209 protein-coding genes, 1 tRNA gene, 1 other RNA gene and 2 pseudogenes (2 of these 213 running past the window's edge) are annotated in these 223,776 nt (G+C 66.4%); 103 read left to right on the plus strand and 110 right to left on the minus strand.

The features are described 5' to 3' along the window. On the plus strand, positions 1 to 149 hold the 3' portion of the coding sequence (gene rarD / locus ACA097_RS10165; RefSeq protein ID WP_043248760.1) for an EamA family transporter RarD. 736 nt of this gene lie to the left of the window's left edge; only the last 149 of its 885 coding nucleotides appear in the window; its start codon lies off the left edge, out of view; it ends in the stop codon at positions 147 to 149. A 633-nt stretch (positions 150 to 782) separates the two neighbouring features. On the opposite strand, the gene ACA097_RS10170 is transcribed toward rarD, so the two are convergent. Together ACA097_RS10170 and ACA097_RS10175 are read right to left on the minus strand one after the other, a co-directional pair. Then, complete coding sequence (locus ACA097_RS10170) at positions 783 to 1,301, minus strand: glycine cleavage system protein R (protein WP_043248757.1); 519 nt, start codon at positions 1,299 to 1,301, stop codon at positions 783 to 785. A 34-nt stretch (positions 1,302 to 1,335) separates the two neighbouring features. Next, positions 1,336 to 1,785 (minus strand): N-acetyltransferase, encoded by a 450-nt coding sequence (locus ACA097_RS10175; RefSeq protein WP_043248755.1) that lies wholly within the window; start codon positions 1,783 to 1,785, stop codon positions 1,336 to 1,338. A gap of 293 nt (positions 1,786 to 2,078) precedes the next feature. On the opposite strand from ACA097_RS10175, the gene ACA097_RS10180 reads away from it, so the two are divergent. The 3 genes from ACA097_RS10180 to ACA097_RS10190 all read left to right on the plus strand — a co-directional run bounded on the left by ACA097_RS10180 (position 2,079) and on the right by ACA097_RS10190 (position 5,986). Further along, positions 2,079 to 4,256: a malate synthase G gene (locus tag ACA097_RS10180; protein ID WP_043248753.1), complete on the plus strand. Its 2,178-nt coding sequence runs from the start codon at positions 2,079 to 2,081 to the stop codon at positions 4,254 to 4,256. Positions 4,257 to 4,393: 137 nt separating this feature from the next. Then, positions 4,394 to 5,350, plus strand: a complete 957-nt coding sequence (locus ACA097_RS10185) for an SMP-30/gluconolactonase/LRE family protein (RefSeq protein ID WP_371370056.1) — start codon at positions 4,394 to 4,396, stop codon at positions 5,348 to 5,350. A gap of 12 nt (positions 5,351 to 5,362) precedes the next feature. Continuing rightward, complete coding sequence (locus tag ACA097_RS10190; protein ID WP_371370057.1) at positions 5,363 to 5,986, plus strand: glutathione S-transferase family protein; 624 nt, start codon at positions 5,363 to 5,365, stop codon at positions 5,984 to 5,986. 149 nt (positions 5,987 to 6,135) lie between these two features. Here ACA097_RS10190 and ACA097_RS10195 read toward each other — a convergent pair whose 3' ends face one another. The 6 genes from ACA097_RS10195 to ACA097_RS10220 form a co-directional block, all read right to left on the minus strand. Then, positions 6,136 to 6,438 carry a hypothetical protein gene (locus ACA097_RS10195; protein WP_160285676.1) on the minus strand — a complete coding sequence of 101 codons (303 nt, stop codon included), beginning with the start codon at positions 6,436 to 6,438 and terminating at the stop codon, positions 6,136 to 6,138. An 11-nt stretch (positions 6,439 to 6,449) separates the two neighbouring features. Further along, on the minus strand, positions 6,450 to 7,829 hold the full coding sequence (creD, locus tag ACA097_RS10200) for a cell envelope integrity protein CreD (RefSeq protein WP_371370058.1): 1,380 nt from the start codon (positions 7,827 to 7,829) through the stop codon (positions 6,450 to 6,452). Positions 7,830 to 7,926: 97 nt separating this feature from the next. Continuing rightward, on the minus strand, positions 7,927 to 9,345 hold the full coding sequence (creC, locus tag ACA097_RS10205; protein WP_371370059.1) for a two-component system sensor histidine kinase CreC: 1,419 nt from the start codon (positions 9,343 to 9,345) through the stop codon (positions 7,927 to 7,929). Beyond that, positions 9,345 to 10,028 carry a two-component system response regulator CreB gene (gene creB, locus ACA097_RS10210; RefSeq protein WP_043248741.1) on the minus strand — a complete coding sequence of 228 codons (684 nt, stop codon included), beginning with the start codon at positions 10,026 to 10,028 and terminating at the stop codon, positions 9,345 to 9,347. Before creB ends, creC begins: the two co-directional genes overlap by 1 nt. A 66-nt stretch (positions 10,029 to 10,094) precedes the next feature. Further along, entirely contained in the window at positions 10,095 to 10,610 is a 516-nt protein-coding gene (locus ACA097_RS10215; protein ID WP_043248739.1) for an ATP-dependent zinc protease, read from the minus strand. Positions 10,611 to 10,689: 79 nt separating this feature from the next. Continuing rightward, a complete protein-coding gene (locus ACA097_RS10220) occupies positions 10,690 to 11,949 on the minus strand; it encodes an HD-GYP domain-containing protein (protein ID WP_371370060.1) in 1,260 nt (419 codons plus the stop codon). Positions 11,950 to 12,078: 129 nt separating this feature from the next. Here ACA097_RS10220 and ACA097_RS10225 point away from each other — a divergent pair, with 129 nt between their 5' ends. Further along, positions 12,079 to 12,966 (plus strand): acyltransferase, encoded by an 888-nt coding sequence (locus ACA097_RS10225; RefSeq protein WP_043248734.1) that lies wholly within the window; start codon positions 12,079 to 12,081, stop codon positions 12,964 to 12,966. A 1-nt stretch (position 12,967) separates the two neighbouring features. Here ACA097_RS10225 and ACA097_RS10230 read toward each other — a convergent pair whose 3' ends face one another. Both ACA097_RS10230 and ACA097_RS10235 read right to left on the minus strand, forming a co-directional pair. Then, positions 12,968 to 13,564 (minus strand): DUF2780 domain-containing protein, encoded by a 597-nt coding sequence (locus tag ACA097_RS10230; RefSeq protein ID WP_371370061.1) that lies wholly within the window; start codon positions 13,562 to 13,564, stop codon positions 12,968 to 12,970. Positions 13,565 to 13,741: 177 nt separating this feature from the next. Further along, positions 13,742 to 14,269: a DUF2780 domain-containing protein gene (locus ACA097_RS10235; protein ID WP_043248732.1), complete on the minus strand. Its 528-nt coding sequence runs from the start codon at positions 14,267 to 14,269 to the stop codon at positions 13,742 to 13,744. A gap of 202 nt (positions 14,270 to 14,471) precedes the next feature. Between ACA097_RS10235 and mdtD the strand changes: the two genes are divergently transcribed. Next, entirely contained in the window at positions 14,472 to 15,905 is a 1,434-nt protein-coding gene (mdtD, locus tag ACA097_RS10240) for a multidrug transporter subunit MdtD (RefSeq protein WP_371370062.1), read from the plus strand. Position 15,906: 1 nt separating this feature from the next. Here mdtD and ACA097_RS10245 read toward each other — a convergent pair whose 3' ends face one another. Together ACA097_RS10245 and ACA097_RS10250 are read right to left on the minus strand one after the other, a co-directional pair. Then, on the minus strand, positions 15,907 to 16,401 hold the full coding sequence (locus ACA097_RS10245; RefSeq protein WP_371370063.1) for an ATP-dependent zinc protease: 495 nt from the start codon (positions 16,399 to 16,401) through the stop codon (positions 15,907 to 15,909). Positions 16,402 to 16,513: 112 nt separating this feature from the next. Then, entirely contained in the window at positions 16,514 to 16,726 is a 213-nt protein-coding gene (locus tag ACA097_RS10250) for a cold-shock protein (protein ID WP_043248725.1), read from the minus strand. A 335-nt stretch (positions 16,727 to 17,061) separates the two neighbouring features. Between ACA097_RS10250 and dbpA the strand changes: the two genes are divergently transcribed. Together dbpA and yccS are read left to right on the plus strand one after the other, a co-directional pair. Continuing rightward, positions 17,062 to 18,438, plus strand: coding sequence for an ATP-dependent RNA helicase DbpA (gene dbpA, locus ACA097_RS10255; protein WP_043256830.1), 1,377 nt, complete (start codon positions 17,062 to 17,064; stop codon positions 18,436 to 18,438). 152 nt (positions 18,439 to 18,590) lie between these two features. After that, on the plus strand, positions 18,591 to 20,786 hold the full coding sequence (gene yccS, locus ACA097_RS10260) for a YccS family putative transporter (protein ID WP_043248723.1): 2,196 nt from the start codon (positions 18,591 to 18,593) through the stop codon (positions 20,784 to 20,786). Between the two features lie 7 nt (positions 20,787 to 20,793). On the opposite strand, the gene ACA097_RS10265 is transcribed toward yccS, so the two are convergent. The 7 genes from ACA097_RS10265 to rpmE form a co-directional block, all read right to left on the minus strand. After that, positions 20,794 to 21,522, minus strand: coding sequence for an ABC transporter substrate-binding protein (locus ACA097_RS10265; RefSeq protein WP_160285671.1), 729 nt, complete (start codon positions 21,520 to 21,522; stop codon positions 20,794 to 20,796). Positions 21,523 to 21,741: 219 nt separating this feature from the next. After that, the gene (locus ACA097_RS10270; RefSeq protein WP_371370503.1) at positions 21,742 to 22,512 is read right to left on the minus strand and encodes a slipin family protein; all 771 of its coding nucleotides are present in this window, start codon (positions 22,510 to 22,512) and stop codon (positions 21,742 to 21,744) included. Continuing rightward, positions 22,509 to 23,858, minus strand: coding sequence for a nodulation protein NfeD (locus ACA097_RS10275; protein ID WP_160285670.1), 1,350 nt, complete (start codon positions 23,856 to 23,858; stop codon positions 22,509 to 22,511). Before ACA097_RS10275 ends, ACA097_RS10270 begins: the two co-directional genes overlap by 4 nt. Before the next feature lie 148 nt (positions 23,859 to 24,006). Beyond that, positions 24,007 to 25,275 carry a malic enzyme-like NAD(P)-binding protein gene (locus ACA097_RS10280; protein ID WP_371370064.1) on the minus strand — a complete coding sequence of 423 codons (1,269 nt, stop codon included), beginning with the start codon at positions 25,273 to 25,275 and terminating at the stop codon, positions 24,007 to 24,009. A 104-nt stretch (positions 25,276 to 25,379) separates the two neighbouring features. Then, a complete protein-coding gene (locus ACA097_RS10285; protein WP_160285668.1) occupies positions 25,380 to 26,831 on the minus strand; it encodes a M48 family metalloprotease in 1,452 nt (483 codons plus the stop codon). Further along, positions 26,828 to 27,631: a thermonuclease family protein gene (locus ACA097_RS10290; protein WP_371370065.1), complete on the minus strand. Its 804-nt coding sequence runs from the start codon at positions 27,629 to 27,631 to the stop codon at positions 26,828 to 26,830. Before ACA097_RS10290 ends, ACA097_RS10285 begins: the two co-directional genes overlap by 4 nt. A gap of 23 nt (positions 27,632 to 27,654) precedes the next feature. After that, positions 27,655 to 27,870 (minus strand): 50S ribosomal protein L31, encoded by a 216-nt coding sequence (gene rpmE, locus ACA097_RS10295; RefSeq protein WP_009615432.1) that lies wholly within the window; start codon positions 27,868 to 27,870, stop codon positions 27,655 to 27,657. 177 nt (positions 27,871 to 28,047) lie between these two features. Between rpmE and ACA097_RS10300 the strand changes: the two genes are divergently transcribed. From ACA097_RS10300 to ACA097_RS10345, 10 genes are all read left to right on the plus strand, one after another. Further along, on the plus strand, positions 28,048 to 30,309 hold the full coding sequence (locus ACA097_RS10300; RefSeq protein WP_371370066.1) for a primosomal protein N': 2,262 nt from the start codon (positions 28,048 to 28,050) through the stop codon (positions 30,307 to 30,309). Positions 30,310 to 30,453: 144 nt separating this feature from the next. Further along, on the plus strand, positions 30,454 to 32,193 hold the full coding sequence (gene argS / locus ACA097_RS10305; protein WP_371370067.1) for an arginine--tRNA ligase: 1,740 nt from the start codon (positions 30,454 to 30,456) through the stop codon (positions 32,191 to 32,193). Positions 32,194 to 32,199: 6 nt separating this feature from the next. Further along, complete coding sequence (locus ACA097_RS10310; protein WP_043248707.1) at positions 32,200 to 33,042, plus strand: SPOR domain-containing protein; 843 nt, start codon at positions 32,200 to 32,202, stop codon at positions 33,040 to 33,042. A gap of 146 nt (positions 33,043 to 33,188) precedes the next feature. Next, complete coding sequence (gene hslV / locus ACA097_RS10315) at positions 33,189 to 33,725, plus strand: ATP-dependent protease subunit HslV (RefSeq protein ID WP_043248705.1); 537 nt, start codon at positions 33,189 to 33,191, stop codon at positions 33,723 to 33,725. A gap of 29 nt (positions 33,726 to 33,754) precedes the next feature. Continuing rightward, on the plus strand, positions 33,755 to 35,095 hold the full coding sequence (gene hslU / locus ACA097_RS10320; RefSeq protein WP_043248703.1) for an HslU--HslV peptidase ATPase subunit: 1,341 nt from the start codon (positions 33,755 to 33,757) through the stop codon (positions 35,093 to 35,095). A gap of 83 nt (positions 35,096 to 35,178) precedes the next feature. Continuing rightward, positions 35,179 to 35,550: a gamma-butyrobetaine hydroxylase-like domain-containing protein gene (locus ACA097_RS10325; RefSeq protein ID WP_043248701.1), complete on the plus strand. Its 372-nt coding sequence runs from the start codon at positions 35,179 to 35,181 to the stop codon at positions 35,548 to 35,550. A 381-nt stretch (positions 35,551 to 35,931) separates the two neighbouring features. Next, complete coding sequence (gene phaC, locus ACA097_RS10330) at positions 35,932 to 37,611, plus strand: class II poly(R)-hydroxyalkanoic acid synthase (protein ID WP_043248698.1); 1,680 nt, start codon at positions 35,932 to 35,934, stop codon at positions 37,609 to 37,611. Then, positions 37,608 to 38,624, plus strand: coding sequence for a poly(3-hydroxyalkanoate) depolymerase (gene phaZ / locus ACA097_RS10335; RefSeq protein WP_371370068.1), 1,017 nt, complete (start codon positions 37,608 to 37,610; stop codon positions 38,622 to 38,624). Before phaC (ACA097_RS10330) ends, phaZ begins: the two co-directional genes overlap by 4 nt. A 224-nt stretch (positions 38,625 to 38,848) precedes the next feature. Further along, complete coding sequence (gene phaC, locus ACA097_RS10340; protein ID WP_043248697.1) at positions 38,849 to 40,531, plus strand: class II poly(R)-hydroxyalkanoic acid synthase; 1,683 nt, start codon at positions 38,849 to 38,851, stop codon at positions 40,529 to 40,531. 167 nt (positions 40,532 to 40,698) lie between these two features. Continuing rightward, a complete protein-coding gene (locus ACA097_RS10345) occupies positions 40,699 to 41,313 on the plus strand; it encodes a TetR/AcrR family transcriptional regulator (protein ID WP_043248695.1) in 615 nt (204 codons plus the stop codon). A gap of 56 nt (positions 41,314 to 41,369) precedes the next feature. Here ACA097_RS10345 and ACA097_RS10350 read toward each other — a convergent pair whose 3' ends face one another. The 3 genes from ACA097_RS10350 to ACA097_RS10360 form a co-directional block, all read right to left on the minus strand. Beyond that, positions 41,370 to 42,233, minus strand: a complete 864-nt coding sequence (locus ACA097_RS10350; RefSeq protein ID WP_371370069.1) for a phasin family protein — start codon at positions 42,231 to 42,233, stop codon at positions 41,370 to 41,372. Between the two features lie 10 nt (positions 42,234 to 42,243). Then, positions 42,244 to 42,666, minus strand: a complete 423-nt coding sequence (locus ACA097_RS10355) for a phasin family protein (protein ID WP_371370070.1) — start codon at positions 42,664 to 42,666, stop codon at positions 42,244 to 42,246. A gap of 159 nt (positions 42,667 to 42,825) precedes the next feature. Then, the gene (locus ACA097_RS10360) at positions 42,826 to 43,101 is read right to left on the minus strand and encodes a polyhydroxyalkanoic acid system family protein (RefSeq protein WP_371370071.1); all 276 of its coding nucleotides are present in this window, start codon (positions 43,099 to 43,101) and stop codon (positions 42,826 to 42,828) included. A 130-nt stretch (positions 43,102 to 43,231) separates the two neighbouring features. Here ACA097_RS10360 and ubiE point away from each other — a divergent pair, with 130 nt between their 5' ends. The 15 genes and pseudogenes from ubiE to ACA097_RS10435 all read left to right on the plus strand — a co-directional run bounded on the left by ubiE (position 43,232) and on the right by ACA097_RS10435 (position 54,096). Continuing rightward, entirely contained in the window at positions 43,232 to 44,014 is a 783-nt protein-coding gene (ubiE, locus tag ACA097_RS10365; protein WP_043248689.1) for a bifunctional demethylmenaquinone methyltransferase/2-methoxy-6-polyprenyl-1,4-benzoquinol methylase UbiE, read from the plus strand. 1 nt (position 44,015) lies between these two features. Then, positions 44,016 to 44,639, plus strand: a complete 624-nt coding sequence (locus ACA097_RS10370; protein WP_043248687.1) for an SCP2 domain-containing protein — start codon at positions 44,016 to 44,018, stop codon at positions 44,637 to 44,639. Next, on the plus strand, positions 44,636 to 46,237 hold the full coding sequence (gene ubiB / locus ACA097_RS10375; RefSeq protein WP_043248685.1) for a ubiquinone biosynthesis regulatory protein kinase UbiB: 1,602 nt from the start codon (positions 44,636 to 44,638) through the stop codon (positions 46,235 to 46,237). Before ACA097_RS10370 ends, ubiB begins: the two co-directional genes overlap by 4 nt. A gap of 82 nt (positions 46,238 to 46,319) precedes the next feature. Continuing rightward, positions 46,320 to 46,724 carry a phosphoribosyl-AMP cyclohydrolase gene (gene hisI / locus ACA097_RS10380; RefSeq protein WP_043248683.1) on the plus strand — a complete coding sequence of 135 codons (405 nt, stop codon included), beginning with the start codon at positions 46,320 to 46,322 and terminating at the stop codon, positions 46,722 to 46,724. Then, the gene (locus ACA097_RS10385; protein ID WP_043248682.1) at positions 46,717 to 47,055 is read left to right on the plus strand and encodes a phosphoribosyl-ATP diphosphatase; all 339 of its coding nucleotides are present in this window, start codon (positions 46,717 to 46,719) and stop codon (positions 47,053 to 47,055) included. Before hisI ends, ACA097_RS10385 begins: the two co-directional genes overlap by 8 nt. 28 nt (positions 47,056 to 47,083) lie before the next feature. After that, positions 47,084 to 47,320, plus strand: a complete 237-nt coding sequence (locus ACA097_RS10390; protein WP_043248679.1) for a twin-arginine translocase TatA/TatE family subunit — start codon at positions 47,084 to 47,086, stop codon at positions 47,318 to 47,320. Positions 47,321 to 47,323: 3 nt separating this feature from the next. Next, positions 47,324 to 47,776: a Sec-independent protein translocase protein TatB gene (tatB, locus tag ACA097_RS10395; protein WP_371370072.1), complete on the plus strand. Its 453-nt coding sequence runs from the start codon at positions 47,324 to 47,326 to the stop codon at positions 47,774 to 47,776. Then, positions 47,773 to 48,573: a twin-arginine translocase subunit TatC gene (tatC, locus tag ACA097_RS10400; protein WP_371370073.1), complete on the plus strand. Its 801-nt coding sequence runs from the start codon at positions 47,773 to 47,775 to the stop codon at positions 48,571 to 48,573. The genes tatB and tatC overlap by 4 nt, the downstream gene beginning before the upstream one ends. Continuing rightward, a complete protein-coding gene (locus tag ACA097_RS10405; protein ID WP_371370074.1) occupies positions 48,570 to 49,277 on the plus strand; it encodes a 16S rRNA (uracil(1498)-N(3))-methyltransferase in 708 nt (235 codons plus the stop codon). The genes tatC and ACA097_RS10405 overlap by 4 nt, the downstream gene beginning before the upstream one ends. Before the next feature lie 157 nt (positions 49,278 to 49,434). After that, a pseudogene (locus tag ACA097_RS10410) lies at positions 49,435 to 50,493 on the plus strand (methyl-accepting chemotaxis protein); the annotation flags it as partial. 141 nt (positions 50,494 to 50,634) lie between these two features. Next, positions 50,635 to 51,348, plus strand: coding sequence for a methyl-accepting chemotaxis protein (locus ACA097_RS10415; RefSeq protein ID WP_371370504.1), 714 nt, complete (start codon positions 50,635 to 50,637; stop codon positions 51,346 to 51,348). Between the two features lie 204 nt (positions 51,349 to 51,552). Beyond that, positions 51,553 to 52,263 (plus strand): annotated as a pseudogene (locus tag ACA097_RS10420) (HAMP domain-containing protein); the annotation flags it as partial. Next, entirely contained in the window at positions 52,261 to 53,124 is an 864-nt protein-coding gene (locus ACA097_RS10425; protein WP_371370505.1) for a methyl-accepting chemotaxis protein, read from the plus strand. The pseudogene ACA097_RS10420 and the gene ACA097_RS10425, both read left to right, overlap by 3 nt. A 52-nt stretch (positions 53,125 to 53,176) precedes the next feature. Next, positions 53,177 to 53,602, plus strand: a complete 426-nt coding sequence (locus tag ACA097_RS10430; RefSeq protein ID WP_371370075.1) for a UPF0158 family protein — start codon at positions 53,177 to 53,179, stop codon at positions 53,600 to 53,602. Between the two features lie 65 nt (positions 53,603 to 53,667). Continuing rightward, a complete protein-coding gene (locus ACA097_RS10435; protein WP_043248668.1) occupies positions 53,668 to 54,096 on the plus strand; it encodes a UPF0158 family protein in 429 nt (142 codons plus the stop codon). Between the two features lie 88 nt (positions 54,097 to 54,184). Here the strand turns inward: ACA097_RS10435 and ACA097_RS10440 are convergent, their stop codons facing one another. From ACA097_RS10440 to mexA, 3 genes are read right to left on the minus strand one after another with little or no spacing between them, the layout of a single operon-like run. Continuing rightward, complete coding sequence (locus ACA097_RS10440; RefSeq protein WP_043248666.1) at positions 54,185 to 55,636, minus strand: AdeC/AdeK/OprM family multidrug efflux complex outer membrane factor; 1,452 nt, start codon at positions 55,634 to 55,636, stop codon at positions 54,185 to 54,187. A gap of 1 nt (position 55,637) precedes the next feature. Then, entirely contained in the window at positions 55,638 to 58,781 is a 3,144-nt protein-coding gene (locus ACA097_RS10445; protein WP_160285657.1) for an efflux RND transporter permease subunit, read from the minus strand. Between the two features lie 15 nt (positions 58,782 to 58,796). After that, positions 58,797 to 59,945 carry a multidrug efflux RND transporter periplasmic adaptor subunit MexA gene (gene mexA / locus ACA097_RS10450; RefSeq protein WP_371370076.1) on the minus strand — a complete coding sequence of 383 codons (1,149 nt, stop codon included), beginning with the start codon at positions 59,943 to 59,945 and terminating at the stop codon, positions 58,797 to 58,799. Between the two features lie 268 nt (positions 59,946 to 60,213). On the opposite strand from mexA, the gene ACA097_RS10455 reads away from it, so the two are divergent. Continuing rightward, a complete protein-coding gene (locus ACA097_RS10455) occupies positions 60,214 to 60,663 on the plus strand; it encodes a MarR family winged helix-turn-helix transcriptional regulator (protein WP_043248660.1) in 450 nt (149 codons plus the stop codon). A 43-nt stretch (positions 60,664 to 60,706) separates the two neighbouring features. On the opposite strand, the gene ACA097_RS10460 is transcribed toward ACA097_RS10455, so the two are convergent. The 3 genes from ACA097_RS10460 to ACA097_RS10470 form a co-directional block, all read right to left on the minus strand. Beyond that, positions 60,707 to 61,282, minus strand: coding sequence for a YceI family protein (locus ACA097_RS10460; RefSeq protein ID WP_371370077.1), 576 nt, complete (start codon positions 61,280 to 61,282; stop codon positions 60,707 to 60,709). Positions 61,283 to 61,312: 30 nt separating this feature from the next. After that, the gene (locus ACA097_RS10465) at positions 61,313 to 61,867 is read right to left on the minus strand and encodes a cytochrome b (RefSeq protein ID WP_371370078.1); all 555 of its coding nucleotides are present in this window, start codon (positions 61,865 to 61,867) and stop codon (positions 61,313 to 61,315) included. A gap of 247 nt (positions 61,868 to 62,114) precedes the next feature. Continuing rightward, on the minus strand, positions 62,115 to 63,605 hold the full coding sequence (locus ACA097_RS10470; RefSeq protein ID WP_371370079.1) for a flavin monoamine oxidase family protein: 1,491 nt from the start codon (positions 63,603 to 63,605) through the stop codon (positions 62,115 to 62,117). Between the two features lie 151 nt (positions 63,606 to 63,756). On the opposite strand from ACA097_RS10470, the gene ACA097_RS10475 reads away from it, so the two are divergent. Beyond that, positions 63,757 to 65,160 (plus strand): adenosylmethionine--8-amino-7-oxononanoate transaminase, encoded by a 1,404-nt coding sequence (locus tag ACA097_RS10475; RefSeq protein WP_160285654.1) that lies wholly within the window; start codon positions 63,757 to 63,759, stop codon positions 65,158 to 65,160. Positions 65,161 to 65,237: 77 nt separating this feature from the next. Next, positions 65,238 to 65,957 carry a 16S rRNA (uracil(1498)-N(3))-methyltransferase gene (locus ACA097_RS10480; RefSeq protein WP_371370080.1) on the plus strand — a complete coding sequence of 240 codons (720 nt, stop codon included), beginning with the start codon at positions 65,238 to 65,240 and terminating at the stop codon, positions 65,955 to 65,957. A gap of 4 nt (positions 65,958 to 65,961) precedes the next feature. Here ACA097_RS10480 and ACA097_RS10485 read toward each other — a convergent pair whose 3' ends face one another. The 10 genes from ACA097_RS10485 to pilG form a co-directional block, all read right to left on the minus strand. Beyond that, positions 65,962 to 66,573, minus strand: a complete 612-nt coding sequence (locus ACA097_RS10485; protein WP_043248647.1) for a LysE family translocator — start codon at positions 66,571 to 66,573, stop codon at positions 65,962 to 65,964. A 73-nt stretch (positions 66,574 to 66,646) separates the two neighbouring features. Next, positions 66,647 to 67,435 carry an AraC family transcriptional regulator gene (locus ACA097_RS10490; RefSeq protein WP_371370081.1) on the minus strand — a complete coding sequence of 263 codons (789 nt, stop codon included), beginning with the start codon at positions 67,433 to 67,435 and terminating at the stop codon, positions 66,647 to 66,649. 7 nt (positions 67,436 to 67,442) lie between these two features. Next, positions 67,443 to 67,955, minus strand: a complete 513-nt coding sequence (locus ACA097_RS10495; RefSeq protein WP_371370082.1) for a chemotaxis protein CheW — start codon at positions 67,953 to 67,955, stop codon at positions 67,443 to 67,445. Then, the gene (locus tag ACA097_RS10500) at positions 67,952 to 68,989 is read right to left on the minus strand and encodes a chemotaxis protein CheB (protein WP_371370083.1); all 1,038 of its coding nucleotides are present in this window, start codon (positions 68,987 to 68,989) and stop codon (positions 67,952 to 67,954) included. Before ACA097_RS10500 ends, ACA097_RS10495 begins: the two co-directional genes overlap by 4 nt. Next, entirely contained in the window at positions 68,982 to 77,081 is an 8,100-nt protein-coding gene (locus ACA097_RS10505) for an Hpt domain-containing protein (RefSeq protein ID WP_371370084.1), read from the minus strand. The genes ACA097_RS10500 and ACA097_RS10505 overlap by 8 nt, the downstream gene beginning before the upstream one ends. A gap of 24 nt (positions 77,082 to 77,105) precedes the next feature. Then, a complete protein-coding gene (locus tag ACA097_RS10510; RefSeq protein WP_043248641.1) occupies positions 77,106 to 77,963 on the minus strand; it encodes a protein-glutamate O-methyltransferase in 858 nt (285 codons plus the stop codon). Positions 77,964 to 78,023: 60 nt separating this feature from the next. After that, positions 78,024 to 80,069 carry a methyl-accepting chemotaxis protein gene (locus ACA097_RS10515; protein ID WP_043248639.1) on the minus strand — a complete coding sequence of 682 codons (2,046 nt, stop codon included), beginning with the start codon at positions 80,067 to 80,069 and terminating at the stop codon, positions 78,024 to 78,026. 82 nt (positions 80,070 to 80,151) lie between these two features. After that, on the minus strand, positions 80,152 to 80,688 hold the full coding sequence (locus tag ACA097_RS10520) for a chemotaxis protein CheW (protein WP_043248637.1): 537 nt from the start codon (positions 80,686 to 80,688) through the stop codon (positions 80,152 to 80,154). 47 nt (positions 80,689 to 80,735) lie between these two features. Continuing rightward, a complete protein-coding gene (pilH, locus tag ACA097_RS10525; RefSeq protein ID WP_043248635.1) occupies positions 80,736 to 81,101 on the minus strand; it encodes a twitching motility response regulator PilH in 366 nt (121 codons plus the stop codon). A 44-nt stretch (positions 81,102 to 81,145) separates the two neighbouring features. Continuing rightward, complete coding sequence (gene pilG, locus ACA097_RS10530) at positions 81,146 to 81,553, minus strand: twitching motility response regulator PilG (RefSeq protein ID WP_009615249.1); 408 nt, start codon at positions 81,551 to 81,553, stop codon at positions 81,146 to 81,148. 244 nt (positions 81,554 to 81,797) lie between these two features. Between pilG and gshB the strand changes: the two genes are divergently transcribed. The 7 genes from gshB to ACA097_RS10565 all read left to right on the plus strand — a co-directional run bounded on the left by gshB (position 81,798) and on the right by ACA097_RS10565 (position 87,751). Beyond that, positions 81,798 to 82,769, plus strand: a complete 972-nt coding sequence (gene gshB, locus ACA097_RS10535; RefSeq protein WP_043248632.1) for a glutathione synthase — start codon at positions 81,798 to 81,800, stop codon at positions 82,767 to 82,769. 84 nt (positions 82,770 to 82,853) lie between these two features. Next, complete coding sequence (locus ACA097_RS10540; protein WP_043248631.1) at positions 82,854 to 83,747, plus strand: energy transducer TonB; 894 nt, start codon at positions 82,854 to 82,856, stop codon at positions 83,745 to 83,747. 71 nt (positions 83,748 to 83,818) lie between these two features. Then, positions 83,819 to 84,385 carry a YqgE/AlgH family protein gene (locus ACA097_RS10545; protein WP_043248630.1) on the plus strand — a complete coding sequence of 189 codons (567 nt, stop codon included), beginning with the start codon at positions 83,819 to 83,821 and terminating at the stop codon, positions 84,383 to 84,385. Continuing rightward, on the plus strand, positions 84,385 to 84,813 hold the full coding sequence (ruvX, locus tag ACA097_RS10550) for a Holliday junction resolvase RuvX (protein ID WP_371370085.1): 429 nt from the start codon (positions 84,385 to 84,387) through the stop codon (positions 84,811 to 84,813). The genes ACA097_RS10545 and ruvX overlap by 1 nt, the downstream gene beginning before the upstream one ends. 114 nt (positions 84,814 to 84,927) lie before the next feature. Beyond that, positions 84,928 to 85,437: a bifunctional pyr operon transcriptional regulator/uracil phosphoribosyltransferase PyrR gene (gene pyrR / locus ACA097_RS10555; RefSeq protein ID WP_043248627.1), complete on the plus strand. Its 510-nt coding sequence runs from the start codon at positions 84,928 to 84,930 to the stop codon at positions 85,435 to 85,437. Positions 85,438 to 85,478: 41 nt separating this feature from the next. Further along, positions 85,479 to 86,483, plus strand: a complete 1,005-nt coding sequence (locus tag ACA097_RS10560) for an aspartate carbamoyltransferase catalytic subunit (protein ID WP_043248624.1) — start codon at positions 85,479 to 85,481, stop codon at positions 86,481 to 86,483. Continuing rightward, positions 86,480 to 87,751 carry a dihydroorotase gene (locus tag ACA097_RS10565; RefSeq protein ID WP_371370086.1) on the plus strand — a complete coding sequence of 424 codons (1,272 nt, stop codon included), beginning with the start codon at positions 86,480 to 86,482 and terminating at the stop codon, positions 87,749 to 87,751. Before ACA097_RS10560 ends, ACA097_RS10565 begins: the two co-directional genes overlap by 4 nt. A gap of 120 nt (positions 87,752 to 87,871) precedes the next feature. Here the strand turns inward: ACA097_RS10565 and ACA097_RS10570 are convergent, their stop codons facing one another. From ACA097_RS10570 to pilT, 5 genes are all read right to left on the minus strand, one after another. Further along, positions 87,872 to 89,044, minus strand: coding sequence for a cystathionine gamma-synthase (locus ACA097_RS10570; protein ID WP_160285642.1), 1,173 nt, complete (start codon positions 89,042 to 89,044; stop codon positions 87,872 to 87,874). After that, positions 89,041 to 90,414 (minus strand): cystathionine beta-synthase, encoded by a 1,374-nt coding sequence (locus ACA097_RS10575; RefSeq protein ID WP_043248618.1) that lies wholly within the window; start codon positions 90,412 to 90,414, stop codon positions 89,041 to 89,043. Before ACA097_RS10575 ends, ACA097_RS10570 begins: the two co-directional genes overlap by 4 nt. A 144-nt stretch (positions 90,415 to 90,558) precedes the next feature. Beyond that, positions 90,559 to 90,963 (minus strand): TM2 domain-containing protein, encoded by a 405-nt coding sequence (locus ACA097_RS10580; protein ID WP_043248616.1) that lies wholly within the window; start codon positions 90,961 to 90,963, stop codon positions 90,559 to 90,561. Positions 90,964 to 91,062: 99 nt separating this feature from the next. Beyond that, positions 91,063 to 92,205 carry a type IV pilus ATPase PilU gene (pilU, locus tag ACA097_RS10585; RefSeq protein WP_043248615.1) on the minus strand — a complete coding sequence of 381 codons (1,143 nt, stop codon included), beginning with the start codon at positions 92,203 to 92,205 and terminating at the stop codon, positions 91,063 to 91,065. A 92-nt stretch (positions 92,206 to 92,297) separates the two neighbouring features. After that, the gene (gene pilT, locus ACA097_RS10590; RefSeq protein WP_043248613.1) at positions 92,298 to 93,332 is read right to left on the minus strand and encodes a type IV pilus twitching motility protein PilT; all 1,035 of its coding nucleotides are present in this window, start codon (positions 93,330 to 93,332) and stop codon (positions 92,298 to 92,300) included. Between the two features lie 73 nt (positions 93,333 to 93,405). Between pilT and ACA097_RS10595 the strand changes: the two genes are divergently transcribed. The 12 genes from ACA097_RS10595 (at position 93,406) to ACA097_RS10650 (ending at position 102,810) form a co-directional block, all read left to right on the plus strand. Beyond that, the gene (locus ACA097_RS10595) at positions 93,406 to 94,095 is read left to right on the plus strand and encodes a YggS family pyridoxal phosphate-dependent enzyme (protein WP_043248610.1); all 690 of its coding nucleotides are present in this window, start codon (positions 93,406 to 93,408) and stop codon (positions 94,093 to 94,095) included. Between the two features lie 17 nt (positions 94,096 to 94,112). After that, positions 94,113 to 94,931, plus strand: coding sequence for a pyrroline-5-carboxylate reductase (gene proC, locus ACA097_RS10600; RefSeq protein ID WP_371370087.1), 819 nt, complete (start codon positions 94,113 to 94,115; stop codon positions 94,929 to 94,931). A gap of 10 nt (positions 94,932 to 94,941) precedes the next feature. After that, positions 94,942 to 95,535, plus strand: coding sequence for a YggT family protein (locus tag ACA097_RS10605; protein WP_043248606.1), 594 nt, complete (start codon positions 94,942 to 94,944; stop codon positions 95,533 to 95,535). A 138-nt stretch (positions 95,536 to 95,673) separates the two neighbouring features. Then, positions 95,674 to 95,970 carry a DUF167 domain-containing protein gene (locus ACA097_RS10610; protein ID WP_043248605.1) on the plus strand — a complete coding sequence of 99 codons (297 nt, stop codon included), beginning with the start codon at positions 95,674 to 95,676 and terminating at the stop codon, positions 95,968 to 95,970. 111 nt (positions 95,971 to 96,081) lie between these two features. Further along, positions 96,082 to 98,049 carry a dynamin family protein gene (locus tag ACA097_RS10615; RefSeq protein WP_371370088.1) on the plus strand — a complete coding sequence of 656 codons (1,968 nt, stop codon included), beginning with the start codon at positions 96,082 to 96,084 and terminating at the stop codon, positions 98,047 to 98,049. Between the two features lie 69 nt (positions 98,050 to 98,118). Further along, positions 98,119 to 99,258, plus strand: a complete 1,140-nt coding sequence (locus ACA097_RS10620; protein ID WP_160285638.1) for a homoserine O-acetyltransferase — start codon at positions 98,119 to 98,121, stop codon at positions 99,256 to 99,258. 10 nt (positions 99,259 to 99,268) lie between these two features. Then, complete coding sequence (gene metW, locus ACA097_RS10625) at positions 99,269 to 99,889, plus strand: methionine biosynthesis protein MetW (protein ID WP_043248599.1); 621 nt, start codon at positions 99,269 to 99,271, stop codon at positions 99,887 to 99,889. Between the two features lie 36 nt (positions 99,890 to 99,925). Then, positions 99,926 to 100,348, plus strand: coding sequence for a DUF4426 domain-containing protein (locus ACA097_RS10630; RefSeq protein WP_043248598.1), 423 nt, complete (start codon positions 99,926 to 99,928; stop codon positions 100,346 to 100,348). Further along, positions 100,345 to 100,938: an RdgB/HAM1 family non-canonical purine NTP pyrophosphatase gene (gene rdgB / locus ACA097_RS10635; RefSeq protein ID WP_043248597.1), complete on the plus strand. Its 594-nt coding sequence runs from the start codon at positions 100,345 to 100,347 to the stop codon at positions 100,936 to 100,938. The genes ACA097_RS10630 and rdgB overlap by 4 nt, the downstream gene beginning before the upstream one ends. Then, positions 100,935 to 102,122 (plus strand): radical SAM family heme chaperone HemW, encoded by a 1,188-nt coding sequence (gene hemW / locus ACA097_RS10640; protein ID WP_043248595.1) that lies wholly within the window; start codon positions 100,935 to 100,937, stop codon positions 102,120 to 102,122. Before rdgB ends, hemW begins: the two co-directional genes overlap by 4 nt. Before the next feature lie 65 nt (positions 102,123 to 102,187). After that, positions 102,188 to 102,511 (plus strand): DUF3392 domain-containing protein, encoded by a 324-nt coding sequence (locus tag ACA097_RS10645; protein ID WP_043248593.1) that lies wholly within the window; start codon positions 102,188 to 102,190, stop codon positions 102,509 to 102,511. Positions 102,512 to 102,555: 44 nt separating this feature from the next. Next, complete coding sequence (locus ACA097_RS10650) at positions 102,556 to 102,810, plus strand: hypothetical protein (protein WP_043248590.1); 255 nt, start codon at positions 102,556 to 102,558, stop codon at positions 102,808 to 102,810. Positions 102,811 to 103,040: 230 nt separating this feature from the next. On the opposite strand, the gene ACA097_RS10655 is transcribed toward ACA097_RS10650, so the two are convergent. The 5 genes from ACA097_RS10655 to ACA097_RS10675 all read right to left on the minus strand — a co-directional run bounded on the left by ACA097_RS10655 (position 103,041) and on the right by ACA097_RS10675 (position 106,920). After that, a complete protein-coding gene (locus ACA097_RS10655; RefSeq protein ID WP_043248589.1) occupies positions 103,041 to 104,387 on the minus strand; it encodes a DUF1329 domain-containing protein in 1,347 nt (448 codons plus the stop codon). 182 nt (positions 104,388 to 104,569) lie between these two features. Next, on the minus strand, positions 104,570 to 105,241 hold the full coding sequence (gene trmB / locus ACA097_RS10660; RefSeq protein WP_236658391.1) for a tRNA (guanosine(46)-N7)-methyltransferase TrmB: 672 nt from the start codon (positions 105,239 to 105,241) through the stop codon (positions 104,570 to 104,572). Between the two features lie 137 nt (positions 105,242 to 105,378). Further along, positions 105,379 to 106,185, minus strand: a complete 807-nt coding sequence (locus ACA097_RS10665; RefSeq protein WP_043248586.1) for a thiazole synthase — start codon at positions 106,183 to 106,185, stop codon at positions 105,379 to 105,381. A gap of 57 nt (positions 106,186 to 106,242) precedes the next feature. Next, a complete protein-coding gene (gene thiS, locus ACA097_RS10670; RefSeq protein WP_043248584.1) occupies positions 106,243 to 106,443 on the minus strand; it encodes a sulfur carrier protein ThiS in 201 nt (66 codons plus the stop codon). 102 nt (positions 106,444 to 106,545) lie between these two features. Then, a complete protein-coding gene (locus ACA097_RS10675) occupies positions 106,546 to 106,920 on the minus strand; it encodes a DUF423 domain-containing protein (RefSeq protein ID WP_043248582.1) in 375 nt (124 codons plus the stop codon). 332 nt (positions 106,921 to 107,252) lie between these two features. Here ACA097_RS10675 and mtgA point away from each other — a divergent pair, with 332 nt between their 5' ends. Beyond that, positions 107,253 to 107,945 carry a monofunctional biosynthetic peptidoglycan transglycosylase gene (mtgA, locus tag ACA097_RS10680; protein WP_043248581.1) on the plus strand — a complete coding sequence of 231 codons (693 nt, stop codon included), beginning with the start codon at positions 107,253 to 107,255 and terminating at the stop codon, positions 107,943 to 107,945. Between the two features lie 3 nt (positions 107,946 to 107,948). Here mtgA and ACA097_RS10685 read toward each other — a convergent pair whose 3' ends face one another. The 5 genes from ACA097_RS10685 to ftsY form a co-directional block, all read right to left on the minus strand. Further along, positions 107,949 to 108,551, minus strand: a complete 603-nt coding sequence (locus tag ACA097_RS10685; RefSeq protein ID WP_043248580.1) for a hypothetical protein — start codon at positions 108,549 to 108,551, stop codon at positions 107,949 to 107,951. A 79-nt stretch (positions 108,552 to 108,630) separates the two neighbouring features. Then, complete coding sequence (gene rpoH, locus ACA097_RS10690; RefSeq protein WP_043248579.1) at positions 108,631 to 109,485, minus strand: RNA polymerase sigma factor RpoH; 855 nt, start codon at positions 109,483 to 109,485, stop codon at positions 108,631 to 108,633. A gap of 113 nt (positions 109,486 to 109,598) precedes the next feature. Further along, positions 109,599 to 110,609 (minus strand): permease-like cell division protein FtsX, encoded by a 1,011-nt coding sequence (gene ftsX, locus ACA097_RS10695; protein ID WP_371370089.1) that lies wholly within the window; start codon positions 110,607 to 110,609, stop codon positions 109,599 to 109,601. Beyond that, positions 110,609 to 111,280: a cell division ATP-binding protein FtsE gene (gene ftsE / locus ACA097_RS10700; RefSeq protein ID WP_043248575.1), complete on the minus strand. Its 672-nt coding sequence runs from the start codon at positions 111,278 to 111,280 to the stop codon at positions 110,609 to 110,611. Before ftsE ends, ftsX begins: the two co-directional genes overlap by 1 nt. After that, positions 111,277 to 112,755, minus strand: coding sequence for a signal recognition particle-docking protein FtsY (ftsY, locus tag ACA097_RS10705; RefSeq protein ID WP_371370090.1), 1,479 nt, complete (start codon positions 112,753 to 112,755; stop codon positions 111,277 to 111,279). Before ftsY ends, ftsE begins: the two co-directional genes overlap by 4 nt. Positions 112,756 to 112,903: 148 nt before the next feature. Between ftsY and ACA097_RS10710 the strand changes: the two genes are divergently transcribed. The 5 genes from ACA097_RS10710 to ACA097_RS10730 all read left to right on the plus strand — a co-directional run bounded on the left by ACA097_RS10710 (position 112,904) and on the right by ACA097_RS10730 (position 117,920). Continuing rightward, the gene (locus ACA097_RS10710) at positions 112,904 to 114,274 is read left to right on the plus strand and encodes a M16 family metallopeptidase (protein WP_371370091.1); all 1,371 of its coding nucleotides are present in this window, start codon (positions 112,904 to 112,906) and stop codon (positions 114,272 to 114,274) included. Next, the gene (locus ACA097_RS10715; protein WP_043248571.1) at positions 114,267 to 115,763 is read left to right on the plus strand and encodes a pitrilysin family protein; all 1,497 of its coding nucleotides are present in this window, start codon (positions 114,267 to 114,269) and stop codon (positions 115,761 to 115,763) included. Before ACA097_RS10710 ends, ACA097_RS10715 begins: the two co-directional genes overlap by 8 nt. Continuing rightward, complete coding sequence (gene rsmD, locus ACA097_RS10720; RefSeq protein ID WP_371370092.1) at positions 115,763 to 116,374, plus strand: 16S rRNA (guanine(966)-N(2))-methyltransferase RsmD; 612 nt, start codon at positions 115,763 to 115,765, stop codon at positions 116,372 to 116,374. Before ACA097_RS10715 ends, rsmD begins: the two co-directional genes overlap by 1 nt. Positions 116,375 to 116,435: 61 nt before the next feature. Further along, a complete protein-coding gene (locus tag ACA097_RS10725) occupies positions 116,436 to 117,440 on the plus strand; it encodes a hydrolase (RefSeq protein WP_043248568.1) in 1,005 nt (334 codons plus the stop codon). Between the two features lie 69 nt (positions 117,441 to 117,509). Then, complete coding sequence (locus tag ACA097_RS10730; RefSeq protein ID WP_371370093.1) at positions 117,510 to 117,920, plus strand: GNAT family N-acetyltransferase; 411 nt, start codon at positions 117,510 to 117,512, stop codon at positions 117,918 to 117,920. 7 nt (positions 117,921 to 117,927) lie between these two features. Here ACA097_RS10730 and ACA097_RS10735 read toward each other — a convergent pair whose 3' ends face one another. After that, complete coding sequence (locus ACA097_RS10735) at positions 117,928 to 118,590, minus strand: TetR/AcrR family transcriptional regulator (protein ID WP_371370094.1); 663 nt, start codon at positions 118,588 to 118,590, stop codon at positions 117,928 to 117,930. A 238-nt stretch (positions 118,591 to 118,828) separates the two neighbouring features. Between ACA097_RS10735 and ACA097_RS10740 the strand changes: the two genes are divergently transcribed. The 6 genes from ACA097_RS10740 to ggt all read left to right on the plus strand — a co-directional run bounded on the left by ACA097_RS10740 (position 118,829) and on the right by ggt (position 125,379). Beyond that, a complete protein-coding gene (locus ACA097_RS10740) occupies positions 118,829 to 120,259 on the plus strand; it encodes a coniferyl aldehyde dehydrogenase (protein ID WP_371370095.1) in 1,431 nt (476 codons plus the stop codon). 33 nt (positions 120,260 to 120,292) lie between these two features. Continuing rightward, complete coding sequence (locus ACA097_RS10745) at positions 120,293 to 120,838, plus strand: twin-arginine translocation pathway signal protein (protein WP_371370096.1); 546 nt, start codon at positions 120,293 to 120,295, stop codon at positions 120,836 to 120,838. 46 nt (positions 120,839 to 120,884) lie between these two features. After that, entirely contained in the window at positions 120,885 to 122,480 is a 1,596-nt protein-coding gene (locus ACA097_RS10750) for a GMC family oxidoreductase (RefSeq protein WP_043248558.1), read from the plus strand. 206 nt (positions 122,481 to 122,686) lie between these two features. Next, the gene (coaD, locus tag ACA097_RS10755; protein ID WP_043248557.1) at positions 122,687 to 123,166 is read left to right on the plus strand and encodes a pantetheine-phosphate adenylyltransferase; all 480 of its coding nucleotides are present in this window, start codon (positions 122,687 to 122,689) and stop codon (positions 123,164 to 123,166) included. 124 nt (positions 123,167 to 123,290) lie between these two features. After that, the gene (locus ACA097_RS10760; protein WP_043248555.1) at positions 123,291 to 123,542 is read left to right on the plus strand and encodes a YfhL family 4Fe-4S dicluster ferredoxin; all 252 of its coding nucleotides are present in this window, start codon (positions 123,291 to 123,293) and stop codon (positions 123,540 to 123,542) included. Positions 123,543 to 123,675: 133 nt separating this feature from the next. Beyond that, the gene (gene ggt / locus ACA097_RS10765; RefSeq protein ID WP_371370097.1) at positions 123,676 to 125,379 is read left to right on the plus strand and encodes a gamma-glutamyltransferase; all 1,704 of its coding nucleotides are present in this window, start codon (positions 123,676 to 123,678) and stop codon (positions 125,377 to 125,379) included. A gap of 84 nt (positions 125,380 to 125,463) precedes the next feature. Here the strand turns inward: ggt and ACA097_RS10770 are convergent, their stop codons facing one another. The 5 genes from ACA097_RS10770 to nudE all read right to left on the minus strand — a co-directional run bounded on the left by ACA097_RS10770 (position 125,464) and on the right by nudE (position 128,830). After that, positions 125,464 to 125,808: a multidrug transporter gene (locus ACA097_RS10770; protein WP_160285623.1), complete on the minus strand. Its 345-nt coding sequence runs from the start codon at positions 125,806 to 125,808 to the stop codon at positions 125,464 to 125,466. 83 nt (positions 125,809 to 125,891) lie between these two features. Next, positions 125,892 to 126,470: a lysophospholipid acyltransferase family protein gene (locus tag ACA097_RS10775; protein WP_371370098.1), complete on the minus strand. Its 579-nt coding sequence runs from the start codon at positions 126,468 to 126,470 to the stop codon at positions 125,892 to 125,894. Between the two features lie 76 nt (positions 126,471 to 126,546). After that, a complete protein-coding gene (gene mutM / locus ACA097_RS10780) occupies positions 126,547 to 127,359 on the minus strand; it encodes a bifunctional DNA-formamidopyrimidine glycosylase/DNA-(apurinic or apyrimidinic site) lyase (protein ID WP_371370099.1) in 813 nt (270 codons plus the stop codon). A gap of 86 nt (positions 127,360 to 127,445) precedes the next feature. Beyond that, the gene (gene cysQ / locus ACA097_RS10785; protein WP_371370100.1) at positions 127,446 to 128,267 is read right to left on the minus strand and encodes a 3'(2'),5'-bisphosphate nucleotidase CysQ; all 822 of its coding nucleotides are present in this window, start codon (positions 128,265 to 128,267) and stop codon (positions 127,446 to 127,448) included. Further along, complete coding sequence (nudE, locus tag ACA097_RS10790) at positions 128,264 to 128,830, minus strand: ADP compounds hydrolase NudE (protein ID WP_043248543.1); 567 nt, start codon at positions 128,828 to 128,830, stop codon at positions 128,264 to 128,266. The genes cysQ and nudE overlap by 4 nt, the downstream gene beginning before the upstream one ends. Positions 128,831 to 128,942: 112 nt before the next feature. Here nudE and yrfG point away from each other — a divergent pair, with 112 nt between their 5' ends. The 6 genes from yrfG (at position 128,943) to ACA097_RS10820 (ending at position 135,414) form a co-directional block, all read left to right on the plus strand. Beyond that, positions 128,943 to 129,611, plus strand: a complete 669-nt coding sequence (gene yrfG / locus ACA097_RS10795; RefSeq protein WP_043248542.1) for a GMP/IMP nucleotidase — start codon at positions 128,943 to 128,945, stop codon at positions 129,609 to 129,611. 36 nt (positions 129,612 to 129,647) lie between these two features. Then, positions 129,648 to 130,541 carry a LysR family transcriptional regulator gene (locus ACA097_RS10800; RefSeq protein ID WP_371370101.1) on the plus strand — a complete coding sequence of 298 codons (894 nt, stop codon included), beginning with the start codon at positions 129,648 to 129,650 and terminating at the stop codon, positions 130,539 to 130,541. A gap of 95 nt (positions 130,542 to 130,636) precedes the next feature. Further along, complete coding sequence (fdhD, locus tag ACA097_RS10805) at positions 130,637 to 131,491, plus strand: formate dehydrogenase accessory sulfurtransferase FdhD (RefSeq protein ID WP_160285620.1); 855 nt, start codon at positions 130,637 to 130,639, stop codon at positions 131,489 to 131,491. After that, complete coding sequence (locus tag ACA097_RS10810; RefSeq protein WP_371370102.1) at positions 131,488 to 133,812, plus strand: FdhF/YdeP family oxidoreductase; 2,325 nt, start codon at positions 131,488 to 131,490, stop codon at positions 133,810 to 133,812. The genes fdhD and ACA097_RS10810 overlap by 4 nt, the downstream gene beginning before the upstream one ends. 578 nt (positions 133,813 to 134,390) lie before the next feature. Further along, on the plus strand, positions 134,391 to 134,885 hold the full coding sequence (locus ACA097_RS10815; RefSeq protein WP_371370103.1) for a hypothetical protein: 495 nt from the start codon (positions 134,391 to 134,393) through the stop codon (positions 134,883 to 134,885). Positions 134,886 to 134,994: 109 nt separating this feature from the next. Further along, positions 134,995 to 135,414 (plus strand): glycine zipper domain-containing protein, encoded by a 420-nt coding sequence (locus ACA097_RS10820; RefSeq protein WP_043248532.1) that lies wholly within the window; start codon positions 134,995 to 134,997, stop codon positions 135,412 to 135,414. Between the two features lie 64 nt (positions 135,415 to 135,478). On the opposite strand, the gene ACA097_RS10825 is transcribed toward ACA097_RS10820, so the two are convergent. The 4 genes from ACA097_RS10825 to ACA097_RS10840 all read right to left on the minus strand — a co-directional run bounded on the left by ACA097_RS10825 (position 135,479) and on the right by ACA097_RS10840 (position 138,841). Then, the gene (locus tag ACA097_RS10825; protein ID WP_371370104.1) at positions 135,479 to 136,180 is read right to left on the minus strand and encodes a hypothetical protein; all 702 of its coding nucleotides are present in this window, start codon (positions 136,178 to 136,180) and stop codon (positions 135,479 to 135,481) included. Next, positions 136,180 to 136,620: a thioesterase family protein gene (locus tag ACA097_RS10830; RefSeq protein WP_043248528.1), complete on the minus strand. Its 441-nt coding sequence runs from the start codon at positions 136,618 to 136,620 to the stop codon at positions 136,180 to 136,182. The genes ACA097_RS10825 and ACA097_RS10830 overlap by 1 nt, the downstream gene beginning before the upstream one ends. Before the next feature lie 8 nt (positions 136,621 to 136,628). Then, positions 136,629 to 137,786: an iron-containing alcohol dehydrogenase gene (locus ACA097_RS10835; protein WP_371370105.1), complete on the minus strand. Its 1,158-nt coding sequence runs from the start codon at positions 137,784 to 137,786 to the stop codon at positions 136,629 to 136,631. Positions 137,787 to 138,046: 260 nt separating this feature from the next. Then, the gene (locus tag ACA097_RS10840; RefSeq protein WP_371370106.1) at positions 138,047 to 138,841 is read right to left on the minus strand and encodes a thymidylate synthase; all 795 of its coding nucleotides are present in this window, start codon (positions 138,839 to 138,841) and stop codon (positions 138,047 to 138,049) included. 306 nt (positions 138,842 to 139,147) lie between these two features. Here ACA097_RS10840 and ACA097_RS10845 point away from each other — a divergent pair, with 306 nt between their 5' ends. From ACA097_RS10845 to ACA097_RS10875, 7 genes are all read left to right on the plus strand, one after another. Further along, positions 139,148 to 139,666 (plus strand): sugar dehydrogenase complex small subunit, encoded by a 519-nt coding sequence (locus ACA097_RS10845; RefSeq protein ID WP_371370107.1) that lies wholly within the window; start codon positions 139,148 to 139,150, stop codon positions 139,664 to 139,666. Positions 139,667 to 139,668: 2 nt separating this feature from the next. Beyond that, entirely contained in the window at positions 139,669 to 141,258 is a 1,590-nt protein-coding gene (locus ACA097_RS10850) for a GMC family oxidoreductase (RefSeq protein ID WP_371370108.1), read from the plus strand. Beyond that, positions 141,255 to 142,535 (plus strand): cytochrome c, encoded by a 1,281-nt coding sequence (locus ACA097_RS10855; RefSeq protein ID WP_371370109.1) that lies wholly within the window; start codon positions 141,255 to 141,257, stop codon positions 142,533 to 142,535. Before ACA097_RS10850 ends, ACA097_RS10855 begins: the two co-directional genes overlap by 4 nt. Positions 142,536 to 142,650: 115 nt before the next feature. After that, positions 142,651 to 145,056: a tetratricopeptide repeat protein gene (locus ACA097_RS10860; protein ID WP_371370110.1), complete on the plus strand. Its 2,406-nt coding sequence runs from the start codon at positions 142,651 to 142,653 to the stop codon at positions 145,054 to 145,056. Positions 145,057 to 145,157: 101 nt separating this feature from the next. Continuing rightward, positions 145,158 to 145,472 (plus strand): DUF2388 domain-containing protein, encoded by a 315-nt coding sequence (locus tag ACA097_RS10865; RefSeq protein WP_371370111.1) that lies wholly within the window; start codon positions 145,158 to 145,160, stop codon positions 145,470 to 145,472. A 314-nt stretch (positions 145,473 to 145,786) separates the two neighbouring features. Next, entirely contained in the window at positions 145,787 to 146,116 is a 330-nt protein-coding gene (locus tag ACA097_RS10870; protein ID WP_371370112.1) for a DUF2388 domain-containing protein, read from the plus strand. 294 nt (positions 146,117 to 146,410) lie between these two features. Continuing rightward, positions 146,411 to 147,361, plus strand: a complete 951-nt coding sequence (locus tag ACA097_RS10875; RefSeq protein ID WP_043248478.1) for an IS110 family transposase — start codon at positions 146,411 to 146,413, stop codon at positions 147,359 to 147,361. A gap of 15 nt (positions 147,362 to 147,376) precedes the next feature. On the opposite strand, the gene gcvP is transcribed toward ACA097_RS10875, so the two are convergent. The 10 genes from gcvP to ACA097_RS10925 all read right to left on the minus strand — a co-directional run bounded on the left by gcvP (position 147,377) and on the right by ACA097_RS10925 (position 159,633). Next, positions 147,377 to 150,253 (minus strand): aminomethyl-transferring glycine dehydrogenase, encoded by a 2,877-nt coding sequence (gene gcvP, locus ACA097_RS10880; protein WP_371370113.1) that lies wholly within the window; start codon positions 150,251 to 150,253, stop codon positions 147,377 to 147,379. A gap of 100 nt (positions 150,254 to 150,353) precedes the next feature. Then, the gene (gene gcvH, locus ACA097_RS10885; protein WP_043248510.1) at positions 150,354 to 150,743 is read right to left on the minus strand and encodes a glycine cleavage system protein GcvH; all 390 of its coding nucleotides are present in this window, start codon (positions 150,741 to 150,743) and stop codon (positions 150,354 to 150,356) included. A gap of 51 nt (positions 150,744 to 150,794) precedes the next feature. Next, positions 150,795 to 151,877, minus strand: a complete 1,083-nt coding sequence (gcvT, locus tag ACA097_RS10890; RefSeq protein WP_043248508.1) for a glycine cleavage system aminomethyltransferase GcvT — start codon at positions 151,875 to 151,877, stop codon at positions 150,795 to 150,797. Positions 151,878 to 151,950: 73 nt separating this feature from the next. Then, positions 151,951 to 153,597: an ABC transporter permease gene (locus tag ACA097_RS10895; protein ID WP_371370114.1), complete on the minus strand. Its 1,647-nt coding sequence runs from the start codon at positions 153,595 to 153,597 to the stop codon at positions 151,951 to 151,953. A gap of 100 nt (positions 153,598 to 153,697) precedes the next feature. Further along, positions 153,698 to 154,699, minus strand: coding sequence for an extracellular solute-binding protein (locus tag ACA097_RS10900; RefSeq protein ID WP_371370115.1), 1,002 nt, complete (start codon positions 154,697 to 154,699; stop codon positions 153,698 to 153,700). A gap of 119 nt (positions 154,700 to 154,818) precedes the next feature. After that, the gene (locus ACA097_RS10905) at positions 154,819 to 156,036 is read right to left on the minus strand and encodes a 2-octaprenyl-3-methyl-6-methoxy-1,4-benzoquinol hydroxylase (protein ID WP_371370116.1); all 1,218 of its coding nucleotides are present in this window, start codon (positions 156,034 to 156,036) and stop codon (positions 154,819 to 154,821) included. Between the two features lie 23 nt (positions 156,037 to 156,059). Then, positions 156,060 to 156,539 (minus strand): DUF4442 domain-containing protein, encoded by a 480-nt coding sequence (locus tag ACA097_RS10910; RefSeq protein ID WP_371370117.1) that lies wholly within the window; start codon positions 156,537 to 156,539, stop codon positions 156,060 to 156,062. Between the two features lie 9 nt (positions 156,540 to 156,548). After that, on the minus strand, positions 156,549 to 157,733 hold the full coding sequence (gene ubiH, locus ACA097_RS10915; RefSeq protein WP_371370118.1) for a 2-octaprenyl-6-methoxyphenyl hydroxylase: 1,185 nt from the start codon (positions 157,731 to 157,733) through the stop codon (positions 156,549 to 156,551). A 1-nt stretch (position 157,734) separates the two neighbouring features. Next, positions 157,735 to 159,069: a Xaa-Pro aminopeptidase gene (pepP, locus tag ACA097_RS10920; protein ID WP_160285602.1), complete on the minus strand. Its 1,335-nt coding sequence runs from the start codon at positions 159,067 to 159,069 to the stop codon at positions 157,735 to 157,737. Positions 159,070 to 159,078: 9 nt separating this feature from the next. Continuing rightward, the gene (locus ACA097_RS10925; RefSeq protein ID WP_371370119.1) at positions 159,079 to 159,633 is read right to left on the minus strand and encodes a UPF0149 family protein; all 555 of its coding nucleotides are present in this window, start codon (positions 159,631 to 159,633) and stop codon (positions 159,079 to 159,081) included. 182 nt (positions 159,634 to 159,815) lie between these two features. Between ACA097_RS10925 and ACA097_RS10930 the strand changes: the two genes are divergently transcribed. The 4 genes from ACA097_RS10930 to ACA097_RS10945 all read left to right on the plus strand — a co-directional run bounded on the left by ACA097_RS10930 (position 159,816) and on the right by ACA097_RS10945 (position 161,198). Continuing rightward, positions 159,816 to 160,025, plus strand: a complete 210-nt coding sequence (locus ACA097_RS10930; RefSeq protein WP_043248492.1) for a TIGR02449 family protein — start codon at positions 159,816 to 159,818, stop codon at positions 160,023 to 160,025. Further along, entirely contained in the window at positions 160,022 to 160,336 is a 315-nt protein-coding gene (locus ACA097_RS10935; RefSeq protein WP_043248491.1) for a cell division protein ZapA, read from the plus strand. Before ACA097_RS10930 ends, ACA097_RS10935 begins: the two co-directional genes overlap by 4 nt. A 31-nt stretch (positions 160,337 to 160,367) precedes the next feature. Continuing rightward, positions 160,368 to 160,546, plus strand: a non-coding RNA gene (ssrS, locus tag ACA097_RS10940) — 6S RNA. A 10-nt stretch (positions 160,547 to 160,556) separates the two neighbouring features. Further along, a complete protein-coding gene (locus tag ACA097_RS10945; RefSeq protein ID WP_371370120.1) occupies positions 160,557 to 161,198 on the plus strand; it encodes a 5-formyltetrahydrofolate cyclo-ligase in 642 nt (213 codons plus the stop codon). Position 161,199: 1 nt separating this feature from the next. On the opposite strand, the gene ACA097_RS10950 is transcribed toward ACA097_RS10945, so the two are convergent. After that, positions 161,200 to 161,331 (minus strand): hypothetical protein, encoded by a 132-nt coding sequence (locus ACA097_RS10950; protein WP_156957976.1) that lies wholly within the window; start codon positions 161,329 to 161,331, stop codon positions 161,200 to 161,202. 187 nt (positions 161,332 to 161,518) lie between these two features. On the opposite strand from ACA097_RS10950, the gene ACA097_RS10955 reads away from it, so the two are divergent. Continuing rightward, the gene (locus tag ACA097_RS10955; RefSeq protein WP_160285600.1) at positions 161,519 to 161,974 is read left to right on the plus strand and encodes an EVE domain-containing protein; all 456 of its coding nucleotides are present in this window, start codon (positions 161,519 to 161,521) and stop codon (positions 161,972 to 161,974) included. A 94-nt stretch (positions 161,975 to 162,068) separates the two neighbouring features. Here ACA097_RS10955 and ACA097_RS10960 read toward each other — a convergent pair whose 3' ends face one another. The 4 genes from ACA097_RS10960 to ACA097_RS10975 form a co-directional block, all read right to left on the minus strand. Next, on the minus strand, positions 162,069 to 163,193 hold the full coding sequence (locus tag ACA097_RS10960) for an ABC transporter permease (protein WP_043248485.1): 1,125 nt from the start codon (positions 163,191 to 163,193) through the stop codon (positions 162,069 to 162,071). Positions 163,194 to 163,197: 4 nt separating this feature from the next. Beyond that, positions 163,198 to 165,930 (minus strand): ribosome-associated ATPase/putative transporter RbbA, encoded by a 2,733-nt coding sequence (rbbA, locus tag ACA097_RS10965; RefSeq protein ID WP_371370121.1) that lies wholly within the window; start codon positions 165,928 to 165,930, stop codon positions 163,198 to 163,200. Next, positions 165,927 to 167,000 (minus strand): HlyD family secretion protein, encoded by a 1,074-nt coding sequence (locus tag ACA097_RS10970; protein ID WP_043248481.1) that lies wholly within the window; start codon positions 166,998 to 167,000, stop codon positions 165,927 to 165,929. The genes rbbA and ACA097_RS10970 overlap by 4 nt, the downstream gene beginning before the upstream one ends. A gap of 128 nt (positions 167,001 to 167,128) precedes the next feature. Continuing rightward, complete coding sequence (locus tag ACA097_RS10975; protein ID WP_043256815.1) at positions 167,129 to 167,533, minus strand: flagellar basal body-associated protein FliL; 405 nt, start codon at positions 167,531 to 167,533, stop codon at positions 167,129 to 167,131. 157 nt (positions 167,534 to 167,690) lie between these two features. On the opposite strand from ACA097_RS10975, the gene ACA097_RS10980 reads away from it, so the two are divergent. After that, entirely contained in the window at positions 167,691 to 168,668 is a 978-nt protein-coding gene (locus tag ACA097_RS10980) for an NADPH:quinone oxidoreductase family protein (RefSeq protein ID WP_371370122.1), read from the plus strand. A 149-nt stretch (positions 168,669 to 168,817) separates the two neighbouring features. Here ACA097_RS10980 and ACA097_RS10985 read toward each other — a convergent pair whose 3' ends face one another. The 7 genes from ACA097_RS10985 to ACA097_RS11015 all read right to left on the minus strand — a co-directional run bounded on the left by ACA097_RS10985 (position 168,818) and on the right by ACA097_RS11015 (position 177,191). Then, on the minus strand, positions 168,818 to 170,341 hold the full coding sequence (locus tag ACA097_RS10985) for a malonyl-CoA synthase (protein ID WP_371370123.1): 1,524 nt from the start codon (positions 170,339 to 170,341) through the stop codon (positions 168,818 to 168,820). Between the two features lie 8 nt (positions 170,342 to 170,349). Continuing rightward, positions 170,350 to 171,651 carry a malonyl-CoA decarboxylase gene (locus ACA097_RS10990; protein ID WP_371370124.1) on the minus strand — a complete coding sequence of 434 codons (1,302 nt, stop codon included), beginning with the start codon at positions 171,649 to 171,651 and terminating at the stop codon, positions 170,350 to 170,352. A 23-nt stretch (positions 171,652 to 171,674) separates the two neighbouring features. Further along, positions 171,675 to 173,132, minus strand: a complete 1,458-nt coding sequence (locus ACA097_RS10995) for an amidase (protein WP_371370125.1) — start codon at positions 173,130 to 173,132, stop codon at positions 171,675 to 171,677. 130 nt (positions 173,133 to 173,262) lie between these two features. Beyond that, the gene (locus ACA097_RS11000) at positions 173,263 to 174,297 is read right to left on the minus strand and encodes an extracellular solute-binding protein (protein WP_371370126.1); all 1,035 of its coding nucleotides are present in this window, start codon (positions 174,295 to 174,297) and stop codon (positions 173,263 to 173,265) included. A 26-nt stretch (positions 174,298 to 174,323) separates the two neighbouring features. Next, positions 174,324 to 175,130 (minus strand): ABC transporter permease, encoded by an 807-nt coding sequence (locus ACA097_RS11005; RefSeq protein ID WP_043248473.1) that lies wholly within the window; start codon positions 175,128 to 175,130, stop codon positions 174,324 to 174,326. After that, positions 175,130 to 176,056 (minus strand): ABC transporter permease, encoded by a 927-nt coding sequence (locus ACA097_RS11010; protein WP_371370127.1) that lies wholly within the window; start codon positions 176,054 to 176,056, stop codon positions 175,130 to 175,132. Before ACA097_RS11010 ends, ACA097_RS11005 begins: the two co-directional genes overlap by 1 nt. A gap of 16 nt (positions 176,057 to 176,072) precedes the next feature. Continuing rightward, positions 176,073 to 177,191 (minus strand): ABC transporter ATP-binding protein, encoded by a 1,119-nt coding sequence (locus ACA097_RS11015; protein ID WP_371370128.1) that lies wholly within the window; start codon positions 177,189 to 177,191, stop codon positions 176,073 to 176,075. A 224-nt stretch (positions 177,192 to 177,415) separates the two neighbouring features. Here ACA097_RS11015 and ACA097_RS11020 point away from each other — a divergent pair, with 224 nt between their 5' ends. Then, positions 177,416 to 178,315 carry a LysR substrate-binding domain-containing protein gene (locus ACA097_RS11020; protein ID WP_371370129.1) on the plus strand — a complete coding sequence of 300 codons (900 nt, stop codon included), beginning with the start codon at positions 177,416 to 177,418 and terminating at the stop codon, positions 178,313 to 178,315. Positions 178,316 to 178,384: 69 nt separating this feature from the next. On the opposite strand, the gene ACA097_RS11025 is transcribed toward ACA097_RS11020, so the two are convergent. From ACA097_RS11025 to trxA, 4 genes are all read right to left on the minus strand, one after another. Continuing rightward, the gene (locus ACA097_RS11025) at positions 178,385 to 179,350 is read right to left on the minus strand and encodes a CDP-6-deoxy-delta-3,4-glucoseen reductase (protein ID WP_043248469.1); all 966 of its coding nucleotides are present in this window, start codon (positions 179,348 to 179,350) and stop codon (positions 178,385 to 178,387) included. Between the two features lie 13 nt (positions 179,351 to 179,363). Next, positions 179,364 to 180,830 (minus strand): 4-hydroxy-3-polyprenylbenzoate decarboxylase, encoded by a 1,467-nt coding sequence (gene ubiD / locus ACA097_RS11030; RefSeq protein WP_043248468.1) that lies wholly within the window; start codon positions 180,828 to 180,830, stop codon positions 179,364 to 179,366. Between the two features lie 106 nt (positions 180,831 to 180,936). Further along, positions 180,937 to 182,199 (minus strand): transcription termination factor Rho, encoded by a 1,263-nt coding sequence (rho, locus tag ACA097_RS11035; protein ID WP_043248467.1) that lies wholly within the window; start codon positions 182,197 to 182,199, stop codon positions 180,937 to 180,939. A gap of 240 nt (positions 182,200 to 182,439) precedes the next feature. Then, positions 182,440 to 182,766, minus strand: coding sequence for a thioredoxin TrxA (trxA, locus tag ACA097_RS11040; RefSeq protein WP_043248466.1), 327 nt, complete (start codon positions 182,764 to 182,766; stop codon positions 182,440 to 182,442). A gap of 190 nt (positions 182,767 to 182,956) precedes the next feature. Between trxA and ppx the strand changes: the two genes are divergently transcribed. Continuing rightward, on the plus strand, positions 182,957 to 184,459 hold the full coding sequence (gene ppx / locus ACA097_RS11045; protein WP_043248465.1) for an exopolyphosphatase: 1,503 nt from the start codon (positions 182,957 to 182,959) through the stop codon (positions 184,457 to 184,459). 138 nt (positions 184,460 to 184,597) lie between these two features. Here ppx and ppk1 read toward each other — a convergent pair whose 3' ends face one another. After that, the gene (gene ppk1 / locus ACA097_RS11050) at positions 184,598 to 186,796 is read right to left on the minus strand and encodes a polyphosphate kinase 1 (protein WP_160285586.1); all 2,199 of its coding nucleotides are present in this window, start codon (positions 186,794 to 186,796) and stop codon (positions 184,598 to 184,600) included. 19 nt (positions 186,797 to 186,815) lie between these two features. Further along, complete coding sequence (gene hemB / locus ACA097_RS11055; protein ID WP_043248463.1) at positions 186,816 to 187,829, minus strand: porphobilinogen synthase; 1,014 nt, start codon at positions 187,827 to 187,829, stop codon at positions 186,816 to 186,818. A gap of 244 nt (positions 187,830 to 188,073) precedes the next feature. Between hemB and ACA097_RS11060 the strand changes: the two genes are divergently transcribed. Then, positions 188,074 to 188,637, plus strand: a complete 564-nt coding sequence (locus tag ACA097_RS11060; RefSeq protein ID WP_371370130.1) for a DedA family protein — start codon at positions 188,074 to 188,076, stop codon at positions 188,635 to 188,637. Here ACA097_RS11060 and ACA097_RS11065 read toward each other — a convergent pair whose 3' ends face one another. Further along, the gene (locus ACA097_RS11065; RefSeq protein WP_371370131.1) at positions 188,638 to 189,876 is read right to left on the minus strand and encodes a sterol desaturase family protein; all 1,239 of its coding nucleotides are present in this window, start codon (positions 189,874 to 189,876) and stop codon (positions 188,638 to 188,640) included. A 138-nt stretch (positions 189,877 to 190,014) separates the two neighbouring features. On the opposite strand from ACA097_RS11065, the gene elbB reads away from it, so the two are divergent. Beyond that, complete coding sequence (gene elbB / locus ACA097_RS11070; RefSeq protein WP_371370132.1) at positions 190,015 to 190,668, plus strand: isoprenoid biosynthesis glyoxalase ElbB; 654 nt, start codon at positions 190,015 to 190,017, stop codon at positions 190,666 to 190,668. An 81-nt stretch (positions 190,669 to 190,749) separates the two neighbouring features. On the opposite strand, the gene ACA097_RS11075 is transcribed toward elbB, so the two are convergent. From ACA097_RS11075 to ACA097_RS11100, 6 genes are all read right to left on the minus strand, one after another. After that, positions 190,750 to 191,202, minus strand: a complete 453-nt coding sequence (locus tag ACA097_RS11075; RefSeq protein WP_043248457.1) for a YaiI/YqxD family protein — start codon at positions 191,200 to 191,202, stop codon at positions 190,750 to 190,752. Between the two features lie 68 nt (positions 191,203 to 191,270). Beyond that, entirely contained in the window at positions 191,271 to 193,166 is a 1,896-nt protein-coding gene (locus tag ACA097_RS11080; protein ID WP_371370133.1) for an FTR1 family protein, read from the minus strand. A 76-nt stretch (positions 193,167 to 193,242) separates the two neighbouring features. Beyond that, positions 193,243 to 193,872, minus strand: coding sequence for a LysE family transporter (locus ACA097_RS11085; RefSeq protein ID WP_371370134.1), 630 nt, complete (start codon positions 193,870 to 193,872; stop codon positions 193,243 to 193,245). Positions 193,873 to 194,053: 181 nt separating this feature from the next. Continuing rightward, the gene (locus ACA097_RS11090; protein WP_160285581.1) at positions 194,054 to 194,812 is read right to left on the minus strand and encodes a TerC family protein; all 759 of its coding nucleotides are present in this window, start codon (positions 194,810 to 194,812) and stop codon (positions 194,054 to 194,056) included. 36 nt (positions 194,813 to 194,848) lie between these two features. Then, entirely contained in the window at positions 194,849 to 195,409 is a 561-nt protein-coding gene (locus ACA097_RS11095) for a mechanosensitive ion channel family protein (RefSeq protein ID WP_160285580.1), read from the minus strand. Next, a complete protein-coding gene (locus ACA097_RS11100) occupies positions 195,409 to 197,322 on the minus strand; it encodes an ATP-binding cassette domain-containing protein (protein WP_371370135.1) in 1,914 nt (637 codons plus the stop codon). The genes ACA097_RS11095 and ACA097_RS11100 overlap by 1 nt, the downstream gene beginning before the upstream one ends. 47 nt (positions 197,323 to 197,369) lie before the next feature. On the opposite strand from ACA097_RS11100, the gene ACA097_RS11105 reads away from it, so the two are divergent. Continuing rightward, positions 197,370 to 197,840: a TIGR02444 family protein gene (locus tag ACA097_RS11105; protein ID WP_160285578.1), complete on the plus strand. Its 471-nt coding sequence runs from the start codon at positions 197,370 to 197,372 to the stop codon at positions 197,838 to 197,840. Here the strand turns inward: ACA097_RS11105 and ACA097_RS11110 are convergent. From ACA097_RS11110 to ACA097_RS11120, 3 genes are all read right to left on the minus strand, one after another. After that, positions 197,837 to 198,967 carry an AlgP family protein gene (locus tag ACA097_RS11110; RefSeq protein ID WP_371370506.1) on the minus strand — a complete coding sequence of 377 codons (1,131 nt, stop codon included), beginning with the start codon at positions 198,965 to 198,967 and terminating at the stop codon, positions 197,837 to 197,839. The genes ACA097_RS11105 and ACA097_RS11110 overlap by 4 nt on opposite strands. A 366-nt stretch (positions 198,968 to 199,333) precedes the next feature. Beyond that, positions 199,334 to 199,801, minus strand: coding sequence for an Rsd/AlgQ family anti-sigma factor (locus tag ACA097_RS11115; protein WP_043248441.1), 468 nt, complete (start codon positions 199,799 to 199,801; stop codon positions 199,334 to 199,336). 245 nt (positions 199,802 to 200,046) lie between these two features. Further along, complete coding sequence (locus ACA097_RS11120) at positions 200,047 to 200,529, minus strand: disulfide bond formation protein B (RefSeq protein WP_371370136.1); 483 nt, start codon at positions 200,527 to 200,529, stop codon at positions 200,047 to 200,049. Positions 200,530 to 200,644: 115 nt separating this feature from the next. Between ACA097_RS11120 and ACA097_RS11125 the strand changes: the two genes are divergently transcribed. Then, positions 200,645 to 201,736 (plus strand): sorbosone dehydrogenase family protein, encoded by a 1,092-nt coding sequence (locus tag ACA097_RS11125; protein WP_371370137.1) that lies wholly within the window; start codon positions 200,645 to 200,647, stop codon positions 201,734 to 201,736. A 51-nt stretch (positions 201,737 to 201,787) separates the two neighbouring features. Here ACA097_RS11125 and ACA097_RS11130 read toward each other — a convergent pair whose 3' ends face one another. The 6 genes from ACA097_RS11130 to ACA097_RS11155 form a co-directional block, all read right to left on the minus strand. Further along, positions 201,788 to 203,014: a heme biosynthesis HemY N-terminal domain-containing protein gene (locus ACA097_RS11130; protein WP_371370138.1), complete on the minus strand. Its 1,227-nt coding sequence runs from the start codon at positions 203,012 to 203,014 to the stop codon at positions 201,788 to 201,790. Further along, positions 203,011 to 204,129 (minus strand): uroporphyrinogen-III C-methyltransferase, encoded by a 1,119-nt coding sequence (locus ACA097_RS11135; RefSeq protein WP_043248435.1) that lies wholly within the window; start codon positions 204,127 to 204,129, stop codon positions 203,011 to 203,013. The genes ACA097_RS11130 and ACA097_RS11135 overlap by 4 nt, the downstream gene beginning before the upstream one ends. Positions 204,130 to 204,151: 22 nt before the next feature. Next, the gene (locus tag ACA097_RS11140) at positions 204,152 to 204,916 is read right to left on the minus strand and encodes a uroporphyrinogen-III synthase (protein ID WP_371370139.1); all 765 of its coding nucleotides are present in this window, start codon (positions 204,914 to 204,916) and stop codon (positions 204,152 to 204,154) included. Next, entirely contained in the window at positions 204,913 to 205,854 is a 942-nt protein-coding gene (gene hemC, locus ACA097_RS11145) for a hydroxymethylbilane synthase (protein WP_371370140.1), read from the minus strand. Before hemC ends, ACA097_RS11140 begins: the two co-directional genes overlap by 4 nt. Positions 205,855 to 205,961: 107 nt before the next feature. Then, positions 205,962 to 206,708: an alginate biosynthesis regulator AlgR gene (gene algR / locus ACA097_RS11150; protein WP_043248428.1), complete on the minus strand. Its 747-nt coding sequence runs from the start codon at positions 206,706 to 206,708 to the stop codon at positions 205,962 to 205,964. Positions 206,709 to 206,712: 4 nt separating this feature from the next. After that, positions 206,713 to 207,783 (minus strand): sensor histidine kinase, encoded by a 1,071-nt coding sequence (locus ACA097_RS11155; protein ID WP_043248427.1) that lies wholly within the window; start codon positions 207,781 to 207,783, stop codon positions 206,713 to 206,715. A 230-nt stretch (positions 207,784 to 208,013) separates the two neighbouring features. Between ACA097_RS11155 and argH the strand changes: the two genes are divergently transcribed. Next, positions 208,014 to 209,408 (plus strand): argininosuccinate lyase, encoded by a 1,395-nt coding sequence (gene argH, locus ACA097_RS11160; RefSeq protein ID WP_043248425.1) that lies wholly within the window; start codon positions 208,014 to 208,016, stop codon positions 209,406 to 209,408. 48 nt (positions 209,409 to 209,456) lie between these two features. Here argH and ACA097_RS11165 read toward each other — a convergent pair whose 3' ends face one another. Continuing rightward, entirely contained in the window at positions 209,457 to 210,731 is a 1,275-nt protein-coding gene (locus ACA097_RS11165; RefSeq protein ID WP_371370141.1) for an HDOD domain-containing protein, read from the minus strand. A 239-nt stretch (positions 210,732 to 210,970) separates the two neighbouring features. Between ACA097_RS11165 and ACA097_RS11170 the strand changes: the two genes are divergently transcribed. Further along, positions 210,971 to 212,392 (plus strand): IS1182 family transposase, encoded by a 1,422-nt coding sequence (locus tag ACA097_RS11170; RefSeq protein ID WP_371370142.1) that lies wholly within the window; start codon positions 210,971 to 210,973, stop codon positions 212,390 to 212,392. A gap of 117 nt (positions 212,393 to 212,509) precedes the next feature. Here the strand turns inward: ACA097_RS11170 and gabT are convergent, their stop codons facing one another. Both gabT and gabD read right to left on the minus strand, forming a co-directional pair. Then, positions 212,510 to 213,790, minus strand: coding sequence for a 4-aminobutyrate--2-oxoglutarate transaminase (gabT, locus tag ACA097_RS11175; RefSeq protein ID WP_043248420.1), 1,281 nt, complete (start codon positions 213,788 to 213,790; stop codon positions 212,510 to 212,512). 195 nt (positions 213,791 to 213,985) lie between these two features. Beyond that, a complete protein-coding gene (gene gabD / locus ACA097_RS11180; protein ID WP_043248418.1) occupies positions 213,986 to 215,437 on the minus strand; it encodes an NADP-dependent succinate-semialdehyde dehydrogenase in 1,452 nt (483 codons plus the stop codon). 661 nt (positions 215,438 to 216,098) lie between these two features. Here gabD and ACA097_RS11185 point away from each other — a divergent pair. The 9 genes from ACA097_RS11185 to ACA097_RS11225 all read left to right on the plus strand — a co-directional run. Next, positions 216,099 to 216,175: transfer RNA gene (locus tag ACA097_RS11185), tRNA-Arg, on the plus strand. Between the two features lie 87 nt (positions 216,176 to 216,262). Further along, complete coding sequence (locus tag ACA097_RS11190; RefSeq protein ID WP_371370143.1) at positions 216,263 to 217,708, plus strand: SulP family inorganic anion transporter; 1,446 nt, start codon at positions 216,263 to 216,265, stop codon at positions 217,706 to 217,708. Positions 217,709 to 217,760: 52 nt separating this feature from the next. Beyond that, entirely contained in the window at positions 217,761 to 218,666 is a 906-nt protein-coding gene (locus tag ACA097_RS11195) for a LysR family transcriptional regulator (RefSeq protein WP_371370144.1), read from the plus strand. Positions 218,667 to 218,810: 144 nt separating this feature from the next. Continuing rightward, a complete protein-coding gene (locus ACA097_RS11200) occupies positions 218,811 to 220,004 on the plus strand; it encodes an MFS transporter (RefSeq protein WP_371370145.1) in 1,194 nt (397 codons plus the stop codon). Between the two features lie 183 nt (positions 220,005 to 220,187). Beyond that, the gene (locus ACA097_RS11205) at positions 220,188 to 220,778 is read left to right on the plus strand and encodes an amino acid synthesis family protein (RefSeq protein WP_043248403.1); all 591 of its coding nucleotides are present in this window, start codon (positions 220,188 to 220,190) and stop codon (positions 220,776 to 220,778) included. Between the two features lie 25 nt (positions 220,779 to 220,803). Further along, positions 220,804 to 221,637 (plus strand): alpha/beta fold hydrolase, encoded by an 834-nt coding sequence (locus tag ACA097_RS11210; protein ID WP_371370146.1) that lies wholly within the window; start codon positions 220,804 to 220,806, stop codon positions 221,635 to 221,637. Next, positions 221,634 to 223,115 carry an aldehyde dehydrogenase gene (locus ACA097_RS11215; RefSeq protein ID WP_371370147.1) on the plus strand — a complete coding sequence of 494 codons (1,482 nt, stop codon included), beginning with the start codon at positions 221,634 to 221,636 and terminating at the stop codon, positions 223,113 to 223,115. The genes ACA097_RS11210 and ACA097_RS11215 overlap by 4 nt, the downstream gene beginning before the upstream one ends. Before the next feature lie 11 nt (positions 223,116 to 223,126). Continuing rightward, on the plus strand, positions 223,127 to 223,612 hold the full coding sequence (locus ACA097_RS11220) for a flavin reductase family protein (RefSeq protein ID WP_371370148.1): 486 nt from the start codon (positions 223,127 to 223,129) through the stop codon (positions 223,610 to 223,612). A 90-nt stretch (positions 223,613 to 223,702) separates the two neighbouring features. Further along, on the plus strand, positions 223,703 to 223,776 hold the start of the coding sequence (locus ACA097_RS11225) for a carboxymuconolactone decarboxylase family protein (protein ID WP_043248395.1). It continues 316 nt past the right edge of the window; the window shows 74 of its 390 coding nt (coding positions 1-74); its start codon is at positions 223,703 to 223,705; its stop codon lies beyond the right edge, outside the window.

Consider the following 223,776-nt stretch of genomic DNA (forward strand, 5'->3'; position numbering starts at 1 on the left):
AGTACCTGGCGCCGACCCTGGTGCTGCTGCAGGCCGTGCTGCTCTTCGACGAGCACCTGAGCCCGGCGCGCCTGGTCTCTTTCGGCTTCATCTGGCTGGCCTTGCTGGTCTACAGCGTGGATATCTTCTACCGCCTGCGCCGCGACTGATCATTTCTCGACCAACCCTCTGCAGACCCCGCGCAGCAAGGTCTGCAGAGGATTACCCGAAGCTTTTCCACAAGCTCTTCCAATGTCGACGGGGATAACCGCACCCTGGGCGACACGCCATACACAGCCCGCTACTCCATCACCGCAGCTGTTCAAATATCGTCCAACAAGCTACAGACCCCGCCACTCAAGGCGTCTAGCGTTTCACCCAGGGGTTTTCCACAGACGCATCCCCGGCTTTTGTGTATGTGCTGAAGCGCCCTGTCCGTTTTTTGATCAACCAACTACAAGCCACGAACAACGGGGCCTGCAGCCAACCATGCAAAAGTTGCCCACAGCTCGATCCACGGATTTTGTGGGAAGCGGTGGAGAAGCCGGCAAGGCAACTTCGACGAGATAGATTGAGCGGAATTCGATCAGCCGCGTAGAAGCCACGGCAGGCGGGGCATTACAGAGGGTATCCACAGGTCGCCAACAGAGGCGCCCACGGGAATTGTGCGCAAGGCGGGCTACCTGATGACCCGCCCTGTGCAAAACCATTCACAGCTTCAGATCAAGGACTGCAAGGGACTCCGCAATCCATTCAACAACTGCCAACAGACTTATCCACAGAAAGCCTCGGATTCGGGTGCTTCACTCGTCCTTGTGGATATTCAGTTCCACCATGAGGTCGTCCGCCAGTTCCTCGAGACGCGACTGCAGCAGGTCGAGGGAGAGGGTCAGCGGCACCGCCAACAGGGCATCGGCGTGGAACAGCGGCTCGCCGCTCATTGGTGCCGGCAGCACTTCGGTGTGCAGGCGTTCGAGGTTGACCCCGTGTTCGGCCAGCAGGCGGGTGATGTCGCGGACGATGCCCGGGCGGTCGTTGCCCACCAGGTCGAGGTGGATCGGCTTCCAGTTGCACGCCGGGTCGATGCCGCTGTCGGCCAGCATCACCCGGATGCCGTGGTCGGCCAGTTCCTGCAGGCCTTCCACCAGTTCGTCATACCCCTCGGCAGGGACCGCTACGCGCAGGATCCCGGCGAACTGTCCGGCCATCCGCGACATGCGGCTCTCCAGCCAGTTGCCGCCGTGCGCGGCGATGCACTGGGCGACCCGCTCGACCAGACCCGGCTGGTCCGCGGCGATGACCGTGAGAACAAGATGATTCATGGCAGTCTCCTCCAAGGGCACAAGAAAGCCGGGCTCAGCCCGCCAGGTCCAGCCAGTAGGTGTAGAACTTCTCGTCACGCTTGTAGCCGAGCCGCTCGTAGAGAGACTGGCCGGCGTGATTGGTTTTCGCCGTTTCCAGCATCAGGCCGCAGGCCCCGGTGGCTTCGGCGTGGGCACGGGCAGCGTTCATCAGTGCCTCGCCATAGCCATCGCGACGAGCAGCGGGCATGACGTAGAGGTCGCTGACCAGCCATGACGGGCGCAAGGCCAGGGAAGCAAACAGCGGATAGAGCTGCACGAATCCTACTGCCAGGCCATCGATGCTGCGGGCGAGGAAGACCGTCGACTCGCCCCGCTCGATGCGGGGCTTGAGGAAGGCGCGGATGTCGGCATCGGGGGCTGGGACTTCGTAGAAGTCGAGGTATCCGGAAAACAGCGGGACCAGCTCATCGAGATCGGCGGTGGTGGCAAGCGACACGGACATGCGGGGTTCTCCAGGGTGAGAGCGAAGTATAGGCACGCCGAAGATAGCCGGCTGCGACGGGCTGCCACAGATACCCGGAAGGGTTAAGCGTGTACAGTTCGAAGATTTATCTGGAACAATCTATAAGAATTTTGCGAACATTATTGCTGCTACGTGACTGAGATGCGTTCTTTGGTCTAACCGCGACGCAAGCCCACTGATTTTTCCCACGGCATCATGTAGTATTCCGCGGCTCGGACTACAAGGCGTTTTGCCTGTGTCCAGAGCTGGTCCTGAGCAGAGTGAGGCAAGCAATGACTGAACGCGTTCAAGTCGGTGGCCTGCAGGTCGCCAAAGTCCTGTTCGACTTCGTGAACAACGAAGCCATTCCCGGAACCGGCATCGATGCCGGCAAGTTCTGGGCGGGTGTGGAAGCCGTGATCAACGATCTGGCCCCCAAGAACAAAGCCCTGCTCGCCAAGCGCGACGACCTCCAGGCGAAGATCGACGGCTGGCACCAGGCTCGCGCCGGTCAGCCGCACGATGCGGTCGCCTACAAGGCCTTCCTGCAGGAAATCGGTTACCTGCTGCCGGAAGCTGCTGACTTCCAGGCCAGCACCCAGAACGTCGACGAAGAAATCGCCCGCATGGCCGGCCCGCAGCTGGTAGTGCCGGTGATGAACGCGCGTTTCGCCCTGAACGCCTCCAACGCCCGCTGGGGTTCGCTGTACGACGCGCTGTACGGCACCGACGTGATCAGCGAAGAGAACGGCGCCGAGAAAGGCAAGGGCTACAACAAGGTCCGCGGCGACAAGGTGATCGCCTTCGCCCGCGCCTTCCTCGATGAGGCCGCGCCGCTGGAAGGCGCCTCCCACGTCGACGCCACCGCCTACACCGTGAAGAACGGTGCCCTGGTAGTGACCCTGAAGAACGGCAGCGAAACCGGCCTGAAGAACGCCGCGCAGTTCATCGCCTTCCAGGGCGACGCTGCCAAGCCGAAAGCCGTACTGCTCAAGCACAACGGCCTGCACTTCGAAATCCAGATCGACCCGACCAGCCCGATCGGCCAGACCGACGCCGCTGGCGTGAAAGACGTCCTGATGGAGTCCGCGCTGACCACCATCATGGACTGCGAAGACTCGGTCGCCGCCGTCGATGCCGACGACAAGGTCGTGGTCTACCGCAACTGGCTGGGCCTGATGAAGGGCGACCTGGCTGAGGAAGTCAGCAAGGGCGGCAGCACCTTCACCCGCACCATGAACCCCGACCGCGTCTACACCAAGGCCGACGGTTCCGAGCTGACCCTGCACGGCCGCTCCCTGCTGTTCGTGCGCAACGTCGGCCACCTGATGACCAACCCGGCGATCCTCGATGCCCAGGGCAACGAAGTGCCCGAAGGTATCCAGGACGGCCTGTTCACCAGCCTGATCGCCGTTCACAACCTGAATGGCAACACCAGCCGCAAGAACAGCCGCACCGGCAGCGTCTACATCGTGAAGCCGAAGATGCACGGCCCGGAAGAAGTGGCCTTCGCCGCCGAGATCTTCAGCCGCGTCGAAGACCTGCTCGGTCTGCCGCGCAACACCCTGAAGGTCGGCATCATGGACGAAGAGCGCCGCACCACCGTCAACCTGAAGGCCTGCATCAAGGCCGCCGCCGAGCGCGTGGTGTTCATCAACACCGGCTTCCTCGACCGCACCGGTGACGAGATCCACACCTCCATGGAAGCCGGCGCCATGGTGCGCAAGGGCGCCATGAAGACCGAGAAGTGGATCGGCGCGTACGAGAACAGCAACGTCGACATCGGCCTGGCTACCGGCCTGCAAGGCAAGGCGCAGATCGGCAAGGGCATGTGGGCCATGCCCGACCTGATGGCCGGCATGCTCGAGCAGAAGATCGCCCACCCGCTGGCCGGCGCCAACACCGCCTGGGTACCGTCGCCGACCGCGGCCACCCTGCACGCGCTGCACTACCACAAGGTCGACGTGTTCGCCCGCCAGGCCGAACTGGCCAAGCGCGCACCGGCCTCGATCGACGACATCCTGACCATCCCGCTGGCACCGAACACCAACTGGACCGCGGAAGAGATCAAGAACGAGATCGACAACAACGCCCAGGGCATCCTCGGCTATGTCGTGCGCTGGATCGACCAGGGCGTCGGTTGCTCCAAGGTGCCGGACATCAACGATGTCGGCCTGATGGAAGACCGCGCCACCCTGCGTATCTCCAGCCAGCTGCTGGCCAACTGGCTGCGCCACGGCGTGATCACCCAGGAGCAGGTCGTCGAGAGCCTCAAGCGCATGGCCAGCGTGGTCGACCGGCAGAACGCCAACGACCCGCTGTACCGCCCGATGGCGCCGAACTTCGACGACAACGTGGCCTTCCAGGCCGCGCTGGAGCTGGTAGTCGAGGGCACCAAGCAGCCCAATGGCTACACCGAGCCGGTGCTGCACCGTCGTCGTCGCGAATTCAAGGCCAAGAACGGCCTGTAATCCGCGCCAGCTGACACAGAAAACCGCCCCTCGGGGCGGTTTTTTCATTCAGGGGCTCGCAACGACCCCGGCGTTCGCGTCCTGGCGCACGGCGCGCTACAGTGCGCCTTCCAACGGCCACGCCCGGGAGCCCCCCAATGCAACACCGTTTGCGTCTTCTCCCCGCCCTGCTCGGCGTCCTGCTGAGCGCCACCGCCCACGCCGCCGATCCCCAATACTTCCCTCTGAGCCGTGGCGTGACTCCCGCCGCCATCGCGCTGCTGGACGACGGCCGCCTGTGGTACGTCTCCGCGGGCACCGGCTCGCTGGGCCGGCTCGATCCGCAGAGCGGGCAGGACGAGCAGGTCAGCCTCGGCAAAGGCTCGCTGCCGCGCGCCGTGATAGCCGGCGCCGACGGCTCGGCCTGGGTCGCCGACAGCGGCCTCAACGCCATCGTCCGGGTCGATCCGGAGCGCCTGGGCACCGAAGTCATCCGCCTGCCGGACAACGCCCCCGACGCCGGCCTGGACAGCATCGTGCAGGACGACGACGACGAGATCTGGTTCACCGGCGAGAACGGCTACTTCGGCCGCCTCGACCCCGACAGCCGCCAGCTGCAGGTGTGGCAGGCGCCAGGCGGCAAAGGCCCGCATGGCCTGGCGGTGACGCCCGACGGCCAGGTCTGGTACGTCTCCAGCGACGACAACAGCATCAACCACATCGACACCCTGAGCGGCAGCGTCACCCGCTACCCGCTGCCCGTGGCGAACAGCGCCCCGCTGCAACTGGGCGCCGATTCCATCGGCCGGCTCTGGATCAGCCAGAGCGGCAACGGCCAGCTGAGCCGCTTCGATCCCAGCGACGGCAGCTGGCAGCACTGGCCGCTGCCCGGCGCCCAGGCGCAACCCTGCGCGATCTTCGTCGACAGCATGGATCGCGTCTGGCTGAGCGACATCGCCGGCAACGCCATCCTGCGCTTCGACCCGCAGAGCGCACGCTTCACTTCTTATCCCAGCGACCGCGCGGACGCCCGCGTGCGCCAGCTGACCGGCCGTCCCGGCGCGGTCTGGGGCGCCGAATCCGGCACCGACCGCCTGCTGGTCATCCGCGAATAACGAGGACACCCGATGAGCGCTTCACTGACCCTGTTCCACTCCCCCGCCTCGCCCTTCGTGCGCAAGGTCCTGGTGCTGCTGCACGAGACCGGCCAGCTCGACAAGGTGCAACTGCAGGCGGCCAGCCTGAGCCCCGTCAGCCCGGACGCGGCGGTCAACGCCTGCAACCCGGCGGGCAAGATTCCCGCACTGCGCCTGCCCGACGGCCAGGCGCTGTACGACAGCCGAGTGATCCTCGACTACCTCGACCAGCGACATGCAGGCGAGCCGCTGATCCCGCGCGAAGGCCCGGCCCGCTGGCGCCGCCTGACCCTCGCCGCGCTGGCCGACGCCATCCTCGACGCGGCGGTACTGAGCCGCTACGAAAGCGTCGCGCGCCCCGAGGAGAAACGCTGGGATGGCTGGCTGGACGGCCAACGGCAGAAGATCGAGCGCAGCCTCGCCTACTTCGAGAACGAAGCCAGCGAGGAACTGCAGGGGCGTTTCGACATAGCCGCCATTGGCGTGGCGTGTGTCTTCGGTTACCTCGACTTCCGCTTCGCCGATTGGGACTGGCGCAGCCGCTACCCGAAACTCGCCGCCTGGTACGCCGAGGCGGCGAAGCGTCCGTCCATGCAGTCCACCCAACCCGCATGACTCCGTTCGCGAGCAAGCTCGCTCCTACAGGACCGACCCGCTCTTCATAGGAGCGAGCTTGCTCGCGAACCTCCATCGCCCCCTCACAAACAGCCACGCAATCCTCTTTGCCAACCGCCGCCCAGCGCGGCGCTCCTCGCGCAAACCGCTCACCGCCGTGCTCCCAGGTAGTACAGCGGCAGCGCGATCAGCACGCCGAGTTGGGCGAAGCCGACACAGAGTTCCAGGAACGAGCGGACATGCGGATTGTGCGCCGCGTCATGGGCACCGCTCAGGCCATCCCAGAACCCCGTCGGCGGCAGCTCCAGCGCCAGCCAGGCCAGCGGTTTGCCGGTGGCCGCCAACCAGGCGACCAGCTCGAAGTGGCCGACCAGCATCAGCAGCGGCAAGGCCATCACGGCGAGCAACAGGCCGCAGAACAGGCAGAGGGTGAAACGCATCGGTGCGGACATGGCGTTCTCCTTCAGCCCACGCGGCTCACTTCATCGAGGGAAAACTGTGGCGCTTCCGGCTGCCGGCCGACGCCGTACCAGTCCAGGCGACGGGTCAGCGCCATGACGCCAGCCAGAACCGCGAAGAGCAGCAACGAGCCCATCAGCAGCGCGTAATCCTCAGCGCGCAGCAGGCCGTAGAGCGCCCCGTAGAGCAGCGCCAGCCCAAAGGCGAAGGCACAACCGCGCAGGACGCTATGCAGCACCGTGCTGAGGTAGAAGCCGATCAGGGCGACGCAGGCGCCGGCGGACGCCAGGTAAGCCAGTTCGAAGCCGATGTGCTCGGTTAGCGACAGCAGCAGCAGCAGGTAGAACAGTGCCAGGGCCAGGCCGACCAATGCGTACTGCACCGGGTGCAGCGCCAGGCCCTTGAGCACCTCGAAAAGGAAGAAGCCGGCGAAGGTCAGGCCGATGAACAGCAGGGCGTACTTCAAGGCGCGATCGGCCTTGAGGTACTGGTCCACCGGGTCGATCAGGCTGACGCCGAAGCTACGCCCCTGGAACGCATTGCAGTTCTTCTCACCCACGCAGTCCTTCAGCGCATCTTCCATGCCGCTGGCGAAGAAGCTGGTACGCCAGTTCGCAGTGAAGCCCTTGGCATCGACGCTGCGCTCGGTCGGCAGGTATTCGCCGTCGAAGCTCGGGTGGGGCCAGTCGGCGCTCAGGTTGACCTGGCTTTCACGACCGACCGGAGCGATCGCCAGCCGCGAGCTGCCGAGCAGGTTGAGGTCGAAGCCGTAGTCGAAGCGCTGCTCGGTGCTACTGGGCGCGATCGGCAGGGCGACATGCAGGCCATCGCCGAGCAGGCGCTCGCCGCTGCCGGCGGCGAAGTCCAGCTGCCGGCCGCCGAACGCGAGCCTGGGCACATTCTGGATGCCGCGCACGTCGCTGATGCCTACCGCGAGGAAGGGCTGCTCGAAGCGATAGCTGTCCAGGTCCTCGCTGATGCCGTAGTTGGCCGGCACCACGAAGCCACCCTGGATGCGGCTTTGCGCATGGTACAGACGCGCCTCGTAGATGCCGCGATGACGCAACTCGGTGGTCAGGTTGCCGTCGACCACGAAGCGCTCCGGCAGGAAGTACAGCCGACCGCGCTTTTCCCGGCGCACCTGTACGTGGGTGTCGGTCTTCTCGTCGTGCCGCCACTCCAGCACGCTGCGCACATAGGGCACGACCAGCAGCGGACCGCTCAGGCGCTGTTCGTAAGCCGAGCTTCGGGCGATGTCCTGCAGCACGCCATCGCGGTAGGCCTGTCGCTCGCCGACCAGGCCGTCGATCATCAGCAGGGGAATGAGCAGCAGGAGCATGAGAACGGCGATGGCGCCGAGCTTGATGAGCAGGGGGCGATTCATGGGGCCTCTCCGGGCGATTGTGGATGCCGGAGAGTCTGCGCGGCCTCTGTGGGGCGTCCGTGGCGCTTCGGTGGGGACTTCGTGGGGATTGCGTTGGCTAGTGGGCCGGCAGGAGCAGGGAGGCCTCCACACCACCCTCGACGTTGCCAACCTGCAGGGAACCGCCATGCAGCGCCGCAACCTCGGCAACGAAGTTAAGCCCAAGCCCGGTGCTCTTGCGGCCGCTGCCTGGCCGCGGCAGCGAGTAGAAGCGCTCGGTCAGCCGCGGCAGGGCGAAGTCGGGGATCGCCTGGCCCTGGTTGAACAGCGTCAGGCGCCAGGACTTCCCTGCGCGTTCGGCGCCAAAGCGAAGCGTGCCGCCCGCCGGAGTGAAGTCGAGGGCGTTCTCCAGCAGGTTGCCGAGTGCCTGGCGCAGCAGGAAGGCCTCGCCATCGACCACGGCCTCCGGCGGCACGGCATTGTCCACCTGCAGGCTTTCCAGGCGCGCCAGGTTGCCTTGCAGCAACTCCGCGACCAGCTCGCGTAGCACCACCGGCTCGTTCGCTTCGAGGCCCTGACGCTGCTCCACCTGGGCCAGGTTCAGCAGCCGCTCGACCAGTTGCTGCAGGCGCCGGCTCTCGCTGGTGATGTTGCCGGCGAAGCGCAGACGCTGTTCGGTCGGCATCTCGCCTTCGAGCAATTCGGCGGCGCCACGAATGGCGGCCAGCGGACTCTTCAGCTCGTGGGTCAGGGTATGCACATAGCGCTCGACGTACGCCTTGCCTTCCAGTTGCACGCGCATGCGCTCCACCGCATCGGCCAGCTGAGCCATCTCGCCACCGCGGTAGTGCGGCAGCTCGGCACGCTGGCCTTCGCTGACCGCCTGGGCGTAGCGGGTGAGGCGGCGCAGAGCGCCGCTCAGCCACCAGGAAAGCAGTCCACCGACCAGCAGGCCGAGGACGATCAGGCCGCCGCCGAGCCAGGCCAGGCGGCGCTGCGAGCGCTCGATGTAGGGTTGCAGGGTGCGGTTGGGCTTGGAGACCGAGACCACGCCGATGATCTTATCGCCATCGCGGATCGGTGCCCCCACGTACATCACCGAGGAGTCCGGGTCATCCGCCGACTCACGGCTGGAGCGCGCGCCGTACTTGCCCTGCAGGGTCAGGTAGACGTCGTTCCAGCGCGAGTAATCCTGGCCCACCGCGCTGCCGGCGGAATCCAGCAGGACGATACCGCGCGCGTCGGTGACGTAGATGCGGTGGTTCACCGCGTTCTTGCGTACGCCCCAGATGTCCGCCTGCGGGCTACGCGCGCCGTAGGCCTTGAGCAGCTCGGGCAGGTGGCTCTGGGCGAGCGAGCCGTTCTTCAGGTCGTCGCGGAGGATCTCGGCGAGCAGGTTGGCGGTATCCACCAGGGTTTCTTCGGTGGACTGGCGCACGCCGGGGCGGATCTCGTCCATCACCGTGCTGAGCACGAAGTAACCGGTCAGCCCGACGAACAGGAAGTACGCCAGGAAGATCCGCAGGCCGAGCGGCATCAGGCCTTCTCCGCCGCGTAGCTGTAGCCGAGGCCGCGATGGGTCTGGATCGGCTCGGCGTCCGCGGCCACCTGGCGCAGCTTGGCGCGCAGGCCCTTGATATGGGTGTCGATGTTGCGTTCGTAACCGGCCTGGGCCGAGACGCCGAGCGCCTCCAGCAGTTGCTCGCGGCTGAACACCCGGCCCGGTCGCGCCAGCAAGGTCTGCAGCAGGCGGAACTCGTGCAGCGTGAGGTTCAGCGGCTGGCCGCGGTAGTGGATCAGGAAGCGCTCCTCGTCCACCTGGAACAGCCCCGCCGGTACTGCGACCGGCTGCTCGCGGAGCGCGCCACGGCGCAGGATGGCCTTGACCCGCGCAGCGACCTCGCGCGGGCTGAACGGCTTGACCACGTAATCGTCGGCGCCGATCTCCAGCCCCACCACCCGGTCGATCTCGCCATCGCGTGCGGTGAGGAAGATCACCGGCACCTCGGAGAATCGGCGCAGCTGGCGGCAGGCCTCGAAGCCGCTGATGTCGGGCAGGCCGACGTCGAGAATGACCAGGTCGAAGCTCGTCTCGCGCAGCCGCTGCAAGGCCTCGCCCGCCAGGCTCAGCCAGGTGGTGGCGAAGCCCTCGGACTGCAGCGCGTAGAGCAGCGTATCGGCGATGGAGGCTTCGTCTTCGACGATGAGGATGTGCGGCATGGCGTCCGTGCCTCGGTTTGAAAGCCTGCCATCAAGCCGCAAGCGCCGCGGCCCGTCAATCGGGCTTCAGCTCCCGGAGCAGTTCGGCTTGCCGGCGGCGAAGCGCTCGCCCGGGTCGACCGCGACGTGGAACTTGCGCAGGCCCTTGGCGCCCATCAGGAAGGGATAGGTGAAGTTACTGCGGTCGGTGAGGTTGACCTCGATCACCTGCTGGTCGCCACCCAGGCATACAGGCAGCAGGATGACTGGGCGTTCGCTGAGCGAGGGTTGCGCGTCCTCTTCGTCGTCGCCGGCGCGGTTCTTGATTTTCGAGATGCGCGCGAGCTTGTGCTCGAAGACCGCGTCGCCGCCTTCCTTGGTCGCCAGGCGGAAGCGCACCCAGTCCTCGCCGTCGCGCTGGAAGCGCTCGATGTCCTTGGCCGACAGCGACGAGGTGTAGGCGCCGGTGTCCATCTTCGCCTGCAGGGTGCGGTCGAGTTCGGGCAGGCCGACCCATTCGTAGCGGCCGTAGAGTTTTGGCTCGGCGGCCAGCACCAGGCCAGGCAGGGCGAGCAGGGAAATCAGGGCTAGTACGCGCTTCACGGGGATTCTCCAGAACGGAAGGCAGGGAGCATGGCGCATAGGACTACCATGCGCCCCGGGGGTTCGCCAGGGTGGCGGATCAGCCGTCGAACAGCGAGCCGCGCCGGCGATCGAGCCCGCTCCAGAGCGACTCCAGATTGCCGAAACCCCATTGCGCCGGCGACTCGCGGCCGACGATGCGCTCGCGGCCTTTGAGCTGCGCCAGGTCGAGCACTTCCTGGGGAATGGCGGCGCGCGTGCGCGCCGAATAGAACACCTTCACCGTCGGCGTCAGCAGCGATTCGACGTGCTGGTCCATGACGACCGCCAGGCGCTCGCTCTCCAAGCGCACCAGCGAGCCCACCGGGTAGATGCCCAGGCATTTGACGAAGGCGCGGAACACTTGCTCATCGAGGTGCGAGCCACACCACTGGTTCATTCGCCGGATCGATTCGGCGGGGTCCCAGCCAGCCTTGTAGGGGCGGTCCGAGGTGATGGCGTCGTAGATGTCGCAGATCGCCCCCATGCGCGCGAACAGGCTGATCTGCTCACCCGCCAGGCGATGCGGATACCCGCTGCCGTCGAGTTTCTCGTGGTGGTGCAGGCAGACGTCCAGCACCAGCGCGCCGACCTGGCGCCCCTGGATCAGGATGTCGACGCCCCGGCGTGGGTGCTCGCGCACGCTGGCGAACTCGTGTTCTTCCAGACGTCCCGGCTTGTTCAGCACCGCCAGGGGCACCTGCATCTTGCCGATGTCGTGCAGCAGGCCGGCCAGCCCTGCTTCGCGCACGAGCGAGTCGTCCATATCGAGTTGGCGGGCCAGGGCGATCATCAGCGCGCAGACGGCAACCGAGTGCATATAGGTGTATTCGTCGGCGTGCTTGAGCCGCGCCAGGCTGATCAGCGCGTTGGGATGGCGTAGTAGCGACTCGGTGATTTCCGCCACCAGCTCCACCGCCTGCTCCGCATCTACCACCTTCCCCATGCGCGCATCGCTGAACATCGCCATGACCGCTTGCTTGGAGCGTGCGCACAGACGCCGCGCGGTGCGCAGTTCGTCCTCCAGGGTGCGTCGGACGGCAATGGGCTGGGCCACGGGCTCGGCGGCCGGCTCCGGCGCCACATCAGTCTCAGGCTCGGCCTCGGGCACCAGGGCCGGGCGTGGCGAAAGCCCCCGGGACGGATCGATCAGCACTTCGCGGATGCCGCTTTCACGAAGGCGTCTCAGGTCGTCAGGGTCTTCCAGGAGGAAACGCTTGCGCCAGAACGGGTGGTCCATCCAGGACCCGCAGAGCTCGTGAACATACATCCCCAGGGTCACGGCTTCGACCGGCACGCGCAGGTAGAACGAATCGGGCATAGCAAAAAATCGCAGGGGGATTGCCTAGAGCATAGTGCGCCGGCACACCGGACGGGAAGCAGCGACTTGGGGAAGGAATGCGGCCTGCGTATCATGGCCGCGCCACCTCGAACAAGGAGTCGCACCGCCATGTTGGCCACGTTGAAGGGCATCCTCGCCAGCCTCCTGCTGCTGCTCAACACCCTGGTCCTGATCGGCCCGATGATGCTGATCGCGCTGCTCAAGCTGGTTCTGCCGGGCAAGCGCCTGAAGGATGCCTGCTCGGTCGCGGTGATGTGGATCGCCGAGACCTGGGCGGAAATCGACAAGGCGATCTTCGCCCTGATGACGCCGACGCACTGGGACATCCGCGGCGGCGATGCGCTGCGTGCCGACACCTCCTACCTGGTGGTGAGCAACCACCAGTCGTGGGTGGACATCCCGGCACTGGTCCAGGCGTTCAACCGCAAGACGCCCTACTTCAAGTTCTTCCTGAAGAAGGAGCTGATCTGGGTGCCCTTCCTCGGCCTCGCCTTCTGGGCCCTCGACTACCCCTTCATGAAGCGCTACAGCAAGGCCTTCCTGGAAAAGCATCCGGAACTCAAGGGCAAGGACCTGGAGATCACCAAGGCCGCCTGCCAGAAGTTCAAGGGCCTGCCGGTCACCGTGGTGAACTACCTCGAAGGGACCCGCTTCACACCCGCCAAGCAGGCCCAGCAGCAATCGCCCTACCAGCACCTGCTCAAGCCCAAGGCTGGCGGCGTGGCCTTCGTCCTGGCCGCCCTGGGCGAGCAGCTGGACGCCATGCTCGACGTCACGCTGGTCTATCCGCAAGGCCGGACTCCGGGTTTCTGGGACCTGCTCAGCGGGCGAGTGCCCAAGGTGATCGTCGACATTCGCACCCATGAAATCGACCCTGCGCTCTGGCAGGGCGATTACGAGAACGACGCGGAATTCCGCCAGTACGTGCAGGTCTGGGTATCGCGCCTCTGGCAGGAAAAGGACGCCCGCATCGGCGAGCTGCGCGCCCAGCTCTGAATCAGGCGGCCTTGCCGCTCGGAGCCGCCAGCGGCGCCGGTGCGAGCGGGGTCTTGGGGATGCTCGGCAGGCTCCCCCAGATCTGCCCCAGGGTGCCCAGCAGCTGGCTGTTCAGGCCCTGCTGGACCATGTAGTCGAGCATCACGCCGGCGAACTGTCCGACCATGCCCTGGTTCATCCCCAGCACGTTGAAAACCTGGTCGACGTCCTGCAGGTTCTGGATGCCGCCGAGCAACTGCCCGGCGCCACCGATCAGGCCGCCGAGTCCGCCAAGCCCTCCCAGTCCGCCGTCGAGCGCTCCCGACGACAGTTGCCCTAGCCCCGGAAGGCGCTGCTGCAGTTGCGCGCTGTCGGCCGGCTCCAGACGGTTCATCGCCAGCCCGAGCAGTGCGCCGACTCCGCCGATGGCCTGCTCGTCGCTGATGTTCAGGCGCTGGCCGAGGGTTTCCACCAGGCCGTTGGCAGCATTACGCGCCGCAGCACTGCCATCGGCGCTGCTGCTGTTGGCGCCGGGCGCTTCGTCGAAGGTTTCCGCGGCGACCGGCAAGGACGCAAGGCACAGGCAAGCGGTGAGGGCGAGAAGGGATCGGGCGATCATCGAAGGCTCCGCGACAGGGAAATCCGCCGCAATCGGGGCGGGTCGCAGCTTCGACTGAATGTCAGAAATTTCGTTCAGAGCGGCTCGTCGGCCAAACGAGGAAGCGCACAGGAGCGGATCTCATCCGCGATTCGCTTTTTCGCGAACCAGGCCCGCTCCTACGCAGAGGGGCTTGGTTCAGCCGCCAACGCCCCAGAGGCTGCCCAGGCTGCCCAGCAGGTTGCTGCTGACGCCCTGCTTGCCGAAATAGTCGAGCAGCACGCTGGCGAACTTGCCGGTCATGCTCTGATCCATGCCCATGGCGCCGAACGCCTTGTTCACGTCGCCCATGCTGCCGACGTTGCCCAGCAGGCTCTTCGAGGCGCCGCCGAGGTCGCCCAGGCCACCGAGGGCGCTGCTACCGGACAACTTGTCCAGCCCCGGCACCTGTTGCAGCAGCTGCGAATAATCGCCGCCGCTGAGTTTGTTCTTGGCCAGGCCCAGCAGCGCGCCGGTGCCGCCTACGGCCTGTTCCTGGTTGACGCCGAGCTGGCCGGTGAGCGCACCGAGCAGGCCGCTGGTCTGCGGCGTGGTGGCGACCTGGGAAGTACCGCCGCCCGCCATGCCGGAAACCGCGTTGGCCGCGTCACCGAGGTTGAAGGCGAAAGCCGAGGATGCGGACAGCAGGGCCACGGCGGCGAGGGTGGAACGGATTCGAACAGACATCGACATCTCCTTTGCATGGATGGCCGGCGCGCCAGGCGCGCCAAACACGGGTACGACCCAGGCGGCGGGACTTCGTTCCTCCCTGGCCGGCCGAGCGCATTAGCGCTCAGGTTAGCTGAACGCGGGAATACCAACGACGGCGCCGATACCGGCCCTGAGCATCTTTCCCTATGCTTGGCGGATGCCGACGCAAGGACCGATCATGAGCGAGCCCTTCACCCTCACCCCGCGCATCGCCCGCATCCTTCCATGGCTGGTGGCCGTGGCCTTCTTCATGCAGGCGCTGGACGCCACCATCCTCAACACCGCGCTGCCGAGCATGGCCCGTTCGCTGGACGAGGACCCGCTGCGCATGCAGGCGGTGGTCATCTCCTACCTGCTCACGGTGGCGCTGCTGATTCCCGCGTCGGGCTGGATAGCCGACCGCTTCGGCACGCGCCGGGTGTTTCTCTTCGCGGTCTTCCTGTTCAGCCTCGGCTCGCTGTTCTGCGCGCTCTCGCCGAGCCTCGGTGTGCTGGTCATCGCCCGCGTGGTGCAGGGCCTGGGCGGCGCGCTGATGATGCCGGTGGGGCGCCTGGTGATCCTGCGCGTCTACCCGCGAACCGAGCTGGTGCGGGTGCTCAGCTTCGTCACCATCCCCGGCCTGCTCGGCCCGCTGGCCGGCCCGACGCTGGGCGGCTGGTTGGTCGAATACGCCAGCTGGCACTGGATCTTCCTCATCAACATCCCGGTCGGCCTGCTCGGCATGGCCTTCGCCATGCGCCTGATGCCGGACCTGCGCGGCGCCGGGCAGGCTCGATTCGACGTACCGGGCTTCCTGCTCTTCGGTGGCTCCATGCTGCTGATCACCATCGCCCTCGAAGGCCTGGGCGAACTGCACATGCCGCACGTACGCGTGGTGCTCCTGCTGATCGGCGGCCTGGTCCTGCTCGCCGCCTACTGGCTGCGCGCGCTGCGCATCGAGGCGCCGTTGTTCCCGCCGAGCCTGTTCCGCACGCGGACCTTCGCCGTGGGCGTGCTGGGCAACCTGTTCGCCCGCCTGGGCAGCGGCGCCCTGCCCTTCCTCACGCCGCTGCTGCTGCAGGTCGGCCTGGGCTTCAGCCCGGCCAAGGCGGGCATGAGCATGATCCCCCTGGCCGGCATGGCCATGGCGATCAAGCCGCTGGCCAAGGCGATCCTCGATTTCTTCGGCTATCGCCGCCTGCTGGTCGGCAATACCCTGCTGCTGGGTGCGTTGATTGCGAGTTTCGGCCTGATCGACCAGGACACCCCCTATGTCTGGCTGCTGATCCACCTGGGCCTGCTCGGCGCGGTCAACTCGCTGCAGTTCACGGCGATGAACACCCTGACCCTGATCGACCTGCGCGACGACAACGCCAGCGCCGGCAACAGCCTGCTCTCGGTGGTCATGCAATTGTCGATCGGCCTTGGCGTGGCGTGCGCGGCGGCGCTGCTGGGCGGGTTCCAGGCCGATATCGAGATCAATGCCGGCGACGTGCTGGGGGCGTTCCACGCTACCTATCTGAGCGTGGGCGTGATGTCGATGCTGGCGGCTGCGATCTTCTTCCAGCTCTCCGGCGAGGACGGCCGTACGTCACAGGCGCCGCGGCGCCTGGAGCCCGACGACGGGCACTGACTCAGGGCTTGCAGGTGGGCGGGGTGGTCAGGGTCTTGGACGCATCCACCGCGCCAAGATGTTCGAGGGTGCGGCGGCCCAGCAGAACCTGGGCATCGTCGCCCTGGCGGTCGGAGAGGGCGAACTGCTCGTGGTACAGCTTCTCGCCCATGCAGATGTCCATCGACACCACCGGCCGGTGCTCGAATCCATCCGCCACGCGCACCTTGAGCTGACGCTCGACCGGGCGCTCGAAGGGGAAGCGCTGCTCCTGGCCGGTCGCAGGGTCGGTCACCACGATGTCGTACTGCACCCAGCGCTGGTCGTTCTTGCGAATCTTCACCACATTGCGCGCGTCCATCACCGAGGTCTGCACGCCGGTGTCCAGGCGCGCCTTGAGCAGCACGTTCTCCGGCATCAGCTTGGCCTGCTCTACCCAACCCCAGGTAACCGGCTGGGCGGCGAACGCGGGGGAACAACAGAAGGCGAGCAACAGGCCGGCGCGGCGCAGGTTCATCGCGGGAACTCCAGTCAGGGGGAATATCGCAGTACAGGCGGAAATGAATCTCGGGGCAACAAAAAACCCCGGATGTTTCCATCCGGGGTTCTTGGCGGTATCAGGTCAGCGCTTAGGCGATGACTTGTACGCGCTCAGCCTGCATGCCTTTCTGGCCTTGCACGACTTCGAAGCTGACTTTCTGGCCTTCGGCCAGGGTCTTGAAGCCGTGGCCTTCGATGGCGCGGAAGTGAACGAAGACGTCCGGGCCGCTCTCAGGGGTGATGAAGCCGTAGCCTTTGGTCTCGTTGAACCACTTGACGGTGCCGTTCTGACGATTCGACATTTTGTTCTCCTTGGAACATGGGGTGTAGAAGTGCCACAAATGTGGCGAGGAACTGAGTTGCAAGGAGTTACAAGGAGTCGAGCAGGACGGGGTGGAATAACCGACCGCATCAGGTCACGATCGACGGCGACCCATGCAAACACAGTGCGGGCACTCTACGACAAAAAGCATCGGAAAGCGAATCTGTATAAAAATCCACTAGTTCGCCCCATTTGCAATTCTGACGAATGGGTGTCGAAGCCAGTAATTACGGGGCTTTGAGGCGCATCTTCGACATCTTCGAAAGTGCAGGACTGCTACACTGCGCGGCCAAACGCCTGTCGGGTTTTTCTTACGTGACCTCCACCGCCTTCTCCAGCCTGCCGCTTTCCGCCGATCTCCTGGCCAATCTCGATGCCCTGGGCTATCGCGAGATGACGCCGATCCAGGCGGCCAGCCTGCCGATCATCCTCAAGGGTCGCGACCTGATCGCCCAGGCCAAGACCGGCAGCGGCAAGACCGCGGCCTTCGGCATCGGCCTGCTCAGCCCGCTCAACCCGCGCTACTTCGGCTGCCAGGCGCTGGTGCTGTGCCCGACCCGCGAGCTTGCCGACCAGGTGGCCAAGGAGATTCGTCGACTGGCCCGCGCCGCGGACAACATCAAGGTGCTGACGCTCTGCGGCGGCGTGCCCTTCGGCCCGCAGATCGGCTCGCTGGAGCACGGCGCGCATGTGGTGGTCGGCACGCCCGGACGCATCCAGGAGCACCTGCGCAAGGGCACCCTGAAGCTCGACGGCCTGAACACCCTGGTCCTCGATGAAGCGGACCGCATGCTCGACATGGGCTTCTACGACAGCATCGCCGACATCATCGGCCAGCTCCCGGCGCGCCGGCAGAGCCTGCTGTTCTCGGCCACCTACCCGGACGGGATCGAGCAGTTGGCGGCGAAGTTCCTCAACAAACCGGAACGCGTCGAGGTCGAGTCGCTGCACGATCACAGCCAGATCGAACAGCACTTCTTCGAGATCGACCCGCGCCAGCGACTGGATGCCACGGTGCGCCTGCTGCAGCACTTCCGCCCGCAATCGGCAGTCGCCTTCTGCCACACCCGCCAGCAATGCCAGGAACTGGCCGCGGCACTCGAAGCGCAGAAGATCTCCGCCCTGGCGCTGCACGGCGAGCTCGAACAGCGCGAGCGCGACCAGGTGCTGGCGATGTTCGCCAACCGCAGCTGCAGCGTGCTGGTAGCCACCGACGTCGCCGCCCGCGGCCTGGATATCGAGGCGCTGGAAGCGGTGATCAACGTCGAGCTGTCGCGCGACCCGCAGGTCCACGTGCATCGCATCGGCCGTAGCGGCCGCGCCGGCGAGAAAGGCCTGGCGCTGTCCCTGGTGGCGCCGGCCGAGGCCTCGCGCGCCCAGGCCATCGAGGAGTTGCAGGGCGCCCCGCTGAACTGGGAGCGCATCGACTTCCTGCGCGCCAATTCCGCACCGCTGCTGCCGCCCATGACCACCCTGAACATCGCCGGCGGCCGCAAGGACAAGCTGCGCCCCGGCGACATCCTCGGCGCCCTCACCGGCGACGCCGGGTTGCCCGGCAGCGCGGTGGGCAAGATCGCCATCTTCGACTTCCAGGCCTACGTCGCCGTGCAGCGCGACCAGGCGAAGGCGGCCCTGCAGCGCCTGCAGCAAGGCAAGATCAAGGGGCGTTCGTTCAAGGTGCGCATCCTCTGATCCCAGTCGTAGGAGAGAGCTTGCTCGCGAACCCAAGCCACGCGCCTGGAGGTTCGCCAGCAAGCTCGCTCCTACATAAGCCCCCATCGATAGCCGCGCCCCAGGCGATCCGCTAGTCTCACCCCCGAGACACCCGGACGTCCCTGACTCACATGCCCTCCTCCTCCCTGCTCGAAACCCTGCGGCGCCTTTGGGCGCTGGACAAGTTCGCCTACAGCCTGCGGGTGTTCATCGCCCTCGCCGGGGCCATGGGCGCTTGTTGGCTGCTCGGCCAGACCGCGCTGGTCATCCCACTGTTCCTCGGCATCATCGCCAGCGCGCTGGCGGAAACCGACGATCATTGGCTGGGCCGCTTGCAGGCGCTGCTGGTGACTCTGGTCTGCTTCCTGATCGCCTCGCTGGCGGTGGAGCTGCTCTTCCCCTATCCCTGGCTGTTCGTCACGGGGCTGGCGCTGTCGGCCTTCGGCATGACGCTGCTGGGTGCGCTCGGCGAACGCTACGCAGCCATCGCTTCAGCCACGCTGATCCTGTCGATCTACACCATGATCGGCGTCGACCAGCGTGGTGGCGCGCCGGGTGACCTGTGGCGGGAGCCGCTGCTGCTGGTCGGTGGCGCCGCCTGGTACGGCCTGCTCTCGGTGCTGTGGAATGCGCTGTTCGCCAACCAGCCGGTGCAGCAGATGCTGGCGCGGCTGTACTTCGAGCTGGGCGAATACCTGAAGATCAAGTCGACCCTCTTCGAGCCGCTGCGCCAGCTCGATGTCGAAGGCCGCCGGCTGGCCCTGGCGCGACAGAACGGCAAGCTCGTGGTGGCGCTGAACCAGGCCAAGGAAACCATTCTCGCGCGCCTCAGCCACGGCCGTCCGGGGCCGAAGCTGAGCCGCTACCTGAAGCTCTATTTCATCGCCCAGGACGTCCACGAGCGCGCCAGCTCCTCGCACTATCCGTACAACCGCCTGGCCGAAGCCTTCTTCCACAGCGACGTGATGTTCCGCTGCCAGCGCCTGCTCAACCAGCAGGGCAAGGCGTGCCAGGCGCTGTCGCGCGCCATCCGCCTGCGCCAGCCATTCGACTACAACGACAGCGAACTGGCCCTGGCCGATCTCCAGGCGTCGCTGGAATACCTGCGCCAGCAGGGCAACCCGGCCTGGCGCACTCTGCTGCGCTCGCTCGCGGCGCTGGCCGGCAACCTGGCCAGCCTGGACCAGAAGCTCAGCGGCGCGAGCAACCCCGACGCCCTCGCCGAAGAACAGGACAGCACCCTGCTGGACCGCTCGCCGCGCTCGCTGCGCGATGCCTTCGAACGCATTCGCCTGCAACTCACGCCGACCTCGCTGCTGTTCCGCCATGCCCTGCGCCTCGGGCTGACGCTGACCGCCGGCTACGCCGTGCTGCACCTGATCCACCCGACCCAGGGTTACTGGATCCTGCTGACCACGGTGTTCGTCTGCCAGCCCAACTACGGCGCCACGCGCATCCGCCTGGTGCAACGGATCCTCGGCACCCTGATCGGCCTGGTTGCCGGCTGGGCGCTGATCGACCTGTTCCCCGGCGCGCCGGTGCAGTCGCTGCTCGCCGTGGTTGCCGGGGTAGTCTTCTTCGCCACGCGTAGCACGCGCTACACCCTGGCCACCGCAGCCATCACGCTGATGGTGCTGCTGTGCTTCAACCAGGTCGGCAACGGCTACGGGCTGATCCTGCCGCGCCTGTTCGACACCCTGGTCGGCGCCTGCATCGCCGGCCTCGCGGTGTTCCTGGTGCTGCCCGACTGGCAGGGCCGGCGCCTGCACAGCCTGGTTGGCAACACCCTCGCCTGCAACGGCCGCTACCTGCGCGAAATTCTCCAACAGTACGCCAACGGCAAGCGCGACGACCTCGCCTACCGCACGGCGCGGCGAAATGCCCACAACGCCGACGCGACGCTCTCCACGACCCTGTCGAACATGCTCATGGAGCCGGGGCATTTCCGGAAGGACGCGGAGATCGGCTTCCGCTTCCTGGTGCTCTCGCACACCCTGCTCAGCTACCTCTCGGCCCTCGGTGCGCACCGCGATCGGCTGCCCGAGTCGCCAGCCAACGAACTGATCAGCGAGGCCGCCGAACAGTTGGGCACCAGCCTGGAGATCATCGCCAGCAGCCTCGCCGAACGCCGCCCGGTGGCGATCCACAGCGATGCCGAGGAAGCCCTGGCCAAGCGCCTGGAACAGGTGCCGGATGAGCTGGAAGACCCGCAGCGGCTGGTGCAGACCCAGCTGGGGCTGATCTGCCGCGAACTGGCGCCGCTGCGCAGCCTGGCCGCGCATCTGCTGAAGAAGGAAATCGGCAGCGAGCAGGAAGACGCCGCCTGAGGATTGCTCAGGGCAGGTGGACGTTCATGAAGGCGTCGTAGCTGCCGTCGGCGCGCATCTTCGCCAGTTCGCGGTTGAAGTCTTCGACTATCTTCGCGTGGTCCGGGTTCTTGCGGCTGACCAGGATGTACAGCGGGTTCTCGCTCAGCGGCCGCGGGACGAACTCCAGCTTGTCGCGGATATCGCGCAGCTCATGGTCCAGTTGGTAGCTCGCGGTCAGCTCGTCTTCCAGGGTCAGTTCGACGCGGCCGGCGGCGACCATCATGGCGGCATTGGCGAAGTTGAGCACCGGCACCTTGCGCAGGCGCTTGTCGTCGTTGAAGGCCGGCGAATAGGCGTAGCCGCGGACCACGGCGAAACGGTAGGGATAGAGGTCGGTAAGGCGCTCGTAGGCGATGGGTGCGCCCTTGCGCTTGATCAGGCGCAGGTTGTTGACCAGGTAGGGCTGCGAGTAGTGGCCGTACTTCTCGCGCTCGGTGTTGTACCAGGCATCCACCAGCACGTCGTACTCGCCGTTCTGCACGCCATAGAGCGCGCGCGGCCAGGGCACTTCGCTGTATTCGATGGAGTAGCCGGCGCGGGTCAGCACGCTGCTGACCAGGTGCACCGCCAGCCCGCCGCCAGGCATCTTCGCATCGGTATAGGGCGGCCAGCGGTCGGAAACCAGGCGCAAAGGCTCATCGGCCATCGCCAACAAAGGCAGACACAGCACGAACCCCAGGACGCGCAGCAGCATACTTCTCCTCATGCCGGTACCCCCGCCACAACCGGGGCGAACACGGAACGCTCCGGGCGCACGCGGCCCCTGATGGACAGGGGGCATCGGAACAGGCGCTGTCTGGCGATCCCTAAAGCGTGTGATTGTAGGTGAGTTTGCTGCGCACTGGAGCCCATCTTCGGCAGTCGAGGTGTGAACGGGCGCGCGCTTCCGCGCCCCGCTCGGCCGCCGCCAGGCTCACTCGCCGCCGCGCCTGCTCCCCGGCTCCAGCAGCCCCTTGAGCAGTTCGATGGGCATCGGGAAGACGATGGTGGAGTTCTTGTCGCCGGCGATGCTGCCCAGGGTCTGCATATAGCGCAGCTGCATCGCGCCGGGCTGGCGGGAGAGCATCTCGGCGGCCTGCATCAGCTTCTCCGACGCTTGCAGCTCGCCTTCGGCGTGGATCACCTTGGCCCGCCGCTCGCGCTCAGCCTCGGCCTGGCGGGCAATGGCGCGGACCATCGACTCGTTGAGGTCGACATGCTTGATCTCGACGTTGGCCACCTTGATGCCCCAGGCGTCGGTCTGCGCGTCCAGCACCTTCTGGATGTCCAGGTTCAGCCGCTCGCGCTCGGCCAGCATCTCGTCCAGTTCATGTTTGCCGAGCACCGCGCGCAGGGTGGTCTGCGCCAGTTGGCTGGTGGCGGCGAGGAAGTTCTCGACCTGGATGATCGCCTTCTGCGGATCGAGCACGCGGAAGTACACCACCGCGTTGACCTTCACCGAAACGTTGTCGCGGGAGATCACGTCCTGCGGCGGCACGTCGAGCACCACGGTGCGCAGGTCCACCCGGACCATCTGCTGCACCGCTGGAATCAGCAGCACCAGCCCCGGACCCTTGACCTTCCAGAAGCGGCCGAGCTGGAACACGACCGCACGCTCGTATTCGCGCAGGATGCGCAGCGAGCTGAACGCCAGCATCAGCACCAGGAACAGCGCCACCAGCAGCCCATAGGGAATGCCCATCAGTCACCTCCGGTTTCGTCGTCGGCCGCCACATCCAGGCGCAGCCCGTCGCGCGCCAGTACCCGTACCCGCTGGCCCGCATGCAGGGCCTGCGTCGAGCGCACCTGCCACTGCTCGCCTTGCAGCTGCACCCAGCCGGCGTGCGCGTCGTCACCCGCCACCTCGCCGATGGTCGCCCGGCTGCCGACCAGCCCCGCCGCACCGCTGACCACCTGGCGCCGGCGGCTCTTCAGCGCCACGCCGAGGATGCCGAAGATGAACAGCGCACTGACCGTGGCCACGCCGACGATCAGGCCGAGCGGGATACCGAAGCCTGGTGCATCGGTGTCGAGCAGGATCAGCCCGCCGATCACGAAGGCCACGACGCCGCCGATACCCAGGCTGCCGTAGCTGGGCAGGAAGGCTTCGGCGGCCATGAAGGCCAGGCCAAGGAGGATCAGCGCCACTCCCGCGAAATTCACCGGCAGCAACTGCAAGGCATAGAGGCCGAGCAACAGGCAGATCCCGCCGAGTACGCCGGGCAGGGCCAGGCCAGGGTTGGCGAATTCGAAGATCAGGCCGTAGACGCCGATCATCATCAGGATCAGCGCCACGCTGGGATCGGTGATCACCGCCAGCAGGCGGGTGCGCCAGTCGGCGCTGCGTTCGACCCAGCCAACGCCGGCGCTGTGCAGCGTCACGCTTTGCCCGGCCAGTTGCACCTTGCGACCGTCCACCGCCTGTAGCAGCGCGCCCAGGTCGTCCGCCTGCAGGTCGATGACCTTCTGTTTCAGCGCCTCGCCGGAAGACAGGCTGACCGCCTCGCGCACTGCCCGCTCGGCCCAGTCGGCGTTACGCCCGCGCAGTTGCGCCAGGCCACGGATGTACGCCGAGGCATCGTTGATCTGCTTGCGCTTGAGGGTGTCTTCCTCGCTCGCCGCTTTCTTCTGCTTGTCGCCGGGCTCCTGCGGCGCACCGGGCATGCCACCGATGTTGATCGGCGTGGCCGCGCCCAGGTTGGTCCCCGGCGCCATGGCCGCGACATGGCAGGCATAGAGGATGTAGGTGCCAGCACTGGCCGCCCGCGCACCGCCCGGGGCGACATAGCCGATCACCGCGACCGGGCTGACCAGGATCGCCTTGACGATGTCGCGCATGGAGGTGTCGAGCCCACCCGGAGTGTCCATGCGCAGGATCACCGCCGGTGCGCCCTCATCCGCCGCTCGCTGCAGGCCGCGCACTACATAGTCGGAAGTCGCCGGGCCAATGGCGCCGTCCACCGTCAGCACCACCGCCGGCTGGGCCGCCAGGGTTCCGCCCGCCAGCAAGAGCAGCAGGAACAGAGCGCAATGGCGAATCAGCGTGGACATGGCACGCCTCCGCAGTCAGGCCGATGCGGCGTCGAACCCTCAGGAAACGCGGCGCCTTCCTAAAGCATAGTCCCCCGGACTCCCTCGCTTGCACGGGCGCAGAAACGAAAAACCCCGCCGAAGCGGGGTTCTCGTCAGCAGGCCGGGATCAGCCCTTGAACACGTCTTCCACCGATTGCAGCGGATAGTGTTTCGGGTACGGCAGGGTCGCCACGCCGCTTTCGATGGCGGCCTTGGCCACGGCATCGGAAACCACGGTGATCAGGCGCTTGTCCATCGGCTTCGGAATGATGTACTCGCGGCCGAACTCCAGCGAGGTCACGCCGTAGGCATCGCACACGTCCTTCGGTACCGGCTCCTTGGCCAGGTCACGCAGGGCCAGGGCGGCAGCGATCTTCATTTCTTCGTTGATGCGGGTGGCGCGTACGTCCAGGGCACCGCGGAAGATGAAGGGGAAGCCGAGCACGTTGTTCACCTGGTTCGGGTAGTCCGAACGACCGGTGGCCATGATCACGTCGCTGCGGGTGGAGTGGGCCAGCTCCGGCTTGATCTCCGGATCCGGGTTGGAGCAGGCGAAGACGATCGGGTTCGGCGCCATGCGCTTGAGATCGTCGGCGCTCAGCAGGTTGGCACCGGACAGGCCGACGAACACGTCGGCACCTTCCAGGGCGTCAGCCAGGGTGCGCTTGTCGGTCTCGGTGGCGAACACCGCCTTGTACTGGTTCAGGTCGGTGCGGCCGGCGTGGATCACGCCCTGGCGGTCGATCATGTAGATGTTCTCGACCTTGGCACCCATGCTCACCAGCAGCTTCATGCAGGAGATGGCGGCAGCGCCGGCGCCCAGGCAGACGATCTTCGCGGTCTCCAGGTTCTTGCCGGCGATTTCCAGGGCGTTGAGCATGCCGGCAGCGGTGACGATCGCGGTGCCGTGCTGGTCATCGTGGAAGACCGGGATGTCGCACTGCTCGATCAGCGCGCGCTCGATCTCGAAGCACTCCGGCGCCTTGATATCTTCCAGGTTGATGCCGCCGAAGGTGATGGAGATGCGCTTGACGGTATCGATGAAGGCCTGCGGGCTCTCGGCGTCGACTTCGATGTCGAACACGTCGACACCGGCGAAGCGCTTGAACAGCACGCCCTTGCCTTCCATGACCGGCTTGGAGGCCAGCGGGCCGAGGTTGCCCAGGCCGAGGATGGCGGTACCGTCGGAGATCACGGCGACCAGGTTGCCCTTGCCGGTGTACTTGTAGGCCAGTTCGGCGTCACGGGCGATCTCGCGCACAGGCTCGGCCACGCCCGGGCTGTAGGCCAGCGACAGGTCGCGGGCGGTGGAGGTCGGCTTGGTCAGCTCGACGCTCAGTTTTCCGGGGCGGGGTTGCGCGTGATATTCGAGGGCAGCGGTCTTGAGATCAGACATTTTGGGCACTTCCGCTTTATTGCTTGTTGGACAGACGGGCGACCGAGCATACGCGGGAAGATAGCGCCTGCCAAGATCGCTGCAGGCCCCTGGTGTCAATGCTCCTAACGTACGATCTTCAGCCAGTCGCCGGGTTTTGGCTGACCAGATGGATACAAATCGTTGAGCAATCGTATACGAGAAATCGCGTCAGATTCCGGCCCGTTTTCACCCTTTGCCAGCTGTTCCACGCTTTGTCCCGACGACACCTTCACCAGCTGCAGGCGACGCGCCTCGGCGAGCTTGCGCTCGTCGGCACGCAGCGGGCGGAAACTGTTGATCACGCTGAGGAACTCGCTGTCGCGGGTTTCCAGTGAGCCGTTGCCCTTGATCACGCCGATGAACAGGTAGGCGGCCTTGTCCAGGTAGATCACCGCCACGCGCCGGGCCGGCGTGCCCGGCACCACGCCGGTGGCGCCCTGGATGCCGGCCTGCTTCAGTTCCTGCTCCTCGGCCAGGCGGCCGCCAGCGCCCTTGCGCAGGTATTCCAGGGGGGTGAGCTGCCCTTCGCGCGGCACCAGTTTCATGCCGATGTAGGCCTGCTGGTCCTTGGGAAAGCCGATCAGTGCACTGGGTTGGTTGAGCATGCCCCAGCCTTGCGGGAAGGTCAGGGTGAAGCCCAGTTCGCCGTGGTAGAAGCTCTGCCCGTGGCGGATGCCGGCGTCGGCCGAGTCGCCGAAGGTCAGGCCGTTGATGGCCTGCAGGTAGCGGTCGCGGGCGACTTCCTGCTGCCCGGTGGCCAGCGCCTGGGCCGGGCCGAGGACTTCCTGCAGGCGCCGGTCGTTGTCCGGGTGGGTGTCGAACAGCCCGTGGTAGCCAACCGGTTGCACCGCATCGCCGTTGCGCTGCGCCACCTTGCGGGCGAAGTCTTCCTGGTTCTTCAGCACCCGCACCACCTGGATCATGGCCTTGGGATCGTAGCCGGCGCGGGCCAGGTACTTGGCGCCGAGGCCGTCGGCCTGCAGCTCCATGTCGCGGCCGTAGCCACGCACCACGGCGGTGCCGAGGACGTTGGTGAGGTCGCCCGCGGCGCTGACGCCGGTGCCGATGGCCACGGCCGCGCCTAGCACGTTCCAGGCGCTGGCCTGGCTCTGCTGGCGAACGCTGTGGCGGGCGGTGACGTGGCCGATCTCGTGACCCAGCACAGCGGCCAGCTCGGCCTCGGAATTGAGGTAGGCCATCAGCCCGCGATGGATATAGATGTAGCCGCCAGGCAGGGCGAAGGCGTTGATATCCGCCGAGTCGACGACAGTGAAGTGGTACTGCAGGTTGGGCCGGTCGCCGACCCGCGCGACGCGCTCGCCGACCTGCTGCACGTAGGCCTGGAGCTTCTCGTCGGGGTAACGCGGGTACTCCTTGGCGGCCTGCTGGCTGGCCTGGCGGCCGAGGGCCAGCTCGTCCTGCTCGCTCATGGTGACGAAGTCGGTTTCGCCGGTCGCCGGGTTGACCGCACAGCCCCCCAGCACGCCGCTCAGCGCGAACAGACAGGTCAGCAACAGCATCCTTGGCGAAATCATGGCATCAGCTCCAGCATGGCCGAGTCGGTGATGGGCAGCATCCAGCGTGCCTGCCCAGGTTTCACGCCGCCTTTCGCGGCTCGGTCGATCACCCAGCCGCGCGCTTCCAGCATGCGCCCGGGCAGGTTATCCAGTGTGCGCTTATCGAACGATTTCAGCAGGTCTGGCCCGATGCGCAACACCAGCGGGCCATCCAGTTCGATCCACAGTCCGCCGCGGTTGCGCTGCACCTCGGCAACTCGTCCGCGGATTACGGCGAAACCGCTCTCATGCAGTCCCTGCGCATCCTGCACCGGCGAACGCTTCCAGAGTCCCCGACCGGCCTCGCGGGCTTCGCGTTCGGCGGCTTTCTGGCAAGCGGTCAGCTCGGTGTTGGGCGCGATCGCCACCTGGTAGCCCAAACCCTCGACCAGCAATTGCGCCTCGATGTTGTTGCCCTGGCGGTCGTAGAGATGAGCCAGGGTGCGACCGTAGCGATCCTTCGGCTGGCGGCCAGGTTGCAACGACAGCTCGCCATGGTTCTCCGCCACTAAAGCCTGCAGGCGCTGCCGCGCGGCTTCGGCGAAGGGTTCGGTCGTGCGGCCGTTGTGGGCCAATTCGGGCGCGTTTACCCCGATCAGGCGCACATTGCGGCCATCGGCGAGCTTCAGGGTGTCGCCGTCGACCACCCTTGCGACCTGCACGTACTCAGCCGATGTCGACGCCGGGCAAGCGGCCAGCACCGGCCCGCCCAGGCAAATCGCAAGCACAAAAAAAGCGCCCCGGAGGGGCGCCTTTTTCAGGATATCGGGAAAGGCCATCGGGGCTTTTCCGGAAATCGCTCTTACTTCTTGCCACCGAACATGGCGAAGCGCTGGTTGAAGCGGTCGATACGGCCGCCGGTATCAACGACTTTCTGCTTGCCGGTGTAGAACGGGTGGCACTCGGAGCACACGTCCAGGTGGATGCCTTTGCACAGGGTCGAACGGGTTTTGATCACGTTGCCGCAGCTGCAGGTGGCTTCGATTTCTTCGTACGCGGGATGGATTTCCGGTTTCATGATGTCTTCCTCTGGTTGGTGTGCCGCCACCCAGTCTCTGTCAGAAGCCGAGCCACGGTCGTCGAGGACCGCAGGCGGGATCTATTTACCGGGCACCGCACGCAAATTAAGGGCGTGGATCATACCAGAGCGTTTTTCCAACGCAAGTCGCGCCTTCGACCGACCGTCGCCACGCCCATGCTAAGATCGCCGCCTCCCGATGCCCCGGAAAGCCCCAGCGTGCCCCAAGCCAGCATCCTGCGCCTCGCCCTGCCCTCGCCGCTGCGCCGCCTGTTCGACTACCTGCCGCCGCGCGGGGTCGACGCGCAGCGCCTGCCATTGGGCGTACGCCTGCGCGTGCCCTTCGGCCGCCGCGAGATCGTCGGCGTGCTGGTGGAGCACGCGGAAACCTCCGAGGTGCCCGAGGGCAAACTGCGCCCGGCGCTGGAAGTGCTCGACCGCGAGCCACCGCTGCCGCCCCACCTGCTGGAGCTCTGCCGCTGGACCTCGCAGTACTACCAGCACAGCTTCGGCGACACCCTGTCCTGGGCGCTGCCGAACCTGCTGCGCCAGGGCGAGCCGGCCGAAGCGCGGGTGCAGCGCTTCTGGCTCGCCGCCCCCGGCGCCAAGCTCGACGACCCGCGGCTGACCCGCGCACCGCGCCAGCGCCAGGCCCTGCAGACGCTGCAACAGCACCCGCACGGCGTGCTGCACGAGCTGCTCGGCCAGCTTGGCATCAATAAGGACAGCCTCGACCTGCTGGTGGAAAAAGGCCTCGCCAGCCAGGAAAGCCGCCACCACGCGCCCGTCGAACACCACGGCGGCTGGCTGGCGCAGGCCGAACTGCCGCTCAACGCCGAACAGCGCGCCGCCTGCGAAGCGGTGCGCGCCGGCTTCGGCAGCTTCCACAGCTACCTGCTGGCGGGGGTCACCGGTAGCGGCAAGACCGAGGTCTACCTGCAGCTGATCCGCGAGACCCTGGAGGCCGGCAAGCAGGCGCTGGTATTGATCCCGGAGATCAACCTCGGCCCGCAGACCCTGAGTCGCTTCGAGCGCCGCTTCAACGCGCGCATCGCCCTGCTGCACTCGGCGCTGACCGACCGCGAGCGGCTGGACGCCTGGCTGGCGGCGCGCGACGGCGACGCGGACATCGTCATCGGCACCCGTTCGGCGCTGTTCACCCCGCTGAAGAATCCAGGGCTGATCATCATCGACGAGGAGCACGACGCTTCCTATAAACAGCAGGAAGGCCTGCGCTACCACGCCCGCGACCTGGCCCTGGTGCGGGCGCGCATGGAGCGAGTGCCCATCCTGCTCGGCTCGGCCACGCCCTCGCTGGAAAGCCTGCACAACGCCGCCAGCGGCCGCTACGGTTTGCTGCGCCTGACCCAGCGCGCCGGCGGCGCCCAGGCGCCGAAGTTCCAGCGCCTGGACGTGAAGAGCCTGCCGCTGGACGCCGGTCTGTCGATGCCGCTGCAACGGGCCATCGGCGAAACCCTCGGCGCCGGCCAGCAGGTACTGGTCTACCTGAACCGCCGCGGCTTCGCCCCGACCCTGCTGTGCCACGACTGCGGCTGGATCAGCAAATGCCCGCGCTGCGACGCCCGCATGACCCTGCACCAGGGCTCCGGCGAGCTGCGCTGTCACCATTGCGACCACCGCGAGCGCCCCCCGCGCAAATGCCCGGACTGCGGCAAGCTCGACCTGCGCCCGGTCGGCGCCGGCACCGAGCGCGCCGAGGAGCGCCTGCGCATCCTCTTCCCGAACTACCCGGTGCTGCGCATCGACCGCGACAGCACCTCGCGCAAGCACGCCATGCGCGACCTCTTTGCCACGATCAATAAAGGCGAGCCGTGCATCCTCGTCGGCACGCAGATGCTCGCCAAGGGGCACCACTTCCCGCGCGTGACCCTGGTGGCGATCCTCGATGCCGACGGCGGGCTGTTCTCCGCCGACTTCCGCGCCAGCGAACGCATGGCCCAGCAGATCGTCCAGGTCGCCGGCCGCGCCGGCCGCGCCGAGGAGCCAGGACGCGTGCTGATCCAGACCCACCTGGCCGAGCATCCGCTGCTGGTGCAGCTCACCGAGCAGGGTTACTTCGCCTTCGCCGAACAGGCACTGTCCGAACGCCGCGCCGCCGGCCTGCCGCCCTTCTGCCACATGGCGCTGCTGCGCGCAGAGGCACACAAGCCGGGCCAGGCCGAGGGCTTCCTCGACGAAGCCTGCGCCGAAGCCGAACACCTGCAGGCGCAGCTGGGCAGCGACGTGGAGCTGCTAGGCCCGGTGCCGGCGCCCATGGAACGCCGCGCCGGCCGCTTCCGCGCGCAATTGCTGCTGATGAGCACGGCCCGCGCGCCGCTGCATCGCCTGCTGACGCCCTGGCTGCAAGTGCTCGAAGGCATGCCGAGCGGGCGCCAGGTGCGCTGGTCGCTCGACGTCGACCCTATCGACCTCTTCTGATCGTCCAATTCCCGTCCGACCTGGCCGAGGTCAAGGCGAAGCCGGCGGCTTGCTTGTAGCTTTTCCTTCGGACACCGATAATGCGCGGTTCTGAGCCAGATATGCGGTCGCCGCCCCGAGTCGCGCGCGAGCACGGAGAAAATCATGAAAGACACCATCCGCCAGCTGATCCAGCACGCCCTCGCCAGCCTCGTCGAGGACGGCACCCTGCCGGCCGGCCTGACGCCCGACATCCAGGTCGAGACCACCAAGGACCGCAGCCACGGCGACTACGCCAGCAACATCGCGATGATGCTGGCCAAGCCCGCCGGCATGAAGCCGCGCGACCTGGCGACCCAGCTGGTCGCCGCCCTGCCGGCCAACCCGCAGGTGGCCAAGGTCGACATCGCCGGCCCCGGCTTCCTCAACTTCTTCCAGGACCAGGCATGGCTGGCCTCCAGCCTCGACGCCGCCTTGTCTGACGCGCACCTGGGCGTGCACAAGGCCGGCGCCACGCAGCGCGTAGTCGTCGACCTGTCCTCGCCGAACCTGGCCAAGGAAATGCACGTCGGCCACCTGCGCTCGACCATCATCGGCGACGCCGTAGCCCGCGTACTGGAGTTCCTCGGCGACACCGTGATCCGGCAGAACCACGTCGGCGACTGGGGCACCCAGTTCGGCATGCTGCTGGCTTACCTGGAAGAGCAGCCGGTCGACGCCCAGGCCGAGTTGCACGACCTGGAAGTCTTCTACCGCGCCGCCAAGAAGCGCTTCGACGAATCCGAAGCCTTCGCCAACCGCGCCCGCGAGCTGGTGGTCAAGCTGCAGGCCGGCGACCCCGAATGCCTGCGCCTGTGGACCCGCTTCAACGAGATTTCCCTGTCGCACTGCCAGAAGGTCTACGACCAGCTCGGCGTGAAGCTGACCATGGCCGACGTGATGGGCGAGAGCGCCTACAACGACGACCTGGCCAACGTGGTCGAGGCACTCAAGGCCAAGGGCCTGCTCACCGAGGACGACGGCGCCCTCTGCGTCTTCCTCGATGAATTCAAGAACGCCGAAGGCAACCCACTGCCGGTGATCGTGCAGAAGGCCGGAGGCGGATACCTCTACGCCACCACCGACCTGGCCGCCATGCGCTACCGGCACAACAATCTGCACGCCGACCGCGTGCTGTATTTCGTCGACCAGCGCCAGGCCCTGCACTTCCAGCAGGTCTTCGAGGTCGCCCGCCGCGCCGGCTTCGTCCCGGCCAGCATGGAACTGGAGCACATGGGCTTCGGCACCATGAACGGCGCCGACGGCAAGCCGTTCAAGACCCGCGACGGCGGCACCGTGAAGCTGATCGACCTGCTCAACGAGGCCGAAGAACGCGCCTACACCCTGGTCAAGGCGAAGAACCCCGAACTGGCCGACGACGAGCTGCGCCAGATCGCCCACGCCGTGGGCATCGGCGCGGTGAAATACGCCGACCTGTCCAAGCACCGCACCAGCGACTACAGCTTCAACTTCGAGCAGATGCTCAGCTTCGAAGGCAACACCGCGCCCTACCTGCTGTATGCCTACACCCGCGTGGCCAGCGTGTTCCGCAAGCTGGGCAAGGGCTACGACGAAGTCGCCGGCAAGATCGTCCTGGAAGCGCCGCAGGAGCAGGCCCTGGCCGCCCAGCTGGCGCAGTTCGGCGACCTGCTGAACAATGTCGCGCTCAAGGGCGTACCGCATATCCTCTGCGCCTATCTGTACGAACTGGCCGGTCTGTTCTCCAGCTTCTACGAGCACTGCCCGATCCTCGCCGCAGAAACCCCCGAGCAGCAGGAAAGCCGTCTGAAGCTGGCCGCCCTCACCGGCCGCACCCTCAAGCAGGGCCTGGAACTGCTGGGCCTGGAAACCCTCGAGCGCATGTAACTGCCCATGGCGAAGAAGAAACCCGCACCCAAGCGCGGCGCCAGCCGCTACCAGGCTCCGGCCAAGAAGAGCTCGATGCCCGGCTGGGTCTGGCTGGTCGCCGGCCTGGCCATCGGCGGCTTCATCATGTTCCTGATGAAGCTGGAACCGGGCCGCAACGAGGTGCGCCGGGAGAAACCCGAGCAGCAGAAGCCGGGCGTCGCACAGGGTGCCAAGCCGGGCACCCCGGCGCAGCCACCCTCGGCCATCGCGGTGAAGCCGAAGTACGACTTCTACACCCTGCTGCCGGGCTCGGAAGTGGTGGTGCCGCCGGAATCCGTCCCGGAGAAACCGCAGACGCCGCCGGCGAATCAGCAGACGCCGACCGTGGTCAGCACCCCGGAAGACGCCGCGAAGATCGACGCCAACCGAGCGCAGGCTGCGCTCAACGGGCAGACTCCGCCGCCGCCGGCAATCGTCCGCCCGGCCACGCCAACGACGAGCGCTGCGACTACCGCAACCACTCCGGGTGCAACCGCTACGCAGCAGCAGAAGCAGCAGCCGGCGAATACGGCAAAAGCCGCCGCCACGCCCGCGAGCAAGCCGATCGCCCCGCCCTCGGTCGCCGCCACCCAGTACTACCTGCAGGCCGGCTCGTTCCGTAAGCAGGCCGACGCCGACCGCGTGCGCGCCCAGGTCATCCTTCTTGGCCAGGCCGCTCGCGTGGAGTCCGGCGCGGTCAAGGACGAAACTTGGTACCGCGTGATGGTCGGCCCGTACAGCGACCGCGCGCAGGTGTCGGCGGCGCAGAAGCAGCTCTCCGCCAACGGCTTCAGCAACGTGCTGTTACAGCAGCGCCAGACCCGCTAAGGGCGCGGCCTGCAGCCATTCCTGGCAAAGACCGTCCGGCGCCCTGCCGGACGGTCGCCTGTCGGCCTGGGTTGAAGGCCGCATCCTTCATCCCCATATGACTCCGCATTCGGGCAAATCTGCCCCGCTGTGTGGAGAACTCCCCCTTGACCACTATCGTTTCTGTCCGCCGCAACGGCAAAGTCGTCATGGGCGGCGACGGCCAGGTTTCCCTTGGCAACACCGTCATGAAAGGCAATGCGAAGAAGGTCCGCCGCCTCTACCACGGCAACGTGCTGGCGGGCTTCGCCGGCGCCACCGCCGACGCCTTCACCCTCTTCGAGCGCTTCGAGCAGCAGCTTGAGAAGCACCAGGGCCACCTGGTCCGCGCGGCCGTCGAACTGGCCAAGGACTGGCGCACCGACCGCTCCCTGAGCCGCCTGGAAGCCATGCTGGCAGTCGCCAACAAGGACGCCTCGCTGATCATCACCGGCAACGGCGACGTGGTCGAACCCGAGCACGGCCTGATCGCCATGGGCTCCGGCGGCGGTTTCGCCCAGGCCGCGGCCATGGCCCTGCTGCAGAAGGCCGATGACAGCATGAGTGCCCGCGAGATCGCCGAGACCGCGCTGAACATCGCCGGCTCGATCTGCGTCTTCACCAACCAGAATCTCACCATCGAGGAGCTCGACAGCGCCGTCTGAGGCCCTGTCGCTCCGGAGAACCCGATCAAATGTCCATGACTCCCCGCGAGATCGTCCACGAACTCAATCGCCACATCATCGGCCAGGACGACGCCAAGCGCGCCGTTGCCATCGCCCTGCGCAACCGCTGGCGGCGCATGCAGCTCCCGGCCGAGCTGCGCGCCGAAGTGACGCCGAAGAACATCCTGATGATCGGCCCGACCGGCGTCGGCAAGACCGAGATCGCCCGCCGCCTGGCCAAGCTGGCCAACGCGCCCTTCCTGAAGGTCGAGGCGACCAAGTTCACCGAGGTCGGCTATGTCGGCCGTGACGTCGAGTCGATCATTCGCGACCTCGCCGATGCGGCGATCAAGATGCTCCGCGAGCAGGAAGTCCAGAAGGTGAAATACCGCGCCGAGGACGCTGCCGAGGAACGCATCCTCGACGCCCTGCTGCCGCCGGCACGCACCGGCTTTGGCGACGAGCCGGCGCCGCGCGAGGACTCCAACACCCGCCAGCTGTTCCGCAAGCGCCTTCGCGAAGGCCAGCTGGACGACAAGGAAATCGACATCGAAGTGGCCGACATCCCGGCCGGCGTGGAAATCATGGCGCCGCCCGGCATGGAGGAGATGACCAACCAGCTGCAGAGCCTGTTCTCCAACATGGGCAAGGGCAAGCAGAAGACACGCAAGCTGAAGGTCGCCGAGGCCATGAAGCTGATCCGCGACGAGGAAGCGCAGCGCCTGGTCAATGAAGAAGACCTCAAGGCCCGCGCCCTGGAAGCGGTCGAGCAGAACGGCATCGTCTTCATCGACGAGATCGACAAGATCGCCAAGCGCGGCAATGTCGGCGGCGCCGATGTTTCCCGCGAAGGCGTGCAGCGCGACCTGCTGCCGCTGATCGAGGGCTGCACCGTCAACACCAAGCTGGGCATGGTCAAGACCGACCACATCCTGTTCATCGCCTCGGGCGCCTTCCACCTGTCCAAGCCCAGCGACCTGGTGCCGGAACTGCAAGGCCGCCTGCCGATCCGCGTCGAGCTCAAGGCCCTGACTCCAGACGACTTCAAGCGCATCCTGCGCGAGCCACACGCGTCGCTCACCGAGCAGTACACCGCGCTGCTGAAGACCGAGGGGCTGGACATCGAGTTCGCCGACGACGGCGTGCAGCGCCTGGCGGAGATCGCCTGGCAGGTCAACGAGAAGACCGAGAACATCGGTGCTCGCCGCCTGCATACCCTGCTGGAGCGCCTGCTGGAAGAAGTCTCCTTCGACGCCGCCGACCTTGCCAGCGAGCACAGCGAAAAGCCGATCGTGATCGACGCCGCCTACGTCAACGGCCACCTCGGCGAGCTGGCGCAGGACGAGGATCTGTCGCGCTATATTCTCTAAGAGCATCGCTACGCCGTATGCCGAAAGCCGCAAACGGGACACCGCTTGCGGCTTTCTTGCCTTGAAGCCCGGAGCTTTCAGAAATGCACATCCCAACCGCCATCCAACTGCACAAGGCTTCGCGCACCCTGACCCTGAAGTACGGCGAAGAGTCCTACGACCTGCCCGCCGAATTCCTCCGCGTGCACTCGCCCTCGGCAGAAGTGCAGGGCCACGGCAACCCGATCCTGCAGTACGGCAAACTCAACGTCGCCCTGGTCGGATTGGAACCGGCAGGCCAGTACGCACTCAAGCTGACTTTCGACGACGGCCACGACAGCGGGCTTTATTCCTGGGACTACCTCTACCAGCTGTGCACCCGCAAGGAGCAACTGTGGAACGAGTACCTGGAAGAGCTGCAAAAGGCCGGAAAATCCCGCGACCCGTCTGAATCGGTGGTTCGGCTCATGCTGTGACCCGGCCTTTCGTCCAGGCGAATATTCCTCCCCTCCCCGGCCCTGTACAGGGCACGTCATTTGCAACATTCTCCAAGCAGACTGGATTCCGATCAGGCCATTCCCGATCTCCTGCGCATTCGGCTGTTTTCTAGGGCGTTCTTTCTAGATTTTCTCGGGAAAATACTGAAAGGCCTTGAGTGACAACCTCTTGCATGCAGCAGGAATTCGGGATAACCAAAACGGTGCGCCTTGGGCGCAATCGAGGCCGGGCCCAGGAATGGGCCGACAGAGGTTGACCGACGTGAAGCGCGCTTCACGCCAACTGGTTCCGAGCAGCACCTGGCGCTTTGCGCCGGTTGCATTCCTGACTGTTTGTCCTAGGACATTGGAGCGTCGTCGATGACCGACAAGAAGAACAACGATCTACCCCAGCAAGCCGCGGAAAACACCCTGAACCTGAACCCAGTGATAGGGATTCGCGGCAAGGATATTTTGAGCTCTGCCCGCATGGTGCTGATGCAAGCACTCAAGCAACCCTTCCATAGCGTCAAGCACGTCGGCCATTTCGGCCTGGAACTGAAGAACGTCCTGCTCGGGACCTCACAGCTGCGCCCGTCCGACGACGACCGCCGCTTCAACGATCCGGCCTGGAGCCAGAACCCGCTCTACCGCCGTTATCTGCAGACCTACCTGGCCTGGCGCAAGGAGCTGCACGAGTGGCTCGGCGGCAGCGACCTTACGCCGCAGGACATCAGCCGCGGGCAGTTCGTCATCAACCTGATGACCGAAGCCATGGCGCCAACCAACACCCTGAGCAACCCGGCAGCGGTCAAGCGCTTCTTCGAGACCGGCGGCAAGAGCCTGCTCGACGGCCTCAGCCACCTTGCCAAGGACCTGGTGAACAACGGCGGCATGCCCAGCCAGGTGAACATGGACGCTTTCGAGGTCGGCAAGAACCTCGCCACCACCGAAGGCGCCGTGGTGTTCCGCAACGACGTGCTGGAACTGATCCAGTACAAGCCGATCACCGAGAGCGTGCACGAACGCCCGCTGCTGGTGGTGCCGCCGCAGATCAACAAGTTCTACGTGTTCGACCTGTCGCCGGAGAAGAGCCTCGCGCGCTTCTGCCTGCGCAACCAGGTGCAGACCTTCATCGTCAGCTGGCGCAACCCGACCAAGGCACAGCGTGAGTGGGGCCTGACCACTTACATCGAGGCGCTGAAGGAAGCCATCGACGTGGTCCTCGCCATCACCGGCGCCAAGGACCTGAACATGCTCGGCGCCTGCTCCGGCGGCATCACCACCGTGACCCTGCTGGGCCACTACGCCGCGCTGGGCGAGGAGAAGGTCCACGCCTTCACCCAGATGGTCAGCGTGCTCGACTTCGAGCTCGACACCACCATCGCCCTGTTCGCCGACGAGAAGACCCTCGAGGCCGCCAAGCGCCGCTCCTACCAATCCGGCGTGCTGGAAGGCAAGGACATGGCCAAGGTGTTCGCCTGGATGCGGCCGAACGACCTGATCTGGAACTACTGGGTCAACAACTACCTGCTCGGCAACGAGCCGCCGGCCTTCGACATCCTGTTCTGGAACAACGACACCACGCGCCTGCCCGCCGCGCTGCACGGCGAGCTGGTGGAAATGTTCAAGAGCAACCCGCTCAGCCGCCCCGGCGCGCTGGAGGTCGCCGGCACCCCCATCGACCTCAAGCAGGTCAAATGCGACTTCTATTGCCTGGCCGGACTGACCGACCACATCACGCCCTGGGAAGCCTGCTATCGCTCCGCCCGCCTGCTTGGCGGCAAGTGCGAGTTCATCCTCTCCAACAGCGGGCACATCCAGAGCATCCTCAACCCACCGGGCAACCCCAAGGCTCGCTTCATGACCGGCCCCGAACTGTCCGTCGATCCCAAGACCTGGCAGGAGAACTCCAGCAAGCACGCCGACTCCTGGTGGCTGCACTGGCAGCAGTGGCTGGCTGAGCGCTCCGGCAAGTTGAAGAAGGCATCGGCGACGCTGGGCAACAAGGCCTATCCGGCCGGCGAGGCTTCCCCCGGAACCTACGTACACGAACGATGAAGACAGAGACGCTTCCCGACGCGCCGCTCCCCGAAGAGCCGGCCCAGCAACCGCAGGCAGAGCCCCTGCCCGCCACCCGCCGCGCGCCCCGTGCGCGCGCGGCCAAGGTGGTGGCCGAGGCCGTCGCGGCTGAACCCCAGGCGAAAAAGGAGATCGCGCCGCAACCCTTCGTGTTCCGCACCATCGAGCTGGATGGGCAGAGCATTCGCACGGCGGTGCGCCCCGGCAAGGGACACATGACGCCGCTGCTGATATTCAACGGCATTGGCGCCAACCTCGAGCTGGTGTTCCCCTTTGTGGCGGCGCTGGACCCGGACCTGGAGGTGATCGCCTTCGACGTGCCCGGGGTCGGTGGTTCGTCGACGCCGAGCACGCCTTACCGCTTCCCGGGCCTGGCCCGGTTGGCGGCGCGCATGCTCGACTACCTGGACTACGGCCAGGTGGCCGCGATCGGCGTGTCCTGGGGCGGCGCGCTGGCCCAGCAGTTCGCCCACGACTATCCCGAACGCTGCAAGAAACTGATCCTCGCCGCCACCGCGGCGGGGGCAGTGATGGTCCCGGGAAAACCAAAGGTTCTCTGGCGCATGGCCAGCCCGCGGCGCTACATCCAGCCGTCCTATGGCGCACACATTGCCCCGGACATCTACGGCGGGGCCTTCCGCCGCGATCCCAAGCTGGCCATGGCGTTCGCCGCCAAGGTGCGCTCCTCCGGCAAGCTCGGCTACTACTGGCAGCTGTTCGCCGGGCTCGGCTGGACCAGCGTGCACTGGCTGCACAAGATCCAGCAGCCGACCCTGGTGCTGGCCGGCGACGACGACCCGATCATTCCGCTGATCAACATGCGCCTGATCGCCTGGCGCATTCCCAACGCCGAACTGCACGTGATCGACGATGGCCACCTGTTCCTGGTGACCCGCGCCGAGACGGTCGCGCCCATCATCATGAAATTCCTCCACGAGGAACGGCAGCGCGCGATCATGCATCCGCGCCTGTTCGCACCCAAGGCCAGCTAACCATCGGCACCCTGTCGCGCCCGGCTTCCACCGCCGCGACAGGGAGGCATGCGCAGCATCATCGCCTCGTAATAGTGCACAGGCATGCTCCTGAGCCGGCACATGCTCGCCAGGCAGCCTATGCTTGCCTCCTTGCGCGCGTCAGGCACGGGCCTGCGGCAAAGCTGGTATGGGCCTTGCTGGGTCTGCACCGAGACGGTTCTTTCATCGATGGAGAGCTGCACATGCGAGAGACTTCTAGCGCCGGCCGCCTGCCGGCCCCCGCCGAGTTCATGAACGCGCAGAGCGCCATGGTCGGCCTGCGCGGCAAGGACATGCTGTCCACTCTGCGCTCCCTGGCGCTGCAGGGCGTGCGCAGACCGCTGTACAACGCCCGCCACCTGGCGGCGTTCGGCAAGCAGATGGGGCGCGTGCTGCTTGGGGATTCGCCGCTGCAGCCCAACCCGCAGGACGCCCGCTTCCAGGACCCGTCCTGGCGCCTCAACCCCTTCTACCGGCGCACCCTGCAGGCCTACCTGGCCTGGCAGCAGCAGCTGCTCGCCTGGATCGACGAAAGCGACATGGAATGCGACGACCGCACCCGCGCGCGCTTCGTGCTGTCGCTGTTCGCCGATGCCATGGCGCCCTCCAACAGCCTGATCAACCCGCAGGCGGTGAAGGAGATATTCAATACCGGCGGCCAGAGCCTGCTCTCCGGCGGCCGCCATCTGCTCGCCGACCTGATGCACAACGGCGGCATGCCCAGCCAGGTCAACAAGCAGGCCTTCGAGGTCGGCCGGAACCTGGCCAACACGCCGGGCGCGGTGGTGTTCCGCAGCGAAGTGCTGGAGCTGATCCAGTACAAGCCCATGGGCGAGCACCTGTACGCCAAGCCGCTGCTGATAGTTCCGCCACAGATCAACAAGTACTACATCTTCGATCTCAGCGCGGAGAAGAGCTTCGTCCAGTACGCCCTGAAGAACAATCTGCAGGTATTCATGGTCAGTTGGCGCAACCCCGACGCGCGCCACCGCGAGTGGGGCCTGTCGACCTACGTGAAGGCCCTCGACGAAGCCATCGAGGTTTGCCGTTCGATCAGCGGCAGCCGCAGCGTCAACCTGATGGGCGCCTGCTCCGGCGGCCTCACCATCGCCGCGCTGCAAGGCCACCTGCAGGCGCGCCGGCAACTGCGCAAGATCAGCAGCGCCACCTACCTGGTGAGCCTGCTGGACAGCCAGGTAGAGACGCCGGCCGCGCTGTTCGCCGATGAGCAGACCCTGGAGACCAGCAAGCGCCGCTCGTACCAGCACGGCGTGCTCGAAGGCAAGGACATGGCCAAGGTGTTCGCCTGGATGCGGCCGAACGACCTGATCTGGAACTACTGGGTCAACAACTACCTGCTCGGCAAGCTGCCGCCGGCCTTCGACATCCTCTACTGGAACAACGACAACACCCGGCTGCCCGCCGCGCTGCACGGCGACTTCCTCGACTTCTTCAAGCACAACCCGCTGGCCCGCGCCGGCGCCATGGAAATCTGCGGCACGCCGATCGACCTGAAGAAAGTGGCTGTGGACAACTTCCACGTCGCCGGCATCACCGACCACATCACGCCCTGGGACGCGGTCTACCGCTCGGCCTTGCTGATGGGCGGCGACAGCCGCTTCGTGCTGTCCAACAGCGGGCACATCCAGAGCATCCTCAACCCGCCGGGCAACCCCAAGGCCTGCTACTTCGAGAATGGCAAGCTGCAGTCCGACCCGCGCGCCTGGTACTACGACACCCAGCGCCACGAGGGCAGCTGGTGGCCGATGTGGCTGCAGTGGATCCAGGAGCGCTCCGGCGAGCGCGGCGCGGTGAACTTCGAGCTGGGCAACGCCGAGCACCCGCCGATGGAGGCGGCGCCGGGCACTTACGTCCACGAGCGCTAGAACTCCTTCGAATCTGCAGGGGCTGATCTCATCCGCGAATCGTGCCGGGACCTCAGGCCATCGCGGACAAGGTCGGCTCCTGCAGGAAATCCCTCTCCTCGGGGGGCTGGCCGCCACCCAAAGGCGCGGTTATCGTCGGCGCTCCCGAGGCCAGAACAAGAACACGGATGAAGACCCGCGACAGAATCCTCGAGTGTGCCCGCCTGCTGTTCAACGAGCAGGGCGAACCCAACGTCTCCACCCTGGAGATCGCCACCGAACTGGGCATCAGCCCGGGCAACCTGTACTACCACTTCCACGGCAAGGAGCCCCTGGTCATGGCGCTCTTCGCCCATTTCGAGGAAGAGCTGCAGCCCCTGCTCGATCCGCCCGCCGAAGCGCGACTGGGCGCGGAAGACTATTGGCTGTTCCTGCACCTGATCGTCGAGCGCCTGGCGCACTACCGCTTCCTCTTCCAGGACCTCTCCAACCTCGCCGGGCGCCTGCCCAAGCTCGCGCGCGGCATGCGCAACTGGCTGAACGCACTCAAGCGCACGCTCGCGGCGCTGCTCGCCAAACTCAAGGCCGAGGGCGAGTTGATCAGCGACACCGCGTCACTGGGGCAACTGGTCGAGCAGATCACCCTGACCCTGCTGTTCTCGCTGGATTACCAGCGCATCCTGGGCGGCGCCGGCGAAGTCCGCATGGTGGTCTACCAGGTAATGATGCTGGTGGCGCCGCACTTGCGCGGAGAGTCGCGCGTCGCTGCCGAGCACTTGGCGCTGCGCTACCTGCAGGCCTGACGAAGGCCCAAAGAAAACGCCCGGCGCTAGGCCGGGCGTTGGGTACCGCGAGACACTCAGGCCTGGGTCGACGACGGTGCCGGAGTGGCTGCCGGAGCAGCGGCGGCCGGGGCCGGAGTCGCAGCCGGAGCAGCAGCCGGGGCAGCGGCAGGAGCGGCAGCCGGCTTGGGTGCAGCAGCCGGCTTGGGTGCAGCAGCCTTCTTCACCGCCGGCTTCTTCGCCGCAGCAGGCTTGGCAGCCGGTTTCGCCGCAGCGGGCTTGGCAGCTGCAGGCTTCGCAGCGGCCGGTTTGGCAGCAGCCTTGGCAGCCGGTTTAGCGGCGGCGGGCTTCGCAGCAGCAGCTTTGGCGGCAGGCTTGGCTGCCGGTTTGGCCGCGGGCTTGGCAGCAGGTTTGGCGGCGGCCTTGGCGGCGGGTTTCGCGGCAGCGGTCTTGGCGGCAGGCTTGGCAGCGGCCGGTTTCGCAGCCGGCTTGGCGGCGGTCTTGGCAGCCGGTTTGACGCTGCTCACGCTGACGCCGGTGAGCTTCTCGATCTGCTTGGTCAGGCTTGCGACCTTGCTGTGAAGCTCCTTGACCTCATTGCGGCTTGGCACGCCCAGACGCGAGATCGCGCTGTTCAGACGCTTGTCGAAAGCCTCTTCCAGCTCGCTCCACTTGCCCAGCGCCTTGTCCTTGACCTCGTCGACCTTGGACTTGGCGGAACGCGCAGTGGTCTTCACCACGCCGACGGACTTGTCGACCTCGCTCTTGGCGAGCTTCTCGGCCTTCTCGCCATCCTTGACCAGGGTCTCGAACAGCTTGCTGCCGTCCTTGCTGACCTTCGAGTAGGCCCCCAGACCAGCCAACCAGATTTGCCGGGAGTACTTCTCGACTTCGCCGACCCAACTGGACTCTTTTTTATCGGTAGTTTTCTTGCCAGCCATCCCGCTCTCCTCAATGAGTTTTCGCGACACGCTCGAGCACCGCGCTCAGCTCATCCAGCTTAGCAGAGAGCGCTTCCACGTCCTGCCGCGAAGGGATGCCGATGCGGTTCAGCGCGGTGGCGACGCGGCTGTCGAATGCCTTCTCGACTTTATCGAGCTGCACTTCAACCTTGCCCTTCACGCTGGAGACGCTGCTCTTGACGCTGTCGTTGGCGGCTTCGACCTGTTCGGTGACCAGCTTGCGGCCCTTGCTTTCGACGCCTTCGCCGGACTTCACCAGCTCCTTGAAGTAGTCCACGCCTTCCTGACCCACGCGCGCATAGGCGCCCAGGCCGGCCAGCCAGATCTGGCGGGCGTAGTGCTTGACGTCGGTGATCACGGAGCTGTCTTTGACGGCTTTCTCGACTTTCTTCTTGCTGGCGACTTTGGCCATGGCGGGATCCTCACACTGTTATCGGGGTTCCGAAGAAGCCCGCTTCGCTGCGAGCTTGAGTGCAAGGTATCGGGGAAAATTAGAAAACACATACCAGCCGGCGAAAGCGGCTGCGGTGTTCATCGCAGGAGCGAACTGGCTCGCTCCTGCGAATGCGCCTCAGGCCAGGGCCTTGTCCAGCGCGCGCTCGATCTCGCCCTTGAGCATGCCGCCCATGGCGGACAGCAGCAGGCCCAGCTTGACCTCCACCGCCACGCGGTCGTCATCGACCTCGATGCGGCCATCCACGCCGCTGCGCTTGAAGGTCAGAACGTCGCCCTGCCACTCGTAGCTCACACCGTGCTCGCGGGACAGCTTCTCGGCCAGTTTCTGGGCCTTCTCGCGGGCGGCCTCGCGGCCGAGGGAGTGGGAACGTTCGACGTGGATACGGGACATGGACGGCTCCGGGAATGACAGACCCGCCGATGATACGCGGCATGACCTTTCGCCGCACCCCGAGGCATGGGGGGCGTTTTGCCGTCTTCCTGTTAGAATGCCCGCCACTGACTTCCAGGGTAGAAACGCCATGAGCGAGCCGCGCAAGCCGGCAGGGGACCAGGGCCCCGCCGATCCCACCACGCACTTCGGCTACAAGACCGTGCGCGAGAGCGAGAAGGCCGGCAAGGTCGCCGAAGTCTTCCACTCGGTCGCCGCCAAGTACGACCTGATGAACGACCTGATGTCCGGTGGCGTCCACCGCCTGTGGAAACGCTTCACCATCGAGCTGTCCGGCGTGCGCGCCGGCAACCGCGTGCTCGACATCGCCGGCGGCACCGGTGACCTGACCCGCCAGTTCTCGCGCCTGGTCGGCCCGACCGGCGAAGTGGTGCTGGCCGACATCAACGCCTCGATGCTCAAGGTCGGCCGCGACAAGCTGCTCGACAGCGGCGTCGCCGGCAACGTCAACTTCGTCCAGGCCGATGCCGAGAAGCTGCCATTCCCGGACAATTACTTCGACGTGGTGACCATCGCCTTCGGCCTGCGCAACGTCACCCACAAGGACGCTGCCATCCGCTCGATGCTGCGCGTGCTCAAGCCGGGCGGCCGCCTGCTGGTGCTGGAGTTCTCCAAGCCGACCAGCAGCCTGCTGTCCAAGGCCTACGACGCCTACTCCTTCACCCTGCTGCCGCTGATGGGCAAGCTGGTCACCAACGACGCCGAGAGCTACCGCTACCTGGCCGAGTCGATCCGCATGCACCCGGACCAGGAAACGCTGAAGTCGATGATGGTCGAGGCCGGTTTCGACCGCGTCACCTACCACAACATGACCGGCGGCGTGGTCGCCCTGCACCGCGGCATCAAGCCCTGAGATGGCGCTCCTGACCCAGGCGCTGCTGGCCAGCGCCGAAGCCGGCGTGAACCGCGTGCTACGCCTGGACGGCGTGGCTCTGCAGCGTCTCTCGCGGCTTGCCGGAAGGGTCCTCGAAGTGGACTGCCAGGCCCCGTTGCTGCGCCTGTTCATCCTGCCCGGCGGCGATGGCCTGCACTTCGCCGCGCAGCATGAAGCCGAGGTCGACTGCACCCTGCGGGCACCGGCCGGGCGCCTGCTGCAACTGGCGCTCGCCGCCGACAAGACCCGCGTGCTGCACAGCCCGGAAGTCGAGATGGGCGGCGACAGCGCGCTGTTGCTGGAGCTCGCCGACATCCTGCAGAGCCTGGAGCTGGACTGGGAGTACGAAGTCCAGCAATGGCTCGGCCCGCTGGCCACGCAGCTGCTCGGCAGCCGTCTGCGCGAAGGCGCGCGCTGGGCCGGCGACAGCCTGGAAAGCCTGCGCCTGAGCCTGGCCGACTACCTCGCCGAAGAAAGCCGCACCCTGGTCGGGCGCAACGAAGCCGAAGCGCGCTTCGCCGAGCTTGACCAGCTGAAGATCGCCCTCGACCGCCTCGATGCGCGCCTGGCGCGCCTGTCCAAGAAGCCGAACCCCGACGCATGAAGCTGCTCGCCTTCCGCCGCCTGCTGCGCATCCAGAGCGTGGTGATCCGTTACCGCCTCGACGACCTCATCCTCGAACTGCCGATGCTGCCCTGGTGGCTGCGCCTGCTCGGCGGCCTGCTGCCCTGGCGCTGGCTGCCGCGGCGCACCCTCGAGCTGAGCCGCGGCGAGCGCATTCGCCTGGCCCTTGAGGGCCTGGGACCGATCTTCATCAAGTTCGGCCAGATCCTCTCCACCCGCCGCGACCTGCTCCCCGACGACATCGCCAACGAGCTTGCGCGCCTGCAGGACAAGGTTCCGCCGTTCTCGCCGGAAGCCTCGGTGGCGTTGATCGAGGAACAGCTCGGGGCGAAGGTCGAACAGGTCTTCGCGCGCTTCGAGCGCGAACCGCTGGCCTCGGCCTCGGTGGCCCAGGTGCACGCCGCGCAGCTAAAGAGCGGCGAGGAAGTGGTGGTCAAGGTGATCCGCCCGAACCTCAAGCCGGTGATTCGCGCCGACATCGCCTGGCTGTTCATCCTCGCCCGTGTGGCCGAGCGCGTCTCCGCCGATGCCCGCCGCCTGCATCCCGTGGAAGTGGTCAGCGACTACGAAAAGACCATCTACGACGAGCTCGACCTGCTCCGCGAGGCGGCCAACGCCAGCCAGCTGCGGCGCAACTTCGAGGGCTCGCCGCTGCTCTACGTGCCGCAGGTCTATTGGGACTGGTGCCGCCCGAAAGTGCTGGTGATGGAACGCATCTACGGCATTCCGGTCACCGACCTCGAGACCCTGCGCGACCAGCGCACCGACTTCAAGGCGCTCGCCGAGCGCGGCGTGGAGATCTTCTTCACCCAGGTGTTCCGCGACAGCTTCTTCCACGCCGACATGCACCCGGGCAACATCTTCGTCAGCACCCGCGCGCCCTGGAGCCCGCAGTACATCGCGGTTGACTGCGGCATCGTCGGCAGCCTGACCGACGAGGACCAGGACTACCTCGCGCGCAACCTGATCGCCTTCTTCAAGCGCGACTACCGCAAGGTCGCCCAGCTGCACATCGACTCCGGCTGGGTGCCGGCGGAAACCAAGGTCAACGACTTCGAAGCGGCGATCCGCACCGTCTGCGAACCCATCTTCGAGAAGCCGCTCAAGGACATTTCCTTCGGCCAGGTGCTGCTGCGCCTGTTCCAGACCGCACGCCGCTTCAACATGGAAGTGCAGCCGCAACTGGTGCTGCTGCAGAAGACCCTGCTGAACATCGAAGGCCTCGGCCGCCAGCTCTATCCGGACCTGGACCTGTGGAGCACCGCGCAGCCCTTCCTCGAGCGCTGGATGCGCGACCGCGTCAGCCCCGGCCAACTGCTGCGCAACGCCCAGCAGCACATCGAGCAGCTGCCGCACCTGGCACAGATGACCCGCGATACCCTGGAGCGTCTGTCGCAACCAGCCGCCGAGCAACCGGTCACAAACGGTGCGACGCCAGCTGGCGCCTGGGTTGCGCGGCTGATCGGCGCAGTGCTGGTCGCCGGCGCCACCCAGACAGGCCTCGCCACCCATTCGCTGGAAGCCTGGCCGGCCTGGGCCATGCTGGCCGGTGGTCTGTATCTGATCCTGCGCCGATAGCCAGTCGTCGCCACTGCTGGCACACTTGGTCGTTGATGCAATTGCCGCGGGGCGCGCAGGCGCCCGCTGTACGGAAGCGAGAATGAAAGACTGGCTGGACGAAATTCACTGGAACGCCGACGGCCTGGTGCCGGCGATCGCCCAGGACCACAAGACGGGCCGCGTACTGATGATGGCCTGGATGAACCGCGAGTCCCTGGCCCTGACCGCCGCCGAAAACCGCGCCATCTACTGGTCGCGCTCGCGCGGAAAGCTGTGGCGCAAGGGCGAGGAATCCGGGCATGTGCAGAAGGTGCATGAACTGCGCCTGGACTGCGACGCCGACGTCATCATCCTCATGGTCGAGCAACTGGGCGGCATCGCCTGCCACACCGGCCGCGAGAGCTGCTTCTACCGCGTCTTCCAGGACGGCGACTGGCAAGTCGTCGACCCGGTCCTGAAAGATCCGCACGCCATCTACGACAAGCCCGGACACAGCCATGAGTGACAACACCCTCGCCCGCCTGGCCGAAGTGCTCGAATCGCGCAAGAACGCCGCGCCCGAGAGTTCCTACGTCGCCAGCCTGTACTACAAGGGCCTGAACAAGATTCTGGAGAAGGTCGGCGAAGAGTCGGTGGAAACCATTCTCGCCGCCAAGGACGCTGCCCAGAGCGGCGACTGCACCGACCTGATCTACGAAACCGCCGACCTCTGGTTCCACTCGCTGGTCATGCTCGCCGCCCTCGGCCAGCATCCCCAGGCAGTACTGGACGAGCTGGAACGTCGCTTCGGCCTCTCCGGCCACGACGAAAAAGCCGCCCGCCAGCCGTCGAACTGAACCGCATTCAACGAGGAGAACAATAAGCATGGGCATTTTCGACTGGAAACACTGGGTAGTGATCCTCATCGTCGTGGTCCTGGTCTTCGGCACCAAGCGCCTGAAGACCCTGGGCTCCGACGTCGGTGAAGCGGTCAAGGGCTTCCGCAAGGCAATGAACACCGAAGAGGACGAGAAGCCTCAGCAACCCAACCCGCCGCTGAACCAGCCGACCACCATCGACGCACAGGCGCACAAGGTCGAAGAGCCGGCCCGCAAGGACTGATCGATGTTCGGAATCAGCTTCAGCGAGTTGATGCTGGTCGGACTCGTCGCCCTGCTGGTTCTGGGCCCCGAGCGCCTGCCCGGCGCCGCGCGCACCGCAGGCCTCTGGGTCGGCCGGCTGAAGCGCAGCTTCAACGCCATCAAGCAGGAAGTGGAGCGCGAGCTGGGTGCCGACGAGATTCGTCGGCAACTGCATAACGAGCACATCCTGCAGATGGAGCGCGACGCCAAGAAACTGCTGGCGCCGCTGACCGGCGAGCAAATGGTGGACGAACCGACGCCATCGGCGACGCCCGCAGCACCTGCAGCGCCTGCCGAACCGCCGACCGTCGCTGCGCACAGCCGCCTGGCCAACCTGCCCGGGGTGAAGGTTGCCGAAGAGCCGGCCAGCACGGTCGAGCCGCCAGTCGCCGCCCCCCAGACGCCTCCCACGTCCGAGACGCCGCGTAACCCATGAGCGCCGAAAAACCCGAACAGCCCGAGAACGACCAGGAGATGCCCCTGGTCGCGCACCTGACCGAGCTGCGCACGCGCCTTCTGCGCTGCGTTGCGGTGATCTTCGTGATCTTCGTCGGCCTGCTGTATTTCTCGCAGAAGATCTACACCCTGGCCTCCGCGCCGCTGCGCCGCTTCCTCCCGGAAGGCGCGACCATGATCGCCATCGACCCGGCGTCGGCCTTCCTCGCGCCGCTGAAGCTGACCATGATCGTGGCGCTGCTGCTGGCCATGCCCTTCATCCTCGCGCAGATCTGGGGCTTCATCGCGCCCGGCCTGTACAAGCACGAGAAGCGCATCGCCCTGCCGCTGCTGGCCTCCAGCGTGGTGCTGTTCTACGCCGGGATGGCCTTCGCCTACTTCCTGGTGTTCCCGCTGATGTTCCACTTCTTCCTCGGCGCGGCCCCGGAAGGGGTGACGCCGATGACGGACATCAACAGCTACCTCGACTTCCTCACCCTGCTGTTCGCCTTCGGCGTGGCCTTCGAGATTCCGGTCGCCACCGTGCTGCTGGTGTGGATCGGCGTGGTCGATGTCGCCTACCTGAAGAAGATCCGCCCCTACGTCATCATCGGCTGCTTCGTCGTCGGCATGATCCTCACCCCGCCGGACCCGATGTCGCAGACCCTGCTCGCGGTGCCCATGTGGATGCTGTTCGAGGCCGGAGTGCTGTTCAGCCGGCTGATCCGCAAGCGCAGCCGGGACGAGGAAGACGAAACCAGCGAGAACGGCGACCAGCCCCCGGCGACCCGTCCGTGAACCTGCTGCTGCTCGACGACGCCGACTTCGTCGCGGCGGACCGCGTTTTGCTGCGCGACCGCCGCCTCACCCACCTGCATGAAGTGCACCGCGCCGAAAGCGGCGACAGCCTGCGCGTCGGCCGCCTCGGCGGGCTGATGGGCGAAGGCCGCCTGCTCAAACTCGAACGCGACGAGGCCGAGTTGCAGGTGAGCTTCACCCAGGCGCCGCCGGCCAAGCTGCCGCTGACCCTGCTGCTCGCCCTGCCGCGCCCGAAGATGCTCCGCCGCGTGCTGCAGACCGTCGCAGCCATGGGCGTGCCACGCCTGGTACTGCTGAACAGCTACCGGGTGGAAAAGAGCTTCTGGCAGACCCCCTTCCTCGAGCCGGACGCCATCCGCGAGCAACTGATTCTCGGCCTGGAGCAAGCGCGCGACACCGTGCTGCCCGAGGTGATCATCGAGAAGCGCTTCAAGCCCTTCGTCGAAGACCGCCTGCCCGCCCTGGCCGAAGGCAGCCTCGGCCTGATCGGCCATCCCGGCCCCTGGCCGGCCTGCCCGCGCGCAGTCGAGCAGGCGGTGACCCTGGCCATCGGCCCGGAAGGCGGCTGGATTCCCTACGAGGTCGACAAGCTGCGCGAAGCGGGCCTTGCCCCGGTCCAGCTCGGCGAACGCATCCTGCGCGTGGAGACGGCGGTAACCGCCCTGCTCGCACGCCTCTTCTGATCCGACGACACGTTCAAGTCCCGACGCGAACCACTAGTCAGAAACTTCCTAAAGAAACTTCAGAATTACGTCGCCTCGCCGATAGGAAGGATGCCGGCCCCTGCCAGGCAACGCATCACGCGTTCCCGTCTCCATCCTCCTCTGGAGTTGCGCTTTCATGTCTCGCTGGTTCAGCAATCTCACGGTCAATCGGAAACTTGCCATCGGATTTGGCCTGGTCCTGCTGCTTACGCTGCTGATCGCCGTCACCGGCTGGCTCAACCTGAACAACCTGATTTCGCGTGGCGACAAGCTCGGCGAGATTTCCCACCTGCTGGGCATGACCAAGGACCTGCGCACCGCGCGCCTGAAATTCCAGGCCAGCCGCGCCCCGGCGGATGCCAAGCTGGTCGAGGATGCGATTGCGCAGCTGGATCGCCAGCAGCAATTGGTCGGCAGCCAGCTCAGCGACCCCATCGACCTCGACAAGGTCGCCCAGCAAGCCAAGCTCACCGCCGAGTACCGCACCCTCTTCAAGGGCCTGCAGAAGTCCTTCGACGGACGCGACAGCGCACGCAAGACGCTGATCCGCAAGGCAGCCGTGGTGACCCAGGGGCTGGAGCTGATCGAGCAGAGCCTGGTCGCCTCCACGTCGCCCGAAGCGATCAAGGAGCTGGCCGCTGTCTCCGCACTGGGCCGCGTGGTGATGGCCGCGCGCTTCCAGGTGCTGGCGTACACCTCCAGCGAGGACCCGGCCCAGGAACAGACCGCGGTAGATGCCCTTGAGCAGGCGACCAAGACCGTGCAGGAGCACATGCAGACCGCTCCGGCCGACCAGCACGACAACTTCCAGGCCGCGGTCAACGCCCTGCAGGACTATCACAAGGCCCTCGACCGCTACCGTGAAGAGGTCAACAACAGCCAGGCGATGCGTGACCGCATGCGTGACAGCGGCCTGCAGATCGAGAAGCTCAGCAGCGAGCTGAGCACCATCCAGACCGCCAAGCGCGATGCAGCCGCCGACCAGGCGAAGAGCCTGCTGGCGCTGGCCTCGGTGCTGGCAATGGTTCTGGGCACGCTGGCCGCCTGGATGATCACCCGGCAGATCGTCCTGCCGCTGCGCGAATCGCTCGCCGCCGCCGAGCGCATCGCCGATGGCGACCTCAGCCAGACGCTGAAGGTCGACCGCCGCGACGAACTGGGCCAGCTGCAAGCCAGCATGCAGCGCATGAGCAGCTCGTTGCGCGAGCTGATCAGCCATATCCATGACGGCGTGACGCAGATCGCCAGCGCCGCCGAAGAGCTGTCCGCCGTGACCGAACAGACCAGCGCCGGGGTCAACAACCAGAAAACCGAGACTGACCAGGTCGCCACCGCGATGAACGAGATGGCCGCCACCGTGCAGGAAGTCGCGCGCAACGCCGAAGAAGCCTCGGAAGCCGCCAGCGCTGCCGACCGCGAGGCTACTGCCGGCGCCGGTGCCGTCAGCGAGGCGGTGCAGCAGATGGATCGCCTGGCCAACGAAGTCGGCCGTTCCAACGAGGCGGTGCAACAGCTCAAGCGCGAGAGCGACAAGATCGGCAGCGTGCTCGACGTGATCAAGGCAGTCGCCGAACAGACCAACCTGCTGGCGCTCAACGCCGCCATCGAAGCGGCCCGTGCCGGCGAAGCAGGGCGCGGTTTCGCCGTGGTCGCCGATGAAGTGCGTGCCCTGGCGCAGCGCACCCAGCAATCCACCGCCGAGATCGAAGAACTGATCGCCGGCCTGCAGACCGGCACCCAGCAAGCAGCCCAGCGCATGGACAACAGCCGCTCGCTGACGGACAGCACCGTCGAGCTGACCCGCCGCGCCGGTGAGCGCCTGCAGGCGATCACCCGCACGGTGTCCGGCATCCAGGCAATGAACCAGCAGATCGCCGCAGCTTCCGAGCAGCAGAGCGCGGTGGCCGAAGAAATCAACCGCAGTGTGATGAGCGTGCGCGATATCTCCGAACAGACTGCCGCCGCCAGCGAAGAGACCGCCGCCTCCAGCATCGAGCTGGCGCGCCTGGGTACGGAGCTGCAGGGGCTGGTCGGCCGCTTCCGCATCTGACCCTGACGGCCCGCGCAATGCGGGCCGTTGCTTTTTCCCCGCCGAAAAAGCTGAAGTTCGTTATCCTCCTGCCGATACGCAAAGACGCACGAAGATGCGTCTCGAAAAAACACTCCTCGCCTGCACAAGAAAAAACGCCATCACTCGATTCCTTTGGCTACGGAAGCAGCGCTGCCGTGGCCATGCCTGCCTGGAGTATTCGACATGTACGATTGGCTCGTCCTGCAGCTCGGCCGCCTGAGCGTCAGCCTCAAGCTCGCGGTGGGCTTCGGCATCTGCCTGTTGCTGACCCTGCTGGTGCTGGTCAGCGGCCTCAACGCCCTCGACGAACAGTCCGCGCACAGCGAGCGGCTCACCGCCAACAGCCACCTCGACAGCCAGACCCGCGAAGTCGAGCTCGCCCGCCTGCGCTACCAGCTCGAACCCGGTGCGACCGCCGCTGGCAACCTGCGTGAACGCCTTGGCGATCTGCGCACGCAAGTGCAGAAGCTGGCTCGTGACGGCATTGCCGAACGTGACTTCGAAACCTTGCAGGCAGCCGTCGACAGCTACGCCGCAGCGGTCGACCAACTGCTCAGCGCCGGCGCCAGCAGCGCCTCGCTCACCGCCGATCTCGACGCCCGCAGCACTGCGCTGGCTGCCGCCAGCCATACCGTCCACGAAGATGGCCTGCACCTGCGCGGCGACGTGGCCAGCCAGGCCAAGCAGCGCCTGGTGCTGATCACCCTGCTTGCCCTGTTCTTCGGCGCGCTCTCGGTGTGGGCGATCAACCGCCAGATCGTCCGCCCGCTGCACGAGGCCCTCGGCCTTGCCGAGCACATCGCCCAGGGCGACCTGACGCGCGGCCTGGCCGGCGACCTGCACCTGCAGCGCAGCGATGAGCTGGGCCAGCTGCAACGCACCATGCTGCGCATGCGCGACAGCCTGGGCGAACTGCTGCGCCACCTCGGGAGTGGCGTCGGCCAACTGGCCACCTCCGCCGACGAACTCTCCGCAGTCACCGAACAGACCCGCGCCGGCGTCAACAGCCAGCGCATCGAGACCGAGCAGGTCGCCAGCGCCATCGAAGAAATGGCTGCCACCGTGCAGGAAGTCGCCCGCAACGCCGAGCAAGCCTCCGGCGCCGCACGCCAGGCCGACCGCCAGGCGCGTGACGGCGAGCAGGTGGTAGGCCAGGCGATCGAGCAGATCGACAACCTGGCTGCAGAAGTGGAGCGCTCCAGCGAAGCCATGGGCCGTCTGCGCGGCGACAGCGAGAAGATCGGCAGCGTCCTCGACGTGATCAAGTCGGTGGCCGAGCAGACCAACCTGCTGGCGCTCAACGCCGCCATCGAAGCCGCCCGCGCGGGCGAGGCCGGTCGCGGCTTCGCCGTGGTCGCCGACGAGGTACGGGCGCTGGCCCAGCGCACCCAGCAGTCCACCGCCGAGATCGAAGAGCTGATCGCCAGCCTGCAGACCGGTACCCAGCAGGCAGCCCAACGCATGGACGACAGCCGTCGCCTGACCGGCAACTCGGTGGAGCTGACCCGTCGCGCCGGCGATGCGTTGGCCGCCATCGCCCGCACGGTATCGGAGATCCAGGGCATGAACCTGCAGATCGCCTCGGCCGCCGAGCAGCAGAGCAGCGTTGCCGGCGAGATCAGCCGCAGCGTCGCCCAGGTCCGCGAGATCGCCGAGCAATCGGCCGCCGCCAGCGAGCAGACCGCCGTATCCAGCAACGAACTGGCACGCCTGGGCAACGATCTGCAGGGCCAGGTCGCGCGCTTCCGCCTGTAACCGGCAGCGCTTCATTGATAACCTTCCTCCGATGCCAAATTGGAGGAAGGTTATGAAGATCCTGCCCGTCGACATCGATGATCTGGTCCTCGTGCTCGACAGCAACGGCATGGAGTTCCATCTGGACCTCGAGACCGGCGAGATTCGCTTACGCCCGGAAGATTACCTCGATGAGGAGTTCGAGCAGTTGCTCGAGCGACAGCCCCAACGTTTCCTGTACATCGAGCCAGTCTCCTCCCGCGACGGTTTCCGGATCATGGAGGACTTCGTCCGGGAGAAAGTGGACGACCCTCGGGCCAGCGACAGCCTCGTGCGTGCGCTGGAAGACCGGAAGCCCTTCCGCAGCTTCAAGGACCGGCTTTTCGACTACCCCGAGATTCGCGAGGAGTGGTTTCGCTACCATGACGAGCGCCTGCGGCAGCTGGCCCTGGAATGGCTCGCCGAGGAAGGCATCGGACTGCCCCAGTCGACGGACTGAATACTGCAATACAAACGCGCTGCTATTGCGGTAGGTTGGAAGCCTCGTCCATTGGGAGAGTGACCATGCGTCCGCTGACCATCGACCTCGACGAACTCGCCGTAGCCCTCGACACCAGCGACATCGAGCACTACCTGGACCTGGGCAGCGGCCAGGTGGTGCCGCTGATCGAGGACTCCCCCGACCCCGGCCTGCTGACCCTGCTCGAGGAAGACCCGGAGCGCCTGCTGCCGATCGAGCCGCTGAGCACCCGCGAATCCCTCGAACTGATGCGCGACTTCCTCCGCGAAGTCGACGAGCCCCACGCCTATCCCCTGCTCGCCGCCGCCCTGGAAGGCCGCAAGCCGTTCAAGGCTTTCAGGCATGTGCTGATGGGTTATCCGGAACTGCTCCAGGCCTGGTACGTCTACCAGGGCGAACGCCTGCGCGAATGCGCCCTCGACTGGCTGGCCGACCACCAGATCCGTCCGGCCGGGCAGAGCGCGATCCTCTAACCGCGATACGGCTCGCTCCTACAAGTGAATCCGTTCCACGCCAACAAAAACGCCGCCCCGAGGGGCGGCGTTTTCGTTGGCGCCAGCGTCAGCCCTTGGGCTGTTGCGCGGCTTGCTTCTGGGCGGTGCTGTCCTGCCAGCCGCCGCCGAGCGCCTTGTACAGGTTCACCTCGCTGGTGAGCTGGTTCAGGCGATCGGTGATCAACTGCTGCTGAGAGCTGAACAGGGACCGCTGGGCAACGAGCAGGGTCAGGTAGTTGTCCACTCCGGTGCGGTAGCGCTTTTCGGCCAGCGTGTAGTACCGGGCGTTGGCGTCGACCAGGGCGCGCTGGGCGGCCAACTGGTCGCCATAGGTGCCACGAGCGGCCAGGCCATCGGCGACTTCCGAGAAGGCGGTCTGGATGGCTTTTTCGTACTGCGCCACCTGGATGTTCTTCTGCACCTTGGCCAGGTCCAGGCTGGCCTGCAGGCTGCCGGCGTTGAAGATCGGCAGGCTGATGGACGGCTTGAACAGCCAGGTGCCGGAACCGCCGTCGAACAGACCGGACAGGTCCGGGCTCAGGCTACCCGCGTTGGCGGTCAGGCTGATGCTCGGGAAGAACGCCGCGCGCGCCGCGCCGATGTTGGCGTTGGCTGCCTTCAACTGGTGTTCCGCTTCGAGAATGTCCGGGCGGCGTTGCAGCAGGTCGGACGGCAGCCCGGCTGGAATCGGGGCCAGAATCGGTTGGTCCAGCGCCAGGCCCTGCGGCAGATCGGCGGGTACGCCGGTGCCGAGCAGCAGGGTCAGGGCGTTCTGGTCCTGGGCGACCAGGCGGGTGTACTGCGCCAGGGCTGCCCGGGCGCTTTCGACCGAAGTCTGCGCCTGGCTCAGGTCAAGCGCCGAGGCCACACCGACCTCGTTGCTGCGCTTGGTCAGCGCGTAGGTCTTCTCGTAGGTGGCCAGGGTGTCGCGGGTCAGCTTCAGCTGGTCCTGGTCGGAACGTAGCGTCAGGTAGGCGTTGGCGACGCTGGCCACCAGGGCGGTCTGGGTGCTGCGACGGGCTTCGTCGCTGGCCAGATACTGCTCCAGGGCCTGGTCACGCAGGCTGCGCAGGCGGCCGAACAGGTCGATCTCCCAGGCGGTGACGCCCAGGGTCGCGCCGTACTGGCTGCTGATCATCTCGTTGCCGGTGGACGACACCTTGGCCGGCAGGCGCTGGCGCGAACCGGCGACGTCGGCGCTGACCGCCGGGTACAGCTGGGCGCGCTGGATGCGGTACTGCGCCTGGAAGGCCTCGAGGTTCAGCGCGGCGACGCGCAGGTCGCGGTTGTTTTCCAGCGCCACGTCGATCAGACGACGCAGTTGCGGGTCGTTGAAGAAACTCTGCCAGTTCAGGTCCGCGGCGGGAGTGCCACCGACAACGCCCTGGGCGCCGGCATAAGCCGGGCCCTGGGGATAGGCCTGGGCTACCGGCGCCTCGGGGCGCTGGTAGTCCGGAATCAGCGAGCAGCCGGACAGTGCGGCAGCCGCCAGGGCCAGGGAGAGTAAGGACTTTCTCATATCAATGCCCCTTCTCGGCGGCCGCCTGTTCCTTGGACGTCTTGTCCTTGAACAGGGTGCTGACCACCACGTAGAACAACGGCACCCAGAAGATCGCCAGCACGGTCGCGGTGATCATCCCGCCGATCACGCCGGTACCGATGGCGTGCTGGCTACCGGAGCCGGCGCCGGAGGAAATCGCCAGCGGCACAACGCCGAGGACGAAGGCCAGCGAGGTCATGACGATCGGGCGCAGACGCATGCGGCAGGCCTCGATGGCCGCATCGACAATGTGCTTGCCTTCCCGCTCGTGCAGCTCCTTGGCGAACTCCACGATCAAGATGGCGTTCTTCGCCGACAAGCCGATGGTGGTCAGCAGACCGACCTTGAAGAACACGTCGTTGGAGAGCCCGCGCATCGAGGTGGCGAGCAACGCACCGATGATCCCCAGCGGCACCACCAGCAGTACCGAGAACGGGATCGACCAGCTCTCGTAGAGCGCCGCCAGGCAGAGGAACACCACGATGGTCGAGAGCACGAACAACCCGGTGGTCTGCGAGCCCGCGAGGCGTTCCTCGAAGGACAGGCCGGTCCAGGAGTAACCCACACCCGCCGGCAGCTGGCTGACGATTTCCTCGACCGCCGCCATGGCATCACCGGTGCTGCGGCCCGGGGCCGGCTCACCGAGAATCTCCATGGCCGGTACACCGTTGTAGCGCGCCAGCTTCGGCGATCCGTACACCCACTTGCCGGTGGCGAACGCGGTGAACGGCACCATGTCGCCACTGCTGTTGCGCACGTACCACTTGGCCAGGTCCTCGGGGCTCATCCGCGCATTCGGTTCGCCCTGGGCATAGACCTTCTTCACCCGACCACGGTCGATGAAGTCGTTGACGTACTTCGAGCCCCAGGCAATGGACACGGTGCTGTTGATGTCCGCCAGGGACACACCGAGGGCGCTGGCCTTCTCGTCGTCGATCAGCAGCTCGTACTGCGGCTCGTCGTTCAGACCGTTGGGGCGCACGCGCTGCAGCACGGGGTTGTGCGCTGCAAGCTGGAGGAACTTGTTGCGCGCCTGCACCAGCGTGTCATGGCCTACCCCTGCCTGGTCCTGCAGGAAGATGTCGAAGCCCACGGCGTTACCCAGTTCCAGCACCGCCGGCGGGGCAAAGGCGAAGACCATCGCGTCCTTGATGGTGAAGAAGTAGTGCTGGGCGCGCTGGGCCACGGCGAACACGCTGTTCTGCTCGCCCAGGCGCTCTTCCCAGGGCCGCATCATGATGAACGCCATGCCCGAGCTCTGGCCGCGACCGGCGAAGTTGAAGCCGGTGACGGTGAACACCGAGTTGACCGCGGCGCTTTCCTTGTCGAGCAGGTACTCGCGCATCTGGTCGACGACCTTCTGCGTGCGCTCGGCAGTGGAGCCCGGCGGCGTCTGCACCTGGGCGAAGAGCACGCCCTGGTCCTCGTCCGGCAGGAACGAGGTGGGGATGCGGCTGAACAGCCAGCCCATGCCGATCACGATCACCACGTACACCAGCAGGTAGGGTGCGCGGCGCTTGAGGATCGAGGTGACACCGCGCTCGTAGCGCGAGGTGGCGGCGATGAAGCTGCGGTTGAACCAGCCGAAGAAGCCGCGCTTGTGCTCGCCGTGGTCGCCCTTCTCGATGGGCTTGAGCATGGTCGCGCACAGCGCCGGGGTGAGGACCAGCGCCACCAGCACCGACAGGGCCATGGCCGAGACGATGGTGATGGAGAACTGCCGGTAGATCACACCGGTGGAGCCGCCGAAGAAGGCCATCGGCAGGAACACCGCGGAAAGCACCAGGGCGATACCCACCAGGGCGCCCTGGATCTGCCCCATGGAGCGGCGCGCCGCCTCACGGGGTGGCAGGCCTTCCTCGGCCATCACCCGCTCGACGTTCTCCACCACCACGATGGCGTCGTCCACCAGCAAACCGATCGCCAGCACCATGCCGAACATGGTCAGGGTGTTGATCGAGAAGCCGAACGCCGCCAGGACACCAAAGGTCCCCAGCAGCACCACGGGTACGGCGATGGTCGGGATCAGGGTGGCGCGGAAGTTCTGCAGGAACAGGTACATCACCAGGAACACCAGCAGAATCGCTTCGCCCAGGGTCTTGAGTACCTCGTGGATGGAAGCCGAAACCACCGGCGTGGTGTCGTACGGGTAGACGACCTTCATGCCTTCGGGGAAGAACGGCTTCAGGCGCTCCAGGGTAGAGCGGATTGCCTTGGCGGTGTCCAGCGCGTTGGCGCCGGTAGCCAGCTTGATCGCGATACCCGAGGCCGGCTTGCCGTTGAACTGCGCGTTGATGCTGTAGTCCTGGCCGCCCAGCTCGACCGTGGCGACATCCTTCAGGCGCACCTGCGAGCCGTCGGAGGCGACCTTCAGGAAGATGTTGCCGAACTGCTCGGCGGTCTGCAGGCGGGTCTTGCCGATGATGGTGGCGTTGAGCTGCTGCCCCTTGACCGCGGGCAGGCCGCCCAGCTGGCCGGAGGAGATCTGCACGTTCTGCGCCTGGATGGCGGTGACCACATCGCTGGGCATCAGCTGGAAGCTGTTGAGCTTCGCCGGGTCCAGCCAGATACGCATGGCGTACTGCGCACCGAAGACCTGGAAGTCACCCACGCCAGGGGTACGCGACAGCGGGTCCTGGATGTTCGAGACGATGTAGTTCGACAGGTCTTCCCGGGTCATGCTGCCGTCTTCGGAGACGACGCCGACGACCATCAGGAAGTTCTTCACCGCCTTGGTCACGCGGATGCCCTGTTGCTGCACTTCCTGCGGCAACAGCGGCGTGGCCAGCTGCAGCTTGTTCTGCACCTGGACCTGCGCGATGTCCGGGCTGGTGCCCTGATCGAAGGTCACGGTGATGGTCATGCTGCCGTCGGAGTTGCTCTCCGAGGAGATGTAGCGCAGATGGTCGAGACCGTTCATCTGCTGCTCGATCACCTGCACCACGGTGTCCTGCACGGTTTCCGCGGAAGCGCCCGGGTAGCTCACCTGGATCGCGATCGCCGGCGGGGCGATGGCCGGGTACTGGTTCACCGGCAGTTTGAGGATCGACAACCCGCCCGCCAGCATGATCACCAGGGCGATCACCCAGGCGAAAATCGGCCGGTCAATAAAAAACTTCGACATTGCGAAACCCCTTGGTTAACCCTGGCTGCCCGAAGCGGCGGGCTTGCCGGCCTCTGGTGCGGGGGCGACGTTCTTCGCCGGCACCGGCTTGGCCTTCACGCCTGGTTGTACGTACTGCAGGCCTTCGGTGATCAGGCGATCGCCCGGCTTCAGGCCATCGGTGACCAGCCAGTAGGCGCCGACGGTGCGGTCGGCCTTCAGCTCGCGCAGCTCGACCTTGTCGTCGGCGCCCAGCACCAGAGCGGTCGGCAGGCCACGCAGGCTGCGGGTCACGCCCTGTTGCGGGGCGAGAATCGCCTGGTCCTTCACCCCTTCCTGCAACTGCGCGTGGACGAACATGCCTGGCAGCAGGTCATGCTTGGGGTTGGGGAACACGGCGCGCAGGGTCACCGAGCCGGTGCCCTGGTCGACCGAGACTTCGGAGAACTCCAGTTTGCCTTCCAGCGGGTATTCCGAGCCGTCCTCGAGGAACAGCTTGACCTTGGCGGCGTTCTCGCCGGCCTTCTGCAGGTTGCCGGCGGCCAACTCGCGGCGCAGGCGCAGCAGCGCGGTGGACGGCTGGGTGACGTCGACGAAGATCGGGTCGAGTTGCTGCACGGTGGCCATGGCGTTGCTCTGGCCGTTGGTCACAAGGGCGCCCTCGGTCACCGCCGAGCGACCGATGCGTCCGGAGATCGGCGACAGCACCTTGGTGTAGCGCAGGTTGATCTTGGCGCTCTCCACAGCAGCCTTGGCCTGCAGCGAAGCAGCAAGGGCGTCGGCGTACTGCTGCTTGCTGACCGCCTCGTCGGCGACCAGCAGCTTGTAGCGCTCGGCCTGTTGCTGGGTCGCCGCCAGGTTGGCCTGGGCGCTCTGGAAGGTGGCTTCGTAGGTCGAGGGATCGATCTGGTAGAGCTGCTGGCCTTCCTTGACGTCGCTGCCTTCCTTGAACAGGCGCTTGAGGATGATGCCGTTGACCTGCGGGCGAACCTCGGCGACGCGGTAGGCATTGGTGCGGCCCGGCAGCTCGGTGCTGAGGGAGACCGTCTGGGCCTGCAGGGTGACTATTCCCACTTCCGGAATTTGCGCCTGCTGCGGGGCTTCGCTCTTGCCGCAGCCGGACAGGGTCGCCAAGGCGACGAGCAAGGCCGAAACCAGAGCGCTCTTGGCTGGCGTTCTTTGCATATCGTGGTCCTCATGAGCATAAGCAGCCGACTCGACGCCTGGGCACCGGGCCGGAAAGGCTGGCAAAATACTTACATTCAAGCCTGTTTGTAAACGCCCGAAAGCCCGGAACGAAAAGGACTGAAACGTTTTAGCCATGGGCGCAAGCTTCAGCGGAATTCGTGCAGGGCAGGAAAAGGCTTGTACTAAAGTTGATAGCGTCAACTAAAATAAGAAAAATAACCGAGCCGATCAATCGGCTTTACATTCCGTTTACTCGATCTCTGCCATGACCCGCTCCCTGAATCCCGACCTGCCCCTGAGCCTGATGGCGCTTTTCGACCATATGCGCGCCAGCCTGCTGCAGGGCCTCAACGCCCAGGGCATCGACCTGGCGCCGCCGGACATCCGCCTGCTCGAACTGATCGGCGCCAGCGAAGGCCTCAACCTGCAGGACGTCGGCCGGCAGATGTGCCGCGACAAGGCGCTGATCACCCGCAAGGTGCGGGAAATGGAAGAACGCGGCCTGGTCCGGCGCGAGCGCAATCCGGACGACCAGCGCAGCTTCCAGCTGTTCCTCACGGACGCCGGCAAGGCGGTGGACAGCCTGACCCAGCGCATCCTCGCAGAAACCCATGAAAACCTCTTTGCGCCACTGAACGACGCCGAGCAGGCAACCCTCGCCACCCTGCTGCGCCGCTGCCTGGACTCGCTGCCTGGCGAAGACGGCGCCTCCTGAAACGAAAACGCCGGCATTCGCCGGCGCTCCCGTCGCATTGCGCTTACTGGCGCACGCCCTCGACCGACAGGGTCAGCTCGACTTCCTGGGAAGCCGGTCCAAGGTCGCGCTGGATGTCGAAGTCCTTCAGCTTAAGCGTGGTGGTGCCGAGGAAGCCGGCGCGATAGCCGCCCCACGGGTCCTTGCCCTCGCCGATCAGCTCGGCCTTCAGGGTGACAGGCTTCGTCACGCCGTTCAGGGTCAGGTTGCCAGCGATCTCGGCCTGCTTGCCTTCGACTTTCACCCCGGTGGACTCGAAGGTCGCGGTGGGGTTCTTGCCGACGTTGAGGAAGTCCGGGCTGCGCAGGTGCTTATCGCGCTCGGCGTGGTTGGTGTTCACGCTGGAGGTGTTGATGGTCACCTTGACCTTGTCGGCGGCCGGGTTCTTCTCGTCGTAGGTGAAGGCACCGTCGAAGTCATCGAAGCGGCCGTAGACCCAGCTGTAGCCCAGGTGCTTGATACGGAACTCGATGAAGGCGTGCTGGCCTTCCTTGTCGATCTTGTAGTCGGCGGCCATGGCCTGGCCGGCGGCAAACAGCGCGGAACCCAGGGCCAGCGCGGCGATTGTCTTCTTCAGCATGGTGCATCTCCTTAGTGCAGCGAGGTTGGATCAATCCTTGGCGCGACCGAGCATGCGCACCAGGGTCGCATCACGGTCGAGGAAGTGGTGCTTCAGCGCCGCCAGGGCGTGGAGCACGGCGAGGACCACCAGGGCCCAGGCCAGGTAGAGGTGGATGGCCCCGGCCACGTCAGCCTGCTCGTGCAGGCCGCTGATCGTTGCGGGGACGTCGAACCAGCCGAAGACGCTGATGGGTTTGCCTTCGGCGGTGGAGATCAGGTAGCCGGCGATCATCACCGCGAACAGCAGCAGGTAGATGGTCAGGTGGCCGAGCTTGGTGGCCTTGCGCACCAGCGGACTGTGATTGGCCGGGGCCGGCGGCGACGGACTGACGACGCGCCAGAGCACCCGCAGCACCAGTGCGATCAGCAGCAGGATGCCGATGCTCTTGTGGATTTCCGGAGCCCGGTGATACCAGGCGTCGTAGTAGTCCAGTTCGCGCATCCACAGCCCCAGGGCGAACAGACCGAAGACAGCCAGAGCGCTGCCCCAGTGCAGGAAAAGACTGACCAGACCATAACGGGAGGGCGAGTTACGCCATTGCATCTAGAGGTTTCCTGACAAAGCCGGACCAGCAAGGCTAGCGGCAAATTCATCGAATGAAAGTGGAATTTCCTGCTTTGAAACATCGATTCACAAGATAGCTTTGCCACCTAACGACCGTTCCAAAGCCTCCACAGGATATTTCCTACAACACCTTCCCAGACGAACTTATTCGCCAACGTTGGCGCCACAACGAAAAAGGGCGCCTTTCGGCGCCCTCTTTCTATGCGGGGAAGTCTCCCACTGCGGTTCAGAACAGATCGGTGAACCAGGAGAACATGCCCTTCTTCTTGCCATCGGCAGCGACGGTGGTGGCCGGCGCCTCGGCAGCCTTGGCCGGTGCAGCGGCCTCGATGCTCACGCTCTTGCCGGCGGCCAGGTCGCGGACTTGCCCAGCGGCGCGCTTACCGCTGCGCAGGGCGCCTTCGATGGTGCCCGGATAGAGCTCATCGGTATGCTCGCCGGCGAAGGCGACGCGAGCCGAAGGCTGCTCCCAGACGCGCCAGAAGCGGCTGATCTGGCCTGGGCCGAAGGCCAGGTAGGAGCCGCCGGTACCGACGTCGGTGCTGTAGCGGCGCAGTTCGTAGCCGTCGAATGCACCGCGCATCTTCGGATAGAACTTGTTCATGCGGATCAGCACCTGGTCGACCATCTGGCGGTCGCCGAAGGCCTGCATCACGCGCGCGTTATCGCCGGACAGGTTGATCAGCACGTTGGCTGCGCCTTTCAGTGCAGGCTCGACCCAGATCATGCCCAGGCCCTGGTCGCTGTAGATCTCGCCGGAAAGGCGAGTCTTGTCGTCCCACACCGGCCGCTTGAACTTCATCAGGATCTGGTCACGCCAGCCGTAGTTGGTGTCACGCAGCGCGGACTGCTGCTTGGCGTCCAGGGCCGGGGTCAACTGGATCTGGCCGAGGGCGCGCAGCGGCACGGCGAGCACCACGTAGTCCGCCTTGTAGCTGGTGGCGCCGGCCTTGACGGTGACGCCGTCCTTGTCCTGCACGATGGCCGAGACACGGGTGTTGGTCTTGATGTTCTTCAACTGCTTGACGAAGGCCTGGGCCAGCACCTGGCTGCCGCCGGGCAGACGCGCAGCGCGCAGGTCGCGATCGTCGACGCCGCGATAGACCCGGCCCTGCTGGGCGAGGTACAGCAGCGACAGGCGCGACGGCTCGTCGTAGTGCGAACGGATGCGCTGGTTGACCAGCATGCGCCCGGTCGGCGACAGGTTCAGCTTGTCCAGCCAGCGCGAGACGTTCATCTGATCGAGGGCAAACAGAGTCTTGCTCGCCAGCGGGTTGAGCGGGTCTTCGACGGACGCCGACAGCTCGTCCAGCGACTTCTCATAACGCTTCAGGTCAGCCGCCACGGTCGGCAGCTTCTGCTGCAGGTCGGCGTTGCTGTAGTAGATGCCGTCGATCAGGTAGCCCGGGGTACGCACGAAGTCCGGCGCCGGCACCGACTTCAGCTTGAAGGTATCCAGGTAGCTATTGAGCGTCGGCTGCACCTTGGCGCTGCCCAGCCACTCGCTGGTCGCCAGGCCCGAACGGCCGCCGATGCTCGGCTTGGCCTCGAGCAGGGTCACGTCCCAGCCCGAATGCTGCAGTTCGTAAGCGGCGCTCAGCCCCGCCAGACCGCCACCCACGACGATCGCCGTCGGTTGTTTGTCCTTGCCCAGCGCCACCACGCTCAGCGCCGAAAGCGCCAGCAAACTGGCCGCGCGCAGCCATCCCATTTTCATCGTGCATCCCCCAGCATGTTGCAAAGGCGCGCAGCATACGCCAGCGCCCGAGGAGCGGCCAGAGGCCGCCATCTGCCGTGTGTCGCGGCGCCCGCCTTGTTCATCGAAGAGGCATTGCATAGGCTTGCCCGACTTCTAGAGGAGACAGCTCATGGGCCTCAACGCCGAGTGGATGCAGCGCGACCTGGCGGTGCTCTGGCACCCCTGCACGCAGATGAAAGATCACGAACGCCTGCCGGTCATCCCGATCCGCCGTGGTGAGGGAGTGTGGCTCGAGGACTTCGAGGGCAAGCGTTACCTGGATGCGGTCAGTTCCTGGTGGGTCAACGTGTTCGGCCACGCCAACCCGCGCATCAACCAGCGCATCAAGGACCAGGTCGACCAACTGGAGCACGTGATCCTCGCCGGCTTCAGCCACCAGCCGGTGGTCGAGCTGTCCGAGCGCCTGGTGCGCCTGACGCCGGAAGGCCTGTCGCGCGTCTTCTACGCCGACAACGGCTCCTCGGGCATCGAGGTGGCGCTGAAGATGAGCTACCACTACTGGCAGAACATCGGCCAGCCGAGCAAGAAGCGCTTCGTCACCCTGACCAACAGCTACCACGGCGAAACCGTGGCGGCGATGTCGGTCGGCGACGTCGCGCTCTTCACCGAGACCTACAAGTCGCTGCTGCTGGACACCCTCAAGGTGCCCAGCCCGGACTGCTACTTCCGCGCCGAGGGAGAGAGTTGGGAGTCGCACTCACGGACCATGTTCGAGCACATGGAACGCACCCTGGAACAGCATCACCATGAGGTGGCGGCAGTGATCGTCGAGCCGCTGATCCAGGGCGCCGGCGGCATGCGCATGTATCACCCGATCTACCTCAAGCTGTTGCGCGAAGCGTGCGATCGCTACGGCGTGCACCTGATCCACGACGAGATCGCCGTCGGCTTCGGCCGCACCGGCAGCATGTTCGCCTGCGAGCAGGCCGGCATCACCCCGGACTTCCTGGTGCTGTCCAAGGCGCTCACCGGCGGCTACCTGCCGATGGCCGCGGTGCTGACCACCGACAAGGTCTACCAGGCGTTCTACGACGACTACTCGACCCTGCGCGCCTTCCTCCATTCGCACACCTACACCGGCAATCCGCTGGCCTGTACGGCAGCCCTGGCGACCCTCGACATCTTCGAGCAGGACCGCGTCATCGAGGCCAACAAGGCCCTGGCCGCGCGCATGGCCTCCTCGACCGCGCACCTGGCCGACCACCCGCACGTCGCGGAAATCCGCCAGACCGGCATGGCCCTGGCCATCGAGATGGTCCAGGACAAGACCAGCCGCGCCGCCTACCCGTGGCAGGAGCGCCGTGGCCTGAAGGTCTACCAGCACGCCCTGGAGCGCGGCGCCATGCTGCGCCCGCTGGGCAACGTGGTGTACTTCCTGCCGCCGTACGTGATCACCCCGGAGGAAATCGACTTCCTCGCCGAAGTCGCCAGCGAAGGCATCGACATCGCCTGCCGAGACAGCGTCAGCGTGGCGGTGAGCGGCCTTTACCCGGATCACCGCGATCCGGGCTAGCGGGCACGGGTAGCTATAAGCGGCAAGCCGAAGGCTTTAGACTTGCCGCTTTCCACTTGCCGCTTGCAGCTGCCCTTATGCGCCTCTCCCGTTTCTTCATCGATGCTCCCCTCTCCCTCGGCCAGCACGAACTGCCCGAAGCCCAGGCCCACTACATCGGCCGCGTGCTGCGCCACGCCGTCGGCGATGCCGTGCAGTTGTTCGACGGCTCCGGCCAGGAATTCCTCGGCGAACTGATCGAAGTCGGCAAGAAGAGCGTGCGCGTGGAACTGCGCGAGGCCTTCGCCGGCCTCGCCGAATCGCCACTGCGCATCCACCTCGGCCAGGGCCTGTCGCGCGGCGAGCGCATGGACTGGGCAATCCAGAAGGCCACCGAGCTGGGCGCCTCGGAAATCACCCCGATCGTCAGCGAGCGCTGCGAAGTGCGTCTGAAGGACGAACGCGCCGACAAGCGCACCGCGCATTGGCGGCAGATCGCGATCAGCGCCTGCGAGCAGTGCGGCCGCTCGGTGCTGCCGCAAATTAACGCACCCATCACCCTGGCCGAATGGCTGCAGGGCGTCGAGGCGGAACTCAAGCTCGTCCTCCACCCAGTCGCCGAGCCGCTGGTAAGCCACGCGCCGCCGGCCAGCCTGGCCTTCCTCATCGGCCCCGAGGGCGGGCTGAGTGACGCGGAAGTCGAGCAGGCACGCGCTGGCGGCTTCCTTGCGGCCCGTCTCGGCCCTCGCGTACTGCGCACGGAGACGGCTCCAGTGGTCGCGCTGAGCGTGGCGCAGCAGCTCTGGGGCGACTTCTGACCTGTCAGATCCCGCGCAGCGCCAATCCGGCCAGCCCCAGCAACAGCACGCCGCAACCGGCATAGCTGACCCTGTGCCAGAACAGCGAGGTGTTGCGCCGCAACCAGTCCACCAGGCCGGCGCACAGGAAGCACCAGATCAGCGACGAGAGCATGAAGCCGGCGAAGAACACCAGCGATTGCGCCTGGCTCGGCGCCCCCTCGACGATGCCCGCCAAGGCGCTGCCCAGCGCGCCCCAATAGACGATGTTCTTCGGGTTGGACAGGGAAATGGCTGCGCCGGAAGCGAAGGCATTGCCGTTGGCAGCCGTCGCTTCCGCCTCGCCCAACGGCGGGCGCCAGGCATCGCGCAGGCCCTGGATACCAAGCCACGCCAGGTAGGCGGCGCAAGCCAGGGTCAGCGGCACACGGACCTGGTCGTGGGCCAGCAGCAACGCCAGCCCGGTCAGCCCGACCAGCGCCCAGACCGCATCGCCGATCAGCGACCCCAGCTGCACCAGCAGTGCCGGACGGAAGCCGCCGGTGAGGCCGCGACGCAAGGTCTCGCTGAACACCGCGCCGGGCGAAACGTTGAAGGCGAATCCGAACAACAAGGCGGCGAGGAAGATGGCTAGCACGGCGAAAGACTCCAACGATCAGCGGAAGGCCGATTGTCGCCGGTGGTCGCAGGAAAAACTTGAACCGGATTGCTCAGCTGCGCAGCACGCGCTGATAACGCCCTGGACTGACACCATAGGCGGCGTGGAAGTGCCGGGTCAGATGGCTCTGGTCGGCAAAGCCCAGCGCGTGCGCGGCATGCCCGACGGAATGGCCGTCGCGAAGCAGCGCCAGCGCCCTCCGGGTGCGCAATTGCATGGCCCACTGCCGTGGGCTCATGCCCGTGTGCTGCTTGAAAGCACGCAGCAGGTGGAATTTGGAAACCTGCAGCTGAGCGGCCATCTCGTCCAGCCCGAGGGGTTCGCAGAGGTGTTCGGCCAGCAGCTCCTGGAGGCGCTCCACCGGCCGCCGACCCAGCGCGGAAACGCGCGGCAGATGGGTCCCAACGTCCTGCGCAAGCTCCCCCAGCACCAGGGTCAGGCGCTCCTCGCCACGCTCACCGACAAAATTGTCAGCGCCCAGCACCTGTTCCACCGCAGCGGAAAGCTCAGCGGCCAGGTGCGGCTGACTCAGCAATGGCTGATCGAAGGCGACGCGTTGCAGGCCGAGGCATTCGGCCAGGGTCGTTTCCGGCAGGTAGAGGCTGACGAAGCGCCAGGGCTGCCCATCGGCGGCGCCGCCGCCCTGGATCTGCCCGGGGTTGTAGACCGTGATGTCGCCGGGACCGGCGTGGAAGGTGCGGCCATCCAGCCAGACCTGCTCGGCGCCGCGCAGATTAGCGCTGATGACGAATTCGTCGTGGCTGTGTTTTTCGAAGCGATGCCCGCTCAGCTCGGCACTGGCGACCTCGAAATCGCCCAGCCAGGCGTGTCGCAGCGTCATGCCAGTCTCAGAGCAGTCCGAGGTCGGCGAGCTTCTGTTCCAGCGCGACCAGGTCGGGAATCAGCGCCAGATCGTCGCCGATCTTCACCGCCGCCAGCTCCAGGGGAGCCAGCTCGACATTGGCGCGCGCCAGTTCCGGCCCGACCTTGTAGGAGCGCGGAATCCCCTGGGCCAGCAGGGCGAGGAACTTCACATGCGGACGGCCGCCCAGCGCGTTGAGCACTATCACCCGGGCACCGTGGCCGATCTGCGCGTGACCGTTGGAAGCGGCCTCGAAGGACAGCAGCGGCAGGCGCAGGTCGCGCCAGGCCACCTGGCCGAGGTACCAGGCCGGAAGCCCCGGCTGGGCCTGCGGCGCACGATAGGGAATCAGTTCGGCCACCGCTACGTTGGGCAACAGCAGCGTGCGGTCGGCCAAGGGCACCAGCAGACCGGTGAGGCTGGCCGGCGTATCGCCTGCAGCCGGCGGATTGGCGACGGCGGCCGGTTCGGCCTCCTGGCGCACGGAAAGATCGTTCATGACTCCACTCCAGTGGTCGCACACTGCGCGGCCAGATGGTTGACCAGGGCCGCGGCGAGTTCGCGCGGATCGGCCGAGAAGCTGCTGTAGCCACCCTCGCGGAGGCTGTCGGGCATGCTCGAACAGGCACAGCTGTCGGCACGCTGGGTCCAGATCTCGGCGCCCTGGCGTCGTACGTAGGCGGCGGCGGCGCTGCCGTCGCTGCACATGCCGCTGAAGACTATCACCCCGCAGCGGCTACCGAAGCGCTGGGCCAGGTTGAGCATCATCTGGTCGATGGACGGACTGTAGGGCTCCGGCCACGGACGCTCGCCCAGCCGCATGCGGCCGTCGTCGGCGAAGCCCAGTTCCTGACGTACCGGCACAACGACTACCTCACCACAGCGCAGCCAGTCCGCATCGCGCGCCGGATTGACGTGCCATTGGCTGTGCCGGCCGACGGCCTGCGGCAGGTTCGCTTCGAAAGCCGGGTCGATGTGCTGCGCATAAAGGAACGCCAGTGGCAGCCCGCCAGGCAGCGCATCGAGGAAAGCCTTCACCGCAGCGGGGCCGCCCAGCGAGGCCGCCAGCAGCCAGACCTGCCGGGCCGGCTCGCCGGCCTGCAGCGGCGAAGCCGCGAGGTCCTCCGGCAAAGCGATGCGTGTGGGTCGTTGTGCCTCGGCGAGCAGCGCCTCCAGGCTCTGCGCAACGTTCGCGCTGGGGTCGCCGACCAGCCGGCGCAGTTTGCCGACCAGGCGCCGCTCCCAGCGCGGATAGTGTTCCGAATGCCGCTCCGGAGCGTGCCCCTCGCCGAACAGCACCGGCACGCTGGACTGCTCCAGCAGGCTGTCCACCAGCGGCGAATCCTCCTGCTGGGCCAGGTCCACCAGCCACAGGTCGGTATCGCACTCGGTCAATTGCGCCTCGTCGACCCGTCCCGGATCGGCGTTGAGAACCACGCGATAACCATGGCCGATCAGTGCCTGCTGCAGCACATGGCGCTGCAGCGAAGTGTCGGCCAGTACCGCGATCCTTGCGCCAGCCTGTTCAGACATGGGCTTTCACCAGTTCTTGGATGCTGTCGAGCAGCTCGGATTCCTGATAGGGCTTGCCCAGATACTGGTTGACACCAATAGCCAGGGCGCGCTCGCGGTGTTTCTCGCCGGTCCGCGAGGTGATCATGATGATCGGCAGGTCCTTCAGGCGCTCGTCGTGGCGGACCAGGGTCGCCACCTCGAAGCCGTCCATGCGCGGCATCTCGATGTCCAGCAGCATGATGTCCGGCTTGTGTTCCTGCAGCTGGGCGATGGCGTCCACCCCGTCCTTCGCGGTCAGCACGTTCATGCCGTTGCGCTCCAGCAGGCGGCTGGTGACCTTGCGCACGGTGACCGAGTCGTCCACCACCATGACCAGGGTCGGCCGCAGCTGCTCGCCGTCCACCGGCGCGGAAGGCAGCGCGCGGCGCGGCTGGGTGTGCAGTGCCAGGGTTGCCAGGCGCGCACGGATGGTTGCCAGGAGGTCGAGAATCACCACCACGCGCCCGTCACCGAGGATGGTCGCGCCGGAGATCCCGCTGACCCCGGCGAACTGCGCGCCCAGGCTCTTCACCACGATCTCGCGGGAGCCGGCGAGCGCATCGACCTGCACCGCCACCGCGTGCTCCGCGGAGCGCACCAGGATCACCGGCAGCGGCAGCGACTGGCCGACCAGCTTCGGCTGCTGCCCGTTGTTCAGCAGGTCGCCGAGGTATTTCAGCTCGTAGTCCTGTCCGGCGTACTCGAAACGTGGTGCATGGCCATCGACCGCGGCGCCTTCATAGAGCGCTTCCAGCTCGTACGGCGAAACGCGGACGATGCCTTCGATGGTGTTCAGCGGGACCGCGTAGAGGTCTTCGCCGGAGAGCACCATCAGCGCGCGGTTCACCGACACGGTGAACGGCAGGCGAATGGCGAAGCGCGTGCCCTGCCCGGCGTCCGAATGGATGTTCATCGAGCCGCCGAGTTGCTTGACCTCGGCGTTGACCACGTCCAGGCCGACACCGCGGCCGGAAATCTGCGTCAGCTTTTCGGCCGTGCTGAAGCCGGCTTCGAGAATGAACTGCAGCACTTCGAAATCGGACAGATCGGCGTCGGGCGCCATCAGGCCACGCTCGATGGCCTTGCGGCGCACCGCATCGAGGCGGATGCCACCGCCGTCGTCGGCGAGCGTCAGGAGGATGTCGCCACCCTCGCGGCCAAGGGTCAGGCGGATGCTGCCGACCTCGGGCTTGCCGGCGGCGCGACGGACGTCGGCCGATTCGATGCCGTGGTCGACGGCGTTACGCAGCATGTGCTCCAGGGGCGCGACTATGCGCTCCAGCACCGTGCGGTCCATTTCGCCGTCGGCGTTACCGACGATGAAGTCGACCTGCTTGCCCAGTTCGCCGGCAACTTGCCGGACGATACGCCGCAGACGCGGCACCAGGCGGTCGAAGGGCACCATGCGGGTACGCATCAGCCCTTCCTGCAGTTCGGTGTTCACCCGTGCCTGTTGCAGCAGCAGGGTCTCGGCATCGCGGTTCTTGGTCGCCAGGGTTTCCTTGAGGTCGAACAAGTCGGAAGCCGATTCGAAGAGGGCCCGCGACAGCTGCTGCAGTTGCGAGTAGCGGTCCATCTCCAGCGGATCGAAGTCTTCGTAGCCGGCGCGCTCGGCGTCGGCCTGGTGGCGCGAGAGAATCTGCGCCTGGGTTTCGGTGTCGAGGCGGCGCAGCTGGTCGCGCACCCGCTCGATGGTCGCTTCCATTTCCGCCAGGGTCGAGCCGACATCGCTTACCTGCTGTTCGACTCGACCGCGGAAGATCGAGGTCTCACCGGCCAGGTTGACCAGGCTCTCCAGCAGCGGCGCCGGCACCTTGACCAGCTCTTGCGGAGCGCGGCGTGCGGCGGCGGCTTGCGCTGCCTCCTGGGCACGCTGAACGAAGGGCAGGACCTTCGGTGCTTCGCTACGCACCGGCTCGGCAACGGCCATGAGCGCACCGCCGGGCAGCGACGGCGCGCGCACCATCGCCTCGATCGGTTCCGGCAGCTCAGGCTGCTCCAGCACTTCCGGCAGGCGCGGTGCAGCCTCGGCCTCGACGGCGGCATCGGCCTCGTCGATGCGCTGGCGCAGGGTATCGACCTCGCTCTGCAGCCCTTCGAAGCCCGACTGCACGTCCAGCAGCAGGCTGTCCGGCCAGGGCGCGCCCTGGCGCTGGGCATCGGTGAGGTGCTCTTCGAGGTCATGCGCGAGGTCGCCGAGACTGACTTGCCCGGCCAGACGCGCGCCACCCTTGAGGGTGTGCAGGATACGCAGCAGTTCATCGAGCGCGCCGTGGTCGCCCTCGGCGTCCCAGCGGCCCAGGGCCTGCTCCATGCCTTCGAGGAGGTCATCCGCCTCTTCGAGGAAGATGTCCAGGATGTCCGCTGCCGGCTCGTCCAGCAACGGCAGGCGGTCCATCAGCGGCTGCAGGCTGACGCTGGAGGGAACGTTCAGTTGTTCGTCGGGATTGCTACGGAAGTGGTTGATGGCCTCGATCAGCGCAGTGCCATCGGGCACGGCACGGTGCGCCTGAACAGCTTCCAGCATCTCCGCCAGGCGGTCATGGCAGCTCTGCAGCAGGCCGAACAGCTGCGAACTGGCGCGCAGACGGCCGGCGCAAAGCGCTTCGTAGAGGTATTCCAGCTCGTGGGCGAGATCGCCGATGGGGCGAATCTCGGCCATGCGCGCGCCACCCTTGAGGGTATGCAGGTCGCGCTGCAAGGCTTCGAGTTCGACGCTGTTGTCGACATTGGCCATCCAGCGCTGCAGCTCGCCGGCAGCGCTTTCGAGAATGTCGAAGCCCTCTTCCAGGAAGATTTCCACCAGCTCCTGGTCATGCACCTCGAAGCTGCTTTCGACGGCTGCCGGCGGCGTGATGGCCTCGGCTTCGGCCGAGGCCTCGAGCGCCTCGGGCTCGCTCTCCGCTTCGTCGAGGAAGGTCTGCAGATCGACTTCCTTGAGCGGCGCAGGCTCGACCTCGACAGCCGGCTCCGGCCACTCGACAACCTCCGCCGACAGTTCTTCCGCGACCTCGGGCAGCAGGGCCACTGCTTCGGCTTCGGCTTCGGCTTCGGCTTCGGCTTCGGCTTCGGCTTCGGCTTCGGCTTCGGCTTCGGCTTCGGCTTCGGCTTCGGCTTCGGCTTCGGCTTCGGCTTCGGCTTCGGCTTCGGCTTCGGCTTCGGCGGCAAGCTCGGGGGCGGCGGCGGACTCAGTCAAGTCCGCCGTCGGGTTGTTGCGGAAATTGCGAATGCTCTGGATCAGCGCCGCCGGATCGGCCAGCACCTGGCCCGCCTGCAGCTGATCGAGCTGCACGGCCAGGCAGTCGTGGCAGGCGTGGAGCAGGTCGGCGAGACCGGCGGAAGCCTGGAATCGACGATCCAGCAGGCCTTCGTAGAGCGACTCCAGCTCGTGGGAAAGATCGCCGATCTCGCGGATGTCGGCCATGCGGGCGCCACCCTTGAGGGTGTGCAAGTCACGCTGCAGCGTCGACAAGGCCGCCAGGGTCTCCGGCGCCTGGCGCCATTGTTCGAGGGCCTGGCCGGCACTTTCGAGGATATCGACTGCCTCTTCGAGGAAGATCGCCACCATCTCGTCGTCGAGCACACGCGACGGAGCGCCCGCGACTTGCAGGTCGACCACGCCGGTCGCTTCGCTTTCCGGCTCGCGCGACTCGGGCGCTTCGGCTGGCCAGTGCAGGCCTTCGGGCAAGTCTTCCGGCGCCGTGGGACGCGGGTTGAGCAGCAGCTCTTCGTCCTCGGCGGGGAAATCTTCCGCGGTCAGGGCATCGAGATCGATGAACTCCTCTTCGACCTCCGGCAGTCCGGCCAGCGGCGATGCAGCTTCGGCTTCGGCTTCGGCTTCGGCTTCGGCTTCGGCTTCGGCTTCGGCTTCGGCTTCGGCAGGCTCGTCTTGCAACGGGTCGGCGTCCAGCAGACCGTGCAGCGCAGCCACTTCGCGCGGGCAGGGCGAAACCTGCAGGGCGGCCGCCACCTGGTCCATCATTCCGATCAGCGCTTCGTGCGCCTCCTCGGCGGCGGAGAAGAAGGTTTCACCTACTTTCAGGCGGCCCTGCTGCACAGCCTCGTAGACCGCCAGCAACGCCTCGCAGAGTTCGTTCATCTGCGGCAATTCAGCCTGCTGCGCACCGCGCCCCAAGGTCGCGAGTTCATCGCGCAGCGCGCCCAGTTCGAGGCGCTCCTCGGGGTGCTCGCGCCAGCGATGCAGCAGGTCTTCGGCGTCGAGCAGGATATCCATGCCCTCGGCGAGGAACACGCCGAGCATGTGTGGATCGGCCACTTCAGTCGCAGTATCGCCGCGACGTTGAGCCGCGACGGCGTCCAGGCGCTCCTGCTGGATCTGCGCGATACGGGCGAGCAGTTCGTCGCTGCCCTCGATCGGCGCCAACGGCTGGCGGGCGCTGAGTTGCTCGAGTCCGTCGCGAATCAGGCGCTCGGCCACCTTCAGCAGTTCGGCTTCGCGCAGGTCGATCTGCAGCAGGTTGGTCTTGAACTCCTTGACCAGCCGCTCCAGCGGCGTGGCGATATCGGCAATCGGCAGAATGCCGGCCATGTGCGCGCTGCCCTTGAGGGTATGCAGCGCGCGCTGCAGGTCGTCTGTGACGGCCTGCGGCAATTCGCGATCGCAGTCGGCGAGGAAGTGCACCAGGGTCTCCAGGTGCGCTTCGGCCTCGTTGCGGAAGATTTCCAGCAGTTGCGGATCGAGCGCCTCTTCACTGTCCTCGGCGTCCACATCCGCGCTTTCCGCGACGGTCTCGGCCTCTTCATCAGAGGGCTGCGGCTGCGGCGGCAGCGGCTGCCCCTTGGCCAGGGCGTGCGCGGTGGCGGCCAGCAGATCGACGTCATCGCGCTGGCGCTGGGCGCTTGCGGCGTACTCTTCGACCAGCTCGGGCATCAGAGCAACCACATCGCCCACTACCTGCAGAACGGCCGGATGCGCGCTAATGCTACGGTCGAGCACGCGGTTGAGCAGGTTCTCGATCGACCAGGCCAATTCGCCGATGACCAGCGCGCGGACCATCCGTCCGCTGCCCTTGAGGGTGTGGAAGGCGCGGCGGATCTCGGTCAGCGCCTCGCGGTCGTCACCGTCGGCGTGCCAGCGCGGCAGGTATTCGTGGATGGTTTCCAGAACCTCGCCGGCTTCCTCGATGAAGACTTCGCGCAGGTCGTCATCCACCGGCTCCTCGTCGGCGGGCGGCGGCAAGAGGCTCGGCGGCACCTCGCGGGCGGGCGGGTTGATCGCCTGGGTCGGCGCGGCCATCACTTCCGCGAGCGAAAGGGGCTTCTCGACGACTTCGGCCACCTCAAGGGCGGCGGGCGGCGACGGCAATTCGACCTCGGGGAGATCCAGGGAGGCCATGTCCAGGGCATCCCAGGCCTGCTCGGCGGCGCTTGGCTGCTCCTCGGAAACCAGCGTCTCGAGAGGGATTTCTTCTGCCCAGGATTCCAGCGTCGGCAGCTCGGCGGGTTGCGACTCCAGCGCCTCGAAGGTCACGGGCTCGTCAGCGCCGGACAGGGCTTGCTCAGCTGCCTCGTTGCCTGCTGCAGGCGCGAGTGCCTCCAACTCGATGTCCCAACTCAGTTCGGCACCGGCGCCAATTGCCGGCTCGCTCAAGGCTTCATCGGCCAAGGGCAGTTCGGCGCTGGCATCCAGCGCCGGCAGTTCATCGAGGGTCCAGCTCGACCCCAGGGTTTCGCCTGGCGCGCTGAAAGGTTCTTCGGAAATGCTCCAGGCTTCGTCGTCGACCGGCGCTGCGGGCGAGTCGAGCGACGGCAGTTCGTCCAGGCTCCAGGTCTGCTCGAGATCGTTCGGCGCGGCAACGGGGGCCGGCTCTGCCAGCTCCCAGCCGGGTTCGACAGCTTCCGTCGACTCGCCAAGCGTGGAGAAGTCGACGACCTCGGTCAGCGGTTCAACGGTCGGAATGGCCGACAGTCCCTCCGACAGCGTCCAGTCCGACTCACCGACCGCTTCGACCGGGGCGTCCAGCGGGGCATCCAGGCTCAGGTCGACGCCGGCTTCGGCGGCCTCGACCGGCTTGCTTTCCGCCAGGGTCCAGTTGTCATCGGAAACCAGCAGCTCCGGCTCGCTCTCGGTGAACGACGCCCCGTTCGGGGCCTCTGCCTCAGCAGCAGTTTCGTTGGCCGCGGGCAGCTCCCAGGCGATGTCGATATCTGGAGCAGCGGCGAGCTCCTCCTCGACCACCGGCAGCTCGAAGATCGGTGCGTCCGCCAGCGGCTCAGCTTCGGGCAGCTCAGCCTCGACAGGCTCGAGCGGCGCTTCAAGGCCCTGCTCCAAGGCAGCTTCGGCAGCGCCCATGGCGGCCAATGACGCGATTTCGTCCAGCGCCTCTGGCTCGATGACCGGCGGCAGGTCGAGGATCGAGGGACGCGGTTGCGACGGATAACCGAGGGCGCCCAGGCTTTCCTCGGCGACATCGAGAATCAGCTCGCCCGAGCTGCTCTGGTCCTCGGACAGGCGCTCGAGGTAGTACTCGACCCCGGTGATGGCGTCGGCCAGGGTGTCCAGGCTCTGCCAATCAGGCACGGCCTTGCGCGCCAGCAACTGCTCCTGGATGTAGCTGTTGCACGACTCCAGCAGCTTGGCCGCGCGCGGTTGGCCGATCATCGCCATGCCGCCGCGGACTTGGGTCAGCAGCTCCGGCACGCGAGTCAGATGCTCGTGATTCCACTGCGAGGCGATGAACTCGATGATCGCGTCCTTGGCCAGCTCCAGGCCATTGCGCGCTTCCCGGATCACCACCTGGTGGATCTGCTCGACGTCGGTGGTCGGCAGACGGTTCTCTTCGCTGCCCTGCTCTTCGGCGGGACCTGCCATGCCGGCCAGGGTCGCCTCGACATAGAGCAGCGCACCGGCGACATCCATCAGGGTCGCGTCGCTGGGCTCGCGCCGGCCATCGGCCAATGCATCCACCACATCGATCTGGTCGAGGATCACCTTGCGCGGCTGACCAAAGCCGAGCACCGCGAGGGTATCGGCGATCTGTTTGAGCGGAGTCACCAAGCCCTTGAGTTCAGACGCTGCGGAACGGTCGCTGCGCACGAACAGGTCTAGGCTGTCCTTGATGCGAACCAGTTCCTCGCACAGGGCACCGACCACCGAGCGCATGGCGTCGCGGTCGGGACCGGCCAGGCGCGCACGTTCCTCGTCGACCACTGCAGCACCCGGCAGGGCTTCGTCCAGGCGGTACTCGTCCTTGACCGCACGCACCTTGGGCGTCTGGTCGGAGGCCTTGGCAACGTAGAAAAGCAGGTTCTTCACCAGCTCGTCCGGCGCCGGCTGGTTCATGCCTTCGACGCCCTGCTCGACCAGGCGTTTAACCTCGCGATCAACCTGGCGCAGCAGGTTGCGAACAGTAGTGCCGTTGGCGACGCTGCCGTTGGCCAGCCCCTCGACGATGGCCGAGGCGATAGTCCACAGGCGACCGAGCGGCGCTTCAGCGCACAGCGTTTCGAGGCGAGCGAAGACGCGCGCCATGTAACCCAGGTTGGTGGCCAGATCCTGGTTGCGCATCACGCCAACCAGCGCCACCTGCAGCATCTGCCGCAGCTTGCGCAGCAGGGCTGGCAGCTCGGCGGTCTGCAGCCGGGCCAGCGCATCTACCGGCAGTACCGGCTTGCCGTGGGACAGGTCGGGGGCGAACAGACTGGTTTCCGAAAGCAGCTTTTCGCCCCGCGCGGCGCGAAGGTCGTTGAGCAGTGGCAGCACGACCATCGGCAGGTCGCGGCGCGCGCTCTGGATGCGATCGAGGTAGACCGGCAGCTGCAGGATGGCCTGCATCAGCACTTCCAGGGCCTCGCCCTGGCTGGGGGTGCGCTTGTCGATCAGGGCCTGGGTGAGCTGCTCCATTTCTTCGGCGAGCAAGGCTGCGCCGTAGAATTCCACCATCTGCAGAGTGCCCCGCACCTGATGCACATAGGCCAGGCAGAAGCCCATGCGCGTCGGATCCTGCGGATTTTCGACATAGGACTCCAGAGCCTGCCGCGCTTGCTTGAGCGTTTCGGCAATCTCGCCTTTCACCCATTCGAGGGCGACATAATCGTGCCGATCACCCATAGCCACTCCACTCATGTGTCTGTGTCATCCCTTGCGGGTAAAGGCCAGAACGCGCTCATCGGCCACCGGTTCAAGCTCCGGGTGGCGCCAGTCGACCACTTCACCCGGGCCCACCACCAGCAATCCTCCCGGCGCCAGGCGCTCGGCCAGGCGGTTGAGGATTTCCCGGCGTCGCCAACGGCGGAAATAGATCAGCAGGTTCTGACAAAAGATCACGTCCAGGCCGGACATAGGCGCCTGCGCCAGTTCCAGCACGTTCAATCGCGTACAGCAGACCCGCTCGGTCAGTTCCGGCAGCACCCGGAAGCGGCCCTCGGACTCCTCGCGGAAGTAGCGCTGTGCCAGCTCCGCGTCGACATCTTGCAGCTTGCGTGCCGGGTACAAGGCTTCGCGCGCCTTGCCCAGCGCATTGAGACTGATATCGGTGCCGGTCACCCCGTAGAGCGCCGGCAGCTCCTGCTCACGCAGCACCTCGGCAACAGCCATCGCCAGCGAGTAGGGCTCCTCCCCGCTCGAGCAACCTACGCTCCATAGCGCGAGTGGCCGGTCCAGACCAACCAGGCGGCCGCGCAGGTACTCGACCAGTAGCTCGAAGGACGGCCGATGGCGAAAGAAGCGGGTCTCCTGGACGGTCAGGCGATCCAGCAGGTTCGACCATTCGACCGCACCGCGCGGGCCGTCAGTGACCTGGCGGTAATAGCTTGCGTAGTCGTTGATGCCCAGTTCGCGCATGCGCGCGCCCAGGCTGGTCTGCAGGAAGGCGCGGCGCTGCTCGTTGACCACGACGCCGGTCCGATCCTCCAGCAGAGCCTGCCAGTCGCGGAACTCCGCTGCCGACATGTCGGCCAACGGCTGCAACGACCAGACGCCCGGTGCCTGCATGTCGCGCCCCTCGCTCAAGGCTTTCGCGCGCGGCCCCTTTCAGGACCGCGCACCTCCTGCTCAGGCCTGTTCCAGGTCCGGCAGCTTGAAGCCGGACACCGAGTTGCGCATCTCGCTGGCCATCTTCGCCAAGTTACCGATGCTGCGCGCAGTGGCGGTGGTACCGGCGGAGGTCTGCGAGGTGATCTCCTGGATCACGTTCATGGTGTTGGAAATGTGGCCGGCCGAAGAGGCCTGCTGACGGGCGGCGTTGGAGATGTTCTGGATCAGCGCCGCCAGGGTCTTGGATACCTTCTCGATCTCTTCCAGGGCCACACCGGCGTCCTGCGCCAGGCGAGCACCGCGGACCACTTCGGAGGTGGTCTGCTCCATCGAGATCACCGCTTCGTTGGTGTCGGTCTGAATGGTCTTTACCAGCGCTTCGATCTGCTTGGTCGCCGCGGAGGAACGTTCCGCGAGGCGCTGTACTTCGTCCGCTACCACGGCGAAACCACGGCCCGCGTCGCCGGCCATGGACGCCTGGATCGCGGCGTTCAGGGCGAGGATGTTGGTCTGGTCGGCGATGTCGTTAATCAGGCTAACGATGTCACCGATCTCCTGGGACGATTCACCGAGGCGCTTGATCCGCTTCGAGGTGTCCTGGATCTGCTCACGGATGTTGTCCATGCCGGTGATGGTGTTGTGCACCACCTCGTTGCCCTTGTTGGCGATGGCTACCGAACGTTCCGCTACCGCGGAGGATTCGCTGGCGTTCGCCGATACCTGGTCAATGGACACCGCCATTTCGTTGATCGCCGCGGATGCGCCGGCGATTTCCTGCGCCTGGTGCTCGGAAGCCTCGGCCAGGTGCATCGCCGTAGCCTGGGTTTCCTGGGCGGCGGCGGCCACCTGCACGGCGGTCTGGTTGATGGTTTCCACCAGCTCGCGGAGCTGGTCGATGGAGTAGTTGATGGAGTCCGCGATGGCGCCGGTGAAGTCTTCGGTCACGGTCGCAGCCACGGTCAGGTCACCGTCCGCGAGGTCGGCAATTTCGTCGAGCAGACGCAGAATCGCCGCCTGGTTACGTTCGTTCTTTTCCGCGGTCTCGGACAGCCGGCGGTTGGTTTCACGCACCATCACCAGGCCGATGAGGATGATCGAACCCAGCGCGATGATCGCCAGGGCGATGTTGGCGAACTGGTTCAGGTGACGGCCACCGGCCAGGTTCTCGAAGCCGTCGGCCAGCTTGGAAGCCTTGTCCAGCAGGGTTTGCGAGCTGGTGAAGATGGTGTTTGCCGATTCGCGAACCTGGAACAGCTCGGGCGAGGTCTCGAGGATTTCGTCCACCGAGCCGGAAACGAATTCGAACAGCTCGGAAATCTCGTTCAGGCGGTCCAGCGCTTCGGCGTTGGTCACCTTGGTGATGTTCATCGCCGCGTTGCCTTCCTTCATGCCTTTCAGCACACGGCCGAAGAGGCTGGCGTCGCGACCGAAGCTGTCGGCGGCCTGCACCGAGTTCTCGTCGCCGGCGAGCACCTTGTTCACCGAGCCGAGGATACGTTCGGCGAGCAGCGATTGGCGCTGGGCTACCGCGACCTGCTCGGCCGGGGCGCCGTTCTCCAGGAGGATGTCCACGACTTCCTCGTAGGTGACCTGCAGCTGCGGGATGGTTTCGGCGAGGGTCGCTGCCACCTGGTGCAGGGACAGCACGGTCTGCTCGCTGGCGAGGATGGAGTCGGTGTTCTTGCGCAGCTGGTCCCAGTCCTTCTGCACGTCGGCCATCTGCGGCTGAACCATCGCCGGGCTCGGCGGCAGGCCGGTGGTTTCGTCACCCTTCTGCAGCACGTTCCAGCGCTTTTCGAAGTCGTTGCGTGCTTCTTTCAGCAGCTTGAACGCCTCGCTCTTGCCCGCCGCCGCTTCGGTGGCGTTCTTCGCGATACGCTGCGAGAGCACGCGCAGTTCGCCGGCGTGGCCGATGTACTGCTTGTCGTGGTTCGACTGCGTGTTGAGGTAGGCGAAGTTGGCGAACAGCAACACGATCGCGACGATCAGAACGATGAACAGCACCGCGATCAGTGAGCTGCTACGCGCGCCCGAAAAGAGATTGCCAGTCTTGATTTTCTTCATATGCGGCCCCCGCCTGGACCTACCACGCTTACGATTTCCATGTCTCGACTAAGGGCCGGAGTCCCGACCCAACCGGTTCCAACTAGCTTGCGACTTCGAGGAAGCCCGGGTGCTGTGCCAGCACGTGTGGGCTGAACACCAACCAGGGTTGCTCCCGATGGAAGACACCATGGATGAATGGCTGCAGCGCGGCCTCCAGAGGTGGCAGCTGTTCGCTGAATGTATCCACCGGGAAATGCTGCATACCGAATACTTCGTCGACGATCAGTCCGGCGAATACCTCGCCATGCTCGACCACCAGCACCCGACGCTGTTTGCGCAGGGCCGACAGTTCGGCACCGAGGAAGCCACACAGGTCCATGATCGGCAGCAGGCGGCCACGCACGTTGGCCACGCCCTTTACCCAGTCGCGCACGCCCGGCAGCAAGGTGTAGCGGGGTTCATGGAGAACCTCGGCGACCTCGCCCATGGGTGCGACAAACAGCCGGCCCGCCATGCGGAAGCCGATACCGTTCCAGCTCTGCACGACCTCGCGCTGCGCGGGCAGGCCCGCAGCCAGGAGGCGGCAACGCTGGTCGATTTCATAGAGGAGCTGGAAGGGAGTCTGGACTTCCGACATGCCGGCCCTGGCCTTTTTTCTAATAGTTATTAGCGCGCCGTCCGGCTTCAGCCGGCCAGCACTGCATTGATGGTCTTGAGCAGGGTGTCTTCGTCGACCGGCTTGGTCAGGTAGTCGCGCGCGCCCTGGCGCTTGCCCCAGACCTTGTCGGTTTCCTGATCCTTGGTGGTGACGATGATGACCGGGATGGCACTGGTTTCCGGGTCCTTGGACAGCTGCCGGGTGGCCTGGAAGCCGTTCAGCCCGGGCATGACGATGTCCATCAGGACCACGTCCGGCTTTTCCTGGCGAGCCAGGGCCACGCCGTCGGCGCCATTTTCCGCCTTGAGTACCTGATGCGAGTGCTTCTCCAGCATCGCGGTCAGCTTGTACATCTCGGTCGGCGAGTCATCAACAATCAGGATTCGAGCCATGGGGTTCCCCTAGGAAAAGGCATCACCGGCACAAAGGCCGGACATCAGGAAGCTTGCTCCACCGGGGTGAAGTCGGGCACATGGGTCTTGATGGCGCCGAGCAGCTCTTCCTTGCTGAAAGGCTTGGTGAGGTACTGGTCGGAGCCGACGATTCGACCCTTGGCCTTGTCGAACAGGCCGTCCTTGGAGGACAGCATGATCACCGGGGTGGATTTGAAGGCGCTGTTGTTCTTGATCAGGGCGCAGGTCTGATAGCCGTCGAGTCGCGGCATCATGATGTCGACAAAGATGATGTTGGGATGGGTATCGGCAATCTTCGCCAGAGCGTCGAAGCCGTCGATCGCCGTGATGACGTCACAGCCGACTTTCTTCAGCAAGGTTTCCGCGGTGCGACGAATCGTTTTGGAATCGTCGATCACCATTACCTTCAAACCATCGGAATGCTGTTCCATGTTCGCCCTTAGCATCTCGGTGAATCGTTACTGTCTTATATTCAGTGCGCTAACGCCCTGCCACCGTCGGGCTGCGACCCAATCGTCGGAGTCTTTTAGCACACTCTCCCCGTTCCATCCATAACACCCCGGAGGCACCGGCTTTTCCTTGACCGGGATCGCCTCCAGCGCCACTCTGAGCGTCCTTTTCAGCCCTTTTCGGCGCGGTTTCTCGCCGCACCCTGCCCCTTTCGGAGACCCCCCCATGAGCGTACGCGTGGGCATCGTGATGGACCCCATCGCGAGCATCAACTTCAAGAAGGACAGCTCCCTGGCGATGCTGCTGGCGGCCCAGGCACGAGGCTGGTCGCTCTTCTATATGGAACAACAGGATCTTTACCAGAAGGCGAACACTGCCCATGGGAAGGTTCGCGCCCTGAAAGTCTTCAACGATGCCGAGCACTGGTACGAGCTGGCCGAGGAGACCGACCTGCCGCTGTCCGAGCTGGACGTGATCCTGATGCGCAAGGATCCGCCCTTCAACAACGAGTTCATCTATTCCACATATCTGCTGGAGCAGGCCGAACGCGCCGGCACCCTGGTGGTGAACCGCCCGCAGAGCCTGCGCGACTGCAACGAGAAGTTCTTCGCCACCTTGTTCCCCCAATGCACGCCGCCGACCCTGGTCACTCGGCGCGGGGACATTCTGCGCGAGTTCGCCGCCGAACATCGTGACATCATTCTCAAACCCCTCGAAGGCATGGGCGGCACCATGATCTTCCGCCACCGCGAGGGCGACCCGAACCTGTCGGTGATCCTCGAGACCCTGACCCTACATGGCCACCAGCAAATCATGGCGCAGCGCTATATCCCGGAGATCAAGGATGGCGACAAGCGCATCCTGATGATCGATGGCGAGCCGGTGGAATATTGCCTGGCGCGCATTCCGGCGCAGGGCGAGACGCGCGGCAACCTCGCCGCCGGTGGCCGCGGCGTGGCCCAGCCGTTGTCCGAGCGCGATCGCTGGATCGCCGAACAGGTCGGCCCGCAGCTGCGCGAACGCGGCCTGCTGTTCGTCGGCCTGGACGTGATCGGCGACTACCTCACCGAGATCAACGTCACCAGCCCGACCTGCATCCGCGAGATCGACAAGGCCTACGACACGCGCATCGGCGAGCGTCTGATGGACGCCATCGAGGGCAAGCTCAAGGCGCACGCTGCGCAGCCGCAAGTTTGACGCAGCCGACAACTTGACGCTTGCCGCTTGCAGGCGACGGCCGGGGAAAGCAGACTTCGCCCACCCCGGCCAGCTCGAACCGTAATGAACGCTGCAACCTCCCCCCAAGCCTTCGAATCCTCCGGCGTCCGCCCGGCGGACCGGCTGGGCTTCACCCTGTTCGTGGCCGCCGTGCTGCACGTCGCGCTAATCCTCGGCGTGGGCTTCTCCATGCCCAAGCCGAGCCTGCTGAGCAAGACCCTGGAAATCACCCTGGCCACCTTCAAGAGCGAGAAGAAGCCGGAGAAGGCCGATTACCTGGCACAGATGAACCAGCAGGGCAGCGGCACCCTGGACAAGAAAGCGGTGCCCAAGACCACAGAGAAGGCCCCCTTCCAGGACTCGGAGGCGAAGAAGGTCACCCTTCCGCAGACGCCGAAGCAGGTGCAAAAGGAAGAAGCACCCAAGACTGCCGTGACCACCAAGTCGCCGCGCCAGCAGAAAGTGCAGACCAAGCAGCAGACGCCCAAGGCCGAACCTGTTGCCGATCCTGTGCCGCAATTCGACTCCAGCGAGCTCTCGGCGCAGATTTCCAGCCTCGAGGCCGACCTCGCCAAGGATCGCCAGGCCTACGCCAAGCGTCCGCGCATCCAGCGCCTGACCGCCGCCTCGACCATGCGCGACAAGGGCGCCTGGTACAAGGAAGAGTGGCGCAAGAAGATCGAGCGCATCGGCAACCTCAATTACCCCGACGAGGCCCGTCGCCAGCGTGTCTATGGCAGCCTACGGCTGCTGGTTTCGATCAACCACGACGGTTCGCTGTACGAAGTGCAGGTGCTGGAGTCTTCCGGCCAGCCACTGCTCGACCAGGCCGCCCAACGCATCGTGCGCCTGGCCGCGCCCTTCGCGCCCTTCACCGGCGATCTGGCGGACATCGACCGCCTGGAAATCATCCGCACCTGGCGCTTCGAGCGCGGCGACCGCCTGTCGAGCCGGTAGGCCGTGCGCCTCCCTTGTTTTAGGGGCCCTGGTGCTTGCAGGGCCTTTCGCTTAGCCGGAAACTAGCCGGCATGAATACAGCGCCCACCTACCTCAAGCACCACTTCCTGATCGCCATGCCGCACATGGCCGATCCCAACTTTGCCCAGACCGTCACCTACCTGGTCGAGCACAACGAGCAGGGCGCCATGGGCCTGGTGATCAACCGCCCGAGCGGCCTCACGCTCAGCGACGTGCTCGAACAACTGCGCGCGGACGAACTGCCGCCGGCACGCTGCCAGGGCATCACTATCTATAACGGCGGCCCGGTGCAGACCGATCGCGGCTTCGTCCTGCATCCAGCCGGCCAGCAGTTCCAGGCCACCCTGGAGCTGGGCGAGCTTAGCCTCTCCACCTCGCAGGACGTGCTGTTCGCCATCGCCGACGGCAGCGGTCCGCAGAAGAGCCTGATCACCCTCGGCTACGCCGGCTGGGAAGCCGGCCAGCTGGAAGCAGAGCTCGCCGACAATGCCTGGCTGACCTGCCCGGCCGATCCCTCGGTGCTCTTCGACGTCCCCCACGAGCAGCGCCTGGCCGCTGCCGCCGAGCGCCTGGGCATCAACCTCGCCCTGCTCACCGCGCAAGCCGGGCACGCCTGATGAGCGCGCCCCGCCTGCTTCTCGGTTTCGACTACGGCACCAAGCAAATCGGCGTGGCCGTCGGCCAGGCGATCACCGGCCAGGCCCGCGAGCTGTGCGTGCTCAAGGCACAGAACGGCGTGCCGGACTGGAACCGCGTCGAAGCGCTGATCAAGGAATGGCAACCAGACGCCATCGTCGTCGGCCTGCCGTTGAACATGGACGGCACGCCCAGCGAGATGAGCGAGCGCGCGGAGAAGTTCGCCCGCCGCCTAAACGGCCGCTACAACCTGCCGGTGCACACCCACGACGAGCGCCTGACCACCTACGCCGCCAAGGGCGAACGCCTGGCCCAGGGCCAGCGCGATGGTTATCGCGAACGCCCGGTGGACGCGCTGGCCGCTGCCCTGTTGCTCGAAGGCTGGCTGGCCGAACACGGCACCGCTTGATCTGCGACAGCGCCGGATTCGCTGCAACCGCTAATCTAGAGCCTGTGCCCGCGCCGTCGGGCACACATGGAATCACCGGCGGCCTGCGGGCTGCCCCGAGCCCCAGGAGATGACATGACCCTGCCAAGCCCCGCCGAACTCCTGCCGCGCATGGCCACCGAGCTGCGCAACCACCTCGCCTCCCGCGGCATAGACTCGCCGCGCTTCGTGGGCATCCACACCGGCGGCATCTGGGTCGCCCAGGCGCTGCTCAAGGAACTGCACAGCGAGGAGATCCTCGGCATCCTCGACGTCTCCTTCTACCGCGACGACTTCACTCGCAGCGGCCTGCACCCGCAGGTGCGCCCGTCCGAGCTGCCGTTCGAGATCGACGGCCAGCACCTGGTCCTCGTGGACGACGTGCTGATGAGCGGCCGCACCATCCGTGCCGCGCTCAACGAGCTGTTCGACTACGGCCGTCCGGCAAGCGTGACGCTGGTCTGCCTGCTCGACCTGAATGCCCGTGAACTGCCGATTCGCCCCGATGTGGTGGGACAAACCCTGTCGCTGGCACCCAATGAACGGGTAAAATTGCGCGGTCCCGCACCACTCGCACTCGAGCGCACCCTCATCGGCGCGCTCTGAGCACGCGCGCACCCTTCTTCCGACCTTTCAGGGCCTGCCACATGCCGACAGACGCCAAGCGCCCGCTGCAGCTCAACGACCAGGGCCAGCTGCGCCATTTCCTCTCGCTCGACGGCCTGCCCCGCGAGCTGCTGACCGAGATCCTCGACACCGCCGACTCCTTCCTCGAAGTGGGTGCCCGCGCGGTCAAGAAAGTCCCGCTGCTGCGCGGCAAGACCGTGTGCAACGTGTTCTTCGAGAACTCCACGCGCACCCGCACCACCTTCGAACTGGCCGCCCAACGGCTTTCCGCCGACGTCATCACGCTGAACGTGTCGACCTCCTCGACCAGCAAGGGTGAGACCCTCACCGACACGCTGCGCAACCTCGAGGCCATGGCTGCCGACATGTTCGTCGTGCGCCACAGCGACTCAGGCGCTGCGCACTTCATCGCCGAGCACGTCAGCCCGAAAGTGGCCGTGATCAACGGCGGCGACGGCCGCCACGGCCACCCGACCCAGGGCATGCTCGACATGCTCACCATCCGCCGCCACAAAGGCAGCTTCGAGAACCTCTCGGTAGCCATCGTCGGCGACATCCTGCACTCGCGGGTGGCGCGCTCCGACATGCTGGCGCTGAAGACCCTGGGCTGCCCGGACATCCGCGTCATCGCCCCGCGCACCCTGCTGCCGGTGGGCCTTGAGCAGACCTACGGGGTCAAGGTGTTCACCAACGCCGACGAAGGCCTCAAGGACGTCGACGTGGTGATCATGCTGCGCCTGCAGCGCGAGCGCATGGCCGGCGGCCTGCTGCCCAGCGAAGGCGAGTTCTTCAAGCTCTACGGCCTGACCCAGAAGCGCCTGAAGCTGGCCAAGCCCGACGCCATCGTCATGCACCCGGGCCCGATCAACCGCGGCGTGGAAATCGAATCCGCCGTCGCCGATGGCGAGCAATCGGTGATCCTCAACCAGGTGACCTACGGGATCGCCATCCGCATGGCCGTGCTGTCCATGGCCATGAGCGGGCAGAACGCCCAACGCCAGCTGGAACAGGAGGACGCGCAATGACCGTCAGCATTCACGGCGCCCGCCTGATCGACCCGGCCAGCGGCCTGGACAAGGTCTGCGACATCCACATCGAAGCCGGCCGCATCATCGCTCTCGGCGACGCCCCGGCCGACTTCCATGCCGCCCAGGCGATCGACGCCGCCGGCCTGGTCGCCGCGCCCGGCCTGGTCGACCTCAACGTCGCCCTGTGCGAACCGGGCTACAGCCGCAAGGGCAATATCGACAGCGAAACCCGCGCCGCCGCGGCCGGTGGCGTCACCAGCCTGTGCTGCCCGCCGCAGACCAAGCCGGTGCTCGACACCACCGCCGTAGCCGAACTGATCCTCGACCGCGCTCGCGAGGCCGGCAATGCCAAGGTCTTCCCGATCGGCGCGCTGACCCGCGGCCTGGCCGGCGAGCAGCTGTCCGAACTGGCGGCCCTGAGCGGCGCCGGTTGCGTAGCCTTCACCAACGGCCTGGCGCCGGTGGCCAGCAACCGCGTGCTGCTGCGCTCCCTGGAGTACGCGGCGACCTTCGACCTGACGGTGATCTTCACCTCCCAGGACGCCGAACTGGCCGAAGGTGGCCTGGCCCACGACGGCCCCACCGCTGCCTTCCGCGGCCTGGCCGGCATTCCGGAAACCGCCGAAACCGTGGCCCTGGCGCGCAACCTGCTGCTGGTCGAGCAAAGCGGCGTGCGTGCGCACTTCAGCCAGCTCACCAGCGCCCGTGGCGTGGAACTGATCGCCCAGGCGCAGGCCCGCGGCCTGCCGGTGACCGCCGACGTGGCGCTGTACCAGCTGATCCTCACCGATGAAGCGCTCGCGGACTTTTCCAGCCTCTACCACGTGCAACCGCCGCTGCGTTCCCGCAAGGATCGCGACGCCCTGCGCGAAGCGGTGAAGAGCGGCGTGATCACCGCCATCGCCAGCCACCACCAGCCCCACGAGTTCGATGCCAAGAACGCCCCCTTCGCCGCCACTGAACCGGGCATCAGCAGCGTCGAACTGCTGCTGCCGCTGGCCATGACCCTGGTGCAGGACGACCTGCTCGACCTGCCGACGCTGCTCGCGCGCCTCTCCAGCGGCCCGGCGAACGCCCTGCGCCTGCCGGCCGGCCGAGTCGCCGTGGGCCAGGCCGCCGACCTCGTGCTGTTCGAGGCCGAAGGCCAGACCCTGGTTGGCGAAAGCTGGTACTCGCGCGGGCACAACTGCCCGTTCAGCGGCCACCTGCTGCCGGGTGCGGTGCGCTGCACCCTGGTGGATGGACACATCGTCCACGCGATCTGAGCCTCCCAGGCATCAAAAAGCCCGCCGACTGGCGGGCTTTTTCTTGGCACCTGCGTCGATTGTAGGAGCGCGCCGTGCGCGCGAATCTCGGACAAGGTCCGCTCCTACGAGGCGTCGACGTCAGATCGTGGCCAGCGCCTGCGCCAGATCGGCGCGCAGGTCCTCCACATCCTCCACCCCCACCGACAACCGCACCAGGCCATCGCCAATGCCCAGCTCCGCTCGGGTCGCCGGCGGGATAGTGGCGTGGGTCATGATCGCCGGGTGTTCGATCAGGCTCTCGACGCCCCCCAGGCTCTCGGCCAGGGCGAATATCTGCACGTTCTCCAGGAAACGCTTGGCGCCAGCCAGATCGGTGGCGAGGTCGATGGATATCATCCCGCCGAAGCCGTTCATCTGCCGCTTGGCCAGTTCGTGCTGTGGGTGCGACGGCAGCCCCGGGTAATGCACACGCTTCACCTGCGGCTGCCGCTCCAGCCACTGCGCCAGCTCCAGCGCATTGCTGCAGTGGCGATCCATGCGCAAGGCCAGCGTCTTAACGCCGCGCAGGGTGAGGAAGGCGTCGAAGGGGCCGGCGATGGCGCCCACGGCGTTCTGCAGGAAGCCCAGGCGCTCGGCCAGCTCCGGGTTGTCGCCGACCACGGCGATGCCGCCGATGACGTCCGAGTGGCCGTTCAGGTACTTGGTCGTCGAGTGCACCACCACATCGAACCCCAGCTCCAGCGGACGCTGGATACGCGGGCTGGCGAAGGTGTTGTCGGCCACGCAGAGGATGCCGCGGCTGCGGCACAGGCGGGCGATGGCCTCAAGGTCGGCCAGGCGCAGCAGCGGGTTGCTCGGGGTTTCGATCCACACCATGCGGGTTTCCGGCCGCAGGGCCGCCTCGATGGCCGACAGGTCGGTGAGATCGACGAAGCTGAAGTCATGCCCGGCGCTGCGCCGCCGCACGCGCTCGAACAGGCGGAAGGTGCCGCCATAAATGTCGTTGCCGGAAACGATGTGCGAGCCGGCGTCGAGCAGTTCCAGGGTGGCCGAGATGGCTGCCAGCCCTGAGGCGAAAGCAAACGCCTTGCTGCCGCCTTCCAAGTCCGCCACGCAGCGCTCCAGTGCCCAGCGCGTAGGGTTGTGCGAGCGGCCGTAGTCCAGGCCCTTGTGCACCCCGGGGCTGTCCTGCAGGTAGGTGGAGTTGGCGTAAATCGGCGGCATCAGCGCGCCGGTGGAGGGGTCGGGCGCCTGGCCGGCGTGGATGACCCGCGTGGCGAAACCGCGCGGCTGGTGCGAATCCTGGCTCATGCGAGCGTTCTCCTGAGGTGGTTGAGCAGATCGAATCGGGTAATCAGGCCGTGGAAGCCGCTGCTGTCGGCGATGATCGCGACCAGGCCGCGATCCAGTTCGGCCTGCAGTTCGGCGAGGCTGGCGTCCGGGGCCAGGGTTTCCAGGTGGGTGGTCATGGCGCTGGCCACCGGCTTGCGGAAGTGCGTGGCGTCGGCGTGCACGCCAAGCAGGATGTCGGACTCGTCGATGACCCCGGCCAGCTTGCCCTGCTCCAGCACCGGCAGCTGCGAGACATCGGCGAGGCGCATGCGCTGGAAGGCGGTCAGCAGGGTATCGCCGGGCCCGACGCTGACCACCCGGCCATCCTCGAAGCGCCGCGCGATCAGGTCGCGCAGGTCGCCGTAGTGCTTGCGCTGCAGCAGGCCCTGGTCGGTCATCCACTGGTCGTTGTAGACCTTGGACAGGTAGCGCGTACCGGTATCGCAGACGAAGCTGAGCACACGCTTGGGCTCTGTCTGCTCACGGCAATAGCGCAGCGCCGCGGCTAGCAAGGTGCCGGTTGAAGAGCCGCCAGGAATACCCTCGGCGCGCAGCAGCTCGCGGGCGTGGGCGAAGCTCTCCTCGTCGCTGATGGAGTAGGCGTGGCGCACGCTGGAGAGGTCGGCGATGGAGGGAACGAAATCCTCGCCGATTCCCTCCACCGCCCAGGAGCCGACTTCACCGAGGGTGCCGCTGCGCACGTACTCGGCCATCACCGAGCCCACCGGGTCGGCGAGGACGAACTCCAGTTTTGGCTGCACCCGCTGGAAAAAGCGCGTGAGTCCGGCGAGGGTACCGGCCGAGCCGACACCGACGACGATGGCGTCGAGGTCATGGCCTGTCTGCTGCCAGATTTCCGGAGCAGTGCTGGTTTCGTGGGCCAGGGGGTTGGCCGGGTTGTTGAATTGGTCGGCGAAGAAGGCGCCGGGGATTTCCGCAGCCAGGCGCGCCGCGACATCCTGGTAGTACTCGGGGTGGCCCTTGCCGACATCGGAGCGGGTGATGTGCACCTCGGCCCCCATGGCCTTGAGGTGCAGCACCTTCTCGCTGGACATCTTGTCCGGCACCACCAGCACCACCCGGTAGCCTTTGGCGCGGCCGACCAGCGCCAGGCCCAGGCCTGTGTTGCCGGCCGTGGCTTCGACGATGGTGCCGCCGGGTTTCAGGCGGCCATCGCGCTCGGCCGTCTCGATCATGGCCACGCCGATGCGGTCCTTGATGGAGCCGCCGGGGTTCTGGTTCTCGAGCTTGAGGAAGAGCGTGCAGGGGCCTGTATCGAAGCGGGTAACGCGAACCAGGGGTGTGTTGCCGATCAGGTCCAGTACAGCGGGGCGGGAATCGTTGCTCATGGCGCAGCTCCTTCTGGCGCCGTGGGGATTGCCCGCCGGCGCGGCCTTCTGGGTCTGTCCCCACCTTAGGCCGGGGGTGCTGCCCTCGCCAGGCTGGCACGACGAAAAAGCCCGCCGGGTGGCGGGCTTTCTGGCAGGGATTCCTTACAGGCGCTGCGGTCCGTTGCGTTCGGATATCTGGGCGTTGAGGGTCCAGAAGTCGTATAGCACGCCCAGCAGGAACAGGCCGCCGGTGAGCAGGTAGAGGATGCCGGTGAGCCACTTGCCCATGTACATGCGGTGCACGCCGAACACACCGAGGAAGGTCAGCAGGATCCAGGCCACGCTGTAGTCCAGTGCGCCGCTGCGATAACGCAGGTCGGCCTCGTCGTCCATCGACGGGATAAGGAAGAGGTCGATGATCCAGCCGATGAAGAACAGTCCGAGGGTGAAGAACCAGATGGTCCCGCTGATTGGCTTGCCATAGTAGAAGCGGTGCGAGCCGGTGAAGCCGAACAGCCAGAGCAGGTAGCCGATCAGCTTGCTGTGGGTATCGGGGGAATTGGACATGCGGCACTCCTGCGCGACGAAAGCGGAATGACGCGGACGCTGGGTACAGCATCCGCGGCAAGGAACGGGAGAAGGCGGCCCGTCGACGGGCCGCGGGGATCAGCGGAAGCGGCGGTTGGGGTCTTCGTCCATCTCCAGGGTCAGGCCCTGGGTCATGGTCGACAGGTGGTCGGCGTCGGTTTCCGACCCCAGCTTGATCATCAGGCGCAGGTCGTTCGCCGAGTCGGCGTAGGCCAGGGCGTCTTCGTAGGTAATCTCGCCCTGGGAGTACAGCTGGTACAGCGCCTGGTCGAAGGTCTGCATGCCCTGCTCGGTGGAGCGCTTCATCAGCGGCTTGAGCTCGTGCACCTCGCCCTTGCGGATCAGATCGGCGGCCAGCGGGGTGTTCAGCAGCACCTCGATCACCGCGCGGCGGCCCTTGCCGTCCGGCGTCGGGACCAGTTGTTGGGCGACGATCGCCTTGAGGTTGAGGGACAGGTCCATCCACACCTGCCCGTGCCGGTCGGCGGGGAAGAAGTGGATGATCCGCTCCAGCGCCTGGTTGGCGTTGTTGGCGTGCAGCGTCGCCAGGCACAGGTGGCCGGTTTCGGCGAAGGCCACGGCGTGGTCCATGGTCTCGCGCGAACGCACCTCGCCGATCATGATCACGTCCGGCGCCTGGCGCAGGGTGTTCTTCAACGCTACTTCGAAGGAGTCAGTGTCGAGGCCCACTTCGCGCTGGGTGACAATGCAGCCCTGGTGCTGGTGGATGTACTCGATCGGATCCTCGATGGAGATGATGTGCCCGGTGGAGTTCTTGTTGCGGTAGCCGATCATCGCCGCCAGCGAGGTGGACTTACCGGTACCGGTGGCGCCGACGAAGATCACCAGGCCACGCTTGGTCATGGCCAGCTTCTTGAGGATCTCCGGCAGCTTGAGGTCGTCGATGGTCGGGATGTTGGTCTCGATGCGACGCAGCACCATGCCCACCAGGTTGCGCTGGTAGAAGGCGCTGACGCGGAAACGGCCGATGCCGCGCGCGCTGATCGCGAAGTTGCACTCGTGGTTCTCGGCGAAGTCGCGGCGTTGCTGCTCGTTCATCACCGACAGCACGGTCTCGCGGGTCTGCTCCGGCGACAGTGGGTTCTTGGTGACCGGCAGGACCTTGCCGTTGACCTTCATCGACGGCGGCACGCCAGCAGTGACGAAAAGGTCGGAGGCGCCCTTCTCCACCATCAGGCGTAAAAGTTTCTCGAATTCCATGGTCGTACCCGTGTGGTTCACGCGCTCAGTGCGACTTCAACGGAGCGGCGGCGTGTGGCGCGCTCCCTGCGCCGGGCGCTAGGCCCGACGACTCAGAAGTTTTCCGGAATCTTGGCTTTTTCCTTGGCTGCATCGCGGGTCACCAGGCCCTTGGCGACCAGCCCCTTGAGGCACATGTCGAGGGTCTGCATGCCCAGCGCGCCGCCGGTCTGGATCGCCGAGTACATCTGCGCCACCTTGTCCTCGCGGATCAGGTTACGGATCGCCGGGGTGCCGATCATGATCTCGTGGGCCGCGACACGGCCGCCGCCGATCTTCTTCAGCAGGGTCTGCGAGATCACCGCCTGCAGCGATTCGGAGAGCATGGAACGGACCATGGACTTCTCCTCGGCGGGGAACACGTCGACGATACGGTCGATGGTCTTGGCCGCGGAGGTGGTGTGCAGGGTGCCGAATACCAGGTGGCCGGTTTCCGCGGCGGTCAGCGCCAGGCGGATGGTTTCCAGGTCGCGCATCTCGCCGACCAGGATGATGTCCGGGTCCTCACGCAGGGCCGAGCGCAGCGCCTCGTTGAAGCCGAGGGTGTCGCGGTGCACCTCGCGCTGGTTGACCAGGCATTTCTTCGATTCGTGGACGAATTCGATCGGGTCCTCGACGGTGAGGATGTGGCTGTACATGGTGTTGTTCAGGTAGTCGAGCATCGCTGCGAGCGAGGTCGACTTGCCCGAACCGGTCGGACCGGTGACCAGCACCAGGCCGCGCGGCACGTCGGCAATGCGCTTGAACACCTCGCCCATGCCCAGGTCTTCCATGCTCAGGACCTTAGAGGGAATGGTCCGGAACACCGCACCCGCGCCGCGGTTCTGGTTGAAGGCGTTGACCCGGAAACGCGCGACGCCAGGGACTTCGAAGGAGAAGTCGGTCTCGAGGAATTCCTCGAAATCCTTGCGCTGCTTGTCGTTCATGATGTCGTAGATCAGCGCGTGGACCTGCTTGTGCTCGAGGGGCGGCAGGTTGATCCGGCGAACATCGCCGTCGACGCGGATCATCGGCGGCAGGCCGGCCGAGAGGTGCAGGTCCGAAGCGCCTTGCTTGGCGCTGAAGGCGAGCAACTCGGTAATATCCATGGGACTCCCCAATCCAATGCAAGCAGGTAGAATGCCGCTGATCTTGCAGCAGCCGGGCCGTAGAGCGCAGGTAATGTCCACGATAGCAGAGAATATTGCAAAGGTTCGCGCACGCATCCGTGAGGCGGCGCAAGCTACGGGACGCGATCCCGAGGGCGTGAATCTGCTGGCGGTGAGCAAGACCAAACCGGCCGCGGACGTGCGCGAGGCATATGCCGCCGGGATGGCCGATTTCGGCGAAAACTACCTGCAGGAGGCGCTGGCGAAACAAGCCGAACTGGCTGACCTGCCGCTGACCTGGCACTTCATCGGCCCCATCCAGTCGAACAAGACCCGCCCCATCGCCGAGCACTTCCAGTGGGTGCATTCGGTCGATCGCCTGAAGGTCGCCGAGCGCCTCTCCGCTCAGCGTCCGGCGCACCTGCCGGCGCTCAACGTCTGCCTGCAGGTGAACGTCAGCGGCGAGGACAGCAAGTCCGGCTGCAGCGCCGCGGAACTGCCGGAGCTGGCCCGCGCCGTTGCTGCCCTGCCAAACCTGAAACTGCGCGGGCTGATGGCGATTCCCGAACCCACCGAGGACGTCGCCGCCCAGCGCGCGGCTTTTGCCCGCCTGCGCGAACTCATGACTACGCTGGATCTCGGCCTGGACACCCTGTCCATGGGCATGAGCCATGATCTCGAAGCCGCCATCGCCGAAGGTGCCACCTGGGTACGCATCGGCACCGCGCTGTTCGGCGCACGCGACTACGGCACCCACCCTTAGATAAAGGAAAGCATTCCATGAGCAATACCCGCATCGCTTTCATCGGCGCCGGCAACATGGCCGCCAGCCTGATCGGTGGACTGCGCGCCCAGGGCGTACCCGCCAAGCAGATCCGCGCCAGCGACCCGGGCGCCGACCAGCGCGCGAAGATCGCCGCGGAGCACGGCATCGAGGTCTTCGAGGACAACGCCAGCGCCATCGCCGGCGCCGACGTGGTCGTCCTGTCGGTCAAGCCGCAGGTCATGAAGCAGGTCTGCGAGCCCTTGGCCGCGCTGCTCGAACCGGGCCAGTTGATCGTTTCCATCGCCGCCGGCATCCCCTGCGCCAGCCTGTCGCGCTGGCTGGGCACCGAACTGCTGGTGCGCTGCATGCCCAACACCCCGGCCCTGCTCGGCGAAGGCGCCAGCGGCCTGTACGCCACCTCCCAGGTCAGCGCCGCGCAGCGCAAGCAGGCCGAGCAACTGCTGGGCGCCGTGGGCATCGCCCTGTGGCTGGAGGAGGAGAAGCAGATCGACGCGGTCACCGCCGTTTCCGGCAGCGGCCCGGCGTACTTCTTCCTGTTGATGGAAGCCATGACTGCCGCCGGCGAGAAGCTCGGCCTGAGCCATGAAGTGGCTTCCCGCCTGACCCTGCAGACCGCCCTGGGCGCCGCGCGCATGGCGCTCGCCAGCGACGTCGACCCGGCCGAACTGCGCCGCCGCGTGACCTCGCCCAAGGGCACCACCGAAGCCGCCATCACTGCCTTCCAGGCGAATGGATTCGAAGCACTGGTCGAACGCGCGCTGAATGCCGCCGACCACCGCTCGGCCGAGCTGGCCGAACAACTGGGGCAATGAGGAGCCTTCCATGACCGGACTTTCCACCGCCGCCATCTACGTCATCCAGACCCTCGGCAGTCTGTACCTGCTGATCGTCCTGCTGCGCTTCATCCTGCAGCTGGTGCGCGCCGACTTCTACAACCCGCTCAGCCAGTTCATCGTGCGCGCCACCAAGCCGCTGCTGAACCCGCTGCGCCGGGTGATTCCGGGCTTCGGCGGTATCGACCTGGCCTCCCTGGTGCTGGCCATCCTGGTGCAGCTGGTGCTGATGATCGTCACCCTGCTGCTGATGGGCTACGGCGTCGGCGGCTTCATCTTGCAACTGCTGGTGTGGTCGGTGATCGCGGTGACCTCGCTGTTCCTCAAGGTGTTCTTCTTCGCCCTGATCGTCAGCGTGATCCTCTCCTGGGTCGCCCCGGGCAGCTACAACCCCGGCGCGCAGCTGGTGAACCAGATCTGCGAACCGATGCTGGCTCCCTTCCGCAAGCTGCTGCCGAACCTCGGCGGGCTGGATCTCTCGCCGATCTTCGCGTTCATTGCGCTGAAACTGATCGACATGCTGGTGATCGGCAACCTGGCGGCCATGACCCGCATGCCGCAAATTCTGAGCCCCTTCATGTAAAAGGGAGCTGCTGCGCGTCGGCGATACAGCGTTGGAAACAGCCGGTGATTGCTCATTTACTGCATGTAAACTGCGCATCCCCGGCTGTTTCCGCCTCGTCTCGCTCTAGCTCGCGAGCTCCATGAGACAGGTAAGCAAATGAGCTTCTATCGCTGGGACGGCGAGGACCTGCTCCTCGACGTCCACCTGCAGCCCAAGGCGAGCCGCGACGAGTTCGCCGGGCTGCATGGCGAGCGCCTGAAGATCCGCCTCACCGCGCCCCCCGTCGAAGGCAAGGCCAATGCGCATCTCCTGGCCTTCCTCGGCAAGGCCTTTGGCGTTCCGAAGAGCACGGTCGTGCTCGAAAGTGGCGAGCTGAACCGCCAGAAGCGCGTGCGCATCCCGCGCCCGACGCAGCTTCCGGCGGAGCTGGGGATTACCGCTCGGTCACATTGACCGACCTTACATGCCGGAATGTGATGAAGGCCAATTGACGCCATACGACTTCGTCGCATAATCCCGCCATTCCCCCCTGCGCAGGATGCGCCAGCCATAGGAACCGCCTGGATGAGCATGGAACGTCTCACTCAGCAGATCGACGCGTACGTCACCTGGAAGCGGGACCTGATCCGGGACATCACCCGCTATCGCACCTGGCTGGAGCGCTGCCGGCTGAATTCGCCGGACATCGAGAATCGCCTGGAGCGCGCGCTGCGCCTGCTGCGCCTGGACCACATCACCCTGGCCTTCGTGGGCGAGTACTCCCGCGGCAAGACCGAGCTGATCAACGCACTGTTCTTCGCCGACTACGGCCAGCGTATGCTGCCGTCCCACGCCGGGCGCACCACCATGTGCCCGACCGAGCTGTTCTTCGACACGAACTCCGAACGCCCATACATCCGCCTGCTGCCCATAGAGACCCGCGTCGCCGACGCCAGCATCGCCCAGTTCAAGCGCGTGCCGCGGCACTGGGTGAACATCCCGCTGGATACCTCCGACCCGGCCAACATGGCCCAGGCCTTCGCCCAGGTGGCGCGTACCAAGGCGCTGCCGGTGGAACAGGCGATCCAGCTCGGCTTCCTGCCGGACATGCTGGAAAGCACCGGGCGCCCCGGCATGGTGCTGGTTCCGGCCTGGCGCCACGCCCTGGTCAACTTCGACCACCCGCTGCTGCGCCAGGGCCTGCGCATCCTCGACACGCCGGGGCTGAACGCGCTGGGCAGCGAGCCCGAGCTGACCCTGTCTATGCTGCCCGCCGCGCAGTCGGTGATCTTCCTGCTGTCCGCCGACACCGGCGTCAGCGCCTCCGACATGGCCATCTGGCAAGACCATGTGCACCAGCTCGGCGAAGACGGGCAGTGCAACCTGTACGCCGTGCTGAACAAGATCGACGTGCTCTGGGACGATCTCGCCGGTGACGCCTTCGTCAACAACGCCATCCAGCGCATCCGCGACATCACCGCCCGCCAGCTGGGTATCGACCGCGAGGACGTCCTGCCGCTGTCGGCCAAGCAGGCGCTGCTGGCCAAGGTGCGCAAGGACCGCGAACTGCTCGCCCGCAGCCAGCTCGAGGACCTCGAGACGCTGCTCTGCGAGCGCATAGTCGCGCAGAAGGAACGCCTGGTAGAGGACGCGGTGGTCAACCAGGTGCTGGCCCTGCTGAACAACAGCCAGCACACCCTGCGCCACCGCCTGGAGCGGGTCCGCGACCAGCAGCAGATGCTCGCCGGCCAGCAGCAGGACAACGGCCAATTGCTGTTCGAGCTGACCGCACGGACCAAGGACGACCACAGCCTGCACCATCGCCGCCTGCTCAACCTGAAGACCAACCAGCGCCTGCTGCGCCGCCAGGGTGAGCTGCTACGCCAGACAGTGAGCGCCGAACGCCTGGAGCAACACCTGGCGCGGGCGCGCGCGAAGCTCACCGGCAGTTGGACGACCCTGGGCATCAACCAGGCGATCCTGGCGTTCTTCCATGCCGTCGAGGGCGACCTGCACACCCTGGCCCACGAAGCCGGGCTGGCCAATCGCATGGTCGAAGCCATCTACCTGCGGCACAACCAGGAAAACCCGCTGCACGGGCTGGACGCGCCGCGCCTGAACGTCGAGCGCTACCTGGACGAGCTGACCCGTCTGCAGGCCAAGGCCGACCGCTTCCGCCTGCACCTGAAGACCCTGCTTACCGAGCAGCGCGTGCTGACCCGGCGCTTCTTCGCCACCCTGGCGCAGGAAGTGATCCTCCTGCACCAGCGCCTGCGCGAAGACGTCGACCAGTGGGCCGGCGATGCGCTCATGCCGCTGATGCAGTACACCCTCGAGAACAAGCAGTTGCTGGAAACCCACATGCTGCGCCTCAAGGCCCTGGCCCAGGAAACCCAGCAGGCGCGGCAGCGCGCGCTGCTCATGGAGCGCTACCAGCAGGAGCTGGAAAAGCAGCTCGCCGAAGCCTCCGACATCCTCCGCCTGCTGCGCCGCCCTTCGCCCTTGCAGCGCCAGGCACGCGTGGTATCCCTGCCCGGCTCGCAACGCGCCTGAGCCGGCGGCTTGCCGCAGGGGGCGGTGCTCTTTAGACTGGCGCCCTCCTTTTTTTCGTGAGCTGGGTCGATGCCCACAGTCTTCCCCGAAGATTCCGTCGGTCTGGTTTCGCCCCAGACGCTGCACTTCAGCGAGCCACTGCTACTGGCCTGCGGCAAGACACTGCCCGAATACCAGCTGGTGATCGAGACCTACGGCGAACTGAACGCCACGGCGAGCAACGCCGTGCTGATCTGCCATGCGCTCTCCGGCCATCACCACGCCGCGGGCTACCACAGCACCGATGACCGCAAGCCGGGCTGGTGGGATAGCGCCATCGGCCCCGGCAAGCCCATCGACACCCGCAAGTTCTTCGTCGTCGCGCTGAACAACCTCGGCGGCTGCAACGGCTCCACCGGACCGACCAGCGTCAATCCAGAAACCGGCCGCGTCTATGGCGCCGATTTCCCGGTAGTCACGGTGGAAGACTGGGTCAACAGCCAGGCCCGCCTGGCGGATCGCCTGGGCATAAAGCAGTGGGCCGCAGTTGTAGGCGGCAGCCTGGGCGGCATGCAGGCACTGCAGTGGACCATCGCCTATCCGGAGCGCGTGCGGCACTGCCTGTGCATCGCCAGCGCGCCCAAGCTCTCGGCGCAGAACATCGCCTTCAACGAAGTGGCGCGCCAGGCGATCCTTTCCGACCCGGAGTTCCTCGGCGGCCACTTCCAGGAAAAAGGCGTGATCCCGCGCCGTGGCCTGGGCCTGGCACGCATGGTCGGGCACATCACCTACCTGTCCGACGACGCCATGGGCGAGAAATTCGGCCGCGACCTGAAGTCCGAGAAGCTGAACTACGACCTGCAGAGCGTCGAGTTCCAGGTCGAGAGCTACCTGCGCTACCAGGGGGAGGAATTCTCCACGCGCTTCGACGCCAACACCTACCTGCTGATGACCAAGGCGCTGGATTATTTCGATCCGGCCTCTGCGCATGGCGGCGACCTGACCCGCACCCTCGCCGGGGTGAAGGCGGACTTCTGCCTGATGTCCTTCACCACCGACTGGCGCTTCTCCCCGGCGCGCTCGCGGGAAATCGTCGACGCCCTGATCGCGGCGAAGAAGAACGTCAGCTACCTGGAGATCGACGCCCCGCAAGGCCACGACGCCTTCCTCATGCCGATCCCCCGCTACCTGCAAGCCTTCAGCGGTTACATGAACCGCATCAGCGTATAAAAGGAACGCCATGCGCGCCGACCTGGAAATCATCCAAGACTGGATCCCCGCCGGCAGCCGGGTACTCGACCTCGGCTGCGGCGACGGCGAACTGCTGGCCTGGCTGGGCAAGCACAAGCAGGTCACCGGCTACGGCCTGGAGATCGACGGCGAAAACATCGCCAAGTGCATCGAACGCGGGGTCAACGTCATCGAGCAGGACCTCGACAAGGGCCTGGGCAGCTTCGCCAGCAACAGCTTCGACGTGGTCGTCATGACCCAGGCCCTGCAGGCCGTGCATTACCCCGACAAGATCCTCGAAGAGATGTTGCGGGTCGGCAAGACCTGCATCATCACCTTCCCCAACTTCGGCCACTGGAACTGCCGCTGGTACCTGCTGCGCAACGGCCGCATGCCGGTGTCGGAGTTCCTCCCGTACACCTGGTACAACACGCCGAACATCCACTTCTGCACCTTCAAGGACTTCGAGGCGCTGTGCCGCGAGAAGCGCCTGCGCGTATTGGATCGCCTGGCCGTGGACCGTGACCACCGTCATCGCTGGGTCTGCCGAGTTTGGCCTAATCTGTTGGGTGAGATCGGCATCTACCGGGTTAGCGGTCCAGGGGTGCCGGATGCCCGCATCGCCGTCTGAGGCGCTTGCGGGTTCTGAACCCAGGAGAAGAAAACCATGCGCCGCCTAGCCTCCCTGCTGTTCTGCCTGTTCCTCGCCATGCCGGCCTTTGCCGAGCAGGTCCAACGCCTGGGCGATATCCAGGTCCACTACAGCGTCTACAACTCGAGCTTCCTGCAACCGAAGATCGCCCAGGCGGTCGGCGTGGTCCGCAGCAAGAACCAGGGCGTGATCAACATCGTGCCGCTGGACGCCAACGGCAAGCCGGTCGATGCCATCGTCAGCGGCAGCGCCAAGAACCTGCTGAGCCAGGAAATCCCGCTGACCTTCAAACGCGTGGCCGAGGAAGGCGCCGTCTACCACCTGGCGCAATTCACCATCGACAGCCGTGACACCCTGACCTTCAGCATCACGGTCAAGGCCGGCAAAGAAGCGCCGCAAAGCTTCGAATTCACCCAGGAAGTCTTCCCAGACGAATGATCAAGCTCGACCAACTGGTGCTGGCCAGTCACAACGCCGGCAAACTCAAGGAACTCCAGGCCATGCTCGGCGCCCACGTGAAGGTGCGCTCGATCGGCGAGTTCAGCAGCGTGGAACCCGAGGAAACCGGCCTCTCCTTCGTCGAGAACGCCATCCTCAAGGCCCGCAATGCCGCGCGCATCTCCGGCCTGCCGGCGCTGGCCGACGACTCGGGCCTGGCGGTGGACTACCTCGGCGGCGCGCCGGGCATCTACTCGGCGCGCTATGCCGACGGCAAGGGTGACGCGGCGAACAATGCCAAGCTGCTCGACGCCCTCAAGGACGTCCCGGACGACCAGCGCGGCGCGCAGTTCGTCAGCGTGCTCGCCCTGGTGCGTCATGCCGACGACCCGCTGCCGATCCTCTGCGAAGGCCTCTGGCAAGGCAGCATCCTGCGCGAAGCGCGCGGCGAGCACGGCTTCGGCTACGACCCGCTGTTCTGGGTGCCGGAGAGCAACTGCTCCAGCGCCGAACTGCCGCCCGAACAGAAGAACAAGCTGAGCCACCGCGCCCGCGCCATGGCCCTGCTGAAGCAACGGTTGGGTCTATGAGCCAGGCAGGAAGCCACGGGCTCGACGCCGGGCCGGTGGTTTCCGGCTTCCGCCTGCCACCGCTGTCCGCGTACGTGCACATCCCCTGGTGCGTGCGCAAATGCCCGTACTGCGACTTCAACTCCCACGCCGCCGGCCCTGAGCTACCCGAAGATGCCTACGTCGAGGCACTGCTCGCCGACCTGAAGGCCGACGAGCGCCACGTGCACGGCCGCAAGCTGACTTCGATCTTCTTCGGCGGCGGCACCCCAAGCCTGTTCTCCGCCAGCGCCCTCGGCCACATCCTCGAGGGGCTGGAACGCCAGGTCGGGTTCGAGCACGACATCGAGATCACCCTCGAAGCCAACCCCGGAACCTTCGAGCAGGCCAAGTTCGCCGACTACCGCAGCCTCGGCATCAACCGCCTGTCCATCGGCGTGCAGAGCTTCCAGGCCGAGAAGCTCAAGGCCCTCGGCCGCATCCACGACGGCGACGAAGCCGTGCGTGCGGCAGACATGGCGCGCAAGGCCGGCTTCGACAACTTCAACCTCGACCTGATGCACGGCCTGCCGCAGCAAAGCGTGGCCGACGCCCTCGCCGACCTGGAACAAGCCATCGCCCTGAACCCGACGCACCTGTCCTGGTACCAGCTGACCATGGAGCCGAACACGGTGTTCTGGAGCCAGCCGCCGGAGCTGCCGGAGGACGACGCGCTCTGGGAAATCCAGGAAGCCGGCCAGGCACGCCTGGCCGAGGCCGGATTCGTCCAGTACGAGACCTCCGCCTACGCCCGCGACGGCAAGCGCGCCCGGCACAACCTGAATTACTGGACCTTCGGCGACTTCCTCGGCATAGGCGCCGGCGCCCACGCCAAGCTGAGCAGCCCGGAAGGCCGCATCCTGCGCACCTGGAAGACCCGCCTGCCAAAGGACTACCTGAACCCGGACAAGCCCTTCCAGGCCGGCGAGCGCCTACTGGAAGCGGACGACCTGCCCTTCGAGTTCATGATGAACGCCCTGCGCCTGGTCGAAGGCGTACCCAGCAGCCTCTACGAAGAACGCACCGGCCAGCCGCTGCAAAGCATCGCCGAAGCCTGCCGCGAAGCCCGCGCCAAGGGCCTGCTCGCCGACGACAACGAGCGCCTGCGCCCGACCGAACGCGGCCAGCTGTTCCTCAACGACCTGCTGCAGCACTTCCTGGCCTGAACCGTGTCCAGGCACGCCGGGGGACGTGTAAACTCCCCCGGCGATAGCCAATCCAAGGAGCCTGCATGGACTTCGCCCTCGAACTGATCGCCAGCGCCTCCCGCTGGAGCCGCAGCCATCTGTCCGACATCGCCCTGGCGATCATGGCCACCCTGCTGGTGCTGTTCGGGCCGGCGATCAATGCCTGGATCCAGCAGCGCATCGGCAGCCTCAACTTCGTCTTCCGCACCCTGCTGTTCGTGCTCATCTGCGCCGTCGGCTACGGCCTGGCGATGGTCTTCGTCACGCCCTGGCTCGCCCATGGCCTGAACTACTTCAACAACTACACCCTGGCGCCGGTGCTGCTGTTGCTGTTCTTCGTCATCGGCATGATCGCCGACCGCAGCTGACTGCTAGTGTTTCCCCAGTGCCCGTCACGGACCTGGGGAACGCCATGAAACCGATCAAGCACCTCTACCTGCACTTCATCGACGGCCAGCGCCTGGCGCTGCGCTTCCCGCAACAGGCCGAAGACCCCGTGGAAGTGGCGCGGGGCATTCGCAAGCAACTGGAATCGCCCTGCCTGAGCATCGAGGTGGACGGCGATCTGCTGCTGATCCCGCGCAGCAGCATCAAGTACCTGCAGATCACTCCGGCGCCGCTGAGCCTGCCGGACATCACCGTGGTCGGCGCCGAACTGATCGACTGAGCCCGAACGCCTCTCTGCGTCATCCCCGCGAACGCGGGGACCCAGCGGATTCGCATCGGCGTCACTGGATTCTCGCGTTCGCGGGAACGACGGGGATAAGTCAATCCGCGCAGGGCACGGTCGCTCGCGGTTGCACGCCGCCACACCGGAAGTCTCTTGTAGGAGCGAGCTTGCTCGCGAACCCGCCTGACGCAAAAGCGTTCGCGAGCGAGCTCCTACGAACAGCAGCGTCAGTTGCCGTCGCGGCGCAGCGCTTGCGGGGTGAAGTCGCGCGGGTTCAGGTTTGCTCGGAAGTCGTACATCGGCTCGTTGTTGTCCAGGCCGTCGACGAAGTACCGGTGCCCTTCGAAGTCGTACAGCGCTTCCACGGTGCTCGAGACCATGGGCACGTCGTAGTAGTTGACCGGGTGCACTTCCTGGGCGCGGATCAGCTTGCCCTGGGCGTCGTAGAGATCACTGGCGAGGATCTGCCAGCTGTCTTCGTCGAGGTAGAAGCGGCGCTTGGCGAAGGGATGGCTGTAACCGGTGCGCAGGCTCGCCTCGACCACCCAGACGCGGTGCGGCTCGTAGCGCAGCAGCTCGGGATTGAGGGTCTTCGCGCCCAGGATGCGCTCATACGGCAGGCCCTTCTGGTGCACCTGGTAGCTGTTGTACGGCACCAGCATTTCGCGCTTGCCGATCAGCTTCCACTCGTAGCGATCCGGCGCGCCGTTGTAGACGTCCACCGTATCCGCAGTCGCCAGGCCGTAGGTGTCCGGCTGAGCGCTCTCGTAGGCCAGGCTGGGCAGGCGGCGCACGCGGCGGTCGCCGCGGTTGAAGCGCCAGGCGCGGCGGGTGGCCAGGACCTGGTCGATGGTTTCCTGCACCAGCAGCGCCGAGCCGGCCAGCTTGGACGGCGCCACCACCGTGTACCTGTAGAAGAACAGGGTGTTGTTCAGGTCCTGCGGGCTCATGCCTTCGCGGCCGTAGACGAAGTAGGCGTCGCGTTCCATCTTCAGCAGGTTGTAGCTGCCGCTGGCGAGCACCGCGGCCTGGTTGGTCACCATGTGCAGCTGCTCACCGCGGTAGCGCGTGATGTGGTTCCAGATGACTTCCAGGCCATTCTGCGGAATGGGGAACGGCGTGCCGGCAGCGGCCCCCTGGATGCCATTGCCGTCGGCGATCAGCTCGGCATGTTCGGCATTGAAGCGCGTGGCGTCATAGATCCGCTGGGGCAGCGACGCGCTGCGACGACTGGGGAACACCCGCAGGTAGAAGTCCGGGTTCTCCTGCAGCAATGCCTGGGTGCCGGGCGTCAGCAGGTCGCGGTATTGCGCCAGGTTCTGCGCGTTGACGCGATACGCCTCCTTGTCGGCGGCGAAGGGATCGAGGTGGTGCATGCCAGGCGTGTAGCCCGCCGGCGGCGCGGTGATCCCGCCGGTCCAGGGCGGAATGCTGCCCGAGGCGTTTCCGGCCCTTTCCCCACCCAGCGGCGTCAGCTCCTGGCCCAGGCGCGCGGCCTGGGTTGCGTCGACCTTGGCCTGCGCGGCAGTGGCGCAGGCGGCAGCCAGCAGCAGTATGGCAACTTTGTTCAGCACAGCAGTCTCCTTTGCGGCGGGCGTCCGTCCCGTCGCTGTTATTGTCGTGGCGGCTCAAGGCCGCTGGTTTCGAGATTCAGCTTGCGAGGTGAGGTGGCCATCCTGGCCGCCGGGTGGTCCCGGTCTGGTCTTTCTTCCATGAAAAAGGCCTGCGCGGGCAGGCCTTTCGGGTCTTGCGGAAATCAGTCGACGCGCTGGAACTTCAGGTCCCACACGCCGTGCCCGAGGCGCTCGCCGCGGCGCTCGAACTTGGTCACCGGGCGCTCTTCCGGGCGCGGCACGTAGGTGTTGTCCGGCGACAGGTTGCGATAGCCGGGAGCTGCGTTCATCACTTCGAGCATGTGCTCGGCGTATTGCTCCCAGTCGGTGGCCATGTGCAGGACGCCGCCGATCTTCAGCTTGCTGCGCACCAGCTCCGCCCAGGCCGGCTGGACGATGCGGCGCTTGTGGTGGCGCGCCTTGTGCCACGGGTCGGGGAAGAACAGCAGCACGCGGTCGAGGCTGGCGTCGGCCACGCAATCGCGCAGCACTTCCAGGGCGTCGCAGCTGTAGACGCGGATGTTGGTCAGGTCCTGCGTCAGCATGCCGTTGAGCAGCGCGCCGACGCCAGGGCGATGCACCTCGACGCCGATGAAGTCCTGCTCCGGCGCAGCAGCGGCCATCTCCAGGGTGGCGTGGCCCATGCCGAAGCCGATCTCGAAGGTGCGCGGCGCCGAGCGGCCGAACACCTGGTCGAAGTCACGCAGGCCGTCGGCCAGTTCCAGGCCAAAACGCGGCCAGCCCTGGTCGAGGCCGCGTTGCTGGCCCTCGGTCATGCGTCCGGCGCGCATCACGAAGCTCTTGATGGTGCGCAGCGGGCGGTCAGTGGCCTGCTCGGCCTGGGGCTGTTGGCTATCGCTCATGTTCGGACCTTGGAAAAACGTCGGCAGTGAAAGTGAAGACGGGCCGGCTCGACGAGGCGAACCGGCCCGCTGCGGGCGCCAGGCCGGGATCAGCCGATCAGGCCGCTCATCGGCGAGGAGGCGCTGGCGTACAGTTTGCGCGGCATGCGCCCGGCCAGGTAGGCCAGGCGACCGGCGACGATGGCGTGCTTCATCGCCTCGGCCATCATCACCGGGTTCTGCGCGTGGGCAATGGCGGTGTTCATCAGCACGGCCTCGCAGCCCAGCTCCATGGCGATGGTCGCGTCGGAAGCGGTACCCACGCCGGCATCGACCAGCACCGGAACGGTCGCTTCTTCGAGGATGATGCGCAGGTTGTAGGGGTTGCAGATGCCCAGGCCGGAACCGATCAGGCCGGCCAGCGGCATCACCGCGATACAACCCATCTCGGCCAGTTGGCGGGCGATGATCGGGTCGTCGCTGGTGTACACCATGACGTCGAAGCCGTCCTTGACCAGCACTTCGGCGGCCTTGAGGGTTTCCACGACGTTGGGGAACAGGGTCTTCTGGTCGGCCAGCACTTCCAGCTTGACCAGGTTGTGGCCGTCCAGCAGTTCACGAGCCAGGCGGCAGGTACGCACCGCCTCGATGGCGTCGTAGCAGCCGGCCGTGTTCGGCAGGATGGTGTAGCGATCCGGCGGGATCACGTCGAGCAGGTTCGGCTCGTCGGGGTTCTGGCCGATGTTGGTGCGGCGCACCGCCACGGTGACGATCTCCGCGCCCGACGCCTCGATGGCGCGGCGGGTCTCGTCGAGATCCTTGTACTTGCCGGTGCCCACCAGCAGGCGCGACGCATAGGTGCGTCCAGCCAGGGTGAAGGGCTTGTCGACCGGCAGGGTGGAAGAGGCTTGGCTCATCGGATCGTTCCTCAGCAAAAGCGGGTGGGGCGGGGCCTGATTCTTCGGGGCGACGGCCTAGCCGCCGCCGATGGCATGCACCACTTCGACCTGGTCACCGTCCTTGAGGGCGGTGGCGGCGTGCTGGCTGCGCGGCACTATGTCCAGGTTGAGTTCGACCGCGACGCGGCGTCCGACCAGCTCCAGGCGTTCGAGCAGGTGGGCGACGTTCTGGCCGTCGGGCAGCTCGTAGGGTTCACCGTTCAACTGGATTCGCATGGCAGAGGACCGTCGCGGTTCGAGGGGGTCGGCATTCTAGCCCGATCGCCGGCATTGACCAAGGCGCCCGCTGTGCGCCCGGTACTAAATCTGACGTTCGGGTCAGGCCGTCAGTCGCCACGCGGCCAGGCCCAGGCACAGCCAACCGCCGAGGAAGCAGAGCCCACCGATCGGGGTGATTGCGCCCAGCACCGGCGTGGCCGTCAAGGTGAGCAGGTAGAGGCTGCCGGAGAAGACCAGGATCCCGGCGACGAACAGCCAGCCCGAAGCGGCGATCAGCCGGCCGCTGAGCTGGGTCGAGAGCAGTGCCACGCCGAACAGCGCCAGGGCGTGGAGCATCTGGTAGTGCACGCCGGTCTGGAAGATCGCCAGGTAGTCGGCGCTCAGGCGATTCTTCAGGCCGTGAGCGGCGAAGGCGCCGAGGCCCACTCCGGTGAAACCGAAGAAGGCAGCGAACAGCAGGAAAGTACGCAACATGAGCAAACTCCCAGGAAGGTCGAGCCCGTTATAATGACCGGCACTATTGCCCGGGCATAGATCAGGGTCTGTTAACGTATCGACGCGACCGCGACGGAGCCATCTTTTGCGCGGGGCAAGGCACGAGGAGAGTGGTTTGGTCATTCCAAATGAACGACGAGTAACGCAGCACCGCGCAAAAAATGGCCTGTCCCTTCGGGTTGCGCGGCAAATGGCGCCATGCGTCGTTGCGGGACTTGAAAAGGGGGGCGCCATTCCCTGCGTCCCGCGCCTAACCTGGCGCCATTTGTCGCAGCAACGCGGCTCGCGGCGAAACGTCAACAGACCCTGACATGCGCATCCTGCTCCGCCGCCTGTTCAAGTTCACCCTCTGGTTCGTCGCCGCCAGCGTCGTCGTGGTCGTTGTGCTGCGCTGGGTGCCGCCGCCGGGGAGCATGCTGATGCTCGAACGCAAGGTGCAGTCCTGGTTCAACGGCCAGCCCATCGATGTGCAGCACGACTGGCAGAGCTGGGACGATATCTCCGACAACCTGAAGATCGCGGTGATCGCCGGCGAGGACCAGAAGTTCGCCGAGCACCATGGCTTCGACATGCCCGCCATCGAGCAGGCACTGGCGCACAACGAGCGCGGCAAGAGCGTGCGCGGCGCCAGCACCATCAGCCAGCAGACGGCCAAGAACCTGTTCCTCTGGCCCGGCCGCAGCTGGCTGCGCAAGGGGCTGGAAGCCTGGTTCACCGTGCTGCTGGAAACCTTCTGGCCGAAGGAGCGAATCCTCGAGGTCTACCTCAACAGCGCGGAATGGGACAACGGCGTGTTCGGTGCCCAGGCCGCCGCACGTCATCACTTCGGTGTCGATGCGGGCAGGCTTTCCGCGCAGCAGGCCGCGCAGCTCGCCGCCGTTCTACCCAACCCACGCAAGTGGAGCGCCGCCCGCCCCAGCCCCTACGTGCGCCAGCGCGCGGCCTGGATCAACCGGCAGATGTGGCAGCTCGGCGGCCACGACTACCTGGAGCGCCTGCGCTGAGCCTCAGTGCGATAGGGCTTCGCGCGGGACGACCTGCAGCCACAGCAGCTCGCCATTGCGGTGCATCAGCGTGAGGCCGCGCTCAGGGTAGATCCACGCCTCGCCGTGGGGCGTCTGCAGGCGCAGACGTGGCGGCCCGAAGCTAGCTACCAACCGGCCGACGCTGAGAGGCCCCTGCGGCGCCAGTAGCACCGAGGCCACCGCCTGGCCCTGCAACTGATGCAGCATGTCTTCGCTCAACGGCTGGTCGCTGTTCGCCGCAGCATCGCCGGTCGCCTTGCGCAGGCTGGCGCGTTCGGCATCGCTGAGCGCAAGCTCGGCCTCCATGCGCCAGGCGCCGTCGGGGGTGTCGAGGGTCGCGCGGTAGTTCAGCCGGGGCCCGTCACTGTCGCCGCTCAGCCACAGCTCACCGGCCTGCCAGGTATTGAGCTGGCCGAGGGTGAGCTGGTCGTCGGCCTGGGGCGCGAAGACTTCGCGTTGCCAACCTTCCAGCCAGGCTGGCGGCGGCAGCGGTGCGTGCGAACGCGATACCCACAGGCCGGCAGCGAAAGCCAGTGCAGCGAAGGCCAGCAGGATCAAGCCATGGGCGGGACGTAGGCGGGGCATGCGCTCTCCGGGAAATGACGGGCAGAAAAAAGCCGCACCCCGAGGGGTGCGGCTTTCAGTCTAGCGGTGCAGCGGGCGGTCAGGCCTCGATGCGCCCCTTGAGCTTGTTCATCGCGTTCTTTTCCAGCTGACGGATGCGCTCGGCAGACACGTTGTACTTGGCCGCCAGGTCGTGCAGGGTCGCCTTCTCCTCGGCCAGCCAGCGCTGGTAGAGAATGTCGCGGCTGCGCTCGTCCAGGCCTTCCAGCGCTTCGTGCAGGCTGGCGGTGGAGCTGTCGCTCCAGTCCGCTTCCTCCAACTGGCGAGCCGGGTCGTAGCGATGGTCTTCCAGGTAGTGTGCCGGCGACTGGTAGGCGCTTTCGTCGTCGGCGTCGGCCGCCGGGTCGAAGGCCATATCCTGTCCGCTCAGGCGGCTTTCCATCTCGCGCACTTCCCGGGCTTCGACACCCAGGCTCTCGGCCACGCGCTCGACTTCGTCATTGCTCAGCCAGGCCAGACGCTTCTTCTGGCTGCGCAGGTTGAAGAACAGCTTGCGCTGCGCCTTGGTGGTCGCGACTTTCACGATCCGCCAGTTGCGCAGGATGAACTCGTGGATTTCCGCCTTGATCCAATGCACGGCAAAGGACACCAGGCGAACACCCATTTCCGGGTTGAAACGCTTCACGGCCTTCATCAGGCCGACGTTGCCTTCCTGGATCAAATCGGCCTGGGCCAGGCCGTAGCCCGAATAACTCCGGGCGATGTGCACCACGAAACGCAGGTGAGCGAGCACCATTTGCCGTGCCGCCTCAAGGTCTTGCTGGTAGAAGAGGCGTTCGGCCAGCTCGCGCTCCTGCTCCGGCGACAACAGCGGGATGCTGTTCACCGAGTGCACGTAGGATTCCAGGTTTGCACCGGGAACCAGGGCATAAACAGGTTGCAGGGAATTGGTCATGCGAATCCTCCGATTCACGAAACTCGCGCAGTGTAGCACTGGGCGATCTGACTGCAAGCGGGTGTAAAAGTTCCTTTACACCCCACTGCCGCCACCAGGAATTCAGATAGTTTTCAGCGAGGAGCGAGCTCCCGCAGGTGCCGCGCGACAGCCAGCCAGGCGCCGATCCAGCCCAGCAGAACCGCACCAATGGTCAGCGAAAGACCATCGCCCAGCGGAACGCCGGCCAGCGCGAAATCGCTGCCATAGAGGCCGGCGAGATTGACCACCGAGGCGTTCAGCCAGTCCAGGCCGAACTCCAGCAGCGCCCAGGACAACACGCCCGCGCCCAGGCCGTAGAGCGCGCCCATATAAAGGAAGGGTCGGCGCACGTAGCCGTCGGTCCCGCCGACCAGCTTGATCACCTCGATCTCGTTGCGGCGGTTCTCGATGTGCAGACGAATGGTATTGCCGATCACCAGCAGCAGGGTCAGCACCAGCAGCACGGTCAGGCCGAAGACGAAGCGGTCGCCCAGCTTGAGGATGGCCGACAGCCGCTCGACCCAGACCAGGTCCAGTTGAGCTTGTTGTACACCCGGCAGCTCGGACAGGCGTTGACGCAGGGCATCGAGCTGATTCTTGTCGATCTGCTTGGGCGTTACCGAGATCACCGCCGGCAGCGGGTTGTCCGGCAGCTCCTTGAGCGCCTCGCCCAGACCCGATTGCTCCTGCAGCTCCTTGAGCGCCTCGTCGCTGCTGATCAGTTGCGCCTCGATGACGTCGGGCATGCGCTCGATCTGTTCGCGCAGCTCCTGTCCCTGGTTCTCCGTGGCCTTGATGTCGAGGTACAGGGAAATCTGCGCCGCGCGCTGCCAGGAGCCGCCAAGGCGCTCGACGTTGCCCAGCAGCAGCGACAGGCCCATGGGCAGGCTCAGGGTGATGCCCATCACCAGGCAGGTGAAGAAGCTGCCGAAGGGATGGCTGATCATCCGCTTGAGGCTGTCCACCAGGCTCGCCCGGTGGCTTTCCGCGTAGGCGTTGAACAGCTGGCCCCAGTCGCTGGATTCCTTCTCCACGCGCTCGCGGCCCTTCTTCGCCTGGGCGCCCTCTTCCGGGCCGTGCGGCAGTTGTTCGCTGGCGCTCATCAGGCCTCCTCCTCGCGATCGGCGATGATCCGCCCGCGTTGCAGGGTGATCATGCGGTGGCGCATGCGCGCAATCAGCGCCAGGTCGTGGCTGGCGATCAGCACCGTGGTACCGAGACGGTTGATGTCCTCGAACACCCCCATGATCTCGGACGCCAGGCGCGGGTCGAGGTTGCCGGTGGGTTCGTCGGCGAGCAGCAGGGCCGGGCGGTGCACCACCGCGCGGGCGATGCCGACGCGTTGTTGCTGGCCGGTGGAGAGGTCGGACGGCAAGTCCTGGGCCTTCTCCTTGAGGCTGACCCGGTCCAGCGCGGCTTCGACCCGACGGGCAATCTCCGCCTTGGGCAGGCCGAGGATCTGCATCGGCAGCGCCACGTTCTCGAACACCGTGCGGTCGTTGAGCAACTGGTGGTTCTGGAAGACCACGCCGATCTGCCGGCGCAGGAAGGGAATCTGCGCGGTGGAGATGCGCGAGACGTCCTGCCCGCCGAGCAGCAGCTTGCCGGAGGTCGGCCGCTCCATCGCCAGGATCAGTCGCAGCAGCGTGCTCTTGCCGGCGCCGGAGTGGCCGGTGACGAAGAGAATCTCGCCGCGGTGTGCGCGGAACGAGATCTCGTGCAAGCCGACATGGCCATTGGCGTAGCGTTTGCCGACCTGCTCGAAGCGAATCATGCGATCTCCCGGGTCTCGAACAATGCTCGTACGAAGGCGTCGGCCTCGAAGGTGCGCAGATCGTCGATGCCTTCGCCGACGCCGATGTAGCGGATCGGCAGGCCGAACTGTTTGGCCAGGGCGAAGATCACCCCACCCTTGGCGGTGCCGTCCAGTTTGGTCAGGGCCAGGCCAGTGAGGGCCACGGCGTTGTTGAACTGCTTGGCCTGGTTGATGGCGTTCTGCCCGGTGCCGGCGTCCAGCACCAGCAGGACCTCGTGGGGAGCCGTCTCGTCCAGCTTGCCGATCACCCGGCGCACTTTCTTCAGCTCTTCCATCAGGTTGTCTTTGGTGTGCAGACGGCCGGCGGTGTCGGCGATCAGCACGTCGATGCCACGGGCCTTGGCCGCCTGCACCGCGTCGAAGATCACCGAGGCCGAGTCCGCGCCGGTGTGCTGGGCGATCACCGCGATGTTGTTGCGCTCGCCCCACACTTGCAGCTGTTCCACCGCCGCGGCGCGGAAGGTGTCGCCGGCGGCGAGCATGACCTTCTTGCCTTCGAGCTGCAGCTTCTTCGCCAGCTTGCCGATGGTGGTGGTCTTGCCCACGCCGTTCACACCGACGACCAGGATCACGTAGGGCTGCTTGCCGGACTCGATGGCCAGCGGCTGCTCCACCGGACGCAGCAGGCCTGCCAGCTCTTCCTGCAGGGCCTTGTACAGCGCCTCGCTGTCGGCCAGTTCCTTGCGCGCCACGCGCTTGGTCAGGTTCTGCACGATGGTGGTGGTCGCCTCGACGCCGACGTCGGCGGTCAGCAAGCGGGTTTCGATCTCGTCGAGCAGGTCGTCGTCGATGGCCTTCTTGCCGAGGAACAGGCTGGCCATGCCTTCGCCGATGCTGGCGCTGGTCTTCGACAGGCCCTGTTTCAGGCGGGCAAAGAAGCCGACCTTGGCCGGTTCCGCGGGAGCTGCCGGCTTCTCGGCAACGACGGGCGCTGCCTCGACGACCGGAGCCGGAGCCGGAGCCGGAGCCGGAGCCGGAGCCGGAGCCGGAGCCGGGACAGGCTCGACAACCGGAGCAACCGGAGCAACCGGAGCAGCGACTTCGGCGACTATCGGCGCGCTTGGCAAGGGAGCCGGCTCGACGATCGGTGCAGGTGCAGCGGAAACCGGCTCGGGCTGTGCAATGGGCGCGGGGGCGATGGTCGGTTGCACTACCGGTTCGACCGGCTGCACTGGCGCTACCGACGGCCGCGCTTCGACCACAGGCGCGGACTGGACGGCAGGCGCTGGCTCGGTGGGGGCGGCGGGAATGTGTTCCTGCTGTGCGGGCTCAACCGGCGCGGCGGGCGCTTGTTCCGGCTGCGCGGGAGCCGCCTCGGCGGACTCGGCAGGCGTTACGGATTCGGCCTCGTTGGGTTTCTTGCGAAACCAGCTGAACAGACCTTTCTTCTCCCCGCCCTGCGGGGCCTTCTTGTCGTCGTTGGAACCAAACATGAATGGCTTGCATCTCAAGGGAGCGGCACGGGACGTGGCCGCCCGGAAAACGGATGGGTATCCTAGCATCTCCTCGCCCGCCGGGGTTAGGCGGCTGCCGGACAGTCGCCCCCGGACCCTTCGGGCCATCAGACAGGATCTGTCGATCATGAAAACTCCCGCACGCCGCGCGCTCGGCCTGCTCTGCGGCGGCCTCTGCCTGCCCCTCTTCGCGCTGGCCGCCGAGCCGCAACCGACCCACGAGTACGTACTGGACAACGGACTGAAGCTGGTGGTTCGCGAAGACCATCGCGCCCCGGTGGTGGTCTCCCAGCTCTGGTACAAGGTCGGCTCCAGCTACGAGACGCCCGGCCTGACCGGCCTGTCCCACGCCCTCGAACACATGATGTTCAAGGGGAGCAGAAAGCTCGGCCCGGGCGAGGCCTCGCGCGTGCTGCGCGACCTCGGCGCCGAGGAGAACGCCTTCACCACCGACGACTACACCGCCTATTACCAGGTCCTGGCCAAGGATCGCCTGCCGGTCGCCTTCGAGCTGGAAGCCGACCGCATGGCGCACCTGACGCTGCCGGCCGACCAGTTCAAGAGCGAGATCGAGGTCATCAAGGAAGAACGCCGCCTGCGCACCGAGGACAAGCCCAGCGCCCTCGCCTTCGAGCGTTTCCAGGCCGCCGCCTACCTGTCCAGCGGCTACCACACCCCGACCATCGGCTGGATGGCCGACCTGCAGCGCATGAACATCGACGACCTGCGCGCCTGGTACAAGGCCTGGTACGCCCCGAACAACGCCACCCTGGTGGTGGTCGGCGACGTCCAGCCCGAAGAGGTCAAGGCCCTCGCCCAGCGCTGGTTCGGCGATATCCCGCGACGCACCCTGCCCTCGGCTCGCAAGCCGCTGGAGATCGCCGAACCCGGCGAGCGCCGCCTGACCCTGCATGTGCGCACGCAGTTGCCCAGCCTGATCATGGGCTTCAACGTGCCGTCCCTGGGCAGCAGCGAGAAGCCGCGCGAAGTCCACGCCCTGCGCCTGATCGCGGCCCTGCTCGACGGCGGCTATAGCGCGCGCCTGTCCGAGCGCCTGGAGCGTGGCTCGGAGCTGGTGGCCGGTTCCTCTGCCTCCTACGATGCCTTCGCTCGCGGCGACAGCCTGTTCATCCTCAGCGCCACGCCCAACGTGCAGAAGGGCAAGACCCTCGACGAGGTGGAAAAGGCGCTCTGGCAGCAGCTCGACGAACTCAAGACCACCCCGCCCAGCCAGGCGGAACTGGAGCGCGTGCGCGCCCAGATGATCGCCGGCCTGGTGTTCGAGCGCGATTCCATCGCCGCCCAGGCCAGCAGCATCGGCCAGTTGGAAAGCGTCGGCCTGCCCTGGCGCATGGCCGACGAGGACCTCGAGGCGATCCGTCAGGTCACCGCCGAAGACATCCGCAACGCCGCCCGCACCTACTTCACCCGCACCCGCCTGACCCAGGCCCAGGTGCTGCCGCAAGCCGAAAGCGACAAGGAGAACAGCGATGAGTGAACGAAACGGCCTGCGCTACGGCCTGCTCGGCCTGATCGTGCTGCTCCTGGTCGCCGGACTGGCGTTCTGCGTCAGCCGCACCGCCGGCGGCAACACCCCGGCCATCGCACCGCAACCCGCCAGCGCCGCACCGACCGGCCTGCAGTCGCTGGCCGAAGCGGCCGGCAAGCAGCCCGGCCACCGCAAGCTGGACATCCAGCGTTGGACCACCGCCGAGGGCGCTCGCGTGCTCTTCGTCGAGGCTCATGAACTGCCGATGTTCGACCTGCGCCTGATCTTCGCCGCCGGCAGCAGCCAGGACGGCGATGCTTCGGGCCTGGCCATGCTGACCAACGCCATGCTCAACGAAGGTGTGCCGGGCAAGGACACCAGCGCCATCGCCGCCGGCTTCGAGGACCTGGGCGCCGACTTCAGCAACGGCTCCTACCGCGACATGGCCCTGGCCGGCCTGCGCAGCCTCAGCGAGAAGGACAAGCGCGACGCCGCCCTGAAACTGTTCGACCAGGTGATTGGCCAGCCGACCTTCCCCGAAGAGGCGCTGACCCGCATCAAGAACCAGGTGCTCGCCGGCTTCGAATACCAGAAGCAGAACCCCGGCAAGCTGGCCGCCCTCGCGCTGTTCAAGCAGCTCTATGGCGACCACCCCTACGCACGCTCCAGCGACGGCGACGAGCACTCGGTGCCGAAGATCACCACCGCCCAGCTGCGCGCCTTCCACCAGAAGGCCTACGCCGCCGGCAACAGCGTGATCGCGCTGGTCGGCGACCTCAGCCGCGCCGAGGCCGAGGCCATCGCCGCCCAGGTATCGGCCTCGCTGCCCAAGGGTCCGGCACTGCCGCCGACGGTCGCGCCGCAAGTGCCCAAGGCGGGCGTCACCCACATCGAGTTCCCGTCCAAGCAGACCCACCTGCTGCTGGCCCAACTCGGCATCACCCGCAATGACCCAGACTACGCCGCGCTCTACCTGGGCAACCAGATCCTCGGCGGCGGCGGCTTCGGCACCCGTCTGATGGACCAGGTGCGCGAGAAGCGCGGGCTGACCTACGGCGTCTCTTCCGGCTTCACCGGCATGCAGGCGCGCGGGCCGTTCAGCATCGCCCTGCAGACCCGCGCCGAGCTCAGCGAAGGCACGCTCAAGCTGGTCCAGGACATCGTCCGCGATTACCTCAAGAGCGGCCCGACGCAGAAGGAACTGGACGACGCCAAGCGCGAGCTGGCCGGCAGCTTCCCGCTGTCCACCGCGAGCAACGGCGACATAGTCGCGCAGCTGGGCGCCATCGGCTTCTACGACCTGCCGTCCGACTACCTGGAAACCTTCCTCACCCAGGTCCAAGGGCTGAGCGTCGAGCAGGTCAAGGCGGCCATGCAGCGCCACCTCGACCCGGACGCCTTCGTCATCGTCACTGCCGGCCCGACAGTGCCGCAGAAGCCCCTGCCGCCCCCCACCGACAAACCGGCCGAACAGCCCCTCGGCGTACCGGAGCACTGATGAACAGAAGACCCAAGGCTCCCGCCCAAGCCAACGCCCGCCAGCACGGCGGCCAGGGCCAGCTGCGTATCATCGGCGGCGAATGGCGCAGCCGGCGCTTCGCCTTCCCCGAGGGGCCGGGCCTGCGCCCGACGCCGGACCGCGTGCGCGAAACCCTGTTCAACTGGCTGGCGGCCTACGTGCCGGGCGCCCGCGTACTCGACCCCTTTGCCGGCAGCGGCGCGCTCTTCCTCGAAGCACTGTCGCGCGGCGCCGCCAGCGGCCTGGCCCTGGACCTGAACCGCGAAGCCGTGGCCGCCCTGCGCGGCCACCTGGCCACCCTCAAGTGCGACTTCGGCGACGTGCAGCTGCAGGACGCCCTCGCCTACCTGGCCAAGCCGGCCACGGCGCCGGTGGACCTGGTGTTCCTCGACCCACCGTTCCACCAGGACCTGCTGCAGAACGCCTGCCGCCTGCTCGAGGAAAACGGCTGGCTGGCGGACAACGCCTGGATCTACACCGAGAGCGAAAGCGTCCCGTCCAGCCTCGGCCTGCCCAGCAACTGGCGCCTGCACCGCGAGAAGCAGGCGGGCAACGTGCACTACGCCCTCTGGCAACGACAGAACCCCTGATCGGCGGCGATATCGGCAAGCCTTGCATAGACTTGCCGCATCCCTTCACGCCACATCGACCATGCAGACATCCAGCCTTCCCTTCGAACCGGCCTGGTGGCTCCCCGGCCCGCACCTGCAGACGCTGTACGGTTCCCTGCTGCGCAAGGGCCCCGCGCTGCAGCGTGAGCGCGAGCGGCTGTGGCTGGAGGACGGCGACTTCATCGATCTGGATTGGCACGGCCCGCACAATGCGCGCACGCCGCTGGTGCTGGCCGTCCACGGTCTCACTGGTTCGTCCGACTCGCACTACATACGCGGCCTGCAGCAAGCCGTGCAGGGGCTCGGCTGGACCAGCGTGGCGCTGAACTGGCGCGGCTGCTCGGGCGAGCCGAATCACCTGGCGCGCGGCTACCACTCGGGGGTCAGCGAGGACCTGGCGGCGGTCATCGAGCACCTGCGCGCCAAGCGGCCACTGGCACCGCTCTACGCCGTGGGTTACTCGCTGGGCGGCAACGTGCTGCTCAAGTACCTCGGCGAGCGCGGGGCGGACAGCCCGTTGCGCGGTGCAGTCGCGGTGTCGGTGCCGTTCCGTCTGGACCGCTGCGCCGACCGCATCGGCATCGGCTTCTCGCGCGTCTACCAGGCGCACTTCATGCGCGAGCTGACGTCCTACGTCCGCACCAAACAGCGCGCATTCGCCGAGCGCGGTTCAGTGGAGAACCTGGCCGCGCTGGAACGCCTCGGCCCGCTCGACGGCATGCGCACCTTCTGGGACTTCGACGGCCGGGTCACCGCGCCGCTGCACGGCTTCGCCGACGCCCACGATTACTACCGGCGCGCCTCGAGCCGCTACTACCTGGGCGGCATCCACACGCCGACGCTGATCATCCACTCCAGCGACGACCCCTTCATCGACGCCGGCAGCATCCCGGCGGTGGCGGAGCTGTCATCCAGCACCGAACTGCAACTGCTCGAACGCGGCGGCCACGTTGGGTTCATCGGCGGCACGCCAGCGCGCCCCGACTATTACCTGGAAAGACGCATCCCCGCCTGGCTGCTGGCGCTGCACGGCAGCGGCGGCTGACGATGCCTTGACCAATGTCAGGCCGGTTCGGCGGCATTGGGTCCAGGCTGGAACAAAAGGAGGCGAATCATGAGCGATGCCGTCTTCCACATCCTGTGCGATCCACTGCTGGACGAGGCCCAGTGCGCCGACCTGATCGCGCTCTACCGCGCCATCGGCTGGGGCCACCCGGCCAGCCTCGGCGAGCTGCGCGATCTCTTCGCACTATCCGACTACGTGCTCCTGGCGCAGGAAGGCGAACACGTGGTCGGCATGCTCCGCGCCGAGCAGGAGAACGCCCAGACCACCTGGCTCGCCGAGCTGGCCGTGTTGCCCGGGCGCCAGGCCCAAGGGATCGGCCGGACGCTGTTGCGGCGCTTCATCGACGACCACCCGCGCACCCGCCTGTACACGGACGCCACCGATGGGGTCGAGGGTTTCTTCCGCCGTCACGGCCTGGAATTGCGCAAGCCACTGGTGCCGGGGCCGCGTAAAACCTAGGTGGGAGTTACGTGCCGATATCGCTCAGCGGCACGTAGAGACGCTCGGCGAGCTGCTCGACGGCCGCCCGCGACGACTCGACGAGGTAGCCGCTCTCCAGCGCCAGCACCTGGTAGATGCCGCGCCGCAGCAGTTCCTCACTGAGATCGCCAGCGACTTCGCGAGTAGTGCACAGGTAGCGCACCCAGGAGGTAAGGACGATCCAGGCGTTGAGGGCCAGCGCCTCCAGCTGGATCTCGTCCATCTTCATGATCCCGGCATCGACGAAGCCGCGGTAGACCGCCTTGGCGTTTAGCAGTGCGCGACGGGCGAACGCGCGATAGGCCGCCGCCAGATCGGAGTCGCTTTCCAGCAGGTGTTCGAGATCGCGGTGCAGGAAGCGGTAACGCCACATCGCCGCCAGCAGCGCTTCGAAGTAGTGGGCCTTGTCCGCCACCGTCAGGGTTCGCTCTTCCGGCACTTTCAGGAAGCTATCGACCAGCGCTTCGTATTCGGCGAACAGCTCCGCGATGATCATCTGCTTGTTGCGGAAGTGGTAGTACAGGTTGCCCGGCGACATGCCCAGGTGCGCGGCGATGTGGTTGGTGGTCACGCTGCGTTCGCCCTGGGCGTTGAACAGCGCCAGGCTCTCTTGGACGATGCGGTCGCGGGTCTTGATGCGGGGAGCCATGCGGTACTCGGGTTCACGGTTGCGGCGAGGGCAAAGGTACACGCTTTGCTACCCCGGATGCAGCCGGCGTAACACCCGGCGGCGGGCGCCAGCATTTGGATGGGTGGGCCGGAACGGGGTGGCGCGGCATGCTATTTGACACTTTAGAGCAATTGCTCTAAAAATCCAGCGACAAGCACAACGCGAAGCGTCCGTCCCTGCGGAGCGCTTCCCCAGCCGGTCCGCCGAGGAGCCCGCCATGGTCGCCGACATCGCCTACCTGCAGCAGACGCAACAAGACATCGATCAACTGCAAGCCCTGCTCGAGCGCCAGCGCCAGGCCTACCGCAGCAACCCCATGCCCACCGCCGGGCAGCGACAGCAATGGCTGAAGAGCCTGGCCGACCTGCTGGTCAACGAGCAGCAGGCGATCATCGACGCGGTCTCCCGCGACTTCAGCAACCGCTCGGCCGACGAAACCCTGCTCGCCGAAATCATGCCCGGCCTGCACGGCGTGCATTACGCCCGCAAGCGCGTGGCGCGCTGGATGAAACCGTCGCGCCGCAGCGTCGGCATGCAGTTCATGCCGGCTTCGGCCAAGGTGATCTACCAGCCGCTCGGCGTGGTGGGCGTGATCGTGCCGTGGAACTACCCGATCTTCCTCGCCGTCGGCCCGCTGACCGCTGCGCTGGCCGCCGGCAACCGGGTGATGATCAAGATGAGCGAGTCCACCCCGGCCACCGCCCAGGTGTTCAAGGACCTGCTGGCGAAGATATTCCCCGAGGACCTGGTTGCCGTAGTCCAGGGTGAAGTCGATGTCGGCGTGGCCTTCTCCAAGCTGCCCTTCGACCACCTGCTGTTCACCGGCGCCACCAGCGTCGGCAAGCACGTGATGCGCGCCGCCGCGGAAAACCTCACCCCGGTCACCCTGGAGCTGGGCGGCAAGTCGCCGGCGCTGGTCTCCGACAGCGTGCCGATCAAGGACGCCGCCGAGCGCATCGCCTTCGGCAAGTCGCTCAACGCCGGCCAGACCTGCGTGGCGCCGGACTACGTGCTGGTGCCGCAGCAGCGCGTCGAGGAGTTCATCAGCGCCTACCGCGAAGTGGTGCAGGGCTTCTACCCCAGCGTGCAGAACAACCCGGACTACACGGCGATCATCAACGAGCGCCAGCTCTCGCGCCTGAAGGGCTACCTGAGCGATGCCGAAGCGCGCGGCGCCAAGATCGTCCCGGTGCTCCCCGAAGGCGATGGCCGCCGCCTGCCGCAGGCGCTGCTGCTGAACGTCGACGACGAGATGAAGGTGATGCAGGACGAGATCTTCGGCCCGCTGCTGCCGATCATCCCCTACAAGGGCCTGGACGAGGCGCTGGCCTACATCAACGAGCGTCCGCGCCCGCTGGCGCTGTACTACTTCGGCTACGACAAGCGCGAGCAGGAGCACGTGCTGGCGCACACCCACTCCGGTGGCGTGTGCCTGAACGACACCCTGCTGCACGTGGCCCAGGACGACATGCCGTTCGGCGGCGTCGGCCCCTCGGGGATGGGGCACTACCACGGCCACGAAGGTTTCCTGACCTTCTCGAAGGCCAAGGGCGTGTTCAGCAAGCCGCGCTTCAACGCCGCCAAGGTGATCTACCCGCCCTACGGCAAGTCGCTGCAGAAGCTGGTCTACAAGCTGTTCATCCGCTGAGCCACAGCACCAAACCAAGGTGAAACAACAAGAATGACAGACACCTCCCTGAGCGCGCCGGGACTCTCCCGGCGCGGCGTGCTCAAGATCGGCCTGCTCGGCGGGGCCTTCCTCGCCACGGCCGGCGTCACCGCCACCCTCAGCGGCTGCTCGGACAGCGCGCCGGCCGGCGGCATGAAGGCCCTGCGCGCTTCCGACCTGCCGTTCCTGCGCGCCCTGATCCCGGTGATGCTGACCGGCGCGGTGGCGGCCGAACACATGGCCGAGGCCGTGCAGGGCACTCTCGCCGGCCTCGACCACACCCTCGACCACCTGTCGCCGGAGATGCTCAAGCTCACCCGGCAGCTGTTCGACGTGCTCGCCCTGCCGGTCACCCGCGGTCCGCTGACCGGCATCTGGGGCAGCTGGGAGAAGGCCAGCGCCGATGACGTGCGGCACTTCCTGCAGCGTTGGGAGAACAGCTCCCTCGGCCTGCTGAAGATGGGCCACGGCTCGCTGCTGCAGCTGGTGATGATGGCCTGGTACGGCCGCCCGGAATCCTGGGCGCATTGCGGTTACCCCGGCCCGCCGAAGATCTGATCGATCGCCCCGGCTACTACAACAAGAATTCCCGAGAGACCTACCGATGCCTGTACCCGATCTGTTCGCCGAAGGCCTGGCCCGCGGCTGGAAAGTCCATGACGGCTCGCGCCTGGAGCAGGACCTGACCCTGGAAGCCGACGTGGTCATCGTTGGCAGCGGCGCCGGCGGCGGCACCACCGCGGAAATCCTCAGCGCCGCCGGCTTCAAGGTGCTGATCGTCGAGGAAGGCCCGCTGAAGACCAGCTCCGACTTCAAACTGATGGAACCCGAGGCCTACTCCACCCTGTACCAGGAAGGCATCGGCCGGATGAGCAAGGATGGCGCCATCACCATCCTCCAGGGCCGCGCCGTGGGTGGCACCACCGTGGTCAACTGGACCTCCAGCTTCCGCACCCCCGACCCGACCCTGGAGCACTGGGCCAAGGAGCACGGCGTCAAGGGCCACAGCCCGGCCGAGATGGCGCCCTGGTTCGCCAAGATGGAAGAGCGCCTGGGCGTGGCACCCTGGATCATGCCGCCGAACTTCAACAACGACGTGATCCGCCGCGGCTGCGAGAAGCTCGGCTATCACTGGAAAGTCATCCCGCGCAACGTGCGCGGCTGCTGGAACCTCGGCTACTGCGGCCTGGGCTGCCCGACCAACGCCAAGCAATCGATGTTGGTGACCACCATCCCGGCGACCCTCGACAAGGGCGGCGAGCTGCTCTACCTCGCCCGCGCCAACCGCCTGCTGATCGACGGCGACAAGGTCAGCGGCCTGGAATGCGTGGCCATGGACGAGCGCTGCGTGGCGCCCACCGGCCGCAAGATCACCGTCAAGGCGCGCCACTATGTGTTGGCCGGCGGCGGCATCAACACCCCGGCGATCCTCATGCGCTCCAAGGCGCCGGACCCTAACGGCCGGGTCGGCAAGCGCACTTTCCTGCACGTGGTGAACTTCAGCGCCGCCCTGTTCGACGAAGTGGTCAACCCCTTCTACGGCGCGCCGCAGTCGATCTACTCCGACCACTTCCAGTGGAACGACGGCACCCGCGGGCACATGTCCTACAAGCTCGAAGTACCGCCGCTGCAGCCGGCGCTCGCGGCCACCCTGCTCGGCCGCTTCGGCATCGACAACGCCCTGCGCATGGAGCAACTGCCGCATACCAACATGATCCTCGCCCTGATGCGCGACGGCTTCCACCCGGACAGCGCCGAGGGCACGGTGAGCCTGCGCGGCGACGACACCCCGGTGCTCGACTACAGGATGACCGACTACACCTGGGACGGCATCCGCCGCGCCTTCCACACCATGGCCGAAGTCCAGTTCGCCGCCGGCGCCCGCGAAGTGCTGCCGCTGCACAACGACGCCGGCTATGCGAAGACCCTCGCCGAAGCGCGCACCATCATCGACGGCCTCAGCCTGGAGCTGTACCGCACCCGCCTGGGCAGCGCCCACGTGATGGGCGGCTGCGCCATGGGCGAGGACCCGAAGCAGGCGGTGTGCGACAGCCTCGGCCGTCACCACCAGCTGCAGAACCTGTCGATCCACGACGGCTCGCTGTTCCCCACCAGCATCGGGGCGAACCCGCAGCTTTCGGTCTATGGTTTGACCGCGCAACTGGCCAGCGGCCTCGTCCAGCGCCTGGGCAAGGCCTGAGCCCCACCCTTGGACGAAGGTCCGAGACGGCTGGCTCAATGGCTCTGCCCCGCGCCTTTGCGACCGATTGGTCGCATTCGCCGGGCCGGCACAGGTAGTGCGCGTCGAAACGCACTACCTGCTTTGCTTGGCCCTGCCGGCCCGCTGCGTTACCATCCAGCCCCGCCCACGCCCCCGCCTGACCCTTGAATCACCAGGACGCTGCGATGAATCGAGTGCTGTACCCGGGTACTTTCGACCCCATTACCAAAGGCCATGCCGACCTCGTCGAACGCGCCTCGCGACTGTTCGACCAGGTGATCATCGCCGTCGCCGCCAGTCCCAAGAAGAACCCGCTGTTCCCCCTGGAACAACGCGTCGAACTGGCCCGCCAGGTCACCTCGCACCTGCCCAACGTCGAAGTCGTCGGCTTCTCGACCCTGCTCGCGCACTTCGCCAAGGAGCAGAACGCGAACATCCTGCTGCGCGGCCTACGCGCAGTGTCGGACTTCGAGTACGAGTTCCAGCTGGCCAACATGAACCGCCAGCTCGCACCCGACCTGGAAAGCATGTTCCTCACCCCGTCGGAGAAGTACTCCTTCATCTCCTCGACGTTGGTGCGCGAGATTGCCGCGCTGGGTGGCGACATCACCAAGTTCGTGCACCCCGCGGTAGCCCAGGCCCTCGCCGAGCGCTTCAAGCGCTGAGACATCCGCCGCCAGGAATGGCGGCAATTGATCCGGCCGGCGTGCACTGCGCACGCCAATGCGGCAAAATTGCAGCATTTCCCTTGCTGACAGCCATGCCTCCGGACATGGTCGGAGTTATTCGATGTCCCTGAAAATCACCGACGATTGCATCAACTGCGACGTCTGCGAACCCGAGTGCCCGAACGGCGCCATCTCCCAGGGCGAGGAGATCTATGTGATCGACCCGAACCTGTGCACCGAGTGCGTCGGCCACTACGACGAGCCGCAGTGCCAGCAGGTCTGCCCGGTCGACTGCATCCCCCTCGACGAGAGCCACGTCGAGAGCAAGGACGAGCTGATGCAGAAGTACCTCAAGCTCACCGGCAAGGCCTGATCCACGCCCGTCGCGACAAGAGTTCCAGGGTTTACGACAACCGTCGCGCGGCGGGATTGTCTATCCTCCCATTTCGCTCCCGCGGTTTTTCCCGGACGCCAGTCCGGGGCTGCCCGACGATTCGTGAGATGCCATGTCCCTGTTGAACCGCAATCCGCATGTCCTTTCGCGCTTCTGCGCCCTGCTCCTCCTCGGCACCGCCGCCCTGCACGTTTCCGCGCAGCCGGTCGCCCAGGCCACCGTCGCCAGCGCCCATCCGGCGGCCACGGTCGCCGGCCTGGAAACCCTCGCCGGCGGCGGTAACGCCTTCGATGCCGCCGTAGCCATCGCCTCGGCCCTGGCGGTCGTCGAGCCTTACGGCTCCGGCCTCGGGGGCGGCGGCTTCTTCCTTCTGCGCCAGGCCGGCCCGACGCCCACCTACCGCTTCATCGACGCCCGCGAGCGCGCGCCGCTGGCGGCCAATTCGCAAATGTACATGCGCAACGGCAAGGTTCAGCCGGAGCTGTCGCTGAACGGCCCGCTGGCTGCCGCCATCCCCGGCTTGCCGGCAGCACTGGCGGAGATCACCAGCCGCTTCGGCCGCAAGCCGCTGGCCGACAACCTGGTGCCGGCGATCCGCCTGGCCACCGACGGCGTGTCCATCGACCGCGTCTACATTGATCGTGCCGAAGGCCGCCTGGATGCCATGCGCAAGGACCGCGAGACTTCGCGCGTCTTCCTGCAGCAAGGCAACCTGCCCGAGGAATGGGACCTGCTGCGCCAGCCGGACCTGGCGAAGACCCTGGAGCGCCTGGCGCGCTATGGCCGCAGCGGCTTCTACGAAGGCGAAACCGCCGACAGACTGGTGGAAGGCGTGCGCGCCGCTGGTGGCATCTGGAGCCTGGAAGACCTGCGCAGCTACCAGGTGGTCGAACGCCAGCCGCTGCGCTATCCGCTGGCCGACGGCCGCGAACTCATCAGCGCGCCGCCGCCCTCCGCGGGCGGCGTGGCCCTGGCGCAGAGCCTCGGCATGCTCGCCCAGTTGCCCTGGCAGAAGGCCGAACCGACCCAGCGCGTGCACTATGTCGCCGAGGTCCTGCGCCGTGCCTATCACGACCGCAGCATGCTCGGCGACCCGGACCGCATCGCCAACCCGGTGCAACAGCTGCTGGCCCCGGACTACCTGAAGCGCCTGGCCGCCGGCATCGATCCGCAGCGCGCCACGCCCAGCGCCAGCCTGCCGCCCAAGCCAACCTGGCGCGAAGGCGACCACACCACGCACTTCGTGGTGATCGACGAACAGGGCAACGCGGTAGCAGCCACCCTCTCGGTCAACCTGCCATTCGGCTCGGCCTTCACCCCACCCGGTACCGGCGTGGTGCTCAACGACGAAATGGACGACTTCGCCGCCGATGTCGAGGGCAGCAACGCCTATGGCCTGGCCGGCAGCGCCGCCAACGCCATCGCCAGCGGCAAGCGCCCGCTGTCGAGCATGAGCCCGAGCTTCATCGAAAGCCCGAATGAGCTCGCCGCCTTCGGCACCCCCGGCGGCAGCCGCATCCCCAGCATGGTGCTGCTGGCCATGCTGCAGTACCTGGATGGCCGTGCGGTGCAGAACTGGGTGTCCGCGCCACGCTACCACAACCAGTACCTGCCCGATGTGCTGGAGCACGAACCGCGCACCTTCACCGACGCGCAGAAAGCCGATCTCACCGCGCGCGGCTACACGCTCAAGGATGTCGGCCGCAGCTACGGCAACCAGCAGGTGCTGCTGTGGAACAAGAAGAACGGCGACGTGGATGCCGCCAGCGACCCCCGCGGCATAGGCCTGGCTGCCGGCACCACGGTGCACTACTGAAGACGACAAAAGGCCCCCTGCGAATGCAGGGGGCCTCGGAAATTCGGGAGAGTGGCGCCGGCCGGGCGGTCGGCGCGCGCAGGGTCAGTCCTGCTTGTAGCCGCTTTCGGTGCAGCCCAGGCAGCGCACGAAGGTGGCCTTGCCCGGATCGATGACCAGCGCCTGGCCAGCTTCCTTGACGTTGCCGCCCAGGGCGGTGAACGGCAGGCTGACGATGAAGGCCGCGGTGCCGATCACGGTGGCGCCCAGCAGCAGCGGGCGGGCGATGATCAGGTCGCCGAGCATGCTGTAGAACGGCGGCGTGTCCATGCTGTAGACGGGGTCTCCACTGGAGACGTTGCCCGCAGCCATATCGGCGGCCTGCAGGGGCATGGCCGAGAGGCCGAGGGTCAGGGCCAGAACAGCGGCCAGGGCGCGAAACGGGTTCATGGCTAAATCCTTTTTATGCGTGGTTGGCAGGCAGACTGCCATTAACTATATCAGCGCCGCACCGGTTGTCAGCGTGACGGCCTTCAACCGCCGAGGAATGCGTACTCGGGCTTTTTCGGCACGAAGGGCCGGTAGAACGCGAGCATCCGCTGCAGGTCGGCGGCTTCGTCGCCGGTCGGCCAGAAGGGTTCGCCGATGACGATGCGGCGGTTGGCGTAGTCCAGCGCCGCCAGCACCACCGGTACGCCAGCCCCGCGGGCGATGTGGTAGAAGCCCATCTTCCAGCGCTCGACCTTCTTGCGCGTGCCCTCCGGCGAGATGATCAGGATCAGCTCGCGGCTGTCGTGGAACGCCTGCACCGCTTGTTCGACCGTGTTCTGCTTGATGTGCCGCTGGATCGGGATGCCGCCCCAGCGCCGCAGCAGGTTGCCGAACGGCCGGCGGAACAGGGTGTGCTTGGCGAACCAGCGGGCATTCAGGCGCAGAACGAACTTGGCGGCGAGGAAGGCCATGAAGTCCCAGTTGGACGTGTGGTGCGCGCCAATCACGACGAACTTGTCGAGCGCTGGCAAAGCGCCCTCGATGCGCCAACCGGCGACTTGCAGCATGTTGCGGCCGAGCCACTCGGCAAAGGGATTGCGAGGCAGGTAGTTGCCGGACATCGAAGAACCTTCTTGTAGTTATGGGGGGCGCGAACGGATGACCCCGCGGCCCCAGGAATAACGGAAAACCCGCCGCTCAGCGTTGGCAGCGCGGACAGTAGACGCTGGCGCGCTGGCCCAGGCGCACTTCGCGCAGGGTGCTGCCGCAGACCTTGCAGAACTCCCCGCCGCGGCCGTAGACGAACAGCTCCTGCTGGAAGTAGCCGGGCTGTCCGTCGCCACCGATGAAGTCGCGCAGGGTGGTGCCGCCGCGCTCGATGGCGATCGCCAGGATGCGCTTGATCTCTTCGGCGAGCTTCACGTAGCGCGCCCGGGAGATGGTCCCCGCCTCGCGGCGCGGGTCGATGCCAGCGGCGAACAGCGCCTCTGTGGCGTAGATATTGCCCACACCGACCACCACCGCGTTGTCCATGATGAACGGCTTGACCGCCATGCTCCGCCCGCGCGAGAGCTGGTACAGGCGCTCGCCTTCGAAGTCGTCGGTCAGCGGCTCCGGCCCGAGGTTGCGCAGCAGCTCGTGCTCCAGCGGATTCTGGCTCCAGAGCATGGCGCCGAAGCGCCGCGGGTCGGTGTAGCGCAGTGCCAGGCCCGATTCCAGCTCGATATCGACGTGCTCGTGCTTGGCCGGCGCCAGCCCGCACTCCACCAGGCGCAGGTTGCCGGACATGCCCAGGTGGCTGATCAGCGTGCCCGCCTCGGCCTGCAGCAACAGGTACTTGGCGCGCCGCTCGACCTTGAGGATGCGCTGCCCGGACAGGCGCACGTCGAGGTCTTCCGGAATCGGCCAGCGCAGGCGCCGGTCGCGGACGATCACGCGGGTGACGCGCTGGCCTTCGAGGTAGGGCGCGATGCCCCGGCGGGTGGTTTCGACTTCGGGTAATTCAGGCATGGGCAATCGCGGAAGCAGGTTCGGTGTAGGAGCGAGCTTGCTCGCGAAGCGCCCGGATTGCCAGGCGTTCGCGAGCGCGCGGCGGGTCAGTCCAGCGCGCGCGCCAGCTGGATCAGTTCGTCGCGCCAGGCAGCGGTCTTCGGCAGGGCCAGGAAGGAGCCGTTGAGGTAATCCTCGCGCGCTTCGTAGGTAAAGGCCTCGCCCTTGAGATCGAGCACCTCGCCGCCAGCGCCTTCCAGCACGCCCTGGGCCGCCGCGGTGTCCCACTGCGAGGTCGGCGCCAGGCGCGGATAGCAGTCCGCCGCACCCTCGGCGAGCAGGCAGAACTTCAGCGAGCTGCCGATATTGGCCAGCGACAGGTCGCCGAAACGCTCGCCCAGGCCGGCCAGCAGACGCTCCTGCGCCGGACTGGAGTGGCGCTTGCTGGCAACGACGGTGAAGGCTTCCTCTGGTTTCTCGCGCACGCCAATCGCCTCGGGCTCACCGTCGCGCTCGACGCGCCACGCCCCCTGCCCGGCACCGCCGTAGTAGCAGCGGCCGTTGGCCGGAATGCCGACCACGCCGAAGACCACCCGGCCGTTCTCGATGAGGGCGACGTTGACGGTGAACTCTTCACTGCCGGCGATGAATTCCTTGGTGCCGTCCAGCGGATCGACCAGCCACCAGCGCTGCCACTGGCCGCGCTCGGCCAGGGCGATGCCGCAGTCCTCTTCGGACAGCACCGGAATCTCCGGCGCCAGTGCGCGCAGGCCGGCGGCCAGCACCTGGTGCGCGGCCAGGTCGGCGGCGGTCACCGGCGAGGCGTCGGCCTTGCTCTCGACGGCCAGGTCGCTGCGCCAGAACGGCAGGATGGCGTCGCCGGCGCGGCGCACCAGCTCGATCACCGTGGGCAGGAAAGCGTGGCTCATGCCTGGAATTCTCCTCGTTCGATCAACAGGTCGCGCACCAGGTAGAGCGCGGCCAGGGCCCGTCCTTCGCTGAACTGGGCGTTCTTCGCCAGGCTCGACAGTTCGCGCAGGCTGATGCGGTCGACCCGCAGCGGCTCCGGCTCGTCGCCCGGCAGGCTTTCTTCATAGAGGTCGCGCGCCAGCACCACCTGGATGCGCTGGCTCATGTAGCCCGGCGACAGCGACAGCTCGGTGATGTACTCGAGGCGATGGGCGCCGTAGCCCGCTTCCTCCTTGAGTTCGCGGTTGGCCGCGGCGAGCACGTCCTCGCCCGGCTCCACCAGGCCCTTGGGCAGCGACAGCTGGTACTCGTCGACGCCAGCGCAGTATTCCTCCACCAGCACTGCGTTCTCGCCATCCAGCAGCGCCACTACCATCACCGCGCCATAGCCCTGGCCTTTGCCCACAAGCCGCTCATAAGTGCGCTCGACGCCATTGGCGAAACGAAGCTCCAGTTCTTCGACGGCGAACAGGCGGCTCTTGGCGACGATTTCGCGAGCGAGCACCGTGGGTTTCTGACGCATGGGACGACTCCTGGGCGGGACCGGGTCGGCTATGATACCCGCCTTTTCCTACTCTCCGTGTCGAAGCTGGCGCTATTGCCGCACCAGGCGACGCACTGCCACAGAGCCGCCCATGCCGAGTCTGAACTGGTCCGCGATCGACACCGTCCTGCTCGACATGGACGGCACCCTGCTCGACCTGCATTTCGACAACCATTTCTGGCTAGAACACCTGCCGCAGCGCTATGCGGAACACCATGGCGTCACTCGCGCGCAGGCCGATGCCGAGCTGCTGCCGCTGTTCCGCGACCATGCCGGCCAACTGAACTGGTACTGCCTGGATTTCTGGAGCCGCGAGCTGAAGCTGTCGATCCGCGACCTCAAGCGCGAGGTCGCGCACCTGATTGCCCTGCGCCCGGACGCCGACACCTTCCTCGCCGCCCTGCGCAACGCCGGCAAGCGCGTGGTGCTGATCACCAACGCGCACCGCGATTCACTGTCGCTGAAGATGGAGCGGATCGAGCTGGCGCCCTATTTCGAACGCCTGATCAGCTCCCACGACTACGGTTTCCCCAAGGAAGACCCGCAGTTCTGGCAGGCGCTGCACGCCGACCTCGGCTTCGACCCGGCGCGCGCCCTGTTCATCGACGACAGCCTGCCGATCCTGCGCAGCGCCCGCGCCTTTGGCATCGGCCATCTGCTCGCGGTGCGCGAGCCGGACAGCCGCCAGGGGCCCAAGGACACCGCCGAGTTCGCCGCGGTGGAGGACTACCGCGCACTGCTGGATGGATTGCACCCGTAGATTCAGCTTGAACCACCCCTCCCGCCGGGAAACCCCATGGACATCAAGCAACTGAAATTCCTCTGCGCGCTCGACGAGACCCGCCACTTCGGCCAGGCCGCCGCGCGCTGCCACGTCACCCAGCCGACGCTGTCCATGCGCCTGCGCTCGCTGGAAGAGGAGCTGGGCCTGGAGCTGGTGCGCCGCGGGCAGCGCTTCGAAGGTTTCACCGAGGCCGGCGAGCGCGTGCTGGCCTGGGCGCGCAGCCTGCTTGCCGCCCATGACGGCCTGTATGCCGAGGCCGCAGCCTGCCGCGGCCAGTTGGTCGGCACCCTGCGCCTGGGCGTGGTGCCGCTGGCCGGCTTCGACCCCATGCAACTGATCGGCCTGTTCGCCGAGCGCCATCCGGAGCTGCGCTTCCAGCTGTTCGCCCTGAGCTCGGAGCAGATCCTCGAAGGCCTCGGCCGCAATCAGCTGGACCTCGGCCTGTCCTACCTCGAGCGCCTGGACAGCACGCACTTCGACAGCCTGGTGCTCGCCGACACGCGCATGGGCCTGCTGTACGACCAACGGCATTTCGCCATCGACGGCCACAGCCTGGGCTGGAAGGCCCTGGCCGAGCTGCCGCTGGGGCTGATGTCGAGCGGCATGCACTTCCGCCAGTCCATCGACCACGGTTTCCGCAGCCACGGACTGACGCCGCGCATCCGCCTGGAAACCGATGCCGTGCACCAGCTGCTGCAAGCCGTGGAGCGCGGCCTGTGCTGCGCCGTGATGCCCCTTGGCAGCGGCCTGGAAGGCCGCGACAGCCACCTGCGCCTGGTGCCGATCGAGGATGCGCGGACCCTGGCGCCGCTCGGGTTGATCCTGCGCCAATCCGAACCACGCTCGGCGCTGGCCGACGCCTGCTTCGAAGAGGCCCGGCGCCTGCTCGAAGCCGACGAGCAGTGATAGAGCGCGTCGATCACAGTATCGGCACTACCGATTAGACGCCCTGCGTAGAGCGGCCTAGGCTGGCTCCACTACTAGAAAACAGGGCCCCGCCCATGCCTTGCCCGCCCCCCCGCCCGGCGTCACCCGACGACCGGGCCGCCGCCGTTGCCGACGGCGGCTACAGCTACGCCGAACTGTCCGATGCGAGCAGCCTTGGCAGCGCCGTGCTGGCCGAAGAGGCCGCCCTGGCGATTGCCTACAACGGCCTCAGCCAGGCGGTGATGATGGTCTCCCCGGCCGACCTCGAGGACTTCGTCCACGGCTTCAGCCTGAGCAGCGGACTGGTGGACTCCATCGACGACATCTATGACGTCCGCCTGAACCGCCTCGGCGACGCCATCAGCGCCGAAGTGCAGATCGCCAACCGCGCCTTCTGGGCCCTCAAGCGCCAGCGCCGGCAACTGGCCGGCACCAGCGGCTGCGGCCTGTGCGGGGTGGAAGCCCTGGAGCAGGCGCTGCCCACGCTGCGCGTCCTCGAGCCCGCCGCCCTGCCGCCGGCAGCGCACCTGCAGAACCTGCGCCAGCGCATCGACCAGGCACAGGACCTGGCCCGGCGCAGCGGCGCCCTGCACGCGGCGCTCTATGTCGATGGCTCTGGCGAGATCCGCCTGTGCCGCGAGGATATCGGCCGGCACAACGCCCTCGACAAGCTGATCGGCGCGATCAAGCGGCAACACCTCGACGGCCGCGACGGCTTCGTCGTGGTCACCAGCCGCTGCAGCCTGGAGCTCATCCACAAGGCCGTGCGCGCCGGCATCGCCACCCTGGTCAGCCTCTCCGCCCCCAGCGCGCTGACCGTGAACTGGGCGCGCAAGCACAACCTGAACCTGATCCACCTTCCCCACCACAGCGCACCGCGGGTCTACAGCCCCGCGCCGGACGCCCACGGACGACCCGACCGCCCATGAGCCTGCAACCGATCAACCCCCGTTACCAACCCTACAAGGGCGCCGCCGCCGGCTGGGGCGCGCTCATCTCCGTCACGCGCTTCTGGCTGGACAGCAAGCAGCCGTTCAAGAACCTGCGCGCCCTGCTCAAGACCAACCAGAACGGCGGCTTCGACTGCCCCGGTTGCGCCTGGGGCGACTCGCCCGAGGACGGCCGCGTCAAGTTCTGCGAGAACGGCGCCAAGGCGGTCAACTGGGAAGCCACCAAGCGCCGCGTCGACGCGGCCTTCTTCGCCCGCCACAGCGTCAGCGCCCTGCGCCAGCAGAGCGACTACTGGCTGGAGTACCAGGGCCGGCTGACCGAGCCGATGCGCTACGACCGCGCGCAGGACCGCTACGTGCCGGTGAGCTGGGACGACGCCTTCGCCCTCATCGGTCAGCACCTGCGCGCCCTGGAAAGCCCCGACCAGGCCGAGTTCTACACCTCCGGCCGGGCCAGCAACGAGGCGGCCTATCTCTACCAGCTGTTCGTCCGCGCCTACGGCACCAACAACTTCCCGGACTGCTCGAACATGTGCCACGAGGCCAGCGGCGTGGCCCTCGGGCGCAGCGTCGGGGTCGGCAAGGGCACGGTGACCTTCGCCGACTTCGAACACGCCGACGCCATCTTCGTCTTCGGCCAGAACCCCGGCACCAACCATCCGCGCATGCTCGAACCGCTGCGCGAAGCGGTGCAGCGCGGCGCCCAGGTGGTGGCCTTCAACCCGCTGAAGGAGCGCGGCCTGGAGCGCTTCCAGCATCCGCAACACGCCCTGGAGATGCTCGCCAACGGCTCGCGGCCGCTGAATACCGCGTTCTTCCGCCCGGCCCTGGGCGGCGACATGGCCGCCGTGCGCGGCATGGCCAAGTTCCTCCTGCAGTGGGAACGCGAAGCCCAGGCCAAGGGCGAGCCGGCGGTGTTCGACCATGCCTTCATCGCCGAACACACCAACGGCTTCGACGCCTACCTGGCCGAGCTGGATGCCACCCGCTGGGAGCACATCGTCGAGCAGTCCGGCCTGAGCCTGGCCGAGATCGAGACCGCGGCGCTCATGTACCGCCGCGCCGAGCGGGTCATCGCCTGCTGGGCCATGGGCCTCACCCAGCACCGCCATTCGGTGCCCACCCTCCAGGAAGTGGTCAACCTGCAACTGCTGCGCGGCAACATCGGCCGCCCCGGCGCCGGGCTCTGCCCGGTGCGCGGCCACAGCAACGTGCAGGGCGACCGCACCATGGGCATCAACGACCGGCCGCCGGTGGCGCTGCTCGATGCCCTGGAGAAGCGCTTCGACTTCCGCGTGCCGCGGCACGACGGGCACAACACCGTGGAAGCCATCAATGCGATGCTCGAAGGCCGTTCGAAGGTCTTCATCGGCCTGGGCGGCAACTTCGCCCAGGCCACCCCGGACAGCCCGCGCACCCACCGGGCGCTGGAGAGCTGCGCGCTGACCGTGCACATCAGCACCAAGCTCAACCGCAGCCACCTGACCTGCGGCACCGACGCACTGATCCTGCCGTGCCTGGGCCGCACCGATATCGATCGCCAGGCGAGCGGCCCGCAGGCGGTCACGGTGGAAGACTCCTTCAGCATGATCCACGCCTCCTACGGCCAGCTGGAGCCGCTGTCGAAGCAGATGCGCTCGGAGCCGGCGATCGTCGCCGGCATCGCCAAGGCGACCCTGGGCGACCGCCCGGTGGACTGGGACGCGCTGATCGCCGACTACGCCCGCATCCGCGAGCTGATCGCCGACACCATCCCCGGCTTCGCCGACTTCAATCGCCGCGTGGCCAACCCGGGCGGCTTCCACCTCGGCAACTCGGCTGGCGAACGGCGCTGGACTACCGCCACCGGCAAGGCCAATTTCGCCGCCAGCGTGCTACCCGCGGACCTGCTGCCCGAACAGGTGCGCAACACCGGCGAGAAGCCCGACCTGATCCTGCAGACGCTGCGTTCCCACGACCAGTACAACACCACCGTCTACGGCCTGGACGACCGCTACCGCGGCGTGCGCGGGCAGCGCGAGGTGGTCTTCGCCAATGAGGCGGACATCCGCCGCCTGGGCTTCGAGCCGGGGCAGAAGATCGACATGGTTTCGTTGTGGAGCGATGGCGTGGAGCGCCGGGTGAGCAATTTCACCCTGCTGGCGTTCGATGTCCCCGAGGGGCAGGCCGCCGCCTACTACCCGGAAACCAACCCACTGGTGCCGCTGGAAAGCCATGGCGAGGGCAGCTTCACGCCGACCTCGAAGTTCGTCGCGGTGCGCCTGGAAGCCGCGCGCGAGGACGCCAGCCGGATTCTCTGAGGGTCGTTGGGCGCAGCCGCGAAGTCCGCGGCGCCACCTTGTAGGAGCGAGCTTGCTCGCGAACCCAATCAACCGGATGACGACAGCACAACCCGCTCTGCCGATCAGTCCCCTCTCCCGCTTTCGGGGGAGGGTTAGGGAGGGGGAACGGAGTCAGGCCCAACGCCGGCGCATCGTCGAAGTCCGCAACCCTCTCCCCAGCCCTCTCCCTGAAGGGAGAGGGGGCAGTTCGGCGTGCGCGTAAAGTCCGGCGCCTCCCTGCAGGAACGCGCATGCGCATCCCGCACAACCCGGAAAACCGTTGCGAAGCTATGTAAGAAACATCTGAAGGGATAAAACGGGCAGGAACCGGGATCTGCGTGAGAAGCCATCATTTCAATGGCAAATTGTGAGTAAATCACGCGACATTCAAGACCTCGGAACAACACTCAGACAGGCTGAATTAGAAAAAGTTCTGACCTCAAATCAAATACTTGCATTTTTTGATGCAAGTCGCGTCATTCGTCGGCTGACGCTTGTAAGGCGTTTCTGACAACCCCAGCATCGCCGCCAACATCCACACAGTAGAGAACCTCTCTATGAAGTACTCCTCGATGCTCATGCTGTCTCTTGCGCTGGTCGGTGGTACCGCCTTCGCGGACGGCGACACCCGTGCAGGCGTCGGTGGCGCGCTGGGCGGGGTACTGGGCTCCGTCGTCGGCCAGGCCATGGGTGGTAGCACCGGTGCTGCCATCGGTGCTGGTGTCGGCGGCGCAGCCGGTGGCGCCGTTGGCGCCCATCGCGGCAACAAGACTGAAGCTGCCATCGGCGGCGGCCTGGGCGCGGCGGGCGGCCAGGTGATCGGCAACAAGGTCGGCGGCTCCACCGGCGGCCTGATCGGCTCGGCCCTGGGCGGCGGCGCCGGCGGTGCGCTGGGCAACCACTACGCCGACAGCAACCGCGATGACGACGACTATTACGATGGCCGTCGCCGCTACCGTCACGCTCGCTACGACGACGACGACTGGCACGACAACGGTCGCCACCGTGGCTGGTACAAGCATCACCATCGCCGCCACCGCGACTGGGATTGATCCAGCTCAGGCAGGATTAATTCTCCAGCACCGAACAGCCGGGCACCCTTGCCCGGCTGTTTCATGTCCGGAACAATCGTTCTACCTCCCCTCCTAGCAAGGTTTGAACATGCGCAAGACTCTCTCGGTACTGACTCTCAGCCTGCTGGCCAGCGTTGCAATGGCCGATGACAACACCAACGCCGCAGTCGGCGGCGGCCTGGGCGGCGCCCTCGGCAACGTGGTTGGCGGAGCCCTGGGCGGCAGCACCGGCGCGGCCATCGGCGCTGGCGTCGGCGGTGCGGCCGGCGGCGCCATGAGCGCGAAGGACGGCAAGAAGACCGAGGCAGCCATCGGTGGCGGCCTGGGCGCGGCCGGCGGCTCGGTGATCGGCAACAAGGTCGGCGGCTCCACCGGCGCGGCCATCGGTGCCGGCCTGGGCGGTGCGGCAGGCGGCGCGCTGGGCAACTCGATGGCCGATGACAACGATCACGACCATTCGGGCGGCCACAAGCACAAACACAAGCACAAGAACAAACATCGCGACTGATCCCTCAGGCGCCATGTGAAGAAGCCCGCCAATCGGCGGGCTTCTTCGTTTCAGCACGGGATCGTCAGGCTTCTTCGGGCAGCTGGAAGGCATCGGGCTTGATGGAAATCATGCCCTCGCGGCGCTCGAACCACTTGTTCAGGCCCTCGATCTGCGCCGGCTTCAGGTACAGGTGGGTGCGCAGGTAATGACGCAGGCCACGGATGAAGCCACTGTCTTCCTCGCCAAGGAAACGCTCGATCCAGAAGTGACAGGCATACAGCGCCTGCAGGTTGGCGTAGCCGTACTCCGGCCGGTCGCGCTCGACCTTGGCCATCAGGTTCTGCAGATAGGTCTGGTCATTCTCCGACAGCCCACGCGCCCGGTAGCGCTCGTAGACCTCCTGCAGCCTGCCGAAGCACATGCCCTTGTAGGCGGCGAGCTTCTCGGCGCGCAGCAGCAGGTAGCTGATCGCACGCTGGCGCTGCACCTCTTCGTCGGACACGCGCGGCGCACGCCGTTCGGCCGGCGCCTTGCGCTTCGTCCCCGGCGTGGGTGCGGCCTTGCCGCTGTCGGGCTCGAAGCTGGCGAGGGTGAGATCAGGGACTTTCTCGCCGGCGTTGCGCGCGTGCTTCTTCGCGCACACCGGGCCGGCGAAAACCTCCTTGCCCGCGTCGTCGACCAGCACCCGGCCGATCCCGGTGGTCAGGCGGTTCGGGCAGAAGGCGCACGCCTGGTCATCGGTGAAGTCGATGCGCAGCAGGCGGTAGGACGGCTGCGCCTCCATCAGGGCTGCTCGATCAGCAACGCCTGCATGGCTTCGCGCAGCGGCGGCGGAATCGCCACCGGGCGATTGCTCGCGCGCTCGACGAAGACATGCACGAAGCGCCCGGCGGCGCAGGCCAGCTCTTCGCCGGCGCGGAACACCGCCAGCTCGTACTGCACCGAACTGTTGCCCAGCTTGCCGACCCGCAGGCCCACCTCGATGCGCTCGGGGAAAGCCACCGGGGCGAAGTAGTCGCAGCTGGAACTGACCACGAAACCGACCACCTCGCCATCGTGGATATCCAGCCCGCCGCTCTCGATCAGGTAGGTGTTCACCGCGGTGTCGAAGAAGCCGTAGTAGGTCACGTTGTTCACGTGGCCATAGACGTCGTTGTCGTGCCAGCGCGTGGTGATCGGCTGGAAGTGCCGGTAATCGCTGCGGCTGGGATGTTCCTGGCTCATCGGCTTCCTCAGTAGGCGGCGCGGTAGATGGCGAGGGCGTCGGCCTCGCTCACTTCGCGCGGGTTGTTGACCAGCAGGCGCTGCTGGAGCATGGCGTCGCGCGCCAGCGTCGGCAAGCAATCTTCCGGCACCCCGGCGTCGCGCAGGCGCGACGGCAGGCCGCTGCGCGGACTCAGCTCGGCCAGCTCGGCGATGAATTGCTCGGTGAGATCGCTGCCGGCACGCAAACGCGAACCCAGCAGCAGCGGCGCCAGCTCGGCATATAGCGGCGCTGCCACTGGCGCGTTGAAGCGGATCACCTCCGGCAGCACCAGCGCGTTGCTCAAGCCGTGGGGGATATGGAAGTGCCCGCCCAGCGGATAGGCCAGCGCATGCACGGCGGCGACCGGCGCGTTGGCGAACGCCTGGCCGGCCAGGCAGGCGCCCAGCAGCATGGCCTGGCGTGCCTCGCGGTTGGCGCCGTTGCGTACTACCTCGTCGAGGTTTGCGGCGAGCAGGCGCAGCGCCTCGCGGGCCAGCAGGTCGGACAGCGGGTTCTTCTTCAGCTTGCTGGTGTACGCCTCGATGGCGTGGACCATGGCGTCGATGCCGGTAGCGGCGGTCACCGCCGGCGGCAGGCCGAGGGTCAGGTCGGCGTCGAGCAGCGCCAGGTCGGGCAGCAGGTAGGGGCTGACCACGCCGGTCTTGGTGGTTTCGCCGGTGGTGACGATGGCGATGGGGGTGACTTCCGAGCCGGTGCCGGCAGTGGTCGGCACCTGGATCAGCGGCAACCGTGGGCCACGCGCATTGCCCACGCCGAACACCTCGCCAAGGCCCTGGATCGCCTGCGGATGGGCCAGCAGCGCGACCAGCTTGGCGACATCCATGGAGCTGCCGCCGCCAAAGCCGACCACCAACTGCGCACCCATCGAGCGTGCTTGCGCCACGGCTTGCAGGACCACGCTTTCAGGCGGATCGGCAAGCACCTGGTCGAAGACTTCGATGGCCACGCCGGCACTGGCGAAGCCCGGCAGCACACCGTCGAGCAGGCCCAAGCGGGCGATCCCCGGATCGCTGACCAGCATCACGCGACTGGCGCCGCGCTCGCGGCAGAGCTCGCCCAGGCGGACGGCGGAACCACTTTCGCAGAGGATCTGCGCGGTGGTGGCGAAACTGAAAGGCTGCATGACGGTCCCCGATCTTGTCGTTGTACTGCGGAAAGTCCGTAGGCCGCTGCGCGGCGGCCAGCCCGGGGAGCATAGCAATGCGATGCGCAATGACGAAACCCTGTACCGCCAGGCGAAACGATTATTCACTGGGGGAATGAAATGCCTGCTCGAAAGCACAGGTCATCGGGGCTCGCGCTAACGAAGAGCAGGCCAGCGCACAATCGGCCGCAGAAACGAAAAGGCCGGCATTGCGCCGGCCTTTTTACACAGGGAGCAGGTCAGACGGCGACCGGCGCCTTGATATGCGGGTGGGACTCGTAGCCGATCAGCTCGAAGTCCTCGAAGCGGAAGTCGAACAGGTCCTTCACTTGCGGGTTGAGCTTCATGGTCGGCAGCGGCAGCGGCTGGCGGGTCAGCTGCAGGTCGGTCTGCTCGATGTGGTTGGCGTACAGGTGGCAGTCGCCGCCGGTCCAGATGAATTCGCCCGGCTGCAGGCCGGCCACTTGCGCGACCATCAGGGTCAGCAGCGCATAGCTGGCGATGTTGAAGGGCACGCCGAGGAAGATGTCGGCCGAACGCTGGTACAGCTGGCAGCTGAGCTTGCCGTCGGCGACGTAGAACTGGAACAGCGCGTGGCACGGCGGCAGGGCCATCTCGTCGATCAGCGCCGGGTTCCAGGCGGAGACGATCAGCCGGCGCGAGTCCGGGTTGTTCTTCAGCATCGTCATCAGGTTGGCGATCTGGTCGATGTGGCGGCCATCCGGCGCCGGCCAGGAGCGCCACTGGTAGCCATAGACCGGGCCGAGGTCGCCGTTCTCGTCGGCCCACTCGTCCCAGATGGAGACGCCGTTTTCCTTCAGGTAGGCGATGTTGGTCGACCCTTTGAGGAACCACAGCAGCTCGTGAATGATCGATTTGAGGTGGCACTTCTTGGTGGTCACCAGCGGGAAGCCTTCGCTCAGGTCGAAGCGCATCTGGTGGCCGAACACGCTGTAGGTGCCGGTGCCGGTACGGTCGCTCTTGAAGGTGCCGTGCTCGCGCACGTGGCGCATGAGGTCGAGGTACTGTTTCATCGAAAACCCAATCGGTGGGAGTCTGCGGCGCCCGCTTGGAAGGGCCGGCGGCGAGTGGATCCGCCCTGCAGAATCTGGACAAACGGCAATACTAAGGGTCGCGGCCCGGCATCGCCAGCCCGGCCGACGGAGCGGACGGCAGCCTCCTTCGAAGACCGACTGAAACCTTTCAGTTTCCGCTCTTGCAGTAATACTCCGAAGATATCTTCCGAAATAAGCCACAAAAAACTCAGAACCAAGCGGCAGCATTCATATAGAAACAAAGCCGCGCCTGATCACCGTTCGCCTGTTGAAAGAGAGGTCTGCATGTTCGACGAGAACCCGACGGCGCCCATGCCCGCGTTCCCGCTCTCGCGCCGCCGCCTGCTGGCGGTCGCCTGCACAGCCGCCGCCGCGGGCAGCCTGCTGCTCGGTCCGGCGGCCCCGGCCTGGGCCGCGTTGACGCCCCTGCATGACGCCGAACTGGCCACCTTCATGAACATCTCGCGGCACCTGACCGGTCGCGCCAACCTCGACCCGCGTATCGGCCAGCGCCTGTTCGACGCCCTTTCGCAGCGCGACACCGCGCTCAAGCAGGGCCTCGACGAACTGCAGGCGCACCTGGGCGTTGCCCCCCAGGGCTGGAGCGAGCGCCAGCAATGGCTGGCCCGGCAGATCCTCGGCGGCTGGTACCTGGGCGTGATCGGCGAGGATGACGACGCCACCCTGGTTACTTACGAGAACGCCCTGATGTTCAAGGCCGTGGACGACGTCCTGGTGCCGCGCAGCTACTGCGCGAACAAGCCCGGCTACTGGGCCGCGCAACCGGTCGAGCGGGAGGCCTGAGCATGGCCGACACGCAACGCGCCGACTACGTGGTGGTCGGTTCCGGCGTCGCCGGCGCCCTGGTCGCGCACCAGCTGGCCCTGGCCGGCAAGGACGTGCTGATCCTCGAGGCCGGCCCGCGCCTGTCGCGCTGGGAGATCGTCGAGCGCTTCCGCAACCAGCCGGACAAGTCCGACAACCAGGCGCCCTACCCATCCACCGCCCAGGCGCCGCACCCGCAATACCACCCGGACAACCACTACCTGATCCAGAAGGGCGAGCACCCGTACGACGTGCAGTACATCCGCGCGGTCGGTGGCACCACCTGGCACTGGGCCGCGTCGGCCTGGCGCTTCCTGCCCAACGACCTGAAGCTGAAGACGCTCTACGGCGTCGGCCGCGACTGGCCCATCGAGTACAGCGAGCTCGAACCCTGGTATCAGCGCGCCGAAGAGGAACTGGGTGTCTGGGGCCCCGGCGACGAGGAGCTCGGCTCGCCGCGCAGCCAGCCCTATCCGATGCCGCCGTTGCCGCTGTCGTGGAACGAGCAGCGCATCAAGACCCTGCTCAACGCCAACGGCTACCGCGTGGTCACCGAGCCGGTGGCGCGCAACAGCCGCCCCTACGACAACCGGCCGACCTGCTGCGGCAACAACAACTGCATGCCGATCTGCCCGATCGGCGCCATGTACAACGGCATCGTCCACGTCGAGAAGGCCGAGGCAGCCGGCGCCCGGCTGATCGAGAACGCCGTGGTGTTCAAGCTGGAGAAGGGCGACGACGGCAAGATAGTCGCGGCGCTGTACAAGGACCCGCAGGGCAACGAGACGCGCGTCGAGGGCGACACCTTCATCCTCGCCGCCAACGGCATCGAGACGCCCAAGCTGATGCTCATCTCCGAGGTCGGCAACAGCTCGGACATGGTCGGCCGCAACCTCATGGACCACCCCGGCACCGCCGTGCAGTTCTATGCCAGCGAGAAGCTCTGGCCGGGCCGCGGGCCGCAGGAGATGACTTCGATGGTCGGCTTCCGCGATGGCGCCTTCCGCAGCGAATACGCCTCGAAGAAGATCCACCTGTCCAACCTCTCGCGTACCGACGAGGTGGCCGCCGAACTGATCCGCAAGGGCCCGCTGCTGCTCGGCCGTGAACTGGACGCGCAGATCCGCGACCGCGCGGCGCGCTTCGTCCGCTTCGACAGCTTCCACGAAATCCTCCCGCACCCGGAGAACCGCATCGTGCCCAGCGCCAGCGAGCGCGACGCCCTGGGCATTCCCAAGCCGGAATTCACCTACGCGATGGACGATTACGTGCGCAAAAGCGCGGTGCATACCCGCGAGGTCTATACCCATGCGGCCAAGCTGCTCGGCGGCAGCGAGGTGAAGTTCATCGACGACTTCGCCAACAACAACCACATCACCGGCACCACCCTGATGGGCGACGACCCGAAGGACTCGGTGGTGGACAAGGACTGCCGCAGCCACGACCACCCCAACCTGTTCGTCGCCAGCAGCGCGGTGATGCCCACCGTCGGCTCGGTGAACTGCACCCTGACCATCGCCGCGCTCGCCCTGCGCCTGGCCGAGCACCTGAAGCAGGAGGCCAGCGCATGAAGCGTTACGCCTTCCTCGCCCTGCTCGCCGCGCCCTTGTTCGCCCATGCTGCCAGTGCCTCGGACACTGCGCCGGCGGAGCTGCTCAAGCGCGGCGAGTACCTGGCCCGCGCCGGCGACTGCGCCGCCTGCCACACCGCACCGGACGGCAAGCCCTTCGCCGGCGGTCTGCCGCTGGCCACGCCGCTGGGCAACGTCTATTCGAGCAACATCACCCCCGACCCGAAGACCGGCATCGGCAGCTACAGCTACGAGGACTTCGCCCGCGCCCTGCGCGAAGGCGTGGCCAAGGGCGGCATGCACCTCTACCCGGCGATGCCCTACACCGCCTACGCGCGGATCACCGACGACGACATGAAGGCGCTGTACGCCTACTTCCTCGAAGGCGGCGTGCAGGCGGTGGCCGAGCCCAATCGCGACAGCGAGATCGCCTGGCCGCTGGACATGCGCTGGCCGCTGGCGATCTGGAATGCACTGTTCCACGAGGACCACGTCTACCGGCCGAACCCCGGCCAGAGCGACACCTGGAACCGCGGCGCCTACCTGGTCCAGGGCCTGGCGCACTGCGGCACCTGCCACACGCCGCGCGGCCTGGCCTTCCAGGAAAAGGCGCTGGACGAGAAGGGCCGCGACTTCCTCGCCGGCGCGACCCTGGGCGGCTGGTACGCCTTCAACATCACCCCCGACACCCACAGCGGCATCGGCGGCTGGAGCGACGCCGAACTGGTGCAGTACCTCAAGACCGGCCGCGTACCGGGCAAGGCCCAGGCCGCCGGCCCCATGGCCGAGGCGGTGCAGCACAGCTTCCAGTACCTGAGCGATGCCGACCTGCACGCCATGGCCACCTACCTGCGCAGCGTCAAGGCGGTCAACGACGACGAACGCAAGCCACGCTTCGCCTGGGGCGAGCCGGCCGACGCGGTGGTCGAGCTGCGCGGCCAGGCGTTCGACCCACAGACCCACGACGACGGCGCCCGCCTGTTCCTCGGCAACTGCGCCAGCTGCCACACCTGGAGCGGCAGCGGCACGCCCGACGGCTACTACCCGATGCTCATCCACAACAGCACGGTCGGTGCCCTGCAGCCGGACAACCTGGTGCAGGTGGTGCTGGGCGGCGTGCAGCGCAAGGTCGGCGATGACGACGTGTTCATGCCCGGCTTCGCCGGCAGCCTCGACGATGAGCAGATCGCGACACTGGTGAACTACGTCACGCGGCAGTTCGGCAATCCCGCGGTCAAGGTCGACAGTGCGCGCGTAGCGGCGATCCGCCAGCCCTGAGGGATGCCGGGGCGGCGCCCGCCGCCCCACCCATTGAGCGGGTTTGACAACCCCCTGGCAGTCACTGAAGCTTCCGCCACCCTGATTCAAGCCTGCCAGAACAACGGATGTGTGCATGCCGAAGTCCGACAAGAACAAAGCCAGCCGTTCCACCGCAAAACCTTCGCCAGCACCTTCCAACCCACTGGCGCGGCGCCTGATCGCCGCCGCCATCGGCGTGCTGCTGATCGCCAGCGCGGGCCTCTGGTGGAAGATGGAGCACAGTGAACCGCAGCGCCTTTCGCCCACCACCGCGCCGGCCGTGAAACCCGCTGCGCCCACTCCCGTTCCCACGGTCGCCGCTACGCCGCCGGCCAGCTTCGTCGACGAGCAACAGTGCCAGGGCTGCCACCAGGCGCAGGTCAAGGACTGGCAGGGTTCTCATCACCAGAAGGCGATGCAGACCGCCAGCGAGTCCAACGTCCTCGGTGACTTCGCCGACGTGAAGTTCAAGGGCGAGACCGAGACCACCCGCTTCTTCCGCAAGGGCGAGGAATACTGGGTCAACACCCCCGGCAACGACGGCAAGCCGGCCGACTTCAAGGTCGCCTACACCTTCGGCGTCGCCCCGCTGCAGCAATACCTGCTGGAGTACCCCGGCGGCCGCCTGCAAGCGCTTGGCGTCGCCTGGGATACGCACAAACACCGCTGGTTCCAGCTCAACCCCGGCGAGCGCATCGACTACAAGGACGAGCTGCACTGGACGCGTCCGGCGCAGAACGCCAACTTCATGTGCATCGAGTGCCACACCACCGACTTCAAGCGCAATTTCGATGCGCAGCAGGACAGCTTCGCCAGCCACTGGCAGAGCCTCGGCGTCGGCTGCCAGGCCTGCCACGGCCCGGCCTCCAAGCACCTTGAGTGGGCAGCCAAGCCTGACAAGAGCGCCTCCAAGGGCTTCGACAAACCGCTCAACGCCAGCACCGCCGCCAGCGACCTGGTGGAAACCTGCGCACGCTGCCACGCCCGCCGCGCGCCGCTGGGCGACGGCTTCCAGCACAACCGCCGCTTCATGGACGACTACCTGCCGAGCCTGCTGACCCGCGAGCTGTACCAGATCGACGGGAAGATCAAGGAAGAGGTCTTCGAGTGGGGCTCCTTCACCCAGAGCAAGATGTTCGCCAAGGGCGTGAAGTGCACCGACTGCCACAACCCGCACAGCGGCGAGGTGAAGATCGCTGGCAATGGCGTCTGCCTGCAATGCCACAACGTCGCCGGCAAGCCAGTGCGCGAAGGCATCGACGGCGCCGGCCTGCAGGCGAAGAACTACGACTCGCCCGAACACCATCACCACAAACCCGGCACCCCGGGCGCGCAGTGCACCGCCTGCCACATGCCGGGCAAGTACTACATGGTCAACCACTACCGGCACGACCACAGCTTCAGCATCCCCAACCCCGAGCACGCGCAGAAGATCGGCGCCCCCGATGCCTGCCTGGGCTGTCACCGCGATAGCGCCTCGGCGAAGATCGCCCAGCAGTTCGAGCTCTGGTACGGCGGCGCGACGACCAAGAAGCCGGCGCCTTCGAGCAACCCAGCGCCGCGCTACGACGATGGCCTCTGGCGCGCCCGCGAAGGCCAGCCGGGCGCCGCTCGTGGCCTGCACCTGTTGCTGGCGACACCGGACCTGCCGGCGATCCGCCGCGCCACCCTGCTCGCCGAACTGCCGGCCTACCCCAGCGCGCGCTCGGCAGCCCTGGCCAGCCAGGCGCTGGGCAATCCCGATCCACTGGTGCGCAACGCCGGCATCGAAGCGCTGGCCGCCCTGTCGCCGCCGCAGAGCCTGCCGATCATGCTGACGCCGCTGCTGGACGACCCGGTGCGCGCGGTGCGCATGACCGCCGTCTGGCAATTGCTGCAACTTCCGCCTGAGCTGCGCGCGAACCTGGGCGCTGCGTTCGACAAGGGTGTGAAGGAATACGAGGAAGCCCAGCTGAGCCTGGCCGAGCGCGCCGAGTCCAACCTCAACCGCGCCATGCTCTATCAGCTGCTGGGCCGCGACGCCGACGTGGAGCCGGCGCTGCGCGCGGCGATCAAGCGTGATCCGAACTTCCTGCCGGCGATTGTCAGCCTCTACCAGTGGCTGGAGGCCGGGCAGCGCAAGGACGAAGCCCGCCAGCTGCTCGACGCGGCACTCAAGCAGCACCCGCGCTCGGGCCTGCTGCACCACGCCCTCGGCCTCTCGCTGGTCCGCGCGGGCCAGCGCGACGCAGCGCTCAAGGAGCTGCGCGAAGCGGCGCGGCTGAGCCCGGACGATGCACAGTTCGGCTACATCCTGGCCATCGGCCTGCACGACAGCGGCCAGCCCGACGCGGCCTGCCATGAGCTGGAGCAACTGCTGCTGCGCAACCCGCAGAACCGCTCCGCGCGCCTCGCACTAATCGGCTACCTGCGCGAAATGGGCCAGCTGGAGAAGGTGCAGATGCAGCTTGCCGAGCTGGAGCAGCAGAACCCCGACGACCCGGCGCTGAAGGGCGAATGAATCGGCTTCCGGGCCGTCGGCGCGATCCGCCGAACGGCCCGGAACTCGCCGGCCGCCGAACACTCTGAGGGGCGCGAACGCACAAACCCCTCGGAGTCTCCATGCGCATTTCCATGGCGGTATTCGCCACCGCCCTCTTCACCCTGCCCGCCACTGCCGCCTTCGCCGACGACGACGGCTTGCGCAGCCTGATCTCGACCGGCGCCACCACCGCCTCCAGCTACCTGACCAGCAACGGCGACCACAAGCTGGTCGGCCCGCTGGCCGACGACGCCGGCAGCTTCGTCGCCAGCGAAGGCGCCATCCGCGGCCCCTACCTCGAAGCCCAGCTGCAGCAGCTGCGCAGCGAGCATCCGGAACTGCAGCAACGCAGCGACATGGAGCTGGCCAGCGCGATCCTGGCCGACCAGGAGTGAAGCGTAGGATCGGTTGAGGTACGAAACCCATGCTGTCGTCGCCCGGTTCGGCACCGCGCTTGATCGAGGCCGGTTGCAGCATGGGTTTCTCGTCCCACGTGGCGGTTTGGCGTAGGCGTCACCCCGGTAGGAGCGGATCTTATCCGCGAAAGTCCCCGCACCAATTCCAGCCTGTAGGAGCGCGCCATGCGCGCGATTCGCGGACAAGGTCCGCTCCTACAAAGGGGCCCGGCGCGACCGTCCGGAAGTTTTGCCGAACCCTCGGGAAGCCTGCGCTTTCCAAAAGTCATGCGGACTTACCAGGAGTACATCCGATGCGCATGACCAAACTGACCGCCACTTGCACCCTCCTCTGCCTGCTGCCCCTCGGCTCGGCCATGGCCGACGATTTCTGGCGCGACATCATCTCGTCCGGCGCGACCACCGCGTCGACCTACCTGACCTTCAAGAAGAGCGACAAGAAGCTACTGGTGGCTGCGCGCGAAGACGCCGGCAGCTACGTGGCCAGCGACGGCGCCATTCGCGGGCCCTATCTGGAGGCGGCGCTGCAGCGCCTGCGCCAGGACCATCCGCAGTTGCAGCAACGCAGCGACATGGAGCTGGCCAACGCGATCCTGGCCGAGCCGGACGAACCATCGCGCTGACCCACAACCTGTAGGAGCGGACCTTGTCCGCGATGCGCGGGCAAAGCCCGTGCCTTGGCCTTCGCGGATAAGATCCGCTTGTATGGCGTTAGGGTAGGAACCTGTCGGGGTGTGGAGGGACAAGATCCGCTTCTGCAAGCCAGACGGTAGGAGACTTCCCCCACCCACCCGCTCACGACAAGCGCCGATAAGGAATCCATCGGATTGAGTAGCCGCTCAAACCGACAATACCGGCAAGCCTGCGCCAATGTGAGCTCCCGACAGGTTGGACCATCTTCACTGTCGGAGAACCCCATGACAAGCCAAGTTCCGGTTATCGGTATCGATGTCGCCAAGGAGTCGCTGAGCCTCTGCGATACACGCTCGGGCGAAGTATTCGAACTGGCCAATGACGTCCGCACAATCAAGGCCTGGCTGAAAACCCTTCCGCCCTGCTGCGCCATCGCGATCGAAGCGACCAGCACCTATCACATGGATGTTGCGACCCTGGCGCATGCGCGGGGACATCGGATCTACGTCATCAATGGCTTTCGCCTGAGCAACTACCGCAAGGGGATTGGTGGGCGAAACAAGGATGATCGCAGCGATGCCCTGCTGCTGGCTCGTTACCTGACCCACGAACAAGCGCAACTGGAGCCTTGGCAGCCGCCGAGCAAGGCCTACTGCCGCCTGCAGACACTGCTGCATCGGCGTGCTGCACTGGTCCGTAGCGCCATCTCATTGCGCCAGAGCTTTTCCCAGGATCGCTCCCTGGCCAAGGCGCTGAAGCCTGTTCTCAAGCAAATGGCCACACTGGAGTCACGCCTGGAGAAAGAGATTCAACAGGCGCTGCGAGAGGCTGGCCTAATGGAGCAAAGCAAGCGCTGCCAGGCCATCGAAGGGATCGGACCGCTGACGGCAGCGGCCCTGAACCTGGCATTTCTGCGGGGACGTTTTCGCAATAGCGATGCCTTCATCGCCTTTATCGGATTGGATGTGCGGCTCAAGGAGTCCGGCCGCTATAGCGGCCGTCGAAAGCTGACCAAGCAAGGGGACCCTGAAATCCGTCGGCTGCTCCACAACGCGGCCATGGCGGCAGCGCGCACGCAGCGCTGGCAGGCCCTTTACCAAAGCTACCTGGCGCGCGGCCTGAAGAAGATCGAGGCCCTGACTATCCTCGCCCGCAAATTGGCCCGAATTGCCTTTGCCCTGATGCAATCCCAGACCAGTTACCAGCCTCCAAAGCAGGAGCCGTCATTGACATAGAATCTCCTACGCCGGTCACTCGCGGTAATCGTCCAGCGGCACGCAGGCGCAGAACAGGTTGCGGTCGCCGTAGACGTTGTCCACCCGGTTCACCGCCGGCCAGTACTTGAACAGGCGGGTGTGCTCGGTGGGCGTCACCGCCTGGGCCAATGTATAGGGGCGCTCCCAGGTTCCGGTCACGTCCGCGAGCGTGTGCGGTGCGCGTTTCAGCGGGTTGTCCTCGGCCGGCCATTCGCCGTTTTCCACTTTGCCGATCTCCGCGCGGATGCTCAGCATCGCCTCGATGAAGCGGTCCAGCTCGTGCTTCGACTCGCTCTCGGTCGGCTCGACCATCAACGTGCCGGGCACCGGGAAGGACATGGTCGGGGCATGGAAGCCGTAGTCCATAAGGCGCTTGGCCACGTCTTCCTCGCTGATCCCGGTCTGCGCCTTGAGCGGGCGCAGATCGAGGATGCATTCGTGGGCCACGCGGTCGTTGCGGCCCCGGTAGAGCACCGGGAAGGCACCCTCCAGGCGGCTCGCCAGGTAGTTGGCGTTGAGGATCGCGACCTCGGTGGCGTCGGCCAGCTGCGGCCCCATCATGGCGATGTACATCCAGCTGATCGGCAGGATGCTCGCGCTGCCCCAGGGCGCCGCGCTGACCGCGTCGTTCAGCGGGTTCGGCCCCTCGATGCGGATCACCGGGTGGTTGGCGACGAAGGGCGCGAGGTGCTTCTTCACGCCGATCGGGCCCATGCCCGGCCCGCCGCCGCCGTGGGGGATGCAGAAGGTCTTGTGCAGGTTCATGTGCGAGACGTCGGCGCCGATGTCCGCCGGGCGCGCCAGGCCGACCTGGGCGTTGAGGTTGGCGCCGTCCATGTAGACCTGCCCGCCGTGGCTGTGGATAACCTCGCAGATCTCGCGGATGCCCTCTTCGTACACGCCGTGGGTCGAGGGGTAGGTGATCATCAGGCAGGACAGCTGGGCGCCGGCTTCGGCGGCCTTGCGCTTGAGGTCGTCGAGGTCGACGTTGCCCTCCTTGTCGCACTCGACGATCACCACGCGCATGCTCGCCATGATTGCCGAGGCCGGGTTGGTGCCGTGCGCCGAAGAGGGGATCAGGCAGATGTTGCGGTGCCCCTCGCCGTGGCTCTCGTGGAACTTGCGGATCGCCAGCAGCCCGGCGTACTCGCCCTGGGCACCGGAGTTGGGCTGCATGCAGATGGCGTCGAAGCCGGTGATCGCACGCAGCCAGGACTCCAGCTCGTCGATCAGCAGGCGATAGCCCTCGGCCTGCTCGCGCGGCACGAAGGGATGCAGGTTGGCGAACTCCGGCCAGGTGATGGGGATCATCTCGCTGGTGGCATTGAGCTTCATGGTGCAGGAGCCCAGCGGGATCATCGCCTGGTTCAGCGCCAGGTCCTTGCCCTCGAGCTGGCGCAGGTAGCGCAGCATCTCGGTCTCGCTGTGGTGGCGGTTGAACACCGGGTGCCCCAGGTAGCCCGAACGGCGCTGCAGCGCGGCGGGAATGCCCTCGGCGACGGCGCCGGCATCCAGCGCTGCCACGTCCAGGCCGTGCCCGGCGCCGAGGAGGATGTCGAACAGGTCGGCGACAGTAGTCGCGTCGCAGGTTTCGTCCAGGCTCAGCCCCAGGCGCTGTTCGCCGACGACACGCAGGTTGTAGCGGGCCGCGCGGGCGCGCTCGAGGATCGCCGCCTGTTGCGCGCCAACCTCCAGGGTCAGTGTGTCGAAGAAGTGCGCGTTGACCCGCTTGAGGCCCTTGGCCTGCAGGCCGGCCGCGAGGATCGCGGTGAGCCGGTGCACGCGCTGGGCGATGCGCTTGAGGCCCTGCGGACCGTGGTAGACGGCATACAGGCTGGCGATGTTGGCCAGCAGCACCTGCGAGGTGCAGACGTTGGAGTTGGCCTTCTCGCGGCGGATGTGCTGCTCGCGGGTCTGCAGCGCCATGCGCAGCGCAGTGTTGCCGGGAGCGTCCTTGGACACCCCGATGATCCGCCCCGGCATGGCGCGCTTGAACTCGTCACGGGTGGCGAAGAAAGCCGCGTGCGGGCCGCCATAGCCCATGGGCACGCCGAACCGCTGGGCGCTGCCGAGCACCACGTCGGCACCTAGCTCGCCAGGCGGCGTGAGCAGCAGCAGGCTGAGCAGGTCGGAAGCGACGCAGGCGATGGCCTGCCGGGCGTGCAGGGCATCTATCTGCGGGCGCAGGTCGCGGACTTCGCCGCGGCTGTCCGGATACTGCAGCAGCGCGCCGAACACTTCGTGCTGGGCGAGCTTGTCCAGCTCATCCACCACCAGGTCGAAGCCGAACGCCTCGGCACGGGTACGCACCACGGAAATGGTCTGCGGATGGCAGTTGGCGTCGACGAAGAACAGGTTGCTCTTCGCCTTGGCCACGCGCTTGGCCAGGGCCATGGCCTCGGCGGCGGCGGTGGCCTCGTCGAGCAGCGAGGCGCTGGCGAGGTCCAGGCCGGTGAGGTCGATGGTCAGCTGCTGGAAGTTCAGCAGCGCCTCCAGGCGGCCCTGGGCGATCTCCGGCTGATAGGGCGTGTAGGCGGTGTACCAGCCGGGGTTCTCCAGCACGTTGCGCAGGATCACCGTGGGCGTGAGCGTGCCGTAGTAGCCGGTGCCGATCAGGCTGGTCCATAGCTGGTTCTGCTCGGCATAGCCGCGCAGCTTGGCCAGTGCGCCGCGTTCGTCGAGCGCAGCGGGGAGCTCCAGCGGGCGGTTCAGGCGGATCGCCGGCGGCACCGTCTGCACCACCAGCTCGTCGAGGCTGGCGACGCCCAGGGCATCGAGCATCGCCTGCTGTTCGGCGGCATCGGGGCCGAGGTGGCGGCTGAGGAAGGCATCGGGCTGCTGCAGCTGGGACAGCGAAGGGCTTTGCGACATGACCTGGACCTCGAACGGGAAAGCGCGACGGTCAGGACAGGATAGGCCAGCCCAAACGACAAGGCCCCGCCGAAGCGGGGCCTTGTGGACGAATCGCCGATCAGGCGTCCGCTTCGCTAGCGGCTGCGTAGCCGGCAGCGTCGAGCAGCTTGTCCAGCTCGGCCGGGTTGCTCGGCTTGAGCTTGAAGAACCAGGAGCCGTAGGGATCGTTGTTGACGTTTTCCGGGGTGTCGGCCAGCGCTTCGTTGATGGCGATGACTTCGCCGCCCACCGGGGCGTAGATGTCCGAGGCGGCCTTCACCGACTCCACCACACCGGCTTCCTGGCCGGCGGCCAGCTGCTTGCCAAGCTCCGGCAGTTCGACGAAGACCACGTCGCCCAGGGCTTCCTGGGCGTGGTCGGAGATGCCCACGGTGACGCTACCGTCGGCTTCCAGGCGCGCCCACTCGTGGCTGGCGGCATAACGCAGTTCGGCGGGAATGTTGCTCATGTTTTTTTCCTCGGGGACTGGGCAGCGGCGACCACCGGTCGCCTATGCAATTTAGATCAGGGCTTTGCCATGACGCACGAAATTCGGCTGAACGACGCGCACCGGGTACCACTTGCCACGGATTTCCACCTCGGCGCGGTCGCCGGTGGCCGCCGGCAGGCGCGCCAGGGCGATGGACTTGCCGAGCGTCGGGGAGAAGCTGCCGCTGGTGATCTCGCCGTCGCCGATGCCGGCGACCCGCACCACCTGGTGGGCGCGCAGCACGCCGCGCTCCTCCAGCACCAGGCCGACCAGCTTGGGCTGGTTGCCGGCGGCTCGCAGGGCTTCCAGCGCGCGGCGGCCGTAGAAGTCGCGGGACTGCGGCTCCCAGGCGATGGTCCAGCCCATGTTGGCCGACAGCGGCGAGACGCTCTCGTCCATGTCCTGGCCATACAGGTTCATGCCGGCTTCCAGGCGCAGCGTGTCGCGCGCACCGAGGCCGGCCGGGGCGATGCCGGCGCCGACCAGCTCGTTGAGGAAGCCTGGCGCTTCATCGGCCGGCAGCATGATTTCCAGGCCGTCTTCGCCGGTGTAACCGGTGCGGGCGATGAACCAGTCGCCGTCGGCCTTGCCCTGGAAGGGCTTGAGTTCGTGGATCAGGGTGGCGCGCGACGGGCTCACCAGGGCGGCGGTCTTGTCCCGCGCGCTGGGGCCCTGGACGGCCAGCATGGCCAGGTCCGAGCGCTCGTGCAGGGTCACCTCGAAACCTTCGGCGCGGGCCTGCAGCCAGGCCATGTCCTTGTCGCGGGTGGCGGCGTTGACCACCAGGCGATAGCCGAACACGCCCAGGTAGACAATGAGGTCGTCGACCACCCCACCCTGCTCGTTGAGCATGCCGCTGTACAGCGCCTTGCCGGGCGTCTGCAGGCGCTCGACGTCGTTGGCCAGCAGGTGCTGCAGGTATTCCTTGGCTTCTGGGCCGGAGACGTCCACCACGGTCATGTGGGAAACGTCGAATACGCCGCAGTCGCGACGTACCTGGTGGTGCTCTTCGACCTGCGATCCATAATGCAGGGGCATGTCCCAGCCGCCGAAATCGACGATCTTGGCGCCTAGGGCGACATGCAGCTCGTAGAGCGGGGTGCGCTGTCCCATGGGTTGTCTCCTTCCGGGAATGGCGAATGCGGAGCGCGTGGGCGGCCCGCACGAAACGGGCGCATTGTAGCCGCTAGGCGGGGTGCTGGACACCGTGCCCGATGGCCGACTGAGGCGACGTTGCGGCCATCGCCGATCGACGAATCAGCAAGGCGACCGGCAGCAGACCGACCAGCACCAGGCTCACGGCCGGCAGCGCGGCGCGCGCCCACTCGCCCTCGCTGGTCATCTCGAAGACGCGCACCGCCAGGGTGTCCCAGCCGAAGGGGCGCATCAGCAGGGTGGCTGGCATCTCCTTTAGCGTATCGACGAATACCAGCAGCGCTGCGCTGAGCAAGCCCGGGGCCAGCAGCGGCAACTGGACGCGCAGGAACATCTCGAATCCACCGACACCGAGACTGCGAGAAGCCTCGACCAGCGACGGCCGAATCCGCGCAAGAGTGCTTTCCAGCGGCCCCTGGGCCACGGCCAGGAAGCGGATCAGATAGGCCAGCAGCAATGCACCGAGGCTACCCAGCAGCAGCGGCTTGCCGGCGCCGCCAAGCGCTTGCGAAAGCGGGATCACCCAGTGATTGTCCAGCCAGCTGAAGGCCAGCATGATCGCCACTGCCAGGACCGAGCCAGGCAAGGCGTAGCCGAGGTTGGCGATACCCACCGCCGCGCGCACCGCCGGCGCCGGTGCCTGGCGCCGGGCGAAGGCCAGCAGCAATCCGGCACCCACGGTCAGCACCGCCGCCGCGGCACCCAAGCCGAGGCTGTGCAGTACGAGTTCGCGGTAGCGCTCGTCGAAGTCGAAGCGACCGCGCTGCCAACACCACACCAGCAACTGCATCAGCGGAACGACGAACGCACAGGCGAACACCAGCCCGCACCAGGCGCTGGCAGCGAACGCCCTGATCCCGCGCAGGTGATAAAGCGGCGCGCTCCGTGGCCGTTCGCTTGCCGTCACCGCGCGCCCCCGCGTACGGCGCTCCGCGAACAGCACGAGGAACACTCCGAGTAGCAACAGGCTCGCCAGCTGCGCGGCGCTCGACAGGCTGTAGAAGCCGTACCAGGTCTTGTAGATCGCCGTGGTGAAGGTGTCGTAGTTGAACACTGCCACGGCACCGAAATCGGCCATGGTTTCCATGATCGCCAGGGCCAGCCCGGCGCCAATGGCAGGTCGTGCCATCGGCAGGGCCACGCGCCAGAACGCTTGCCACGGCGACAGCCCGAGCACCCGCGCGGCTTCGCTGAGCCCACGCCCTTGAGCAAGGAAGGCGCCACGCGCCAGCAGGTAGACGTACGGATAGAAGACCAGCGTGAGGACCAGGATCACTCCGCCCGTGGAGCGCACCCGCGGGAGCCGCAGGCCACTGCCGAAGACTTCACGCAGCAGGCTCTGCAGCGGGCCGGCGAAGTCCAGCAAACCGATGAAGACGAACGCCAACACATAGGCAGGGATGGCGAACGGCAGCATCAGCGCCCAGTCCAGCCAGCGTCTTCCGGGAAACTCGCAGAGCGCGGTGAGCCAGGCCAGGCTGGTGCCCAGGACGACGACGCCGATGCCGACGCCCAGCACCAGCAGCAGGCTGTTGCCGAGCAGGCGCGGCAGCTGGGTGTCCCACAGGTGCGCCCAGATCTCGCCGTCGATGTCGCTCCAGCTCAGCGCCAATACGCTGAGCGGCAGGAGGACAAGGGCGGCGAGGGCGAAGGAGACGAGGCGCCAGCGAAGGAGCATGGCTATGCCGTTGCCCTTCGTAGGAGCGAGCTTGCTCGCGAACGCTTCGGCACGCGGCTCGGGTTCGCGAGCAAGCTCGCTCCTACTGGGAAAGCCAACCTCAATTCCACCCGGCGCGGTCCATCAGCTTGATCGCCTCCGCCTGGCGCTTGCCGGCGATTTCCACCGGAATGCTGTCGGCCTTGAAGCTGCCCCAGGCCGCCACCTCTTCGGAAGGTGCGACCTTCGGGTTGGCCGGGAACTCCTGGTTGATCGAAGCGAACAGCGCCTGCGCCTCGGGACCGGTCATCCACTCCACCAGCGCCTTCGCCTGCTCGGGGTGTGGCGCGTGCTTGGTCAGGCCGATGCCCGACAGGTTCACGTGCACGCCGCGGTCGGCCTGGTTCGGCCAGAACAGCTTGATCGGCAGGTCCGGTTTCTGCTGGTGCAGGCGGCCATAGTAGTAGGTGTTGACGATGCCGACGTCGCACTGGCCGGCGGCGATGGCCTGGAGCAGCGCGGTGTCGTCGGAGAACACGTCGGTGGCCAGGTTGCCGACCCAGCCTCTGAGGATTGCCTCGGTCTTCTGCTCGCCATGGGATTCGATCAAGGTCGCGGTCAGCGACTGGTTGTAGACCTTCTTCGCCGTGCGCAGGCACAGGCGGCCTTCCCAGCGCTTGTCGGCGAGTGCTTCGTAGGTGGACAGCTCGTCCGCCTTCACCCGCTCGGTCGAGTAGACGATGGTCCGCGCGCGCAGAGACAGGCCGGTCCAGCTGTCGCTGCCGGAGCGGTACTGTGCGGGGATGTTGGCGTCCAGGGTCGGCGAGTCGAAGGGCTGCAGGATGCCCATCTTCTCCGCCTGCCAGAGGTTGCCGGCGTCCACCGTGAGCAGCAGGTCGGCCGGGGTGTTGGCGCCCTCGGCCTTGATCCGCGCCATCAGCGGCGCCTCCTTGTCGGTGATGAACTTCACCTTCACCCCGCTCTTCGCCGTGTAGGCGTCGAACACCGGCTTGATCAGTTCGTCGATACGCGAGGAATAGACCACCACTTCATCGGCGGCCTGAACGGCGGCGGGCAGGGTTAGGAGAGCAAGGGATGCGAGAAGGCCTTGGCGAACCGACATGCGGGCGAGTCCTTGGGCGGCGAAATGAGGGCCCCAAATGATAGGGAAACTCATTTACCGCCGGAGTGGACCTTTGTGTCGGGGTGTTGCGCCGCGCCGCGACCGAGGGTCGCAGCGCGTCAGACGCGAGCCAGCGCCGGCAGGTCGCCCGATAGCCCGAGCGCCTGGCGAACGAACAGCCCCTTGGCCTCGTGGTGGCGGTCGACCAGGCGCAGCCCGGCGTTGCGCAGCCAGCGCACACCCAGCGGGTCGGCCTGGAACAGGCGCTGGAAGCCTTCCATCGCCGCCATCATCGCCAGGTTGTGCGGCATGCGACGGCGCTCGAAGCGGCTCAGCACGCGCTCGTCGGCAATGCTCTCGCCACGCGCATGGGCATGCAGCAGCACTTCGGCGAGTACCGCGGCGTCGAGGAAGCCAAGGTTCACGCCCTGCCCGGCCAGCGGGTGGATGGTGTGCGCGGCGTCGCCGATCAGCGCGAGGCCCGGCTCCACGTAGCGCTTGGCATGGCGTTGGCGCAGCGGAATGCACAGGCGCGGATCGACGTGCTCGACCTCGCCCAGGCGCTGCTCGAACGCGCGGCCGAGGGCGACGCAGAAACCTTCGTCATCCAGCGCCATCAGTTTTTCGGCTTCTTCCGGGGTGGTCGACCAGACGATCGAGCACCAGCGCGCATCGCCGTCGCGCGACAGCGGCAGGAAGGCCAGCGGGCCGTCGTCGGTGAAACGCTGCCAGGCGGTGGCCTGGTGCGCTTGCTCGCAACGCACGCTGGTGACGATGGCGTGATGCAGGTAATCCCACTCGCGGGTGGCGCAGCCGGCCAAGCGGCGCACGGCGGAGTTGGCGCCGTCGGCGGCGATTACCAGGGGCGTACGGATCTGCCGGCCGTCGGCGAGGGTCAGCAGCCAGTCGTCGCCGGAGTGGCGCAGCTGCTCCAGGCGCGCGTTGGGCAGCAGGCCGATGGTCGAGTCATGCAGGCGCTCCATCAGGGCGTCCTGCACCACGCGGTTCTCGACGATGTGGCCGAGCACGTCGGCATGCACGCTGGCGGCGCTGAAGTGCACCTGGCCAGTGCCCGAGCCATCCCACACGTGCATGTCCCGGTACGCTTCGGCGCGCCGCGCGAGGATGCCGTCCCAGGCATGCAGGCGCTGCAGGATGCGCCGACTGGCCTCGGACAGGGCGCTGACGCGCGGCTCGAAACGGGCGTTGCGGTCGTAGGGCTTCACGCTCAGCGGCGAGCCGTCCACCAGGAGGATCTCCAGGCCGCTGCCCTGCAGCGCCAGGGCCAGCGCGCTGCCGACCATGCCTGCGCCTACGATCACCAGATCCGCGTGCATCTGCACTCCTTGTTCCTTGTCCATCAGCCGGCCTGACGCAGGCGCGGCTTGAGTCTGACGTAGAGGGTCTTCTGTACCCGCGCAACCAACGTGCCCTCGCTGTCGCGCACTTCGGCATGCAGACGCGGCAGGCACTTGGCGCCGTCGGCGGTCTGCTCCCGGACTTCGTCCAGCAAAGCCTGGTCGATGCGGAAATCGGCGTAGACCGGGCCCTTGCCGGGGGTGATGAATTCGATGTTGGCGGCCTTGTCCCAGACGATGTAATCGCGCCCCAGGTTCTCCATCAGCATGAGCATGAAGAAGGGGTCGGTCATGCTGTACAGGCTGCCGCCGAACTGGGTGCCGACGTAGTTACGGTTGAACCACGACAGCACCATCTTCACCCGCACCTCGCGGAAATCCGGGCTGATGTGGCGCACGCGCACGCCGGCGCCGATGTAGGGCGGGTAGAGGTTCAGGCCAATGCGCAGCAGGCGGGCGCGACGCGCCATCTTCGACGACATCCGCTCTCCCTAGACCGGCCGGGCGCCCAGGCCCATGGCCTGGCGGGCGAACCAGCGCTTGGCCGGCGGCAGCAGGTCGAGGCCGAGCAGGCCCAGGTTGCGTCCGGTGGCCAGCATCGGCTGGGCATTGGAGAACAGGCGGGTGACGCGATCGGAGAAGCCGACGGTCATTTGCTGGTCGAGGCGTTGGCCATCGAGGTAGCGCTGCAGCACGGCGAAATCGCCGGGCGCGGCGCTCTCGGTCAGCAGGCGGTCGGCCAGGGCCTGGGCATCGCGCAGCGACAGGTTGAAGCCCTGCCCGGCGATTGGGTGCAGGCTGTGCGCGGCATTGCCGAGCACCACCAGATGCGGGCGGACTTGTTCCTCCGCCTCGGTCAGCGCCAACGGATAGCAATAGCGCGCACCGACCTGGCGGAAACCGCCGAGGCGATAGCCGAAGGCGGCCTGAAGTTCGTCGAGGAACTGCCGTTCCGGCAGTTCGCGCAGCCGCTCGGCATCGCGCGGGGCGCGGGTCCAGACCAGCGCGCAACGGTTTTCCGGCAACGGCAACAGGGCCATGGGCCCGTGCTCGGTGAAGCGTTCGAAGGCCTGGCCGCGATGTTCCTCGGTCGGGCTGACGTTGGCGATCAGCGCGGCCTGCCCGTAGGGCTCGCGGCGCACGCCTATGCCCAGTTGCTCGCGCAGACCGGAACGACCGCCGTCGGCCAGCACGGCGAGGTCGCAGTCCAGCTGCGAGTCGTCGTCCAGGGTCAGCCGGTAGCCGTCGGCCAGGGCGTCCATGCGCCGCACTTCGGCCGGGCAGCGCCAGCTCACCACTTCATGATCGAGCGCCTGCCACAGGCATTGGCCGAGCCAGGCGTTCTCCGCCACGTAGCCGAGCGCCGGCACGCCCTCCTCCACCGCCGTCAGGCGCGCGGAGCCGAAGCGCCCGCGGTCGGACACGTGGATCTGCATGATCGGCGCGCTGCGCTGGGCTATGCGCTGCCAAAGGCCCAGGCGTTCGTAGATCTGCCGGCTGCCGAAGGACAACGCGGAGGAACGCGCGTCATAGCTGGGCTGGTAGGCGTCGCCGGGGGCGAAGGGCTCGATCAGCACGATGCGCCAGCCACGTTCGCGGGCGCCGGCCTGCAGGGTCAGCGCCAGGCTGGCACCGACCAGGCCGCCACCGATGATCGCCAGGTTTGCGCGTTGCATCTCAGGCGGCCCGGGCCTTGGCCTCGGCCATCAGGGCCTCGATCTCGGCGACGGTCTTGGGCACGCCGTTGGTGAGGACTTCGCAACCGGTCTTGGTCACCACCACGTCGTCCTCGATGCGCACGCCGATGCCGCGCCACTTCTTCGGCACGTCGGTGTTGTCCGGGGAGATATAGATGCCCGGCTCGACGGTCATCGCCATGCCCGGCTCAAGAACACGCCACTCGCCGCCGACGCGGTACTCGCCGACGTCGTGCACGTCCATGCCCAACCAGTGGCCGGCGCGGTGCATGTAGAAGGCCTTGTAGGCTTCGCTGGCGATCAGCTCGTCGACGTCGCCGGAGAGCAGGCCGAGCTTCACCAGGCCGGCGGTGATGACCCGCACGGTGGCCTCGTGGGCTTCGTTCCAGTGACGTCCCGGGGCGATGTAGTCGAAGGCCGCCATGTTGGCTTCCAGCACCAGCTCGTAGATCGCCTTCTGCTCGGGGCTGAAGGTGCCGTTGGCCGGGAAGGTGCGGGTGATGTCGCTGGCGTAGCAGTCGATCTCGCAGCCGGCATCGATCAGGATCAGGTCGCCGTCCTTGATCACCGCGTCGTTCTCCCGGTAGTGCAGGATGCAGGCGTTGCGGCCGGCGGCGACGATCGAGCCGTAGGCCGGCATCTTCGCGCCGCCCAGGCGGAAGGCGTATTCCAGCTCGGCTTCCAGGTGGAATTCGTGGAGCCCCGGACGGCAGGCCTGCATGGCGCGGATGTGCGCACCGCAGGAAACCTCGGCGGCATAGCGCATCACCTTCACTTCGCCGGCGCTCTTGTACAGGCGCAGGTCGTGGAGCAGGTGGTCGAGGGCGACGAACTCGTTCGGCGGCTGTGCGCCCTGGCGGGCCTTGGAGCGGATCACGTTGATCCAGTCCATCAGCCGACGGTCGAATTCGGGGTTGGCACCCAGCGCGTAGTAGACGCGGTCGCGGCCTTCGATCAGGCCGGGGAGGATGTCGTCGATATCGCCAATGGGGAAGGCATCGTCGGCGCCGAAGTCGCGCGTCGCGCCGTCCTGGCCGGCACGCAGGCCGTCCCAGAGTTCACGCTCCGGATCGCGCTCGCGGCAGAACAGCACGTACTCGCCGTGCTCGCGGCCGGGAATCAGCACCATCACCGCTTCCGGCTCGGGGAAGCCGGTGAGGTACTGGAAGTCGCTGTCCTGGCGGTAGACATGCTCGACGTCGCGGTTGCGGATGAACATCTGCGCCGCCGGCAGAATGGCGATGCTGTTGGGCTCCATCTGCGCCATCAGCGCCTTGCGCCGACGGGCGAATTCCGATTTGGCGATACGGATCATGCAGCTACCTCAGTGCAGGGAGGGTTTCTCGGTCGGCGCCGGCACCTTGCCGAATTCGGAGAACAGCAGCAGCGGGGCGACCCGCAGGTATTCCTGAACTTCCATATAGTCGCTTTCGCCGTCCTCGGACTCTTCCAGCTGGCCCTGGACCTGGGCGATGGCGGCGATGTCCTGCAGCACTTCGTCGGCCTCGTCGGACAGGCTCGGCTGGCGCAGCGCCAGGCCGAAGCCAGCGAGGAAGCCCTGGCACCACTGGCCGACGGCCTGGGCGCGCTCGGCCAGCGGCGCGTCGTCGTTGGGGAGCATCAGCACCACGGCCATCTCGCCGCTGCGGAAGTCCTGCTCGACCATGCCGAGCAGGCCGCCAAGCGCTGCCTGCAGGCGCTCGTTCGGTTCGCCGCCGAGCAGTTCGGCGGCGGCCAGCTGCCATTCGCCTTGGTCGAAACCGGCACCGGCGCAGACGCGGCCAAGCAGGTTGCCGTGCAGTTCGGCGGGGGAAATGGGCAGCGCGGCTTCGGCGAGCAGAGCGGTGAAAGCGGTATAGGCGGAAGTGGTTGTGGACATCGTGCGGGACCTGATATCGACGCTAGGCGCCATCGGGCGCTACGCATAGAATGAGAGCCGCTATCCTAGCACCGCCGGACGTGCGCAGACCATGCGGCGGCGCGTCGGACGGTCGTCGCGTTGACCCTGGCGGCGCGGCACCCTATATAGTTTCCGGTCATCCCTTGTCCAAGCGAGAGCCCATGGAAGACGCCGACCTGCACGCGCTTATCGCCAAATTCGACCTGCTGCTCCAGCGCCTGGAGCAACTCAAGGCGGAGAACCGGCTGCTGCGGGCAAACGAGAAGAACTGGCGCGAAGAGCGCGCTCATCTGATCGAAAAGAACGAATTGGCGCGCCACAAGGTCGAAGCGATGATTTTGCGCCTGAAAGCCCTGGAGCAGGACTCATGAGCCAGACGAACACCCTGAATGTGCAGATCCTCGACAAGGAATACTGCATCACGTGCCCCGCCGACGAACGCGTCAACCTGGAAAGCGCTGCGCGCTATCTGGACAGCAAGATGCGCGAGATTCGCTCGAGCGGAAAAGTCATCGGCGCCGATCGCGTCGCCGTGATGGCCGCCCTGAACATCACCCACGACCTGCTGCATCGGCAGGAGCGCCAGGACATCGACAACAGTTCGACACGCGAGCGTGTGCGCGAACTGCTCGACCGCGTCGACCGCGCCCTTACCACTGATCAAGCCGGGAGTGAAGACTGACCGGCGAAGAAACCCTGGGGTATACTGGCCACGCTCCCTGGTGTGTTGGCCAGTCGGTGATGTCCCTGAGCCGATAATCGCAACAACGGAGGTTGCCAGTTGGGCTGGTGTGCATGTCCGCACGACGGAAAGCCTTAAAGCCTACTGCAACCGCCACCTTGAACTTTCGGGTTCAAGGGCTAACCCGACAGCGGCATTTCCGGGGAGCTTTTCCTTCTCCATGATCCACGCCCACGATCTCTCCCGCGCCGCCCTGCGCCGCCTGCTACGCCAGGCCCGACGCGCACTCACTCCGCAACAGCAACGCCAGGCCGCCCGCGATCTGCAACGCCAGATGGCGCAGCATCCGCTGTTCCGCCGCGCCCGCCACATTGCGCTGTACCTGCCCGCCGACGGCGAGATCGATCCCCGTCCGCTGCTGAAGGCCGCACAGAAGCGCGGCAAGGCGACCTACCTGCCGGTGCTCAGCCGCTGGCCGCACACGCACATGACCTTCCAGCGCATCGGCAATGGTGAACGCTGGACGCGCAACCGCTTCGGAATCGCCGAACCACAGCGCAACCGGAATCAGCAGCGCGCACCCTGGGCGCTGGACCTGGTGCTGTTGCCGCTGGTCGGATTCGATGAGGAAGGTGGGCGCCTGGGCATGGGCAAGGGCTTCTACGACCGCACCCTGGCTTACCTGGGACAGCGCAGAATCTGGCGCAAACCGACACTTTTGGGCCTGGCGCATGAATGCCAGAAGGTGGACAGGCTGGACCTGGCCAGCTGGGATGTGCCCCTGCAGGGCATAGTCACAGACGCGGGCTGGTATGGTGCGCTCGCTGCGACGCCGCGATCCCTGCGACGCCACGCGGAGTGAATCAGGGCTGTTTGGTCACCTGGACCGGCACGTCGCCCTGACGGTCCCAAAGGCTTTGGGTGTAACCGGTGGTGACAACCCCCAGGCCGAACAGAATGACCAGCACCCACAGTAGATCAGGCTTACGCTTCATCGATTGCCTCCCCCTTCCAGGCAAACTGTCAACGATGGCCGGCGGTGGTTTTTGGTCCGTCCGGCGCGTGCCAAGCTGAAAATCGGCGGCATTCTCCGACAATGGGAAGCGTCCCGCAATTGCATGCCGGACCCGGTCGTCGGAGTCAGCCTCTTCCTACAAAAACGGCGAAAATGGAGCAAGGATCATGCCGTATTGGCTGATGAAATCGGAACCCGACGAACTGTCGATCCACGACCTGAAGCGCCTCGCAAAAGCGCGCTGGGATGGCGTGCGCAACTACCAGGCGCGCAACTTCGTACGCAGCATGCAGCCGGGCGACAAGTTCTTCTTCTACCATTCGAGCTGCCCGCAACCGGGCGTCGCCGGTATTGGTCAGATCGAGGGCGAGCCCTACCCCGATCCCACGGCGCTGGACCCGCAAAGCCCCTATCACGACGCCAAGGCCAGTGCCGAGAAAAACCCCTGGAGCGCGCGTGACGTGAGCTTCGTGGAAGCCTTCCGTGAAGTGCTACCGCTAGGTGCGATCAAGGCCGCTGCCGGCCTGGAAGAGCTGGCGCTGGTGCAGCGAGGCAGCCGCCTGTCGGTGATGCCGGTGACCGACGAGCAGTGGAACATCATCCTCGGATTGGCAAAGCGCTAAGCCGTGCAGTACTCCGTCACTCCCGCGAACGCGGGAGCCCGGCGTCTCTGGATCCCCGCGTTCGCGGGGACGACGTTGCACAGGATCGAGCCCATCACGCCATCTGCCCGATGGTCCGGCGGAACCGCCACAGCGCCCCGCCGAAGAAGGCCGCGCCAATACCGACGATCGCCAGCAGTTGCGGCCAGACGATTGACAACCCGGCATCGCGGAACAGGATGGCCTGGGCCAGGCTGACGAAGTGCGTGGTCGGCGCCGCCAGCATGATGTTCTGCACAAGCTCCGGCATGCTCTCGCGCGGGGTGGTGCCGCCGGAGAGGATCTCCAGCGGAATCAGCGTGAGGATCACCAGCAGCCCCAACTGCGGCATCGAGCGCGCCAGGGTGCCGAAGAAAATGCCCATGGAAGTCGTGGCGAACAGATGCAACGCGGCGCCGAACAGGAACAGCGCCAGCGAGCCGCTCAACGGCACGCCGATCCAGCCTTGCACCACCAGCAGCAGCGAAAGGGCCGCCGCCCCAAGCACCACCGCGCCCATCGACCAGACCTTGGCCAGCATGATCTCGAACGCCGACAGCGGCATCACCAGCAGGTGCTCGACGGTGCCGTGCTCGCGCTCGCGAATCAGCGCCGCGCCAGTGAGGATGATCGACAGCATGGTGATCTGGTTGATCACCTCCATCACCGCGCCGAACCAGGCCTGGGTCAGGTTCGGGTTGTACTCCATGCGCACTGCCAGCTGCGCCGGCATGCTCGGGTCGGAGCGGTAGCGACTGACGAATTCGCTCACTTCGGTGGCGACGATGTTCTGGATGTAGCCCGCGCCGGAGAAGGCCTGGGCAGTCTGGGTCGCGTCGACGTTGACCTGGATCGCCGGCTGCCGCCCGGCCAGCACGTCGCGCTGGAAGTTCGGCGGGATATCCAGGGTGAAGCTGTACAGGCCGGTGTCCATGCCGCGGTCCATGCGGCCGTGGTCGATCATTTCCGGCGTGCGGAAATACGGAGCCTGGAAGGCGTTGATGATGCGCGAGGAGAGCTGCGACTGGTCCTCGTCGACCACCGCGATGGGCGCGTTGTGCAGGGTCTCCGGAATGCCGGTGGCCGAACTGTAGACGCCCAGGGTGAAGGCCCAGGCGATCAGCGCCAGCATCGCGTAGTCGCGGCTCAGGCTGCGGAATTCCTTGATACCCAGGTTGAAGATGTTGAGCAGGCTGCGCATCGGCTCAGTCCTCCTGCTTCTTCAGCAGCCGCACGCTGAGCGGGGTCAGCAGGGCGATCGCCAGCAGCAACGGCAGGTAATAGGGCCAGAGGTCGGCGAAGCCTAGCGCCTTGGAGAAGGCCCCACGACTGATGATCAGGAAGTGCGACGTCGGGTAGAGCTTGCCGAAGTAGGCGCCCGCCCCTTCCAGCGACGACACAGGATGGATCAGCCCGGCGAATTGGATGGCCGGGACCATGGTGGCGATGGCGGTACCGAACACCGCGGCGATCTGGCTTTTCATGAAGGTCGACAGCAGCAGGCCTAGGCCGGTGCTGGCAATCACGTAGAGCAGCGCGCCGAGGCTCAGGGCAAGGAAGCTGCCCTTGAGCGGCACCTGGAACAGCAGCAACGCCATCAGCAGCATCAGCGCGAAGTTGACCATGCCCATGCCGACGTAGGGCAGCTGCTTGCCGAGGAGGAACTCCAGGCGCGTCACCGGCGTCACGTAGAGATTGGTGATCGAGCCCAGCTCCTTCTCGCGCACCACGCCCAGCGCCGTGAGCATCGCCGGGATCATGATCAGCAGTAGCGGGATCACCGCCGGCACCATGGCCTTGAGGCTTTCCACGTCGGGGTTGTAGCGGTAGCGCACCTCGGTGCTGGCCGCCGCGCTGGCCTGGGGGTTGCCGCTTTGCCGGGCGAGGTCGGCGAGATAGGCGAGGTGCAGCCCCTGCACGTAGCCCTGCACGGTGGTCGCGCGCTGCGGCATGGCGCCGTCGATCCACACGCCGATGGCGGGATTGTCACCGCGCTTGAGGTCGCGGCCGAAGTTCGGCGGTATCTCCACGGCAAGGCTCAGTTCGCCGCTGCGCAGGCGTCGATCCAGTTCGTCGGGACTCTGGATGGGCGCGTGCTCGACGAAGTAGCGCGAGCCTTCGATGTTCAGCGAATACGCCTGGCTGGTGGTGGTCTGGTCGCGGTCGAGCACGGCGTAGGACAGGTTCTCCACGTCCATATTGATGCCGTAGCCGATGATGAACATCAGCAGCGCCGTGCCCAGCAGGGCGAGCGTCAGGCGGATCGGGTCGCGGCGCAGCTCCATCGACTCGCGCCGCGCATAGCTGAACAGGCGCAGCAGGCTGAAGCGCTGGCGCTGCGGCTTGAGGCCTTCCGGCGCCGCAGTCGGCTCGGCCACCGGAGTGGCGACAGGCGCGGCACCTGCTGCCTCTTCCAAATAGGCGATGAAAGTCGCTTCCAGCGTCGGCAGGCCGCGCTTGGCCATCAGCCCTTGCGGCGTGTCGCTGTCGAGTACCTTGCCGGCGTGCATCAGCGAGATGCGGTCGCAGCGCTGCGCCTCGTTCATGAAGTGGGTGGAGATGAAGATGGTCACCCCGTCGCGCCGCGACAGCTCGACCATCAGCTGCCAGAAGCCGTCGCGGGCCACCGGGTCGACGCCCGAGGTGGGCTCGTCGAGGATGAGGATTTCCGGCTTGTGGATAACCGCCACGGCCAGCGACAGGCGCTGACGGATGCCCAGCGGCAGGCTGCCGGGCAGCTCGTCGCGGACCTTGCCGAGGTCGAAGCGCGCGAGCATTTCCTCAACACGCGGGCCGATTTCCTCGCTCGGCAGATGGAACAGCTTCGCGTGCAGCTCCAGGTTCTGCAGCACCGTCAGCTCGGCATAAAGGGAGAAGGCCTGGGACATGTAGCCGACGCGCCGGCGCGTTTCCATGTCGTTGGCGTTCACCGGCTGGCCGAACAGCGCGCACGTCCCCTCGCTGGCCGGCAGCAGGCCGGTGAGCATCTTCATGGTGGTCGACTTGCCGCAGCCGTTGGAACCGAGGAAGCCGAAGATTTCCCCGCGCTCGATACGGAAGCTGACGCGGTCGACGGCGACGAAATCGCCGAAGCGGCAGGTCAGCCCCTCGGCCTCGATGGCGATCTGCGGCGCGCCTTGGTTCTGCTCGCGCGGCGGAATCACCAGCGCCTGGTGACCCGCGCGCTTGCGTTCGGGCAGCAGGGCGACGAAGGCCGCCTCCAGGCTCTGGGTTGCCGTGCGTTCACGCAATTCGGCCGGTGTTCCGGTGGCGAGCACCTTGCCCTCGTCCATCGCGACCAGGGTATCGAAGCGCTCGGCCTCCTCCATGTAGGCGGTCGCCACCAGCACGCTCATGCCCTGGCGGCCGGCGCGGATGCGCCCGATCAGCTCCCAGAACTGGTTGCGCGACAGTGGATCGACGCCGGTGGTGGGCTCGTCGAGGATCAGCAGGTCGGGGTCGTGGATCAGCGCGCAGCACAGCCCGAGCTTCTGCTTCATGCCGCCGGAGAGCTTGCCCGCCGGCCGCTCGGCGAAGGGTGCGAGCCCGGTGCTCTGCAGCAGGTCGGCGATACGCCGTTCGCGCTCGGCCTTGTCGTGGCCGAACAGGCGGCCGAAGAAATCGACGTTCTCGAACACCGAAAGCGTCGGGTAGAGGTTCTTGCCCAGGCCCTGCGGCATATAGGCAATGCGCGGGCAGACGCGGCGACGGTGGCGCGCATCGCGCATGTCACCGTCGAGCACATGGACTTCGCCCTCCTGGATCTTCCGCGCGCCGGCCACCAACGCCAGCAGGCTGGACTTACCTACGCCGTCCGGACCGATAAGGCCGACCATGCGGTTGGCCGGGATTTCCAGGGTGACGTCGTCCAGCGCGGCGGTTCGGCCATAGCGCAACGAGACCCCGTGCAGACGGGCGACCGGCTGCGGCGCGTTCATTGCGGAACCTTGATCTGCAGGTTGTCCGGCCACTGCGCATCAGGGTCGAGGCGCAAGTAGGCCATGCCCGGCACGCCGGTCTTCACGTAGGTGACGTACTTCGCCAACAGCGCCGGATCGAGGCGTGCCTTGACGCGAAACATCAGCTTCTCGCGCTCGCTGGCGGTCTCCACGGTCTTGGGCGTGAACTGCGCGACGCTGGCCACGTAGGAGACCTTCGCAGGGATCACGTATTGCGGCGCTGCATCTATCACCAGGCGCACCTCCTGGCCAAGTTGCACACGCCCAGCCTGGGGCGCGGCAAGGAAGAAGGTCATGTAGACGTCGGTGAGGTCGACCATGTTGAGCAGCTTGCCGCCCGCCGGCAGCACCTCGCCCGGCTGCGCCACGCGGTACTGCACGCGCCCGTCGCGCGGGGCGCGCAGCAGGCTGTCGTCGATGTCTGCCTGCAGGCGGGCGACGCTGGCGTTGGCCGCCTCGATGGCCGACTGCGCCTCGATCACCTGGGAACGTCCGGCCTCGATTGCCGCCTGCGCGGAGATGACCTGCGAGCGTGCTGCCGACAGCGCTGCCTGGGCGCTTTGCAGCACGGCGCGGTCGTCATCCAGTTGCTGCTGCGGCAGGGCATTTCGAGCCACCAGCCGCTCGGTACGGCTGAAGCGCTTCTGCGCAGCGGTGAGTTCGGCCTGGCGCTGAGCGACCACCGCCTCCGCGGTGCTTTTCTCGCTGTTGCGCTGGGCCACCAGGGATTCGGCGGTGAGCTTGGCGTTCTGCGCCTGGCGTACCTCGGCCTGGGCCTGGGCCAGTTGCGCCTGGAGCACCTGGGTGTCCATGCGCGCCACCAGGTCGCCGGTCTTCACGAAGTCGCCTTCGTCGACCTTGATCTCGGCGATGCGCCCGGGGAGCTTGGTCGCTACGTCGACCTCGGTCGCCTCGATGCGCCCGTTGCCGCTGGCGAAGCCGTCGCCGAGGCCTTTCGGCTTCAACATGTGCCAAGCCAATGCGGCCACCAAGGCAGCGGCCACAAGAACCGCGCCACGAACCAGCCAGCGTTTTGAATTTCCCTTCATCGCACCCTCTCTTGAACGGCCTTTCGACCAATCGTGTAGGGATCTTCCGAGAAGAGAGAGGCAATGGCCTTGATTCAGGTCAGACGCGACCCGAATCGCTGAAAATGACGACTATTTCCTGTGTCAGATCAGGGCTGGACGATCAGGTTGTTAAACAACAGGTCGTCCACCAGCGGCTTGCCTTCCTCCTCCTTGAGGACCGTCTGCACCTGCTTGAGCGCCTCTTGGCGCAGCTTTTCCTTGGCCTCGACGCTGCCGAGGGTTTCGTCGGTCTGCTGGGCGAACAGCATGATCAGCTGGTTGCGGATCAGCGGCTCGTGGTGCTCGACCTTGTCCGCCGTCTCCTTGCCCGCGACCTTCAGGGCGATGTCTGCCTTGAAGTACTTCAGCTTGGGACCGCTGCCGTAGTTGCCCACCAGGGCCGGAGTGAGGTCGACGAACAAGGGCTTGTTGGCGTCTTCCGGCTTGGCTTCCTCCTCCGCCATCACGGGGGCGAGGAACAGGACCAGCAAAAGGGCAATCAGGGCTCTCAAGGCGACTTCTCCAGAAATGATGCCGGCAAGCATAGCCAGACTCGGCGCGCGGCCCAAGCCCAGCGGTTATGCAGCGGCATAAGCCGGGACCATACTGATTTGCCCCTCGCCTGCCCACTCCTACACTGCCCGCCTCACCCGCAAGGAGTCCGCCCCGATGAAAGCCGTGCTGTGCAAAGCCTTCGGCCCCGCCGAAACCCTGGTGCTGGAAGACATCGCCAGCCCCGAGCCGAAGAAGAACGAGGTCCTGCTCGACGTGCATGCAGCGGGGGTCAACTTCCCCGACACCCTGATCATCGAGGGCAAATACCAGTTCAAGCCACCCTTCCCCTTCGCCCCGGGCGGCGAAGCCGCGGGCGTGGTCGCCGCGGTTGGCGAGAAGGTCTCGCACCTGAAGGTCGGCGACCGGGTCATCGCCCTCACCGGCTGGGGCAGCTTCGCCGAGCAGGTCGCGGTGGGCGGCTACAACGTGCTGCCGATCCCGGCCGGCATGGACTTCACCACCGCCGCCGCCTTCGGCATGACCTATGGCACCTCGATGCACGCACTCAAGCAGCGCGCCAACCTGCAGCCGGGCGAGACCCTGCTGGTGCTCGGCGCCTCCGGCGGCGTTGGCCTGGCCGCGGTGGAGATCGGCAAGGCGATGGGTGCCAAGGTGATCGCCGCCGCGAGCAGCGACGCCAAGCTGGAAGTGGCCAAGGCCGCCGGTGCCGACGTGCTGATCAACTACAGCGAAGGCAGCCTGAAGGACAAGCTCAAGGAAATCACCGGTGGCCAGGGCGTGGACGTGATCTACGACCCGGTGGGCGGCGACTTCTTCGAGGAAGCCTTCCGCAGCATCGCCTGGAACGGCCGCCTGCTGGTGGTCGGTTTCGCCAGCGGCACCATCCCCTCGCTGCCGGCCAACCTGCCGCTGCTCAAGGGTGCATCCCTGGTCGGCGTGTTCTGGGGCGCCTTCGCCCAGCGCCAGCCGCAGGACAACGCGGCGAACTTCCAGCAGCTGTTCCAGTGGTACGGCGAGGGCAAGCTGAAGCCGCTGGTGTCGCAGACCTATCCGCTGGAGAAGGCTGCCGACGCCATCAACCACCTGGGCCAGCGTCGCGCGGTCGGCAAGGTTGTGGTGACGGTGCGCTGAGCCATTGCGCCCACTGTAGGAGCGGATCTCATCCGCGATTTCTCGCGGACAAGGTTCGCTCCTACAGGAATGAAACAGCCCCGCCTAGGCGGGGCTGTTTCATGTTCGCAGGATACGGTTGAGCGAAGCGAAACCCATCCGACCCAGCCTCAGGTGTAAAGCTGCTTGAACTGCTCGCGCAGCTGGTTCTTCTGCACCTTGCCCATCACGTTGCGCGGCAGCGCATCGACGATCATCACGCGCTTGGGTTGTTTGTAGCGCGCTAGCTTGCCGTCCAGGCCGGCGAGAATCGCAGCTTCACTCGGCGCCTCGCCAGGCTTGGCCACCACCACCGCCGTCACGCCTTCGCCGAAGTCGCGGTGAGGCACGCCGATCACTGCCGACTCGGCGACGCCCGGCAGGGTGTCGATGATCTGCTCCAACTCCTTCGGGTACACGTTGTAGCCGCCGCTGATGATCATGTCCTTGCTGCGCCCGACGATCTGCACGTAGCCCTTGTCATCGATCAGGCCGATGTCGCCGGTCATGAAGTAGCCGTCCGCGCGCAGTTCCTCGGCGGTCTTTTCCGGCATGCGCCAGTAGCCGCGGAAGACGTTGGCGCCGCGCACTTCGATCATTCCCGGCTCGCCCTGCGGCAGCGGAGTCGGCTCCTTCGCGGTCGGGTCGGTGATGCGCAGTTCGACGCCCGGCAGCGGGAAGCCGACGGTGCCGGCGATGCGTTCGCCATTGAGCGGGTTGGAAGTGTTCATGCCGGTTTCGGTCATGCCGTAGCGTTCGAGGATTGCCACCCCGGTGCGCTCGCGGAACGCCTTGTGCGTCTCGGCGGTGAGCGGCGCCGAGCCGGAAACGAACAGGCGCATGTGCGCCACGGCCTCGCGAGTCAGGCCTGGCTGGTCGAGCAGGCGGGTGTAGAAGGTCGGCACGCCCATCAGCAGGTTCACCTGCGGCAGCAGGCGCAGCACTTCGGCGGCGTCGAATTTCTCGACGAACAGCAGCGAACCGCCGGCCATCAGCAGGCTGTTGGTGGCCACGAACAGGCCGTGGATATGGAAGATCGGCAGCGCATGCAGCAGCCAGTCATCTGCAGTGATCGCCCAGGCCTCGACCAGCGCGCGGGCGTTGGAGACCAGGTTGCCGTGGCTGATCATCGCGCCCTTGGAGCGCCCGGTGGTGCCGGAGGTGTAGAGGATCGCAGCGAGGTCGTCGGCCGTGCGCTCGACGTCGATGAAGCGCCCCGGCTTGCCCTGCACCTGCTGCATCAGGCTGCCGTCGCAGCGCTTGCCGAGGGTGGCCACGCGGGCCACGCCACAGCGTTCGCCGAGTGCCTTGGCTTCGGCTTCGAAGGCCGGCGTGCAGACGAACAGCGTGGGCTCGGCATCGCCGAGGAAGTAGGCCAGCTCGTCGGCGGTGTAGCCGCTGTTCAGCGGCAGGTAGACCGCGCCGGCACGCAGGGTGCCGAGGTAAAGCATGATCGCCTCGGGGCTCTTGTCGACCTGCACGGCGACGCGGTCGCCCGGCTGCACGCCGAGTTCGACCAAGGCATGGGCGAATTGCGAGCTGCTACGCAGCATCTCGGCGTAGCTGTAGCCGTCGCCTTCGGGCGTGCGGATGAAGGGCTTGTTCAGGTCGGCGGGCAGGTGCTTGCCGATGGCGGCGAAAAGGCTCTGGTTCATGGCGGTTCCTAGCGGCGTGGCTTGGCCGGTGGGGTGAGATGTCGCTTGACCTCGTTGGCGGCGATCACCGTGCCCTGGTTGGCATAGGCTTCGTGGTTTTTCTCGATCTGACGCAGTTCGTAGCGGTAGTTGACCATCAGCCCGGCGGCCTGGCGCAGGCCGCTGGCGGAGAGATCGCCGCGCCAGTTCAGGCGCTCCAGGCGCGCGCCGTTGCCCAGGTGGAAGCGCGCCACCGGGTCCAGCGGACGCCCCTCGGCGTTCTTCGCGGTGAGGAAGTATTCGGCGGCCAGCGCCAGCAACGGTTGCTCCAGGCGTGGTGGCGGCGGTGCGTCGGGCTTGAGCGCCTTGAGGCATTCGGCGACTTGCGGCTCGGCCGCGCGGCTGTCCAGCCAACGGCGGAAACCGGGCACTGGCGAGAGGGTGACGAACTGCTTGAGCCCCGGCACTTCGCGGGCCAGTTCCTCAACCACCTGCTTGATCAGGAAGTTGCCGAAGGAGATGCCGCGCAGGCCGTCCTGGCAGTTGCTGATCGAATAGAACACGGCGATGTCCGGCGCCTCGGCAGCCTCGCCCTGCTGTTCGAGGATCTCGGCGATGGCGCCGGGCATTTCGCGGGTCAGCGCCACCTCGACGAAGATCAGCGGCTCCTCCGGCAGGGCCGGGTGGAAGAAGCCGAAGCAGCGGCGGTCAGCCGGTTGCAGGCGGCTGCGCAGGTCGTCCCAGTCCTTGATCGCATGCACGGCTTCGTAGCGGATGATCTTTTCCAGGATCGCCGCCGGGGTCGACCAGTCGATGCGCCGCAGCACCAGGAAACCCCGGTTGAACCAGGAAGCCAGCAGGTGCTGCAGGTCGTAGTCGACCGCTGCCAGTTCCGGGCGGGCCTTGAGTTCACGCAGCAGCAGGTTGCGCATGGCGATCAGCTCGGCGGTGCCGCCGGGGGCCTGGTTGAGCCGGCGGAAGAGTTCCTGGCGCGGCGGCTCGCAGGCCTCGAAGAGCGCGGTGACCTGCTCGGCGCCGGGGTTTTCCAGGTAGCGTTTGCAGGCCTCGGCCAATGCCTCGCGGGGCGGCGCGAAGTCGTTCAGCAGGTTGTCGAAGAAGGCTTTCTGCTGCGCCTCCGGGCAATCGCGATAGGCGCACAGCACCTGCCGCGCCAGCGCCACGCCGGATGCCTCGCCGTGCCCGGAGAGCAGCCGGCGGCTGGCTTCCACCAGCGTCGCCGCGCTGATCGGCGTCGGCTCGCGCGACTCCAGCAACTGCCGGCCGCGCTCACTGATGCTCTGCAAGAGTTCCTGGAAGAAGCTGACGTTCATGGAGCCTCCTTCGTCGACGCGCCCTACTGCGCCAACAGCGGCGGCGGGCAGCGCCGGTACCAGTTGCTGGCCTGCTCATAGGCGTGGGCGAGTTGCAGCACCGCCAGGTCGGCCTGGTGCCGGCCGATGATCTGCAGGCCCATGGGCAAGCCCTGTTGATTGAAGCCGACCGGCACGTTGGCCACCGGACAACCGGACAAGGTGCCGGGGATCACCACCTCCATCCAGCGGTGGTAGGTGTCCATGGCACGGCCGGCGATCTCCTTCGGCCAGTGCTGGGTCTTGTCGAAGGGAAAGACCTGGGCGCTGGGCAGCAGCAGGTAGTCGTAATGTTCGAACAGGCACTGGATGGCGCGGTACCAGTCGCTGCGCGCAACGGTCGCGCGGTACACGTCCATGCCCGACAGCAACAGGCCGTGCTCGACTTCCCAGCGCGCCTCTTCCTTGAGCAGCTCGCACTTGGCCGGGTCGGCATAGAGGCTGCCCAGCGAACCGGCGACGAAGAAGTGCCGCAAGGTGCGCCAGCAGTCCCACAGGCGCTCGGCGGAGTAGCCCAGGGCGCAGGGTTCGACGCTGCAGCCGATGGACTCGAAGTCGGCGAAGGAACGCTCGCACAGTTCCAGCACACCGCGCTCCATCGGCAGATGGCCACCGAGGTCGCCCAGCCAGCCCAGGCGTGCGCCCTTGAAGTCGCGTTCCAGCGAGCCGGCGAAGGCCGCGCCGGACTCGGAAATCGACAGCGGCGCACGCGCATCGCCGCCGGCCTGCACCGACAGCAGCAGGGCCAGGTCACGCACGCTGCGGGCCATGGGGCCTTCGTAGCCGAGCTGGTCGAAGAACAGGTCGGCGGAGTCGTCGAAGGGCACACGGCCCTGGGATGGACGGAAGCCGAAGATGTTGTTGAAGGCGGCCGGGTTGCGCAGCGAGCCCATCATGTCGCTGCCGTCGGCCACCGGCACCAGTTGCAGGGCCACGGCTGCCGCCGCCCCGCCGCTGCTGCCGCCTGCCGTGCGAGTCGGGTCGTAGGCGCAGCCGGTAGCGCCGAAGATCGGGTTGTAGCTCTGCGAGCCGAGGCCGAATTCCGGGGTGTTGCTCTTGCCGATGAGAACGGCGCCGGCGGCGCGGATGCGCTCGACCATGATGCCGTCGCGCTCGGGCATGAAGTCGCTGAACAACGGGGAGCCAAGCGTGGTGCGGATGCCGCGGGTCAGCGAGAGGTCCTTGATGGCGTGCGGCAGGCCGTGCATCCAGCCACGGTACTCGCCGCGCGCCAGCTCCGCGTCACGGGCATCGGCCTCGGCCAGCAGCTGCTCGGCCGGTTGCAGGCTGATCAGGGCGTTGACCGCCGGGTTGAAGCGTTCGATGTGCGCGAGGTAATCGCTCATCACTTCGCGGCAGGACACCTGGCGCAGACGGATGCGTTGCGCCAGCTCATGGGCCTGGAGCTGGACGAGTTCGCTGAGGTTCGGGTTCTGGCTCATGGATCGGGCCTTCTTCATGTTTCCGGCAGTGCCCATTAGGCGATCGCGGCGCGAGCAGGCCCGCGCCACGGCGCACCGGGCGATGTACAGGTTATTCAGGATGGCCCCGCGAACGGGGCCCGGGTGGCACTCAGCGCATCAGGTTGGTCCACAGGCGGTCGGCCAGGCGGATGGCGCCTTCGCCGCAGGTCTTGCTGAAGACCACCTTGGTGCCCTCGGGGATGTGCAGTTCCGGCGCGTCCTTCAGGCTCGGGGCGAGGAAGGCGTCGGTGCCCTTGATCGGGCTCTGGTGCTTGAGGAAGTTCTGGGTCATCGCCGAGTTCTCCGGCTGACTCATGAAGGCGATGAACTGGCGCGCCGCTTCAGGATCCTTGGCGCCCTTGGGGATCACCATGTTGTCCACCCAGGCCACCACGCCTTCCTTCGGATAGAGGTACTTCAGGCTCGGCTTCATCTCGCGGGCGCGCAGCGACGAGCCGCCCCAGAACAGCGACATCGAGGTCTCGCCGGAGGCCAGGTTCTCGCGCACCGAGCCGGCCTTGGAGCTGTAGGTCTTCACGAACGGCTTCTGCGCCTTGAGCAGGTTCAGCACCTGTTGCACCTGCTTGGGGTCCTCGCTGCACAGCGGGATGCCCAGGTAGAGGCTGGCGGAGTCCATCACCTCGTTCACCGAGTCGAGCATGTTGACCTTGCCCTGCAGCTCCTGGGGCGGCTCGAAGAGCACCTTGTAGCTGTCGGTCGGGCCCTTGTAGAGCGCGGTGTCCAGCACCACGCTGGTGGTGCCCCAGATGAAGGGCACCGAGTAGCCACCCTCCGGATCCCAGCTCGGTTTCTGCAGGTTGTCGACGATGTTCGCGTAGTACGGCTGCTTCACCGGATCGAAGCGTTCCAGCAGGTTCTCGTGGACCAGGATGGGCACGAACTGGTGCGAGGGGATGGCCACGTCGTAGCCGCTGCCGCCCTGCTTCAGCTTGGCCAGCAGGGTTTCGTTGGAGTCGTAGGAATCCACCGTGACCTTGATGCCGGTCTGCTTCTCGAACTTCTCGATGATCTGCGGCGAGAAGTAGCCGCTCCAGCTGATGACGTTGACCTGCCCGGCGGCGTTGGCCGCCCCGGCCAGGCTCAGCGACAGGGTGGCGGCGATGACTGCGATCGACTTGCTCATTGTGACTCCTGGTGTTGGCGTGGCGCTCAGGCTTTGGATTTGCCGAGCAGGAAGGACAGGCTGACGAAGAACACGGAGACCCCGAGGATCAGCGTCGACACCGCGTTGACGTCCGGTGTGACGCCCATCCGCAGCAGGCCGAAGATGAAGATCGGCAAGGTGGTGGTGCCGGCCTGGGAGACCATCATCGAGATCACGAAGTTATCCAGCGAGACGATGAAGGCGAGCATCAGCCCGGAGAAGATGCCCGGCATCAGCAGCGGCAGGGTGACCTTGCGGAAGGTCCGCCAGGGCCCGGCGTACAGGTCCGAGGCGGCCTGCTCGAGCGACAGGTCCATGTCCTCGAGACGGGCACGGATCGGCAGGAAGGCGAAGGGGATGCAGAACACCGTGTGGGCGATGATCAGGTTGCCGTAGCCCAGGGACACGCCGAGGCTGGAGAACAGCGCCAGGGTGGCGACGCCGACCACGATTTCCGGCAGCACCAGCGGCAGCATGATGGTGCCCATCGACAGGCGCATGCCCTTGAACTTGGCCCCGCGCGAGGTGCCCAGCGCGGCCAGGGTGGCGATGGCGGTGGCGATCATGCTGGCGCACACGGCGATCAGCAGGCTGTTGCCGGCGGCCGCGCGCAGCGCCTGGTTGGCGAAGGCGGCGCGGTACCAGTCGAGACTGAAACCGGTCCAGACGGTGGCCGACTGGTTGGCGTTGAACGAGTAGATCACCAGCACCACGATGGGCGCGTAAAGGTAGAGGTAGAACAGGAAGCTGAACCCGCCGAAGCCGGGGAAGTCCTGTACGCCGAGACGGCGCTTGCGCAGCAGAGCGAGCATCACACACCTCCCCGGGCAACACGCAGGCGCTCGGCGCGCATGGCGTAGAAGGTCAGGGCGAGCATCACCACCGCCATCAGCACCAGCGACAGGGCCGCGCCAAAGGGCCAGTTACGCGAGTCGGCGAACTGCCGGAAGATCAGGTTGCCGAGCATCATCTTGGTCCCACCGCCGAGCAGTTCGGGGGCGATCATCGCGCCCAGGCAGGGCACGAAGGTGAGGATGGCGCCGGCCAGGATGCCCGGCCGGGCGATCGGCAGGACCACCTTGCGCAGCGTGCGCAGGCGCCCGGCGTAGAGGTCCTGGGCGGCTTCGAGCAGGCGCATGTCCATCTTCTCCAGGGTCGAATAGATCGGCAGCACCACGAAGGGCGCGTAGGTGTAGACCAGCCCCAGCAGCACCGCGCCTTCGTTGTAGAGCAGCGGCAGCGGCTGCTGGATCAGGCCAAGGCCCATGAGGCCGTTGTTGATCACGCCGGTGCCGCGCAGCAGCAGGATCCAGGCGTAGGTGCGGATCAGCAGGTTTGCCCAGAACGGCACCGTGATCAGGAAGATCAGCAGGCCGCGGCGCTTGGCCGGCTGCATGGCCAGCCAGACCGCCACCGGGAAGCCGACCAGCAGGGTGATCAGCGTGGTCGCCGTGGCGATACCCAGCGAGCGCAGGGCGATGACCAGGTAGGAGTCGGCGAAGGCCAGGCTGTCGTCCATCTGCCGCTCGAACAGCAGCGAGACGTAGGCTTCGGTGCTGAACGCGTGGTTGACCCCGCCGTAGGGGTTGGCCTGCATCAGCGAGTAGGCGACCACGATGAGGATCGGCACCACCAGGAACAGGCCGATGGCGAGCAGCGCCGGCGAGACGCCGAGGATGTTGCCCAGCGCCCGGCGCCGCTCCAGGGCGTTGCCGGGGCGAGTGGTGAGTGATGTCATGGCGAGTTCCTCGGCTTTAGTCCAGCAGCACGCTGGCGCTGTCGCGGTCGAACTGCAGGCCGAGACGCTGGCCCGGAGCGAAACGCTGGCTCTGCCCGGCGCTGTTCGGCGCGCGCACCCGCAGGCGGGTGCCGTCGGCGAGGCTGACCTGGTACTGCAGGTCGGTGCCCAGGTAGATCTGCTCGACCAGGGTGCAGGGGGTCGCTTCGGGGCTGTCGGCATCCACCAAGCGCAGGCGCTCCGGGCGGATCGACAGGGTCACCTCGGCTCCCGCGCGCAGGCCGTCTCGGCTCTGCGCGCGCAGCGCCTGACCGCCCGGGATGCGGAACAGCGCCTGACCCTCGGCCAGCTCGGCGACCTGCGCCGGGAGGAAGTTGGTCTCGCCGATGAAGTCGGCGACGAAACGGTTGCGCGGCTGCTCGTAGATGTCCGCCGGGCGGCCGACCTGCTGCACTTCGCCATTGGCGAGCACGGCGATGCGGTCGGACATGGTCAGGGCTTCTTCCTGGTCGTGGGTGACGAAGATGAACGTGATCCCGGTCTTGCCCTGGATAGTCTTCAGTTCCTCGCGCATGGCCTGGCGCAGCTTGAGGTCGAGCGCCGAAAGCGGTTCGTCTAGCAGCAGCACTTTCGGATGCGGCGCCAGCGCGCGGGCCAGCGCCACGCGTTGTTGCTGGCCGCCGGAGAGCTGGGTCGGTCGGCGCTCGGCGAAGCGCTCCATCTGCACCAGGGCGAGCATCTCGCGAACCCGCTCGGCGACCGCCGCCTTGCCCAGGCGCTGGCCCATCGGGTGCGATTCCAGGCCGAAGGCCAGGTTTTCGCCGATGGTCATGTGCGGGAACAGCGCGTAGTGCTGGAACACGGTGTTCACCGGCCGCGCATAGGGCGGCCGGTCGGCGATGTTCTCGCCGTACAGGCGGATCTCGCCGGAGGTGGGGAACTCGAAGCCGGCGATCATCCGCAGCAGCGTGGTCTTGCCGCAGCCGGACGGGCCGAGCAGGGTGAAGAATTCGTTGTCGCGGATATCCAGGTCGACGCTCTTCAGCGCAACCGGACCGCTGTCCGGGTCGCCGTAGACCTTGCGCACCGAGCGGATGGAGACGGCGGCCGTCTGCAGATTGTGCAGGGCACTCATGGAAATACCTCCGGTTCCCTCCCCGTCGATGCCTGGGCATGGCGGGGCTTGTATTTGTTCTGGCAGGACTGGGGAAAACGCACTTCTGCAGCGGTTCGCCGTGAGCGGCGGATATTGTGGTGAGGCTGCTGGGGGCGAGTGTGGCCAGATTGCGGTTGAGCAAAAAGCTCAATTTTCTTACATTCGATGTTAAAAAAATTAACAACAAACTCGGACCCTTCCTAATGGCAACTCCGCGCCTTCCTCCGCTCAACGCCGTACGCGCCTTCGAGGCTGCAGCGCGCCTGGGCAGCTACGTCGCCGCTTCGCAGGCGCTGCACGTCACGCAGCCGGCCATCGGCCGCCACGTGCGCCTGCTGGAGGAGTGGCTGGGGGTGCGCCTGCTCGAACGCACGCCGCGCGGCGTGACCCTGACCCCGGCCGGGCAGCGCTACTACGCGAAGATATCCACAGCGCTGCAGCAGATCGCCGAGGCCAGCCTGGAACTGACCCCGGGTGGTTCGGCGCGCTGGCTGAAGATCCTGGTGGTGCCGGCCTTCGCCAAGCGCTGGCTGATGCCACACCTGGAAGCCCTGCGCCAGCAGCGCCCGGGGCTGAAAGTGGCGATCGAGCCGAACCCGACCTTCAGCGAAGTGGACGGCAAGAGCGCCGACCTGGGCATCGTCTACGGCATGCCCGGGCAATACCCCCAGAGCCACGCCACCCTGCTCCACCCGCAGGTCTTCCCGGTGTGCTCGCCAAGCTACCTGGCGCAGCACGGCCCGCTGGGCGGCGCGGAGGAGCTGGTGAAGCACGAGCTGATCCACGTCGACGACGGCGAATGGTGGAACGCCTGGTTCGCCGCCAATCACCTGGATATCCGCGTCACCTCGGATGTGCTCTACGTCAGCAACGACCACGCGCTGTCGATGGCCGAAGCCGGCGCCGGCATCGCCCTGGCCAACGAGGTGCTGGTGCGCAAGGAGCTGGAATCCGGCGCGCTGGTGCGGCCGCTGCCGAACCAGGTGCGCCTGGAGAGCTATCAGCTGCTGATTCCGCCGGGGCCGAGCAGCGCCGACATCGAGTGGTTCAGTGCATGGCTGGCGGAGATCCTGGCGGCGGAGTTTCCGTCGGCTCTGCCATAGGAGCGGATCTCATCCGCGATGTAGGAGCGGGCCATGCCCGCGATTCGCGGACAAGGCGTTCTGCCCGGCTTAGTCGCGCGGCGCGTAGGCAAACACGTCGGCGCGCATCTGGTGCGCATCCATCCCGGCCGCCACCAACGCATCGAGTGTCGCGTAGACCATCGCCGGCGAACCGCTGGCGTAGACCGTGAGCGCGGCGAGATCGGCGAAGTCCTCGCAGACCGCCTCATGCAGCAGGCCGCGGCGGCCATCCCACTCCACCGGATCGCTGACCACCTTGTGCAGGTGCAGGTTGGGCAGGCTCTTCCATTCGTCCCAGTGCGGCAGCGCGTAGAAGTCCTCGGGCTGGCGCACACCCCAGTACAGGTGCACCGGATGGGCGAAGCCCTGGGCGCGGCAATGCTCGATCAGGCTGTGCATCTGCGCCATCCCGGTGCCGGCGGCGATCAGCACCAGCGGGCCGGCGGGCAGCTCGGCCAGGTGCGCATCGCCGAAGGGCAGTTGCACGCGGGCGATGCGCTCGCGCCGCAGCTGCTCGATCAGCTCGATGGCGCTGTTCTCTCGGGTCAGGATGTGCAGCTCCAGGTCGCGCCCCTCGTTCGGCGCAGAGGCCATGGAGAACGCGGAAGCGCCGCTCGGACGCTCGATCAGCATGTACTGCCCGGCGTGGTAGCGCGGCGGCTTACCGGCCGGTGCGCGCAGGCGCACACGCCAGACGTCGCCACCCACCGCTTCGCACAGGGTCACCTGGCAGGCCAGCTTGCGCACCGGCAGCTCGCCCGGGGCGAGCACGCCGTCCCAGTGCAGCACGCAGTCTTCCAGGGGTTCGGCCAGGCAGGTGAACAACTCGCCGTGGTCGCGCACCTCGCCATCCTGGCGCACGCTGCCTTCGACCAGCAGCGCGGCGCAGATGTGGCAGTTGCCGTTACGGCAGCTTTGCGGGCAGTCGAACCCCAGGCGCCGCGCGGCATCGAGGATGCGCTCGCCGGGCTGGGCCTCGAAGCTGGCGCCGGAAGGTTGCAGGGTCACGCGCACGACACGGTCCCCATCAGTCGATCCCCAGGCTGGCCCAGATCTCGTCGATCCGGCGCGTCACCGCCGCATCCTTCTCGATGACCCGGCCCCACTCGCGGCTGGTCTCGCCCGGCCACTTGTGGGTGGCGTCCAGGCCCATCTTCGAGCCCAGGCCGGAGATCGGCGAGGCGAAGTCGAGGTAGTCGATGGGAGTGTTGTCGATCATCACCGTGTCCCGTTTGGGGTCCATGCGCGTGGTGATCGCCCAGATCACGTCGTTCCAGTCCCGCGCATTGACGTCGTCGTCGGTGACTATGACGAACTTGGTGTACATGAACTGTCGCAGGAACGACCAGACACCCAGCATTACGCGCTTGGCGTGCCCCGGATACTGCTTCTTCATGGTCACCACCGCCATGCGGTACGAGCAACCTTCGGGCGGCAGGTAGAAGTCGGTGATCTCGGGGAACTGCTTCTGCAGGATCGGCACGAAGACTTCGTTCAGCGCCACGCCGAGGATCGCCGGCTCATCCGGCGGCCGCCCAGTGTAGGTGCTGTGGTAGATCGGTTTCTGCCGACGGGTGATGCGCTCGACGGTGAACACCGGGAAGCGATCGACCTCGTTGTAGTAGCCGGTGTGGTCGCCGTAGGGACCTTCGTCGGCCATCTCGCCGGGATGAATCACCCCTTCGAGGACGATCTCGGCGCTGGCCGGCACCTGCAGGTCATTGCCGATGCACTTCACCAGCTCGGTCTTGTGCCCGCGCAGCAGGCCGGCGAAGGCATATTCGGAGAGGCTGTCCGGCACCGGGGTGACGGCGCCGAGGATAGTCGCCGGATCGGCGCCCAGGGCCACGGCCACCGGGTAAGGCGTGTTCGGGTGCTTCTGGCACCACTCGCGGTAGTCCAGCGCGCCGCCGCGGTGGCTGAGCCAGCGCATGATCACCTTGTTGCGGCCGATCACCTGCTGGCGGTAGATACCGAGGTTCTGCCGCTCCTTGTTCGGGCCGCGGGTGACGGTCAGGCCCCAGGTGATCAGCGGTCCGACGTCGCCTGGCCAGCAGGTCTGCACCGGCAGCTTGGTCAGGTCGACGGCCTCGCCTTCCTCGATCACTTCCTGGCAGGGCCCGTCGCGCAGGACCTTGGGCGCCATGTTGATGACCTTCTTGAAGATCGGCAGCTTGGACCAGGCGTCCTTCAGCCCCTTGGGCGGCTCGGGCTCCTTGAGGAAAGCCAGCAGCTTGCCGATTTCGCGCAGCTCGCCGACATCCTCGGCGCCCATGCCCAGGGCGACCCGCTCGGGCGTGCCGAAGAGATTGCCGAGTACCGGCATGTCGAAGCCGGTGGGTTTCTCGAACAGCAGGGCCGGGCCCTTGGCGCGCAGGGTGCGGTCGCACACCTCGGTCATTTCCAGCACGGGGGAAACCGGCACCTGGATGCGCTTGAGCTGCCCACGCTGCTCGAGGGCGGCGATGAACTCGCGCAGATCGCGATACTGCATGGAGATCTCGATGATGAAGGCGAAGATGCGACAGTTTAGCCGTTAACAACGGCTCGCAGAAACACGAAGGCCGGGTTTCCCCGGCCTTCACGTCGAACAACGGCGCTTACTTGCTGCGCTTCATCGAGTCGAAGAACTCGTCGTTGGTCTTGGTCTGACGCAGCTTGTCGAGCAGGAACTCGACGGCGGCGATCTCGTCCATCGGGTGGAGGATCTTGCGCAGAATCCACATGCGCTGCAGCTCTTCCTCACCGGTGAGCAGCTCTTCGCGACGGGTGCCCGAACGGTTGATGTTGATGGCCGGGAAGACGCGCTTCTCGGAGATGCGGCGGTCGAGGATCAGCTCCGAGTTACCGGTGCCTTTGAACTCCTCGTAGATCACCTCGTCCATCTTCGAGCCGGTTTCGATCAGCGCGGTGGCGAGGATGGTCAGCGAACCGCCTTCCTCGATGTTGCGCGCGGCGCCGAAGAAGCGCTTGGGCTTCTCCAGGGCGTGGGCGTCGACACCACCGGTGAGCACCTTGCCGGAGCTCGGGATCACGGTGTTGTAGGCACGCGCCAGGCGGGTGATGGAGTCGAGCAGGATGATCACGTCCTTCTTGTGCTCGACCAGGCGCTTGGCCTTCTCGATCACCATCTCGGCGACCTGCACGTGGCGGGTCGGCGGTTCATCGAAGGTGGAGGCGACCACTTCGCCGCGCACGGTGCGCTGCATCTCGGTCACTTCTTCCGGGCGCTCGTCAATCAGCAGGACGATCAGGTGGCACTCGGGGTTGTTGCGCGTGATGTTGGACGCGATGTTCTGCAGCATGATGGTCTTACCGGCTTTCGGCGGTGCGACGATCAGGCCGCGCTGGCCCTTGCCGATCGGAGCGCAGAGGTCGATCACCCGGCCGGTGAGGTCCTCGGTGGAGCCGTTGCCGGCTTCCATGGTCAGGCGCTTGGTCGGGAACAGCGGGGTCAGGTTCTCGAAGAGAATCTTGTTCTTCGCGTTCTCCGGACGATCGAAGTTGATCGAATCGACCTTGAGCAGCGCGAAGTAACGCTCACCTTCCTTCGGCGGACGAATCTTGCCAACGATGGTGTCCCCGGTGCGCAGGTTGAACCGGCGGATCTGGCTGGGCGAGACGTAGATGTCGTCCGGGCCGGCCAGGTACGAGGAGTCGGCGGAGCGCAGGAAGCCGAAGCCATCCTGGAGAATCTCCAGCACGCCGTCACCGGAGATTTCCTCGCCACCTTTCGCGTGCTTCTTCAGCAGCGCGAAGATGATGTCCTGCTTGCGCGAACGAGCCATGTTTTCCAGGCCCATGGCATCGGACATTTCCAGCAGTTCGGCAATCGGCTTTTGCTTGAGTTCGGTCAGATTCATAAGAGGGAGGTGTTATTGAAAAGAAAGAATGAAGGAAACAAGCGTGAATGCTTGAAATGCCGTGCCGCAGAGTGACGACAGGATCGCATTGAAATTCGAATAGGAAGTGCGTCGGCGACGGCTTGAAGGGGCAACCTGATGCAGGGTGCGGGCCGAATGTAACACCGTGATTTAGGGGCGTCTAGGGGACGCCCATAAAAAAACCCCGCATTTCAGCGGGGTTTTTTCTTCAACTCGAACTTAGATGTTGCTGTCGAGGAAGGCAGCCAGTTGCGACTTGGACAGTGCACCGACCTTGGTCGCTTCGACGTTGCCGCCCTTGAACAGCATCAGGGTCGGAATGCCGCGCACGCCGTACTTCGGCGGGGTTTCCTGGTTCTCGTCGATGTTCAGCTTGCAGACCTTCAGTTTGCCCTGATAGTCCTTGGCGATCTCGTCGAGTACCGGCGCGATCATCTTGCAGGGACCGCACCATTCGGCCCAGTAGTCGACCAGTACGGCGCCTTCGGCCTTCAGCACATCCTGCTCGAAGCTGGCATCGGTAACGCTGACGATATGTTCGCTCATGAAATCTCTCCGTGGAGTCGGATGCGAAAAAGTGGGCCCATCATAGCCCGCCTCGATCCACACCGGAAGGCACAGGCGATTGAGTGTGCCTATCGCCCAGCCGGCCAAAGTCGATCGACCCGGCGCCTTTCGTTGGCACCCAAGCCCTATCGTGGCAGGATGTCGAGGTTAATTACCGGACCTTTTCAAGATGCCTCATACCCCCGCCAAGACCTTCCCGCTGATCGCCGCTCTCGACCTGGGCTCCAACAGCTTCCACATGGTCCTGGCCAAGGCCGATCATGGCGAGATCCGCATTCTCGAAAGGCTCGGCGAGAAGGTTCAGCTGGCCGCCGGCATCGATGAAGAACGCATGCTCAGCGAAGAAGCCATGCAACGCGGCTTCGACTGCCTGCGCCGCTTCGCCCAACTGATCAACGGCATGCCGCCGGGCTCGGTGCGCGTGGTCGGCACCAACGCCCTGCGCGAAGCACGCAACCGCACCGAATTCACCCGCCGCGCCGAAGAAATCCTCGGTCACCCGGTGGAAGTCATCTCCGGCCGCGAAGAAGCGCGCCTGATCTACCTCGGCGTGTCGCACACCCTGCCGGACAACCCGGGCCGCCGCCTGGTCGTCGATATCGGCGGCGGCAGCACCGAGTTCATCGTCGGCCAGCGCTTCGAATCGCTGCTGCGCGAAAGCCTGCAGATGGGCTGCGTCAGCTTCACCCGGCGCTACTTCAATGACGGCAAGATCACCCCTGCTCGCTACGCCCAGGCCTACACCGCCGCGCGCCTCGAGCTGATGGGCATCGAGAACAGCCTGCGCCGCCTTGGCTGGGACGAGGCCGTCGGCGCCTCCGGGACCATCCGCTCGGTGGGCCTGGCGATCCAGGCCGGCGGCCACGGCAATGGCGAGATCAATCCCGAAGGCCTGGCCTGGCTCAAGCGCAAGGTGCTCAAGCTGGGCGAGGTCGAGAAGCTCGAACTGGACGGCATCAAGCCCGACCGCCGGCCGATCTTCCCGGCGGGCCTGGCCATCGTCGAGGCGCTGTTCGACGCCCTCGAACTCAAGCAGATGACCCACTCCGAAGGCGCCCTGCGCGAAGGCGTGCTCTATGACCTGCTCGGCCGCCACCAGCACGAGGACGTCCGCGAGCGCACCATCGGCGCCCTGATGGAGCGCTATCACGTCGATGCCGACCAGGCCGCTCGGGTCGAAGCCAAGGCGCTGGCCGCACTGGATCAGGTCGCCGATGCCTGGCAATTGCAGGACGAAGGCCATCGCGAACTGCTGGTGTGGGGCGCGCGGGTCCACGAGCTGGGCCTGGACATCGCCCACTACCACTACCACAAGCACGGCGCCTACCTGATCGAGCACTCCGACCTTGCCGGCTTCTCCCGCGAGGACCAACTGGTGCTCGCGCTGCTGGTGCGCGGCCACCGCCGCAACATCCCGGCGGACAAGTTCAACGATCTGGGTGTCGAGGGCGACAAACTGATCCGCCTGTGCATCATCCTGCGCTTCGCCATCCTCTTCCATCACATCCGCGGCACCCAGACCATGCCCGAAGTGACCCTGCAGGCCGGCGCGCGCAGCCTGGAGCTGCGCTTCCCGGCCGGCTGGCTGGAAGCCAACCCGCTGACCCAGGCCGACTTCGAGCAGGAAGCCGGCTGGCTGCAGCGCGTGGGCTACCAGCTCAGCGTCAGCTGAGCCCGAAGCCCCGAGAGAAAGGCCCTGCCGCGCAAGCTGCAGGGCCTTTTTTCGTTCCGGCCCCGGAGCGGCGAGAGCGATCCGCGGCCAAGAAAAAGCCCCGGCGCGAGGCGGCGGGGCTTCTTCATTACGCGGCGATCAGCGCGCGCTGATCACCGGCGTGCACAGGCGCTCCAGCAGCATCGCCTGGGCGTTGCGCGGGTTCTGGTTGCCGGTCGGCGACAGGCGCTGGTAGCTGCCGTCGGACTGCAGTACCCAGGCCTGGGTGTTGTCGGCGAGATAGAGCTCCAGCTCCTTCTTCACGCGCATCACCAGCTTCTTGCCCTCCACCGGGAAGCAGGTCTCGACGCGCATGTCGAGGTTACGCTCCATCCAGTCGGCGCTGGAGAGGAAGAGCTTCTCGTCGCCGCCGTTGAGGAAGTAGTAGATGCGGCTGTGCTCGAGGAAACGACCGATGATGGAGCGCACCTGGATGTTGTGCGAGACGCCCGGAACGCCCGGACGCAGGCAGCACATGCCACGCACCACCAAGTCGATCTTCACGCCGGCCTGGCTGGCCTTGTACAGCGCGCGGATGACCTTCGGGTCGGTCAGCGAGTTGACCTTGGCCATGATGTGCGCCGGCTTGCCCTCGGCAGCCTGGGCGGCCTCGCGGTTGATCATCTCCAGCAGGTTCTTCTTCAGGGTGAAGGGCGCATGCAGGAGTTTCTTCATGCGCAGGGTCTTACCCATGCCGATCAACTGGTTGAACAGCTTGTGCAGGTCTTCGCACAGCGCCACGTCCGCAGTTAGCAGGCTGTAGTCGGTGTACAGACGGGCGTTGCCGGCGTGGTAGTTGCCGGTGCCCAGGTGTGCGTAGCGGCGCAGCTCGCCGTCCTCGCGACGGAGGATCAGCATCATCTTGGCGTGGGTCTTGAAGCCGACCACACCGTAGATCACCACTGCGCCGGCCTGCTGCAGACGGCTGGCCAGTTGCAGGTTGGACTCTTCGTCGAAACGCGCGCGCAGCTCGATCACCGCCGTGACCTCCTTGCCGTTTCGCGCCGCTTCCACCAACGCATCGACGATCTCGGAGTTGGCGCCGGAGCGATACAGCGTCTGCTTGATAGCCAGCACGCTCGGGTCCTTGGCGGCCTGCCGCAGCAGGTCGATCACCGGGGTGAAGGACTCGAAGGGGTGCATCAGCAGCACGTCCAGCTTGGCCAGCACGCCGAACATGTTCTCCTTCTTCTGCAGCAGCTTCGGAATGGTCGGAGTGAACGGCGCGTTCTGCAGCTCCGGGTGGCTGGCCAGGCCCGTGACGCTGAACAGGCGGGTCAGGTTGACCGGGCCGCTGACCTTGTACAGCTCGCTTTCGGCCAGGCCGAACTGCTTGAGCAGGTAGTTCGACAGGTGCGTCGGGCAGGTGTCGACCACCTCCAGGCGCACCGCATCGCCGTAGCGACGCGAGAAGAGTTCGCCGCGCAGCGCGCGGGCCAGGTCCTCGACATCTTCCGCGTCCACCGAGAGGTCGGCGTTACGGGTCAGGCGGAACTGGTAGCAGCCTTTCACCTTCATGCCGGCGAACAGGTCATCGGCATGGGCGTGGATCATCGAGGACAGGAAGACATAGTTGTCGCCCTCCCCGGCCACGTCTTCGGGCAGGCGGATGATCCGCGGCAGAGAGCGCGGCGCCGGAATGATCGCCAGGCCCGAGTCGCGGCCGAAGGCGTCCATCCCCTCGAGCTCGACCACGAAGTTCAGGCTCTTGTTCACCAGCAGCGGGAACGGGTGGGTCGGGTCGAGGCCGATGGGGGTGATGATCGGCGCGATCTCGTCGCGGAAGAAGCGACGGACCCAGGCCTTGATCTTCGGCGTCCAGTAGCGGCGGCGGATGAAGCGCACGCCGTGCTTGGACAGCTCCGGCAGGAGGATGTCGTTGAGGATGCTGTACTGACGGGCAACCTGCTCGTGCACCTGCTCGCTGATGCGCGCCAGGGCCTGCTGCGGCAGCAGGCCGTCGGCGCCGGCCTGTTCGCGGGCGAAGGTGATCTGCTTCTTCAGGCCGGCGACGCGGATCTCGAAGAACTCGTCGAGGTTGCTGGAGAAGATCAGCAGGAACTTCAGGCGCTCGAGCAGCGGATAGGACTCGTCCAGCGCCTGTTCCAGCACGCGGATGTTGAACTGCAGCTGCGAGAGCTCGCGATGAATGTAGAGGGCACTGTCGTCGACGTTGATCGCCGGCGCGGCGGGCACCTCGACGGTGACCTCGGCGGACGTCTCGGGAACCACCGGGGTTTCGGTGACTGTGACTTCGGTTTCGATCAGGTCGGTAGCGGTTTGGCCTTCGGTATTCATCGCAAGTCTCTTTCGGGCGTCAGCCGCCCCTTTTCAGTTGTTCTGCTGCACGTTTGGCGAAGTAGGTGAGGATGCCATCGGCACCGGCACGCTTGAAAGCCAGAAGGGATTCGAGAATCACCGCCTCGCTCAGCCAGCCGTTCTGGATGGCCGCCATGTGCATCGCGTACTCGCCGCTGACCTGGTAGACGAAGGTCGGCGCGCGGAATTCGTCCTTGGCCCGGCGCACGATGTCCAGGTAGGGCATGCCCGGCTTGACCATCACCATGTCGGCGCCTTCGGCGAGGTCGGCGGCGATCTCGTGCAGGGCTTCGTCGCTGTTGCCCGGGTCCATCTGGTAGGTGGCCTTGTTGCTCTTGCCAAGGTTGGCGGCGGAGCCGACCGCGTCGCGGAACGGGCCGTAGTAGGCGCTGGCGTACTTGGCCGAGTAGGCCATGATGCGGGTGTTGATGTGCCCGGTGGATTCCAGGGCCTCGCGGATCGCGCCGATGCGGCCGTCCATCATGTCCGACGGGGCGACCACCTGGGCGCCGGCTTCGGCGTGAGACAGCGCCTGCTTGACCAGCACATCGACGGACTCGTCGTTCAGCACGTAGCCGTTCTCGTCGAGGATGCCGTCCTGGCCGTGGGTGGTGAACGGGTCCAGGGCCACGTCGGTGATGATCCCCAACTCCGGGAAGCGCTCGCGCAGGGCGCGGGTGGCGCGCTGGGCGATGCCGTCCGGGTTGAATGCCTCGGCACCGTCGAGGGACTTCTTCTCCAGCGGAGTGACCGGGAACAGCGCCAGCGCCGGGATGCCCAGTTCGACCAGTTCCTCGGCTTCCTTCAGCAGCAGGTCGATGGACAGGCGCTCGACACCCGGCATCGAGGCCACCGCTTCGCGCTGGTTCTTGCCGTCGAGGACGAACACCGGAAGGATCAGGTCGTCGACGCTCAGACGGTTCTCGCGCACCAGGCGACGGGAAAACTCGTCGCGGCGGTTGCGGCGCAGGCGGGTGAAGGGGAAGGCACGTTCGGCGGAAATGAAGCTCACGGCGTACTCCAGGGCCCGAGGGACGGGCACAGTGTGACAGTTATAGTCCCGGATTATGACCGATTGGTAACAAGGGGTAACAGCGACTCAAGGTCGCGGCATCCGGTCGCAGGCCCGCGAAACCGCAGGATACGACGAAAGTAGGCAGGCGGGGCCATGCAAGGGCCAGCAACCCGGCGGAGGACAGCTTCCCCCGCGCCGACAACCGCGTTAGGCTTCGCGTTCATTTCGCTGCGCTGCCTCGATGATGCTCCAACAATTCCTGCAGGACTTCGGCTACCTCGCTCTGTTCCTCGGCACTTTCTTCGAGGGCGAGACCATTCTGGTGCTGGCCGGTTTCCTCGCCTTCCGTGGCTACATGCAGCTCGAATACGTGATCGCCGTTGCCTTCCTCGGCAGCTATGCCGGCGATCAGCTGTGGTACTTCCTCGGCCGTCGCCACGGCCGCAATCTGCTCGCGCGCAAGCCGCGCTGGCAGAAGCTCGGCGACCGAGCCCTGGAGCAGGTGCGCCGGCGCCCCGACGCCTGGGTACTGAGCTTCCGCTTCGTCTACGGTCTGCGCACGGTGATGCCGGTGGCCATCGGCTTGTCCGGCTATCCGCCGGTCCGCTATCTGCTGCTCAACGGCATCGGCGCCATCGTCTGGGCCAGCGCCCTGGGCACTGCCGCGTACTACTTCGGCAGCGTCCTGGAAGGCGTGCTGGGCAACATCAAGAAGTACGAGCTGATGGTGCTCGGCGGCCTGATCGCGGTGGGCCTGCTGCTCTGGCTGCACCGCCGCATCAAGAACAGCCGCAACGGCGCCTGATCAGGCGGCCTGCGCCTGTCGACCGTCCCGGCGAATCGCCCACACACCCAGCAAACTGAACAGCGTGTAGCCTGCCAGCGCCCAGCTCGCCTGGGCCGGCAGCGCCAGGCTCATGCTGTGCGCAATACCGCCAAGCAGAGGCGGGTTCAGCGCCAGGCGCAGCAGTTCCATGCCCAGCGCCCAGGGCCGGCGCTCCAGCCAGCAGCCGATGGCGAACAGGCCGAAGAGCATCCAGCCCCAGCCCAGTAGCAGCGCGGTCAGGTTCCAGCCCTCGCCCAGCCCCAGCATCAGGGTTCCGCCGATGACATAGACGGCAAACTGCAGCGCCGCGTACCACTGCCAACTGCGCGGCAGCGCCACGTCGAACTTGCGGAAGCGCGCCAGGTCCGGCTTCTCCTGTGGATAACGCGCCGCCACGTCGGCAGGCCGCCAACCGGTGCGCATGAACCAGATGCGCAGCTTGTCCCACAGGCTCGACGCACGGCGCGCGTCCTTCCACAGCGAGGCATAGACCTGCAGGTTCGCCCACAACGGGTTCCAGCTCGCCAGCGGCACGGTGACGCCGAACACCACTGGCTCCTCGTCCAGCTCCTCCTGGAAAGTGCCGAACAGGCGGTCCCAGACGATGAACACGCCGCCGTAGTTGCGATCCATGTAGATCGGGTTCTGCGCGTGATGCACGCGGTGGTTGGACGGGCTGATGAAGATCCACTCGAACCAGCCAAGCTTGGGGATATGCCGGGTGTGCACCCAGAACTGGTAGAGCAGGTTCATCGCCGCAACGCTGACGAACACCACCGGCGGTACGCCGACGACCGCCATCGGCAGGTAGAAGATCCAGCCGAAGAGGAAGCCAGTGCTGGTCTGCCGCAGCGCGGTGCTGAGGTTGTACTCCTCGCTCTGGTGATGCACCGAATGTGCAGCCCAGAGGATGCTGCGCTCGTGGCCCAGGCGGTGATTCCAGTAGTAGCAGAAGTCGTAGAAGACGAACGCGAACACCCAGCCCCAGGCGCTATGCACCGACAGCTCGAAGAGCGCCAGGTGCTGCCAGGCGAACAGGTAGGTGACAAGCCCAAGGCCCTTGGTCAGCAACCCGCTGGTGGTCGAGAGCACGCCGGCGCTGAGGCTGTTCAGCGCGTCGCTCAGGCGGTAGGTGGACAAGCCGCGCCAGCGGTCGGCGAGCAATTCCAGGCCAATCAGCAGGAAGAAGAAGGGTACTGCGTAGAGGACGTAGTTCATGGCGCGCCCGAATCGTTATGCTTATGGGCCGATCCTAATCCCCTGGCGCCACGGCACAACGTCCGCTGGTGACAACCCGGCCGGCATATCGCGACAGCGACTCGCCCGCCAGGCACGCCCCGAAACAGGAGTAGCTCCATGCACAAGAAAGTTGCCGTCATCCTCTCCGGCTGCGGCGTCTACGACGGCGCCGAGATCCACGAGAGCGTCATCACCCTGCTGCGCCTGTCCCAGCGCGGCGCCGTGGTGCAGTGCTTCGCCCCGAACATCGTCCAGCACCACGTGCTCAACCACCTGACCGGCGCGGAAATGCCCGAGAGCCGCAACGTGCTGGTGGAGTCCGCACGGATCGCCCGTGGCGAGGTCAAGGACATCCGCGAAGCGCGGGCAGAGGACTTCGACGCCCTGATCGTGCCCGGCGGCTTCGGCGCGGCGAAGAACCTCAGCAACTTCGCCTTCGCCGGCGACCAGTGCGAAGTGCAGCCCGATGTGCTGGCGCTGGCCAAAGCCTTCGCCGCCGCGCACAAGCCGGTCGGCCTGCTGTGCATTGCCCCGGCCATCGCCGAGCGCATCTACGGCCCGGGAGTCGAATGCACCATCGGTAATGACGCCGATACCGCCGCCGCGCTGACCCGCATGGGCGCCAAGCACATCGACTGCGCAGTGGACGGCATCGTCGAAGACGTCCACCACAAGCTGGTGACCACCCCGGCCTACATGCTCGCGCAGTCCATCGCCGAAGCGGCCAGCGGCATCAACAAGCTGGTCGACCGCGTGCTGGAGCTGGCCTGATCGGTTTCTGTAGGAGCGAGCTTGCTCGCGAATAGCTTTCTGCCATGCGACTCGCGAGCATGCTCGCTCCTACGAAGAGCCCTACCCCTTGTTCAGGCGGGTAAGCAGCCGGTCCAGGGCATTGGCGAACGCCTGCTTGTCCTTTTCGCCATACGCCGCCTGACCGCCGCCGACCTGTCCCTGCTCGCGCAGGTCGGTGAACAGGTTGCGCATGGCCAGGCGCTCTCCCATGTTCTTCGCGTCGAACTCGCGGCCGCGCGGGTCGAGCGCATCGACACCCTTCTTCACCAGCCGGTCGGCCAGCGGCACGTCGCTGCAGATCACCAGGTCGCCGGGCTCGGCCTGCTCCACCAGGTAATCGTCCGCGGCGTCCATCCCACTGGGCACCACCACCAGGCGCACACAGGCGAACGCCGGCTTGGCCACCGGTTGGCCAGCGACCATCACCACCTCCAGCTTGCGCTTCAAGGCGAACTTGGCCACCAGTTCCTTCGCCGCGCGCGGACAGGCGTCGGCATCGATCCAGATACGCATGAATTCGTTTCCCCAAAAATGACGACGGCCAGTATCGCACTGGCCGTCGGGTGTTAGCGGCGCTGCCGTCAGGACAGCACGGCCGCCTTGCGGCGCTCCGCCAGAAGACTTCGCCCGTAGAGCACGAAAACCGCCAGCAGGGCCAAACCCTGGGCCGACAGCGACCAGGCGTCGGCCTTGATGCCCAGCCAGTCGAAGTCGAAGAAAGGCACCGGGCGGGTGCCGATCACCCCGGCTTCCTGCAGCGCGACCACGCCGTGGCCGGCGAACACCACCGACAGCGCGCAGAGAAGCGCGGCGTTGACCGTGAAGAACAGCTTCAGTGGCAGCTTCGCCGAGCCGCGCAGGATCACCCAGGCCAGGCCGATGAGCAGCACCACCGCGGTGCAGGCGCCGGCGATCACGGCGTTGTGCCCGGCCGGGCCGGCCTGCAGCCAGAGGGTTTCGTAGAACAGGATGACCTCGAACAGCTCGCGGTAGACCGAGAAGAACGCCAGCACGGCAAAACCGAAACGCCCGCCGCCGCCGACCAGGCTGCTGCGGATGTAGTCCTGCCAGGCGGCGGCGTGGCGGCGGTCGTGCATCCACACGCCGAGCCAGAGCACCATCACGCAGGCGAACAGCGAGGTGAAGCCTTCCATCAGCTCGCGCTGCGCGCCGCCGATATCGATCACGTAGGCGGCGACCGCCCAGGTGGCGAAGCCGGCGACGAAGGCCAGGCCCCAACCAATGTGCACACCGCGTGCGGCGCTTTCCTGACCGGTGTTGCGCAGGAAGGCGAGGATCGCGGCCAGCACCAGGATCGCCTCGACGCCTTCGCGCAGCAGGATCAGCAGCGCCGAAACGAAGCTGATGGTACCGCTCAGTGAGTCGCCGCTGAGCGCCTTGGCGGCTTCAGCGAGCTTGCCCTTGGCACGTTCCAGCTGCTGCGCCACCTGCGCCTCCGGCAGGCCATCGCGCAGCGTCTGGCGGTAAGCCATGAGATCTTTCTCGGTGGCCTTGCGCAGGGTCGCATCGACGTTGTCGAGGGAGCTCTCCACCAGCTCGAAACCTTCCAGGTAGGCAGCGACGGACAGGTCGTAGGCCTGGTCGTGATCGCCCTGGCGGTAGATTGCAAAGCTCTTTTCCAGAGTGGCGGCGGTGTAGTCGATCAGCTGCGCCGGGCCACGGTGCTCCAGCGGCGGGTGCGCGCGCAGTGCACGGAAGCTTTGCGCGGCGGCCTCGCCGTCATGCGCGGCGACGTCCGCCGGCGTCTGCGTGGCAAGGCTCGCCAATGGGTAGGCATGCGCGGCATCCGGCTTGGCGTCGGCGGCGCTCAGGCCGGCAACATACGCCGCCAGGTCCCAGCGCTGGCGCTCGTCCAGTTCGTCGGCGAAGGCCGGCATGTCGGTTCCGGCGACGCCGAGGCCGATGACGGTACGCAGGTCATAGAGACTCAGCTGGTCAAGGCGCGCGCGCTCGGTGAGGTTGGCCGGCGGCGGCTGCAGGCCGATGCCCGCAGGGCCGTCGCCCTTGCCGAACTCGCCATGGCAGACCGAGCACTGCTGGGCAAAGATCGGTGCGCCGCGTGCGGGATCGGGGGTGATCGCCGGGGTCTGCACGACCTGATAGGCATCCGCCACACGCGCTTCCAGATGTCGCGCCAACTGCGCGACTTCAGCTCCCGGGCGACGCTGTTCGATGGCCTGGCGCAGGACGCCGACCTCCTGTTCCAACGCAGCGCGCTCGGGACGCGCCGGCAGGGCCAGCAGCAGCGCCTGCAGCTTGGCGGAAAACTCGAGCTGCTCCTTGTACTCGGTCGGATCGACCACCTGCCCGGCACTCACCGTCGGCGGATAGTCGGCGGCGAGGTAACTCAGCAGGTGCAAGGCCTGGGAGGGATCGGCAGGGGCATCGGCCACGGCCCCGAAACTCACGGCACACAGCGCTGGCAGCAGCCAGACGAGAATCCTTGGAAGGCGCATAGCGAAACGATATTGAGAATGGAAAGCGGCAATGTTACTCCGCCGTCCCCTGCCCGCCTAGTTAGCGCCCGTCGAGTTACACGGGGGCGCGGCGAACCGTCGCGAGGAGTGCCGCAGCACCGAGGAACAGGCTGGCGAAGGTGCGGTTCATCAGGCGTTGCTGGCGCGGCGAGCGCAGTGCGCGCAGGACCCGCGCGGCCAAGCCGGTGTAGCCGGCCATGACGATGAGGTCCACGCAGATCATGGTCGCGCCCATGATCACGTACTGCGCCGCCATCGGCCGGTGCGGATCGACGAACTGCGGCAGCACGGCGAGCATGAAGACCACCGCCTTGGGGTTGCTGGCGTTGACCAGGAAACCGCGCAGCACCAGGCTCAGCGGCCGGCCGATGGGACGCTCGGCATCGGCCTGCATGACCTGCGGTGCGGCGGTCCACTGTTTCCAGGCGAGGTAGGCCAGGTAGACCACGCCGAACCACTTGATCACGGCGAAGGCCAGCGCCGAGGTCGCCAGCAGCGCGCCGACGCCGGCGGCGACGACGGCGATTTGCAGAGCGAGGCCGATCTGCAAGCCGAGGGCGTTCCAATAGCCGCGCCAGAAGCCGTACTGCAGGCCGCAGGACATCGAGGCGATGGCCCCGGCGCCAGGCGACAGGCTGATCACCCAGCAGGCGACGAAGAAGGCGGACCAGGTACTGAGCAGCATCACGAACCTCGATGCGCCGGCGCGGGCGCAATATCTTGTTACGGGCAGCCAGTGTGCCTCAGCGGCGGGTCCGCACACCACCCCGTAGGAGCGAGCTTGCTCGCCAATGGGGCTCGCAGCTCACTCCTACGAAAAGAAAAAGCCCGGCGCTGGGCCGGGCTTCTTCGTCAGGACGCGCCGATCAGCTCGGCAGGTCCTTGCGCAGCTTCACCGGCTCTTCGCCGCGCTTGCGCGCCAGGGCGCCGCGCAGGCGGATGTTCAGGGCTTCCACACCCAGCGAGAAGGCCATGGCGAAGTAGACGTAGCCTTTGGGCACGTGGACCTCGAAGGCCTCGGCCACCAGCACGGTGCCGACCACGATGAGGAAGGACAGCGCGAGCATCTTCAGCGACGGGTGGCGCTCGATGAATTCGCTGATGGTGCCCGCGGCGAGCATCATCACGCCGACCGAGATGACGATGGCGGCGATCATCACCGGCACGTTCTGCACCAGGCCCACGGCGGTGATCACCGAGTCCAGCGAGAAGATGATGTCGATGATCGCGATCTGCACGATCACTGCCATGAAGCCGCGGCTCTTGCCGGCGCTCTGCTCGCCTTCTTCCGCGCCTTCGAGGCTGTGGAAGATCTCCATGGTGCTCTTGAACAGCAGGAACAGACCGCCGAAGAACAGGATCAGGTCACGCCCGGAAATACCCTGGCCGAGCACCGTGAAGAGGTCGGCGGTGAGGCGCATCACCCAGGTGATCGACAGCAGCAACAGGATCCGCGTGCCCATCGCCAGGGCCAGGCCGAAGAAGCGCGCCTTCGGCTGCTGCGCGACCGGCAGGCGGCCGACCAGGATCGAGATGAAGATGATGTTGTCGATGCCAAGGACGATTTCCAGGGCTGTCAGGGTCAGAAAGGCGACCCAGATTTCGGGGCTAGTGAGCCATTCCATAGTGCGTGCTATCCGTTAGGGAAGGGGTTGTTGTCGTTATCGTCCGCTGCTCAGTCCAGGCCCTCGCCAACGGCGGATGGCCTTCTGGAAGAACAGGCTGTTGGGCACCTGCAGCAAGGCGCTGGTGCCATCCTCGAAGGTTTCCTCGAGGGTGGTGTAAAGCAGGTTGATGGCGGTGACGCGACCTTTCACGCCCGGCTTGTCGGCCGAATCGATGACCTCCACCAGATCGCCCAGGCGAAACGGCCCGACGGTGAAGATCAGCACCGCGCAGAACAGGTTGGAGAGCACGCTCCAGATGGCGAAGAACGCCACCGCGGCGACTGCGACGAAACCGGTCAGCGCGGTCCACAGCACCTCGGCGGACACGCCCAGGCGCTCCAGCACCATCATCAGCGCCGAGCCCATGATCAGCCAGCGCAACCCGCCGCGCAGCGGCAGCAGCAGCTCGTGCGGGATCGGGTAACTCTGCGCCAGGCGGTTCAGCCCGCGCGCCACCATTCGCTGCAGGCCCCAGGCGAGCAGCAGGATGAGGATGATCTGCAGGCCACGCAGCAGCGGCTCGCTCCAGGCGACGAGCAGCGGCAGGTCGTCCATTACTCGCTGGCCTCCAGCTGTGCCTGCAGGTTCTCCAGGGTTTCCAGAGCTTCAAGCCAGGCTTCCTCGACTTCGCTCTCGCGCGTCTTCAGGGTCGCCTGCTGGGCCAGCAGGTCACGCAGTTCGTCTTTGCGCGCGGCCTCGTAGAGGGCGCTGTCGCCAAGCTTCTCTTCGAGCACGGCAAGCTTGTCGTGGATGCCGCCGAGCTCCTTCTCCAGCTTATCGGCCTCGCGCTTGTGCGGCGCCAGCTGCTGGCGCAATGCGGCTGCGGCCTGTCGCTGGGCGCGCTTGTCGGTCTTCTCGCCGGCAGGCGCAGCCACGGTGCCGGCCGGGGCCTGGCGGGCTCGGAAGTCGACCAGCCAGCGGGCGTAGTCGTCGAGGTCGCCATCGAAGCTCTGCACGCGGCCGTCAGCCACCAGCAGGAACTCGTCGGTGGTGCTCTTGAGCAGATGCCTATCGTGCGACACGACTACCACGGCGCCAGAGAATTCCTGCAAGGCCATGGTCAGCGCGAGGCGCATTTCCAGGTCGAGGTGGTTGGTCGGTTCGTCGAGCAGCAACAGGTTGGGCTTCTGCCAGGCAATCAGCGCCAGCGCCAGGCGCGCCTTCTCGCCACCGGAGAAGTTCAGCACCGGCTCGTCGCAGCGCGGGCCGCGGAAGTCGAAGCCGCCGAGGAAATCACGCAGCGTCTGCTCGCGTTCGCCCGGTGCAATGCGCTGCAGATGGAGCAGCGGACTCGCCTTGGCATCCAGCGAATCGAGCTGGTGCTGGGCGAAGTAGCCGATGGCGAGGTTCTCGCCGCATCCCAGGTGGCCTGCGAGCAGCGCCAGGTCGCCGGACAGGGTCTTGATCAGGGTCGACTTGCCTGCGCCGTTGGGGCCGAGCAGGCCTATGCGCGCGCCGGGGGCAAGCTGCAGCTTCACTTTCTCCAGCACGGTCTTTTCGCCGTAGCCGAGGCGCGCCTCGGACAGGTCGAGCAGCGGGCTGGAGATCTTGTCCGACTCGCGGAATACGAAGTCGAAGGGCGAATCGACATGGGCCGGCGCCAGCTCTTCCAGGCGCTCCAGCGCCTTGATGCGGCTCTGCGCCTGGCGTGCCTTGGTGGCCTGGGCGCGGAAGCGGGCGATGTACTTTTCCATGTGCGCGCGCTGCGCCTGCTGCTTCTCGTACGCCTGCTGCTGCTGCGCCAGGCGTTCGGCGCGGGTGCGCTCGAAGGCCGAGTAGCCGCCGCGGTAGAGGGTCAGCTTGCGCTGCTCGAGGTGCGCCACGTTGTCGACCACGGCATCGAGGAAATCGCGGTCGTGGGAGATCAGGATCAGCGTGCCCGGGTAGCCCTTGAGCCACTCCTCGAGCCAGAGGATGGCGTCGAGGTCGAGGTGGTTGGTGGGCTCGTCGAGCAGCAGCAGTTCGGACGGGCACATCAGCGCCTGCGCCAGGTTCAGGCGCATCCGCCAGCCACCGGAGAAGTCGCCGACGCGGCGCTCCATCTGCTCGGGGCTGAAGCCCAGGCCTGCAAGCAGCTTGCGCGCACGGGCATCGGCGGTGTAACCGTCGGCGTTGTCCAGCTCGGTATGCAGGCGCGCCACGGCGGTGCCGTCGTGGCCCTCTTCGGCGGCCGCAAGCTGTGCCTGGATCTCACGCAGGCGCACGTCGCCGTCGAGGACGTAGTCCACGGCAAGGCGCTCGAGGGTGTCCACTTCCTGGCGCATGTGCGCGATGCGCCAATCCGCCGGAATCTGGCAGTCGCCGGCGTCCTGGCCGAGCTGGCCACGCAGCAAGGCGAACAGGCTGGATTTTCCGGCACCATTGGCACCGATCAGGCCCACTTTCTGGCCTGCGTGCAGGGTGAGTTCGGCACCTTCCAGCAAGCGCTGGGGGCCACGCTGTAGCGTAAGATTTTGCAGTCGGATCATGGCGGCGGAGTGTATCAGCTTCGTCCATCAGTAGCTGTGGGAGCCTTATGACAGAAGATATCTGGTCGTTTGCCGTCAATCTTTACGCACGAGCGGGTGTGGACGCAGCTTGCCTCGAACTGCAGGAAGCCGGCGCAGACGTCTGCCTGCTGCTGGCCGGCGCCTGGTTCGGCGGTCGCGGACTGGCCTATTCCGAGCAACGCCTAGAACGCCTGGGCGAGGTCGCCACGGACTGGCAGCAAGGTGTGGTGAAACCCATGCGCGAGCTACGCCAGCAATGGCGCACCCAAGCGCAAACTGACTCGCATCTGTCGGAGTTGCGCGAAGCGCTGAAGGCCCTGGAGTTGCGCGCCGAACGGCTGCAACTGGAGCGCCTGGCGGAAGCCGGACGGGAATGGGGCGAAGAGGGGCGAGGCGATCTGGAAAACTGGTTGCGCGGCTGTGCTGGCGAGGCAGGAAAGCAACGCCGCGATGCGCTGGAACAGTTGCGCATCGCGGCGGCGAGAGCAGCGACTTAGGAAGCGCTGCTCGGGGTGGCAGCCGGAGCGCTCGGCGCTACCGGAGCAGCGGCCGGTGCCGGAGCAGCAGCCGGAGCGGCAGGCTTAGCAGCAGCGGTCGGGGCCGGGGTCGCAGCGGGAGCGGTCGGTGCAGCAGCCGGCTTCGCGGCGGGCTTGGCAGCAGCGGGTTTCGCGGCAGGCTTAGCGGCAGCAGGTTTCGCGGCCGGTTTAGCAGCAGCGGGTTTTGCAGCCGGCTTGGCGGCGGGTTTCGCAGCAGCGGCTTTAGCGGCCGGTTTGGCGGCAGGTTTCGCAGCAGCGGCTTTAGCGGCCGGTTTGGCGGCAGGCTTCGCAGCAGCAGCTTTAGCGGCCGGTTTGGCGGCAGGTTTTGCAGCAGCAGCTTTAGCGGCCGGCTTGGCGGCAGGTTTCGCAGCAGCGGCTTTAGCGGCGGGTTTAGCGGCGGGCTTCGCAGCAGCAGCTTTAGCAGCCGGCTTGGCGGCAGGTTTCGCAGCGGCAGCTTTAGCGACCGGCTTGGCGGCAGGTTTCGCAGCAGCGGCTTTAGCAGCCGGCTTGGCGGCGGGCTTCGCAGCAGCGACTTTGGCGACCGGCTTGGCGGCGGGCTTCACAGCAGCGGCTTTAGCAGCCGGCTTGGCGGCGGGCTTCGCAGCAGCAGGTTTAGCAACCGGCTTGGCGGCAGGCTTCGCAGCGGCTCTGGCGACCGGCTTGGCGGCGGGAGTTTTTGCAGCCGGCTGGCGAGTCGACAGGGACTTGCCGACAGCTTCCTTCACCTTGGTTACGCCCTGGGCCAGCTTCAGGCTTTCCTGCACATCGCGCTTCAGGTTGGCGATATAGGTGCGGGTGTCGGCCTGGCGAGCCTTCAGGGTCTCCAGCACTTCTTCCAGTTCGTCGATGGCGGACTTGGCTTTGGCCTGCGCCTTGGCCTTGCCGGCCTTACCGGCTTCCTGCAGTTTGGTGCGCGCCTTGTGCAGTTTGTCCTGCGCCTTGGCGCGTTGCTTTTCCAGCTTGGCGTGGAGCTTTTCGGAATCCACGAGGGCTTGTTTGCAAGCGGACTCGAGGTGCTCGATCAGGCTGTGGGAAAGTTGCTGGAGCAGATGCAAAGGGGTAGTGACGGGTTTCTTGTTAGCCGACATGACGCGCCTCCTGGCGGACGTTAGTTGCGCCCATACTAGACCCGCGCACGGCCTCTCGCCAACGTCCTGATTGCGCTGCAGCCCGCGCCACACAACATCGCCAGCCTTTTTCGCCTGTCGCAGGAATCCACTTCGGCTTTCCGTGCTCGTCGAGCCTTTATGGATTGCGACGCCGACATGCGATGCCGAATCTACTCATGAAGGCTTTGGCGACACTGCCCAGATTGCTCGCAAGCCCTTTTGGGGAGCCGCGTTTCGTTGCGATTTCCTTCGAGGATTCAGGCAGTTGCGGCAGCGGTGCAGATACGACGAGGGCGCGAAACCTTGCGGATTCGCGCCCTCTATTTCGTTGCTGCGAGCTGCGGATCAAACCGCAGCGGCGCGCTGCTCGTGTGCGTTGTGCAGGACTTCGATCAGGCAGTCTTCCAGCTCGAAGCGCTCGTGCAGTTGCTGACGCAATTGTTTGAGCTCGCTGGTCAGGCAGGTGCCTTCGCGGCAATCGCCATTGTCGCAACGGTCATTGAAATTGAGGGCCGCCGCGGTGATGGCTTCGAGGCGTGGATAGATCTGCTTGGCGAGTTCCAGGCCGCGCGTGTCGCCGAAGGCCTGTGCCTCGCTCATGAGCTGTTCGTAGACTTCGAAATGACCGGCCGAGACATAGTCGAGCAGCAGTTGGCAGAAACCCTGCAATTGCTCGCCATTCGACTTCGGCGCTTGCAGGCCACCTAGCGCGTCGAAGGCCTGGACCAGATCCTGACGGTCACGCAACCAGCGGTCGACCAACTGGTGCACACCACCCCAACGTTCCTGGGCATTACGGCAGCTTTCGAGCATGTTGTCCTCGCTTCCCTTGTCGCAGTCCCGGCCTGTCCGCCCGTGGGACACAGCTCTGTCGAATGCGGTTGTCCGCCGGAATGCAGTCCTGGAGCGGGCTGTTTCTCAGCGGAGCGGAAAACCAGATTATGCCCACGCAATGCGGCCTTCAAGACGCGACCGGCGGAAAAGTTCATACGAGCGTTTAATCGGCAAGCCGCGACAGCTCTGGCCCCGCGGCTTTCGACGAACTCTGGGGGCGACGATCAGCCGCGCCGCAGCAGTTGGAAGAGTGCGAACAGGGCGAAGCCGACGAAGGCCAGCAGGCTCCATTCCGGAATGCTCAGGCCGAGCAGGGTCCAGGTGACCTCGGCGCAATCGGCCGAACCGTGGAACATGGTCCAGATGATCTTCGCGTAGGGCATGGTTTCCATCATGTAGTCCAGCGGCGGCAGGCAGGACGGCAGCTGGTCCGCCGGCAGGGTCTGCAGCCAGATCTGCCGGCCGGCAGTGCCTGCGCCGCCCAGCGAGCAGAGCAGCACCAGGATGGAGTAGACGCGACGACCACGGCCGTGCAGCGCGGCGATCAGCGAAAAAAGCCCGGCGCCGGCGAAGAAGATTCGCTGGAGGATGCACAGCGGGCACGGCTCCAGGCCGATCATGTACTGGAGATAGAACCCGGTGCCGAGCATGGCGGCACAGGCGAGGAAGGCGAGGAAGAACAGGGAACGCGGGCTGGCCAGATTCATGGCGGCTCCAGAAAGCGAGGCTTGTGCGGAAAGGCCGCTACGGTAGAGGAAAGTCCGCAGACCTTTCAAGGCAGCGGGCTAGACTGGGCGGGACAGTGATCGGGGATTTCCTACCATGCATCGTCCGCTGGTCTTGCTCGCCTCTCTCCTGCTCGCGCCCCTGGCTCACGCCGACGGCAAGGATGTACTAGCGCATCTTCGCGTGCCGCCCGGCTTTCGCATCGAACTGCTCAGCGACCAGATGCCCAATGCCCGCGAAATGGCCCTGGGCGAACGCGGCACCCTCTTCGTTGGCAGCAACCAGGCCGGCAAGGTGTATGCGTTGCGACCGGGCGACAGCCGGCCAAAGGTGATCGCCAACGGGCTGCAACTGCCGGTCGGCGTGACCTTCCACAAGGGCCACCTGTACGTCTCGGCGGTCAGCCGAATCCTGGTCCTGCGCGACATCGAAGCGCACCTCGACGATCCGCCCACGCCGAAACCGCTTCCGGCCGAATTCCCCAGCGAAACGCACCACGGCTGGAAGTTCATCGCCTTCGGCCCCGACGGCAAGCTCTACGTGCCGGTAGGCGCACCCTGCAACATCTGCCGCCCGGATCCCGAGCACTACGCCAACCTGCAACGCATGAACGCAGACGGCAGCGAGCGCGAAGTGATCGCTTACGGCATCCGCAACAGCGTTGGCTTCGACTGGGACGAACAGGGCACGCTGTGGTTCACCGACAACGGCCGCGACATGCTGGGGGACGACCGCCCCGACGACGAACTCAATCGCCTCGATACCAGCGGCGAGGACTTCGGCTACCCCGACTGCCATGCCGGTGACATTCCCGATCCGGAGTTGGCCCAACGCCCCTGCTCGGCCTTCACACCGCCAGTGGTGAAACTCGGCGCGCACGTCGCGGCCCTGGGCATCCGCTTCTACAAGGGCCGGCAGTTCCCCGCCGATTACGCCGGCAGCCTTTTCATTGCCGAACATGGCTCCTGGAACCGCAGCAGCAAGGTCGGCTACCGGGTCATGCGCCTCGCCCTGGATGCCAGCGGCGCCCCCACCGACCAGCAGGTCTTCGTCGACGGCTGGCTGCAAGCGGACGGAACGGTCCTCGGGCGCCCCGCCGACGTGCAGGTGGCCGCGGACGGCTCGCTGTTGATCAGCGACGACATGGCCGGTGCGGTGTACCGGGTGAGCTACGTCGGAAAGCGCTGAAAGCAGAAACGAAAACGGCGCCCGAGGGCGCCGTTTTTCATGGTTTGCAGATCAGATCTGCGCAAGCGTGCGCGTCGGCGACCCGAGCAGACCCAATCCTTCCTGGAACAACTTGTTGCTGCGCTCCACCTCACCCAGGTGCGCCAACAGGCGCGCCAGTTCGGCGCAGGCTTCCGGGCTGCGCTGGCGATTCAGGCTGGCTTCCAGGTACTCGCGGGCCTTGCCCCAGAGCTTGTCGGCCAGGCACAGCCGCCCAAGGCTCAGCAGCAGCACGGCGTCATCCGGGCGCTTCTTCAGCCAGGCCTCGGCGGTCTGCAGCTGGCGGCCCGGATCGGCGCCATGCGCCTGTCCGTAGAGGGCGACCAGGCGCTCGTCGTAGTTCTCCTTGAGGGATTGACGCAGCACCTTCTCCGCTTCCGCGGGCGCGCCCAGGCGCAACAGCTGCTGCGCGTAGGTAGCCAGCAGTGCCGGCTGCGCGCGCAGGTTGCCGGGCAGGCCATTCCAGACTTGCGTCAGCGGCTGCAGCGCAGTTTCGCCCTGGCCAACGCCCTGCTCCCCCGCCGCTTCCAGCGCGGCGACCCAGGTGCGGCGCTCCAGATCGGCAAGTTCGGCATTGGCCAGCACGCGCTCTTTGCGCAGTTCAGGCAGCAGCGCCAGCAGCGCGCTCCAGTCGTGCAGACTGACGTACAGCTGCTGCAGAAGGCGCAGCACCGTCGGGTGTTTCGGGTGCTCCTCGTGGAGCTTCACCAGCACGCCACGCGCCGGCTCGAAGGCGCCGCGATTGATCAGCAGTTGCGCACGGGTCAGGCCAACCGCCAGGGCTGCGCCCGGTTGACGTGCCTGGGCGCGGTCGAGCAGTTCGTCGCACTCGTCGAAACGTGCCAGTTCGTTGGCCGCGCGCGCCGCACCGAGGTAGCTCGGCAGGCTGCGCTCGCCCAGCTCGGCGGCGCGGCGCAGATGACGCAGAGCCTGTGCCCAATGGCCTTCGGCGAGGTCGCGCTGGCCATGCTCCTCGGCCATCTCGGCGCGACGGCTACGGTTGAAGCGCGACCAGGGATTGACCACACGCCCCGAAACGCCAAGCAACCGCAGCACCAGACGCACCGCCAGATAGAGGACCCAGAGCAGTACGAGCAGGGCAAGGAAGGTCCACAGACTCGATTCGTAGCGGAAGCTCTTGTAGGCGATCAGTACGTAGCCCGACTGCTCGGCAATGGCCAGCCCGACCAGGGTGGCAGCGAGCACCAGAGCCAGGACCAGCACGTAGACCCGACTCATGGCTGGCTCTCCGCTTTGGGCGCTGCAGCCGGAGCGGTCTGCTGGTCGATGGCTGCTTCATCGCGGTGGACCAGGTAGGCCTGCAGGGCGGTGAGGGCCGGCGTCAGGTCCGGAGGCTGCACGCCGACCTGCTGCTGTGCCAGCTCGTCGATGCGCATGCCCAGGGCGCGGCTATCGGCAAGGTCGCTGTTGAAGAAGTCGTTGAGAATCTGGCGTGCCTGCTTGAGCGACTGCTGGTAGACCTCCTGCTTGCCGTTCAAGGCCGCCCACTGGGCCTGTTCCAGCGCCAGATTGAGGGCCAGACGCACACGGGTGAGCTGTTGCCCGGAGAGCAGCGGGCGGATGTCGTGACCGGCATTGAAATCGATGCGCACGTAGCGCGAGATGCGCTCCCACCACTGATCCAACGTGTTGCTGCCGTCACCCCAGGCGGTGGTGGCGGCGTTGCTCGGACCTTCCTTGAAACTCGGTTCCAGCGGCTGCAGCTGAGCCGCCTGCTCCTGCAGCGCGCCCAGTTGCAGGAACAGACCGGTGCGGTCCGGCTCCGGCAGGCTGCGCAGGGTTTCCAGGCTCTTGGTCAGTTGAGCGCGAGCGGCGAAGGCGCCGGGATCGTTCTGCGCCCTCAGGATGTCGTCGGCGCCTTGCACCAGCTGGGTCGCACTGGCGATGTCCTGCAGCGCCGAGAGGCGCAGTGCGGCCAGGCGCAGCAGGTGCTCGGCTTCAGCCAGGCGCCACTGCTGGCGGCTTTGGCCGAGCACCTGCTTGAGCTGCTTCTCCAGTTGTTGCTGGTCGCCCTGCAGCTCGACCACCAGGCGCCGGCGCGCTTCGAGCTCGTCGGCGTTGGGCAGCGCGTCGAGGCGCTTTTCCAGTTGCTGGTCGTGCTGCAGCAGCGCCTGGGCCTGGCCACGCGATTCCTCGATCTGCGCCGAGCGGGCCTGGTCGCGAGCCTGCAGCTTCTGCACCTGCAGCAAGCCCCAACCGCCGGCGCCCAGGCCGGCCAGGCCGATCAGCAGCGCCAGCAGGGCCAGGCCGTTGCCGCCCTTGCCGGGGGTCGCCGGAGTCGGCTCGGAAACGGTGCTTTGCGGAGTCTCTTGGGGAGTGACGGTTTCGCTCACAGATCCATCCTTCGCTCGAAAATTATTCTTTGTTGGCGCTCCTGAGCGCCTCCAGCAGTGCCGCGGCGCTCGCCCCGCGACAGTCGATCACATGCTGTGCACCAGCCTGGCGCGCAGCCTCTGCCACGCGTGCGCTGGGCACGAACAACGGCAATCCGGCCAGCACCGGCCAATCCTCGGAAGCCAGCTCAATCAGATGTTCCAGCCCCTGACCGCTGCTCACCAGCAAGGCATTGAGCTGCTCGTCACGAATGCGGCGCAGCAGCTCGCCCGGCGCGTAGGCCGGCAGGGTGCGCCGGTAGAGTTCCAGATAATCCACCGTCACGCCTTGGCCGCGCAGGCGTTCGGCGAGAAATTCTCGGCCACCTTCGCCACGCATGATGAGCACTCGCGGATCGGGAACCTGCAAGGCCTGCTCCAGTTCTGGAAGGCTCAGAAGAGCCTCGCTGTCATCGCCCGAAATCGGGTAGCGCACGGACAGACCGTAGTCATCGAGGATAGCTGCAGTGGCAGCGCCCACGGCGAACCACGCCTGCCGGGCTGGCGGCTGTGGCCAGTAGCGGTCGAGGCGATCAAGGCCGAGGCGCGCGGCAGGTTTGCTGACAACCACCACCGCGCAGTAACGATCCAGGTCGAGCAGAAGGCTGCGCTGCTCGGGGGTTTCGTCCAGTGGTTCGATGGCCAACAGCGGCAAGCTGGCGCTGGCGACGCCGTGCTCGGCGAGGCTGGCGGCCAGCGCCGCGCATTCTTCCTGCGGGCGCGTCAGCAGCAGGCGCCAGCGGCTCACTGCGGGTCGGCCTCGCCATAGACGGCAGTGAGGATGGCCTGCGCACCTTGGTCCAGAAGGTCCTCGGCGACCTTCACGCCCAGCGCCTCGGCTTGGGCCAGCGGCGCACGCGCTTCGGCGCGCAGCAGTTGGGTGCCGTCAGGCTGGCCGACCAGGCCGCGCAGCCACAGGCTGTCGCCTTCGAGGATGGCGTAGCAGGCGATGGGCACCTGGCAGCCACCGTTGAGGCGTTTGTTCAGGGCGCGCTCGGCGGTCACTCGCAGTGCGGTATCGGCATGGTGCAAGGGCGCGAGCAGTGCGTGAATTTCGCTGTCGGCGGTACGGCATTCGATGCCCACGGCACCCTGGCCGCCTGCCGGCAGGCTGTCTTCGACGCTGATGCTGGAACGGATGCGCGCTTCGAAGCCGAGGCGGATCAGCCCGGCGGCGGCGAGGATGATGGCGTCGTATTCGCCGGCGTCGAGCTTGGCCAGGCGGGTGTTGACGTTGCCGCGCAGGAAGTGGATCTGCAGGTCCGGCCGGCTGGCCAGCAGCTGCGCCTGGCGACGCAGGCTGGAGGTGCCGACCACGCTGCCGGCGGGCAGCTCGGCGAGGCTGGCGTAGGTGTTGGAGACGAAGGCGTCGCGCGGGTCTTCGCGCTCGCAGATGCAGTACAGGCCGAGCCCCTGCGGGAAGTCCATCGGCACGTCCTTCATGGAGTGCACGGCGATGTCGGCCTCGTTCTCCAGCAGGGCGGTTTCCAGTTCCTTGACGAACAGACCCTTGCCGCCAATCTTCGCCAGCGGCGCGTCGAGCAGCTTGTCGCCGCGGCTGGTCATTGGCAGGAGGGTCACGCGCAGGCCGGGGTGGGCCTGTTCCAGACGGGACTTGACGTATTCGGCCTGCCACAGGGCCAGAGCGCTCTGGCGAGTGGCGATACGGATTTCGCGGGAGGACATGGGCAATTCCGGGCAAAGGACTGCCGACGATGATAACAGGCTTCCAGCCCCTGACTTTCCCCCCTGCGACACCAAAGCGGGCGCCAACCGCGCCCGCTACGGCACACTCAGAGGTTGTGCATCAGACGTCGCACCCCGGCGACGTGACGGCGGCTGACGGTCAGCGCGTCGCCATCGAGGCCCTTGAGGTACAACTGGAAGTGCCCCAGCGGCGTACGCTGCAGTCGCTCGATACGCTCGCGGGAAACCAGGGCGTTGCGGTGAATGCGTACGAAGCGTTCGCCGAACTCGTCTTCCAGCGCCTTCAGCGGCTCGTCCAGCAGCACTTCGCCGCCGGCGTGGCGCAGGGTCACGTACTTGTGGTCGGCGATGAAGAAGATCACGTCTTCCAGCGGGATCAGCTCGATGCCCTTGCGGGTCCGCGCGCTGATATGGCTGCGCGGGCCGGGGCCACCAGCGGCGGGCGGCTTGGTCAGCGCGGCGAGCTGGATGCGGTTGGGCCGCGAGGCCTTCTTCAAGGCCTCGGCAAGATCCTCGGTTCGCACCGGTTTCACCAGATAGCCCACCGCGCTGACCTGGAAGGCTTCCAGGGCGAACTCGTCGTGGGCCGTACAGAAGATCACGGCGGGCGGTGCCTCGCGCTCGCAGAGCTTGGCGGCAACCTGGAGCCCGTCTAGACCGGGCATGCGGATATCCAGCAGGACGATATCCGGCTTCAGGCTGTCGATCAGCGCCAGCGCTTCTTCACCATTGCTGGCCGAAGGCTCCAGGACGCGATAGCCGTCCAGTTGCCCCACCAGTCGGGCCAGGCGCTCTCGCGCCAGGGGTTCGTCGTCGACGATAAGGACATTCATAAGCTCAGGCTTCCTGCATGAGACGCGCACATGGATAGCGTAGACAGGTGTAGTGCCGTCCGTCACGGCGTTCGACGCTCAGACTTGCTTTTGGCCCGAAAAGTGCCGCGAGGCGCGCTGCGATATTTTGCAGCGCCTGCTTGGTGCCTTTCGTGGGCAGCGTCTGCGTCGACTCGTCGTACGGGTTGCTCACGCACAACTGGAACACACCGTCACGGTAGTCCGCCTCAACCTTCACCAGGCCGCCTTCGATGCGCGGCTGGATACCATAAATCAACGAATTTTCCAGGAGCGGCTGCAGGGTCAGTTGCGGGATGGGCACCCCATCGGGCACGCCACTCACCTGCCAGTCCAGTTGCAGCCGGTCCCCCAGGCGATACTGCTCAATGGAAAGATAGCGCCTGGCCAACTCCAGTTCCTCCCCCCAGGAAATTAAAGTCCCCGGCTTGGACAGACTGGCGCGGAACAGGTCGGACAAATTGAGCACCGCCTGCTCGGCCTTGCCCGGGTCCAGCTCGATCAGGCTGGCGATGCTGTTCAGGCTGTTGAACAGGAAGTGCGGGCGGATGCGCGCCTGCAACGACTCGATGCGCGCGCGCAGCTCGGCCTGCTCCTGCCTGCGCCACTGGCTCTGCAGGTAGAAGTAGCGTAGCAACAGAGCCGACATGATGAGGGCGATCAACGCATGGCGCAGGTAGAGGTTGACCTCGCCCTTGATCGACAGCGGTCCTCCGAGGGAGTAGTAGTCGGCCACCGCCGTGCAGCCCAGGGTCAGCAGCACCACCAGCAGGCAGGCGGCCAGCCCCGACCCCCACGCCGGCCAGCGCGCCATCAGCGGCCGCAGCCGGCACAGCAGCGCTGCTGAGAGCAGCACTATCCACTGCACGAACAGCGACGCCAGGGCCAGCCGCACCCAGTTGAAGCCGGGCGTCATGGGCTCGGCCAGCACCAGCACCAGCACCAGCAGCTCGGCCAACAGCACCAGGCTGAACAGCGCTTCGGGCTGACAGAGTTCGGGAATGAAGAAGTCGTCTTGGATTGCCGGCTTCGAGCCGGTCTTGGCATGTGTTGGCATCAGCGCAGTTTCCGCAAGCCTCTCAGCCAGGGCAAGCGAACCCGCTTCGCCAGGCAGTATCGAACGCCGAATTTGTCGACTGCGCCCCGCTCCCCGTGCAGCCGACTCCAGATATCGCGCGGCGTGCGTCGATGCGCGCGCCGGTTTTGCCCCTCAGCCTGCTATTATCGTCGGACTTTGCCCGTCATGCAGGTGCGTCGCGCATCTGCCCGTTTTCGCGAGAGAAATTCATGAGCGTAGAGAAGACCAACCAGTCCTGGGGCGGCCGCTTCAGCGAACCCGTCGACGCCTTCGTCGCCCGCTTCACCGCCTCCGTCGATTTCGACAAGCGCCTCTACCGCCACGACATCATGGGCTCCATCGCCCACGCGACCATGCTGACCAAGGCCGGCGTGCTGACCGAAGCCGAACGCGACGCCATCGTCGACGGCCTGAAGCAGATCCAGTCCGAGATCGAGGCCGGCACCTTCGACTGGCGCGTCGACCTGGAAGACGTGCACATGAACATCGAGGCGCGCCTGACCGATCGCATCGGCGTTACCGGCAAGAAGCTGCACACCGGCCGTTCGCGCAACGACCAGGTGGCCACGGACATCCGCCTGTGGCTGCGCGACGAGATCGACCTGATCCTCGCCGAAGTCACCCGCCTGCAGCAGGGCCTGCTGGGCCTGGCGGAAGCCGAAGCGGACACCATCATGCCCGGCTTCACTCACCTGCAGACCGCACAACCGGTGACCTTCGGCCACCACCTGTTGGCCTGGTTCGAGATGCTCAGCCGCGACTATGAGCGCCTGGTCGACTGCCGCAAGCGCGTCAACCGCATGCCCCTTGGCAGCGCCGCGCTGGCCGGCACCACCTACCCGATCCAGCGGGAAATCACCTGCGAACTGCTCGGATTCGAAGCGATCTCCGGCAACTCGTTGGACGGCGTTTCCGACCGTGACTTCGCCATCGAATTCTGCGCCGCCGCGTCCCTGGCGATGATGCACCTGTCGCGCTTCTCCGAAGAGCTGGTGCTCTGGACCAGCGCGCAGTTCCAGTTCATCGATCTGCCCGACCGCTTCTGCACCGGCTCCTCGATCATGCCGCAGAAGAAGAACCCCGACGTGCCCGAGCTGGTTCGCGGCAAGTCCGGCCGCGTGTTCGGCCACCTCACCGGCCTGCTGACCCTGATGAAGGGCCAGCCGCTGGCGTACAACAAGGACAACCAGGAAGACAAGGAGCCGCTGTTCGACGCCGCCGACACCCTGCGCGACAGCCTGCGCGCCTTCGCCGACATGGTCCCGGCCATCAAGCCCAAGCGCGAGATCATGCGCGAGGCAGCCCGCCGCGGCTTCTCCACCGCAACCGACCTGGCCGACTACCTGGTGCGCAAGGGCCTGCCCTTCCGCGACTGCCACGAGATCGTCGGCCACGCCGTGAAATACGGCGTGGATAGCGGCAAGGACCTGGCCGAGATGAGCCTGGACGAGCTGCGCAAGTTCAGCGACCAGATCGGCGACGACGTTTTCGCTGTGCTGACCCTGGAAGGTTCGGTGAACGCTCGCGACCACATCGGTGGCACCGCCCCGGCCCAGGTTCGCGCTGCCGTGGCACGCGGTAAGGCGCTGCTCGCTCAGCGCTGATACAGCGGCGCCGATAAAAACGGCCGCGCCCCCTGGGCGCGGCCGTTTTCATTCCGCCGGCTCCTGGCCGGGTTCCGGCTCCGCTTCCGGCTCAGTCTCGGGCTCGGGCTCCGCCGAAGTGCAGAAGCCTTGCAGCAGCTTCAACTGCGCGGGTTCCAGGTTGAGCATGCGCAGCGCCTTCTCTTCCTTCAGCCGAGCCTTCTGGGATGCCGGCAAACGCGCTGCCTTGGCCGCCAGGTTGAGGATCAGCGCCTTGCGCGAGAACACCCCACTACTCATGCCGTAGGCCGCGGCGATCAGTCCGCGCAACTCCAGCGGCAAGCGCCAGCGGGTGCGCAAGGTCGAACCGAACGCCGCACCAAAGCCGCGCAGGCTTTCGCCGATCTGCTCGTCGCTCAGCTCACCGCCGCGTTGCAACCATTCCTCCAGGGTGCGCAGCACCGCGAGGTCGCCCAGGCAATGCAGCAGGCCGGCGGTGTAGCAGCGCGGCGCGTCGACATCCAGCGCCTCGGCCAGGGCCTGTGCGGCATCCGCCGTGCGCTGAGACAGACTCCAGAACAGCTCGGCGCGCTCGCTCAGGCGAGGTTCGGCAAGTTGCGCGACCTGCTTCAGGCTGAGCCCCAACGCGAGGTTGCAGGCCTGTGCCAGGCCAAGGCGGGACAACGCCTGACCGAGGGTCAGGCAAGGCATGCCGACGTGCCGCGCGGCGCTGTTGGCGGCGGCTATCAGGCAACCGGTGACCTGCGGATCGCGACCGAACTCCTGTTCGAGCTGCTCCAGCGTCGTCTCTTCGCTGTTCAGGCAACGGCTCAGGGCGGCACCGACTTCAGCCAGCATGGGTGCGCCTTCGCCGGCATCACGGGCCGCGGAAAGAAAGGCCGCAAGGCTGCCGCTGACAGGCTGCGGCACCGCGCTGCCGACTTCCTGCCCAGGCTCGAGCAGGAGCGTGCGCAGACGTTGGCGCAGGTCTTCGGCATTGTATGGCTTGACCAGGTAGGCGGTCGGCGCGAGCGGTAGCACCGCGCGCACACTGGCGGCATCGGCCTTGGCGCTGATCAGGATGAAATCGGGTGAGACGGAGCCCCGCTGCCGGCGGCGCAGAAAGCGCAGCAGGTCGATGCCATCGCTGCCAGGCAGCTCCTGCTCGGCCAGGACCAGGCTGTAATGGCGCTCTGTGCAGTGCTCGATGGCTTGCTGGCCGTCCTCGCAGAAGTCGATGTGCGCATCGCCGCGCACGCTCAGCACCAGTTGGCCGAGCAACTCGCGGTTCCAGGGATCGGTTGCCGCGACCAGGACGCCCGGCCCGGCGTTGAGTGCTGTCATGGAGGTCCTCTCTCAAGTGCGCGCACCTTAACCGAGTGGCTATCCGCATACCATAGGCCCCGGTCAAGGAAGGCCGATGGAGCACAGGATAGCGGGCGACATGTCGCGCCGGGAGAAGACCAAAGGCGCACCTGCGCCGGAAAAAGAAAAGGCCCGCTTGCCAGACTGTGTGAAAACCTAGCCGTCTGAGCACAAGCCAAAGACAATGCCCGTATCGATCGATACGGGCATTGTCTTTTATGGGCTATATCCGCGGTGAAGGGCGTGATCAGGGCAGCTTGTTTCCAGTGTCGCTGGATGAGTTGGTTCCCGAAGAACATCTGGTCCGCGTGATCGAGGCCTACGTGGCGCGGTTGGATTTGCAGCGGCTGGGCTTCAGCAAGGCGCAGGCGAGCCGGACGGGGCGCCCGGCCTATGATCCGGCCGACTTGCTCAAGCTGTACCTGTATGGCTACTTCCAGCGAATTCGCTCCTCGCGCCGACTGGAAGCCGAATGCCAGCGCAATGTCGAAGTGATGTGGCTGCTGGGTCGCCTGTCGCCGGACTTCAAGACCATTGCCGACTTCCGCAAAGACAATGGTTCGGCGTTTCAGGCGACCTGTCGTGCTTTCGTGCAGTTCTGCCGCCAGGTCGGGTTGCTCGGTGGTCAGTTGGTGGCCATCGATGGCAGCAAATTCCAGGCGGTGGCTTCACGGCGCAAGCACCTGAGCCTGGCGCGGCTCAAGCGTCAGCAAGCCAAGCTGGAGGCCGAGATAGCCCGCTATCTGAGCGACCTGGATGAGGCCGACCGCGCCGAAGCGGGCGATGGGGTCGACCGGAGTGCCGTGAAGACTGCGCTGGAGCAGTTGCAGGCTCAACACGCGGACAACCTGACCTGCCAGGTACTGATGCAGGCCCAGGGGCTCGAGCAATTCGTGATCGGCGAGGCCGATGCCCTGTTGATGCGAACTCACCAGGGCGCACGGGTCGCCTACAACGTGCAAAGTGCCGTCGATGACAAGCATTGCTTGGTGCTGCACCACGAGGTGACCCAGGATGGCAATGACACTCGCCAGTTGCAGCCGATGGCGGAAGCCGCTCAAGCCGTGCTGGAACAGGCGCAACTGACGGTCACGGCGGACGCCGGCTACTCCAATGGCGAGCAATTCCAGGCGTGCGAGGATGCAGGCATCAGCGCGTATGTGCCGCCGAACCGTGGCGTTAACAATCATGGCAACGGCACGGCGCTGTTCGATCGCAGCGCCTTTACCTACGACGTGGATCATGACCGCTATCAGTGCCCGGCAGGCCAGTGGCTCCCGCTCAAACAGGTACGAGGCACAGAGAGGCTTTATGCGATCGCCGGCGACTGCCGCGCTTGCCCTTTGAAGGCGCGTTGCACGAATAGCCAGCGTCGTCATCTCAGCCGTCATGCCCATGAATCAGCGTTCGAGCGCATGCAGCAACGCCTGAAGGCCCGGCCGGAGATGATGGCCAAGCGCCGAGCGATCGTCGAACACCCCTTTGGCAACTTGAAACAGTGGGTATTCGGCAACGGCCGCTTCCTGCTGCGGCAGTTAGCGGGCGCCAGAACGGAAATGGCCCTGGCAGTACAGGCCTACAACCTCAAACGCGCGATTCAGGTGCTCGGCGCGCGTCGCCTGATCGAGTTGATGGGATAAACCCTCAGAAAAGCAAACGCCCCGAACCAGTCGGGGCGTTTGTTTTGCCTTGCTCACAGCGTGTTTTCACACAGCCTGTTGCGCGGGCCTTCTCCTTGTTCTCGGAACCGAGCCTTATCAGGCCAGTTCGTCGAAGCACTCGGCCAGGATGGCCAGGCCTTTCTGCAGCTGAGCGTCCGGGATGGTTACCGGCATCAGGAAGCGAATGACGTTGTAGTAGGTGCCGCAGGAGAGCAGGATCAGGCCCTTCTCGCGAGCACGGACAACGATCTTGCTGACCAGCTCGGCAGCCGGCTTGTGCACGTCGCCGCCTTCGAACAGCTCGATGGCGACCATCGAACCCAGGCCACGGACGTCGCCGATCACCTTGTGCTTGGCCTGGATTTCGCGCAGACCGGCTTTCAGGGTTTCGCCGACAGCTTGCGAACGCTCCAGCAGTTTCTCTTCCTCGAACACCTTCAGCACGGCCAGGGCCGCGGCGCAGGCGATCGGGCTACCGGCATAGGTGCCGCCCAGGCCACCGGGAGCGATGGCGTCCATGATCTCGGCCTTGCCGCAGACGCCGGAGATCGGGAAGCCGCCGCCAACGGACTTGGCGAAGGTGGTCAGGTCCGGTACCACGCCCAGCTGCTCGGTGGCGAAGAAGGTGCCGGTACGGCCAGCGCCGGTCTGCACTTCGTCAGCGATCAGCAGGATGCCGTGCTGGTCGCACAGGGCGCGCAGACGCTGCATGAAGGGCTTGGAGTTGACGTAGAAGCCACCTTCGCCCTGAACCGGCTCGATGATGATGGCAGCGATGTCTTGCGGCTGGGCGTCGTTCTTGAAGATGCGCTCGATGCTGGCGATCGACTCGTCTTCGCTCACGCCGTGCAGCTCGCACGGAGCCAGGGCGCGGAAGATGCCGCCCGGCATCAGGCCCATGCCAGCGGAGTACGGAACGACCTTGCCGGTCAGGCCCAGGGTCATCATGGTACGGCCGTGGTAGGCGCCGGTGAAGGCGATCACGCCAGCGCGGCCGGTGGCAGCGCGAGCGATCTTGACGGCGTTCTCAACGGCTTCGGAGCCGGAGGTGACCAGCAGGGTCTTCTTCGGGAAGTTGCCCGGAACGCGCTTGGCGATCTCTTCGGCCAGCTCGATGTAGGGCTCGTACGCCAGAACCTGGAAGCAGGTGTGCGACAGCTTGGTCAGTTGCTCCTGAACGGCCGCGACCACTTTCGGGTGCAGGTGGCCGGTGTTCAGTACGGCGATGCCGCCAGCGAAGTCGATGTATTCACGACCTTCGACGTCCCACACGGTGGAGTTCTCGGCGCGCTCGGCGACGACCGGGTGGATCTGGCCAACACCGCGCGGTACGGCGGCCTGACGGCGTTTCAGCAGGGATTCGTTGGTTTTGGTCATAGCTTCCTCAGTGGCCGCTCATCGGTCGGCCTGCTCAAAGGATGAAGACGGGGAGAAGCGTCACACGACAGCATACGATGATCGACTGTCGAGGCACTTGCGGCCCGCCGGATGGGTAGTCCGGTGCCACCACCGGAAAACGCCGACGCGAGGGTGGCTATCAGCTCTTGCCTGCCACCTTCGCGCCCACGGAAATCAGATACCGCCGAGGCAGAGGTACTTGACCTCGAGGTAGTCCTCGATGCCGTACTTCGAACCTTCGCGGCCCAGGCCCGAGGCCTTGATGCCGCCAAACGGCGCCACTTCGTTGGAGATCAGGCCGGTGTTGATACCCACCATGCCGTATTCCAGCGCTTCGGCGACGCGGAACACGCGACCCAGGTCGCGAGCGTAGAAGTACGAAGCCAGGCCGAACTCGGTGTCGTTGGACATGGCGATCACGTCGGCCTCGTCCTTGAAGCGGAACACCGGAGCCAGCGGGCCGAAGGTCTCGTCCTTCGACACCAGGGCGTTCTTCGGTACGTCGACCAGGATGGTCGGCTCGAAGAAGGTGCCGCCCAGGGCGTGCGGCTTGCCGCCGGCAACGATCTTGGCGCCTTTGCCAACGGCGTCGGCGATGTGCTCTTCGACCTTGGCCACTGCCTTGGAATCGATCAGCGGACCGGTGGTCACGCCCTGCTCCAGGCCGTTGCCGATGTTCAGCTTGGCCACGGCGACCTTCAGCTTCTCGACGAAGGTGTCGTACACACCGTCCTGCACGTACAGGCGGTTGGCGCACACGCAGGTCTGGCCGTTGTTGCGGTACTTGGAGATCAGCGCGCCTTCGACGGCGGCGTCCAGGTCAGCATCGTCGAACACGATGAACGGAGCGTTGCCGCCCAGTTCCAGGGACACTTTCTTGATGTCCTTGGCGCATTCTGCCATCAGCTGGCGACCGATTTCGGTCGAGCCGGTGAAGGTCAGCTTGCGCACGATCGGGTTGCCGGTCAGCTCGCCGCCGACTTCGCCGGCGCTGCCGGTGACCACGCTGAACACGCCTTTCGGAATGCCGGCGCGCTCGGCCAGTTCGGCCAGGGCCAGGGCGGAGTACGGGGTCTGCGAAGCGGGCTTGAGGACCATGGTGCAGCCAGCGGCCAAGGCCGGGCCGGCTTTGCGGGTGATCATCGCGGACGGGAAGTTCCACGGGGTGATCGCCGCGGTCACGCCGATCGGCTGCTTGATCACGATCAGGCGCTTGTCCGGCTGATGGCCCGGAATGGTGTCACCGTAGACGCGCTTGGCTTCTTCGGCGAACCACTCGAGGAAGGAAGCGGCGTAGGCGATCTCACCCTTGGCTTCGGCCAGCGGCTTGCCCTGCTCGATGGTCATCAGGCGAGCCAGGTCGTCCTGGTTCTCGATCATCAGCTCAAACCAGCGGCGCAGCTTGTTGGCGCGCTCCTTGGCAGTCAGCGAACGCCAGGCCGGCAGGGCCTTCTCGGCGGCTTCGATGGCGCGGCGGGTTTCGGCGGCGCCCATCTTCGGCACGCTGCCGATGATCTCGTTGGTGGCCGGGTTGTTGACCTTGATGGTCTGGCCGCTGTCGGCGTCGACCCAGGAACCATCGATGTAGGCCTGTTGGCGGAACAGCTTGGCATCATTGAGTTGCATAATCTGTCTCCTTTCGAGGAAAGCCTGTCGACGGCGGGTCTACCTCGAGTCCCCGCCTGTCTTGTTGTCTGGGATTGGAGAGGCATCCGCCCCTGCCGTTCAATCGCCCTGACCGAACTCCGCCGGCGCCACCGACGGCCTTCGCCACTTCATATGGGCGATCGCTGGATGAACGGCTCTTAGTTCATCCAGCACGCGGACACGCCAAACGCAGGCCGAGCCCATTGCCCGGTCTGCTCGAAAGCGCTCACGCGAAGATCCTTGGTTGAAACCGAGAAAACGCCGCTGCCACAACCTTCCGGTACGCTGATCGACGGAAGCCGCACAGGGACCTGCTGTCACTCGGGACAAGCGGTTGGCACATCGGAAGAATGTCATCTCGCAGGCACGTGGCCGGCTGCTGTGATGCCAATTCCCCGGTCTCCTGTCGTTGCGGTTTTCGGGCGTTTGAAATCTCAAACGAAATCCTAGGGCCCTCGACTGCAAAGGGCAAGAGCTCGTTCGAGAAAATCAACGAAAGTATCAGGTTGCAAGGCCTTTGCCGAGCGCCTTCACCGACCAACGGCGCATTTCGTTCGATATCATGAACGAACGTACTGCTATTGGACGCCCACGCACGACATGAGTATGATTGCCGCCTGCCGCGCACCCCGCGGCATCTGCATCCGTAGCTCAGCTGGATAGAGTACTGCCCTCCGAAGGCAGGGGTCGTGGGTTCGAATCCCGCCGGATGCGCCATCTGCCTGTTTCCAGCCATGCTGGAAGCCCCGAGAAGCCCGCCCTGAGCGGGCTTTTTCGTTCTCGCCCAACCGGATCTGGTACGCCATGAAACCTGCCCGCCTGCGCGCCGATGTCCTGGCCGGACTCACCACCTCTTTCGCCCTGGTGCCCGAGTGCATCGCCTTTGCCCTGGTTGCCCATCTCAATCCGCTGATGGGGCTTTATGGCGCCTTCTTTATCTGCACGCTGACTGCCCTTTTCGGCGGGCGGCCGGGGATGGTTTCCGGGGCGGCCGGGTCGATGGCCGTGGTCATCGTCGCGCTGGTGGTGCAGCACGGCGTGCAGTACTTGCTGGCCACAGTCGTGCTCGGCGGGTTGGCGATGATCGCTTTCGGCCTGCTGCGCCTGGGCAAGCTGGTGCGGATGGTGCCGCACCCGGTGATGCTGGGGTTCGTCAACGGGCTGGCGATCATCATCGCGTTGGCGCAGCTGGAGCACTTCAAGCGTGACGGGGCCTGGCTCAGCGGGATGCCGCTGTATCTGATGCTCGGCCTCGTGGCCCTGACCATGGCGGTCGTCTACCTGTTGCCGAAGCTGACCCGTGCGATACCGCCCGCGCTCGCCGCGATTCTCAGCGTCGGCCTATTGGCCCACTTCGCCGGCCTACCCACGCGCACCCTCGGCGACATGGCGCACATCGCCGGCGGCCTGCCGAGCTTCGCGCTACCGCAGGTGCCGTGGAACCTGGAAACCCTGCGCATCGTCGCCCCCTATGCGCTGCTGATGGCGCTGGTCGGCCTGCTGGAAACCCTGCTGACCCTCAACCTCACCGACGAGATCACCGAAAGCCGCGGCTTCCCGGACCGCGAGTGCGTGGCCCTCGGCGCCGCCAACCTGGTGTCCGGGGCGTTCGGCGGCATGGGCGGGTGCGCGATGATCGGGCAGACCGTCATCAACCTCAGCTCCGGCGGCCGTGGCCGGGTCTCCGGGATCGTCGCCGGGGTGATGATCCTGCTCTTCGTGCTGTTCCTCTCCCCGCTGATCGAGCGCATCCCGCTGGCCGCGCTGGTAGGGGTGATGTTCGTGGTGTCGCAGCAGACCTTCGCCTGGGGCTCGCTGCGCGTGTGGAACAAGGTGCCGGCGAGCGACGTGCTGGTGATCGCGGCGGTGACCATCATTACCGTCTTCACCGACCTGGCCGTCGCAGTGCTCTGCGGCATCGTCATCGCCGCGCTGGACTTCGCCTGGAAGCACGCCCGCGAGCTGTACGCCGACACGCACCTGGAAGCCGACGGCAGCAAGCTGTACCAATTGCACGGCACGCTGTTCTTCGCCTCCAGCACGCCCTTCCTCAACCAGTTCGATCCGGCAGGCGACCCGCTCCAGGTGACGCTGGACTGCCGCCACCTGAGCTTCGTCGACTACTCGGCGGTCGCCGCGCTCAAGACCCTCCGCGAGCGCTACGCCAAGGCCGGCAAGCAGCTGCGTGTGGTGCATCTGTCCGAGCGCTGCAAGCAGTTGCTCAAGCGGGCCGGCGTGGAGCACAAGTGAGGCACGCGCGCCTTATACTCGCCGCTCTTCCCTCCCCCACCGAGGACTCCGGATGGACAAGCTGGCCGCCCTCAGGCTCTTCGTCGAAACGGTTAACGCCGGCGGCTTTTCCCCGGCCGCACGGCGCCTGGGCATCGCCACCTCCTCGGTCACGCGGGCGATGGATGCGCTGGAGCAGGAGCTGGGCGTCAGCCTGCTCAACCGCTCGACCCGCCAGGTCACCGTCACCGAGGCCGGCCAGGCCTATCACGCGCGGGCCCTGCACATCCTCGACGCGCTGGCCGAGGCCGACGCGCTGGTCGCCGACCGCGGCGAGGAGGCGCGCGGACCGCTGCGCGTGAGCATGCCGGTGGAGTTCGGCCGGCACCTGATCCTGCCAAACCTGTCCGGCTTCCTCGCGCGCCATCCCGGCCTGGAGTTGACTCTGATCCTCAGCGATGAGGTCGTCGACCTTCTCAGCGCGCGGATCGACCTGTCGATCCGCCTGGGCGGCATGCTACGCAGCGATGACGTGGTGATGCGCGGCCTCGGCCAGTTCGAGCGCTGGCTGGTGGCGAGCCCCGCCTACCTGCAGGCCCACGGAACGCCGGAAACGCCAGCAGACCTGGCCAAGCACGATTGCCTGTGCCTGGACTTCGGCGATGCCCGCCAGTATTGGCGCTTCTGCCACGACGACGAGCCGTTGCAGGTCGCCGTTCGCGGTCGCCTGCGCAGCAATAACGCCGACGCCCTGCGCCAGGCCGCCATCGGCAGTAATGGCCTGGCCCTGCTCGGTGACTGGCTGGTGCGCGAGGACGTGGCCGCCGGGCGCCTGGTGCGAGTCCTGGCGGACTACCGGATCAACCCTAACCAGTCCAGCAGCGCCATCAGCGCGCTCTACCTGCCGGGGCAACGCTCATCGGCGCGTATCGGCGCCTTCATCGCCTTCGTCGAGGAGCGGCTGGCGGCGGTCTACTGAGAGCTTTCGAAGCGGCGCAAAATCCCTTTGCGCGGGCGACGGGTTCTCCCTCCCGGCGCCACGGCCCAGCATTGCGACACTCATTGCACGCATGCCTTCAGGAGGCTCTTCCATGCATCCCCTGTCCTCGCCGAGATCCCGCCCATGAACAGCGCCATGACCGCCGAACTGGCGCCCACCCATAGCCTGCCGCGCTCCTTGGTGCTGCTGTTCGCCTTCTGCTGCGGCGCCATAGTCGCCAACCTCTATTACGCGCAACCAATCATCGAGCTGATCGCTCCGGACGTGGGCCTCGCGCCGCGCCAGGCCAGCCTGATAGTCGCGCTCACACAGATCGGCTACGCCGCCGGCCTCCTGCTGCTGGTGCCGCTGGCCGACCTGCTGGAGAACCGTCGACTGATGCTGCTGACCACCGGCGCCGCTTTCGTCTGCCTGCTGCTGGCCGCCACCTGCCATGCGCCGGGCCCCTTCCTGCTGCTGTCGCTGCTGCTCGGGCTGAGCTCAGTGTCGGTGCAGATGTTGATCCCGCTGGCCGCGCACCTGGCGCCGGAAGCCTCGCGCGGCCGGGTGGTGGGCAACATCATGAGCGGCCTGCTGCTCGGCATCCTGCTGGCGCGGCCGCTGGCCAGCCTGGTGGCCGGGCACTTCGGCTGGCGCACGGTGTTCTTCGGCGCTGCGGTGCTGATGATCGGCATCGGCCTGACCATCGCCCTGACCATTCCGCGCCACACGCCCAGCCATCGCACCAGCTATGGCCAACTGCTCGGTTCGCTATGGCACCTGCTGCGGCGCTTTCCGGCATTGCGCCAGCGTGCGCTCTACCAGGGCCTGATGTTCGCCAGCTTCAGCCTGTTCTGGAGCGCCTCGCCGATCGAGCTGATGCGCCACGCCGGCCTGGACCAGACGCAGATTGCGCTTTTCGCCCTGGTCGGCGCGGTGGGCGCCATCGCAGCACCCATCGCCGGTCGCCTGGCCGACGCCGGGCACACCCGTCCGGCCACCCTTGCAGCGCTGCTGCTTGCTCCATTGGCACTGGCCGGGAGCCTGCTGGTGCCGGGACCGGGCTGGCTCGGCCTGGTGCTGGCGGCAATCCTGCTTGATTTCGCCGTGCAGCTGAACATGGTGCTGGGCCAGCGCACCATCTACACCCTGGAGCCGCTCAGCCGGGCACGCCTGAACGCCCTCTACATGACCAGCATTTTCGTCGGCGGCGCCATGGGCTCGGCCATCGCCAGTCCGCTCTACGAGCACTTCGGCTGGACTGGCGTGGCCCTGCTCGGCGCCGGCCTGCCGGGGCTGGCATTGCTGCTCTTCCTGTTCGCCAGCAAGCGCGGCTGAGCGCCCCGGAAGCCCCGAAGCCCGCCTGTTGGCGGGCTTTGTCGTTTTCGGGCACCGCCGCCACAGAGATTTCCTACACCATCCGTCGCCCAATCCCCGGCTCCGCCCCCTGCTGCCTCTTGCACATTCAATATTATGGTATACCATCAGACCAAATCGCACAGAAACGCAGAGGAGTGCTTCATGAGCTTCGAAATTCGCAAGATCGTCAGCTACGTCGAAGAGACCTTCATCGAGGGTGGCAAGGCGACCGACAAGCCCGTCTCGATGGCCGGTCTGGCCGTGGTGATCAAGAACCCCTGGGCCGGCCGCGGCTTCGTCGAGGACCTCAAGCCGGAGATCCGCGCCAACTGCTCCGACCTGGGCGCGCTGATGGTCGAGCGCCTGACCGCGCTGATCGGCGGTGCTGACAAGATCGAGGCCTACGGCAAGGCCGCCGTGGTCGGCGCCGACGGCGAAATCGAGCACGCTTCGGCGGTCATCCACACCCTGCGTTTCGGCAATCACTACCGCCAGGCGGTGAATGCCAAGAGCTACCTGAGCTTCACCAACAAGCGCGGCGGCCCGGGCACCTCGATCCAGATCCCGATGATGCACAAGGACGACGAGGGCCTGCGCTCGCACTACATCACCCTGGAGATGCAGATCGAGGACGCGCCGCGCGCCGACGAGATCGTCGTGGTCCTGGGCGCCGCCGACGGTGGCCGCCTGCATCCGCGCATCGGCAACCGCTACATCGACCTGGAAGAACTGGCCGCCGAGAAGGCCCAGTGATCCAGGGCCTAGGCAGGAGCGTTCCATGATTCGGCTCACCGCTGAACTGACACCGGCCGGCACCAGCTACCTGGAGACCGGCGAAGGCCACCCCGTGGTGCTGATCCACGGCGTGGGCCTGAACAAGGAAATGTGGGGCGGGCAGATCGTCGGCCTGGCCCCGCAGTACCGGGTCATTGCCTACGACATGCTCGGCCACGGCGCCAGCCCGCGCCCGCAGCCGGGCACCGGGCTGGTCGGCTACGCCGAGCAGTTGCGCGAACTGCTGGAACACCTGCAGGTGTCGCAAGCGACGGTGATCGGCTTCTCGATGGGTGGCCTGGTCGCCCGAGCCTTCGCGCTGCATCACCCCGAGCAGCTGGAAGGCCTGGTGATCCTCAACAGCGTCTTCAATCGGAGCGCCGAACAGCGCGCCGGGGTCATCGAGCGCACCCGCCAGGCCGCCGAACACGGCCCGGATGCCAACGCAGAGGCCGCCCTGTCGCGCTGGTTCAGCCGGGAGTACCAGGCGGCCAACCCGGCGCAGATCGCCGCGATCCGCCAGACCCTGGCGAGCAACGATCCGCAGGGCTACCTCACGACCTACGAGTTGTTCGCCACCCAGGACATGTATCGAGCAGAAGACCTGGGCAGCATTCGCGTACCGACCCTGGTCGCGACCGGCGAGCTGGACCCCGGCTCGACGCCGGAGATGGCCCGTCAACTCGCTGCCCGCATTCCGGGTGCGCAGGTCGCGGTGCTCGACGAGCAACGCCACATGATGCCAGTGGAGTCGCCGCGCCTGGTCAACCAGGTTCTGCTGGACTTCCTGCAGCAGGCCATGAGCCAACAGAATTCGATCAAGGGGATAGTCGCATGACACTCGCCCGCTTCCAGATGTGCATCGACGGCCAATGGGTCGATGCACTTTCCGGCAAGACCTTCGAAAGCCTCGACCCGTCCAGCGCCAAGCCCTGGGCCGAGCTGCCCGACGCCGCCGAAGAGGACGTCGAGCGCGCCGTGCAGGCCGCGCAGAAGGCCTTCGAGAACCCCGCCTGGCGCAAGCTCAGCGCCACCGCCCGCGGCAAGCTGCTACGCCGCCTGGGCGACCTGATCGCCGAGAACAAGGAACACCTGGCCCAGCTGGAAAGCCGCGACAACGGCAAGCTGATCCGTGAGACCCGCGGCCAGGTCGGCTATCTGCCGGAGTTCTTCCACTACACCGCGGGTCTGGCCGACAAGCTTGAAGGCGGCACCCTGCCGCTCGACAAGCCGGACCTGTTCGCCTACACGGTGCACGAGCCGCTGGGCGTGGTCGCCGGGATCATCCCCTGGAACAGCCCGCTGTACCTCACCGCGATCAAGCTGGCCCCGGCCCTGGCCGCCGGCAACACCATCGTCCTCAAGCCTTCCGAGCATGCCTCGGCGACCATCCTCGAACTGGCGCGCCTTGCCATCGAAGCCGGCATCCCGGCGGGCGTGGTCAACGTGGTCACCGGCTTCGGCCCCAGCACCGGCGCAGCACTGACCCGCCATCCGCTGGTGCGCAAGATCGCCTTCACCGGCGGCGCCGCTACCGCTCGCCACGTGGTGCGCAGCAGCGCGGAGAACTTCGCCAAGCTGTCCCTGGAGCTGGGCGGCAAGTCGCCGAACATCATCTTTGCCGACGCCGACCTGGATAGCGCCATCAACGGTGCGGTCGCCGGCATCTATGCCGCCACCGGGCAGAGCTGCGTGGCCGGCTCGCGCCTACTGGTGCAGGAAGAGATCTACGACGAATTCGTCGCCCGCCTGATCGAGCGCGCCAAGCGCATCCGCATCGGCAACCCGCAAGACGACGCCAGCGAGATGGGCCCCATGGCCACCGAGCAGCAGCTTGCTGTGGTCGAGGGCCTGGTGGCCGCGGCCAACGCCGAGGGCGCGCGCTTGCTCATGGGCGGCAAGCGTCCCGAGGGCAAGGGCGATGGCTGGTATTACGAGCCGACCCTGTTCGCCTGCGACAGCCACTCCATGCGCATCATGCAGGAAGAGGTCTTCGGCCCCGTCGCCTCGGTCATTCCGTTCAAGGACGAAGGCGAAGCCCTGGCCCTGGCCAACGACTCGCAGTACGGCCTGGCCGCAGGCATCTGGACCCGCGACCTGGGCCGCGCCCATCGCCTGGCGCGCGACGTGCGCTCTGGGATCATCTGGGTCAACACCTACCGCGCGGTCTCGGCCATGGCGCCGATCGGCGGCTTCCACCAGAGCGGCTACGGCCGCGAGAGCGGCATCGACTCGGTGCTGGCCTACACCGAACTGAAGACGGTGTGGATCAACCTCTCGCAGGCGCCGATGCCCGATCCTTTCGTGATGCGCTGAGGAGAATCGCCATGATCGAACCCGGAATCTACAAGGAAGTCATGGGCTCCTTCCCTTCGGGCGTAACCGTGGTCACCACGTTGGACCCCGAGGGTGAAATCGTCGGCATCACCGCCAGCGCTTTCAGCGCGTTGTCGATCGACCCGGCGCTGGTGCTGTTCTGCCCGAACTACGCCTCCGACACCTACCCGATCCTGCGCGACAGCAAGCAGTTCGCCATCCATCTGCTGTGCGCCGACCAGCAGGCCGAGGCCTACGCTTTCGCCAAGAAGGGCAAGGACAAGGCCAAGGGCATCGACTGGCACTTGAGCGAGCTGGGCAACCCGCTGCTGGCCAAGGCCACGGCGATCATCGAGTGCGAGCTGTGGCGCGAGTACGACGGCGGCGACCACGCGATCATCGTCGGAGCGGTCAAGAACCTGATCCTGCCCGAGCAGGAGGTGGTGCCGATGATTTACCACCGCGGCAAGCTCGGTGCCTTGCCGCAGATCACCTGACAAAGGTTTCAAGGCCGCTCGCCACCTCCCTCGGCAGCGGCCTTTTTTTTTTCATTGCCGCGCCCACGACGGTCTAAAGAGGACACTCCGATGAGCAACGAGAAATACGAGAAGGGCCTGGCGATCCGCACCCAGGTGCTGGGCGAGGCCTACGTGAACCGCTC

This window comes from Pseudomonas sp. QL9 (genome assembly GCF_041409665.1).
GTDB classification, from domain to species: domain Bacteria; phylum Pseudomonadota; class Gammaproteobacteria; order Pseudomonadales; family Pseudomonadaceae; genus Pseudomonas; species Pseudomonas knackmussii.

Bases quoted from the DNA above. Each gene is read 5' to 3' on its own strand.
- ACA097_RS10495 (WP_371370082.1), bottom strand. From the start codon at position 67,955: ATGAACGATCTTTCCGTGCGCCAGGAGGCCGAACCGGCCGCCGTCGCC.
- creD (WP_371370058.1), bottom strand. From the start codon at position 7,829: ATGAATCGCCCCCTGCTCATCAAGCTCGGCGCCATCGCCGTTCTCATG.
- ACA097_RS10185 (WP_371370056.1), top strand. From the start codon at position 4,394: ATGCAACACCGTTTGCGTCTTCTCCCCGCCCTGCTCGGCGTCCTGCTG.
- ACA097_RS10725 (WP_043248568.1), top strand. From the start codon at position 116,436: ATGCAGACATCCAGCCTTCCCTTCGAACCGGCCTGGTGGCTCCCCGGC.
- ACA097_RS10955 (WP_160285600.1), top strand. From the start codon at position 161,519: ATGCCGTATTGGCTGATGAAATCGGAACCCGACGAACTGTCGATCCAC.
- ACA097_RS10235 (WP_043248732.1), bottom strand. From the start codon at position 14,269: ATGTCTGTTCGAATCCGTTCCACCCTCGCCGCCGTGGCCCTGCTGTCC.
- pilH (WP_043248635.1), bottom strand. From the start codon at position 81,101: ATGGCTCGAATCCTGATTGTTGATGACTCGCCGACCGAGATGTACAAG.
- fdhD (WP_160285620.1), top strand. From the start codon at position 130,637: ATGCCTTGCCCGCCCCCCCGCCCGGCGTCACCCGACGACCGGGCCGCC.
- ACA097_RS10575 (WP_043248618.1), bottom strand. From the start codon at position 90,414: ATGAGCAACGATTCCCGCCCCGCTGTACTGGACCTGATCGGCAACACA.
- ACA097_RS11005 (WP_043248473.1), bottom strand. From the start codon at position 175,130: ATGCTCGCTCTGCTGCGCAAGCGCCGTCTCGGCGTACAGGACTTCCCC.
- mexA (WP_371370076.1), bottom strand. From the start codon at position 59,945: ATGCAAAGAACGCCAGCCAAGAGCGCTCTGGTTTCGGCCTTGCTCGTC.
- ubiH (WP_371370118.1), bottom strand. From the start codon at position 157,733: ATGCAACGCGCAAACCTGGCGATCATCGGTGGCGGCCTGGTCGGTGCC.
- ACA097_RS10995 (WP_371370125.1), bottom strand. From the start codon at position 173,132: ATGAGCCAGAACCCGAACCTCAGCGAACTCGTCCAGCTCCAGGCCCAT.
- proC (WP_371370087.1), top strand. From the start codon at position 94,113: ATGAGCAATACCCGCATCGCTTTCATCGGCGCCGGCAACATGGCCGCC.
- ACA097_RS10930 (WP_043248492.1), top strand. From the start codon at position 159,816: ATGGAAGACGCCGACCTGCACGCGCTTATCGCCAAATTCGACCTGCTG.
- ACA097_RS10475 (WP_160285654.1), top strand. From the start codon at position 63,757: ATGGGCCTCAACGCCGAGTGGATGCAGCGCGACCTGGCGGTGCTCTGG.
- ACA097_RS10280 (WP_371370064.1), bottom strand. From the start codon at position 25,275: ATGTCTGATCTCAAGACCGCTGCCCTCGAATATCACGCGCAACCCCGC.
- ACA097_RS10285 (WP_160285668.1), bottom strand. From the start codon at position 26,831: ATGATTTCGCCAAGGATGCTGTTGCTGACCTGTCTGTTCGCGCTGAGC.
- ACA097_RS10275 (WP_160285670.1), bottom strand. From the start codon at position 23,858: ATGTCCACGCTGATTCGCCATTGCGCTCTGTTCCTGCTGCTCTTGCTG.
- ACA097_RS10675 (WP_043248582.1), bottom strand. From the start codon at position 106,920: ATGTTGCGTACTTTCCTGCTGTTCGCTGCCTTCTTCGGTTTCACCGGA.
- ACA097_RS10460 (WP_371370077.1), bottom strand. From the start codon at position 61,282: ATGCTGAAGAAGACAATCGCCGCGCTGGCCCTGGGTTCCGCGCTGTTT.
- ACA097_RS10470 (WP_371370079.1), bottom strand. From the start codon at position 63,605: ATGAAAATGGGATGGCTGCGCGCGGCCAGTTTGCTGGCGCTTTCGGCG.
- ACA097_RS10175 (WP_043248755.1), bottom strand. From the start codon at position 1,785: ATGTCCGTGTCGCTTGCCACCACCGCCGATCTCGATGAGCTGGTCCCG.
- ACA097_RS10190 (WP_371370057.1), top strand. From the start codon at position 5,363: ATGAGCGCTTCACTGACCCTGTTCCACTCCCCCGCCTCGCCCTTCGTG.
- ACA097_RS10815 (WP_371370103.1), top strand. From the start codon at position 134,391: ATGAAGTACTCCTCGATGCTCATGCTGTCTCTTGCGCTGGTCGGTGGT.
- argH (WP_043248425.1), top strand. From the start codon at position 208,014: ATGAGCGTAGAGAAGACCAACCAGTCCTGGGGCGGCCGCTTCAGCGAA.
- ACA097_RS11190 (WP_371370143.1), top strand. From the start codon at position 216,263: ATGAAACCTGCCCGCCTGCGCGCCGATGTCCTGGCCGGACTCACCACC.
- ftsX (WP_371370089.1), bottom strand. From the start codon at position 110,609: ATGAGCGCCAGCGAACAACTGCCGCACGGCCCGGAAGAGGGCGCCCAG.
- ACA097_RS10610 (WP_043248605.1), top strand. From the start codon at position 95,674: ATGAGCTTCTATCGCTGGGACGGCGAGGACCTGCTCCTCGACGTCCAC.
- ACA097_RS10985 (WP_371370123.1), bottom strand. From the start codon at position 170,341: ATGAACCAGAGCCTTTTCGCCGCCATCGGCAAGCACCTGCCCGCCGAC.
- phaC (WP_043248698.1), top strand. From the start codon at position 35,932: ATGACCGACAAGAAGAACAACGATCTACCCCAGCAAGCCGCGGAAAAC.
- ACA097_RS10645 (WP_043248593.1), top strand. From the start codon at position 102,188: ATGGACTTCGCCCTCGAACTGATCGCCAGCGCCTCCCGCTGGAGCCGC.
- ftsY (WP_371370090.1), bottom strand. From the start codon at position 112,755: ATGTTTGGTTCCAACGACGACAAGAAGGCCCCGCAGGGCGGGGAGAAG.
- mtgA (WP_043248581.1), top strand. From the start codon at position 107,253: ATGCGCATCCTGCTCCGCCGCCTGTTCAAGTTCACCCTCTGGTTCGTC.
- ACA097_RS10715 (WP_043248571.1), top strand. From the start codon at position 114,267: ATGAGTGAACGAAACGGCCTGCGCTACGGCCTGCTCGGCCTGATCGTG.
- ACA097_RS11115 (WP_043248441.1), bottom strand. From the start codon at position 199,801: ATGCTCGAAAGCTGCCGTAATGCCCAGGAACGTTGGGGTGGTGTGCAC.
- phaC (WP_043248697.1), top strand. From the start codon at position 38,849: ATGCGAGAGACTTCTAGCGCCGGCCGCCTGCCGGCCCCCGCCGAGTTC.
- ACA097_RS11000 (WP_371370126.1), bottom strand. From the start codon at position 174,297: ATGAGCAAGTCGATCGCAGTCATCGCCGCCACCCTGTCGCTGAGCCTG.
- ACA097_RS10900 (WP_371370115.1), bottom strand. From the start codon at position 154,699: ATGTCGGTTCGCCAAGGCCTTCTCGCATCCCTTGCTCTCCTAACCCTG.
- elbB (WP_371370132.1), top strand. From the start codon at position 190,015: ATGCACAAGAAAGTTGCCGTCATCCTCTCCGGCTGCGGCGTCTACGAC.
- ACA097_RS10265 (WP_160285671.1), bottom strand. From the start codon at position 21,522: ATGCTGCTGCGCGTCCTGGGGTTCGTGCTGTGTCTGCCTTTGTTGGCG.
- ACA097_RS10540 (WP_043248631.1), top strand. From the start codon at position 82,854: ATGAACGCTGCAACCTCCCCCCAAGCCTTCGAATCCTCCGGCGTCCGC.
- ACA097_RS10825 (WP_371370104.1), bottom strand. From the start codon at position 136,180: ATGGAGGCGCAGCCGTCCTACCGCCTGCTGCGCATCGACTTCACCGAT.
- ACA097_RS10430 (WP_371370075.1), top strand. From the start codon at position 53,177: ATGAAGATCCTGCCCGTCGACATCGATGATCTGGTCCTCGTGCTCGAC.
- ACA097_RS10945 (WP_371370120.1), top strand. From the start codon at position 160,557: ATGATCCACGCCCACGATCTCTCCCGCGCCGCCCTGCGCCGCCTGCTA.
- ACA097_RS10220 (WP_371370060.1), bottom strand. From the start codon at position 11,949: ATGCCCGATTCGTTCTACCTGCGCGTGCCGGTCGAAGCCGTGACCCTG.
- ACA097_RS11110 (WP_371370506.1), bottom strand. From the start codon at position 198,967: ATGTCGGCTAACAAGAAACCCGTCACTACCCCTTTGCATCTGCTCCAG.
- ACA097_RS10545 (WP_043248630.1), top strand. From the start codon at position 83,819: ATGAATACAGCGCCCACCTACCTCAAGCACCACTTCCTGATCGCCATG.
- ACA097_RS10895 (WP_371370114.1), bottom strand. From the start codon at position 153,597: ATGCTCCTTCGCTGGCGCCTCGTCTCCTTCGCCCTCGCCGCCCTTGTC.
- ubiD (WP_043248468.1), bottom strand. From the start codon at position 180,830: ATGCAGTATCGCGATCTGCGCGAGTTCATCGCCGCCCTCGAGCAGCGT.
- rdgB (WP_043248597.1), top strand. From the start codon at position 100,345: ATGATCAAGCTCGACCAACTGGTGCTGGCCAGTCACAACGCCGGCAAA.
- ACA097_RS10760 (WP_043248555.1), top strand. From the start codon at position 123,291: ATGTCCCTGAAAATCACCGACGATTGCATCAACTGCGACGTCTGCGAA.
- ACA097_RS10875 (WP_043248478.1), top strand. From the start codon at position 146,411: ATGACAAGCCAAGTTCCGGTTATCGGTATCGATGTCGCCAAGGAGTCG.
- mdtD (WP_371370062.1), top strand. From the start codon at position 14,472: ATGAGCGAGCCCTTCACCCTCACCCCGCGCATCGCCCGCATCCTTCCA.
- ACA097_RS11080 (WP_371370133.1), bottom strand. From the start codon at position 193,166: ATGCGCCTTCCAAGGATTCTCGTCTGGCTGCTGCCAGCGCTGTGTGCC.
- coaD (WP_043248557.1), top strand. From the start codon at position 122,687: ATGAATCGAGTGCTGTACCCGGGTACTTTCGACCCCATTACCAAAGGC.
- hemC (WP_371370140.1), bottom strand. From the start codon at position 205,854: ATGTCCTCCCGCGAAATCCGTATCGCCACTCGCCAGAGCGCTCTGGCC.
- ACA097_RS10435 (WP_043248668.1), top strand. From the start codon at position 53,668: ATGCGTCCGCTGACCATCGACCTCGACGAACTCGCCGTAGCCCTCGAC.
- creB (WP_043248741.1), bottom strand. From the start codon at position 10,028: ATGCCGCACATCCTCATCGTCGAAGACGAAGCCTCCATCGCCGATACG.
- ACA097_RS10665 (WP_043248586.1), bottom strand. From the start codon at position 106,185: ATGAGCCAAGCCTCTTCCACCCTGCCGGTCGACAAGCCCTTCACCCTG.
- ACA097_RS10950 (WP_156957976.1), bottom strand. From the start codon at position 161,331: ATGAAGCGTAAGCCTGATCTACTGTGGGTGCTGGTCATTCTGTTCGGC.
- ubiB (WP_043248685.1), top strand. From the start codon at position 44,636: ATGAAGCTGCTCGCCTTCCGCCGCCTGCTGCGCATCCAGAGCGTGGTG.
- ACA097_RS10925 (WP_371370119.1), bottom strand. From the start codon at position 159,633: ATGTCCACAACCACTTCCGCCTATACCGCTTTCACCGCTCTGCTCGCC.
- gcvP (WP_371370113.1), bottom strand. From the start codon at position 150,253: ATGTCGCAAAGCCCTTCGCTGTCCCAGCTGCAGCAGCCCGATGCCTTC.
- cysQ (WP_371370100.1), bottom strand. From the start codon at position 128,267: ATGAGCCACGCTTTCCTGCCCACGGTGATCGAGCTGGTGCGCCGCGCC.
- ACA097_RS10855 (WP_371370109.1), top strand. From the start codon at position 141,255: ATGAAGCGTTACGCCTTCCTCGCCCTGCTCGCCGCGCCCTTGTTCGCC.
- ACA097_RS10865 (WP_371370111.1), top strand. From the start codon at position 145,158: ATGCGCATTTCCATGGCGGTATTCGCCACCGCCCTCTTCACCCTGCCC.
- pilU (WP_043248615.1), bottom strand. From the start codon at position 92,205: ATGGAATTCGAGAAACTTTTACGCCTGATGGTGGAGAAGGGCGCCTCC.
- ACA097_RS11010 (WP_371370127.1), bottom strand. From the start codon at position 176,056: ATGACATCACTCACCACTCGCCCCGGCAACGCCCTGGAGCGGCGCCGG.
- ACA097_RS10730 (WP_371370093.1), top strand. From the start codon at position 117,510: ATGAGCGATGCCGTCTTCCACATCCTGTGCGATCCACTGCTGGACGAG.
- tatC (WP_371370073.1), top strand. From the start codon at position 47,773: ATGAGCGCCGAAAAACCCGAACAGCCCGAGAACGACCAGGAGATGCCC.
- ACA097_RS10565 (WP_371370086.1), top strand. From the start codon at position 86,480: ATGACCGTCAGCATTCACGGCGCCCGCCTGATCGACCCGGCCAGCGGC.
- ACA097_RS11220 (WP_371370148.1), top strand. From the start codon at position 223,127: ATGATCGAACCCGGAATCTACAAGGAAGTCATGGGCTCCTTCCCTTCG.
- ACA097_RS10180 (WP_043248753.1), top strand. From the start codon at position 2,079: ATGACTGAACGCGTTCAAGTCGGTGGCCTGCAGGTCGCCAAAGTCCTG.
- ACA097_RS11165 (WP_371370141.1), bottom strand. From the start codon at position 210,731: ATGACAGCACTCAACGCCGGGCCGGGCGTCCTGGTCGCGGCAACCGAT.
- ACA097_RS11060 (WP_371370130.1), top strand. From the start codon at position 188,074: ATGATGCTCCAACAATTCCTGCAGGACTTCGGCTACCTCGCTCTGTTC.
- pepP (WP_160285602.1), bottom strand. From the start codon at position 159,069: ATGATCCGTATCGCCAAATCGGAATTCGCCCGTCGGCGCAAGGCGCTG.
- gshB (WP_043248632.1), top strand. From the start codon at position 81,798: ATGAGCGTACGCGTGGGCATCGTGATGGACCCCATCGCGAGCATCAAC.
- ACA097_RS10580 (WP_043248616.1), bottom strand. From the start codon at position 90,963: ATGTCCAATTCCCCCGATACCCACAGCAAGCTGATCGGCTACCTGCTC.
- ACA097_RS10650 (WP_043248590.1), top strand. From the start codon at position 102,556: ATGAAACCGATCAAGCACCTCTACCTGCACTTCATCGACGGCCAGCGC.
- gabT (WP_043248420.1), bottom strand. From the start codon at position 213,790: ATGACCAAAACCAACGAATCCCTGCTGAAACGCCGTCAGGCCGCCGTA.
- rho (WP_043248467.1), bottom strand. From the start codon at position 182,199: ATGAATCTGACCGAACTCAAGCAAAAGCCGATTGCCGAACTGCTGGAA.
- mutM (WP_371370099.1), bottom strand. From the start codon at position 127,359: ATGCCTGAATTACCCGAAGTCGAAACCACCCGCCGGGGCATCGCGCCC.
- ACA097_RS10250 (WP_043248725.1), bottom strand. From the start codon at position 16,726: ATGTCGAATCGTCAGAACGGCACCGTCAAGTGGTTCAACGAGACCAAA.
- ACA097_RS10810 (WP_371370102.1), top strand. From the start codon at position 131,488: ATGAGCCTGCAACCGATCAACCCCCGTTACCAACCCTACAAGGGCGCC.
- ACA097_RS11095 (WP_160285580.1), bottom strand. From the start codon at position 195,409: ATGGACGACCTGCCGCTGCTCGTCGCCTGGAGCGAGCCGCTGCTGCGT.
- ftsE (WP_043248575.1), bottom strand. From the start codon at position 111,280: ATGATTCGCTTCGAGCAGGTCGGCAAACGCTACGCCAATGGCCATGTC.
- rpoH (WP_043248579.1), bottom strand. From the start codon at position 109,485: ATGACCAATTCCCTGCAACCTGTTTATGCCCTGGTTCCCGGTGCAAAC.
- ACA097_RS11120 (WP_371370136.1), bottom strand. From the start codon at position 200,529: ATGAATCTGGCCAGCCCGCGTTCCCTGTTCTTCCTCGCCTTCCTCGCC.
- yrfG (WP_043248542.1), top strand. From the start codon at position 128,943: ATGCCGAGTCTGAACTGGTCCGCGATCGACACCGTCCTGCTCGACATG.
- ACA097_RS10630 (WP_043248598.1), top strand. From the start codon at position 99,926: ATGCGCCGCCTAGCCTCCCTGCTGTTCTGCCTGTTCCTCGCCATGCCG.
- ACA097_RS10595 (WP_043248610.1), top strand. From the start codon at position 93,406: ATGTCCACGATAGCAGAGAATATTGCAAAGGTTCGCGCACGCATCCGT.
- ACA097_RS11130 (WP_371370138.1), bottom strand. From the start codon at position 203,014: ATGAGTCGGGTCTACGTGCTGGTCCTGGCTCTGGTGCTCGCTGCCACC.
- ACA097_RS11090 (WP_160285581.1), bottom strand. From the start codon at position 194,812: ATGGAATGGCTCACTAGCCCCGAAATCTGGGTCGCCTTTCTGACCCTG.
- ggt (WP_371370097.1), top strand. From the start codon at position 123,676: ATGTCCCTGTTGAACCGCAATCCGCATGTCCTTTCGCGCTTCTGCGCC.
- ACA097_RS10990 (WP_371370124.1), bottom strand. From the start codon at position 171,651: ATGAACGTCAGCTTCTTCCAGGAACTCTTGCAGAGCATCAGTGAGCGC.
- ACA097_RS10840 (WP_371370106.1), bottom strand. From the start codon at position 138,841: ATGAAACAGTACCTCGACCTCATGCGCCACGTGCGCGAGCACGGCACC.
- ACA097_RS10350 (WP_371370069.1), bottom strand. From the start codon at position 42,233: ATGGCTGGCAAGAAAACTACCGATAAAAAAGAGTCCAGTTGGGTCGGC.
- phaZ (WP_371370068.1), top strand. From the start codon at position 37,608: ATGAAGACAGAGACGCTTCCCGACGCGCCGCTCCCCGAAGAGCCGGCC.
- tatB (WP_371370072.1), top strand. From the start codon at position 47,324: ATGTTCGGAATCAGCTTCAGCGAGTTGATGCTGGTCGGACTCGTCGCC.
- ACA097_RS10465 (WP_371370078.1), bottom strand. From the start codon at position 61,867: ATGCAATGGCGTAACTCGCCCTCCCGTTATGGTCTGGTCAGTCTTTTC.
- ACA097_RS10685 (WP_043248580.1), bottom strand. From the start codon at position 108,551: ATGCCCCGCCTACGTCCCGCCCATGGCTTGATCCTGCTGGCCTTCGCT.
- thiS (WP_043248584.1), bottom strand. From the start codon at position 106,443: ATGCGAATCCAGTTGAACGGTGAACCCTACGAGCTGCCCGACGGCCAG.
- ACA097_RS10440 (WP_043248666.1), bottom strand. From the start codon at position 55,636: ATGAGAAAGTCCTTACTCTCCCTGGCCCTGGCGGCTGCCGCACTGTCC.
- ACA097_RS11075 (WP_043248457.1), bottom strand. From the start codon at position 191,202: ATGCGTATCTGGATCGATGCCGACGCCTGTCCGCGCGCGGCGAAGGAA.
- yccS (WP_043248723.1), top strand. From the start codon at position 18,591: ATGCCCTCCTCCTCCCTGCTCGAAACCCTGCGGCGCCTTTGGGCGCTG.
- nudE (WP_043248543.1), bottom strand. From the start codon at position 128,830: ATGCGTCAGAAACCCACGGTGCTCGCTCGCGAAATCGTCGCCAAGAGC.
- ACA097_RS10385 (WP_043248682.1), top strand. From the start codon at position 46,717: ATGAGTGACAACACCCTCGCCCGCCTGGCCGAAGTGCTCGAATCGCGC.
- ACA097_RS10745 (WP_371370096.1), top strand. From the start codon at position 120,293: ATGACAGACACCTCCCTGAGCGCGCCGGGACTCTCCCGGCGCGGCGTG.
- ACA097_RS10310 (WP_043248707.1), top strand. From the start codon at position 32,200: ATGGCGAAGAAGAAACCCGCACCCAAGCGCGGCGCCAGCCGCTACCAG.
- ACA097_RS10455 (WP_043248660.1), top strand. From the start codon at position 60,214: ATGACCCGCTCCCTGAATCCCGACCTGCCCCTGAGCCTGATGGCGCTT.
- ACA097_RS10800 (WP_371370101.1), top strand. From the start codon at position 129,648: ATGGACATCAAGCAACTGAAATTCCTCTGCGCGCTCGACGAGACCCGC.
- ACA097_RS10520 (WP_043248637.1), bottom strand. From the start codon at position 80,688: ATGTCGGAAGTCCAGACTCCCTTCCAGCTCCTCTATGAAATCGACCAG.
- ruvX (WP_371370085.1), top strand. From the start codon at position 84,385: ATGAGCGCGCCCCGCCTGCTTCTCGGTTTCGACTACGGCACCAAGCAA.
- pyrR (WP_043248627.1), top strand. From the start codon at position 84,928: ATGACCCTGCCAAGCCCCGCCGAACTCCTGCCGCGCATGGCCACCGAG.
- ACA097_RS11125 (WP_371370137.1), top strand. From the start codon at position 200,645: ATGCATCGTCCGCTGGTCTTGCTCGCCTCTCTCCTGCTCGCGCCCCTG.
- ACA097_RS11100 (WP_371370135.1), bottom strand. From the start codon at position 197,322: ATGATCCGACTGCAAAATCTTACGCTACAGCGTGGCCCCCAGCGCTTG.
- ACA097_RS10970 (WP_043248481.1), bottom strand. From the start codon at position 167,000: ATGAAGGGAAATTCAAAACGCTGGCTGGTTCGTGGCGCGGTTCTTGTG.
- ACA097_RS10300 (WP_371370066.1), top strand. From the start codon at position 28,048: ATGCTAAGATCGCCGCCTCCCGATGCCCCGGAAAGCCCCAGCGTGCCC.
- ACA097_RS10445 (WP_160285657.1), bottom strand. From the start codon at position 58,781: ATGTCGAAGTTTTTTATTGACCGGCCGATTTTCGCCTGGGTGATCGCC.
- pilT (WP_043248613.1), bottom strand. From the start codon at position 93,332: ATGGATATTACCGAGTTGCTCGCCTTCAGCGCCAAGCAAGGCGCTTCG.
- creC (WP_371370059.1), bottom strand. From the start codon at position 9,345: ATGCCGCTCGGCCTGCGGATCTTCCTGGCGTACTTCCTGTTCGTCGGG.
- ACA097_RS10605 (WP_043248606.1), top strand. From the start codon at position 94,942: ATGACCGGACTTTCCACCGCCGCCATCTACGTCATCCAGACCCTCGGC.
- ACA097_RS11065 (WP_371370131.1), bottom strand. From the start codon at position 189,876: ATGAACTACGTCCTCTACGCAGTACCCTTCTTCTTCCTGCTGATTGGC.
- ACA097_RS10390 (WP_043248679.1), top strand. From the start codon at position 47,084: ATGGGCATTTTCGACTGGAAACACTGGGTAGTGATCCTCATCGTCGTG.
- ACA097_RS11105 (WP_160285578.1), top strand. From the start codon at position 197,370: ATGACAGAAGATATCTGGTCGTTTGCCGTCAATCTTTACGCACGAGCG.
- ACA097_RS10850 (WP_371370108.1), top strand. From the start codon at position 139,669: ATGGCCGACACGCAACGCGCCGACTACGTGGTGGTCGGTTCCGGCGTC.
- ACA097_RS10225 (WP_043248734.1), top strand. From the start codon at position 12,079: ATGTTGGCCACGTTGAAGGGCATCCTCGCCAGCCTCCTGCTGCTGCTC.
- ACA097_RS10770 (WP_160285623.1), bottom strand. From the start codon at position 125,808: ATGAACCCGTTTCGCGCCCTGGCCGCTGTTCTGGCCCTGACCCTCGGC.
- ppx (WP_043248465.1), top strand. From the start codon at position 182,957: ATGCCTCATACCCCCGCCAAGACCTTCCCGCTGATCGCCGCTCTCGAC.
- ACA097_RS10230 (WP_371370061.1), bottom strand. From the start codon at position 13,564: ATGATCGCCCGATCCCTTCTCGCCCTCACCGCTTGCCTGTGCCTTGCG.
- ACA097_RS10960 (WP_043248485.1), bottom strand. From the start codon at position 163,193: ATGCGCAGCCTGCTCAACATCTTCAACCTGGGTATCAAGGAATTCCGC.
- ACA097_RS10505 (WP_371370084.1), bottom strand. From the start codon at position 77,081: ATGGGTGATCGGCACGATTATGTCGCCCTCGAATGGGTGAAAGGCGAG.
- ppk1 (WP_160285586.1), bottom strand. From the start codon at position 186,796: ATGAATACCGAAGGCCAAACCGCTACCGACCTGATCGAAACCGAAGTC.
- ACA097_RS10710 (WP_371370091.1), top strand. From the start codon at position 112,904: ATGAAAACTCCCGCACGCCGCGCGCTCGGCCTGCTCTGCGGCGGCCTC.
- rbbA (WP_371370121.1), bottom strand. From the start codon at position 165,930: ATGAACGCGCCGCAGCCGGTCGCCCGTCTGCACGGGGTCTCGTTGCGC.
- ACA097_RS10910 (WP_371370117.1), bottom strand. From the start codon at position 156,539: ATGTCGTCGAAGATGGCGCGTCGCGCCCGCCTGCTGCGCATTGGCCTG.
- pilG (WP_009615249.1), bottom strand. From the start codon at position 81,553: ATGGAACAGCATTCCGATGGTTTGAAGGTAATGGTGATCGACGATTCC.
- ACA097_RS10870 (WP_371370112.1), top strand. From the start codon at position 145,787: ATGCGCATGACCAAACTGACCGCCACTTGCACCCTCCTCTGCCTGCTG.
- ACA097_RS11015 (WP_371370128.1), bottom strand. From the start codon at position 177,191: ATGAGTGCCCTGCACAATCTGCAGACGGCCGCCGTCTCCATCCGCTCG.
- ACA097_RS10905 (WP_371370116.1), bottom strand. From the start codon at position 156,036: ATGCACGCGGATCTGGTGATCGTAGGCGCAGGCATGGTCGGCAGCGCG.
- ACA097_RS11155 (WP_043248427.1), bottom strand. From the start codon at position 207,783: ATGCCAACACATGCCAAGACCGGCTCGAAGCCGGCAATCCAAGACGAC.
- ACA097_RS10490 (WP_371370081.1), bottom strand. From the start codon at position 67,435: ATGACGCTGCGACACGCCTGGCTGGGCGATTTCGAGGTCGCCAGTGCC.
- ACA097_RS10740 (WP_371370095.1), top strand. From the start codon at position 118,829: ATGGTCGCCGACATCGCCTACCTGCAGCAGACGCAACAAGACATCGAT.
- ACA097_RS10845 (WP_371370107.1), top strand. From the start codon at position 139,148: ATGTTCGACGAGAACCCGACGGCGCCCATGCCCGCGTTCCCGCTCTCG.
- ACA097_RS10425 (WP_371370505.1), top strand. From the start codon at position 52,261: ATGCGCGACAGCCTGGGCGAACTGCTGCGCCACCTCGGGAGTGGCGTC.
- ACA097_RS10620 (WP_160285638.1), top strand. From the start codon at position 98,119: ATGCCCACAGTCTTCCCCGAAGATTCCGTCGGTCTGGTTTCGCCCCAG.
- metW (WP_043248599.1), top strand. From the start codon at position 99,269: ATGCGCGCCGACCTGGAAATCATCCAAGACTGGATCCCCGCCGGCAGC.
- ACA097_RS10615 (WP_371370088.1), top strand. From the start codon at position 96,082: ATGAGCATGGAACGTCTCACTCAGCAGATCGACGCGTACGTCACCTGG.
- ACA097_RS11200 (WP_371370145.1), top strand. From the start codon at position 218,811: ATGAACAGCGCCATGACCGCCGAACTGGCGCCCACCCATAGCCTGCCG.
- ACA097_RS10515 (WP_043248639.1), bottom strand. From the start codon at position 80,069: ATGAAGAAAATCAAGACTGGCAATCTCTTTTCGGGCGCGCGTAGCAGC.
- ACA097_RS10360 (WP_371370071.1), bottom strand. From the start codon at position 43,101: ATGTCCCGTATCCACGTCGAACGTTCCCACTCCCTCGGCCGCGAGGCC.
- ACA097_RS10560 (WP_043248624.1), top strand. From the start codon at position 85,479: ATGCCGACAGACGCCAAGCGCCCGCTGCAGCTCAACGACCAGGGCCAG.
- ACA097_RS10735 (WP_371370094.1), bottom strand. From the start codon at position 118,590: ATGGCTCCCCGCATCAAGACCCGCGACCGCATCGTCCAAGAGAGCCTG.
- ACA097_RS10170 (WP_043248757.1), bottom strand. From the start codon at position 1,301: ATGAATCATCTTGTTCTCACGGTCATCGCCGCGGACCAGCCGGGTCTG.
- ACA097_RS10345 (WP_043248695.1), top strand. From the start codon at position 40,699: ATGAAGACCCGCGACAGAATCCTCGAGTGTGCCCGCCTGCTGTTCAAC.
- ACA097_RS10570 (WP_160285642.1), bottom strand. From the start codon at position 89,044: ATGAGCCAGGATTCGCACCAGCCGCGCGGTTTCGCCACGCGGGTCATC.
- ACA097_RS10510 (WP_043248641.1), bottom strand. From the start codon at position 77,963: ATGCAGGCACCGGGCGTCTGGTCGTTGCAGCCGTTGGCCGACATGTCG.
- ACA097_RS10935 (WP_043248491.1), top strand. From the start codon at position 160,022: ATGAGCCAGACGAACACCCTGAATGTGCAGATCCTCGACAAGGAATAC.
- ACA097_RS11170 (WP_371370142.1), top strand. From the start codon at position 210,971: ATGGGCTATATCCGCGGTGAAGGGCGTGATCAGGGCAGCTTGTTTCCA.
- ACA097_RS10355 (WP_371370070.1), bottom strand. From the start codon at position 42,666: ATGGCCAAAGTCGCCAGCAAGAAGAAAGTCGAGAAAGCCGTCAAAGAC.
- rsmD (WP_371370092.1), top strand. From the start codon at position 115,763: ATGAACAGAAGACCCAAGGCTCCCGCCCAAGCCAACGCCCGCCAGCAC.
- hemW (WP_043248595.1), top strand. From the start codon at position 100,935: ATGAGCCAGGCAGGAAGCCACGGGCTCGACGCCGGGCCGGTGGTTTCC.
- ACA097_RS11020 (WP_371370129.1), top strand. From the start codon at position 177,416: ATGGCAACTCCGCGCCTTCCTCCGCTCAACGCCGTACGCGCCTTCGAG.
- hisI (WP_043248683.1), top strand. From the start codon at position 46,320: ATGAAAGACTGGCTGGACGAAATTCACTGGAACGCCGACGGCCTGGTG.
- ACA097_RS10835 (WP_371370105.1), bottom strand. From the start codon at position 137,786: ATGCAGCCTTTCAGTTTCGCCACCACCGCGCAGATCCTCTGCGAAAGT.
- ubiE (WP_043248689.1), top strand. From the start codon at position 43,232: ATGAGCGAGCCGCGCAAGCCGGCAGGGGACCAGGGCCCCGCCGATCCC.
- ACA097_RS11195 (WP_371370144.1), top strand. From the start codon at position 217,761: ATGGACAAGCTGGCCGCCCTCAGGCTCTTCGTCGAAACGGTTAACGCC.
- ACA097_RS10820 (WP_043248532.1), top strand. From the start codon at position 134,995: ATGCGCAAGACTCTCTCGGTACTGACTCTCAGCCTGCTGGCCAGCGTT.
- ACA097_RS11210 (WP_371370146.1), top strand. From the start codon at position 220,804: ATGATTCGGCTCACCGCTGAACTGACACCGGCCGGCACCAGCTACCTG.
- argS (WP_371370067.1), top strand. From the start codon at position 30,454: ATGAAAGACACCATCCGCCAGCTGATCCAGCACGCCCTCGCCAGCCTC.
- hslU (WP_043248703.1), top strand. From the start codon at position 33,755: ATGTCCATGACTCCCCGCGAGATCGTCCACGAACTCAATCGCCACATC.
- rpmE (WP_009615432.1), bottom strand. From the start codon at position 27,870: ATGAAACCGGAAATCCATCCCGCGTACGAAGAAATCGAAGCCACCTGC.
- gabD (WP_043248418.1), bottom strand. From the start codon at position 215,437: ATGCAACTCAATGATGCCAAGCTGTTCCGCCAACAGGCCTACATCGAT.
- ACA097_RS10325 (WP_043248701.1), top strand. From the start codon at position 35,179: ATGCACATCCCAACCGCCATCCAACTGCACAAGGCTTCGCGCACCCTG.
- ACA097_RS10245 (WP_371370063.1), bottom strand. From the start codon at position 16,401: ATGAACCTGCGCCGCGCCGGCCTGTTGCTCGCCTTCTGTTGTTCCCCC.
- ACA097_RS10290 (WP_371370065.1), bottom strand. From the start codon at position 27,631: ATGGCCTTTCCCGATATCCTGAAAAAGGCGCCCCTCCGGGGCGCTTTT.
- ACA097_RS10415 (WP_371370504.1), top strand. From the start codon at position 50,635: ATGAACGAGATGGCCGCCACCGTGCAGGAAGTCGCGCGCAACGCCGAA.
- ACA097_RS10500 (WP_371370083.1), bottom strand. From the start codon at position 68,989: ATGTCTGAACAGGCTGGCGCAAGGATCGCGGTACTGGCCGACACTTCG.
- ACA097_RS10370 (WP_043248687.1), top strand. From the start codon at position 44,016: ATGGCGCTCCTGACCCAGGCGCTGCTGGCCAGCGCCGAAGCCGGCGTG.
- gcvH (WP_043248510.1), bottom strand. From the start codon at position 150,743: ATGAGCAACATTCCCGCCGAACTGCGTTATGCCGCCAGCCACGAGTGG.
- ACA097_RS11215 (WP_371370147.1), top strand. From the start codon at position 221,634: ATGACACTCGCCCGCTTCCAGATGTGCATCGACGGCCAATGGGTCGAT.
- ACA097_RS10480 (WP_371370080.1), top strand. From the start codon at position 65,238: ATGCGCCTCTCCCGTTTCTTCATCGATGCTCCCCTCTCCCTCGGCCAG.
- ACA097_RS11085 (WP_371370134.1), bottom strand. From the start codon at position 193,872: ATGCTGCTCAGTACCTGGTCCGCCTTCTTCGTCGCCTGCTGGGTGATC.
- trxA (WP_043248466.1), bottom strand. From the start codon at position 182,766: ATGAGCGAACATATCGTCAGCGTTACCGATGCCAGCTTCGAGCAGGAT.
- gcvT (WP_043248508.1), bottom strand. From the start codon at position 151,877: ATGGGACAGCGCACCCCGCTCTACGAGCTGCATGTCGCCCTAGGCGCC.
- ACA097_RS10750 (WP_043248558.1), top strand. From the start codon at position 120,885: ATGCCTGTACCCGATCTGTTCGCCGAAGGCCTGGCCCGCGGCTGGAAA.
- algR (WP_043248428.1), bottom strand. From the start codon at position 206,708: ATGAATGTCCTTATCGTCGACGACGAACCCCTGGCGCGAGAGCGCCTG.
- ACA097_RS10980 (WP_371370122.1), top strand. From the start codon at position 167,691: ATGAAAGCCGTGCTGTGCAAAGCCTTCGGCCCCGCCGAAACCCTGGTG.
- ACA097_RS10195 (WP_160285676.1), bottom strand. From the start codon at position 6,438: ATGTCCGCACCGATGCGTTTCACCCTCTGCCTGTTCTGCGGCCTGTTG.
- ACA097_RS10775 (WP_371370098.1), bottom strand. From the start codon at position 126,470: ATGTCCGGCAACTACCTGCCTCGCAATCCCTTTGCCGAGTGGCTCGGC.
- ACA097_RS11205 (WP_043248403.1), top strand. From the start codon at position 220,188: ATGAGCTTCGAAATTCGCAAGATCGTCAGCTACGTCGAAGAGACCTTC.
- ACA097_RS10860 (WP_371370110.1), top strand. From the start codon at position 142,651: ATGCCGAAGTCCGACAAGAACAAAGCCAGCCGTTCCACCGCAAAACCT.
- ACA097_RS10830 (WP_043248528.1), bottom strand. From the start codon at position 136,620: ATGAGCCAGGAACATCCCAGCCGCAGCGATTACCGGCACTTCCAGCCG.